Raw genomic sequence first — 224,324 nt, forward strand, 5'->3', positions numbered from 1 at the left:
CAGGTCGCGATGGCGAGGTCGGCGGGGTGCCGGGCCACCATGCGCCGGACCAGGTCGACCTGCTCCAGCACCTGGACGGTGGCCTTGGACTCGGCCCGGTCGCAGGGCACGTAGACCGACCAGAACTGCGCTCCGACCGCGCCCTTGCGCAGCCGGGGCAGGTCCGTGTGCAGGCCCTCCGAGCTCAGGTCCGAGCCGAGGTCGAGGTGCTCATGGGGGTCGTGGACCCGAAGTCGCCACGGAAGGTCGTTGTGTCCGTCGATGACCGGAACGACAATGCTCATGGGTAGACCTTAAGGCGACCCGATATGCGCGTTTTGCCGCCATGATGCGAAGCGTCCTCATATGGTGAACTCGGCCAACGTGAGGGGGAGCCATGGGCAAGGCAAAGAAGAACAGCAACTTCGACAGCCGGGCCAGCCGCGGCATCAGCCGGAGCGACGACGATTTCGGCCACCCGGACGACGACCGTTCCGGCGACATGACGATCTCGCCCGACATGATCGGGTCCGGCGAGTCGACGAACGCCAACACGGCGACCATGCGGGCCAAGACCAAGATGCAGCAGGACCAGCAGACCTCGTTGCAGGACAAGCGGGGCAACCTGCCGGACCGGTAGCGAGCGGCGTCGACGCCCGCGAGCTGACGGGGGATCCCGGGTGTCGGCGGCATGTGTGCGGGACGGGCGATCGTGGCGAACCCACGGCCCGTCCCGCATGCGTCACAGCGACTTGGTGTAGATCCAGAAGATCCGTTCGATGCGTGCCGCGATCGTCTTCGAGTAGAAGCCGATCGGCCCGACCCAGCCGATCTGCGCCGTTTCCAGCCCGGCGGCGTGCTGGTCGGCCAGGCAACGCCGCAGCAGCACCCGCCCGACGCCGAGCCCTTCGGCGGCTGGCGCGGTCCCCATCGGGCCGAACCAGCTCGGCCGGTTGGCGCCGTACGCGGCGAACCCGAGGATCTCGCCGTCCCGCACCGCGACGTAGCAGCCGGCGCCGGCGCGGCCGATCGACTGCCCGACCTCCCACGCCCACCCGTCGCCCCAGATGCCGCGCACCCACTCGGTCGTGTCGACCCCGGCGGGCAGCACCTTGACCCCGGCCGCGGTCACCGGCTCGGCGCCCTGGCCGGCGGTCCGCAGGTCGGCGGTCATGTTCGAGGCGGTGGCGCCGACCTGGTACCCGGCGCGGAGGGCCAGGCAGATCGCGGGCGTGTACCGGACGTCGATGCCCGGCCACGCGTAACACGGCGGGTTTCCACCCAGCCGCACCTGCTCGGCGCCGAGCCCCGCGAGCCGCTGCTCGGCCGCGACGAGCAGGGCGCGGCCGATCCCGCGCCGCCGGTGTCCCGGCCGGACGGCCAGCAGCTCGACGTGCCCGAGTTTGGGGTCCTTGTCGCTGATCGACCCGAAGACGACCCCGGCGCCGTCGCCGGTGGTGAGCCGGAAGCCCCGCCGCCCGGCCGGCGGCCTGCTCAGCCGCTCGACGATGGCGGCCGCCTCGCCGGCGTCCTCGGGCAGGTCGAGGGCTTCCGCGCAGATCGCGCTCGCCCCGGCGACGTCCTCAAGCTCCACGATCATTTGGCGAACATACCTAACTATTGCACTGGTGCCCCGGCGGCTCCCTGGCTCAGGACCCCTTCACGGTCGCGGGCGGGGGGCGGCGGCTGTCACGGCGGCGAAGGCGTCGACCAGGCCGGCGCCCACCACGTCGGCCGGGGTGCCGCAGGACTCGCCGGACGGCTGGGCCGGTCGGGCCGTGCGCTCCAGGATGGACCGGGTCGCCTCGATGTCGCCGATCAGCGCCGGGTTGGCCGACCACATCAGCGCCACCACGCCCGCGACGTGCGGCGTGGCCATCGACGTGCCGCTCAGGTAACCGTAGCGGCCGCCCGGCAGCGCCGACAGGACATCGACGCCGGGGGCCATCAGGTCGGGCTTCGTCAGGCCGTCGGGGGTCGGGCCGCGGCTCGAGAACGACGCCACCTCGCTGACCCGGTCGACCGCGCCGATCGTGAACGTCGACGGATACAGGGACGGGGGATCGGTGATCGTCTCGCAGCGGGGGCCCGTGTTGCCGGCCGCGGCGACGAAGAAGATGCCGGCCGCGGCGAAAGCGTCGACGGCCGGGCGCAGCGACGGCAGGCCACAGCCCTCGACCGACGGGCAGCCCCAGGAGTTGGTGAGGACCTGCGGGGCGCGCTCCGGACGGCCGGCGTGCCAGGGGTCGGCGCCGGACGGGTATGGCGCCAGCATGAACTGTAGGCAGGTCAGGTAGTTGGCCATGCTGCCGAGGTTGCGCGGGAGGTTTTCGCAGGCGATCCACTGCGCGCCGGGCGCCACGCCCACTTTGGCGCCGACCGCGGTGGCGAGCGTGTGGGTGCCGTGGCCGTTGTTGTCCGTCGGGGTCGCGCCCCCACCGTACGGATTGAGCCACGAATCGTCGCCGCCGCGGAAGTTGCCGCGCAGCGCCGGGTGGGCGCCGTCGACGCCGGAGTCGGAGCTGCCGACCACGATGCCCTTGCCGGTGCCGAACCGCTGCCAGACCGCGTCGGCGCCGATGAGCGTGAGGTTCCACTGCGGTGACGCCGGCGCGTCGACCGTGCCGCGCATCGGCGGCGCAGGCGCGGGCAGCGGCCGCAGATGCGGGTTGAGCAGCACCTTGGCGACATCGGAGCGGCTCTCCAGCCACTGTCGCACGACTGGCCCGGCGTCCACCTCGACGCCGTTGACGAGGTAGAACGGGGTGAACTTCAGGCCCTTGTCGCGCAGCGCCTTGCGCAGCGGGGCCTGCGAGCGCTCGGCCGTGCCGACCAGTCGCTGGTACGTCTGCCGGATGCGCCCCGTGCGGTCGCCGACACCGCTCAATCCGCTCAGGTCGGCCTGCTCCTTCATGACGACGAACAGCCGCTCGCCGGCGAACCCGGGCTGGCCCACCGCCGTGTAGATCACCGCGCCGCCGATCGCCACCACCGCGGCGGTGACCCCGGCGGCCCAGGCGTGCCACCGCGCCCGGCGCAGCGCCACCAGCGTCACGACGGCGACGAGCAGCGCCACCCCCAGGGTCGCGACCGCGCCGACCAGCCCCCAGAACAGCTCGTCGCGCAGGCCGAGGATCAGCGACGTCTCGTCCGGGTCGATCATGCCCAGCGGCCCGAAGATCGCGGGGGTCAGCAGCGCCACGATCGACGGCCGCCCCTTGCGGTGCAACGCGGCCAGCGCGAACGCGACCGGCGGCACCGCCACCACCGCGAGGAGCTGCACGGCGGGCAGGCCGACGCCGGCGGTCAGCGCGGTGAGCCCGACCCCGATCGCCAGCCCGCCGACGATCGCGCCGGCCCAGTCGTCGCGGAAGTGCACGGCGATCGCGGCGATCGCCGACAGCGGCCGGGCCGCGAGCCAGCTCACCGCGAGCGCGGCGAGCAGCGCCAGCACGGTCTCCAGCCGGCCGCCGAACGAGCCGACCCACAGCCACGGCAGCAGCATGAGCAGCCCGACGGCCAGCGACAGCCAGAACAGCCAGCCGTCGGCGTGCTCGCGGCGCCCGGTGACGGCCCGGTGGGCGGCCGCGACGATCGCCGCGACGGTCGCGAGGACGGCGAGGTAGAGCTCATGGTAGGTGTTCGGGATCAGGCGAGCGGCGCCGAGCAGCCCGCCGAACAGCGTGAGGAGCAGCCACTGCCGCCCGGCGAGGCGGGCGAACCACATCCGCGACAGCAGGCTCAGCAGCAACGCGGGCACACCCGTCAACAGCGTGGTCAGCACGGCGCCGAGCAGCCAGAACGGCAGCGGCATCGACAGCCCGCTGATCACCAGCGTGTCGCCGACCAGCCAGAGCACCGCGTTGACCACGACGACGACGCCGACGGTCCACAACCCCACCAGGACGGTGAGCGCCACTGCCCAACCGCGGCTCGGCGGCCCGGACGGCTCAGAAGGCCCGGGCGGCCCGGGCGGCACCGGGAGGGGCGCGGAGTCCTCAGCCATGCCCGGACTCTACGACGCCGGTATGACATTCGCGGGGGAGCGTGAAGGTGGGGCCAGGGCGGGCAGACTGAGGGTATGACGGAGACGGTCGACGCAGTCGTCGTGGGTGCCGGTCACAACGGACTGGTCGCCGCCAACCTGCTCGCCGACGCGGGCTGGGACGTCGTGGTGCTGGAGGCCACCGAGCACGTGGGCGGCGCGGTCCGCTCCGGCGAGATCCTCCCGGGCTTCGTGAACGACCTGTGCAGCTCGTTCTATCCGCTCGGCGCCGCGTCGCCCGTGCTGCGGCACCTGGACCTCGAGTCACACGGCCTGCGATGGAGCCACGCCCCCGAGGTCGTCGCCCACCTCTTCCCCGACGGCCGCGCCGCGGTGCTCAGCCGGGAGCTGGACCTCACGGCGGCGTCGCTGGACGCCTTCGCACCCGGTGACGGCAGGCGTTTTCAGCGGTTGTACGGCGAATGGCGACGCATCGCGGACGACCTCGTCCCGTCGCTGCTGACCCCGTTTCCGCCGATCCGGTCGGGTGCCCGGCTCGCGGCCCGGGCCGGACTCGGGGGCGCGCTGCGGCTGGGCAGGCGGTTCCTGGTCCCGGCCCGGGCTTTGGGCGAGGAGCTGTTCCGAGGTGACGGCGGCCGGATGTTGCTCGTCGGCCTGGCCCTGCACACCGACCTCGCCCCGGACGACGCCGCGAGCGGGGGGTTCGGCTGGCTGCTGGCGATGCTCGGCCAGCAGCACGGCTTCCCGGTCCCCGTCGGCGGCGCGCAACAGCTCACGGACGCCCTGGTCCGCCGCTTCGACGGGGTCGTGCACCGCCGGGCGCTCGTCGACCGGGTGATCGTCGGAGGCGGCCGGGCGCTGGGTGTGCGCTGCGCCGACGGCCGCCTCTTCCGCGCCCGCCGGGCGGTGCTCGCCGACGTGCCGGCGCCCAGCCTGTACCGCGGCCTTGTCGATGCCGGTGACCTGCCACCCCGGCTGCTGGCGGATCTGGAGGGCTTCGGCTGGGACAACCCGACGCTGAAGATCGACTGGGCGCTGTCCGGGCCGGTCCCGTGGATCGCGCCGGAGGTCGGGCGGGCCGGCACCGTCCATCTGGGCGTCGAGCCGTACCGGTACGCGGCCGACCTCGCCCTCGGCCGGCCGCCGGAGGAGCCGTTCCTGCTCGTCGGGCAGATGACCACGGCGGATCCGACCCGATCGCCGGTGGGCACGGAGACGCTGTGGGCCTATACACACCTGCCGCGCGGTGTCCGGCCCGACGAGGTCGACGCCCAGGTGGGCCGGGTCGAGGACACGCTGCGCCGGCACGCGCCCGGCTTCGACGACCTGGTGCTGGAGCGGCACGTCGCCGGCCCCGCCGACCTGGAGGCGAAGAACCCGTCACTCGTCGACGGAGCGATCAACGGCGGCACCGCCAGCGCGTACCAACAACTCCTCTGGCGCCCGGTGACCGGACTCGGCCGGGCCGACACCCCGATCGACCGGCTGTTCCTGGCGAGCTCCAGCGCCCACCCGGGCGGCGGCGTGCACGGCGCGGCGGGCGCGAACGCGGCCCGCGCGGCCCTCGCGCGGCACCGCCCGCTGCTGGGTGACGTCTACGCCACCGGAGTGCGGGCCGCCATGCGGGCGATCTACCGCTGAACGGGGCGGTGCTCGGCCAGGTCGGCCAGGCGCCGCAGCGCCTCGGTGTTGCGGTAGTGCAGGACCAAGTCGCCGATCTTGTTCCGCACGCCGACCAGCGGCCCGTCGGTGAAGTGCTCCTGCATGGTCACCCTGGTCGCCGCTTCGTCGAGCGGGTCGAGCGTCATCCGCACGTAGCCCGCGCCGAACGGCCACAGATGCACCTTGAGCAGCAGCATCCGTCCCGGATCCCAGTCGACGGACTCGCTGCGGTCGTTGACCGACACCGGCCACGGGCCCGCCCTGTGATGCAGCCGGGTGCCCGGCTGCGGCCAGCCGGTGTCGACGTCGCGGACGTGTGCTGTGCCGACGACCCAGTCGCTGTAGGCCCAGCCGTCGGACAGGACCGTGTAGACCCGGTCGGCCGGCGCGCGGATGATGCGTTCGGTGATGGACACGACCCTGTGATTCCCGGCCGGGCCCGTCCCACACCAATGCGCGAAAGCCGCGGCTACCGTATGAGGGTGCGTCGTGAACCCTCCACGTCCCGTTTCGAGGCCGGCCGGCTCTCACCCGCCCGCAGGGCGGCGGACGTCGCGCGGCTGCGCCGCGAGCGCTTCGACGTGTTGATCATCGGTGGCGGGATCACCGGCGTCGGCGCCGCGCTCGACGCGGCGTCCCGCGGGCTGTCCGTCGCGCTCGTCGAGGCCCGTGACCTGGCATCGGGCACGTCCAGCCGGTCGTCGAAGCTGATCCACGGCGGCCTGCGGTATCTCGAACAGCTCGAGTTCGGCCTGGTCGCCGAGGCACTCCAGGAGCGCGGCCTGCTGGCCACCCGACTGGCGCCGCACCTCGTCCGCCCGGTGCCGATCCTGGTGCCGCTGCCCGCGCGCCGCGGCCGCACCGGGCTCGCCCAGCGGGTCTGGCAGCGGGCCTATTACGGCACCGGCGTCGGGCTCTACGACGCGTTCGCGTCCGTCGCCCAGTTGCACGGGTCCGCGCCGCGGGGCATGCCGCTGCACCGGCACCTGTCGCGGACCGAGACGCACCGGCGCTTCCCCTCGCTGCGCGAGGACGCGATCAGCGGCGCAATCCAGTACTTCGACGGCCAGGTCGACGACGCCCGCCTGGTCGCCACCGTCGCCCGGACCGCGGCGAGCCTCGGCGCCGCGATCGTGCCCAGCGCCCGGGCCGTCGGCCTGCTGCGCGACGCCCGGGAGGTCACCGGCGTGCGGGTGCGCGACCTGGAGAGCCGCGAGGAGTTCGAGGTGCACGCCCGCACCGTCGTCGCGGCGACCGGGGTGTGGCTGGACGACATCGCCGGCCTGCTGTCCGGCGAGGGGCCGCGCGAGTCGGCCGGCATGCGGGTGCGCGCCAGCAAGGGGGTGCACCTGGTCGTGCCGCGCTCGGCGATCACCGGCGAGGCCGGCCTCATCCTGCGCACCCCGACCTCGGTGCTGTTCGTCATCCCGTGGGGCGGGCACTGGATCATCGGCACGACCGACACGGACTGGAACCTGGACCGCGGCCATCCGGCGGCGTCGGCGACCGACATCTCCTATCTGCTGGGCCAGGTCAACGCGGTCCTCGACCGCCCGCTCAGCACCACCGACATCGAGGGCGTCTACGCCGGCCTGCGCCCGCTGCTGTCCCGCGAGGCGAAGCAGCGCCAGCCGCACAGCCGCGACGAGCAGACCTCCACCCTGTCCCGGACCCACGCGGTTGTTGAACCGATGCTCGGCCTGATGCTGATCGCCGGCGGGAAGTACACGACGTATCGCGTGATGGCGGCCGACGTCATCGACCGGGTCGCACACCGGCTGGGCGGCCTGCGCCGCCACGGCGGCCGGGTGCACGCCTCGCGGACCGCCGACCTGCCGTTGCTCGGCGCGGACGGCTACCATCCGCTGTGGACAAACCGGGCAGACCTGGCCCGGCGTCACGGCATCCCGGTGGGCGTGCTGGAGCACCTCCTGGAGCGATACGGTTCGCTGGCCTTCGAAGTGCTGGATCTCGACCTCGAGCTGCGGCGGGCGCTCCCGGGCGCGCCGGAGTACCTCGCGGCCGAGGTGGCGTATGCGGCCATGGCCGAGGGGGCACTGCACCTCGAGGACGTGCTGACCCGCCGCACGCGGATCTCGTTCGAGACCGACCACCGGGGCGTCGTCTCGGCGGTCGAGGCGGCCGGGGTGATGGGCGACGTGCTCGGCTGGGACGCGGCGACCCGCACCCGCGAGGTCGACCACTACCTGGCCCGGGTCGCGGCGGAGCAGGAGTCCCAGACGATGCCCGACGACCTGACCGCCGACGCCGCCCGCCTGGGCGCCCCGGACGTGCGCGGCTTCATGGCCGACCGCGCCGCCGCCCGCTGACCCACCCCCTTTGCTGCGTCGATCTTGCAGTTGTGGTGCCAGGACACTCCGGCAATGTCCGGTTTGGTGGGAACCACAACTGCAAGATCGAGAGGGTTAGGGTTAGAAGACCTTGCCGGGGTTCAGGATGTTGTCGGGGTCCAGGGCGGTCTTGATGGAACGGTGCGCCTTCAGGCCCGTCGGGCCGATCTCGCGCGCCAGCCAGTCGCGCTTCAGCAGTCCCACGCCGTGCTCGCCGGTCGACGTGCCACCCAGTGACAGGCCCAGCGACATGATCGCGTCGAACACCTTCTGGCCCTGTGCCAGGTTCACCGGATCGCTGCGGTCGATGACGATGATCGGGTGCAGGTTGCCGTCGCCGGCGTGGCCCACCGTCGCCACCACCACGCCGTGCTCGGCGGAGATGAACTCGATGCCCTCGATCAGCTCCACCAGGCGCGTGCGCGGGACGGCCACGTCGTCCACCATGATGCCGCCGCCGCCCGGGAAGAGCTGGGCGGCGAAGTGCTCCAGCGCCGGGTGGGCCAGCCGCCGCGCCGCCAGCAGGGAGTCGGCCTCCGCCTCGTCCGAGGCCACGTAGACGTCGCTCGCCTGGGCCGAGCGGCACATCGCGGCGATCCGGGCCAGGTCGTCGGGGGCCCGGCCGCCCGAGTCGACGGCCGCGACGAGCAGGGCCGCCGCGGCGGTCGGCAGGTCCATCGGCCGATACGCCTCGATCGCGGTGAGCGTGACCCGGTCGATGACTTCCAGCATGCTCGGCTGCATCCCGGAGCTGACCACCGCGGAGACGGCGGCACCGGCGGCGGCGAGCGTGTCGAAGACGGCCACCAGGGTCAGCGCGGGCTCGGGGGCCGGGCGCAGCTTGACGGTGATCTCGGTGATCACGCCGAGCGTGCCCTCGGAGCCGACGAAGAGGCTCGTCAGGTCGTAGCCCGCCACGCCCTTCGCCGTCCGCCGGCCGCAGTTGAGCACCTCGCCGCTGGCCAGCACGACCTCGAGGCCGATGACGTGATCGCTGGTCACCCCGTACTTCACGCAGCACATCCCGCCCGCGTCGGTCGAGACGTTGCCACCGATCGTCGACTGCTCCCACGACCCCGGGTCGGGTGGGTAATACAGTCCCTCGGCGGCCACGGCGCGGCGTAGCTGGGCGTTGACCACCCCGGGCTGTACGACCGCGATGCGGTTGGCGGCGTCGATGTCGATGATCTCGTTCATCCCGGTCAGCGAGAGCACGATGGCGCCCTCGATCGCGTTGGCGCCGCCGGCGAGCCCGGATCGGGCGCCCTGCGGAATGACCGGGATTCTGTGCCGGGTCGCCGCGCGGAGGACGGCGGAGACCTGGCCGGTGGTGCGGGGCCGTACGACCACGGCGGGCGTACCGTACGGGACCAGGTCAGCCTCGTCGTGCTCGTACGACTGGAGAAGGTCGGGATCGGTGAGCACGCCTCCCTCGTGGGGCAGGGCGCCGAGAAGCTCCTGGACGAGATCCGTGTTGAGATCCATGACTGGCACGCTAGTAGGTGTGCTCTACCTCGACGCGCCGCGGTGGCCGGCCCATGGCCGACTCTGGGCCCATCTGATCAGCGATGTGTCCGTCGCCGAGCTCCACGCGTTCGCCGAGCTGCTCGGCGTGCCGCGGCGCGGCTTCGATCGGGACCACTACGACGTGCCGGCCGACCGGGTCCAGGCCGCCATCTGGCTGGGTGCCCGCTGCGTGACCTCGAAAGAGATCGTCAGCCGCCTGGTTGCTGCCGGTTTGCGTCGACCACGGCATTTGTTCCACCGGGACTTCGGCAAATAGCTGGTCAGGGCCTTGTGCAACCGGAGAACTTAGGCCACCCTTGCTTAGGCAAGCCTAAGCAAGGAGTTCGACGTGTACGTGTGCATCTGCGCCCGCGTCCGGGAGTGTGAGATCCGCCAGGTCATCCAGGCCGGCGCCCACAGCGAGGACGCCGTCGGCGACGAATGCGGGGCCGGCACCGGCTGCGGTACCTGCCTCGATCGCATCGCCGATCTGATCGACGCGGAAGTTCCCGGAAGTGTCCTGCCCGCTTTGGCCTAGAAAAGGGACTACCCTGCCCACATGCAGGGGGACGCACGAGTCATCGAATTTCTCAACGAGCAGTTGACTGCTGAGCTCACCGCGATCAACCAGTACTTCCTGCACGCCAAGATGCAGGAGAACTGGGGATACACGGTCCTCGCCAAGCACACCAGGCACGAATCGATCGACGAGATGAAGCACGCCGAGGTGCTCACCGACCGGATCCTCTTCCTGGAGGCGCTGCCGAACTACCAGCGCCTTCTCCCGCTCCGGATCGGCGAGACCGTCCCGGAGCAGTTCAACTGCGACCTGCAGATCGAGATGGAAGCGGTGGACCGACTGCGCCGCGGCATCGAGTACATGCGCTCGATCGGCGACGTGACCTCGGCGAACATCTTCGAGGACATCCTCGCCGACGAGGAGCACCACATCGACTACCTCGAGACGCAACTGGGACTCATCGAGAAGCTCGGCGAGCCGCTGTACCTCCAGAACGTCACGGAGCACCCAGAAGCGTCCTGATCTCCCGGCGCAGGTTCTCGTGCGCACGGGCCGTCCACTCGGCTCGTGCCGGCACCGCACGGAACAGCGCCGGCAGGTCGAGCAGCTTCTGCAGGATCGCCGCGCGGCCCGGCCGGAAGACCTCATCCGGCACCGCGGCGTACTCGGCGCGCACCGCGACCGTGTAGCGCTCGTAGGCCGCCGCGTCGACGGCCAGCACGGCCAGATCCGCGTCAGCCAGCAGGGCGCCGTTGCGGTCCCCGCCCGCGACGGCATGGCCGGCGGTGAGCCGGACCAGCCGAACCACTTCTTCGACGCGCCCGGCCGGGACGCCGAGCGTTCCGAGCCTGCCGCGGGCGAGCTGCGCGCTCTGCTCCTCGTTGTCCGTGGCGAACGGCGAGTAGACCGCGTCGTGGAACCACACCGCCAGCCGGACCGCGTCCGCGTCGTCGGCCAGGTCCGCGTGCTCGTCGACGACGCGCAGCATCGCCGCGAGATGCTCCAGCGTGTGGTACCGCCGGTGGGGCTCCGAATACCGCTCGATCAACTCCCCGCCGACGGCGTCCTCGCCCGGGAAGAGCCGCTGCCACTGCTCGATCACACGCCCGAGACTAAAGGTTTCGTGGGCCCGATCCTCCGAGACGAGCGGTCTCCGCTGAGATGTTCGGGGGCCGGTTGTCAGGCCGGGCCGCGGAGTCCTGTCAGATCCTCCACCATGCCGGCGAACATCGCCTCGCGGTCGTCGGCGCGCAGCACGGCGGACGGGTGGATGGTGGCGACCAGGACGGCCTCCGGGACACCTTTGAAGTCCTCGGGCCGGTCCGCGCTGCTCGGCCAGGGCAGCGGCACACCGTGTTGCTTCGTCACCCGGAAACCCGGCCCGAGCAGCGCCTTGGCGGCGGTGGCCCCGAGCGCCACCACCCGGGCCGGCCGGACGACCTCGAACTCCGCGACCAGCCACGGCCGGCAGGCGACGATCTCGCCGCGGTCGGGCGACTGATGGAGCTGCCGCTTCCCGGCCGCCGCGGGGCGATGCTTGAAATGCTTGACGGCGTTGGTGAGATACATGGTCGTACGGTCGAGGCCCGCCTCGGCGAACGCCCGGTCGAGCACCTTCCCGGCCGGCCCGACGAACGGCCTGCCCCGCCGGTCCTCGACGTCCCCGGGCTGTTCACCCACCACCAGGATGCGCGCGTCCCCGGGCCCTTCGCCGAAGACCGCCTGGGTGGTGTCCTTGTAGAGTTCGCAGCCGCGGCACCCTTGGACCGCGGCGCGCAACTCGTCAAGACTGCCGTGGTCGGGCACGAACTCCGCTGCCGTCATGCCTGCCCGATACCCGCCGGCTGAGCGTCCCATGCAGGCTTCGACGCCGCATGGCTGGGATCGTTTCGCAAGATCGTCTCCCAGATTTCTCCCGGCGCTCGGGAGCCCGCTGTCACCGGGCACGCGCTCGTGGGACGCTGGTGGGGGACACGCGTGGAGGTGAGTCGCCGATGAGCGTGAGCGTGCTGGAGCATGTGGGGCCGTGGAGTGAGGACGAGTACTTCGCGCTCGGCGAGACGCCGAACCGGATCGAGTTGATCGACGGGAGCTTGCTGGTGAGCCCAGCGCCGGCCATTCGGCACCAGATCCTGTCCCGCCGCATCGCGAACGCGCTCGACCCGGGCGCGTCGGCGGCCGGTCTGCTGGTGCTGGAGGCGGTCAACGTCCGCTTGCAGGCCGGACGCATCGTCATCCCCGATCTCGTGGTCTCGGACGTCGACGAGGGCATGATGATCGACGCGGTCGATGTGACCGTGGTCGGCGAGATCGTCTCACCCAGCAACGCGGCGTCCGACCGGGTGACGAAGATGAATTTCTACGCCACGGCGGGCATCGGGTGGTACCTGCTGGTCGAGCAGCATTCGCTGTCGTCGGTCGTCCTGCGTCTACTGCGGCTGGAGGGCGAGCGCTACGTGGAGCATGCGCTGGTGAGCAGCGGGAAGACGTTGACCTCGGACAGCCCGTTCGCGATCCGCCTCGACACCGGCGCGTTGGCCGCTGGCGGGGCCGCTGCCTCTTGATCGGTCCCAGCCCTGCCACAAAAGTGATCTAGCCTCAGCCCCTCCGTAACCCTGAGCCCCGGCTGGCTGCCCCGCCGGAGGCAAAGAGCGCGCGAGTCCTCGACAGGCCGTTCCGGGATGGCGACCTCACAAGATCATCTTCCGGGTGGTTCCCGATCCGGTGGGGGTGGCAAGTCCGTATACATCGGGACTATCACCATCTTGGCTGAACGGCAGGCCCGGTCGCGGAAGCATTTGGAGTCGCCTACGGCCTCGTGCGGTGCGGTGCTCGGTTGTCCACGGCTGTCGCACCCGCGTGCACCCGCGTCACGCCCTCGTACGTGATACTTGGAGTCACTAGGAGTCGCCTACGGCCTCGTACGGGCGGTGTTCGGTTGTCCACGGCCGTCGCACCTGCGTGCAGCCTAGTCACACCCTCGTCACACCCTCGTGTGCGATACTTGGAGTCACTAGGCGAAGTGACGCTCCAGCGCTTATCATCTTGTTCGTGACTGATCCGAACCAGGATGCGAAGTTTACCCGATTTGCCGCCCTCAACAACGTGTTCACTCCCGGCACGCCCGTTCTTCGGCGAGATCGATTCCATGGACGTGTTGATCAAATATTCGAGATTATCAACTCTGTTGCGCAGCCGGGCACGCATGTTGTGCTGTATGGCGAGCGGGGAGTGGGCAAGACATCGCTTGCGAACGTGCTGTCGGACTTTCTCGCCCCAATTTGGGGGAGTCGTCGGCCAACAGTACGTGTTAACTGCACAACCGACGACAAGTTTAAAACAATCTGGACTCGCGTTCTGCAGGAAATGGCCCTAGACGTGCCCGAAGAATGGGCGCTCGGAAAAGCCGGTCCCGATTCGGTTCGTCGGATTCTGCAGGAGGCAAGTCCGCCTCGGCTCGTCATTCTTGACGAGTTCGACCGCGTCGAGGATGACGAGTCGCTTTCGCTGATGGCGGATACGGTAAAGGCCCTTTCTGACCATGCGGTAGATACTCGGCTCATTATCGTTGGCATGGCGGACTCCATTGACGCCCTTATTGGCGAGCATGAGTCGATTCAGCGAGCTATTGCCGAAGTTCAACTCGGTCGGATGGAGCCCGCTGAGCTCGGCGGCATCATCGACGATGGTTTAGCTCAGGTTAGTATGACTATCACGCCGACTGCACGTCATCGGATTGGCCGGCTCGCGGAGGGGTTGCCTCAGTACGTTCATATGCTGACGCTCTACGCAGCTCAACGCGCGGTGATTGACGATCGCGGGCAGGTTGACGTCGATGACGTGCGAGACGCCATCGATAAGGTCGCCAAAAAGCATTCGCTATTGCGCGAGTATCAAACTGCGGTGCAGAGTCCTCGGCGCGACAATCTGTTCGCTCAGGTACTGGCAGCATGCGCGTTGGCGGAGAAGAACCGACTTGGCTATTTTACGCCTGGCGCCGTTAAGGAGCCGATGTCACGGCTAATGGGGAAGCCTTACGATATCGCCAACTTCGCTACGCACCTCTCGGCCTTCACCGGAAGTGAGCGGGGGTTCGTACTGCAACGCTCTGGCGTCGAACGCAAATATGTGTACCGATTCAAGAACCCCCTACTTCAGCCGTTTGCTTTGCTGGCGGCGCTGTCGGAAGGAATCATTTCCAAGGAATTGGTTGATGAGATCCTTGGCGAGTCTCCTAACACGTAGTCCGAGGCTCCAGTTCGAGTTCCGCCGTTGACACGTACGTGTCAGCCGTGCGGAGGCTGCGCCGGTTCGTTCTTCAGCGGTGACCACTCACAGCGGCGGCGGGGAGGGTGTCACCGCACCGCAACTTCCGCTGAGACCTTGAGTTGTTCCACCATCGACGTCCACGCCCTGGTCCTCGGTCTCGGCCGGCGGACCGGGGCGTCCGTCGTTTCTGTGGCTTGAACCCGGCGTCGCTGATTCCGGTGCGGGCGCCGGGGCTTGCCTGCGCGTCGCCGAAGGCGTAAGCGCAGGTCGCGGAGCGACCCCGTGGCGCCACGGTACGCCGCGTCAGCGGCGCCTTGAGGATGTGTGGGCGGCGGCGATCGATGCTCGCCGAAAGCTCTACCCAACTTCGCCGGTGGCGGTGTTGGATCGGCTCCTGCGGGGTGGTTCATGATGCCAGTCACGTCCGGGCTCGTCCCCGGTCTGCTCCCCGGTTGCTCCCGGAAGGGCCGCAGAGACGGTGCAGGGCCGATCTCCTCGTCTGAGGAAACCGGCCCTGGCCTGGTGTTTCACGTGGTCGGGGTAGCCGGATTTGAACCGACGACCTCTTCGTCCCGAACGCGGGTGATAGCCGCAGTCTGTTGCCGGGGTGGCTGTCGTTGCCTGTCACACAGTGCCGCTCAGCCGTCGTTCACTGCCATCCCTTGCCAACCGTTAGCAAGCCTTGCGCCGACTTCCTGCTGACGATAGCGAATCATCCACTGTGGACAGACGTGCGCATCGTCCCGTTGCGGGGACTAGGCTGCGGACGCCTTGCCCTCCCATGGATATGGGATCGCCTTGAGTCGCGCCACGTGCGCGAGGTGACGGCGCTGCCGATCGGTGTCCCCGGCCGCGCCCGCCTCATCGGCCCACCCCTGAACCTCGGCGATCGTCGACTCGTGCTCGGCGACCAGGGCCTCACGTAGTGCCCGGATGTGTGGATCGTTGCTCAGGTCGACGGTCATGCCTGATCCCCTCCCAATCGTTCGTCCAGCCTACCGAGGTCGTACATCTGAGTCTCGATCCTGCGCTGGTAGAACGCCATATGTTCCTCGTACTGAGCCACGATCGCACGGTCGCGTTCGAGCTGGTGCGTGATCCGGATCCGGTCAAACTCGTCTCGCTCGTGGGGTGTACTCATCGTTCCTCATGTGGTCGTCGGCTGCCCGGAATCGTCGTTTGCGATGCAGGACGGCGGCGATGCTGAAAATCAGCGGCGAGATCAGGCGCCGTCCGGACTGAGCGCTATTGACGGATCAACGGCATACGCGATGGTTGCATCTTCGCTGCGGTGCAGCAATGGGTGAGCGGCCTCGGCGTCACGCTGGCCCCGGCGACCGTCCGAGAGTGCCACCGGCTCACGCGGGCCGTGCTCGCGCTTGCCGTACGAGATCGGATCATCGCCGAGAACCCCGCTGATGGGGTGCGCTTGCCGAAGCGACGGCGCACCGACGCCGATGAGCAGGTCATCACCCGGGAGGCGTTCGCGGGCAGCATCCTGCCGGAGGTCCCAGAGCGGTACCGCGCACTGGTCGCGCTGGCCGGGGGGCGAGTGCATCGGCCTGACGTGGGCCGCTATCGACCTGGCGGCGGCGACCGTGCGGGTGAGCCGGGTGGCTATCGAGTCGCGGGAAACGTGACCTTCAAGCCCTACCCGAAGTCTCGCGCCGGTCGCCGGATCGTGCCGCTTCCGCCGTTCGTCGTCGAGCTGCTGCGGAAGCACCGCGAGCTGATCGAGCCGGGGCTGTCCGGTGAGGTCTTCACCAACGAGGTCGGCGGGCCGATGCGCCGGACGGTCTTCCGTGCGTGGATCTGGCGACCCGCGCTCGTACGCGCCGGACTGCTGGGCAAGGTGGTGCAGGTCGACCGGAAGGTCTGGCGTGCCACCTGGCTCGACCGGGACCGCTGCGAAGTCACCGAGGACTTCCCGAACCGTCGGGCGGCGCGCGCCCGGGTGTCGTGCATGGCACAGAGCGGGTTGCGGTTCCACGACCTGCGGCACTCCTACGCGACATGGCTGGTGTCAGACGGCGTGCCGCTGAACGACGTGGCGCGAGTCATGGGGCATGAGCAGATCTCGACCACGCTGGACCGCTACACGCACGCCTTCGAGCAGCGTGGCGCCGAGCGGGTACGGGATGCCGTCGCTGACTTTCCGCTGACGACGGAGGTGGAAGACAGCGCGGAGGGGGACGACGGCGCGGCTGGTGCCCGGTGAGCTGGCGCCGCAGAAATGACGAAAGGCCAGGTGAGAGGTTGTCTCTCCTGGCCTTTCGTCATTGGTCGGGGTAGCCGGATTTGAACCGACGACCTCTTCGTCCCGAACGAAGCGCGCTACCAAGCTGCGCTATACCCCGAGCGTGCCGAGTAATCGTAGCCCACCCTCGTCGCCCCGCAAACTCGGTATCCCCCGTGGCGGGCGGGACGGGTGGTGAACTGAGGTTACAACGACTTCAGAAACGACCGGAGCGCCGATTCGTAGGCCACCGGGTCGAGGTTCCAGCTACGACAGTGACCGGCCTCACGCGTCTCCACCAGGGTCACCAGCGGCGAGGCGGCGGCGAACTCGACCGTCGGCCACGGGGCCACGGTACGGTCGTCGTGGTCGACGTACACCAGTGTCGGCACGTCCAGTTTGCCGGCCACCGACCGGTAGTCCAGGTCCGACGCTCGCACGCCCAGGCGGCGCTGGATGAGCTTCAGCGCCGTCCAGGTCCACGGTGGCGGCACGTTGAGCTGCCGTGCGTTCATCTGCAGGGTCGCGGTCCAGTCGACCACCGGGCAGTCGAGCACAACACCGCGCAGGAAGCCCCCGTGGTCCCAGGAGCGCAGCAGGCTGAGGATCGCCGCGCCGCCCATGGACCAGCCGACCAGGATCACGTCGCGGGCGCCCGCCGACCTCGCGTATTCGATCGCGGACAGCACGTCGTGCCCCTCGGTGTGGCCGAGGTGGAACCGGTGGTCCGACGACGGCGGCGCCTCCGGGTCGTTCCGGTACGTCACGACGAGCGTCGGGTGGCCGCTCTCCGCCAGCGTGGGCAGCGCGCGCAGCGCCTCACCGCGGGGGGCGCCGCGACCGTGGACGGCGATGATCCAGGTGTCGTCCGGCCCGGTGGTCGGCGGCACCAGCCACGCCGGCAGCGGGCCCAGCTCACCCTGCACGATCACGTCCTCGAACGGCAGGCCGCGCGCCGACATCGGGTCGCCCTCGAAAACGTATCCCGAGGTGTACCCGCGGACGCCGGTCACCAGCGAACCCCGCGTCACCTCGGCGACCTCTCGCGTCACCGAGGCACGGTCGAGCGCGACGACCGGCCCGAGCCGCGCGTGGCCGTCCGCCCAGACGAACGACAGCGGGATCGACCGGGCGGTGTCCGGTGTGCGGGTCAGCGTGATGCGGTTGCCCGTCACGGCGCGGACCCGCACCGGGTAGTACCTGGCCCCGCCGTTGACGTTCAGCACCTGGCCCGTCAGGTACCAGCCCGCGCCGGCGGTGCCGGTGGGCAGGAGCACCGCCAGGCCGGCCGCGCCCGCGATGCCGGCGTAGGCGGCACGGCGGGGCCAGCGACGCGGCGCGGGGCCGGGGAGCGGTGCGGGGGTCGCCGTCATCGCGGGATGAGCGTCAGGATCGAGGCTTCCGGCGGGCAGGAGAACCGCACCGGCGCCGTCGGGTGGGTGCCCAGGCCGGCCGAGACGTGGAGGTACGACGCCGAGTACGGCCAGCGGTGCAGGCCCTTCGCCATCCGCCGGTCGAGGCCGCAGTTGGTGACCAGCGCGCCGTAGAACGGCACCGCCACCTGGCCGCCGTGCGTGTGGCCGGCGAGCAGCAGGTCGAAGCCGTCGTCGGCCATGCGGTCCAGGATGCGCGGCTCCGGCGAGTGGGTGAGGCCGATGCGCACGTCGACGTCGGCCGAGGCGGGCCCGGCGACGGCGTCGTAGTCGTCGCGGCCGATGTGCGGATCGTCGACGCCGATCAGTTCGACGGTCTGGCCGCCGGCCTTGATCGTCGTACGGGCGTTGTTGAGGTCCGTCCAGCCCGAACCGGTCAGCACGTCGCGCAGCTCCTCCGTGGGGAGCGCGGTGCCCTGCACGTACGGCCGGTGCTTGTTGAAGTAACCGAAGGGATTCTTGAACACGGGGCCGCGATAGTCGTTCGAGCCGAACACGAACGCGCCGGGACGGTCCAGGAGCGGGGTCAAGGCCCGTACGACCGCGGGCACCGCATCGACGTGGGCCATGGTGTCACCGGTCACCACGACCAGGTCCGGGTCGGTGCCGGCGAGCTCGGCGATCCAGCGCTGCTTGCGATGCTGCCCGGGGGTGAGGTGAAAGTCGCTGAGGTGGAGGATGCGCAGCGGCTCCGCGTCCGCCGCCAGGATCGGCACGTCGAACCGGCGCAGGGTGAACATGTTGCGCTCGATGAGCGAGGCGTAGGCAAGGGCGGCGGCGCCGGCGGCAACGGTGCCCGTCGCGAGGCGGAAGACTGTCTTCGAGCGCATTGGATCAGCGTACCGGCCCTTTTGCAACGCAATATGAGCAAGATCGGACGGATAGACTTCGTTCATGTTGAAGGCACGCCTGGAGTCCGACCTGCGCGACGCCATGAAGGCTCGTGACGAGCTGGTGACGTCGACCCTGCGGATGGCGCTCACCGCGGTGCGCAACGCGGAGGTCGCCGGCAAGTCCGCCCGTGAGCTCTCCGACGACGAGGTCCTGTCGGTCCTGACCAAGGAGGCCAAGAAGCGCCGCGAGGCCGCCGACGCGTTCGCCGACGCCGGCCGCGAGGCCCAGGCCGCGAAGGAGCGCGCCGAGGAGGAGGTCCTCGCCGGTTATCTCCCGAAGCAGCTTTCCGAGGAGGAGCTCACCGCGATCGTGCGCGACGCTCTGTCCGCCGCCGGCCTGAGCGGCATGTCGAGCATGGGTCCGGCAATGAAGGCGGCTCAGGCGGCCGTGGCGGGCCGGGCGGAGGGCGGTCGTGTCGCCGCCGTGGTCCGCGCTCAGCTCGCGGCGGGCTGACGCCGGTCGAGGGTCCGCTGCCGGCGTGGGGCACGGATTCGCGCGGCGCCGTCACCCGGTCACATGGTAGGAACATTGGACTGTAGGCCAAGGCCGCGAAGTTGAGCCCGGCAGCGCCTGGTCAACCCGGACGAGACCGGCAACTCGGGCGTGAGGCTCGCGAGGTGTCGCCGCCGAGGCACAGGCCCGTTGGGCTGAACGTCACCGCCTTGCTTGGTCATGGGAACGATCTGGCTGTCGGGGCAGCCGCATCTTTCCCATGATGGAGTGGCCTGGCTCGGAACGCACCGTCCCGGGGCCAGCGGCGACCACGAGCGACAGACACCACCCGCGCGACCGTGCGTCACCAACCCGTAGCGCAAGACCGGAATTGGCAGACGACCGCACGGTTCGACTTCGCGGTCCTGGGCTGTAGGCCAAGTTTTCCTACGAGCTGGTGCGAACGCAGCGGCGGGCGGCCCCGAAATCGAGGCCGCCCCCCGATGTGCGTGGATCAGCGGATCAGCAGACCCACGGGATCGGGCAGTTGTCGTCCGTGCGCCTGCCGTTGTTCCCGTTCCCGTTGCCGTTGCCCTGATTGCCGGTGTAAGGCGGGGCCTGGGCGCCGGGCCCCTTGCTGATGATCAGGGAGACCGGGCCACCCTTGACCGTGGCGCCGCCGGGCTCGGTGCGGGCCACGGTGCCCGCCGGGCACTCCGACGCCACCTGCTGGCTCGAGACCGACACGCTGAAGCCGGCGTTGCGGACCTTGGATCGGGCCTGGTCGACCGAGAGGCACTTGACCGACGGGATGTCCACCAGCTTGCCCTGCGCCTTGTCCTTCGTCGGGGGCGTGAAGCCGACCACCGGCTTGCCGGCCAGACCGTCACGCAGCACGGCCAGCGCGGCGAAGTTGACCGGCGGGTGCTTCATGTCCTTGTTGGTCTCGGGCCAGTCCGGGTCGGTGAGGAAGCCGGAGACCGCGAGCTGCTTCGTCATGGCGACGAACGTCGCGCTCTTCTCCGAGTCGGTCGTCCCGGTCTTGCCGGCGATCGGGCGGCCGACGAACTTGCGGGAGTAGCCCGCGGTGGCGCCCGAGCATTTGCCGGTGGCGGACTGGTCACCGACCGGGCAGCGGGCCATGTCGACGGCCGCGCGGGCCACCTCAGGATTGACGACCTGCTTGCACTTCGGGTCGAGCCCTTCGACCTTCTTGCCGTCGTTGTCCTTCAGTTCGAGGATCGGCGTCGGCTCGCAGTAGAGGCCGTCGGCGGCGAGGGTGCCGTAGGCGTTGGCCAACTGCAGCGGCGTGGTGGCGCTGACGCCGAGCGTGAACGCGCCCCAGCCCTTCGCGTTTTCCGGCTTGGCCAGGTCGGCGTCTTGCGGTGCGTTGAACTGGATGCCGAGCCGCTTGGCCACGTCCACGACCTTGTCGGCGCCGACCTGCTGCTCCAGCGGCACGAAATAGGTGTTGATGGAGCTGCCGAAGCCGGTCCACATGTTGTAGGGGCCGGACTGCCCGCCCGAGTTCTTCGGGCAGTAGTACGGGCCGTCGCAGGCGGCGGGACTGCTCGCGTTGATGCGGTAGTTCGACCGGAACTGCTTCTCGGTGTTGATGGTCGTCGCGAGCGGGTAACCCGCCTCGAGCGCCGCCACCGCCGTGAACATCTTGAACGTCGAGCCGGCCTGGTAACCCGGGATGTCGGCGTCGCCCGTGATGATCGGGACCGTCGTGTTGGGCCAGTTGCCCTTCTGGCCCCTCTTGCCGGGGTTGGTGTTGGTGCCGTTCTTCGACTGGTCGTTGCTGAACGTGCGGTTCGTCGCGATCGCGGTGACCCGGCCGGTGCCCGGCTCGACGGCGGCGAGCATCAGCGCGTTGGACTGGCCCAGCTTCACCTGCTGGTTGCCGGCCACGTCCTTCGGCTGCTGGTTCGCGTACTTGAACGCGGCCGCCTGGGTCTGGATGTCGAGCCCGGAGACGACCGTGTAGCCGCCGGCCCGCAGGCGGTTGGCGCGCTGGTACTGGTCCTCGCCGAAGATCGGCTGGGCGAGCCACCAGCGGCGCAGGTAGTCGCAGTAGAAGCCGGCGCCGAGCTCGGGACGCTGAACGAACTCGCATCCCTCAGGGGTGCGCTTGCCGACGATGTTCACTTTCGTGGCCGCCGCCTCGTCGGCCTGCTGCTTGGTGACGAACCCCATGCTCACCATCTGGTTGAGCACGTACTTCTGCCGGTCCAGCGCGCGCGGCAGGCCCTCGACCGTCGCCGGGTCGCTGGTGCCGGGCGCCTTGACGAGGCCCGCGATGAGGGCGGCCTCGGGCAGCGTCAGGTCCTTGGGGTCCTTCTCGAAGTAGACGTGCGAGGCCGCGAAGATGCCGTATGCGCCGTGACCGTAGGACGCGATGTTGAGATACCGCTCGAGGATCTCGTCCTTGCTGAGCTTCTTTTCGAGATCGATGGCGTACTTCATCTCGCGGAGCTTGCGCGTGGGCGTCTTGTCGGTCGCGTCGACGACCTCTTGCGGGGTCTTCGCCGAGTAGGAGATGGCCTGGCGCACGTATTGCATCGTGAGCGTCGACGCGCCCTGCTCGGTCTGGCCGCCCGCGTTCTGGTTCGCGACGAAGGCGCGCGCGACGCCCTTCACGTCGACACCGCGGTGCTGGTAGAACCGGTTGTCCTCGGCCGCGACGATGGCCTTGCGCATGACCTCGGCGACATCGGTCAACGGGACGTCGCGGCGGTTCTCGTCGTACATCATCGCCAGCAGCGTCTTGCCGTCGGATGCGTAGACGTACGAGATCTGCGGCGAGGGCAGCACGTCGATGTCGGTCGGAAGGTTGTCGAACGTGTCGGCGCCGGCCTTCGCGGCCAGTCCCGACATCGCGACCGCAGGGAACGCGGCCGCTGCGACCACCAAGCCTGCCAATAGCCCACAGAGCAGCAGAGAGGCCGCATTGGGCAGCAGGCCGTGCTCGCGTTTGCGCATCCAGGTCACCGCCTCAGACTACGTGACGACGTCACGAGGCCGCGTCCTGACGGCGACGGTCCTCGTTGTCTTAGACGCGTGACACCGAGCGTGAGGTTGACCCGTAGCCGAGTCTGATGCACGGATCACTGTCGTGTCGGCATTTTGGGCAAAACACACCCGGTCGTGACGCGCCGGTAGCACGCTTCGGCCCTTTGGTGGATCACATGGGACCGATTAACCTGGTGCAACAACGTTGCGTAACTGGACGATTACAGAGCATGATGTTCCGGAAAGCTCCTCTCGGGGTTCCCGTGGCCGGGGACCCTGCCGTCGCGCCGGGCAGACCGGCGAACTGCACTCGAAAGCCATGGGGGGACGTGGTTTGGGTGCTTTTCGCTGGGGCAAGCACGGCGGATGGACCCGGGGGGAGTCCAAGGGGGGAAGAGGAAATATGAGCATGGTCGTCGACTGGCCCAGCATCGCCGCGTGCCGCAATGGCGACCCGGACGCACTGTTCGTCCAGGGCGCCGAGCAGAACGTGGCGAAGCGGATCTGCCGCAGTTGCCCTGTGCGGTACGAGTGCCTGGCGGACGCCCTCGACAACCGGATCGAGTTCGGGGTCTGGGGCGGCATGACCGAGCGCGAGCGCCGGGCGTTGCTGCGCCGCCATCCGCAGGTGCCCAGCTGGCGCAAGATGTTCGAAGCGGCCATGGACCGCAACGAGAAGGACAACAGCACCAAAGAGTTGGTTCCGACCGGCTGAGGCGCCGGAAGGGCTATTCGAACGTCGAACCGATAGCCCGCAGCCCGTCGAGGTCATGGACGTCGGCGGGCTGCGCGGGGATCCGCACCACCGGCACACCCGGGTGGGCGTGCAGGAAGCGGCCGGCGACCTCCGCCTGCCGATCGTGCAGCTCGGCGAGCTCGGCGTGGACCCGCAGCACATCCGCCGTCGACGGGTGCCCGCCCATCTCGTCGAGCCGGGCCGCCGCAGCCCGCGCGTCGTCGGCGGACAGGCGCGGCGCCGCCACCGGCACGACCCGGTTGAGCACCAGCCCCGCCAGCGGCATCCGGTCCGCGGCGAGCCGCCCGGCGAAGTACACCGCCTCGCGGACGGCGTCGGGCTCGGGCGCCGCCACCACCAGGAACGCGGTCTCGGGCGCCTGCAACACGCGGTACGTCTGCTCGGCCCGCTCCCGGAAACCGCCGAACATCGAGTCCAGCGCACCCACGAACCCGGAGAGGTCGGAGAGCAACTGCGCGCCGAGGATCTTCGTGACGGTGCGGCTGAACAGTCCGAACGACGCGGAGACGAGGTTGAACACACTGCGCCCGCCCGCGCGGGCCGGCGCCAGCAGCAGCCGCAGCATCTTGCCGTCGAGGAACCGGGACAGCCGGGCCGGCGCGTCGAGGAAGTCGAGCGCCGAACGGGACGGCGGGGTGTCGACGACGATGAGATCCCACTCGTCGCGCGCCCGTAGCTGGCCCAGCTTCTCCATCGCCATGTATTCCTGCGTGCCGGAGAACGTCGAGCTCATCGCCTGGTAGAAGGGGTTGGCGAAGATCTCCTCGGCCTTCTTCGGCTCGGTGTGCGCGAGCACGACCTCGTCGAAGGTCCGCTTCATGTCGAGCATCATCGCGTGGAGCTCGGCCGAGTCCGGCTGCAGACCCTTGACCTGGCGGGGTGTGTTGTCGAGCTCGGTCAGGCCCAGCGCCTGGGCCAGCCGGCGCGCCGGGTCGATGGTCAGCACCACGGTGCGCCGCCCGTGCTCCTCGGCGGCCCGCAGTGCGAGCGCCGCCGCGGTTGTCGTCTTGCCGACACCTCCGGAGCCGCAGCACACCACGATGCGGATCGCGCGGTCGGCGAGAATCTCGTCGACGTCCAGATCCGGCGCTGCCGCGTTCACTCGCACCTTGCGAGCGTATCCGCTGCGGGCACCCCGAAGCAGATGCACGCTAGGCGGACGTGACCAACAGATCACCGAGATGGTCGAGCGCCTCCGGGGTGACCTCGGGCAGCAGCGGCAGCTCGACCAGCGGCCGGCCCAGGTGCTGCAGCTCGGCGCGCAGCGAGGCCTCGGCCGCGACCCGGGTCTGGTAGGCCTTCGCCTCGCCGACCAGCCCCGCGAGCGTCTCCTTGTCGGGGGACAGCCCGGCGGCGGTCAGCCCCTTGCGCAGATCGGCCTGCGTCAGCCGGGCGCCCGCCAGCACGGCCGGCCGGGTCGCGTTGACGATGACGGTCCCGATGGGAATGCCCAGCCTCGTCAGGTCGTCGATGGCGTCGGCGGTCTCCTGGACCGGCATCTCCTCCAGAAGGGTGACCACGTGCACCGCGGTCATCGGTGAGCGCAGGATCGCCGCCACGCCCTCGCTCTGCGTCTTGATCGGGCCGATCTTGGCCAGCCGCGCGGTCTCGGCCGTGACGTTGAGGAACCGGCCCACCCGCCCGGTCGGCGGCGCGTCCAGCACGACCGCGTCGTAGACCCGGCGGCCGTCGGCCGTGCGCGTCACCGCCTCCTTGATCTTGCCGGTGAGCAGCACGTCACGCAGGCCCGGCGCGATCGTGGTGGCGAAGTCCACAGCGCCGACCTTGCGCAGGGCCCGGCCGGCGACACCCAGCCGGTAGAACATCTCAAGGTACTCGAGCAGGGCCTCCTCGACGTCGACGGCCAGGGCCCGCAGCTCACCGCCACCGCGCGCCGTGGCGATGCGCGTCTCCCGATAGGGCAGCGGGTCGCGCTCGAACAACTGGGCGATGCCCTGCCGCGCCTCGACCTCGACGAGGAGGGTGCGCTTGCCGTCCCGTGCCAGGGCGAGCGCCAGCGCGGCGGCGACCGTCGTCTTGCCGGTGCCGCCCTTCCCGGTGACCACATGCAGACGGGCAGGCCAGCCATAGCTGCCCCGCCCGTCCGAGGACTCGCGTGACGTCACGCTTCCGACGCTACCCGACACCGGTTGTGGATCACGCGGTCGTGATCTCGCACACCCACCATCCGTTGTCGTTGGTCGCGAGGAACTTGTACTTCGTCTCGGCGACCTTCTCGTCACTCGTCGAGACCTTGACCGGCACGATGAGTGTCGCCGAGTTGTTCTCCTGCTTGTCGACGGTCGGCGTCGGCCAGGTGTAGGACGGGCTGCTCAGGCCGGCGTCGTACTTGCGGATGTCGTCGACCCGCTGGGCCAGCTTGTCCTTGTTGCGCGACGACCCGCAGACGAACTTGAGCGCCTCGTCGGTGTTCTTGTCCTTGTAGACGGCCTTGAGGAAGCCGTTGACCGCCTCGACGGCGCTGGACTGGCCCTTGCCCTGGTCGCCCTGGACCACGAAGTAGGCCGCGGCGCCACCGCCGCCGCACAGCACGAGGACGACGGCGAGCACGATCAGCGTGATCGTCAGGCCCCGCTTCTTCGGCGGTGGGGGCGCCGGCTGGTACCCCGGGAAGCCCGACGTCGGTGCCGGCGGCCCGGAGAACGGCGGCACGACGCCGGTCTGCATCGGCCCGGTGGGGAACTGCCCGGTCGGCGGCGGGAACTGGCTCGTCGGCGGGCCGAAGTGCCCCGTGGGTGGCGGCCCGGCCGGGAAGGAGCCGGTCGGCGGCGCATACGGCGGCTGGTTCGGGTCCGGGTAGGGCTGTCCCGGCTGTCCCGGCTGTCCGACCTGGTAGAACGGCTGGCCGGAGGTCGGCGGCGCCGACGTCGGCGGCATGAAGGGGTCCTGCACCGGCGGGGGTGGCCAACCCTGCCCAGGCGGGGCCTGCGGCGGCTGACCGGGCGTGGCGTAGGGGTCGCCCGGCTGGCCTTGATACTCCGGCTGACCCGGGTACTGGGGCGGTTGCGTCATCTCTCCCACCTCTGTGCGACGCCTCGATGCCACCGCTGTGCGGGGCGGCCCTCACAGTAGCGGCCCGAGGCACGTTACGGGGGACACCGATATCAGGCTGTGCCCGCAGGACGCCACCCCACCGAACGCTACTGTCGCCACATGCAGAAATGGGAGTACCTGACCGCACCGCTGCTGGTCCACAACACCAAGATGATCCTGGACAACTTCGGCGAGGAGGGCTGGGAACTCGTGGCGATCGTGCCCGGGCCCAACCCGGAGAACCTCGTCGCGTACTTCAAGCGGCCGAAGGCGGGCTGACATGGCTGACGTCTACGCCCGGCTCCAGGAGCTCGGGCTGCGGATCCCGCCGGTCGTCCCGCCGGTCGCCGCCTACGTGCCGGCCGTGCAGACCGGCAACCACGTCTACGTCTCCGGCCAGCTACCCCTTGTCGACGGCAAGCTGCCCGCCACCGGGCTCGTCGGCGCCGACGTCACCCCCGAGCAGGCGAAGGACCTCGCCCGCCAGGCCGCGATCAACGTGCTCGCCGCCGTCGAGTCGCTGGTCGGGCTGGGCCGCGTGGTCAAGATCGTCAAGCTCGTCGGATTCGTCGCCTCGGCGCCCGGGTTCACCGGCCAGCCGGGTGTCGTCAACGGTGCCAGCGAGCTGTTCGGCGAGGTCTTCGGCGAGGCTGGCAAGCACGCCCGCAGCGCCGTCGGGGTCTCCGTGCTGCCGCTCGACACGCCCGTCGAGATCGAGGCCATCGTCGAGATCGCCTGACGGTGTCGCCCGACCGGCCGATGCGGGGTGACTCCCATGGCCGGTCGGGTGACGTGTCGGAGGAACCGGCCCGCCGTACGATCACATCGTGGTAAGCCACGTCACCGTCCCGGCCGCCGAGGTCCTCATGACGTTGCCCGATTGGGTGACGCTCGTCCGCGCGCCCAATCCCGGGCCGATGACACTCGACGGCACCAATACCTGGCTGGTGCGCGCCCCCGGTGGCGGGTCCGTCGTGATCGACCCGGGCCCGCTCGACGAGGGGCACCTGCGCGCGGTGGCCGGGCACGCTCCGGTCGCGGCGATCCTCGTCACCCATGGCCATGAGGACCACACGGAAGGTGTCGTCCGGCTTGCGGAGCTGACCGGGGCGCCGGTCCACCGGGCACCGGTGCGGGAGCACCTCGACGTCGACGGGGTCTCCGTCGACTCGCTCGCCACGCCGGGGCACACCAAGGACTCCGTCTGCTTCGTCGTGCGGTACCGCGGCGAAGAGATCGTCCTGACCGGGGACACCATCCTCGGCCGGGGCACCACCGTGGTCGCCTGGCCGGACGGGGACCTCGGCGACTATCTCGACAGTCTCGGCCGGCTGGCGGCGTTCGACGGCCGCCCGGCGCTGCCCGGTCACGGCCCCGCGCTGACCGACACCGCCGTCGCCGCCCGCTTCTACCACCAGCACCGTGAGGCGCGGCTGGCCCAGGTGCGCGCGGCCCTCGACGCCGGGGCGGTCGACGCCGCCGAGGTGGTCGCCCGCGTGTACGCCGACGTGGACCGCGGCCTGTGGTCCGCCGCCGAGTGGTCGGTCCGCGCACAACTCGCCTATCTGAGGCGGGAATCTCACCTACCCCCGGACGGGTTGGATGCGACGTGACCGGCGTGACCGGTCCGGAGCTCGCTGGAGGGGCCGGAGCGCAGCGGAGGTGACGACGTGACGTGCTCGGTGTGTGGGACCGTCGCCGTGCCCGGCGCGCGGTTCTGCCACCATTGCGGCTCAGCGCTGCCCGCCGCCGCCACCCTGCCCGCGGCCGAGCGGCGGATCGTCACCGTCCTCTTCGGCGACCTGTCCGACTTCACCGCCTGGTCGGAGGATCTCGACCCGGAGCGGGTCGGCGCCGTCACCGACCGGGTCCTCGCCGCGCTCGCCGGCGCGGTCAAGACGTTCGGCGGCCACGTCGACAAGCTCACCGGCGACGGGATCATGGCCGTGTTCGGCGCGCCGGTCGCCCACGAGGACGACGCCGAGCGCGCGGTCCGCGCCGCCCTGTCGATGCAGCGCGCCGTGCGGCGTGTGCTCGACGACGAGCGCGGCGGCGGCGCCCCGCTCGGCCTGCGCATCGGCCTGAACACAGGCACGGTCGTGGCGGGTGTGCAGGCCGGGATCGAGTACACGGTCATCGGCGACACCGTGAACACCGCCGCCCGGCTGGCCGACGCCGCGGCGATCGGCGCGGTCTACGCCGGTGACCGCACGTCCTCCTCCACCCGCCGCCTCGCCTCCTGGCGGGCGCTGCGCCCCCTGCGGCTCAAGGGCAAGCGTGAGCCGGTCGAGGCGTTCGAGCTCCTCGGCCTGCTCGACGCGCCCGGCACCCGGTCGGGCCTCGGCGACGAGGCGCCGTTCGTGGGCCGCGAGGCGGAGCTGGGCCGGGTCTCGGGCCGGCTCGCCGAGATCGCCGACCGGCAGGAGTCCCGAGTCCTGGTCTTCACCGGTGAGGCCGGGCTCGGCAAGACCCGGTTCGCGGGCGAGATCGAGCGGTTCGCCGCGGGCTACCTCGGCGGGGCGGGATACACGCCCAGCGCCGGTTTCGCGCCCGGCGGCGGCGCCCGCGTGCTGTCCGTGCACTGCGCCGCGTTCGGCGAACGGCGCCGCCTCGCCCCGCTCGCCGACCTGGTCCGCGGCGCGATCGGCCTGCCGCCCGACGCCGGTGCCCTCACCCGTGAGGCGGTCGAGGAGCGGCTGCGCCGCCTCGCGCAGCGGCTCGCCCGCGCCGCCCGCGGCCGGCCCGAGCCGCCGAGGTTCACCAGCGACCTGCTGCTCAGCCTGATCGGCCTCAGCGAGGCCGTCGGCGACACCTCCTGGGTCGCGCCCGGAGGCAAACCCGACGAGCTCGACCTGGACGCCATCCCCAACGCGGTCGCCGAACTGCTGTCCGGCCTGGCCGCGGAGACGCCGCTCGTCGTCATCGTCGACGACTTGCACGACGCCACGCCCGAAACCCTCGACGCGCTCGGCGCCACGATCGAGCGGCTCACCGGCCCGGTGCTCATCGTGCTGCTCGGCCGGCCGGAGCTGGTCCGCTCCGCCGGCGTGCTGACCCGCATCGCCGACGCCGAGGTGGTGCCGATCCCGCCGCTGCGCGGTGCCGACGCGGCCCGCCTGCTCAGCGCCTACCTGGGCGGCGGCCGGCTGGCCCCGGCCGACGAGGACCGGCTGCTGGCCACCGCGCAGGGCAACCCGTTCTACCTCGCCGAGCTGGTCACGCTGCTCCAGGAGCGCGGAGCACTGACCACCGTGGCCGGCGGCGAGCCGCCCGGCTGGCGGCTGACCCCCGGCTCGCTCGGCGGCCGCCTGCTCTCCCGCGACCTCGCCGCCGTCCTCGCCGCCCGGATCGACGCACTGCCCGCCGACACCCGTGCGGTCCTGCGCGACGCGGCCGTCATCGGCGACAACGTGCCGGCCCGGGCTCTGGAGGCACTGCGGTTCAACCCGCCCGGCCAGCCGACCCGGCCCGCCGTGGTCGCCGCCGTCGAGCTCGAGCGCGCCGTCGAGGAACTGCTCCAGCGCCGCATGCTGCGCCGCGGCCGGGGCGGGTTCGCGTTCGCCACGCCGCTGCTGCGCGAGGCCGCCTACGCCGGGATCGGCAAGGCCGACCTCGCCGAGCGGCACGCGGCGCTGTCCCGGTGGGCGGCCGCCGCCGTGGCGAACCACCTGACCGTCGGCGGGACCGGCAACGTCCCCGGGCTCAACATGACGCCCGGCGCCGCCGACGCCTTCATCGCCGAGCACGCCGAGCGGGCCGCCCAGCTCGCCGACGTGGTCGGGCTGCGCCCCGACTCCCTCGCCCGCTCGGCCGGGCCGCTCGGCGTGCAGGCACTGGCCCGGACCGCCCGGATCGCTCTCAAGACCGGCGAGCCGGCCCAGGCCGCGCAGTCCTGCGAGCGCGCCGCGAAGCTCGCCGGCGGTGCGCTGCCGGCCGCCGACCGGCTCGTCCACGCCCGCGCGTTGCTGCAGCTCGGCCGCACGGCAGAGGCGCTCGCCGACGCGGAGAAGATCACCGCCAACGCCGGGGACGACAGGGCGGTACGGGTGGGAGCCCTCCTCGTCGCCGGCCCCGCCTATCGGGCGACCGGGGACCACCGGCGCAGCTATCAGACACTGACCGAGGCCTTGGCCACGGCGACCGAGGCCGGGCTGACCTACGAGCGCGGCGACGCGATGCGGCGGCTCGGCATGGCCGACTTCCTCGAAGGCCGGCTGGCCGAGGCGGGCGGGCGGTTCGCCGAGTCGTTCCAGATCGCGGTGACCGCCGGGGACCGGCGGGCCCAGGCGTGGTCGTTGCAGCATCTGGCCTGGGTGACCACCACCCGCGGCGACTTCGCCGGGGCCGACGCCGCGCTCGGGCGGGCCGCCCGCCGCTTCGCCGAGCTCGGCGACCCGGTCGGCCGGGCGTGGCTGCGGGGCACCACGGCGTTCGTGCGGCTGCTCGCCGGGCGGCTCGGCGAGGCCCGCCGGCTGGCCAGGGCGTTCCTGCCCTTCGGCGAGCGGGTCGGCGACGCGTGGGCGGTCGGCACGCTGCGGGCCGTCGAGGCGTTCGCCGCGGCCGAGAGCGGCGACCTGGCCGAGGCCGATCGGGAGGCGCGCCGCGCGTACCGCGACTTCGCCGCCGCCGGCGACGACTGGGGCCGCGGGCTCGCGCTCGTCGTCCGCGGCGTGGTCGCGCGCGGGCTCGATGAGCTCGACCACGCCTATGACCTGCTCTCCGACGCCACCGAATACGGCGAGAAGACCGGCCACCCGCTGCTCGTCGGCATGTCGCGGACGATTCGCGGCTTCGTCAGCCTCGACCGGGGCGACGCGGCGGCGGCCGAGGCCGACGCCCGGGCGGTTCTCCAGGTCGTCGAGACCCACGACGTGCTCGAGGCGGCCAAGGTCGGCCCGCGGGTGCTGTTCGGCCTGGCCCGGCAGGCCCAGGGCGACCTGCCGACGGCGCTCGAGGTGCTCGGCTGCGTGGCCGCCGACCGGCCGGGGCCGTCGGTGATCTTCTCCCGCCGGCACGCGGCGGCGGCCTACGCGTCGGCGCTGCTGGCCGCCGGGCGCCACACGGAGGCCCTCGACTGGGCCCGGCAGGCGCAGAGCCTGGCGGGTGAGGACGTCCGCAGCCGGATCTATGCGGCGGGTGTACTGGCTGAGGCGCTCACGGTGAACGGCCGGTGCGACGAGGCCGAGGCGGTGCGCTCCGCCGCCGGCACCGGGCCGGTCGCCGACCTGCCGTCTCCGGCCCTGGCCGGACCGCGCGCACCGGTGGCCGCCGAGATGCCCTCGTCGGCTGTGGCCGATGCGTGACGGAGATTCCATTTCTACCCGGCCGGCCGACGCCTGCGGCGCGTGACCTCGGACCCCTGTCGTACCGTTCTAGCCGTGACCGCATCGCCTCCGCCGCCCATGGTCCCCGGACTGACCGGGCTCACTGTGCTGGCCCGGGGCGGCTATGCCACCGTCTACCGGGCCGAGCAGGAGTCCGTCGGGCGTGACGTCGCGGTCAAGGTGGAGAACCGCACCCTGGAGACCGAGCGCGACCGGCGCCGATTCCTGCGCGAGGCCCGGGCCGCCGGCCGGATGTCCAGCCACCCGCACGTCGTCGACCTCTTCGACGCCGGCGTGACCGGCGGCGGCCATCCCTATCTGATCATGGAGCTCTGCGACGGCTCCTATGCCGAGCGTATGCGCAACGCCCCGCTGAGCGCCGCCGAGGTGCGTGACGTCGGGTTCAAGATCGCCGACGCGCTGGCCGACGCGCATTCCCTCGGCGTGCTGCACCGTGACGTCAAGCCGGCCAACATCCTGTTCAGCCGGTTCGGCGAGCCGGCGCTCGCCGACTTCGGCCTGGCCATCCTCGCCGAGTGGCGCGACGTGTCGATCACGCTCGACGTGCTCACCCCGGCCTACGCGCCGCCGGAGACGTTCCGGCACGCCCCGCCGGCGGCCTCGGCCGACGTCTACGCGCTGTGTGCGACGCTCTATGCGCTGATGCGGGGGCGCCCGCCCCGCTGGCGCGAGGATCAGATGCCCAGCCTGCTGTCGCTCGTCGACATGTTCAACGACCACATCCCCGACCTGCCCGGCTGCCCCGACGACCTGATGGCGATCCTGCGCGCCGGCATGTCCAACCACGAGTCGGCCCGCCCGACCGCCATCGAGCTGCGCGACCAGTTGATCGGCCTGCGACTCGAGCCGGTGCCGCACGTCGTCGTGCCACCGCTGGGCTCGCCACCGATCGAGCCGATCTCCACCGCGCCGCCGTCCCCGCCGCCCGCTCCCGGCCGCCTGCTGGCCTCACCGTTCCTGGCCGGCGCCGACCCGGAGCAGACCGTGGCGCACGGCCCCGGCGGTCCGCCGGTCGACCCGCACGGCGGGTCACACGGCGCCGCGGTGCCCGGCGACCTCCACGGTCGGCCGCCGGTGGCGCCGCCGGCCGATCCCTTCACCGGGCCCGTGGACAAGCGGCCGGTCAACCGCAGGGGGCTGGCCGTGGTCGTCACCGGCGCCGTGCTCGTCGTCGCGGCGCTGGTCGCGGTCGGCATCGCCTACGGGGTGAACCGTGACCCCCCGGCACCTGTGCGGTCGCGGTCGGCGACCCCCGTGCCACCGACCGGCGAGTGCGGTCGGGGCGCGCCGCCGACCGCCCGCTGTGCCGACGTCGTCGAGTGCTATGACGCCGACCTGCGGCCGGTCGGCTGCGGCGGCCGGCACACGTGGGAGGTCTTCGCCTACGGAGAGCTCCAGGCCGGCAGCCAGGTCCGGAAGCGCGCGGACTCGCCGGTGGTCCGTGAGGTCTGCGCCCTGCCGACCCTGATCTCCGTCGACATCCGCGCCGCGAACTGGCAGATCGAGGTGCTCCTGCCCAGCCTGGCCGACCAGCGGGCCGGGCCCACGACGTTCCGCTGCCTGGCGGGCCGCGGCACGAGCGCCCTCGACGGTCAGCAGTTGCGCAGGAAATAGCCCGGGATCAGTAGGACTTCTCCTGGCCCAGCAGGTGCTGCGCCACGAAGTTGAGGATCATCTCCCGCGACACCGGGGCGATACGGCCCGCCCGGACCGCGCCGAGCAGCGTCGCCACGCCATATTCGGTGGTCATGCCGATGCCGCCGAGCGCCTGGATCGCGGTGTCCACGGCCAGCGCCGCGGCGTCCGCCGCCGCGTATTTCGCCATGTTCGCCGCCACACCCGCCTCGAGGTCGCGGCCGGCGTCGCAGAGGGCGGCCGCCTTCGCGACCATCAGCCGGGCCAGCTCCACCTGGATGTGGGCGTGCGCGAGCGGGTGGGCGACCCCCTGGTGGCTGCCGACCGGGCGGCCCCACACCGAACGGGTCGCGGTGTACGCCGAGGCACGCTCCAGCGCGTACCGCGCGATCCCGCACCCCATCGCGGCCACCGTGATGCGCTCCGGGTTCAGGCCGGAGAACAGCGCCGGCAGTCCCGCCTCGACGTCGCCGCCGACGAGCGCGCCGGCCGGCACCCGCACGTCGTCGAGGAACAGCAGGAACTGGTTCTCCGGGGAGACGATCTCCAGGTCCAGCTTCGACGCCGTCAGGCCGGGCGCGTCCGTTGGCACGAGGAACAGCGCCGGCTTGAGCTTGCCGGTCCGCGCGTCCTCCAGGCGGGCGACCACGACGATCTGGGCGCACTCGTCGACACCCGAGATGTAGATCTTGCGGCCGGTGAGGACGTAGCCGTCGTCGGTCCGGCGGGCCACGGTCGCGAGCTTGTGGAAGTTGGAGCCCGCGTCCGGCTCGGTGATCGCGAAGCACACCTTCAGCGAGCCGTCGGCGAACCCGGGCAGCAGCGACGCGCGCTGGTCGGAGGTGCCGTGGCGGTTCACGATCGTCGCGGCGATCGCGGGGGAGACCACCAGCAACAGCAGCGGGGCGCCCGCGGCGGCCAGTTCCTCGCAGACGATCGCGAGTTCGGTGATGCCGCCGCCACCGCCGCCGAACTCCTCCGGCACGCTGACGCCGAGGTAGCCCAGCCGGCCGGCCTCCTCCCACAACTCGTCGGAGTGCTCGCCGGCCTTGGCCTTGCGCACGAAGTACTCGTGGCCGTACCGCTTGCCGAGCTTGGCCACGGCGTCGCGGAGGTCCTGTTGTTCGGGGGTGAGGTCGAAGTCCATGAGGGGAGGACCTTTCTACGGAGGCGTCAGCACCGCCAGCAGGGCACCCGACTCGACCTGCGAGCCGGCCGCGACCCGCAGGTCGCTGATGACGCCGTCGGTGGGGGCGTGCACGGGGTGTTCGAGCTTCATCGCCTCCACGGTCAGCAGCAACTCGCCGGCGGCGACCCGCTGACCGGGCACGACGAGGACACGGCCGACCGCGCCGGGCAGCGGCGCGATCAGGGAGCCTTCGGGCTGCTCGGCGACGGGCAGCGGGTACCGCGGCAGCTCGGTCAGCGTCACCGAGCCCTCGGGGCTGTCGACGAACGACACCCCGTCGATCTGGTGCACCCCGAACCGGAGCCGGACCCCGGCGACGTCGAGCACGACCCGGTCGCCGGTCGCGGAGAGGATCGCCACCGGCGGGTGGTCGGGCGCGCCCGCGAGGTCGAGGGCGGCGCCGGGGAGCCCGACGTCCTCGGGGTCGATCCGGCGGACCGCCCAGGCGGCGAGGTCGTTGGACCGGTCCAGCCGGTAGCCCACCTCGATCGTGCCGGTCGGCCCCTCGTACACCACCGTCTGCAGCGCGCTGGGAACGTTGCGCCAGCCGGACGGCAGGCCGGGCAGGACGGCGCCCTTGGCCCGCCGGGCGGCGCCGGCCAGCGCGGCCGCGAGGCACGACAGCCGGACCGCGTCGACCGACGAGAGCAGCGGCGCGAAGACCTCGGGGTGGCGGTCCAGGAAGGCGGTGTCGGTGCCGCCGGACAGGAACGCGGAGTGCCGCAGCACCCGCACCAGCAGGTCGCGGTTGGTCGTCACGCCGTGGATCCGGGCCCGTGCGAGCGCGTTGGAGAGCATCCGTGCCGCCTCGGCCCGCGTCGGCGCCCAGGCGATCACCTTGGCGAGCATCGGGTCGTAGTGCGCGCCGATGACCGAGCCGTCGGCGACACCCGAGTCGAGCCGCAGGCCGGGCGCCGGCATCGGGCCGAAGGTCTGGGCCACGTCCGGCACGTCGAAGCGGTGCAGGGTGCCGGTCGACGGCATCCATGCGTACGCGGGATCCTCCGCGTAGAGGCGTACCTCGATCGCGTGGCCCCGCAGCGGCGGCGGGCCGTTGAACGGCAGCGTCGCGCCCTCGGCGACGGCGAGCTGCAGCCGGACGAGGTCGACGCCGACCACGCACTCGGTGACCGGGTGCTCGACCTGGAGACGGGTGTTCATCTCCAGGAAAAAGAACTCGCCGGACGGCGCGAGCAGAAACTCGACCGTGCCGGCGCCGACGTAGGAGACCGCCCGGGCGGCCGCGATCGCCGCCTGGCAGAGCTTCTCGCGGAGCTGCGCATCGACCGCCGGGGACGGCGTCTCCTCGACGATCTTCTGGTGGCGGCGCTGGATCGAGCACTCGCGCTCGCCCAGCGGCACGACGTTGCCGTGCGAGTCCGCCATGATCTGGACCTCGATGTGGCGGGCGCGTTCGACGTACCGCTCGCAGAAGACGGTCCCGTCCCCGAACGCCGACGCCGCCTCACGACGGGCCGCGGCCACCGCCTCGGCCAGCGTCTCGCGGTCGCGGACCACCCGCATGCCCCGGCCGCCACCACCCGCGGACGCCTTGACCAGTACGGGGAACGTGTCGACCTGCTCGGGCTCGACCGCGGTCGGCAGCACCGGCACGCCCGCCTCGGCCAGCAGCGCCTTCGCCTCCAGCTTCGAGCCCATCATCGCGATGGCCTTCGGCGACGGCCCGATCCAGGTCAGTCCGGCGTCGATCACGGCGCGGGCGAAGTCGGCGTTTTCCGACAGGAAGCCGTAGCCGGGGTGGACCGCGTCGGCGCCGCACTTGCGGGCGGCCGCGATGAGCAGGTCGCCGCGCAGGTACGTCGCGCTCGGCGCGCTGCCGGGCAGGTGTACGGCGTAGTCCGCCTCGGCGACGTGCGGCGAGTCGGCATCCGCGTCCGAGTGGACGGCGACCGTCTCGACACCCATGGCGCGGCAGGTGGCGAACACCCGGCGCGCGATCTCGCCGCGGTTGGCGACAAGCAGCCTGCGAATCACGTTGTACCCCTAGTGTCGGAAGACGCCGAAGTGTGCCGGATCGCCGGCGCCGACGAGCGCCAGGCACATGCCGAGGACGGTGCGGGTGTCGCGGGGGTCGATCACGCCGTCGTCGTAGAGGCGGCCGGACAGGAACAGCGCTGCCGACTCCTGTTCGACCTTGTGCTCGACCATGAACCGCATCGTGCGGTCCTGCTCCTCGTCGTAGGCGTGGGCCTTGGCCTCGGCGGCCTGCCGGGCCACGATCGACAGCACGCCGGCCAACTGCTGCGGGCCCATCACCGCGGACTTGGCGTTGGGCCAGGCGAACAGGAACCGGGGCTCGAAGGCCCGCCCGCACATGCCGTAGTTGCCGGCGCCGTAGGAGGCGCCGATGTTGACCGTCAGGTGCGGGACCCGCGAGTTGGCCACCGCGTTGATCATCAACGCGCCGTGCTTGATGATGCCGCCCTGCTCGTACTCGCTGCCGACCATGTAGCCGGTCGTGTTCTGCAGGAACAGCAGCGGGGTCCCGCTCGCGTTCGCGAGCTGGATGAACTGCGCGGCCTTCTGCGCCTCCGGCGAGAACAGCACGCCACGGACGTTGGCCAGCACGCCGATGCGGTGGCCGTGGATCGCGCCCCAGCCGGTGCACAGCGCGGTGCCGTAGGCCGGCTTGAACTCGTCGAACTCGCTGCCGTCGAGGATCCGCGCGAGGATCTCGCGGGGGTCGAACGGCACGCGCAGGTCCGCGGACGGGATGCCGAGGAGGTCGTCGACGTCGAACTTCGGCTCGGGCCCGTACGTGCGGTCGGTGAACGTGGCGACGTTCCGGATGCAGGAGCGGGCGAGCCGCAACGCGTCCCGCTCGTCCTCCGCCACGAAGTCCGCGAGGCCGGAGCGGGTGGCGTGCATGACCGCGCCGCCGAGCGTCTCGTCGTCGACCGTCTCGCCGGTCGCCATCTTCACCAGCGGCGGCCCGGCCAGGAACACCTTGGCCCGGTCGCGCACGAAGATCGTGTGGTCGGACATCCCGGGGACATAGGCGCCGCCCGCCGTCGCGTTGCCGAAGACCACGGCGACCGTCGGGATCCGCGCCGCCGAGAGCCGGGTCAGGTCACGGAACGCCGCACCGCCCGGGATGAAGATCTCCGCCTGCTGGGGCAGGTCGGCGCCGCCGGACTCGACCAGGTTGACCATGGGGAGCCGGTTCTCGCGGGCGATCTGGTGGGCCCGCTGGGTCTTCTTCAGGGAGTACGGGTTGACGGCGCCGCCACGCACGGTCGGGTCGTTGGCGACGATGACACACGGCACGCCCTCGACGATGCCGATGCCGGTCACCACGCTCGCCCCGACCGGATAGTCGGTGCCCCACGCCGCGACCGGGCACAGCTCCAGGAACGGCGCGTCCCGGTCGACCAGGAGCTCGATGCGCTCCCGGGGCAGGAGCTTGCCCCGCGCGTGATGGCGGGTCACGTACTTCTCGCCGCCGCCGCCGCGCGCCTGCCGCAGGACCGACTCCAGCTCGGTCAGCCGCTCGAGCATGGCCTCGCGGTTCTCCCGGTAGACCGGTCCTCGTGGGTCGAGGTTGCTCGTCAGGATCGGCATGCCTCAGACCCCCAACTGCTTCGCGATGATCTCGTTCATGATCTCCGTGGTTCCGCCCCCGATGCCCAGGATGCGAGCGTCGCGGTAATGACGCTCGACGTCGGCGTCGCGCAGGTAGCCGAGGCCGCCGTGCGACTGCACGGCCTGGTCGACGACGTGGTCGCAGGCCAGTACGGCGGTGTTCTTCGCCATCGCCACCTGCGTAACGAGTCGCTCGCCATTTGCGACACGCTGGGCGACGTGCCGGACGTACGTGCGGGCGGTGTCGACCTGCCGCGCCATCTCGGTGAACCGGTGCCGGACGAGCAGCGCGAAGCCGTCGCCGGTCCGCACGGCCGTGGTCGCGAAGTCGGCCCGGGCGCCGCTGGTGATGAACGTCTTCGTACCGACGAACGCACGGGTCAGCTCGCGCGGCCGCCGGCGCTCCTCGGTCTCGAACAGGTCCGTCATACGGCCCCCGCTTCGCTCCGGCCGCGCGGCAGCAGCTCGCTCGGCAGATCGACGACCCTCGACCGCAGCCATTCGCCGAGCGCCTTGCCCTGCGGGTCGAATCGCGTGCTCGCCGCGACCCCCTCGCCGAGGATGCCGTGGACGACGAAGTTGACCGCGCGCAGGTTGGGCAGCTCGAACCGCTCCACCGCCAGGTCGCGGGTCTCCGGCAGCAGCGCCTTGAGATCATCGACGCCGAAGCCGCGCAGCCACGCGTAACCGGCGTCGTCACGCGCCCAGACGCCGATGTTCGCGTCGCCGCCCTTGTCGCCCGAGCGCGCCCCGAACAGCGTCCCGAACGGCGCCTTTGTGGTGGGACCCCGGTAGGACCCGACCTCCGGCGATGTCGCGGGCGGTCGGTCAGCGGTCTTCGCCGGCGGCGCGATGGGACGGCGCGTGCCGTCCGGCAGCACCGCGACGTGTTCGACGGCCTCATGCGGTACGAATCGGGCCGAAAAAACGCCGAAGGGCGTGGCGTCGCCGGGCGGGCCGGTCAGCGTCAGACCGGGGTACGAACCCAGCGCCAGCTCCACGGCCGCCTGCGAAAATGCGCGCCCGGCCCGCTTCGGGTCCTGGCTTTTGAGGTGTACGACCAGCAGCGCGCTCGCCGTCTGCTCGTCCGCGGCGTCGGGGCGGTCGGTCCGCGCGAGGACGAACTCCAGCCCGTCGCCGCCGACGGCCGCCGCTAGCTGGTCGCGCACCAGCGCGGCCTTCTGCTCGATCTGCAGGCCGCAGAGGACGAACGTCATCGAGTTGCGGAAGCCGCCGGGCGTGTTGACACCCACCTTGACCGTCGGCGGCGGAAGGCTGCCCCGTGTGCCCCGCACGAGCACCCGGTCCGGGCCGTCGTCGCGCAGCTCGACGGTGTCGAAGTGCGCGACGACGTCCGGCCCGAGGTAGGCCGGCGCGCCGATCTCGTAGAGCAACTGGGCGGTGACGGTCTCCACGGTGACCGCGCCGCCCGTGCCGGGGTGCTTGGTGATGACGGCGCTGCCGTCGGCGCGCAGCTCGGCGAGCGGGAAGCCCGGGCGGCGCCCGCCGTCCGGCAGCTCGGTGAAGAAGGCGAAGTTGCCGCCGGTCGCCTGGGCACCGCACTCCAGGATGTGTCCGGCCACCGTGGCGCCGGCGAGCGCGTCGAGGTCGTCGCGGGTCCAGCCGAAGTGCGCGACGGCCGGACCGACGACCAGGCTCGCGTCCGTGACCCGGCCGGTGACCACGATGTCGGCGCCTTCGTTGAGGCATTCCGCGATCCCGAAGGCGCCGAGGTACGCGTTGGCGGTCAGGACCCGGCCGCCGAACCGCTCGGTGACGTCGTCGCCGGTGACGTGCCCGACGCGAACCCGCAGGCCGAGGCGCGCGGCGAGGTCCTCGACGGCGTTGGCGAGGCCGGCCGGGTTGAGCCCGCCGGCGTTGGTGACCAGCTTCGTGCCACGCTCCAGGGCGGTCGCCAGGACGTCCTCCAACTGGCGCAGGAACGTCTTCGCGTAGCCGGTGGCCGGGTCCTTCATCCGGTCGCGGCCCAGGATCAGCATGGTCAGCTCGGCGAGGTAGTCGCCGGTCAGAACGTCGAGCTCACCACCGTCGAGCATCTCCCGCCACGCGCTCGCGCGGTCGCCGTAGAACCCGGAGGCGTTGCCGATCCTCATCGCGTCGCCCGGGGTTCGCGGCCCTGTCCGGGCGGTCCGGCGAACGCCTGCGCCAGGGTCAACCACTCCTCGGCCTCGTCCCCGATGGCCTGGAGCGCCAGATCGGCGGGGTTTCGGCGCTGGGTGACCAGGAGGCAGAAGTCGAGCACCGGGCCGGCGACACGGTTGGGGGCGTCCTCCGGGCCGTACGCCCACAGCGCGCCCTCCGCCGTGACCAGCTCCACGCGGAACGGCTGCGCCGGCTCGGGACGGCCGTGGCTGGTGAAGCTGTGCCCGATGGTGCGGAAGCCGAGGTGCGCCACGTGCCGCAGCCGGTCGGTCGGCAGCCGGTGAGCCCGGGCGATCTCGCTGTCGCCGGCGAACGTGTCGGCGATGTCCTGCCCGTGCGCCCAGGTCTCCATCATCCGGCCGGTGGCGCTGGACAGCGGCGACATGGCGGTGCCGAACCAGGGCAGCTTCCCGCCCGGCGGCACGGCACCGAGTGCCCCGGCGAGCGCCGCCCGGCCCTCCCGCCACCGGCGCAGCAACTCGTCGGGCGGGGCGAGCCCTTCGGCCGCCGTGCGGTCGACGAAGCCGCTCGGGTCGTGGAGGATCGCGCTCAGCCGCCCGAGGAATTCCCGCGGGTCGGTCGCCGCGAGGGTCGCGACCGAGTCGGTCCAGTGCAGGTGGGAGATCTGGTGCGCGACGGTCCAGCCCGGCGCCGGGGTCGGGCGGCTCCAGTCCTCGGTCGACAGGGAGCTGACCAGCCGGTCCAGTGCCTCGGACTCGTCGCGCAGATCCGTCAGTACCTCGGACAGCGCCACCATGCGCGTCCCTCCCTAGATGATCGTGATGAGCTGCTGCTTCCAGGCGGCCAGCAGTTGGGCGCGACGCGGGCCGTCGTCGGTGAGCAGGTTGGCCACGCCGAGCCCGCGGAGCAGGTCGAGCGTGGCCTGCACCGCCTCGCGGACACCCGGCTTCGACTCGTCGGCGCCGAGCACGTCGACGGTGAGCCGGTGCATCTCCCGACCGACGCGGGCCTCCAGCGGCACCAGCGCGTCACGCAGCTCGGGGTCGGTGCGGGCGGCGACCCACACCTCCAGGGCGGCGACGAAGAGCGGCCCGGTGAACGCGTTCGCCAGCAGGTCGATCACCTTGTCGACGCGCTCGTGGAGGTCACCGGTGAGCGTCGCGGCCTCGGCGCGGATCTCGTCGGCGCGCCGCTCGGCGAGGTGCTGCACGGCGGCGAGCACGAGGGCCGCCCGGGTGGGGTAGTGGTGCAACTGGGCGCCGCGGGAGACGCCGGCCCGCTGGGCGATGACGGTGGTCGTGGCACCGGACCAGCCGCAGCGGAACAGGCAGTCGACGGTGGCCTCGAGCAGGCGCCGCTGGGTGGCGCGGCTGCGCTCCTGCTGCGGCTCCCGGACGGTGGTCACGTGCTCAAGCTTGCGCTCGGGAAAAACAAACAGTCAAGACTGACTTTTTTCCGGATACAAGTTGAGCCGTCCTCTCGGACAGCTCAAGACTTGGGGTGTTTTCGGGGGTGACGACGGGGCTTCCGAGCGCGGCGGGGACGAGCTCGGATCTCTACTGCTCAGGTGGTTCGTGCTCGGTTCTTCATCGCTCGACCGGTTCGTCACCGTTCAAGCGGTTCGTGCCGTTCCGTGGACGCCGTTCTCCCGGTGTTGGTCTCGACCCTCCGGTCAGACCCGCGCACGGCGGGCGAGACGCTCCGGATCCATGATGATCACGCTCTTGCCGTCGAGGCGCAGCCAGCCGCGCGAGGCGAAGTCGGCGAGGGCCTTGTTGACCGTCTCGCGCGACGCACCCACGAGCTGGGCCATCTCCTCCTGGGTCAGGTCGTGGTTGACCCGCAGGACCCCACCGTCGCGCGTGCCGAAGCGGCCCGCCATCTGCAACAGCGTCTTGGCCACCCGGCCCGGCACGTCCGTGAAGATCAGGTCGGCCAGGGCGTCGTTGGTGCGGCGCAGGCGGCGGGCCAGCACGCGCAGCAACTGCTCGGCGATCTCCGGACGGTTGGTCAGCCAAGGGCGCAGCGCCTGCTTGCGCAGCCGGGCAAGCCTGGTGTCGAGCACCGCCGTGGCGGTGGCCGTGCGCGGGCCCGGGTCGAAGAGCGAGAGCTCGCCGACCATGTCGCTGGGGCCCATCACGGCGATGAGGTTCTGCCGGCCGTCCGCCGCCCGGCGCCCCACCTTGATCTTGCCCGACAGCACGATGTACAGGCTGTCACCCGGCTCGCCCTCGCTGAACACGATTTCGCCCTTGCGAACGTCGATCGTTTCCATCTCTTTGGCGAGGGATTCCGCAGCTTCGGGCTCGACTCCCTGGAAAATGCCGCTGCGCGCCAGTACCTCGTCCATCGCGTCCACCTCAAATCCGTCGGCGCGTCGCCCGCTATGAGCGATCGCGCGAACGTCAGTTTATGCACACGCAACCCCATGGTGGGCGTCGGGCAGCATGCGGGCGGTCCGGGCCGACCTGCGGCGCGGCCCTTCTCCACACAGCTCAACCCGGGTGCCGACCCGGCGCGTTCACCAGGGTTCCGGGCGATGGTAACGCATCGGAATCAGACGGCTACCCGGTCGAGGGCGTGCGATATCTTCGCCGGGAACATGACGGCGGAGGTTGGGGTGGGGATCGTATGACGGTATACGGAGGACCGTCGCGCTGGCCGGACGAGCCGGACGGGCGCGACGACCGGCCCGGCTACGGCCCCCCGTCACACGATCAACCGACCGGAGGCGGCCAAGGTTACGGGCGCCCGCCGAACAGTGGTGGCGCCTCCGGGAGCGCCCGGGTGCCCGGACCGGGTCCTGCGGGTCCCGGTTCCGGTGGTCCTGGTTCCGGTGGTCCCGGGCTCGGTGCTCCCGGGTTCGGCAGTCCCGCGTTCGGCGGTCCTCGCGAGCCCACCGGTCCCGTGTCCGGCCCTGTCCACGGCGGCCGTGACGCCACCGGGCCTGTGTACGGCCGCGGCTCGGAGCCCTCCGGACCCGTGTTCGGCGGTGCTCCCGACGCCACCGGGCCGATGTACGGCGGTCCGCGGGACACCACCGGGTCGTTCAACGGTTTCCGTGAGCCGACCGGGCCGCGGTATGGCGGGTCGCGCGACCCGATCCCCGGCCCGGCCCGTGCCGAGGACCTCTACGCCGCCCAGGCCTACCAGCCCGAGGAGCGCGCGGGCCGGCGCAAGCTCCCGCTGCCCGGCGAGGCTCCGCCCGAGGGCGGTCGTGGTCGCGGCCGGCGCACCGCGATCCTCGTCGGCATCATCGCGGTGCTCGTCATCGGCGCCGGCACCGCGGGGGCGGCGACGCTCCTCGGCGGCGACGATCCCGAGCCGACGGCCAACCGGTCCGCGGCGCCGCAGGCCGCCGGCGGCGGTTCGCCCGCCGGGTCCCCAGCCGGCCAGGGCGTTCCCGGTCCGGCGGACGGCATCTCGATGACCGCGACCGGCGACATCGTCATGGGCATGGCGCCCAACGGGCTGCCGCCCAACGGCGGCAAGGGCTTCTTCGACCCGGTCAAGCAGTTCCTCGCGGCCGACTTCCAGATGGGCAACCTCGAGCAGGCGCTCACCGACGACACCGGCGTCGGCAAGTGCTCGGCCGAGTCGGCCGGCAAGACGTGCTTCGCCTTCCGGACCCCGCCGTCCTACGTCAACAACCTCAAGGACGCCGGTTTCCACATGGTCACCATGGCGAACAACCACGCGTACGACTTCGGCGAGCAGGGGTACAAGAACTCGCAGAAGGCGCTCGACGGGGCGGGGATCAAATACACGGGCTGGCCCGGCATGATCTCGGTCGCCGAGGTCAAGGGCCTGAAGGTCGCCGTGGTGGGCTTCGCGTCGTACAAGTGGTCGAACCTCTGCAGTGACCTCGACGCCGCGGAGAAGATCGTCAAGGACGCCGCGAGCCAGGCGGACCTGGTGGTCGTGCAGGTCCACCAGGGTGCCGAGGGCTCGGACAAGACGCGCACCAAGCCCGGCACGGAGTGGTTCCTCGGCGAGAACCGCTGCGACACGATCGCCTTCGCGCACAAGGTCATCGACGCCGGTGCTGACCTGGTCGTCGGGCACGGTCCGCACGTCATGCGGGCGATGGAGTTCTACAAGGGCCGGCTGATCGCCTACAGCCTGGGCAACTTCGCCGGCTACCGGGCGCTGAGCTACAACGGCGTGGTGGGCATCGGCGGGGTGCTCAAGGTCCAGTTGGCCGGCGACGGCACCTGGAAGAGCGGCTCCCTCACCGCGACGTACATGGTGGCGCCCGGCCTGCCGAAGCCCGACCCCAAGAAGCAGGCCATCCCGTTCGTCTCCAACCTGACGAAGCAGGACTTCCCGACCACGGGCCCGAAGATCGACACGGACGGCACGATCACTCCTCCGGCGGCCGGCTGACGCTAGTTCGAGCACCACCTCGCCGGCTCCGGGCGGCCGTGCCGCGCGACTCACAGATCATGGGAAGGATCTGGCTATCGGGGCAGCCGGATCTTTCCCATGATCTGTGAAGTCGCCCGGAGCCTCGTGATCATCAAGCGGTGTGGGTCACGTCCGCCGGCCGGGTGTCGGCGCCGCGTGAGTGCGGGACCGGGCCGTCGGTCATGGTGAAGACCTGCTTCAGGCGCTGCCGAAAGGTGCCGTACGTCAAGAGGCAGGATCGCCCGATCGGGCCTCGTCACCCTCCGACGTATTGTCGGTGCGTGGTTCGTATCGAGCGACGGACCGCTCTTCAGGAACAGAGCGAGGGGACGACGTGACCGAGACTGCGTTGGGTCTGAAGCGGAGGGCCCGCCGGATGGCGCGCGCCCTGGCGCACATCCACCCCGACGCCCACTGCGAACTCGACTTCACCAACCCCCTCGAGCTCGCCGTCGCGACCATTCTGTCCGCGCAGTGCACCGACGAGCGGGTCAACCAGGTGACGCCGAAGCTGTTCGCCCGGTGTCCGACCGCGGCCGGCTACGCCGCCGCCAACCGCACGGAGATGCAGGAGCTCATCCGGCCGACCGGATTCTTCCGCAACAAGACCGACTCGCTGATCAAGCTCGGCCAGGCGCTGGTCGAGCGGCACGACGGCGAGGTGCCGGGCACGCTGACCGAGTTGGTGGCCCTGCCGGGCATCGGCCGAAAGACCGCCAACGTCATCCTCGGCAACGCCTTCGACGTGCCGGGCATCACGGTCGACACGCACTTCAAACGGCTCACGCAGCGGTGGAGATGGACGACCGAGACCGACGAGGTGAAGATCGAGTTCGCCGTCGCGAAGTTGATCGAGCCGCGCGACTGGACCATGCTCTCGCACCGTGTGATCTTCCACGGCCGGCGGGTCTGTCACGCGCGCAAACCGGCGTGTGGCGCCTGCGCGCTGCGCAAGGATTGCCCGTCGTACGGCATCGGCCCGACCGATCTCGAAACCGCGATCAAGCTGCTGAAGGGCCCGCGAGCAGCCGAACTCGCCGAGTTGGCGATGGCGTCATGACCATGCGGACCGCCACCCGGCCACTGGCCGGCCTCCTCACCGGAATCCTCCTCGCGCTCGCCGGCTGCACCGCGAACACCACGGCCCCGTCCGGCGACCCGGGCGCCATCCCCTCCGGCCCGCGTTGCATCGAACCCGCTCCGACCGGCACCGGCTCGACGGGCGGCACGGGTTCCGCCTCCGCCGCCGCCCCGGACGGCAAGAGCCGGCCCGCGTTGCCCGCCATGGCCTTGCAGTGCTTCAACGGCGGCCGGTGGACCTCCCTCTCCGACCTCGTCGGCACGCCGACGATCATCAACCTGTGGGCGTCCTATTGCGAGCCCTGCCGCACCGAGCTGCCCGCCATCCAGCGGGTTGCCACCGCCGGCGCCGGCGAGATCCACGTGGTCGGCATCGTCACCAGGGACCGTACGGAGGCCGCCCGCTCCGTCATCGACGCCAAGGGCCTGACGTTTCCGATGCTCGAGGACAAGGGGCAGCAGTTCGCCATCGCGACCGGCCCGCTGGTTGACAAGGCCCTCGTGTCGCTCCCAGCTACCCTGTTCGTCACCGCGGACGGCCGGATCGCGTACGCCTACCAGGGCCCCGCGCTCGACGAATCGAAACTGCGTGACCTCACCAGCCAGTACCTCGGTGTCACGGTGCCGGCATGAGTGAACGCAACCGTGGAGGTGGCATGACAGACCCCGAAGCCGAGGCCCTCGGCGCGCGCCCGGCCGGCGGACCCACCCCGCCGGCCGACCTTCCCGGCTGGTTCGAGCCGCTGCTGACCCGCCTCCGGCGGACCGAAGCCAGCGACTTCACGCGCCTCCCGACCCCGGACGACGAGGGCCGGCGGCAGAGCGCGGTCCTGATCCTCTTCGGCGAGCAGCCCGGGCTCGGTCCCGACATTCTCGTCCTGCAGCGCGCCGCGACGATGCGCAACCACGCCGGTCAGCCGGCCTTCCCGGGTGGCGCCGTCGATCCGGGCGACGCTGACAGCATCGCGTGCGCGCTACGTGAGGCGGAGGAGGAGGTCGGTCTCGACCCCGGTACGGTCGACGTGGTCGCCACCCTGCCGACGCTGTGGATCCCGGTCAGCAACTTCCTGGTCACGCCGGTGGTCGCCTGGTGGCGCAAGCCCCACCCCGTCGGGCCGGCGGACCCGGCCGAGGTGGCGCGCGTCGAGCGGCTTCCGATCCGGGACCTGGTCGATCCGGACCATCGTCTGCGCGTACGACACCCGAGCGGATGGATCGGGCCGGCGTTTCGGATTCACGACATGTTGGTGTGGGGTTTTACCGCCGGCGTGCTGTCTACGCTGCTGGAACTCGGTGGTTGGGCGGTGGAGTGGCCGACCGGCCGAGTGGAGGAACTGCCGACACCTGGTGCCGCACCCGTACCCTGAATGCGTGTCTGGCAGTGTGATCGATATCGTCCTGTTACTCCTCGTGGTGATGTTCGCCGTCAACGGTTACCGCCAGGGGTTTCTCGTTGGTCTGCTGTCATTCATCGGGTTTTTCGGCGGCGCGCTGCTGGGACTCCAGCTAGGACCGCTGATCGCCGAGCGGTTCGATGACGACCCGGTGCGGGTCGTCATCTCGTTGTCGTGCGTGTTCGGCCTGGCCGTCGCAGGTCAGGCGCTCGCCAGTTTCGTCGGCAACCGGCTCCGCAGCGCGATCGTCAGCCGCAACGCCCAGGCGGTCGACAACGCCGGAGGCGCGGTCGTCTCCGTGTTCGCGGTGCTCGCGGTCGTGTGGCTGGTCGCCGCACCGCTCAGCTCCTCGTCGCTACCCTGGCTGGCCCGCTCGGTCAGCAACTCGATCATCCTGAACGTCGTCGACAAGGCCATGCCGGCGCAGGCCGACGCGCTGTCCGAGGCGCTGCGGGACACCGTCGACACTCGAGGCTTCCCCGACGTTTTCGACGGTCTCTCCCCGACGCGGGTCAAGGACGTCTCGCCGCCGGACCCGGCGCTCGCCGGTTCCGAGCTGGTCAAGAACGCCAAGAAGTCGGTCGTCAAGGTGCTCGGTACCGCTCCGAGCTGCTCCCGGCGGATCGAGGGTTCCGGCTTCGTGTACGCGCCGCAGCGGGTCATGACCAATGCACACGTGGTGGCGGGGACCAAGAGCGTCAACGTGGAGGTCAACGGCTCGCAGAAGAAGGCGGTCGTGGTGGCCTACGACCCGGAGCGGGACCTGGCGGTGCTCTACGTGAAGGACCTGAACGCCCCGGTCATGCAGTTCGCGACGAAGAAGGCCGAGACCAACGCCGACGCGATCGTGATCGGGTATCCGCTCGACGGCCCGTACGACGCCCAGTCGGCCCGGATCCGCGACCACCGCAACATCACCGGTCCGGACATCTACGACGACGGCAAGGTCACCCGAGAGATCTACACGATCCGCGCGCTGGTCCGCAGCGGCAACTCGGGCGGCCCGCTGGTCGCCACCGACGGTCAGGTGCTGGGCGTCATCTTCGCCGCAGCGGCCGACGACCCCCAGACGGGCTTCGCCGTGACGGCGGAGGAGGCCGCGGTGGTCGCCGAGGCCGGCAAGACCCACAACGACCCGACGAGCACCGGCAAGTGCGCGTGAGACCGTCCGCGAACGGCGGTCAGAGGATGAACCGGCGGCGCAGCCTGCGGCGGTGATGCGCGAGCACGCCGGCCGCGCCGCAGATCATGATCAGGAACGTCGCCATCAGGCCGATGGCGACACTGGAGCCGACCCGGCGGCTGTCGGCGAGCCTGCGGATCCCCGGCGGTGCGGCGCTCTCGGCCGGCAGCGGCGCCACGCCGCCCTGCCATGGCGCGGCCGGCGCGCTCGGGGAAGGGCTGCGGACGACGGCCGGCCCGGACCTGGCCGGCGCGGCGGTCAGCGGGTTGGCCGCCACCTCCGGCACCGGCGCGCGCAGCGCCGCGACCGGGTTGACCTCGCCGAATCCGAACCGGTCGTCCCGGCCCGCCGGTCCGAGGTCCCTGGCGGTCTCGATCAGCCGGTTGATCACGTTCGCGGCGCTCATCCTGGGGTACCGCGCGCGAACGAGTGAGGCGGCCCCGGCGACGAGGGGCGCGGCGAAGCTGGTGCCCTGCACCTGCCAGTACCCACCGCCGGGTTTGGCTCCGGTGAGGTTCACGGCCGGCGCGGTGAGCACCGTCTCGGGGCCGGTGAGTGACCCGGACCAGAGCGCGTCCGACCCACCGGTGCCGCCGCTGGTCTGGCCGGCGGACGTCGAGGCGGCCGACACCGGATCGTTCGCCGCACCGGTGTCCAGCCCCGCGACGGCGACGACGCCGGGCTCGCGGGCCGGGTACCAGACCTCCTTGATCGAGGGGTCGGTAGCGATGTTGCCGGTGCAGGCGACGACGATGACATCCTTGACCGCGGCGTACCGGAGCGCGGCGGCGATCGCCTCGCTCCGCGTCGCACCGCCGAGCGAGAGGTTGATGACGTCGGCCCCGTGATCGACGGCCCACCGCACGCCCTTGGCGACGATGGCCGGATCGTCGTACTTGTTCTGCTGGTCGAGCACCCGCACGGGCAGGATCTTGGCACCGGGCGCGATGCCGACGACCCCCGAGTTGTCCTTGTTGCTTCCGGCGACGAGCCCGGCGACGGTCGTCCCGTGCCCGACCGGGTCGGTCCCGCCGGCCTTCGTGCTGGTGACGGAGGGCCCGGGATCCGCTTGAGCATCGGTGGCACCGCCAGTGGCGTCCGCGACAAGATCGATGCCCGGCAGCACCTGCCCGACAAGATCCGGATGCGTCGCGTCGACTCCGCTGTCGACGACCGCGACCACAACCCCTTTGCCGGTCGACAACTTCCAGGCATCCCGCACGTCGAGCGCCGCAAGCTGCCACTGCTGCCGGCGCACCTCGTCGGCATGGGCGACCCCGGTGGCCCCGCCGGCCACAGCCGCACAACTCAACGCCGCCGACAAGGCCAGGGTGAAGGCACGAGCGGCGGCGCGGGCGAGGGAGGTAGGCGCGATGGAGCCCATTCTGGACCGTGTTGGCCCGATCTGTCAGGCCTGTTCGGCGACCTCGCCGAAACGAGAACCCTCGGGGTGATGAACACTCCGCGGCGTGGCGCCGACAGCCGTGCCGCGCGGTGGCCTGGCGCCGGCGCTGGCGTGGGGGCCGTTCGTGACGGAGTCGGTGCGGTGTTGCGCGACCAGCGTGGGCGCGTCACGTCGCCGGTAGGTGGGCCACCTGGACCAGCCGGGCCTCCTCTCTCCTCGTGACCAGCCAGCCGCGGCCCGGGGGCAGCGGGCCCGGCCGGACGGTGCCGAGCAGCACGCCCTCGTCCCGGTCGCCGGACATCACCAGGCCTGGCGACGACAGCTCGCGCAGGCGCTGGATCACCGGCTCGTACAACGCCCGGGACGCGCCACCGCTCCGCCGCGCGAGCACCAGGTGCAGGCCGATGTCGCGGGCCTGTGCCAGGTAGGGCAGGAGCGGCTGCAACGGGTTCACCGGACCGGTCGCGACCAGGTCGTAGTCGTCGACGAGCACAAAACACTCCGGACCGGTCCACCAGCTTCGTGTGCGCAGTTGGTCCTGCGTGACGTCGGGTCCCGGCAGCCGCCGCTCCATGTAGTCGGCGACCGACGCGATCAGCTCCTCGGTCTGCCGCACCCCCGTGCCGTATCCGATGAGGTGCTCCGTCACCACCGCCCCGAGCAGGCTCCGGCGGTGGTCGATCAGCACGATCCGCGCCTCGTGCGGCGCGAACCTCGTGCTGATCGTCGCCGCCAGCCCGCGCAACGCCGTCGACTTGCCCGACTCACCCTCGCCGAAGATCAGGAAGTGCGGATCCCCGGCGAAGTCGATCCGGACCGGGCGCAGGTCGCTCTCGGCGATGCCCAGCGGCAGGGCGAGCCGGTTGGCCGGGTCGGCGTCCTCGGTGATGTCGGCGAACGGCACGACCGCCGGCAGCAGCCGCACCCGAGGCGCCGGTGCACCCGGCCACGCCGCCGCGATCGCCGTGACCAGGTCGGGCGGCTCGGCGCTCGCCAGCCGGGGCTGTGCCACCAGCAGATGCAGGCCCTCGGCCGTGATCCCCCGCCCGGGCGTCTGTTTCGGCACGTTGGCGGCGGCCTTGCGTGACACCAGGGAGTCGGTCTCGTCGCCCAGTCGCAACTCCAGCCGGGATCCGAGCAGGTCACGGAAGGCCGGCCGGAAGTCCGTCCACCGCGACGCGGACGCCACGACGTGCATGCCGTACGACAGGCCGCGGGTGGTGATGTCGGTGATGACCCCTTCCAGATCCTCGTACTCGCCCCGCACCGTCGACCAGCCGTCGATCACCAGGAACACGTCGCCCCACTGGTCGCCCGCCGCCGTGGTGCCGGCCGTGGCGCGCTGCCTCCGATACGTCGTCATGCTGTCGATCCCGCCTGCCGCGAACCGCCGCTCCCGCTCGGCCAGCAGCGCCGCGATCTCGCCGACGGTGCGCCGGACCGCCGCCGTGTCGAGCCGGCCGGCGACCCCGCCGACGTGCGGCAGGCCGCGTAGCCCGGCGAGCTGGCCGCCGCCGAAGTCCAGGCAGTACACCTGGACCTCGGCCGGCGTGTGGGTCAGCGCCAACCCGGTGATCAGCGTCCGCAGGGCGACGGACTTGCCGCTCTGCGTGCCGCCCACCACGGCGGCGTGACCGTCGGCACTGCCGAGGCTGAGCCACATGACGTCGCGGCGCTGCTCCAGTGGCCTGTCGATCAACGCCAGCGGCACCTGCAACGTGCCGCGCAACTGCGGGTTGACGACGGTCAGCCCGCGCATCGGATCGACGACAAGCGGCCCGAGCAACTCGTCGAGCGGTGCCGCGCTCGAGAGGGGCGGCAACCACACCTGGTGTGCCGGCACGCCCCGCCCGACGAGCCGTTCGACGATGATGTCCAGCAGGCTTTCCCCGGCAGGCGCCGTGGCGGATTCGGCCGCGGCGGCAGGTTTCGGCGGCAGCGGTACGAACTGAGTCCCGTATTCGACCACCCGCCGCCCGCCGGGCACGCCCTGCACCGCCGGCGATCGACCCGGTTGGCGATGCACACCCGACACATATGCCGCCTTGAACCTCGCCAGCGGCTCGGTGCCGGACTTCAGATAGCCGTGACCGGGGGACCGCGGCAGCTCGTATGCGTCGGGGACGCCGAGAACGGTGCGCGACTCCAGCGACGAGAACGTGCGCAGGCCGATCCGGTAGGACAGATGGGTGTCCAGCCCGCGCAGCCGTCCCTCCTCCAGGCGCTGCGAGGCCAGCAACAGGTGCATGCCCAACGACCGGCCGACCCGGCCGATCTGCAGGAACAGGTCGATGAAGTCCGGCTTGGCCTCGAGCAGCTCGCTGAACTCGTCGCAGACGATCAGCAGGCTCGGCAGCGGCGCGAGCGGCGCCCCGCCGGTGCGGGCCCGTTCGTAGTCGCGGACCGAGTCGTAGTCGCCGGAGCGCCGCAGCACCTCCTGGCGGCGGATCACCTCGCCGTTGATCGCGTGGGTCATCCGGTCGACGAGCGGCAATTCCTTGCGCAGGTTGGTGATGAACGCGGCCACGTGCGGCAGCCGGTCCATCCGCGCGAACGTCGCACCGCCCTTGAAGTCGATGAGGACGAAGTTGAGCGTCTCGGAGGAGTGGGTCGCGGCGAGGCCGAGCACCAGCGTGCGCAGCAGCTCCGACTTGCCGGACCCGGTCGCGCCGATGAGCAGGCCGTGTGGTCCCATGCCGTCCTGCGCCGACTCCTTGAGGTCGATGTCGACCGGCTGGCCTTGCTGCCCAACGCCGATCGTCACGCGCAACCGGTCGCGGTGCGGTCGCGGCGCCCACGCCGAGGCGACCTCCAACGACCACGGGTCGCCCAGGTGCAGCAGGGTGGTGAAGTCCGCGCCCGCACTGGGATCCCTGCCGCTCGCCTTCCCCTCGGCGCCGGTGCGGACCGCCAACCGCAGTGGTGCCAGCCGACGGGCGACGGCCTCCGCCTCCGCCGGGTCGAGCGCGTCCGGCACCCCGACCGACGTTCGCGTGTCGCCGGGCTCGGCGTCGGCGGACACGGTGGCGAGCCTGCCGTCCGACGGGTCGAGCACGATCGCCGAGCGGTCGAGCAGTCGCGGCGGCTCCCGGTCGAGGTCGATCAGCGTCACGCCGTCGATGCCGCCGTCGGTGCCGAGGTGGCCGCTCCCGGACAGGTCGCCGCCGTCGAGCACGACCACGAGATGCGGCCCGGTCGGCTTTCCGGCGCCGCGCTCGGCGTCGAACCGTCCGCGGCTCGCCAGCAGCTCGTCGAGGCGCTCCTCCAGCTCCTTGACGGTGTCGGCGACCAACCGGACCGGGCCGACGGCGTCGGTGCTGGTCGGGTGCAGCGAGTGCGGCAGCCACTTGGTCCACTCCCACCAGTCGCGCCGGCCCGGTGCCGCGCAGACGGCGACCAGCAGATCGTCCGGCGCGTGGAACACGGTGAGCTGCGCCAGCATCGCCCGCACGAGGGCACGGGCCGGATCGTGTGCGCCGCTGATCCCGGCCGGCGTGCCGCGGGCCGTGCTCGCCGACCGCACGTGGATCCGCGCGAAGCTGCGCAGCGAGATCGCCACCGGCAGGTCCGGGACCACCGAGTAGGCGTCGAGGAACCGGCGCAGCGCCGCCGCGGTCATCGGCTCCAAGTCCTCCAGCGGCCGGGTCATCGGCGGTATCAGCGGTGTTGCCAGGGTCTGCGGCCCGACGGCGACCCGCACGATCGCGAAGTCGCCGTCGGTCGTCCGGCGCTCCCAGAGCCGATGGCTGTCCACGGTGGACCACAGCGCGTGCGGGTCGGGGTGGCGGTAGTGCAGGCCGGTGCGCTGCTTCGCGGCCGTCTCCCGCACCCGGCGGCGCAGCTCGGCGAGATGCCGCAGATACTCGCGGCGCGCCGCGACCATCTCCGCCTTCCTCGGTGCGCCGCTGCCCGTCGAGGTGAGGAGCATTCCGAGGGTGGAGAAGCCGAAGATGGCACCGATGACATAGGAGTAGGCACCGCCGTCGCGGCCCGCGAAGAGCAACGCGGTGGCGATCGTCCCGGTGAGCATCGGCACCACCTGCACCAACTGCTGCCAGCGCGTCGACGGCACCTGCGGTGTCTCCGGAGGCGCCTGCACCAGCAGCTCCCCGCTCGGAATCTCCGGTGCGGGGCGCCGCGATGATCGATTGACGACGGTCGTGCTCACGCGAGGCACTCTAGGGGCTCGGTACGACAGTCCGTGAGCCCGTTCCACCGTGAGTAGTTGAAATTTCGCGTCACGTGAGCGGACCGGTGAGGGGCGAGACGGAGATCGGTGGATCGTGATACGTCTGAGCCCATGCCCGCAGCATCGACCGGTCTCGCCCGCGTGACGATCAACGCCCCACAGCGGCGGATCGACGTCGCGCTGCCCGACTCCGTGCCCCTGGCCGAGCTGTTGCCGGAGCTGCTCCAGCACGCCGGAGCCGGCCTTGCCGACGACGGCGAGCGGCACGGCGGGTGGCTGCTGAGACGCGCCGACGGCACGACGCTCTCGGCCGCCGCGGGGCTGGCCGGCCAAGGCGTCCACGACGGCACGATCCTGTATCTTGTGCCGGCCCGGACGGGCTGGCCCGAGCTCGAGTTCGACGACGTCGTCGAGGCGATCGCGGCCGGGGCGCGGCGTCAGGGTGTCCCGTGGAGCCCGGCGGCGACGCGCGCCACGGCGCTGGCCGCGGCAGGTGCGGGCCTGGCGGTCGCGGTCGTCGCGGCCCTCCGGTTCGACGCGCCGGTGATCGCAGGCGTGCTCGTCGCCGTTCTCGTCCTGGCCGGGTCGACCGCGTCGCGTGCCTATGGCGACTCGCTGGTCGGCGCGGTTCTCGCGGCCTACGGGCTGCCGTTCGCCGGTGTCGCCGGCTGGTTGTCCGCGCCCGATCCGGCGACCGGCGCGGGCCGGGCCCTGATCGGCGGTGTCGCGCTGCTGCTGGCGTCGTTCGTCGCCGCGGCCGGAGTCGCGCACCAGTTGCGGCTCTTCGTCGCGGGCGCGACCGCGGGCCTGCTCGCCGCCGGGGCCGGAGCGCTGGCGATCGTGACCCGCCCGACGGCCGCCGCCGCGGTCGTGCTCGCCGCGCTGGTGGCAGGTGTGGCCGGATTGCCGCTCATCGCCATCCGCCTGGGGAAGCTGCCGATGCCGATGATCGCGCTGCCCGCCGACCTGGCACCGGGCGGACGGGTCATCAGTGCGCCGCCCGACCGGTCCCGGATCTTCGCGGCGGTGGCACGGACCGACGAGATGCTCACCGGCATGCTGATCGGCTGCGCCCTCGCGGCCGGCGGTGCGGCCCTGGTGCTCGTGCGGTCCGGCGACGTCTCGGGGACGATTCTCGTCGCCGTGGCCGCGACAGCGTTCCTGTTGCGGGCGCGGATCTTCGTCACCGTCCGGCAGCGGCTGCCCCTGATCGGGGCCGGGTTGGCCGGGCCGGCCCTGCTGGCACTGTTTCTGTGCAGATCGGCGATCGAGGGCGTCGCGCTGGTCTCGGCGGCCGCGGTGATCGTCGCGCTCGCGGGCGTGCGGGCGGCGACCCGACCGTCCTCACCCTACGTGGGCCGGGCCGCCGACCTGCTCGACGTGCTCTGCATGATCTCGGTCGTGCCGCTCGCCTGCGCCGTGCTGGGCCTCTACGGGCTGTTCACCTGACAGGCGAGCGGAACAAGGACCGGCTACTCGGTCGGGTGCGCGTTGGGCGCCACACCCGGGTCGTGATACGTGCCCGCCGCGATGGCCTCCTGGTAACGGCGGCGAGACGCGGCGATCTCGGCCTCCGCCTCGACCCGGCCGACCCACGTCGCGCCCTCGACGCTCTTGCCGGGCTCAAGGTCCTTGTAGACCTCGAAGAAGTGCTGGATCTCCAGCCGGTCGAACTCACCGAGGTGGTGGATGTCCCGGAGGTGCTCCAGCCGCGGGTCTTCGGCGGGGACGCACAGCACCTTGTCGTCGCCGCCCTTTTCGTCGGTCATGCGGAACATCCCGATCGCGCGTGAGCGGATCAGGCAGCCCGGAAACGTGGGAGACTGGACCAGCACGAGCGCGTCCAGCGGGTCCTCGTCCTGGCCGAGCGTGCCCTCGATGTAGCCGTAGTCCGCCGGGTACTGCGTGGAGGTGAACAGTGTCCGGTCGAGCCGAATGCGGCCCGTCGCGTGGTCAACCTCGTACTTGTTGCGTTGACCCTTCGGGATTTCGACCGTCACGTCGAAGTCCATCTGATGACTCCTCACCCTCGCACCGCTGCGCCGACCATTAGTCTCGCGTACAGCACCGTGACGCTGAACGGGGAGGGTCGGGTGGCGAGGGAAACACCACAAAGCGGAGGCCGCGCCGGCGTGGTCGCCGCGGCGACTGTGCTGGTCGTCGCGCTCGCCGTGGCATTGACCGCCGTGTTCGCCGGCCCCGATGTCGTGCGCGTGCTGGGCCTGGGTGACGGCCGGTCCACGACCTGGAAGGCGGGCATCCCGGCCGAGCCGCCGCCGGTCGTGCTGGCGGCCATGGACAGCCAGGTGCCGATGCCCAGCCAGGCCGGAGTCGCCGCGGTGCTCGCCCCGCTGCTCGCCGCTCCGGCGCTCGGCCCGCACATCACCGCCTCCGTCGTCGACGTCGCCACCGGGCAGGTGCTGTACTCCTCCGAGCCTGACGCCGCCATGACGCCCGCGTCCACCACGAAGGTGGTGACCGCCGCCGCGGTGCTCGCCGCGCTCGGCCCGGCGTACCGCATCAAGACCCGGGTGGTGGCCGGCACGCAACCCGGCGAGGTCGTGATCGTCGGTGGCGGCGACCCGACGCTCGCGGTGTTCCCGACGTCGTTCTATCCGGGCGCGCCACGGCTGGACGATCTCGCCGCACAGGTGAAGGAGGCACTGGGCGACGCCGCGCCGACGCGGGTGATCTACGACGTGTCGCTCTACACCGGCCCCGGCATCGAGCCGGGGTGGGACTCCGACGCGACTACCGGTGGTTCCGGTGCCGTGATCACCCCGCTGATGACCGAGGGCGCGCGGCGCAACCCGACGCGGTACTCGGCCCGCTTCCCCCAGCCCGAGGTCCAGGCCGCGCAGGCGTTCGCCAAGGTGCTCGGTCTGCCGCAGAGCGCGGTCGCGGCCGGAACGGCGCCACAGGGCACGAAGGAACTCGGCAAGGTGGAGTCCGCGCCGCTTGTCCGGTTGGTCGAGACCATGCTGCTGGAGAGCGACAACGTGCTCGCCGACGCGCTGGCCCGCCAGGTGGCCATCGCCAAGGGGCAGCCGGCGTCGTTCGAGGGCGGGGCCGCCGCCATGAAGACCGTGCTCGCGGAGCTCAACCTGCCGGTCACCGGCTACGGCCTGGTCGACGGCAGCGGGTTCTCCCGCACCAACCGGCTCTCCCCGGCGCTGCTCACCGGCGTTCTCGCCATGGCCGCCCGGTCGGACCGGGCCGAGATGCGCGGCATCTTCAGCGGCCTGCCGGTCGCGGGGTACTCCGGCACTCTCGCCACCCGGTTCACCAAGGCTCAGGACGGCGCGGCCGCGGCCGGGCTGGTCCGCGCGAAGACCGGCACCCTGACCGGGGTCAACTCGCTGGCGGGGATCGCGGTGGACGCCGACGGCCGGGCGCTGGCCTTCGCGTTCATGGCGGACCAGACCACCGACGGTGGGCAGGCGGTGGTCGCGCTCGACCGGGTGGCCGCGGCGCTGGCGGCCTGCGGCTGTCGATAGTCCGGATGCGGAGTGTGATCAGGGTTTACTCGGGGTAGTCGAGGCGGTCGGCAGTGGTCCGACGCGGGTACGGTGGGGACATGGCGCAGTTCGTCGATTGGGATCTCGCCGCAGCCACCGCAGCGGCGCTGGGCAAGAGCGGCCCGGCCGTTTCCTACGAAGAGGCCGCCGCCGCCGTCGCCGACCTGCGCGGGCTGGCGAACGAGGCGGCCGAGCACGTCACGGCCTTCACCGGCCTCCGTGCCATGGTCCAAGGGCCACCGGTGCGGGTCGTCGACCGGCGCGACTGGGCCGCCACCAACATCGAGGGCCTGCGGCAGGTCATCCAGCCGCTGGCCGAGCGGCTCGCGGGCGGTAAGCAGCCGGGTGCGGTCGTCGGTGCCATCGGCTCGCGGTTCACCGGCGTCCAGGCCGGAACCGTGCTGGCCTATCTCTCCGGGAAGGTCCTCGGGCAATACGAGGTCTTCGCCGCCGACCCCGGCCAGTTGCTCCTCGTCGCGCCTAACATCGTCGAGGCCGAGCGCAAGCTCAATGCCAACTCGCGCGACTTCCGGCTCTGGGTCTGCCTGCACGAGGTGACCCACCGGGTGCAGTTCACGGCCGTGCCCTGGATGCGGGGCTACTTCCTCGGTGAGGTCGGCGCGTTCGTCGACGCCTCCCAGCTCAACCAGGACCAACTCGCCGAGCGGATGCGGCGCGCCGTCGGCGCACTCGCCGACGTGGTCCGCGATCCCAACAGCCGTGTCTCGGTCCTCGACCTGGTGCAGACTCCGGGTCAGAAGGCCGTCCTCGACCGGCTCACGGCGCTGATGACGGTGCTGGAGGGCCACGCCGAGTTCGTCATGGACGGCGTCGGCCCCGAGGTGGTGCCGAGTGTCGAGGAGATCCGGTCCAAGTTCAACCGCCGCCGCGAGGCCGGCAACCCGCTCGACCGGGTGCTGCGCAAGCTGCTCGGTGTCGACGTGAAGCTCCGGCAGTATGCGGAGGGCCGCAAGTTCGTCCACGCGGTCGTCGAGCACGTCGGTATGGACGGGTTCAACAAGCTGTGGCAGTCGCCGCTGACCATTCCGCGGCTCGACGAGCTGAGTGACCCCGAGGCCTGGATCGTGCGCGTGCTCGGCGCGAGCGCGCTGAGCCGTCCGACGCCCGTGCAGGCCGCGCCGGTCACCGAGGCGCCACCAGCCCCCGTGCCGACCGTTCCCGAGCCGACGGACACCGCTCCGGCGGAGGCCGGGGTCGCCGAGTCGACCGAGGTGGCCGGCCTGGCCGCCGAGACGCAGCCGGGTGTGGTCGCGCCGGAAGAGCGTGGAAAGGCCGGGGGGACCCCTGCCGACCCGGTGTCGGCCGGTGCGGTGCCCGCCGAGGTCGAGCCGCCCGCCGGTGGACCGGTCACCGTGGCACCTCCCGTCGAGGACGTCGATCCGGCCGCTGCCGAGGCGGGACCGGCCGAGGTCGAGCCCGGCGCAGAGGGCACGCCGGCCAAGGCGCAGGCCACGGCGGCGGAGGACGTGAAGGCCGAGGGCGACGAAACCGGAAGCACCGCGGACGGCGATCCAAAGGAGGGGAGCGCCGAGGCCGAAGGGGCGCCGCCGGAAGTGGCGCCCGAGCCGCGCAGTGCCTTCGACGCGGGTGAGTCCAGCACGACGCTCGAGGCCGCCGAGGCTGACGGTCACCGGCCGGTTAAGCCCGCCGGTGCCGACTGATCGGCATGGCCGCGCTGGCGCCGGCTGTCGCGGCCGTGCGGACCGCGGTCCGAAGGAGCCTGGCTGCGGTCGAGCCGGCGCTCGCACCCGGTGACACGGTGCTGGTGGCCTGTTCCGGCGGGGCCGACTCGCTGGCGTTGGCCGTCGCGGCACGGTTCGTCACCCATCGCATGCGCCTGCACTGCGGCATGGTGACCGTCGACCACGGCCTGCAGGACGGGTCCGCCGAGCGGGCCGTACGGCTGGCGGGCTGGGCGCGCGAGCGGGAGTTCGCGCCGGTCGAGGTGCGCAGTGTGAAGGTGGCCGGGCCGGGCGGGCCGGAGGCGGCGGCGCGTGACGCCCGGTATGCCGCGCTGGCCGCGGCTGCCAAGGCCCACCGGGCGGGGCTCGTACTGCTCGGGCACACCCGCGACGACCAGGCCGAGACGGTGCTGCTCGCGCTCGCCCGCGGCTCGGGGCCGCGCGGGCTGGCGGGCATGCCGGAGCGACGCGAGCGGCACGGGGTGCTGTTCGTGCGGCCCCTGCTCGACGTCCGCCGCGCCGACACCCGGCTCGCCTGCGCGGCCGACGGCCTCGTGCCGTGGGACGACCCGCACAACAGCGATCCGGCATATGCCCGGTCGCGCGTCCGGCCACTCGTTGAGGCGCTAGGGGCCGGTGTGGTCGACAACCTGGCGCGCACCGCCCGGCTGGTCGCCGCCGACAACAACCACCTCGACGAGCTGGCCGCGGACGCGCTGGAGAAGGCGCTCGACGGGCCGGCGGCGCTGTCCGTCGCCGCGCTCGAACGGCTGCCCGCGCCCGTGCGCACCAGGGTGCTGCACGCCTGGGTGCGGCGGCTCGGGGTGCCGGGCAGCGCCTTGTCGAACCGGCACGTGGTGGCCCTCGACGCGCTCGTCGTGGACTGGCACGGGCAGGGACCCGCCGCGCTGCCCGGTGGCGTGCGCGTCGCCCGGCAGGACGGCAGGTTGCACGGAAACCATTGACATCAGCGGATGCGCCGCGCGGTCCGTACCGCCTAAGATCATTCGGTGTCGAAAGACCTCCTTGCGCGCAAGCCGTTGTTCGCGCCCCACGGTGTCGTGGCCACAAGTCAGCCGCTCGCGGCGTCCGCCGGGCTGGCGGTGCTGCGCCGCGGAGGCAACGCGATCGACGCGGCGGTCGCCACCGCGATCGCGTTGACGGTGCTCCAGCCCGGCTCGAACGACCTCGGCAGTGACCTGTTCGCCCTGGTCTGGGACGGTTCGCGGCTCCACGGGCTGAACGCCTCCGGACGGTCTCCCGCCCTGCTCACGCGCGACCTCGTGCTGGACCGGGAGCCAGCGCTCGCGTCGGCCGCGCTGGGTGGCAGCCAGGCGACCGCGACGCAGGCCGTGCCGGCGCGCGGCTGGCTGCCGGTGACCGTTCCCGGCGCCCCGGCTGGCTGGCGTGACCTGCACGAACGCTTCGGATCGCTGCCGTTCGCCGACCTTTTCACCGACGCGATCGCCTACGCCGAGCACGGCTACCCGGTGTCACCGACCGTCGCCCACCACTGGGGCCGGGCCGCCGAGGTCGTGCACGCCGACCTGATCGGACCCGAGTTCGTCGAGTGGGCCCGCGTCTTCATGCCCGGTGGTCGCGCGCCCAGGGCAGGGGAGCGGTTCCGCAACCCGGACGTCGCCCGGTCGTTGCGCTCCATCAGCGGTACCGGTGCCGCCTCCTTCTACCGCGGCGAGCTGGCCGAGGCGATGGTCGCGCACGCCGAGCGCACCGGCGGCCTGCTCCGCGCCGACGATCTGGTGAACCACGAGTCCACCTGGGTCGACCCGATCTCCGTGCGGTACCGCGGGCACGACGTGTGGGAATTGCCGCCGAACGGGCAGGGCATCGCCGCCCTGATCGCGCTCGGTATCCTCGACGGTCTTCCGGCGTCGCCGTCGCTGCACCAGCAGCTAGAGGCGATCAAGCTCGGCTTCGCCGACGCGCACGCCTACGTGGCGGATCCGGCGTTCCACACCCACCCCGCGGAGTTGCTCGACCCCGCGTACCTCGCCGGCCGCCGCATGCTGATCGGCGAGCACGCCGCCGAATACCCGACCGGCGACCCGCTGCGGGGCGGCACCGTGTACCTGTGCACCGCCGACGGTGACGGGCGCATGGTCAGCCTGATCCAGTCCAACTACATGGGCTTCGGCTCCCACGTCGTGGTCCCGGGCACCGGGTTCAGCCTGCAGAACCGTGGCGCCGGGTTCGTCCTGGACCCGGTTCACCCGAACGTGGTCGCGCCCGGAAAACGCCCCTTCCACACGATCATCCCGGGCTTTCTGACCCGGGACGGCGCGGTGGTCGGACCGTTCGGCGTGATGGGCGGGCACATGCAGCCCCAGGGCCACCTCCAGGTCGTGCTCTCCACGGTCGACGACCTGCTCGACCCGCAGGCCGCGCTCGACCGGCCGCGCTGGTACTGGCACACGGGGCTGGAAGTGCGGGTGGAGCCCGGCCTGGCCGGCGCCGTCGACGACCTGCGCCGCCGCGGTCACGACGTGACGGTGGTCGGCACGCCGGGTGCGTTCGGCTACGGGCAGGCCATCTGGCGCACGGACGCCGGCTATGTGGCCGGCTCCGAACCGCGGGCAGACGGTGTGGCAGCAGGATTCTGAGTGCGGCGCGGGTCTCCTCAGGGGTGACCCGGCGTCGATCCGGCGGGACCGATAGGGCAGGCTAGGCCTATGGCCGACGGCAGCACCTGGCATTCGTCCGACATCGACCACGTGATCGTCAGCGAGGAGCAGATCCGCGAGAAGACGGCGGAGCTGGCCAAGCAGGTGGCGGCCGACTACGCCGACGTGGAATCGGTGCTGCTGGTCGGGGTGCTCAAGGGCGCCGTCATGTTCATGGCCGACTTCGCGCGCGCCCTCGGCCGCTCCGGCCCGCCCGTCGAGATGGAGTTCATGGCCGTCTCGTCGTACGGGCAGGGCACTACGTCCTCCGGTGTCGTTCGCATCCTCAAGGACCTGGACCGCGACATTGCCGGTCGGCACGTGATCGTCGTCGAGGACATCGTCGACTCCGGGCTGACCTTGTCCTGGTTGCTGAAGTACCTGGAGAGCCGCTCGGCCGCGAACGTCGACGTCGTCGCCCTCCTGCGCAAGCCCGACGCGCTGCGCGTGAGTGTTCCGGTGCGGTATGTCGGATTCGACATACCCAGCGAGTTTGTGGTCGGATACGGGTTGGACTACGCGGAGCGGTACCGTGACCTCCCGTTTGTCGGGGTGCTCAAACCCTCCGTATACGGGCGCGGCTGACCTGGATTTCCTGAGAGTCTGCTGAGAGCACCTCCTACCCGGCCGACGCCGATCCGCGACTGTCGGTGCCACGGTGTACCGTCAAATGGTCGCGAGCGTCAGCGAACCCACCATGCGGACGTTCTCGACATCGCGTCGGCACAGTGGGTCCGGCGTGGTTGACGGCCTTACGGATGGAGGGGCCGGGCGCTGTGTGCGCCCGACGACAACATGGAACGTACCCGTTTGTTCCGCCGGCCGGTGGTCTGGATCCTTCTGGTGATCATCGGTGCCATCGTGCTCAGTTCCTTCTTCACGTCCGGCCCGAGCTACACGAAGGCGGACACGTCGTTCGTGTTCGACCAGCTCCGGTCGGGCAACGTCACGAAGGCGGTGATCCAGGACAAGGAACAGACGCTCAACCTCGACCTCAAGAACAAGGTCAAGGTCAAAGGCAGCGAGACGAACAAGATCCAGGGTCAGTTCTCCTCCCAGAGCGCGGACGAGCTGCAGAACGAGCTCTCCCAGCTCAAGTCACAGGGCAAGGTGCAGGACTACAACGTCAACGTCACCCAGGACAACATCTTCATCAGCCTGCTGATCAACCTGTTGCCCATCGCGGTGCTCGTCGTCCTCCTGCTCCTGTTCATGTCGCAGATGCAGGGCGGTGGTTCTCGCGTCCTCAACTTCGGCAAGTCGAAGGCGAAACTCATCTCCAAGGACACGCCGAAGACGACCTTCGCCGACGTCGCGGGCTCCGACGAGGCCGTCGAAGAGCTCCACGAGATCAAGGACTTCCTGCAGGCGCCGGCGAAGTACCAGGCGCTGGGCGCGAAGATCCCGAAGGGCGTCCTGCTCTACGGCCCGCCCGGCACCGGCAAGACGCTGCTGGCCCGTGCGGTCGCCGGTGAGGCCGGCGTGCCGTTCTACTCGATCTCCGGCTCCGACTTCGTCGAGATGTTCGTCGGCGTCGGCGCGTCCCGGGTCCGCGACCTGTTCGAGCAGGCCAAGGCCAACGCGCCGGCCATCGTGTTCGTCGACGAGATCGACGCCGTCGGCCGCCACCGCGGCGCCGGCATGGGCGGCGGTCACGACGAGCGTGAGCAGACGCTCAACCAGCTCCTCGTCGAGATGGACGGCTTCGACACCAAGGGCGGTGTCATCCTGATCGCGGCCACCAACCGGCCGGACATCCTCGACCCGGCGCTGCTGCGCCCGGGCCGTTTCGACCGGCAGATCGCCGTCGACCGGCCCGACATGGAGGGCCGCAAGGCCATCCTGCGGGTCCACGCGAAGGGCAAGCCGTTCACGCCCGACGTCGACCTCGACTCCGTCGCCCGGCGCACGCCCGGCTTCACCGGTGCCGACCTGGCCAACGTCATCAACGAGTCCGCGCTGCTGGCCGCCCGCAACGACAAGCGGGCGATCACCAACGACTACCTCGAAGAGGCCATCGACCGGGTCATCGCCGGTCCGGAGCGGCGCACCCGCGTCATGAGCGAGCACGAGAAGAAGGTCACCGCGTACCACGAAGGTGGCCATGCGCTGGTCGCCTGGGCGCTGCCCCACTCGGCGCCGGTGCACAAGGTCACCATCCTGTCCCGTGGCCGCTCGCTCGGGCACACGCTGGTCCTGCCGACCGAGGACAAGTACACGCAGACGCGCTCGGAGATGATCGACACCCTCGCCTACGCGCTGGGTGGCCGGGCGGCCGAGGAACTCGTGTTCCACGAGCCGACCACGGGCGCGGGCAACGACATCGAGAAGGCGACGGCGCTTGCCCGGGCGATGATCACGGAGTACGGCATGAGCGCGAAGCTCGGCGCCGTGAAGTACGGCACGGGCGAAGGCGAGCCGTTCCTCGGCCGGACGATGGGCCACGAGCGCGACTACTCCGAGAAGGTCGCCGCCGAGATCGACGGCGAGGTCCGCTCGCTGATCGAGATCGCGCACGACGAAGCGTGGGAGATCCTGGTCGAATACCGTGACGTCCTCGACACCATCGTCGAGGAGCTCATGGAGAAGGAGACCATCTCCCAGAACGACATGGCCCGCATCTGCGCCCGTGTCGTGAAGCGGCCGCCGATGGCGCCGTACAGCGTGAACGGACGCCGCCGGCGCACGTCGGTCGAGCCCGGTGCCAACGGTGCCGAGGTCGGCCAGCCGGTCAGTGTCACCACCGACGGCGATCACGTGCGGATCGTCAGCGGTGGGGAGACCCCGGACGGTTCCAACTGAGCGAGATCAGCAGCACCGAGCCCGACGCCGACGATGACGGCGCCGGGCTCGGCGCTGAACTGGACCAGGTCGAGCTGGACCACGTCGCGGCCCGGCTGGTGAGCGGCAAGCTGGGCGGGGTCGAGGTCGAGCGCAACGTCGACCTCAAGCGCATCGAATCGGCCGTACGGGAAATCCTCATCGCCGTCGGCGAGGACCCGGATCGCGACGGTCTGCGCAAGACGCCCGCCCGGGTCGCGCGCGCCTACGCCGAGCTGTTCGCCGGCCTGCGCGTCGACCCCTCCCGGGTGCTCACGACGACCTTCGAGGCCGACCACGAGGAACTGGTCCTCGTGCGTGACATCGAGGTCATGTCGATGTGCGAGCACCACCTGCTGCCGTTCCACGGGGTGGCCCACATCGGGTACATCCCCGGGCACGACGGACGGATCACCGGCCTCTCCAAGCTGGCCCGCCTCGTCGAGGTGTACGCGCGGCGGCCCCAGGTGCAGGAGCGCCTCAACTCGCAGATCGCCGATCTGCTGATGACGCAGCTCAACCCGCGGGGTGTCATCGTCGTGATCGAGTGCGAGCACATGTGCATGTCGATGCGCGGCATCCAGAAGGGCGGTTCGCGCACGATCACGTCGGCGGTGCGGGGGTTGCTCCGCGACGACGCCAAGTCGCGCGCCGAGGCGATGTCGCTGATCCTGCGCGGCTGACACCATCTGCCGGAGGCGTCGGGTTTCGGCCCGGCGCTTCCCCTGTACAGGGCCGTCCTTCTGCGCGGGTCAGCCGCTATGGGGTCAGTAGCAGGACGCTCTATGGGGTCAGTAGCAGGACGCCGCCGAATACCAGCAGCGGGATCAGGGCCAGCAGGCTGATCACCATGCCCAGCACCGGGGTGCGTGACGTGGTGTGCCGGGTCATCGCGCCGATGGTCAGCCAGCCCAGGCCGAACGCGATGGCCGGAAGCACCAGGGCGCAGGGCAGCGCCACGATGCTGACCTGGCTGCTCCGCTCGCCCGCGAGCAGCGTGGGGATCTGCACGATCGCGGCGAGGATCGCGAAGCCGAAGTAGACCGCGGCGTTGAGCCAGACCCGCCGGGTGGATGCGGCCTGTCGCCCGGGCGCCGACAGCGCCGCCTCAGACTGCTTCAGGCCGGCCGCGGCGACCCGCAGGGCGGTGGATACCCTCCCGGGCACCGATTCGGGCGCTGGGGGGCTTACAGGGCGCACGGCACCGGTTCCGACGACCCCGCCGCCCCCGGTCGCCGGTGTCCCGCTGACCGGGATTCGCGGGATGGAGCCGGTCGTGTGAGCGTTGTGCGCCATCGGTACCGCCCCCGGCCCGCCCGGCACCCGCGGCCCGGCCGGTGTCCCGGGCATCGCGGTGGCGGGCCGCCCGTGGATCGCGGCGGGTGTGCCCGGCATGGCCGCGGCGTGCCGTCCGTGCGCCGCGGGTGCTCGGCCGGCCGGTGTCCCGGGCATCGCGGCCGGGGGCATCTGCGGTCCGGCCGGAGTTCCGGGCATGGCCGCGGCGTGCCGTCCGTGTGCCGCGGTTCCCGCCGGGGTGCCCGGCATCGCATGCTGCGGCATCGCCGGAGCCGGCGGAGCGCCCGGTATCGGGCCGCTCACCGGCATCCCGGGGATCGTGCCGGTGTGCATCCCGGGCGTTGCGCCCGTGTACACGCCAGAGGCGGCGGTGTGCGCGGCCGATGCTTGCGAGGCGGACACACGAGGGGCGGCCGGGGTGCCCGGGGGCAGCGGCGGGGCGGAGATCGGGGGCGCGCTCACCGGGAGGGACGCCGTTCGGGTGCTCCGCTGCCAGCCCATCGCCGGGCCGCCGCTCGACGGCGGGGGAGGGGCCATGGGGGCTCCCCACCGCCTGCCCGCCGGCCGCTGGGCACTCGTCAGCGCGGCGTGGGCCGCCTGGGTCTCCTGCCACGAAGGCTCGTACTCGATCGGGCGTCCACCGGCCTCACCCGCCATCTCGGCCAGGAACGCGCGGTGGTGTGCGAGCTTTGCCCGTACTGCTGCCAAATCATCACGGGCGGCCTTGAGCGCTGCCTTGTGCTCGGCCACGACCGCGATCACTTCGCGGCGGACGACGTCGAGCCGTTGGGCGGCGGCGACGTATTCCAGCCAGGCGGTCCGGCTCGGCTCACCCACCGGTGTGGGCGGCGCGTTCCACGGGCCACCGAGTTCCGCGCAGACGCGGCGGACGAGTTCGGCAGGCGGGTCGGGGTCGAGGTACACGGGCGCGTTGAGGCGGGCGGGGGCGACGCCGGTGCCGGAGAACGTGGTGCCGGGCGGATCACCGACCCAGGCGTGCGGGTTGCGGATCGCGATCTGGGTCGCATGCGGCAACGGCGCCTGTGTCGTTTCGGCGGTCAGCGGCGGCGGCGGCCAGCCGGCGGCGATCAGGTGCAGGCGGCCGGCCGGTCCGGCGTGCGCCAGGCCGGCGATCCGGGCCAGGTCGCGCCCCTCGGTGAGTTCGGGCAGCGAGGCGATGACGATGAGCAGCGTCGGTCCGGGGCCGTCGGTGCGGGACGCGAGCCACTGCTCGCCCTCGTCGAGCACCGCGCGGAGCCCTTCGGCGTCCGTGGCGGGCGGCGGCATGATCGACTCGATGCCGGTGAACCAGTTGAAGGTCGCGCCTTCGACCGCGTCGACGGTCCGGATGCGTACCGAACCGGGCGGTGACGACGCCAGCAGACGCAGGACGAGGCTTCGGAGCACCCCGGCGACCCGGCTGTCCCGTGCGTCCGCGTCGACGGCGATGTGTCCGGCCCGCAGCAACGGCACGACGACCGGGAATCGGGCGTCGTCGAGGGGGTGTGCCTGCCCGACGCGCACGAAGGTCGGCGGCAGCGGCCCACCGAGGGGCGTGGCCGGCGCGAGCGCGTCGAGCTGTGCGCCCAGCCAGCCCGGAGCCAGCAGCGCGGCGTCGGAGCGCAGCCCGGCCGCGAGGTCGTGCTGCTCGGCGTACTGATCAACGGGCGCGGCGGTCGGGGAGTATTTGTCGAGGATCGGCCCGGCGGCGACGACCAGCGCAGCGGTGTGCCGATGCTGCGCAGCCGCTCGCTCGATCCGTGCCCGCAGGCGTGCCACCGTGCCCCTTCCGATCCAAGCTAGATGCGGGAACGGTAACGCAGTCCGGTGGCCGAGTCAGCAGGCACACTGATGGCATCACGTTCGCGCAGGTGACCGGCCAGGTCAGATGACACGCTCGTCCTTTGCCACCTGGCTTCGTTCTCAGGTCTGCTCGCTTCGAGTGTCATCTGCTTGCTCCTGTCCGCCTCCTTCGGCGGCCCCCTCGCGGGTCCTTCTCCGCGGCTCTCTCCCAGCTCCTTCGCTCGTCTTCGCTCTACCTCGCGTCCTTCTTCGCTGGCCTCCGCTAATCTTCGCTGGGTCTTCGCTGGTCTTCGCTCGTCTCCGTTCGTGTTCGGGTCTCTTCGGGCTTTCCGGGCTTCTTGGCGTGGCCTCGGGTTTCTCCGCGCGGCTTCGGCTTGTTCGCAGGGGCTTGTTCGCACGGCGCGGAAGTGTGCCGGTCTGGCGGCGGGCGGATAGCCTTTGGGACGTGGACCCATCGAAGCCGAACGAGCCGGAGATCGACCGGAGCAGACCGATCCCGAAGTCCCGTCCGGGCGGCGAGGAGGTCCTGGAGGGCGAGATCATCGGGCGGGATGTGCCGCTGGGGCGGCTACGACCACCTCCGTCGACGCCTCCGGGCCCGGCGAACAAGCCAATGGGCGTCCGCAGGACGCTACTTTTGGTGCTGGTGTCGGTGGCGGCGCTGGTGTGCTTGGCCGGTTCGTTAACGGCCTATTTCTGGTACGACAAGGCCACGACGCCGGATCGCAGCAGTCCGACGGTTACATTGCAGCAATACGTCAACGCCCGGTTCAACTTGCGTGACGCGGCGCGCGCCAGGGTGTTCGAATGTAATTCTCCGCGCTTGGAGGCTGTCGATCAGGCCATCGATGAAATCCTAGGGCTTGAAGCGAGATACAACATTGCGATCAGCACGTCAGTGTCCGACCTTTCCGTGTCCAACCAAGGGGATAGGGTCGACGTCTCAGCGCATCTCAATGTAGTGGTTCCGGAAGCCAACGGCCTCGACTCGGTCCAGGTTCAGAAGTGGACGTTTCATTTCGTGAAGTCGGATAGCTGGCGAGTGTGCGGGGCGGAGCGCATTCTGTAGGGGTCACTCCACCCATAGGAGGTGTATTGGGACCTCCAGGGTTTTTGGGGCCTGGCCGCTCCAGGCCCATCGGTACCAGTCCAATTCGCGGCACACTCGGATGCAGATGTCGCCCTCCGCGCTGTTGTACGGCTCCGTCACCGCTCTCAGGTCGCGCTCATCCGAGGATGTCTTGTCGTCCGGGCCGGCTACCCGTACGACTCGCAAACCCGTCATCGCCATGACGTCCTTGGCCCGGCGTGGGGGGCGTGCGGGCGGGGCGTCCAGCGAGATCAACCGTGCCACGAGGTCGGTCGCCTCGGTCGGGGTGACCGTAGACGATGTGCGCTCCACCCACACCCGCTCCAACGGTACCAACGGTGCAAAAACCTCAGTCTGCTCGGCCTCCGCGCGGTACCACTCGTGCTCCGGCAGCACCGGGACGTAGGTACGGCTCGCCTGGATCACCGTGTCGTCGATCCGTAGATCGTCGCGCCAGCCCAGACCCGGCACCCCGATCATCGCTCGGCGGCCGCGCAGGTCGCGGATCGCTCCCGCAGGTACGTATTCGATGCCCGCCGGCGCCCGCTCGGCGTTCCCGGCGAGGAGGTCCCAGTCGGGCAGGTCGTCGGACGGGAACTCGGTCACGGCTCGACCCCCAGCGGCGCACCCACGCGCTGCATGAACTGGACCGGATCCACCGCGCCGTTCTTGCTCGAATCGTTGTTGATGTGCGTCTCGAAGTGCAGGTGCGGGCCCGACGAGTGGCCGGACGTGCCGGAGACACCGATCTCCTGACCGGGCGCGACGCTCTGGCCGACCACCACGTTCGGCCGTTTCACCATGTGGCAGTACCTCGTGATGATGCCGTTCGCATGCCGGATGTCGACGTACCAGCCGCAGCCGCGCACACTCGGCGAGCCGTCGCGGTCGCAGCCCCAGTCGGCGCCGTTCGGGCCGATCGCGTTGCATCGGGCCTTGATGACCTGGCCCGCCGCTGCAGCCCGGATAATCGTGCCCCTTGGGACGATGATGTCGACGCCCTGGTGGGTCGGGCGAGAAGCGGTCCGGAAGCCGGAGCCGACCTTGCCCTTGACCGGCGCGATCCAGCCGGACGCGGCCATCTGGCCGGCGGCGACGCACCGCAGGTCGAACTGGTTGCCCACGGCCCGGGCGGCGCCGCCGGTCAGTGAGTTAACGACCGTCGTCGCGGCCTCTTCGTGTTTCGCGTACGCGTTGGGGTACGCGCTGCGCTGCACCCGCTGCGCGGCCCGCGTCAGCGACATCGACTCCCAGCCGCGAACCGTCAGGAGCTTCTCGTAGAACTTCCGGGAGGCGTACTGCGGATCCATGATCTGTTCCGGCGTGCCCCAGCCGGTGCTGGGACGCTGTTGGAACAGTCCGAGCGAGTCGTGGTCGTTGCGGCTGCCCAGGTGGGGCAGGTTGCGCAGGCTCGACTCCTGCATCGCGGTCGCGACGGCGATGACCCAGCCGCGCGGCGGTACCTTCATGTCCTGCCCGACGCGGACGACGATCGCGGCGTTGCGGACCTGTTCGGGGCTGAGCGATCGATGCGTGGGCAGCTTGGCCGAGGCGTCGACGAGTTCGCCGTTGCCGCATCCGGCCGCGTTGTTGACCGTGTTCCGCGCCGCGTCCATGAAGAACGAAATCAGCCCGCCACTGCAGCACACCAGGATCAGTACCGTGGTCAGCGCGATCAGCAGGGCCGGGCGGATCGTGCGCCTGCCACCGCCCTCGTCCAGGCCGTCCGTGGCCTCGAGATCGTTCACGCAGCCTCCCAGCCCAGCCCCGTGACCTGCCAGCGTCTGTCGACGATCTGCAACTCGAGCACGATGGTCCCGCCGTCGGCGGGGAAGCGGGCGGTGGCGTCCTGACCGAAGTTCTGCATCGCGACCGGGCCGGTGATCGTCGAGGCGGGGACGTCGTTCGGGTCGGTCTCGGCGAGTTCGGTCATCAGGTCCGTCGAGGCGTTCGGCTTGAGCCCGGCCCGCCACTGGTCGCCGGACTGTCCCGGTTTGCGCAACCAGGCGTTGGCAAACCGGGTGGCCACCGTCGTCGCGTCAGGCGCATCCTTGCTCAGCGAGGGCGCGACGGAGCCGGGCTCGTCGTCGACACTGTCGTCGCCGACCGAGCTGAACGGGTCAGGCGTCGTCTCGACGGGCGCGACGGTCGGCCCAAGCGCGTCGTTCGGCGGCCCGTCGGTGCGGCTGTCGAGGATCGTACGACCGAAGCCCACGACGGCGAGGACGATCACGACGAGGAGCAGCGCGATGCCGTACCGCGTGCCGAGAAGACGCAGGACCGTCCGCATCGCCCGTCACCCCGGCAGACTCGCCGACTCCGGCCGTCGCGCCGGCCCTCGGTCGGTGCCGGCACGGTCCGAGTCGGGCCGATAGATCGAGTAGGACGGTGCGTTCTCAGCGGGCACGTCAGGCTCCTCCCAACGCGGCTCCCGCCGCCGGCGCTGCGATGCGTCCTGCCGGCTCGACCGCTCCTCGGGCCGCCCCCCGCCGTCGTGCCCGGACCCGCCGCCGCTCCTGACGGGGAGCGAGTCTTCGGTCCGCGACTCAGGCCGCTGCTGTGTCTGCAAACTTTCCCCCCGCCGCTGGCTCCGAGGCTCGTTGGTACCTCCGGCGTCGACGATCTTCAACGCTGCGGCTTGGCGAACATCCCGCATGAACAGCCGGTGCCAGCTACCCGCGGAGGTGATCGCGCGGGTGGAGTCCTTGCCGCCGAGTTGGGTGATCCTGCGGTACGGCCGGAGCAACAGCCAGCCGACAACTCCGGTGAGCCAGATCAGCAATACCTGGAGCCATCCAGCCAACGACGCCGTTCCGAGAATCAACGTGACGGCAAAGAGGTAGATGGCCGATCCGGTACCGAAGATGATGATGTTGAAGATCGCCGCAATGACAGCGTTGCCGAGCCGCCGCAGGCCAGCGTTGGCCGGCCGCAACAACCCGACAGTTCCCAAGATCGGCGCCGCAATGACGGCCCACCGAAAAATCAGGAAGCCGAGGATGACCAGAATGGACGCGGTGATATCGAACAGGGAAAAGAAGAGGGCGGACAGAATGGCAAGAAACCCCGCCCCGATCCGATCCATCCCCTTGGTTCCCTGAAGGTGCTGATACGCCTCGGGATCTTCCGTCTTGATCTGCTCGGCGATCCGCATCCACCGCTGCTTCTTCTCCTCGATTACAGTCTTCCGCATCGTTGATTCGACTGGTGGGCCGGGGCGTTTGTCACGGATTCGCTGCTCTTCCTCATTGGCTGCTCGTCGTTCATCGGCCCGAATTTTCTGGATATCCTCCCAAGAGAAAGACTTGGCGTCGTACAGTGCTGGCCCGTACTTCTTCGCGGTTTCACTGTCTGCCGACCCCAAGGCACCTCGAAGCCAATTGTTGTAGAGTAAACCGTCCACAACGGTGTTGCTCGCTCTCACGGCCGGTGGTCGTGTATCGGCACAAGCGGCAGGATCGGGGTTTCGGCACTGGCCTGGTGGAATCTCCTCCGATGGAGGTCCCACAGCGTCGTGAATAACGCCGAGGCTGGAAACCAAGGTCTTATCTGCCAGGCTTGCAGACCATGCGGGCCATGCGGCGATTCCCGTGACCAGGACCATGACGAAGACCGCCCAGCCGGCGGTCGTGACCGCGTTGGAAAGATCTGACTGGCGTGAACGCCACAGTAAATACAGGCCGACAATGGTAAGAGTTATGGCACCAAATGCGGTGAAAACCTTCACGTAGACGGCCTTAGTGGCCTGCTCCACGAGTGGATCGGCCCAACCCCACATATATGATGGATCCCATGCGCGTTCCCGGAGAGCGTTCGAGGCGCCGATCACCGATGTGGCGAGAAGGAACTCGCCGTTGGCGACCGTGTTTTCGAACTCCGCACTAGGATTTGTTACGACGGAGGAGCATTTTAGGTCGTAGGTGGCGAAGTCGTATCCCGCATAGCCGTATTCGCTGTAACGAAAGCGGAGTCGAGAGCCGCCGGTTGTTGTTGGTTCCTGGGCGAACCAGCCCGCCATGCCGGAATCGGGAGCACTCGGGGTTGGGGCGTCCAGGCAACTCACCCTGGATTGGATGTCCACCTGGAGGCGGTTGGCGCAGTTCTCGAAGTTGGTCGGGACCCGCCACTCCTCGACGGTGCACAGTGGATCGCCCGGGGCTCGGGGTGGTGGGGTGGCCGAGGTTGGGGAAGCGAACCCGCCGAACAGCGTGGCCATCGCCGTCACGATGATCACGGCCGCGTACACGGGCAGGCGTCTCACCGATCGTCCTCCGGGTCATCGTCGTGGACGTCCACGACCTCACCGCCGACAGTGGTGCCGGCCGGTGCACCCCCCGGTGTCGTGTCCAGGTAACGCAGCAGGTCTCGAACGTACGAGACGTCGACGCGGACCTTCTGGACGCGTCCGTCGACGTCGCGCATCACGAACTCGCGGAACCCCAGCCGCGAGGACGAGCTTGTGTCCACCTGGGACAGTGCGGCCAAGGTCTGCTCGTAACCTACGTCCGTCGGGACGCGGAGCAGGCGGAGTGCCTCGGCGGCGATCTCGGAGTCCTCGGCGATCCGGCCCACGAAGACCGTCGACACGAGATTCTGCACGTCGAGCCCGAGGATGTCCTTCGGGTTCTGGGAGGCCACCAGCGCCGCGAGGTTCCACTTCCGGGAGTCGCGGGCGAGCCGGACCAGGAACGAGCGGCCCGAGCGCCACCCCTCCATGAAGTGTGCCTCGTCCAGGCCGACCAGCTTGCGCTGGGCCATGTCGCCGCCGTAGCAGCGACGGACGGCGAGCCGGTGGGCGGTGTGCAGCATCGGCAGGGCGAGGGACTCCTCGGCCGACCAGTACTCGCGCTCGATCTTGAGGTCGGGCAGCCGCAGGCCCGCCATGGTGATGACCGTGAGCGCGGCGTCGGCGCCCAGCAGCCCGGCCGGTGGCGAGCCGAAGAACAGCATCGCCAGCGGCATCTCCGCGGTGTCGAGCAGCAGGTTGCCGAGCTCGAGGGCCTCATGGTCACCGGTGTCCCGCAGCGAGCGGATCACGTCCTCCAGGGTCGAGGACTCCTCCGCCGGCACCTGCCGGACCGCGTGGCGCAGCATCGTGGCCGTCGACGCCTCGCGGGCGACCTGCGGCGGCACCAGCATCATGCAGATGTCCTGCACCAGCATGCGACGCTCGGCGCGGGCGTTGGACACCGCGATCTCGAACTCGCGGTCACCGCCGCCGCCCAGAGCGTAATGCGACCGCTGCGGGGTCGGGATCAGCGAATACGGCGCGAGTGTGCCCTGCTCGGAGCCGGTCAGGTTGAGCACCCGCGCGTAGGGCGCCAGCTCCGGCATCGCGCACAGCCGGGCGAGCGGACCGGACGGATCCAGGAGCGTGACCTGCACGCCGCGGCGGGCCGCGAGGTAGCCGAGGGCGCCCATGAGGGTCGACTTGCCACCGCCGGGCTCGGCGACGAAGACCGCCAGGCCGGAGCGCTCGCGGACCTCCATCGGAAAGTGCAGGTCGAGGAAGACCGGACGGCGGGAGGTGCCCGCCGTACGACCGATGAGGTCACCCCGGCGGTCACCGACCGTCGACGCGGCCTGCGGCAGGGCGGCCGCGAACAGCTTGACCGGCATGCGCCGCAGGTAGCCGGTGTTGGCCAGCGGCTCGCCCGGGATGAACTCGCGGGCCAGCCAGTCCTGGTTCTTCGGGTGCTGGAGGGCGAGCCGCATCTCGCGCGAGTACATCTGCGTGACCCGGCGGGCTCGCTCGAGGCACTCCTCCCGGGTGCGGCCGCCGACGGCGATGCGGTGCCAGCCGTGGGCGCGGGACGAGTCGACCGGCAGGCCGGTGCTGATTTCGTCGCCGATCGTGAGGGCTCGCTTGGCGAGCCGCTCCAGTTCCGGCGGCGCGTCGATGCCGTGCTCGCTGTAGTCGGCCTGCTGGGAACGGATCAGGCGGAGCCGGTGCTCGAGATTGCGGAACGAGTCGCCGGGGCCGAGGATGTCGATCCGCGACGAGAGCTCCATCGGCCAGGGCAGCCGCTCGTGGAAGTGCAGCCACGGCTCGTGCCGCTCGGGGATCTCCAGGGGCTCCATCCGGCCGACGGTCAGGACGGCGACGTGCCGCTCCTCGCCGCTGACGCGGTTGACGAGCTTGACCGTCGAGCCGTAGGGCGTGCGGTATCGCTCCACCTGCTCCGTCAGCGCGAGCAGGTCACCGCGGTCCCAGCCGCCTTCGAGCGTGGTGATCTGGCCGGGCGGCGACATGCACAGCGCCACCGACCGGTACAGCAGCCATTCCAGCTCGAACGCGGTCACCCGCCGTCCGCGCATGCCGAACGCGCCGAGCACCTCGTCGAACTGCTCGACGGTGCGTGCCATCCGGCGCCGCTCGGCGTCGGCGACACCGCGCTTGAACAGGGCGCCGATGCGCTCGGCGAACGTGTCGCCGAGCGTGCGCCGGGCGAAGGCGATGCCCAGGTACGTCTGGCCCTCGGCGTGGTTGATCGACAGCAGGTGCTTCTGCGCGGCGACCAGGTGGTCGGACCAGGTGGGGGCGTGCGGCACCGGGGGCAGCGGATGCGGAGTGTTGCCGTCGACGACCCGCGCCCACTGGTCGGCCGGGAACGGCCGGGTCGTGCGTCGCAGGTGGAGCCGGAAGCCGGCGAGGCCCGCGTATTGCTCGGAGATCGCCGACAGCAGGGCCTCGCGCTCGGCGTCGGGTCGGAACGCCCACCGCACCTCGGGCAGCCAGTACCACGCCGTCACGGTGTTGGGGGTGAAGGTCAGGTGCCCGGCGATCTCGGTGATCGCCAGGTCGACGGCGGCGGAGCGGTCCTTGTGCCGCGGCTTCGGGGTCCGGTCCAGCGGTGTCTTGCGTCCCCGGCCGGGCGGTGGCGTCATGCGCGGCGGCCGCGGCGGTGGCGGGATCCGGCCCGGTGCCTCGGCGGGAGTGCCGCGGGTCGGGACACCGCGGGCGGGCGGCGGTGGGGTGCGCCGGGCAGGTGGCGGCGCGAGCTCACGGCCGGGCGCCGACCGGAGCCCCTTCGACGGGGCGCTCTTGGCAGCGGGCACGCCCTTGGCGGCAGCGGACGGGCCGGCACCGAGCGCGGGACGCGATCCGACCCCGTTGGTCCGGGTGCTCTCGGTGACCGGCGTCCGGGGTGCGACCCGCTTCGGCGCGCGCAGATCCTCCGGTGCGCGGGGCGGCCCGGAGGCGGGTGCGGCGGAGATCGGCACACCGGAGATCGGGACACCGGAGATCGGCCGCTCGGCGCCGGTGGAGGGAGCGCCCGCGACGGCACCGCCGGGCTCCAGCGCCCGCAGGCGATCGCGCGGTCGCCCGCCGGGCGGGTCGTCGAAGAGACCCAAAAACGGGGAGTCGACGTCTGCCGCGGGCTGTGCGCTCACCGGCCGGTCGGCGGCTCTGCCCGTGCCGGTGCCGCTTCCTGTGCCACGGAACATCGCCACGCGGCCGTTCTCGGCGACCGCGCGCAGGCCGCCATCGTAATCAGTTGACTGCGCAGCGTCGTCATCGAGGTCGGGCCGGTCGGAGTGCCCGCCGGTCCGGCGCGGCGGCGGATTGGTCATGCGAGATCACCGGTGAGTTCCGGCCGGATGCGCACACGGGTGGCGACCAGTCGGGCGTCGCGCTGCTCCGTGCTCGGCTCCCGGGTATGGCGCCAGTCGGTCAGGGCGGTGCGGACCACCATCCGCGCGGGGCGGTCGGGGTCGACATACCGGAAGATCAGGGAGGTCGCGACGATCGCGAGGGCGATCTCGTATGCGGGGAAGTAGTCGACCTGCAGCGTGATCACGTAGCGGATGACCATGAACAGCGGCACGAGCAGCGCGAACACACCGTACTGCGCGTAGGGCAACTGAACCGGCAGGGTGTAGCCGGGCGGCCCCAGATAGACCAGGCGGGCCCGGTAGATGTCGTCGTCTGTGCGCAGCCGCATGGTCGTCCGGCCTACTTGAACAGCAGGTCGATCAGCGATCCGCCGAAGAAGAACAGCGAAGCGGCGCCGGCAACGAACGCCAGGCCGATGATCGCGATCGCCGAACTCGTCAGAACCCGGGACACCTCTCCCTTGCTGGCCCGGCCGATGAAGATGACACCGAGGACCGCGAGCAGGATCGGCACGATCTTGGTCGCGAAGAAGCTCAGGATGCCGTCGGTGTTGATCTCCGTCGGTGCTGGCGTGGGTGTCGGCGCCAGGGCGATCGCATCCATGGCGCGTGCGGCGTCGCCCCACATCGCCTGGCCGATCTCCATCAACATCATCAGACCTCCCCGGAGGCGCGGCGGGCGTGGTGCACGTCGCGCGTCAAGCCTCGCCGAAAAGACGACCCGGTGGTACAACCCCGGCTGCTGTGTCGTTCTCCGGCAGAACCTTATCCGGGCGTTTGCCCTGGTAATTGCCCATTGTCGGGTTTAACGGTCCGAATAACGTTCACTTGCAGAGAGTACGTTGCAGCCCCCTATCCAACAAGCTGACCGGTCCGGGGTCTGTGTGCAAAGTGTGACTGCTGTGACGACCCGGAGGCGGGCCGTGAAGGTTGTCGCAGGTCGCCCCCCAGCGCCCGGATTGAGTTGAGTACCTTCATTCAAGTGATGCTCTTGCGACGTCCCTCGCCCGTGGTGATGGGCGTGCTGAACGTGACCCCGGACAGCTTCTCCGACGGCGGTCGCTACGCGGACCTCGACGCCGCCGTGCGCCATGCCCTGCAGATGCGCGACGAAGGCGCCGACGTCATCGACATCGGCGGCGAGAGCACCCGGCCGGGCGCGGACCGGGTCGATGCCGAGACGGAACTTCGGCGCGTGCTGCCGGTGATCGACACCCTCGCGGCCGAGGGGGTGGCGATGAGCATCGACACCACCCGTGCCGCCGTCGCCGCCGCGGCGATCGGGGCCGGCGTCGAGCTGGTCAACGACGTCTCCGGCGGGCTGGCCGACCCCGACATGGCCCGGGTGGTCGCGGACGCCGGCTGCCTGTGGGTGCTCATGCACTGGCGGGGCCATTCGCGCCGGATGGCGGACCTGGCCGTCTACGACGACGTGGTCAAGGAGGTCTGCGCCGAGCTCATGGAGCGGGTCGACGCGGCCGTCGCCGCCGGGGTCGCACCCGATCGGCTGATCCTGGACCCCGGCCTCGGCTTCGCCAAGAGGCCGGAACATACCTGGCGTCTCGCCGCCCACCTGCCCGACGTGATCGCACTCGGCCATCCGGTCCTGGTCGGGTCCAGTCGCAAGTCGCACCTGGGCCGGCTGCTCGCCGACCCCGGTGGCAATCCCCGGCCGACCGCGGAACGGGAGGCCGCGACCATCGCGACCACCGTGCTGTCGGTCGCCGCTGGTGCCTGGGGCGTGCGGGTGCACGAGGTCCGTGGCAACGTGGACGCGATCAAGGTGTGGCAGGCGACGAAGGCGGCGGGATGACGACGGACCGGATCTCGCTGTCCGGATTGACGGTTCGCGGCAATCACGGCGTGTTCGACTTCGAGCGCCGCGACGGCCAGGACTTCGTGATCGACGCGGTGCTCGAGCTCGACCTCGTGCCGGCCGCGGTCTCCGACGACGTCGCCGACACCGTGCACTACGGCGAGTTGGCCGAACGGCTCGCGGAGGTGGTCGGCGGCGAGCCGGTCAATCTCATCGAGACGCTCGCGCAGCGCCTCGCCGACGTGTGTCTCGCCGACCCGAGGGTACGGGTGGCAACCGTGACCGTGCACAAGCCCCAGGCTCCGATCCCGTTGCAGTTCGCCGACGTGGCGGTGACCGTGCGTCGGTCCCGATCATGACCCGCGCCGTGCTGTCGCTCGGCAGCAACCTCGGCGACCGGGAGGCCCACCTGCGCGGTGCCGTGGCAGGTCTCGGCGAGGCGGTGCTCATGGTCTCCGGGGTGTACGAGACGCCGCCGTGGGGTGATCCGGACCAGCCGCACTACCTCAACGCCGTCGTGCTGGCCGCTGATCCGGCCGCCGGCCCGCGGGACTGGCTGGCGACCGCGCGACGTCTCGAACGGGCGGCCGGGCGCGTGCGCGACCCGGAGCGCAGGTTCGGCCCGCGTACCCTTGACGTTGACGTGGTCGCCGTGTGGGACGACGACGGCCAGCCGGTGACCGCCGGCGACCCGGAGTTGACGCTGCCGCATCCGCGGGCCCACCTGCGGGCTTTTGTGCTCCGGCCGTGGCTCGACATCCAGCCCTACGGGCAGTTGCCGGGTCACGGATGGCTCAACGACCTGCTGCGCGTCGACCCGGTCGCCGGCGACCTCGCCGACCTGCGCCCAAGAGTTGACATCCACCTCGAATCGTGATCTGGAGCGGAGACGATGGCCACGCCGCCACCCGACGATCCCAACGCGAACGGTCCGAAGGGCCGGATGGAGCCCACCCGTCCGGCCACGCTGGCCATCGCGGCGCTCGCCACGACGGCGCTGTCCTGGATCGGCATCAGCAACCTGTGGAACGACATGCCCACGCTGCCGTGGCTGCCCCCGCTGACGCTCATCGGGCTCGCGATCTTCGAGGGTTTCGAGGCGTACTCGACGCGGAACCGGATCCTGCGCAAAGCGGGCGCGGGCCCGCTGCAACCGCTGGTCATCGCCCGATACGCGGTCCTCGGCAAGGCCTCGGCACTGGTCGCGGCCCTGTTCGGCGGCGTCTACATCGGCATGTCCTCGTGGCTGCTCACGCAGCGTGGTGTCCTCGCCAAGGTCTCCGAGAACCTCCCGCAGGCCCTGCTGGGCGTCGCCGCCTCGATCGTGCTGGTCGCCGCGGCCTTGTGGCTGGAGCGCTCCTGCCGCGTCCCTCCGGGCCGGCGCGACACCGACCTGCCGAGGCAGGGCCGCAAGGACGGGGCCGACCGGGCCGAGGACGACCAGGTCGCGTAGCCGCCGGCTCGGATCGATCGACGGCCGTGGCAACATCGCGGTCTTCCGGGCCTGGGGACTGTCGCTGGTCACGATCCGCGGTTACTGTGCGACCCGTACGGTCCGGTTGGCAGGAGGCGCACCGATGGCGTACGACGACTCGCGGTTCCGTGGCGAGCCCGGTTTCCGTGAGGAGTCGGACTTCCGCTCCGGCGGCGTCCCCGAGGACGCGCCCACACTCGGCGTGTCCAACCAGTCCGTCTACACACCCGGTGCCTATCCGGCCTCGTCCGACTACAGCGTGCCACCGGGCGAGAGCACACTTGGCCTGGCCGCCCGGCGGGCCACACCGAGCGCGGCGCAGCTCGACGATGTCTTCGACGACCCGGAGCACGGCGAGCCCGGCCGCGACCGGTTGGCCGTCCACGCGCTGTGGGAGCTGGTCCTGCTCCTCGCCGCCGCCGCGCTGCTCTACCTGCTGCGCGACGCTCGGCCGGCGGCCCTGCGCGGCGACGAGTTCGAGTCGCTGATGCTCTCCGGGGCCGAGTTGGGCCTGGTCGCCGTCGCGATGGGGCTCACGCTGCGCGCCGGTGCGGCCAACCTGGCCATCGGCCCGATCGCCTACGCCGCGTCGCTGTTCTTCGCCGACAACTCCGATCGTGGCCTCGCCATGACGGCCGGCATCACCGCACTCGTCGCGCTGGGCGTCGGCGTGGTCGTCGCGGTGCTCGTCGTCGGCTTCCACGTCCCCGGCTGGGCCGTCAGCCTGGCTGTCGCGCTGGCGCTCATGGCCTGGATCGCCGACCAGCACGGCGCGAAGGTCGTCACGGGTGCGTACGACCCGCACGACCATGCGCTGTGGTGGCTGCTCGCCGTGGCGGTCATCGCCGTCGCCGGCAGCCTCATCGGCCTGGCCCGGCCCGTCCGGCGCGGGGTCGGCCGGTTCCGTCCGGTGTCCGACCCGGCCCGGCGGCGCGGCGGCGGTGCCGCCACGATCACCGGCCTGGCGATCGCCGGCTCCGCGCTGCTCGCGGCGGTCGCCGGAGTCCTGACCGCCCTCGACACCCGTGAGATCATCACGAGCCAGAGCGGCATGTCCGCCGCCGGGCTCGCGACGACCGGCCTGGCGCTGGGCGCCGCGCTGGTCGGCGGCACCTCGGCCTATGGCCGGCGGGGCGGCATCTTCGGCACGATCCTCGCGGTCGCCGTGATCACGCTGCTCCTGCGCTACTCGGCGGCCGAGAAGTGGGGCGTCGCGCCGCTGGCCCTCGCGGGTGCCGCGATCGCAGTCGGGTTGGTCGTCACCCGCCTCGTGGAGACGTTCGGCCGGCCGCGCACGGCCGACGACGAGTCCGACGGTGCCTGGACCCCGCCACCGGTGACGCTGCCGGTGGAGCGCGACGACGAGGCGTGGTCGTCGTCGCGGACCAGCGGCTGGACGAGCCAACTGCCCGCCCGTACGACCGACGACGGCTGGGGCGCCGAAGAACGCTGGGGCGCGCGCTGACCGGTGCACACCGAGCCGGCGTCGTCGACGGGCGGTAGCGCTAGGCTTTGGTCATGACCGACACCCGCCTGGCCGAGCTCGACGCGCTGTCCACCGAGGAATTGCGGGACCGCGCCTTCAATCAGGCCCGCCGGCGGCGTGACCTGAAGTTCTTCTGGAATCTCCTCACGCTGGTGACGCAGAGCGACAAGGACACGCAGGACGGCTGGCTGGGGTCGCTCGACGCGACGATCGACGACGCGGTCGCGTTGTGGCGCGAGGTCACCGACCACCACTACGGCGAAAACGAGCCGCTCGTCCGGGCCGCGTTCATCGACTACCTGATGTCCAATCCGTGATCCTTTGCCAATGACATTCAGGCAGTCACCTGCTTCTGTTTGAGATTTTTGTTTCCCGGGTCTAATTCGGGGCATGGCAGTCACCCGATCGCGCTACCGCACCGCGACAGGCGCCGGCACCTTGGTGGCCTTCCTGCTGGTGCTGATCTTCGGCAGTCCGTGGTACGTCGACTGGGTCCAATCGGGCAACCGGGGCCTCTTCCTGGAAACCCTCGCCTGGCCGGCCTGGAGCTTCGACACCGACGCCTCGGTGCGTGACCTGCTCGCCGCCGACCTCAAGGCGATCCTGGTGGTCGTGTTCACGGCGCTGTTCATCACACTGCTCGCCGGCGCGCAGCTCGCCAGCGCGCGCGGCACCGTCTCGGCGATCCTGACCGGCTGGGCCGCATACATCTTCGCGGCCGCGCTCGCCGCCCTCGTCACCGCGTTCATCCTGGCCAACGCCTCGGTCGCCTCCGCCGTGCTGGCGGCGAGCGGCGGCGCCGGCTACGGCCTCATCGTCGGCTGGATCGTCGGCCTCGCCTCGATGGCCGGGCGCCGTCCGTAGTCCAACCCGCGTTGATCATGCAGTTGTGGTGGCTGACAAACCCGGACATCTCGGGAGTGTTGCGGCACCACAACTGCATGATCAACGCAATGAGGGGGGTGCGGGGTTGGACTCGGCCAGGAGCACCTGGACATCGGCGGCCGTCAGCGCGCCGATCGGGGCGCCGTCGTCGGTGACCACCACGGCGCCGTTCCCGGCCGCCAGCATCGCCCCGAACGCCTCCCGCAGCGTGGCGCCGGCGGGCACCCGCGGGGCGTCGTCGCCCGCCTCGGCCGCCGGGCGCAGGCGGGCCCGCGGGATCGGGGTCACCGACAGGCGCATGATCCCGCGATCCTCGCCGACGAACCGCTCCGCGAACTCGTTCGCCGGCTTGGCCAGCAGCTCCGCCGGCGTCGCGTACTGCTCCAGGTGCGCGTGATCGGAGAGCACCGCGATGCGGTCGCCGAGCTTGACCGCCTCGTGGAGGTCGTGCGTGACGAGGATCGTGGTCTTGCGCACCGCCTCCCGCAGCCGGAGGAACTCGTCCTGCAAGCGGCCCCGGTTGATCGGGTCGACGGCGGAGAACGGCTCGTCCATGAGCAGCACCACCGGATCGGCGGCGAGGGCTCGGGCGAACCCGACCCGCTGCCGCTGCCCGCCGGACAGCTCGTGGGGATAGCGCCCCGAATACTGCCCCGGCGGCAGGCCGACCAGCTCCAGCAGCTCGTCGGTGCGCTCGGCGATCCGCCTGCGGTCCCAGCCGAGCATCCTCGGGACGGTGCCCACGTTGGTGCGGACCGTCTGGTGCGGGAACAGGCCCACGTTCTGGATCACGTAGCCGATCGTCCGGCGCAGCCGCACCGGGTCGGCGCGGGTCACGTCCTCGCCGCCGACCAGCACGCGGCCGCCGCTCGGCTCGATGAGCCGGTTGACCATCCGCAGCACCGTCGACTTGCCGCAGCCCGAAGGGCCGATCAGGACGGTGACGTCACCGCCGTCGACGTCCAGGCTCAGCTCGTCGACCGCGACGGTGCCGTCGGGGTACACCTTGCGCAACCGATCGAGCGTGATCGGCGTGGCGCCGGGCTTCGCGGTACCGTCCACGCATGTCCTTCCTGGCTCGCGGTGAGGCGGGCAATCCCTGGCTCTCCTGGCCCTATGTCCGGGACAACTACGAGACGATCCGCGACGCGCTCGTCGACCACCTGGTGATCACGGTGTCGACGATGGCGATCGCCGCGGCCATCGCCATCCCGCTGGCGGTGCTGGCGTACTGGGTGCGCCCGATCGCCACGCCGATTCTGACATCAGCCGGCGTGCTTTACACGATTCCGTCGCTCGCCCTGCTGGCGTTCCTGGCTCCGTTCCTGGGGACCGGACGCACCCCGGTGATCGTGGCGCTGGTGCTGTACGCGCTGATCATCCTCATCCGCAACTCGTTGACCGGCCTGATACAGGTGCCCGGTGACGTGCGCGAAGCGGCGACCGCGATGGGCTACGGCAAGGTGGCGCGGCTGTTGCGTGTCGAACTGCCACTCGCGCTGCCCGGCATCCTCACCGGCCTGCGGCTGGCGACGGTCTCGACAGTGGCGTTGGTCACTGTCGGCGCGGCGGTCGGCTCGCAGGGCGGCCTCGGCGGGCTGATCCTCAGCGGCTTCCGCAACAACTTCTACAAGGCCCAGATCGCCACCGCCGCACTTGTCTGCGTCGGGCTCGCGCTGGTCCTCGACGTCCTGCTGATCGCGCTGAGCCGGGCGCTGACCCCGTGGACGAGGAGCCGGGCGTGAACGCCGTCGACGCGATGGTCGTCTGGTTCAACGACCCGCTGAACTGGACGAACCCCGACGGCATCCTGGTCCGGCTGCGCGAGCACCTGGAGATCTCGTTCCTGGCGGTGCTCTTCGGCTGTCTGATCGCCTGGCCGCTCGGCATCTGGCTGGGACGGCGCGGCTCAGCCTCCGGCGTGGTGGTCCTGCTGTCGAATCTGACCCAGGCCGTGCCGGTGATCGCGTTGCTCACGATCCTGTCGCTGAGCCCGCTGGGCATCGGCGAGCCGGCCGTGGTCGTGGCGCTGGCCGTGTTCGCGTTGCCGCCGCTGCTGGCCAACGCCTACACCGGCATGCGCGAGATCGACCCGGAGGTCCGCGACGCGGCCCGCGGCATGGGGCTGCGCGAGTCGGAGATGCTCCGGCGGGTGGAACTGCCGCTGGCGGTGCCCTACCTGGCCACCGGCCTGCGCATCGCGACGACCCAGGTCGTCGCGACCGCCGCCCTGGCGGCACTGGTCAACGGCGGCGGGCTCGGCACCATCATCTCGGCCGGATTCGGTCTCGGCCCGGGCCGCGGGGATGCCCAGATCCTCGCCGGTGCGGTGCTCGTCGCCGGGCTCGCGCTGCTCATCGACGGGTTGATGGCGTTGGTGGAGCGGAAGATCACACCGAGGGTCCTGCGGCAGGCAGCGGGCCGCACGTGAGCGCCGCCATGACAGGTCGTTACGAAAACGTGCCTGCTTGCGGTTGCCGATTGTCCACCGGCGGAGTTGCCTGGTCGGAAGCGGGCGGACTTCATTGCCGATAGCGCCGTCCGTCGGAAACGCGGCCGGTCGAAGTGATCGCGCCGGGACACGGAAGGCGGGCCATTTTGCAAACTGCCATGCGCGCCACGCTCGGGGTCCTGCTGGGCCTCGCCACCCTGGGCCTCGCCGCCTGTGGCGAGGAGGGCTCCTCGGGCACCCAGGCGCCGCCAAGTGTGAGCGGGGCGGGCTGCGCCCCGGCCGCCGGGGACAAGCTCGTTGTCCTCGACGACGACAAGAAACTCCAGACGGCGGACAACATCATCCCAGCGATCAACGCGAACGCCGCCGATCCGGCCCTGGTGGCCGCGCTGGACAAGGTCTCCGACACCTTGACGACGGAGAAGCTCATCCAGCTCAACAAGGCGGTCGACGTCGACCGCAAGACCTCGAAGGTGGCCGCCGACGGCTTCGCCAAGGCGGAGAACCTGACCACCGGGATCGAGAAGGGCAAGGGCGGACCGATCAAGATCGGCGCCGCCGACTTCTCGGAGAGCGCCACGCTCGGCGCTCTCTACGAGATCGTCCTCGACGCCGCCGGCTTCGACGCCACGGTGCAGACGATCGGCAAGCGCGAGGTGTACCTCGGACAGCTCACCAAGGGCGACATCCAGGTCGTCCCGGAGTATGCCGGAACCCTGACCGAGTTCATCAACGGCCAGGTCAACGGGGCCTCGGCCGCGCCGCTCGCGTCGGGCGACCTGGACAAGACCGTGGCGGCGCTCAAGGGCCTGGGCACCAAGCAGGGCCTGGCCTTCGGCAAGGCGTCGAAGGCGGCGGACCAGAACGCGTTCGCGGTGACGACGGAGTTCGCCAGCAAGCACGGCGTGAAGACGCTGAGTGACTTCGCCACGAAGTGCTCGGGCCAGGCCACCGTCCTGGGCGGTCCGGCGGAGTGCCCGCAGCGGCCGTTCTGCCAGCCGGGCCTGGAGAAGACCTACGGCATCCAGTTCGGCAAGGTGCTGAGCCTCGACGCCGGCGGCCCGCAGAGCAAGGAAGCGCTGAAGAAGGGCAACGCCTCGATCGCGCTCGTCTTCTCGTCGGACGGCTCGCTCGGCTGACCCTCGCAAGCGGGTGGCATGCCCGTCCGTCTCCGCGCCGGAAGCGGGGACGGACGGGCATTTCGCTTGTGCTGAAGACTGGGTAAGGTCTGTGCTCATGCCGGCCGCGGAAACCACCGGGGGACTGCGGAGCGCCAAGCTGCTCCAGATCCTTTTCTGGTCTGGGGTCGGCCTCACTCCGCTGGCCGCACTGCTGCTCCTGATCGGGGACGGCTTTGTCCTGCAGGTGGCGGCGGTGCTGGCCGTCCTCGTCGTCCTTCTCATCGGGCTGTCGATCGCGCTGCGCCGCGACAGCGACTCGGTGCGCGGCGAGGTCGAAGAACTGTTCTACGAAGAGATCGACACGCTACGTGACAACATCCGCGGCGACATCACCCACGCGGCGCGGCAGACCCACGGCCAGCTCGTCGAGCGCATCAACGTCCTGCACGAGACCGTCGACGCGCTGCGCAACCAGGTCGACGTGATGCGCGGTCAGTTGGAGCGTGCCGCGCAGCACCCGCAGCCGCCGCACCACACGGGTTCCGCGTCGGTGCCGCAGGGCGTGCTCCGGCACACCGAGACCGTGCAGGTCACCACCAAGACGATGGTCGTCGATCCGACCGACCAGCGGCGCGACGGCACCGTCTACGGCGCCCGGCCGCAGATCCCGCAGATTCCCCAGCAGCGCCGGCCGGACCGCTCGGAGCGCGGCGACCGGCCCGAGCAGGGCGGCGCGGAGTGGGGCGCGCGGCAGGAGCGCGGCGCCGACCGATCCGGCGAGTGGGGCGACGAGCGCGCCGGCCATGGCGACTGGGTGGACCGGGCCGAGCGCGGCCACGGCGTGCGCGGCGCCGGTGATCCGGCGGAGCGGGCCGGTCGCGGCGGGCCCCCCGATCCTGGGCCCGACCGTGGTGAGGGTCGCGGCGGCCGCGGCGAGCCGGGCTGGGGCGAGCCTGGCCGGGCCGAACGAGGCGACCGGAGCGACCGGAGCGACCGGAGCGACCGGACCGGTCGCGGCGACCGGAGCGACCCGGGGCCGCGTGCCGAGCGGATCAACCGGTCCGAGCGCACCGAACGCTCCGAACGCTCCGAACGCTCCGAGCGTTCGGAGTGGATCGAGCGGCCCGGACGGGCCGCCGTGGCGGGGGAGGAGTCGTGGCCCGGACGGGACGGCGCCTCCGGCGAGGAGTCCTGGACCGAGCGGCTCATCCGCGAAGGGACGGCGCGCGGGGGTGCGGACCGGCCGGAGAGCCAGTCGCGCGGCAGCGGGCGCCGGCGGGCGTACGACCCCGACGACGAGGGCAACGTGACCGGCGTGCGGACGACGGACCGGTGGGCGTCCGTGCACAGCGACGAGCGGGGCGGCCACGAGCTGCGCATGGGTGAGCGCCGGGCGGCGGTGCACAACGACGAGACCGGCACTCACGTGCGGATCGAGGACCGCTGGGCGACGGTACGGCACGAGGAGTTCTACGCCGGCGACGACCGCGCCGAGGAGCCGCGCTGGGAGAGCCCGCGCCGTTCGGCGGCCCGCCGGGAGCGCGAGCGCGACTGGGCGTCGGGCGAGCACGAGCGGACAGGGCGCCACGGCACCACCGACGCGGACACCGCCTGGGTCGAGCACTCCGCGCGTGAGCCGGCCCGCGACGCCGGGCGGCCCGGGCACCAGGCCCGCGAGGACGGGGCGCACTGGTCGGAGAGCAGCTTTGCGCAGGCGCGGCGGGACGACACCGGCGGCACACGCTGGTCGGAGGTCCGCCGCGAGCGGCACGGCCTGCCGGGCGCCGCCGCCGCGCTGCCGGCCGCGCCCGCCGAGCCGGCGTCACGGTGGACCCCGGGTCCGGCCAACCCGGCGCGCGACGAGGAGCGGGTCTCCCGCCGTGCCCGCCCGTCGGGCGAGGACGAGGAGTACGGCTGGAACGGCGGCCGCGACGAGCCGCGCGGCCGGGCGGCCCGCCAGATCGTCGACTTCGAGGGCAACGACGACCGCTGGCGCTGATCGGCGCGGCCCGTGGCTGACTACTTGTCGATGTCGCCGACCACGAAGAACATCGAGCCGAGGATCGCGATGAGGTCGGGCACCAGCGTGCCCGGCAGCAACGTCGACAGGGCCTGGACGTTGGAGTACGAGGCGGTGCGCAGCTTCAGCCGCCACGGTGTCTTCTCGCCGCGGGACACCAGGTAGTAGCCGTTGACGCCGAGCGGGTTCTCGGTCCAGGCGTACGTGTGGCCCTCCGGTGCCTTCACGACCTTCGGCAGCCGCACGTTGACCGGCCCGGTTAGCTGGTCGACCCGGTCGAGGCAGGCCTGCGCGAGGTCCAGCGACACGTAGACCTGGTCGAGCAGCACCTCGAACCGGGAGTGGCAGTCGCCGGCCGTGCGGGTCACGACGGGGACGGACAGCTCACCGTAGGCCAGGTAAGGCTCGTCGCGGCGGAGGTCGAAGTCGAGCCCCGAGGCCCGCCCCACCGGACCGGAGGCGCCGAACGCGGCGGCGTCGGCCGCCGGCAGCACCCCGACGCCGACCGTGCGGGCCAGGAAGATCTCGTTGCGGCGGATCAGGTTGTCGAGGTCGGGCATGCGACGGCGGACCTGGTCGACGGCGGCCCGGGCGCGGGTGGTCCAGCCGGCCGGCACCTCCTCCTTGAGGCCGCCGACGCGGTTGTACATGTAGTGCATCCGGCCGCCGGACGCCTCCTCGAGGACCGCCTGGATCGTCTCGCGCTCTCGGAACGCGTAGAACATCGGCGTGATGGCACCGATCTCCAGCGGATAGGAGCCGAGGAACATGAGGTGGTTGAGCACCCGGTTGAGCTCGGCGAGGGCGGTGCGCAGCCAGACGGCGCGATCGGGGACCTCGATGCCCATGAGTCGCTCGACGGCGAGCACCACGCCAAGCTCGTTGCAGAACGCCGACAGCCAGTCGTGCCGGTTGGCCAGCATGATGATCTGCCGGTAGTCGCGCACCTCGAAGAGCTTCTCGGCGCCGCGGTGCATGTAGCCGATGATCGGCTCGGCGCTGACCACCCGCTCGCCGTCGAGGACGAGCTTGAGCCGCAGCACGCCGTGGGTGGACGGGTGCTGTGGTCCGATGTTGAGCACCATGTCGGCCGTTTCCAGCCCGGTGCCGGTCCCGACCGTCAGCTCTGAGGTCATGCTGCCGAGTCTACGAGCGCCACTTGTGTCACAGGTCTTGCAGGATGCGCAACGCGCGCGAGACGCTGTGCATGGTGCTGGTGTCGGCCACCGCGACCCGCTCGACGAACCAGTGCTTGAGCGGCGACGACAGCCGGTCGGGCATGACGACGAGGTCGTCGAGCTCGACCGCGAGCGGCGAGTCGCGCAGTTCCTCCCGGTCGGTAACCTCGACGACGATGACCACCGGCACGTCGGTGCTGTTGAAGACGTCTGAACTGATGATCAGCCCGAGCCGCTCCCGGGCACCCTTGATGAGCCAGACCTCACCGCGCCGCACGGCGCCCGCTGAAGATCTCGGCGTCGACGAGCGCGATCTCCTCTTCGTCCGCGAGTGCGGCCGCCTCCAGGTCGAGCTTCGCGTGGCGCACCGCCTCCGCGTGGGCCGAGAAGACCTCCCGCAGCACACGCTCCTGCGCCGCCCGGTCGATCCAGGCGCTGAGCGACACGCCCTCCCGCTCGGCCCACTGCCGCGCGTCGGCGATGGTCTGGTCGGAGAACGACAGGGTCACCTTGGCAGTCATGGGCAACAAGGGTACCGCTGGTGTGACCAATCGTCATACCCAACGCAGCACCCAGCAGTGACCCCCGAGGCCGGCCGGGTCGGTGAGCTCGGCCGCCGCGCCGGCCCGGGCGAGCGCGCGCACGTAGGCGACAGGGTCCGACGAGGCCAGGGCCAGGGGCGGCCGCCGGCCGTCGACGCCCAGCAGCCGTAGGGCGGTGCGCTGGTCGAGCATCAGGTGGTGCTCCAGCGAGTCCAGTGCCACGGCCACCGTGAGGTCACAGCGGCCGTCCGGCACCGGCTCGACCTCCCGGCCCTCCCGGAAGCCGGTCAGCGTGCCGAGGAGCGGGCGGCGGTCGCGAACGTGGCCGTAGTCGACGGCGAGCGCCAACCCGCGCTCGACGCCGGCGACGGCGGACGCCCAGGCCGCGTCCCGGGGACCGCCGATCTCGGCCCGCGCGCCCGGCGGCGCGTCGTCGAGTGGCCACCAGCGATCGAGCCAGGCGGCGTCGGCGGGGTCCAGCGGTTCGCCGGACGCTGCCAGCGTGTCCAGCAGATACCGCGGGCGCCCCGACGGATCCACCTCCACGATGTCCACCGGGACGTTGTCGAGCCACTCCGTCGCGATCAGCAGGCCGTTGACGCCCTCGGGCGGCGACTCGGCCCACGCGATCGCGGGTGGCAGGTCCGCCGGGCGCGGCGCCATCTCCACGCCGACCGGCGCGACCCTCCGTCCAATCTGTGCGGGCAGCGCCGCGAGGACACCCTGGAGCAGTTCGCCGCGACCGGCACCGACGTCGACCAGGTCGAGCCGGTCGGGGTGGCCGAGGGCGGCGTCGAGCCGGCGCAGCAGCGCGGCGATCGCGCCGGCGAACAGCGGCGATGCCAGCGCGCTGGTCCGGAAGTGGGCGGCGGGTGCGGCACCCGGCCGGACGAAGAAGCCCTCAGGGCCGTAGAGCGCCGACGCCATCGCCTGCCGCCATCGGATCACAGGAACACTCTGCCCTCGCCGCGGTAGGTCGGTACCACGTCCACGATCGTGTCGCCCGAGACGAGGTGTACCTCGTTGACGTGCTCGCACAGTTCACCCGCCTTGGCGTGCCGGAAGTAGACGCGGTCGCCGACGCGCAGCCCGGCCGCGCCCGGCCCGGTCAGCGGCGTCTGCACCTCGCCGGCACCCTCGGTCCCGATGAGCCGCAGCCCCTCGGGCAGCCAGGGCAGCGGCTGGCGGGCGGGCGACGTCTCGCCCGAGGCGATCCAGCCGCCGCCGAGGGCCGTGGCGTGCCGCGGGTCGGGCCGGCGCACCACCGAGAGCGCGAAGAAGGCGGCGGGTTGCGGGCGCCACCTGCGGTACCCGTCGAAGAGCCAGGGGCCGAAGAGCCCCGATCCGGCGGCCACCTCGGTCACCGCCGGGTCGCCGGCCGTCGCGGCGACGCTGCCGGTCCCGCCGCCGTTGACGAACTCCAGCTCGGCGTGTTTGCGCACCTCGGCGACGACGGCCGCTCGCCGGGCCACCAGCTCCGGGTACGAGCGGGACTGGATCAGCCGGATCAGCGCGCCGCGGACCGGCCGGCCGGGTGGCGCGTCACCCAGACCGGCGATCTGCGCCTCGTACGACATCACGCCGACCAGCCGGAAACCGGGCCGCCCGGCGATGGCGGCGGCCAGCTCGCCGGCCTGGCGAGCGCTGTGGACGGGCGAGCGCCGCACGCCGATGTGGACGCCGTTCACCGGGCGCCAGGAGGCGTCGAGGTCGATGCACACCCGCACCGGTGCGGCCCGCTCCGCGGCGGGGATCGCGGCGTCGACCAGGTCGAGCTGCGCGATGTTGTCGACCATCACGGTGACGGTCGCGGCGAGCTTCTCGTCGGTGGCCAGCCGGCGCAGTGCCGCCCGGTCCGCGGTCGGGTAGGCCACCAGGACGTCGTCCGCCGTGCCCTGCGCGGCCAGCCAGACGGCCTCCGGAAGAGTGAACGCCATGACGCCGTGCCAGCCCGGCCGGGCGAGGGCCCGCTCGATGAGCGCGCGCACCCGCACCGACTTGCTGGGCACCCGCAGCGGCTTGCCGGCCGCCCGCGCGACCAAGGCCGAACCGTTGGCGTCGAACGCATCGAGGTCCACGATCGCGAACGGCGGATCGAGGTGGGCGGTGGCCCGGTCGTAGCGGGCCCGCTGTGCGGCACGTGAGCTGGACACGACTCACCGTACCGAGCCCTGCATTAAAGTGAAAGAACCTCGCGTATGCCGGTGCGGCGGGACACGGCCGGCCGGAACGTGTGCCTGTAGCGTGAGAGCCGTAGGTACGACCGAGGAGGTGTCGTCATCGCCAGCAGTGACCTGTCCGGCTTGGGGGAGCTCAAGGCGGTCCTGCGCATCCGGGCGTTCCGCCGTCTCTGGGCGGTGCTCGGATTCTCCTCCCTCGGTGACTGGCTCGGCCTGCTCGCCGCGGCGACGTTCGCCGCGGCGCAGGTGTCCAACTCCACCGCGCAGGGCGTCGCCTTCGGTTCGGTGATCGCCGTCCGCCTCCTGCCCGCCCTGATCCTGGGGCCGGTCGCCGGTGTGCTCGCCGACCGGTTCGACCGCCGGCACACGATGGTCGTCTCCGACCTGATGCGGTTCGTGTTCTTCGCCTCCATCCCGGCGGCGGCGCTGATCGTCGACGACGGCGCGCTCGTCGTCGCGTGGACCGCGATCGCGACGTTCGTCATCGAGACAGTGGCGATGATCTGGACGCCCGCCAAGGAGGCGGCGGTGCCCAACCTGCTGCCCCGGGCCCGCCTCGAGACCGCCAACCAACTGACGCTCGCCACGACCTACGGCATCACGCCGGTCGCCGCCGCCGTCGTGCTCATCGGCCTGCAATGGTTCGTCGCGGCCGTCTTCGGCCCCGGCGGGCCGCGCTGGGCGGAGCCGAGCAACCTCGCGCTGTGGTTCAACGCGCTGACGTTCCTCGCGACCGCGCTCACCGTGTTCTTCGGCATCAAGGAGATCAGCGGCCGGCGCACCGCCGGCGTCGAGCGCAAACCCGGCATGCTGCGGGAGTTCAGCCAGGGCTGGGCCTTCGTCAGCCGCACCCCGCTCGTGCGCGGGCTCGTCCTCGGCATCTTCGGCGCCTTCGCCGGCGGCGGTGTCGTCGTCGGGACGGCCAAGTTCTACGCCGTCTCGCTGAGCGCCGGCGACGCCGCGTTCTACCTGCTGTTCGGCGTGCTCTTCCTCGGCCTCGGCATCGGCATAGCGGCCGGGCCGCGGCTCGTCGGCGCGCTCTCCCGGCGCCGCTGGTTCGGCCTGTCCATCATCCTGGCCGCCGGATCCGTGCTGATCCTCGCGCTGGCCACCCACCTCACCATCGCCGTCGCGGGCGCGCTGCTCGTCGGCGTGGGCGCGGGCATGGCGTTCCTGTCCGGCACCACACTGCTCGGCGGCGAGGTCACCGACGCCATGCGCGGCCGCGCGTTCGCCTTCGTGCAGACCGGCACCCGCGTGGTGCTGATGCTGACCATCTCGCTGTCCAGCGTCATCGTCGGCGCCGGCGGCACCCGCACGCTCGACCTCGGCATCACGCAGGTCGACATCTCCAGCACCCGTCCGCTGCTCGCGCTCGCCGGCGTGCTCGGCGTGATCGCCGGAGTCTTCGCCCTGCGGCAGATGGACGACAAGAAGGGCGTGCCGATCATCGCCGACCTCGTCGGCTCGATCCGCGGCCGCCCGCTCAGTCCCGCCGAGCCGAAGGCGGCGCAGGGGCTGTTCATCGTGTTCGAGGGCGGCGAGGGCGCCGGCAAGTCGACCCAGGTCCAGCAGTTGGCCGCCGCGTTGCGCAAGATCGGCCGGGACGTGGTGGTGACCCACGAGCCGGGCGCCACCCCGGTCGGCTCGCGCATCCGCAGCCTGGTTCTCGACCCGCCGGAGCGGAACGGCGACGTGGTCACCCCGCGGGCCGAGGCGCTGCTCTACGCGGCCGACCGGGCGCACCACGTGGCGTCGGTGGTCCGCCCCGCCCTCAACCGGGGCGCGGTGGTCATCAGCGACCGGTATGTCGACTCCTCGCTGGCCTACCAGGGGGCCGGCCGCACGCTGCCGGTCGACGAGGTGTCGTGGCTGTCGAAGTGGGCGACCGGCGGGCTGAAGCCGGATCTGGTCGTACTGCTCGATCTGGATCCCGCGATCGGGCTCGAGCGGGCCGGCAAGCGCGGCACGGCCGACCGGCTGGAGAGCGAGTCGCTGGCGTTCCACGAGCGGGTCCGCTACGCGTTCCTGGACCTGGCATCCGCCGATCCCAGCCGCTACCTGGTCCTCGACGCCACCAATCCGGTCGACGCACTCGCCGCCGGGGTCCTGCAACGCGTGCGGCACCTGATGCCCGCCATGGAGTCGGAGCTGGAAGAGGTGCTCGAGGACGTCGCCGAAACGGTGACCGCGCTGACCGGCAGAGAGCTGACCGGTCCGGAGGAGCGGAGCTCACGGGTATGACCGCGCCGATCTTCGCGGAGCTGGTCGGTCAGGACGCAGCCCTGGACATGCTCAGCCGCGCCGTCGAGGCGGCCGACGCGATCGTCCGCGGCGAGCCGCGGGACGGGTCGGGCATGACCCACGCCTGGCTGTTCACCGGCCCGCCCGGCTCCGGTCGGTCGGTCGCCGCCCGCACGTTCGCGGCCGCGCTGCAGTGCCCCGACGGCGGCTGCGGCGAGTGCCAGGCCTGCCACACCGCGCTGGCCGGCACGCACGCCGACGTCCGGTTCGTGGTGCCGGAAGGGCTCTCGATCGCGGTCGGCGAGATGCGCGCCCTCGTCCTGCGCGCGGCCAGCTCGCCCACGCAGGGCCGCTGGCAGGTGCTGCTCGTCGAGGACGCCGACCGCCTCACCGAGGCCGCCGGCAACGCCCTGCTCAAGGCGGTCGAGGAGCCACCGGCCCGCACGGTGTTCCTGCTGTGCACGCCGAGCACGCACCCCGACGACATCTCCGTCACGATCCGGTCCCGCTGCCGGGTCGTGCCGCTGCGGCAGCCACCGGCCGAGGCCATCGCGACCGTTCTGCGCCGCCGGGACGGCACCGACGAGCAAACCGCCGCCTGGGCCGCCGCGGCCTCCCAGGGACACGTCGGCCGGGCCCGCCGGCTGGCGCGCGACCCGCAGGCCCGCAGCCGGCGCGACGCCGTGCTGGCCGTGCCGCGCCGGCTCACCGGCATCGGCGCCGCGTTCGACGCCGCGAGCGCGCTCATCGAGGCCGCCGAGGCGGAGGCCGCCGCGTCCGTCGCCGAGACCGACGCAAAGGAGCGCTCGGCGCTGGAGACCGCACTGGGCGCCGGCGGCACCGGCAAAGGCGCGACGGGAGCCGCCCGGGGCTCCGCGGGCCAGCTCAAGGACCTGGAACGCCGCCAGCGGTCCCGCGCGACCCGGACGCAGCGCGACTCGCTGGACCGCGCGCTGGTCGACCTCGCCGGGTTCTACCGCGACGTGCTGGTGCACTCGTTCACCGCGCAGGTCGAGCCGGTCCACGGCGACACCGCCGAGCTGGCCGCGGCGGCCGCGGAGAAGTGGACCCCGGAGAGCACGCTGCGGCGCCTGGAGGCGGTGCTGGAGTGCCGGACCGCGATCGAGGCCAATGTCAAGCCGCGCATCGCGGTCGAGGCGATGATGCTCGCGCTCTGGCGCGGCTGAGTTATCCACAGGCTCCGATCCGGTCTTTCGCCGTAACTGTGTGGTGCCGTACGGTCACCCGGGGAGGCGACATGGGGCGCGAGATCGACGAGTCGTGGATCGAGGAAGCGGTGGAGCGGTATCGCCGCATCGACGCGCTGCTCGCCGAGTTCGACCGAGCGGTCAGGTCCGTCGAGGTGTCGGTGCGCTCGGCCGACGGCGCCGTCGAGGTGGTGGTGACCGCCGACGGCACGATCCGCGACGTCCGCATCGAGGAGCGCCCGCAGGGCCGCGTCGCCGACGTCTCCCGCTCGGTCCGCGAGGCGGTCACCGCCGCCGCCGACGCGGCCGTCTGGGCGCGGCAGAAGTTGCACGCCGAGACGTTCGGTGACTACCGGTCGCTGCACGGGGGGACGCATGAGGCTCGATGACCTCGCCGGCCGGCTCGAAGCCGCCGGCGACGAGCTCGCCGGGGCGAGCACCACGATGGGACTCATCGATCCGGGCGCCCGCGCGCTCGGCGGCGACGGAGCCGGCGGCCTGGGTGAGCTGGGCCGCGCGCTGCACCGCGAGCTGACCACCGCGGTGACCGCCCGGGGACGGGAGGCCGCGGACCACGGCGCCCGCCTCGCCGACACCGCCGAGGCGGTGCGCCTGGTCGCGAGCGGCTATCGCGGCGCCGACGAGGAGGCCCGCTCCTGATGGACGCCCTCGAACGTCTCTCCGGCGTGGGAGGCGACCTGCTGCGGCACGTCGACGCGGCCCTCGCCGAGGACGGCGCACCCGCCGACGATCCGATCTGGCCGCTGCTGCGCCGGGTGGGCGCACTGCCCGGTGACGCCCTCGACTTCGCGCTGCGCCTCGACGCGCCGGCGTTGCGGATCGCGGCGGAGGAGCTGCGCGCGATCGCCGACCGCTTCGCGCACGAGCGCGACCGCCTGGCGGCCGACGTCGGGCGCAGTGCCTGGGAGGGCACCGGCGCCGAGGCGTTCGCCGCGGTGTGGCGGTCGCTGTCCGACCACATCGGACCGGGCCCCGATCCCGCGACGATCTGCGGTCGACTGCTCGCCACAGTGTCCTATGTGGACGGCTTGGCCGGCTGGGCGGTCCATCTGCGGGAGGAGATGGCCGAGGCGGTCGCGCGGGCCGTCTCGTCGGCGGAGGCGGTGACGCTGCGGGCGGCGGCAGGTGCGGCATTCGCGGGCGGCGGGCTCGCGGGCGGCGGGCTCGCGGGCGGCGGGTTCGCGGGCGGCGGGTTCGCGGTGGGTGCGGGGTTCGCGAGCGGCGTGCCGGGCGGCGGGCTTGCCGGTGCCGGGCGTCCGCCGGCGACGGCGGTCGTCGAGGCCGCGGCCCGGATCGGTGCCCGGATCCTGCGGCCGGCCGCCGACGCCGTCACGGCCGCCGCAGCGCTGCGGTCGCGGTGGTCGCCGGAGCTGGCCGAGCTGGTGTACGCGGCGCCCGAGGTGGCGTCGCCCTCCTCTTCGACGGTGACGCGGGTCGAGCTGTGAGCCATGCCAAAGGGGCGCCGCCCGGGCAGCCGATGGGGGTGGCTGCACGGGCGGCGAAGGGGTTGGGGGTGGTCGGTTCCGGGACCGGCGCCGAGCGGTGCGGCGCCGGGACCGGCGTCATGCGTTGCGGCGCCGGGACATGATCAGGAAGAAGCGACCGGCGACGAGGAGCAGCAGCCCGGCACCGAGGACGATGCCGACGCCCGGCCCGGTGACCGGCAGCGTGCCGCCGCCACCGTTGCCGCCACCGACACCACCGCCGTAGCCGTCGTCGTCATCGTCGTCGCCGTAACCGCCGCCCTTCGGCGCGGCCGCGGCGGCCTCCAGCGAGCACACGCCCAGGTCGAGCACCGTCGCCTGGTCGACCTTCGGGCGGTCGTCGTTGCCGTAGCCGTCCGAGGCGCTCTTCCACTTCGTCCGGACGATGAGCTTGACGCGCACCGAGGCGGCCTTCGCGTACACGCCGGTGGCGCTGGTCTGCTGCTCCACCTTGCCCAGCTCGACCCGCAGTACGACCACCTTGGCCGGCCGTGCCGTCGTGCTCTCGGTCGGGCCCTGCACCGACGTGCCGCCGCCCAGGACGCCCGTCAGCTTGCCCACCTCGGGCAGGCCGGGCAGGTTCAGCAGCGACTCGGGCACCGCGCCGGTCACGCCGCCCAGCGAGCCCGTCAGCGTGCTCGTCACGCCGGTGAGCAGATCCAGCAGCGGCAGCCCGGCGACCGGCAGCCCTTCGGCGCGGCCCAGGTCCTCGGCGGCCGCGCGACCGGCGGCGTCGACGGGCACGACCACGTCGATGTGCGAGCCGGCGGACGAGAGCCGGACGGGGGAGCGGCCGGGCGCGGTCACCTCGAGGACCGGCGCGGTGTAGTCGACGGCCTTCTTGTTGCCGGCGACGACCTTGAGCCGGGGCGGGCTGATGACCCGCACGCCGATGCCCGACGAGCCGCTCGCGAGCAACTGGAAGTCGGCGATGCCGCCGGTCGCGGTGGCCCCGGCGCCGTCCTTGTCGACGCCGGTGACCGTCGAGCTGTGCACCGCGCCGAACCGCACCAGCGCCCGGCCGCCGCGTCCCGGCAGCACGGCCAGGCCCGCGAGCTGGGCCTCCGCGGTGGACCGGGGGCCCGCCCCGGGGTCGCACTTGCCGGCGTCCTTCCAGGTCGCGTGGGCGCTCAGCCCGCCGGTGCCGACCGACAGCGCGCCCAGGTCGACGCCCCGCATCGGCACCGTGACGGGCCGGTCGTTCGGCGGCGGCGCCTGCTGGTAGGCGACGGGGCTCAGGATGCCCGTGGGCAGGACGCCCTGGACGTATCGGGCGTCGGCCGCGGCGCGGGCCGGCCCGCCGGCGAAGCCCGAGTGGGCGGTCGCGACCCGCAGCTCCGGCAGCCGCGGCAGGTTGATGCCGAGACTGCGCAAATCGATGCCGCCGAGTGCGATGGTGTTACTCGCGGCCGTGGCGCCGAAGCCGTCGGGGCAGCCCGCATTGGCCGGTGCCGCTGCCGCAGGTGCCGCGAACGCGACCGGGCTCAATGCGCCGACGATCCCCAAGGTGGCGAGGGCGGCGAGGTACCGGGCTGTTTTTGGGCGTGCGAAAGCAACAGGTTCCGTCATTGCGTGAGGTCCTCCGAGACCGGGAGTGCGGGGGTGCTCGCCGTCGGGCGTGCCACTGCTGCCCCCAACGAGCCTTTTCCGGCCGGAGTTACGCCTGCGTTCGCAGTCCCATCCACACTAGTAACGACGAACCCTCTGGAATGGCAACGGGGTACACCAAAAGGATCGAGTCGGACTTAACGGCTTTTTATCGGGCAAGGGACGCAGGCCATATGGGACTTCCCGTGACCCGCGTTACTGTGATCGCCATGGGCATGCTGTGCGCGGTGAGCTTCAATCGCTACGGACGGCTGTTCTATTTCGACCCCGGTGACCTGCGGCCCCAGGTGGGTGACCGGGTCCTCGTCCCCACCGACGACGGGCCCGAGGTCGCCGAGTGCGTCTGGGCCGCCCAGTGGGTCACCGAGGAGACCGAGGGCTTCCCGCGGCTGGTCGCCATGGCCGGCGACGACGACCTACGCCGCGACGAGCTGCTGCGCAAGCGCAAGGCCGAGGCGAAGGTCGCCGCGAAGAAGCTCATCCGCGAGCACGAGCTGCCCATGAAGGTCGTGGCCGTGGACCACGCCCTGGACGCCTCGGGCGGCCAGGGCGCGCGGACGACCATCTACTTCACCGCGCCCCACCGGGTGGACTTCCGCTCGCTGGTGCGCGACCTGGGCGCCACGCTGCACTGCCGGGTGGAACTGCGCCAGCTCTCGGCGCGCGACTCCGCTCGGGTCCAGGGCGGCATCGGCTCCTGCGGCCGTGACCTGTGCTGCGCCACGTTCCTCAACGACTTCGAGCCGGTCACCATCCGCATGGCCAAGGACCAGGATCTCCCGCTCAACCCGCTGCGGATCTCGGGTGCCTGCGGCCGGCTGATGTGTTGCCTGAAGTACGAGCATCCTTTGTACAGTTCCTTCCAGGCCACGGCGCCGCCGGTCGGCGCGCGCGTGTCGACGCCCGACGGCGACGGGCGCGTGGTCGGCCACAGCGTCCCCCGCGACGCGGTCATCGTCCGGATGGACGCCGACGGCTCCCGCTGCTCCTGCAGCCGCGCCTCGGTGTGCGGCTCCCGTCAGGCGTACGAAGAGCGCCACGGCTGAACCTCAGAGCAGGTCGGCCACCGAGGCGAGCGCGAAGGCGTACGACTCCCTGGGTCTGATCTTGAGATAGGTCGAGGCTCGCATAACCGGTGCGAGCGGCACCCGGATGCGGCGGACCAGCTCCTCGGGTGTAGGCGCCGCACCGGCAGAGGTTGCCACTCACCTGACCCGGTGTGCAGCACCCGCACCGCAGCACGTCGTTGGCGACGAACGCCTGCTGGAGCGGGTGCGGTTCGCCGCCGCCCGGCGCGATCCCCTCGACGGTGGTGACCTCCTGCCGGCCACCCGCACCGCCGGCGTCAGGCGCACGCCACCCGGCGTCCGTTCAGGTGCACCGTGCAGGCGCCGCACTGGCCCTGGTCCTACTCCTTGATCTCCCCCTGTGCCGCGATGCGGATGGGCGGTTCCATGAGCCTCAGTCGCATCGGCTTGCCCGACTCGAACCACGACGCGTCGGGCCGGGTGGCCGGGGTCGCCCGCCACCGGCGGCCCGTCCGGTCCACGCCGATCGGATAGATCGTGAGGCCGCCGTCCGCGGTCAGGCGCAGGCGGAGGAAGCCCTTGTAGCCGGTGATGCCCTGACCGGCGAACAGCTCGTTGACGTTGACGCTGACCTTCGAGGCCAGCAGCAGGTACAGCGCGAAGAGTTCGCCGCCGGCGAGTGCGGACAGCGGGAAGTACAGGACGACGGCCAGCAGTAGCGGCAACGGCCAGGTCAGGCCGACGAACGGCAGGCTGAGCCAGGCCCAGGTGCCGAGGACCGCGAGCCCGACGAACGCGGCGCCGTGCAGCAGCCCCAACGCCCAGTGCCGTGGTCTTCGCTGGCCGGCGCTGCGCGGCATGGCGAGCAGGCAGGCGCCCAGCACGTCGATGACCACCATCAGCGCCGCGGGGACCGTGACCAGGCGCTGCTCGACGCCCGCGACGACCCGGTCGGCGGCGTTGACGAACGCCAGCATGGTCAGCGTCTGGAGCAGGCCGAGCAGGGCCAGGAACACCGGGTTTCGCCACGGCAGGCGCCAGAACACGCCGAGCGACAGGCGGCGGGAGCGGCCCTTCGTCGGGTAGGTCGCGGCGAGCGTGAACTCGCGGCTCGGCGAGGGGTTGCGCACCAGCGACCGGCGCGGCGGCACCTCGATCCGGTCCGGCAGTTCGTGCGTCGGGTAGAGGTACGCGCCGCCGCCACCGCAGGTGATGAGCTGCCGCTCGGGCCGCTCGTACCGCGCGTAGTGGTGCAGGTCGCCGGAGAGCATCAGCCGGACCTCGGCCCCGGTCGGCGCGACGACGGTGCGCACGAAGTAGTCGAGGCTGTCGTACGCCTTGCGGTCGTCGGTCGCCTCCACCCAGCTCGGCGACGGCGGGCAGATGATGATCTTGTCGCCGGGGCCCATCCGGGCGGCCACGCGGGTGAAGTATCGGAGCTGAGGATCGTCGATGTAGGCGCCCGCCTGCACGTCGATCCCCAGCAGCCACCACCGGTTGGGTAGCTGGATCGCGAAGTAGGAGCGCGACTGCCGGGTCCGCCAGCCGCCCACACTGCCCTCGTTGCCGCGCACGAACAGGCGCAGGAACGCGGTCAGCCCGTCGTACCAGTCGTGGTTGCCGGGCACCGCGTACATGCGCGGCTGGACCCCCTCCGGCGCCATCGGCAGCGCGGCGCGGAACGGCCCCTTGAACCGGTCCTCGTACTGCTGCCCGCTGGCGGTCGGATAGACCTGGTCGCCGCCGAGCACCAGCACCTCGCCGCGGGGCAGGTCGTGCCCGTCCACCGTCAGCCGCGGCTGGGCGAGCAGGTAGGCCACCGAGTAGGTCGCGTTGAAGCCGTCGCCGGTGTCGGCGACGAAGTCGAGCCAGAGCTCCCCGCCGTCGGGCCACTCGGCCTCGTCGTCGGTGAGCTCCCCGGTGTACCCTCGGCCCTCGCGCAGGATCCGCCCGGGCAAGGCGTCCTGCAACTCCCGCTTGTCCAGATAGGCGCCGAAGAGGTCGGCGAGCATGACCCGGACCGCCGTGCCGCTCAGCAGCACCGGGCTGAGCCACGGCACCGCCCGGCGAGGCGTGAACCCCATCTGGTCCGGATCGAGCCCGGTGGGCCGCGCGCCGCCGGTCTCCAGCGGCGGCTCCCCGGGCAGCGGGAGCAGAGGATCGCCCGGCTCGGCGGTCAGTTCGCCCGGCGCCGCGGGCATGTCGTCGGGGGGCATCACGCGCGGGACGTTACCCGCGCGCGGCACACCGGGAAACCCCTCGCGCACGGCCCGGTGGCGTGCCGTACACTGGTCCACTGTTGCCGCCTTAGCTCAGTCGGCAGAGCGATTCACTCGTAATGAATAGGTCGACGGTTCGATTCCGTCAGGCGGCTCTGTGGCCCTGTCAGGGCAAACGCCTCAGGGCGATGATCCTGATCGCAGGATCATCGCCCTGAGGCGTTTCCGGGAGCGGCAGCCGATCTTGAGGACCCCCTTGCCGCGCCCGATCTGGACCGGATGCGGCGCGGCGTCGAGAATCGGTGGGTCGGATCTCGCTGAGGAGGCCGCATGCCCGCACCGCTCGACCACGAGGCGATAACGGCCGCGCCCTTCGGCACCTCGCCGACCCGGCCCGGTGCCGCGTGCACCGGCCCGGACGTCTACGCCTGGGAGCCGCGCCATCTGTTCGCGGGCGCGTGGACCCGCGTCGGCCGCGCCGCGTGACGGCGTCAGCTACGTCGCGCTGTTCCCGAACCTGCTCGTCTCCGCGCACCCCGACTACGTGATGACCCATCTCCTGGCGCCGGTCGCACCGGGGCGGACGGAGATCGAGTGCAACTGGTACTTCCCGGCCGCCGGGTTCACCGCGGCATGCGCCGAGAGGCGCTAGGCGGGCCGGCACGGGCGGCGGGTGCGGAGCGCGGCGGCGAACGCCAGGGCCGTCGACGCGATCCGCTGCGCCCCGATGATGGCCTCCTCCCAGCTCCCGCACAGCCCGGAGCCGAACTCGACCTGCACGTCGCCGTCGTCGACCAGCATGATCAGGTCGTCCTCGTCCTCGGTGACGATCGCGTTGATCGCACGCAGGTCCAGCGTGACGACCGGCGACAGCTCAGCCCGCTCGGTGTTCATCGACCGCCTCCGGTTTCCGGCTCCGGCGAAGGGGTGCGGCGCCGCGCGGCTCGCAGCGTCGGACGGCGCCGCACCCCGGTTCGGCCGGGTGCGGCGCCGCATGGACCGTGGAGCCGCGGCGGTGCCGCATCCCCCTCGGATGTGCCGTGCGCCGTGGCTCACGGTGCCGCTGTCGGCGCCGCACCCGGTGTTGGTCGGTGCGGCACCGTGGCGTGCGGTGTCGCACCGAGGTGGTCGGGCCCGCGTCGCCGGACGGTGCCGCAACCGGTATGGGTGCGTGCCGCCTGGCCGTGCGGGTCGGCACCCTGGTCTGATCCGCGGACGCGCCGCGGCACGCAGGTTCTGCATGGGCGGCGCGAAGCCAGACCGCCCAGCCGGGCCCCGCGCCTGGGGTCGACTATACTGCTAGTAGCCCTAGGGCCACAAGGTGCCCCGTCGATAGACCTTCGTAGGGTCTCGGACATGATCTCCCGGAGTTCCGGTCTGTCGCTCTATCGACAGGTCGCGGACGCGATACGGCAACAGATCATCGATGGTGAGCTGCCGCCGGGCAGTCTCCTGCCTTCCGAGAAGTACCTCGCCGAGGAGCACGACGTCGGCCGCGACACGATTCGTGACGCCATGGCCTACCTGCGCGGCGAAGGGCTCATCGAGAGCAAGCGCGGCTACCGCAGCCGCGTGCGCGCCGTCGTTCCGCGTGAGCGCATCTGGCTGCACCCGGGCGAGGTCGTCTCGGCCCGCATGCCCACGCCGGCCGAGCGTAGGGAGCACGGCATGCACGAGGGTGTGCCGGTGCTCCTCGTCGGCGACCGGGCCTATCCCGCCGACCGATTCGAGTTCGGCTGCGAATGACGCGCCGAGTGACGCACTCGTAGCAGCGCGCTCAGTAATACGCATCACCCGGTATTCGGTTGAAGTTTCGTGCCCGTCGAACCGATGCTTGTGTCAAGCAAGTATCGGATCGCCAGGGAGCACAGCGTGCACGACGACAGCGAACATGCCGCCATCGCGCGGCAGGTCGGCCGGTTCGTCCGGCTGTCGGAGCGGCTCTTCGCCACGCTGAAGGTCCACGAGGCCGGCCGTGGCCTCGAGCGCCCCGCCTACGTGCTGCTGAGCCGGGTCGCGGTCGACGGGCCCTTCCGGCTGTCCGCGCTGGCCGCCGACGTGAGTGTCGACCTCTCGACGGTGAGCCGGCAGGTGGCCGCACTGGAGAACGCCGGCCTCGTCCGGCGCGCACCCGATCCGTCCGACCGGCGGGCCAGTCTCATCGAGGTCACCGAGCTGGGCTCGGAGGTGTTCGCCGAGAACCGGGAGCGGTGGCTCGCCATCTGGGACGAGCTGCTCGGCGGCTGGACACCCGAGGAGCGGCAGACCTTCGCCGACCTCTTCACGCGACTCAACCGCTCGCTCGTCGACCGGTTGCCTGGAACCACCCCGGAAAGGGACGCACGATGACCACCACCGCGCCGGAGCAGACCCGGCCCGCACTCGCCCATCGGCAGATCCTGCTGCTGATGGGCGGCCTGATGACTGGAATGCTGTTGGCCGCGCTCGACCAGACCATCGTGGGCACCGCGTTGCCGACGATCGTCGGTGAGCTCGGTGGGCTCGAACACTACTCCTGGGTCGTGACGGCGTACCTGCTCGCCTCCACCGCCTCGACCCCGCTGTACGGCAAGATCAGCGACCTCTACGGCCGCCGCCCGGTGCTGCTCTTCGCGATCTCGACCTTTCTGGTCGGCTCGCTGCTCGCCGGCCTCTCCCAGGACATGACGCAGCTCATCGTGACGCGCGCGGTCCAGGGCGTCGGCGCCGGCGGCCTGATGACGCTGGCCTTCACGGTCGTCTCCGACGTGCTCCCGCCGCGGGACCGGCCGAGGTACCAGGGCCTCTTCGGTGCCGTCTTCGGCATCTCGTCGGTCGCCGGCCCGCTGGTCGGCGGCTACTTCGCGGAGAACGACTGGCGCTGGATCTTCTACATCAACGTGCCGCTGGCCGTGTTCGCGCTCTACGTGTGCAGCCGGGTCCTGCGTCTGGTGCCGCACCAGCGCCGCGACCACCGGATCGACTACCTGGGTGCGGCGTTGATGGTCGCGGCCGTCAGCGCGGTGCTGCTGGCCCTGTCGTGGGGCGGCAACGAGTACGCGTGGGGCTCGCCCACGATCGTCGGCCTGCTCGTCGTCGGCGCCGTGCTCACCGTACTGTTCCTGGTCGTCGAGAGCCGCGCCGAGGAGCCGATCCTGCCGCCGCGCCTCTTCAAGCGGGCGACGTTCACGCTGGCCAACACCGCGACCTTCGTCCTCGGCTTCGCGATGTTCGGCTCGATCATCTACGTCCCGCTGTACCTGCAGATCGTCAGGGGTGCGACACCGACCAGCTCGGGCCTGCTCATGCTGCCGATGATGGGCGGCGTCATCGTGACGTCGATCGTCGCCGGTCGCCTCATCAGCCGGCTCGGGCGGTACAAGTGGTTCACCGTTGCCGGCACCCTCATCATGGGCGCGGGCCTGCTGCTCTTCACGACCCTTCAGGTCGACACGCCGCTGTGGCAGGCGTTCATCTACATGACGACCATCGGCGTCGGGCTGGGCCTGGCGATTCAGCCGCTGGTCCTGGCCGTCCAGAACGCGCTCGATCTGCGTGACATGGGTGCCGGTACCTCGGCCGTCACGTTCTTCCGCTCGCTCGGCGGTTCGGTCGGCGTCGCGGCGCTGGGCGCGGTGATGACGAATCGGCTCACCGAGCAGATGCGGGGCAACGGCATGGCCGGCGTGTCGATCAACGCTCCGGCCGAGATCCGCAAGCTCCCGGCCCAGATGCTCGCGGCCGTCGAGCACATCTTCGTCAACGCCCTGCACCCGGTCTTCCTGTCGGCCGCGATCGTCGCGCTGGTCGGCACGCTGCTGACCGTGGCGCTGCCGAACAAGCCGTTGCAGGGCGCGGCCCCGGACACTCCGGCGCAGACCCCGACGGCGGAGGAAATGGAGTCCAAGGTGGCCGCGTTCTAGCCCCACCCTCACACCCACGCGCCCTGCCCGCCCCGCGCCCGCATCTCGCGTTGGCGACGGTCGTACTGCGTGAGGGCGCGACGGCCGACGCCGAAACGCTGCGGGAGTTCCTGTCCGGCAAGGTCGCGCGGTGGTAGTTGCCGGAGCGCTGGTCGTTCATCGAGGCGGTCCCGAAGACGAGTGTCGGCAAGTTCGACAAGAAGCGGGTCCGGGCCGACTACGCGGGCGGTGGACTCGAGGTGGTAGAGATCAGGGCGTGACTCGCTCCGCCAAGATCGCTCTGCTCGTGGCGGCCGCCACGGTGAGCTGCGTCATCGCGGCCTGTGGCGTCGCCCTGGCATTCCGTGACTGGGTGCCGGGGCTCGCCGGCTGCGAGGACGGCAGCAAGCCGACGAAGACCGCCGTGATCACCGAGAAGCTCCGCATCGAGCAGATGTGGCCCGCGCTGAAGCCCATCGTCTCGGTGCACTGGCAGGAGCGCGAGGCGCGGGCCCGCAGTTGCCCCGAGATCGGCCCGATGGACTACGTGATGACGGGCCTCGCCGTCGTCACGCCGGAGCGCGCCGCGGCACTGGCGTCCGCCCCGGCGGGGCAGAGCGCGGCTCCGGTGCCCGACGTTCCCGACGACCTGCGGCCCTATGCCCCGCCGGCGCCGAACTGGATCGCGATCGACGGCGGCCTGCTGCTGGACCAGGCGTCGGCCACCGTCTATTTCACACACACCACGACCTGAACCGTGGTCGGAAGTGGCGGCGAGGCGGCGGGACCGGCTACGCGGACTTCTTCGCGGCCGTCCCGGTCTTCTTGGCGGCCGCCGTCTTCTTGGCCGGGGCCGCCTTCTTCGCCGCCGCCTTCTTCGCGGTCTTCTTGATCGGGGTCGGCTCCGCGGCCTCTTCCTGCTCCGCGGTGACCTTGGCGGGCTCGCCCCGCGCCGCGCGGGCCCGCTCCACCGACGCCCGCAGCGCCGCCATCAGGTCGACCGCCGCCGCCGGTGCCTCCTCGGTCTCCTCCGGCTGCACCACCTCACGGCCGGCGACCTTGGCGTCGATGACCTCCTGGAGGGCCTCACGGTAGTTGTCCGTGTACGACGACGGGTCGAAGTCGGCCGCCATCGACTCGATCAGCGAGCCGGCCATCGCCAGCTCGGCCGGGCGGGCCGTGACGTCCTCGTCGAGGATGTCGAACTTCGCGGCGCGGACCTCGTCGGGCCACAGCATCGTGTTGAGCACCAGCACGTTGTCGCGCACGCGCAGGGTCGCCAGTTGCTCGCGCTGGCGCAGGGCGACCTTGACGATCGCGACGCGTTCGGTGTTGGTGAGCGCGTCACGCAGCAGCGTGTACGGCTTCGCCGCGGTCTGCTCCGGCTCCAGGTAGTACGCCTTGTTGTAGAGGATCGGGTCCACCTGCTCGGCCGGCACGAACTCGAGCACCTCGATCGCGCGGCTGGTGGTCAGCGGCAGGTCGGCGAAGTCGTCGTCGGTGAGGATCACCATCTCGCCGCCGCCCAGGTCGTAGCCCTTGGCGATGTCGTCGTAGCTGACCTCGTCACCGTCGATCGAGCAGACGCGCTTGTACTTGATCCGTCCGCCGTCCTCGCGGTGCACCTGGTGGAAGCGGATGTCCTTCTCCTCGGTCGCCGAATAGAGACGGACAGCGATCGACACCAACCCGAAGGAGACCGCGCCCTTCCAGATCGCGCGCATCGTATCCCTTTCCGCAGCTTGTCGACCTTCCTCCTTCAGCTTCGCATCGTTTCGACATGTACGCGAGGAACTCCGCGGGGATCTATGGTGAGCAGATGGGAGGGGGTCCACCTGCGCCGATGCTCGCCTCCGCCGGCGTGCTGCCGTCCGGGCCCGGCTGGACGTACGAGTTCAAGTGGGACGGCATCCGCGCGATCGCGGTGATCAGTGGTGGCGCGACCCGGTTCTTCGCCCGCAGCGGGGCCGAGATCACGGCCGCGTATCCCGAGCTGGCCGGCATCGGCCGCGGGCTCGACGACTCGGTGCTCGACGGCGAGGTCGTGGCCATGGACCCGGGCGGGCAGCCGTCGTTCCAGGTCCTCGCCGAGCGCATGCACGTGCGCGACCCGCATCGCGCCGCCCGGCTCGCCGCCGCCGTGCCCGTGACCTATCTGGTCTTCGACGCGTTGCGCATCGAAGGTGCGGAGCTGCTGCTCAGCCCGTACCACCTCCGCCGCGAACGACTCGAAGCCGTGGCCCTGGGGCCCCGCGCCATCGTCCCTCCGTCGTTCGACGACGGTCCGGCGACCGTGGCCGCGGGCCGCGAGAACCGGCTGGAGGGTGTGGTGGCGAAGCGGACGGACTCGCTGTACCACCCGGGGCTGCGCACGACCGACTGGGTCAAGGTGAAGCTGGAGGAGAGCTGCGAGTTCGTCGTCGGCGGCTGGCGGCCGGGCAAGCGCGCGCTCGGTGCGCTGCTGGTCGGCGTGCCGGGGCACGGCGGGCTGGTGTACCGCGGCCGGGTCGGTGGCGGCATCTCCGGCGAGTCCGAACGGGCGCTCCTGGCCGCCCTGCAGCCGCTGACCGCGATCCGCTCGCCGTTCGGCACCGAGGTGCCCCGCGAGGACTCCCGCGGTGCCGTCTGGGTGCGGCCACACCTCGTGGTCGAGGTGCGGTTCAGCCACCGGACCCGCGACGGGCGGCTGCGGTTCCCCCGCTTCCAGCGCATCCGCCCCGACCTCTCGCCGGAAGAGGTGCGTGATGCCTGACCGTGTGCGCGTGGAGGTCGACGGCCGGCAGTTGGAGATCTCCAACCTCGACAAGGTGTTGTACCCGCAGGCAGGGTTCACCAAGGGCGAGGTCATCGACTACTACACCCGCGTCGCGCCGACCCTGCTGCCGCATCTCGCCGGGCGACCGCTCACCCGGGTCCGGTACCCCAACGGCGTCGACGGCGCCAGCTTCTTCGAGAAGAACGCCCCGGCCGGCACCCCCGACTGGGTCCGCACCGTCCGCCTGCCGGTCCCCGGCTCGACCAAGAAACGCGAGCGGATCGACTTCATCGTCGTCGAGGACCTGCCCACCCTGGTCTGGCTGGCCAACCTCGCGGCCCTCGAACTGCACACCCCGCAGTGGCAGGTCGACGACGACGGAGAGGTGCTCGACCCCGACCAGTTGGTCGTCGACCTCGACCCCGGCCCGCCCGCCGGCCTGCCGGAGTGCTTCGAGGTCGCGCTCCTCGTCCGTGACCAGCTCCGCGCCGACGGGCTGACCTGCTGCCCGAAGACCTCCGGCCGCAAGGGCATGCAGTTGGTCGCGCCGCTGCCCGGCGACGAGACGGCCGACGAGATCAGCGCGTATGCGAAGGCGGTCGCCGAACGGCTCGCCCAGCAGCGGCCGGGCCTGGTCGTGGCGAAGATGGCCAGGCAGCTACGCCCGGGCAAGGTGTTCCTCGACTGGAGCCAGAACAACGCGTTCAAGACGACGATCACGCCGTATTCCCTGCGGGCCGGCGCGTCGCCGACCGTCAGCGCGCCGCTGACCTGGGCGGAGGTCGAGGCCGGCGAGATCACCGCCGCCGACCTGACGCCGGCGACGGTGCTCGACCGGGCCTCACGGCTGGGCGACCTGCTGGAGCGCGCCGAGTAGCCGCTCGACGTGCTCGGGTGTCGTGCCGAGTCCGACGCTGGCCCGGACCGCCTGGGCCGGTGCCGCCGTCGTACCGAGGCGCTCCGCGGCCTCGGTGAGCAGTTGCCGGGTCAGCGGGTGCGCGCAGAACAGCCCCGTGCGGACCCCGATCCCGTGGTCGCGGCCCAGCCTGACGGCGAGATCGCCCGGATCGGTGCCGAGCACCGCGAACGACACGATCCCGACCCGCGGCGCGTCCGCCGGGAACAGCCGGAGCTCCTCGACGTCCGGCAGCTCGGCGAGCCCGGCGCGCAACCGTCGCACCAGCGCCTCCTCGCTCCTGCGCTGGTCGCCGCCGGCGAGCGTGCGCAACGCCGTGGCCAGCGCGACCGCGCCCAGCAGGTTGGGGGTGCCGGCCTCGTGGCGTGCCGGTCCGGTGGCCCAGCGCACCGCCCCGTCCGCGGCCACGCCGGCGCTCGCACCGCCACCCGCCAGGTACGGCGGCGCGGCGTCCAGCCAGTCCGCACGCCCCGCCAGCACCCCAGCGCCGAACGGCGCATAGATCTTGTGGCCCGAGAACGCCACGTAGTCGGCGCCGAGCTCGGCCAGGGAGACCGGGGCGTGCGGGGCTAGCTGCGCCGCGTCGACCGCGATCCGGGCCCCGAACCGGTGCGCGACGTCGGCGAGCTCGGCCACCGGCCACAGCTCGCCGGTCACGTTGCTCGCCGCCGTGACGCTGACGAGCACGTTTCCGCCGAGGTTGTACAGGCTGTGCGTCACCGCCTCCACCGCCGCACCGGCGGACCGGGGCGCGGGGAGGCGCACCGTGCGGGGCCAGGGCAGCAGGTTGGCGTGGTGCTCGGCGTCGAACGTGACCACGGTGGTGTCCACCGGTAGGGCCCGGGCGAGCAGGTTGAACGAGTCCGTGGTGTTGCGGGTGAAGACGACGGTGTCGCCGTCCGTGCAGCCCAGCAGGTCGGCGACCGTCTCGCGGGCCTGCTCGTATTCCCGGGTGCACCGCTCGGAGAGTGCCCCGGCCCCGCGGTGGACGCTGCCGTAGTAGGGCAGCAGCTCGGCCACGGCGTCGGCGACGACCTCCAGGCACGGTGCCGTGGCGGCGATGTCGAGACTGGCGAAGTCGACGGTGCGCCCGTCGCGGAGCTTGACCTCTCCCGGCGACAGGACGGCGGGCGACGGGACGGCAGGGGACAGGGCAGGACTCATGGCACAGACCTCTCGCTCGCGCTTGCCCGTCACACCGCGCGACGGGCCGGGTCATCACCCGGGGCACCCCGCCGCGAACGCGAGGGTTGCCGGCCAGCAAGCCGGGGCTGTGCGCTGGCACTCATGACCTGCGGTGACGATAGCGCGGATAGAGTTGCGGCATGAGTGAACTCCCGCCGAATGGGACGTCGTCCGAGCCGCCGGCCGAATCCCCGGCGGGCCGGTCACCGGAGCCCGACGCGCCCTCGCGGCCGGACGCTCCCTGGACCCCACCCTCCGCCCCGCCTCCGGGTGCTCCGTGGGCCGCCCCGGCGCATTGGGCCTCGCCCGGGCAGCCGTCGGCGCCACCTGGCACGCCGGACGCTCCCGGCGTCTCTCCTTGGGCCCGGCCGGCGCCTCCGGGTTCGCCCGAGCATTCCCCCTGGTCATCGCCCGCCGGCCTGGCCAACCCGGTGTCCGGCCCAGCCGCGCCCGGCCCGGCGGATCCCACGTCCGGCCCGGCCGCGCCGCTGTCCGGTTCCGCAGGCCCGGTGCCCGGTGCGTCCGGCCCGGGGTCCGGCTCCGCGTCCGGTCCCGGGTCCGATGACGTGCCCGGTGCGCCCGCCGCGTCCGGTCCGCCTGATGTCACCGGCGGCGCATCCGGTCCGGTCGCGGCGCAACTCGTCCGCTCGTCGGTCCCGGCGCCGTGGCCGGCCGTCCTGCCGGCCGTGCCGGGTGCGCCCGGGAGCTGGACACCCGCGGCGGACGCCTCCTCCGTCGCCGTTCCCAACGTCACCGAGGCGGTCGAGCCCGCCACCTCCGAGCGGGAGTATCCCACCGCCGCCCTCGCGCTGGCCGCGGCGCCGCCCGCGAAGCGCTCCGACCGGCGGCGGCTGCTCACGCTCATCGGGGTCATGGGGTTCATCGCCGCCTGCGGGGTGGCCGTCCTCGCGTTCTTCGGCTTCAGGGGCGGCTGGACCGCCCTCGTCGTCGGCGTCGGATCCGCCGTCATCCCGGTCCCGCTACTGGTCTTCTGCTTCCTCTGGCTGGATCGCTATGAGCCGGAGCCCGTCAAGTATCTGGTCTTCGTCTTCGGCTGGGGCGCATGCGTGGCGACCGGCGTCGCGCTGGTCGTCAACACCACCGGCAGCGTGCTGGCCGAGCGCGCCGGGCTGTCCGACTCGCTGGTGGCCGTACTGCTCGCGCCGCTCATCGAAGAGAGCATGAAGGCACTCGGCCCGATCCTGCTGCTCTGGCGGCGTCCCCGGGCGTACTCCGGCCTCATCGACGGCATTGTCTACTGTGGACTGTCGGCGACCGGCTTCGCGATGGTCGAGAACATCCTGTACCTGGGCTTCAAGGGCTACGGCGACACGGCGAACGAGTCCGGGCCGGCGCAGGGCGCCGTCGCGCTGATCGTCATCTTCGTCGTGCGGATCCTGATGACCGGGTTCGCGCACCCGCTGTTCACGTCGATGACCGGCATCGGGCTCGGCGTCGCCTCGCGGACGTCGGCCCGGTCGGTCCGCTTCCTCGCGCCGATCGCCGGGATGCTTGCCGCCATGATGCTTCACGGCGCGTGGAACCTCATGTCGGTCACCGCCACGGCCAGCGCCTGGGTGCTGCTCTACGGCTACTTCGCCGTCATGATGCCGATCTTCCTGGCCATGGTCGGGTTCGCGCTGTGGCTGCGCTCCAACGAGGGCAGGCTCACCGAGCGGGTCCTCACCGAGTACGCGCGCGCCGGCTGGTTCTCCCCGCCCGAGGTCGCCGCGCTCGCCACCCTCGGCCGCCGGCTGTCCGCGCGGCGCTGGGCCAAGCGAGTCGCCGGCGACGCGGGCGCCAAGGCGATGAAAGCGTTCCAGTTCGACGCGACCCGCCTGGCGCTGCTACGCGACGGGATGCGGCGCGGCCTCGACGGTGAGCCGACGCGCCGGCTGGAGACCCTCGCGGAGGAACGCCAGTTGCTCACCGCGCTGGCGGCCTACCGCCAGGTGTTCGTCGGCCGGGATCCGCAGGCACCGCGTGCCGTGTGGGACGGCCAGCGGTACCACATCACCTTCCCCGACGGCATGGTGCGGGTGCTGGACGCCCCGCCGACCCCGGTTGTACCGGTGCCCGTCGTCCTCGGTCCGCCACAGCCTGTGCCGGTCTACGCCGCCAACCCGTATCCCTACAGGTAGAGGCCGGTCGAGTCCGGCTCGACCCGGCGGGCCGCGACGGCGTGCACGTCACGCTCGCGGAGCAGCACATAGTCGCGGCCCTGCAGCTCCACCTCGGAACGGTCCTCCGGGTCGAAGAGGACCCGGTCACCGGCGACGATCGACCGCACGTTCGGCCCGACGCCGACAGCCGTCGCCCACGACAGGCGTCGCCCGACCGACGCCGTCGCCGGAATCACGATGCCGGACGCGTGCCGGCGTTCCCCCTCCCTGCCCTCGAGCCGGACGAGCACCCGGTCGTGCAAGAGGCGGATCGGCAGGCCGCCGTCGATGTCGTCGCTCGGCGGAGTGGTGGCGGGCTGGGCTGTCACGCTTGCGACGCTACCGCCTTGATGCGTGCCATTGCCGCTCGACCCGGTCTACGGTGAGGAGTCCGTTCAGATCGCCGGGCGTCGTCGAGGAGGATTTTTCGTGGGCCGGTTCGATCAGGTGCGCGCCAACCTGCGCCGCGCCTACCTGCAGCGGCTCGAGAACGCCCGTGCTGAGCGGGCGGCCGCCGACGCCGCGGAGGCCCTTGACGGGGTGCTGGTGCTGGGGGAGCCCGAGCCGGAGCTCGCGCCCGGCCACCCGTCGACGATGAGCCGCGACGACGCGGAGGTCCCGCACGGCCTGCGGATCGCCGCCGCCTGGTCGTGGCGGCTGCTGGTGCTGGTCGCCGCCGTGGCCGTGCTGCTGTGGCTGGTCGGCCGGCTCAAGACTGTCCTCATCCCGCTGAGCATCGCGCTGCTGCTCTCGGCGCTGCTGGCGCCGATGATGGGCGTCCTGCGCCGCCGGATGAAACTGCCACCGTCCCTGGCCGCGTTTCTGGTGCTCATCACCGGCCTGGCCGCGGTCGCCGGGGTGCTGACGCTGGTGGTCAGCGAGTTCGTCGCCGGCTTCCCGGCCCTGTCCGACAAGGCGGCGGACGGCGTGCAGCAGATCCAGGACTGGCTCACGACCGGCCCGCTGCACCTCAGCGGCCGCCAGCTCGACGCGACGTTCGACGCGGCGACCACCTGGCTCGGCGAGAACCGCGGCAGCCTCACCGACAGCGCCGTCTCCACGGCCACGGCGACCATCGAGTTCCTCGCGCTGCTGTTCCTGGTCCTGTTCGTGACGTTCTTCTTCATGCGCGACGGCAAGCGGATCTGGTACTTCCTCACCGGCGTGCTGCCCACCCCGGCCCGTGACCCGATCCGCCGGGCGGGCGAGGCGGCGTGGCTCACGCTGGTGGCCTACGTCCGGGCGACGGTCCTGGTCGCGTTCATCGACGCGCTCGGCATCGGCCTGCTGCTGGTGATCATCAATGTCGACTTCTGGTTTCCGCTGGCGACCCTGGTGTTCCTCGGCGCCTTCGTCCCGATCGTGGGCGCCACGGTCTCCGGCGCGGTCGCCGTCCTCGTCGCGCTGGTCGACGAGGGCCCGATCGCCGCGCTGGTCGTGCTCATCGGCGTGATCGCGGTGCAGCAGCTCGAGGGCCACGTCCTCCAGCCGCTCATCATGGGCCGCGCGGTGTCGGTGCACCCACTGGCCGTGATCGTGGCGATCTCAGCGGGCGTGGTGCTGGCCGGCATCATCGGCGCCCTGGTCGCGGTGCCGCTGGTGGCGGTGCTCAACACGGGCATCCGCCACCTGGTCAGCCACCGTCACGAGCCCCCGCCCGACGCCGTGGTCGTCTCCTCGGACTAGCGCCTGTCGCAGAGCTGAGGCCGGGCTGCGGCGCTACGACGCCGACAGCCGGCGCAGTGCGCCTCGGACGGGTTCGGGCTTTGTCGTATACCAGAACGGGGGGAGTGACGCGCGCAGGTAGGCCCCGTAGCCGCGGGCGGTCTCCAACCGTGAGTCGAGCACCGCGACCACGCCCTTGTCGGTGCGGGAGCGGATCAGCCGCCCGACGCCCTGAGCCAGCCGCACCGCCGCGATCGGCACGCTGACCGCGGCGAAGCCCGAGCCGCCTGCCGAGTCGACCGCCGCCGACCGGGCAGCGGCCAGCGGCTCGTCGGGGCGCGGGAACGGCAGGCGGTCGATGATCACCAGTTGGCACGCGTCGCCGGGCACGTCGACGCCCTGCCACAGCGACATGACGCCGAGCAGGCAGCTATTGCGGTCCTCGCGGAACCTGCGCACCAGGATCGGCAGCGCCTCCTCGCCCTGCAGCAGGATCGTGATACCGGGCGTCCGCGCCCGCAGCACCTCGGCCGCCCGCTCGGCGGCCTTCCGCGACGAGAACAGGCCCAGCGCCCGCCCGCCGAGAGCCTGGACCAGCTCGACCATCTCGTTGGCCGCCGGCTCCGACAGGCCCGAGGTCTGCGGCCGCGGCAGGTGCGCCGCGACGTAGAGGATGCCCTGCTTGGCATAGTCGAACGGGGATCCGACGTCGAGCGAGCTCCACGCCAGGTCGGCGGTGTCACGGGCGGCGTCGGCCCGGATGACCGCCTCCCGGGCCGCCTCGGCCGGCGTGCCGGCGGCGGCCGGCTTCTCGACGACGACCGGCAGCCCGAGCGAGCGCGCCACCGTGTCGAACTGCCCGCCCAGTGCCAGGGTCGCCGACGTCGCGACCACCGTGCGCTCGTGGAACAGGTGGATGTTGAGCGTGCCGGCGACCGACAGGGGAGCGATCACGACGGCCCGGCGGCCACGGTCGTCGCGCTCGATCCAGATGACGTCGTGCTCAGCATTGGCGATCATCCGCTGTGCGATCTTGGTCAGGTCGCTGACCATGGCCTTGGCCTGCTGCTTGCGCACCGGGTCGTGGTCGTCGGACTTCACCTCACCGACCCCGTCGAGGGCCTTGCGGCCGCCGGCGTCGAGCAGGGTCAGCGCCTCGCCCAGCACCGTCGGCAGTGCCCCGGTGAGCCGCCCGGCCGGCGCGTCGGCCAGGGCGACGGTGAGCGTGTCGCCGGCCTCCATGAGCCGGTCGGCCACCTCGTCGTCGACATAGGGCCGGCAGCGGCGCGCGGCCCGCTCCAGCAGCTCCGGGGTCAGCTCGGCCTGCGAGGCGGAGCTGACCCGGTCGGCCAGCTCATGGGCCTCGTCGACGACGAGCAACCGGTGCGGCGGGATGATCTGGCGGCCGGTCAACATGTCGACGGCCAGCAGGCTGTGGTTGGTCACGACGATGTCGGCCTCGCGGGCCCGGGCGCGGCTCGCCTCGGCGAAACACTCCGCGCCATACGGGCAGCGCTGCGCCCCGACACACTCCCGCGCCGGCATCGACACAAGCTTCCAAGCGGAGTCGTCGACACCCGGGTCGAGCTCGTCCCGGTCGCCGGTCTCGCTCTCCATCGCCCAGTCGCGCAGCCGCTCGACCTGCTTGCCGAGCCGCCCCGCCTCGCCGAGCCAGCGGGTCGGCCTGCTCTCCCCGACGTCGAACAGCGCGTCGGCGGGCTCGTCGGCCGACGTCCCCTCCAGCCGGGCCAGGCAGACGTAGTGGTGACGCCCCTTGAGCACGGCGAACGTCGGCCGGCGGCCGAGCATCCGCTCCACCGCGTCGGCGAGCCGTGGCAGGTCGTGGTCGACGAGCTGGGACTGCAGCGCCAGGGTGGCGGTCGACACCACGACCGGCCCCTCCACCAGCAGCGAGGGCACCAGGTAGGCCAGTGACTTGCCGGTGCCGGTGCCGGCCTGGACGAGCAGGTGCTCCTCCCGCTCGACCGCCGTCGTGATCGCCTCGGCCATCTTCTGCTGGCCGGGCCGCTCGGCACCGCCCGGCACCGCGCCGACGGCTGCGGCGAGCAGATCGGAGACATGGGGACGGGCGCGCTGGGCCGGGACGGTGGCTGTCACGCCAAGGCACGCTACCCCCTACCTACGACAGAATGTGCGGATGACCCAGGTGCGCGTCGTGTACCGGAAGTTCGACGGTTCGCTCCACTGGAATTACGAGACCCGGCTGCTCGGTGAAGACGATCACGGCATCTGGGTCGGCGCGGACAGCGGCACGATCGTCCATCGCGGACCGGTCCGCACCGGCCCCGTCGAGGGCCCGCACGTCCTGCTCTTCCCGCGGCAGTCCTGGTGGACCGCCTGCTTCAACGCGGCGCCGCACCGCACGGAGATCTACTGCGACATCACCACCGTCCCGCACTGGCTCGGCGAGGGGGAGGTCACCGCGATCGACCTCGACCTCGACGTGCGCCGCCGGCGGACGGGCGCGGTGGAACTGCTCGACGAGGACGAGTTCGCCGCCCACCAGATCAGATACGGCTATCCGCCCGAGGTCGTCGCCTCGGCGCAGGGCAGCGCCGAGTGGCTGTTCGGTGCCGTGTCCGAGCGGGTCGAACCGTTCGGCACGCGGTACCACCAATGGCTAGATCTTGTCTCCTAGCCCCTGAGGCTTCGCCGGGTTCAACCGGTTGTAGACGCCGGTGAACAGGCCCTCGGGGCTGATCGCGAGGCTGGAGACGACAAGCGTTTCGGGCGGCAGGCCTCCTGCACGACGTCCTCGGCGTCGGCCCGGCTGCCCAGCATCCGGCGGGCCACCCCGAGCAGGTGCTCCCGATGCGCGCTGAACGCATCCGTCACGGCTCAATTCAACCAGCAATTGCCCATCGGGCGATTTGGGTGTTAAGTACGATTTGCGAATGAGTAATGGTCTGGCCACGGTCGCCGGCGGCCTCGTCGGGCTGGCAGCACTGGGCAGTCTCGGCGCGGCCGCGGCGGCGCGGGTCCGCAGGGGCCGCCCCTATCTCGCGCGAGGGCTCTACGTCGCCGTGGACGGGCCTGTGGACCCGGCTGTCGTCGCGGCCCGGCACGGCTACGCCGCGGTGGAGGTCGGTGTCCGGCTCCACGGCGATGCCCTGCGGCTGACCTGCGCGGTGCCGCCCGGCCAGGAGCCGCCGACGTTCGAGCAGGCCGTGATCGCGCCGCTGGCCAACCGGGTCGCGGCCAATCCGCTCGGCCGGGTCCACGCCCGCCGGGCCGAGCCGTTTCTGCTGCTGGTGCGCTCGGCAGAGGGTTCGCCGTACGAGGCCGTCGACCGTGTCCTGCGCCCGCACGCTGCGATCCTCACCACATTTCTCGGCGGCCGCGTCGTCCCGGGCGCGATCACCGTCGTGCTCACCGGCCCGCACTGGTCGCGGGCCGACGTGCTCGGCGCATACGAGCGGCATGCCTTCCTGGAGGGCCGGTTCAGCGACCTGGAGCCCGGCGGGCTGCCGGTCTCGGTGGCGCCGCTGGTCTGCGAGGCACTCGCCGCGCGGCTCGGCTACGACCCGCTCGAAGAGTGGCCGGAGTTTCCGGCGGAGGCTCGCCACATTGTCCGTTCCCTGGTCAGGGCCGCACACGAGGGTGGCAGGCGGGTCCGGTTCGTCGATGTTCCGGAGGTGCCGCGTCAGGTGCGGACGGCCTTCTGGCGGGAGTTGCAGGCGGCCGGCGTCGACCTGATCGGCAGCCGGCACCGTGCGGCGCTCGGCAGGTTCCTCCGCCGGCCGGTCCGCCGCGAGTACAAGCACCGGGCGATGCCGGTTCGATACACGCCGGAGCGAGCGCCCAGTCCAAGGTGAACGGGCGGTGAACGGCAAATGAACTACCTGCTGGCGAGGGCTGGCCGTGCGGCGACGATCAAGCCTTGCCCTACGATTCCCTGCCGAGGGATGTCCGGCGCTTCATTTCCGAGGTATCGAGGTCATAGCTGTGCGGTTGAGGCTGCGTCCTAGTGACGATTCGTTCTACGAGTTCTTCAGCCGTGCGGCGCAGAACCTCGTCAAGGGCACCGACCTGCTCTCCGAACTGGCCCTGCCAGGCACCGACGTGCAGTCCGTGAGCGAGCGGCTCGTCGAGGTCGAGCACGACAGCGACGCGATCACGCACGAGCTGTACAAGAAGATCAACTCAAGCTTCATCACGCCCTTCGACCGGGAGGACATCTACCGGCTGGGCTCGCTGCTCGACGACGTGATGGACCACCTGGAGGCCGTCGGCAGCCTGCTGTACCTCTACGGCCTCACCAAGCTGCCGTCGCTGCCCCGCGAGCTGCACGAGATCGTCAAGGTCCTCGACCAGCAGGCCCGGCTCACCGCCGACGCCATGCCCCGGCTGAAGACCATGAAGGACCTCGAGGAGTACTGGGTCGAGTGCAACCGGCTGGAGAACGAGGGTGACAGTGCGTACCGCATGGCGCTCGTCCGGCTCTTCTCCGGTGAGTACGACGCGTTGACCGTACTGAAGATGAAGGAGGTCGTCGACGAGTTGGAGGCGGCCTGCGACGCGTTCGAGCACGTGGCGAACACCGTCGAGACCATCGTGGTCAAGGAGTCGTAGCCATCGACGCGCAATTCGTGGCCGTGTTCGCCGTCATCGTGGTGGCCCTTGCTTTCGACTACACCAACGGCTTCCACGACGCGGCCAACGCGATCGCCACCTCCGTCTCGACACGTGCCCTCAGCCCGCGCACCGGCCTGCTGATGGCCGCGATCGGTAACTTCGTCGGCGCCCACCTCGGCGGCCAGGTGGCCAAGACGGTCGGCAGCGGCATCGTCGACCTGCCGACCGGCGTGGCGAGCCTGGGCATCGTCTTCGCCGGCGTCGTCGGGGCCATCGCCTGGAACCTCACCACGTGGTACTTCGGGATCCCGTCCTCGTCGTCCCACGCGCTCTTCGGCGGTCTCGTCGGCGCGACCCTGGGCTCGATCTGGCTCGGCCACGACGGCGAGGTGCTCTGGACGGGCATCCTCGAGAAGGTCATCGTGCCGATGGTCGCCTCGCCGCTGGTCGGCTTCCTGCTCGGCGGCGTCATGATGCTGGGCATCATGTGGATCTTCCGCCGCGGCAACCCGCGCAAGCTCAACCGCGGCTTCCGTTACGCCCAGACGATCTCGGCCGCCGCCATGTCGGTCGGTCACGGCATGCAGGACGCCGCCAAGACGATGGGCATCGTGGTGCTGGCCCTGCACGCCGGTGGCTACCAGGACAACACGACGCAAATCCCGGAGTGGGTCTTCCTGGCCTCGTCCACGGTGCTGGCGCTGGGCACCTACTCCGGCGGCTGGCGCATCATCCGCACGTTGGGCCGCAAGGTCATCGACCTCGACCCGCCGCAGGGCTTCGCCGCCGAGACGGTGGCGTCGGGCGTCCTGTTCACCACGTCGCAGCTCGGCCTGCCGATCTCGACCACGCACACGATCACGTCGGCGATCATGGGCGTCGGCGCGACGAAGCGCCTGTCGGCGGTCCGCTGGAGCGTCGCGGGCAACATCGTGGTGGCCTGGGTCCTGACGTTCCCGGCGGCGGCGTTGATCGCGGTGGTCACGTATCTGGTCGTCCGCCCACTGTTCTGACCGCTCCGCCGAGGTGTGCCGGTCGGCCCGTGTTCCGCCGCAATCGCCGCCGTGCCGCTCGAGCCCGATGATCATGGGAAAGATGCGGCTGCCCCGATGGCCAGATCTTTTCCATGATCATCGAGTCGCCCGGCACGGAACGCGCCGTGCCGGGTCCGGCGGCGCGAGGCTCGCCGCGCCGTCAGGCGGCCAAGACCCGCGGGATCAGCAGCCGGCCGTGGACGTGATCACCAGTTCGCCGTCGCCCGTGCGGATCGAAACGCCCGCCGCGCCGGCACGGTAGGCGAACACCTTCGGGTCGTCGAGGACCACGGCGGCCGGCGGGACCGTCGTCCGGGCCTTCGCGGCGTCGCCCGGTGCCGTTGCCTCCACCGTCCACAGGGTGCCGCCGGACTGGCAGGTCAGCCTGTGCGTCGACCAGGATTCGGCACTCTGGCCCAGCGTGTCCAGCACCGCCTGGACAGGGGCCCGGTTGGCGCTCTCCGACGGCGGGATCGCCTCCGTGACCGCCTTGTCCTGCACCCGGCAGCCGCTGTCGACCGTGAACCGCACCGTCCCCGGCGCGGTCACCCCGCCCCGCATCGCCACGAAACCGCCCGCGTCGGCGTTCAGCACGTGGGAGGACGCGGTGTGGGTCACGCTCGCCCCGTAGCCCGCGGGAAGCGCCGACTTGACCCGATCCAGGACCGCCGGCTCCTGGTCCTTCTTCGTGTAGACGATGAGCACCCGTTCGAAGCGGGTGCCCTCGCGGGCCGACGTCACGCGGCAACTGCGCTCCGTGCGGGTGTATCCGCCGAGGACACTCACCGTCGTGGCCGGGTCGAGCGCGGCGTGGACGCGCCCGAGCGCCGTGTCCATGGTCGGCAGCGCATCCGCGATCGTCGTCTGCTCACGGGACGTCGGATGGTCGTTGCGGTACGAGTAGTAGGCGAGCACGCCCACGACGAGCGCCCACGCGGCCACACCGGCGACGATCCAGTGACGACGTTTCACCGCTCCATCCTCGCAGCCGGACAGCGTGACGCCGCCCGCCGGGGTTGGGCCCGACGAGCGGCGTCACGTTTCCAGGAAAGGCGAAATCAGCCGACGGAGACGGCAACCTCGTTGATCCCGCGGTCCGCGGCGAGGGTGGCGTCGCCGTTGCCCTGCCGGGACAGGGCGCGCAGCGTCCACGTCCCGGGGGCGGCGAAGAACCGGAACTGCCCGGCCGCCGAGGTCACGACCTCGGCGGTGAACTCGCCGGTGGAGTCGAGCAGGCGCACGTACGCGCCGCCGACGGGTCCGTCGCCGGCGCTCACCACGCCGGTGATCACCGTTTCCTTCTCGACGTCCACGCTGGCCGGGATCGGCGCGCTCTGCGAGGGCGCGCCGCAACTGTCAACAACACTCATGATCACAAACCTCCGGTGATGATCAGGCCTGGCCGGGCTCGTCGCCCAGGGCCACGGGCACGCCGACCAGCGAGCCGTACTCGGTCCAGGAGCCGTCGTAGTTGCGCACGTCGTTGTGGCCGAGGATCTCCTTGAGGACGAACCAGGTGTGGGACGAACGCTCACCGATCCGGCAGTACGCGATGGTCGGCTTGCTGTCGTCGAGGCCGGCGACCTTGTACAGGTCGCGCAACTCGTCGTCGGACTTGAACGTGCCGTCCTCGTTGGCCGACTTGCTCCACGGCACGGACAGTGCGGTCGGGATGTGGCCCGGGCGCTGCGCCTGCTCCTGGGGCAGGTGGGCGGGGGCGAGGAGACGGCCCGCGTATTCGTCGGGAGAACGGACGTCGACCAGGTTGGCCACGCCGATGGCATTGATCGTGTCGTCGCGGAAGGCGCGGATCGACAGGTCCTGGTCGTGGGCGGCGACGTAGGTGGTGGCGGGGCGGCTGACCTCGTCCTTGTCCAGCGGGCGGGCGTCGAGCTCCCACTTCTTGCGGCCGCCGTCGAGCAGCTTCACGTCGCCGTGGCCGTACAGCTTGAAGTACCAGTACGCGTAGGCCGCGAACCAGTTGTTGTTGCCGCCGTAGAGGATGACGGTGTCGTCGTTGCCGATGCCCTTGCTCGACAGCAGAGCCTCGAACTGCTCCTTGTTGACGAAGTCCCGGCGGACTTGGTCCTGCAGCTCCGTCTTCCAGTTGATCTTGACGGCGCCGGGGATGTGCCCGCCGTCGTAGGCGGTCGTGTCCTCGTCCACCTCGACGAAGACGACGTTGTCGGCATTGATGTTCTGCTCGGCCCAGTCGGCCGTGACCAGGGCGGACTCTCGACTCATGGGTGTTTGCTCTCCCAGGGAACGATGTGGAGTGGGTCGAGTCGACACACGGTCGGGACGTGCACCGCGCCGCGCGCGACCCAGGAGGACGGATCACGGTTTCGGCGACGGGTCTGAGAAGCCGACGAAGAACGGCCCAAACCCATCGATCTGGGGCGGCGCTGCCTCGAGCCGTTATGAGAGCACGCTGCGCGTCCGCACCATCAGGAGCGGCAACACAGGCAGGTGGCCACGCGGCACAGGTCGACCGCGCGCCGCCGAGTGAGCAGCATGCTCATGGTCTGGGAGCCTAGCATCGCCGAGCGTATCGGCCCAGGGTCCGCCAGGTCACTGTCCGCTGAGCTTGACGTTTTCGGCCGACGCGTTGATCAGCAGACCGGTGTCGGTCGTCTGCACGTTGTTGACGACCAGGTTGTACGGCAGGCCCGGCAACCGCACGCTGACCTGTAGGCGGCTCTGGTTGGCCCGGATGAAGTCGTTGACGTACTTCGGCAGGTTCCCCTGCTCGGAGGTCACCTCTTCGAGCTTGAGCCGGACCTTGCCAGTCTCGACCACCATGCTGCCCCGGGCGACCAGGGTCACGCTGATGCCCTGGTAGGACAGCGGGATCCGCATCTCGATCCGGTTGTTGACCACCTTGAGGTCGACCTGCGACGGGTCGATCTGCGACGGAAGCCCGGCGAGCTCCAGCAGCGGACGCACGTTTTCCCAGCTCATCGTGGCCGTCCCCGCCACGACGCCGGCCACGACGTCGCCGGTTCCGTTCATCAGGTCGCGGGCGTCGGCCTGCACCGACCGCGCCTCGACCGTCAGGTCGTCGAGCTTGACGGTGTCGATCTGCGGCCGGGTGAGGGAGATCGTGATCTTCTTGTACTCCCCGGCGACGACCTGGGTCAGGAAGGGGAATCCGGTCACGTCGACCCTGGGGTCACCCTCGTACTTCACGGAGTTGGCCGCTAGCTGGTTGCGCGTCTCCTCGGTGATCCGGTCCTCGGCGACACTCGCCGCGACCCGGTCGACGACGACGAGCCCGCCGCACAGGATGATCGCCAAGACAACCAGCACGATGCCGATCTTGGCCCCTCGAGTCGTCGCCACGACGCTCCTTCCAGCCTGCCTGTCAAGAGGATGAGGTATGCCATGCCGACGTACCCAGACACCAGGATTTCGTACCCTGGCAACCGCACTGCGACCTATAAGAGCAGTAGCCAGCTAGCGACGTATGCGGCCGGTGCGGCGAAGGCGAACGCGCCGATCGGACCCTGGATGTGCTGGGCCAGCCAGAGGTCCGGCTCGTCGCCGTCCACCCGGCGGCTCGCCTCGGCGTAGCCGACCGACAGGTCGACCATCACCGCCACGATCGCGGTGACCAGGCCGGCCAGGGCGCTGGGCAGCGGGCTGAGCCCGTCGAGGTAGTTGCCGATCGCGCCGGCGGCGGCCGTGCCGACCATCGCGCCGAGCACCACACCGGCGCCGCCCCGGGGCACCTGCGGTGCGATGCGGGGCAGAGCCGCGATGGCGTCGGTGAACCTGGCGACGAACAGGGCGATCCCGGCCGCCGCCAGGCACGCCACGATCGCCTGGGTGCCGTGCGGGATGCGGCCGAGCACCACCAGGCTCGCGAAGGACACGACGCCGAGCGTCACCACGAGTGACGAGCCGAGCGACTCGGTGACCCGCTGCCGGCCGGCCGGGCGGGTCAGTTGACCGACCACCCCGACGATGAACCCGGCCGCGGTCACGTAGGCCAGCGGCGCCAGCGACGCCGGCCGGGTGAGCACCGCGGCGACGTCGGTGCCGATCGCCACCGCGAGTCCGACGCCGCCGACCACCCGCGGCGCCGGTGGCCGGCTCGCGATGGTCCACACGCCGACGAAGAGCGCCTGCACACCGAAGATCACCACGGCGTACGACTCATGGGTGGTCTGTGCGCCGACCACGAGGCCGACGGTCATCAGCAGGGCGAAGCCCGCGATGCCCAGGGAGAGCAGCCGGCGGACGGGCGGCAGCGGTACCGGCGACTCGGCGGAGTGCTCGGCGGAGTGCTCGTTCTCCGGGTCGCGGGAGCGACGGCGACGGGACGCCGGCTCGGTGGCCGGAGGCCAGGCTCCGTGGTCCTCGGCGGGCGGCGGGGTAGCGGGCACGCCCCGATGGTGCCAGAACGAGCGCTCCGGGGCCCGTGCGGGATGACCGGAAATCGACAGTGGGCGCAACGGTCGGCCAGAGCGCTCCCAGAAGCGCATATCATGTTGACGGAAACGGTGGGGTGTGGCTCACCCAACTGTCTCGAACAACGGTCGGGCAGGTCGCAAAACGCGAATACTCCGATATTCTCGTGCGGGATATTCCCACACGCCCGTCAGAGCCGCCGGGACAACTTGGAGCCGCCGCCCTTGCCGATGGGCGCCATTGCGCCCGAGTGCGGAGGCGCGCCCGGCGACGGAGGTGACTCGTGGAGATTCTGCTGCTGACCGCGGCTCCCGCGGGCCGGGTGGTGCTGCCAGGACTCGACCTGCTGCCGCACACTGTGCGCACCGCCCCCCGAGATGTCCGCACCCTGGTGAGCGGCCCGAGCCCCGACGCTGTCGTGGTCGATGCCCGCACCGAGCTGGCCGACGCCCGCGCCACGTGTCGCATGCTGCACGCCACCGGCCTGGGCGTCCCGCTGCTCGCCGTGGTCACCGAGGCCGGCCTGGTCGCCCTGCACGCCGACTGGGGCCTCGACGACGTCATCCTGGCCACCGCCGGTCCCGCCGAGATCGAGGCCCGGCTCCGCCTGGCCGTCGGCCGGCTCAACTCCGCGGCCGCCGCGAGCGGCGGGATGATCAAGGCCGGCGAGCTGTCGATCGACCCCGACACCTACGCCGCGAAGCTCAAGGGCCGCCCGCTCGACCTGACCTACAAGGAGTTCGAGCTGCTCAAGTTCCTCGCGCAGCACCCCGGTCGGGTCTTCACCCGCGACCAGCTCCTGCGTGAGGTGTGGGGTTACGACTACTTCGGCGGCACCCGCACCGTCGACGTCCACGTGCGGCGGTTGCGCGCGAAGCTCGGCTCCGAGTACGAGTCGATGATCGGCACCGTGCGTCAGGTGGGGTACAAGTTCGTGGTCCCGCCGGCCCGCCCGCTGCACGAGTCGGAGCCCGTAAGAGTCTGACCGGCCCGGCGCCGGTTACATTGAGGCGTGCTGCGACGTTCCGACCATCTCTCCGCCGACCGGGTCGAGCAGGTGCTCGCATTGATGCGGGCCGCCGGCGACACCGACGGTGCACTGCCCCTCTCCGAGCACGTGGTGCTGCACCTGCGCCATGGCGGTGAGGCGCCGGCCGTCCACCTGCTCGCCGAGGACGGCGGCACCGTGGTCGGATACGCGCACATCGACACCACCGACGCCGTCGAGGGCGCCTCCGCCGAGTTGGTCGTGCACCCGCTGCACCGCCGCAAGGGGCTGGGCCGTGCGCTGGTGACCGAGGCGATGCGGGTCGCCGACGAGCGCGCCGACGGCCGCCTGCGACTCTGGGCCCACGGCGACCACCCGTCCGCGTCGGCGCTCGCCATCCGGCTCGGCTTCGACCGGACCCGCGTCCTGCTGCAGTTGCGCCGCTCGCTGTTCGCGCCGCTGGACGAGGTTGCGCTGCCACCGGGCGTGCGCCTGCGCGCGTTCCGGCCGGGCGCGGACGACGCGGCGTGGCTCGACCTCAACGCCGCCGCCTTCGCCGACCACCCGGAGCAGGGCAAGTGGACGCTCGACGACCTGCACGTCCGGCTGCGGGAGCCGTGGTTCGACGCCGACGGTTTCCTGCTCGCCGAGTCCGCGGAGGACGAGCGCCTGCTCGGCTTCCACTGGACGAAGGTCCACGGCGGCGGCGCCGGCGATCAGCACGCCCATGAGCCGATCGGTGAGGTCTACGTGCTGGGCGTGGCGCCCGGCGCGCACGGCGGCGGACTGGGCCGGGCGCTCACCCTCGCCGGCCTCTGGTACCTGCGGGGCCGCGGCCTCGCCCAGGTAATGCTGTACGTCGACGAGAGCAACACCCAGGCCGTGCGGCTCTACCAGCGTTTGGGTTTCGTCCGCTGGTCGAACGACGTCTCCTTCCAGCGGGCGCTCCGCGGCGCCTGACCTCGGCGGTGCGAAAAGGGCACCAGGCATCTCCGCCGGGCGGTTTGCCCAACGGCCAGCTCTCCTCCGACCAGCCGTCATCCAGGACCAAGGACCTGTTCACCCTCCGTTCACCCACCCCCGGAGGGGTGGTTACCTGCCGCTCTTAGCGTCGCCTTCAGTCGACGACCCGCGTCGGCCTTCCGACCTCCCAGGCGTTCGGAAGACGGATACATCCCGACGAAGGGACCGCAGTGAACCTCAAGCGGCACGGCCTCATCGCCGGCATCGCGCTTACCGCGACGCTCGCGCTCGCCGCGTGCGGCTCGGACAACAACGAGACTCCTAACGCCTCCGGCGGTGGTGGCGCCTCCGGCACCGCCGGCAGCGGCATCACTTGCGCGAGCGGATCGCTTTCTGCCCGGGGTTCGTCCGCCCAGAAGAACGCCATGGACGAGTGGATCAAGGCATACCAGCAGGCCTGTTCCGGTGCCAAGATCGACTACCAGGGCGACGGTTCCGGCGCCGGCATCACCGCGTTCCAGGGAGGCACGGCGGACTTCGCCGGTTCCGACTCCGCCCTCAAGGACGGTGACGAGACGACCAAGGCCACCGCTCGCTGCGGCGGCAACCCGGCGCTGAACCTGCCGATGGTCACCGGCCCGATCGCCATCGCCTACAACCTCGACAACGTCAAGGACCTGCGGCTCAAGCCCGAGACGCTCGCGAAGGTCTTTTCCGGCGCGATCAAGACCTGGGACGACGCCGCCGTCAAGGCGGACAACCCCGGCGCGAGCCTGCCCTCGACGCCGATCCTGGCGGTCCACCGCGCCGACTCCTCCGGCACGACCGAGAACTTCACCGACTACCTGACCAAGACCGCGGCCAGTGCCTGGACCTTCGGCAAGGACAAGGTCTGGAAGGCCCCGGGCGGCCAGGGGGAGCAGAAGTCGGACGGCGTCGCCGCGGCCCTCAAGAAGAGCGCCGGCTCCATCGGCTACGTCGAGTGGTCGTTCGCCAAGGCCAACAGCCTCAGCACCGCCAAGGTCCACAACGGCGCCGGGGAGTACACCGCGCTGACCGGCGAGGCCGCCGGCAAGACGGTCCAGGGTGCCAAGATCACCGGCACCGGTGACGACCTGAAGCTGTCGATCGACTACGCCACCAAGGAAGCGGGCGCCTACCCGATCATCCTGGTGACCTACGAGATCGTCTGCGGCAAGGGCACTCCGGCCGACAAGCTCGCGCTCGTCAAGGGCTTCCTCGGCTACACCGCCAGCGCCGAAGGCCAGAAGTCCCTCGACAAGCTGGGCTACGCCCCGCTGCCGGAGACGGTCCGCGCGAAGGTCGAGACCTCGATCAAGAACCTGGCCTGACAGGAACTCTCCTTGAGCCAGCAGACCACGCCTGCCACCTCCGCCGGTTCGCCCGGCGGAGGTGGTGGTCTTCCGCGGCGTAGACGCTTCGGCGGAGACGTCATCTTCCGTGGCACCGCGACGGCGGCCGGCTCGATGGTGCTCGTCATCATCGCCGCCATCGCCGTCTTCCTCGTCGTCAAGGCGATCCCGGCCATCCAGGACGACACCGCCAACTTCTTCACCTACAAGGCCTGGTTCACCGACGGCGACGAGCCGAAGTTCGGTATCGCCGCGACGGTCTTCGGCACGATGCTCACCGCCGCGCTGGCGCTGATCATCGCGGTGCCGGTCGCGCTGGGCATCGCGCTGTGCCTGTCGCACTACGCGCACCGCCGGGTGGCCACCACGCTGGGCTTCGTCATCGACCTGCTCGCCGCCGTGCCGAGCGTCGTGTTCGGCCTCTGGGGCCGCGACTACTTCTACGAGCCGGTCACCAACCTCTCGAAGTGGCTGCACGACACGTTCGGCTGGCTGCCGATCTTCGGCAGCGAAGGTCCCTACGGCAAGTCGGTGCTGCTCGGCTCGATCGTTCTCGCGATCATGATCCTGCCGATCGTCACCTCCCTGTCCCGTGAGGTCTTCATGCAGACCCCGCCGGAGCACCAGGAGGCCGCGCTCGCCCTCGGCGCGACGAAGTGGGAGATGATCCGCACCGCGGTGCTGCCCTACGGCAAGGCGGGCATCATCGCCTCGGTCATGCTCGGTCTCGGCCGCGCTCTGGGTGAGACCATCGCCCTGGCGCTGACGCTCGGCAGCGTCTTCGCCGTCAACTTCGACCTGCTCGGCCCCGGCGGCGTCACGATCGCATCGAACATCGCCAACCGGTTCGCCGAGGCCGACGACCTCGGCCGCGGCGCCCTCGTCGCCTCCGGCCTGGCGCTGTTCGCCATCACACTGGTCGTCAACATGGCCGCGCGCGCCATCGTGTACCGGCGCCGTGAGTTCGTCGGGAGCGCATGATGAGCGTCGAAGCCCCCGCTCGCCCGGCCGTCTCGGACGCGCACCGGTTGCGGGTGAAGTCGCTGCCGTCGTGGTCGCCGTGGGTGGTCGCCGTGGCGGCGATCGCCGTCGCGTTCGTGCTGATCTCCCTCACCTCGTCCGGTGGGGCGGTGCTCACCGGCGTCGTCGCGGCGGCGCTCTTCGTGATCTTCATGGGCATCGTGGCGGCCGTCGTCGAGGGCGGCCGGTCCGCCCGTAACCGGACGGCCACCATCCTGATCTACGGTGCGTTCATCCTCGCGCTGCTGCCGCTGATCTCGGTGGTCTGGACGCTGGTCAGCAAGGGCGCCACCCGGTTGGACGGCAACTTCTTCCGCACGTCGATGAACAACATCGGCGTGTTCGACGAGAAGGGCGGCGCCTACCACGCCATCGTCGGCACCCTGGAGCAGGCGGGCATCGCCACCCTGATCACGGTGCCGCTCGGCATCCTGGGCGCGGTCTACATCGTCGAATACGGCCGCGGTTTCCTGGCCAACGCGATCCGGTTCTTCGTCGACGTCATGACCGGCATCCCGTCGATCGTCTCCGGCCTGTTCGTCCTGTCGTTCTGGGTCTTCACGGTCACCCCGCTGTTCAACGACGGCCGGCCCGAATACTCGGGTTTCGCGGCGGCCCTGTCGCTCAGCGTGCTCATGCTGCCGACGGTGGTCCGCTCGACCGAGGAGATGCTGCGGCTGGTGCCCGGCGCGCTGCGTGAGGGCGCCTACGCCCTCGGCGTGCCGAAGTGGAAGACCATCACCAGCATCGTGTTGCCGACCGCCGGCCCCGGCATCGTCACCGGTGTCATGCTCGCGGTGGCCCGTGCCGCGGGGGAGACCGCACCGGTCCTGCTCGTCGCCGGTGGACTCGCCTCGATCAACTTCAACGTGTTCAGCGGCGGCCAGTCGTCCCTGTCCCTGTTCGTGTTCCAGCAGGCCGGGGTCGCCTCGGAGTTCGCGCCCGGGCGTGCCTGGACGGCGGCGCTCACCCTGGTCGTGCTCGTCCTGGTACTGACCATCGCGGCGAAGCTGCTCGCGCGCCGCGACAAGCTCGCCCGATAACACTGGAGCCCCCATGGCCAAACGGATCGAAGCCCACGGCGTCACGTCGTACTACGGCTCGTTCAAAGCGATCGACGGCGTCTCGATGACGATCGAGCCCAAGTCGGTCACCGCGCTGATCGGCCCGTCCGGTTGCGGCAAGTCAACCTTCCTGCGGTCGATCAACCGGATGCACGAGGTCCTGCCCAAGGCGCGGATCGAGGGCCGGCTCCTCATCGACGGGCAGAACGTCTACGACCGCGACGTCGACGTCACGGCCGTGCGTCGCATGATCGGTATGGTCTTCCAGCGGCCCAACCCGTTTCCGACCATGTCCATCTTCGAAAACGTCGTCGCCGGCCTGCGGCTCAACGGCGTGAAGAAGAGGTCGGTGCTCGAAGAGGTCGCCGAGAAGTCGCTGCGCAGCGCCAACCTGTGGAACGAGGTCAAGGACCGGCTGGGCCGCCCGGGCGCCGGTCTGTCCGGCGGCCAGCAGCAGCGCCTGTGCATCGCCCGGACCATCGCGGTCGAGCCGCAGGTCGTGCTGATGGACGAGCCCTGCTCGGCGCTCGACCCGATCTCGACGCTCGCGATCGAGGATCTGATCACCGAGCTGAAGCACCAGTACACGATCGTGATCGTCACGCACAACATGCAGCAGGCGGCCCGTGTCTCGGACCGCACCGGGTTCTTCTCGATCGACAAGGCGGGTGACCCGGGCCGGCTCATCGAATACGACGACACCGCGAAGATCTTCACCAACCCGTCGGTGAAGAAGACCGAGGACTACATCACCGGCCGCTTCGGCTAGCGCTGCCGCCTCCTCCTCCACCACCACCCGCCGCTTGGTGCGCGTTGATCTTGCAGTTGTGGTGCCGAGACACTCCCTGAATGCCCGGTTTATCAGGCACCACAACTGCAAGATCAACGAAGGTGGACGGTCGACCGGGCGGACGTCGGGCCGGGGGTCAGGAGGTGGGGCGGATGGCGTCGGCCGGGTCCCGGGTCGACGCCGCCGTCAGGGCCGCCTCGATGCCGCCCGCCTCGGCGAGCTCGGTCAGCGTGAAGACGGTCGGCGGCAGCATCGTGTAGCGGCCGTCCGTCGCCTCGGCCGGCGCGCACCAGACCGTCGCGTCGGCCTCCCCGCCCACGTCGCGGGTGAGCTGCCCCTCGGGCAGCACGGCGAGGAAGAAGTACGTGTCGAAGCGCCGGGGCTCGAACTCCGGCGTGACCCACCGCGACCACGGCACCAGCAGGTCGCTGCGCAGCACGAGCCCGCGCCGGCTGAGGAGCTCGGCGAACCCGAGTTCCCGCGCGATCAGCGCGACCCGCGCCTCCTCCCACTCCGGCCCGCTCACGTCGCCGACGACGGCACCGGCCGACGGCCCGGCCAGCAGCACGCCGGACTCCTCGAAGACCTCCCGTACCGCCGCGCACACGACGGACCGGGCCACCGGCTCCTCCAGGCGCAGGCGCCGGCCCCACTCCGCCGGTGCCGGGCCGGCCCAGCCGGGCTGCACGGCGGCGTCCCGCGGATCCACGCCGCCGCCGGGGAAGACGTACATCGACGCGGCGAACGCCATCGTCGCCACGCGCCGGATCAGGTAGGCCTCGAACGGCTCCCGCAGGAGCACGACCGTGCTGGCGAGGCGGGGCTCAGCCGGTACACCACCCTCTGCCGCGAACTGAAGAGCACGCTTCGCAAGGTCGGGCGGCAACCGGTACTCCATCATGAGCACACGTTAAGGCAGACCCTCCGGCGTGGCCTCGTGGCCCGGCGCGCCGTGGGTGCGGCGCCGCTCCTTCATCTCGGCCTCGTGGAGGTGACGGCGGCCCTGGACCAGCTCGTCGCGGGCGTCCTTGTCGATCTGCCGGAAGAGCGTCCAGTAGTCGTCGTCGAAGTCCTCGACCAACTGAAACGTCCAGCGGCCCGCGATCACGTTCCGGCCGATCAGCTCGGTCGAGATGCGGTCGGCGAGCGCCGTGTGGCCGGCGTCCTTCAGGATCTCCACGGCCTCGTCGAGCATCAGATCGGCATGGCCGATAAGCTGGTGCAGGTCGTAGAGCCGCCCGCGGGCGCGTTCGACGCACTCCAGGGCCTCGCTGAGTTTGCCCAGGCCCTCCACCGTGCGGTCGGCGACGCCTTCGGGTCGGCGGTGGCGGACGTCCGGGCGATCGGTTTCTGCTGCTTCCACGGCTGATCGGTACCCCGCAGATCATGGACCCAATCGCTAGGCTAACCGCGTTCGTTGGGGCATCCGTCCACCGGCTCCATCGCGAGCAGGTTCGCCGACGACCTCCGCCTGTTGCCGGACGCGGAGCTCGCCGCGGTCGCCGACGTTCGCGCACCTGTTCCTCGGCGCCCCGACCGAGATTCAGGCGTGGGCCCGCATGAGCCCCGGCGGTGTTGACGAGAACACCGGGCTGCTCTCCGGCTACGCGTCGGGCGCCCGCGCGGCGCTGACCTGCTCGCTGATCGGCGACAGCGCCCGCCGGGCGACGATCACCGGCACCGCGGGTCGCATCGAGGTGCCGCGTGACTTCTTCTGCCCGGCGCAGTTCACGCTCTGGCACGGCGAGCGGCCGGAGCGCGTCGAGATGCCGTTCGAGGGCTGGGCTACCACTTCGAGGCCGCCGAGGTGCAACGCTGCCTGCGTGAAGGGCTCATCGAGAGCCCGCTGATCCCGCTGTCCGAAACGTTGGAGATTCTTCGTGTTCTGGATGTTGTACGGATAAAGGTCGGTCTTGACTACCCGGCCTGATCGGGGCACACGCCATGTCCCGGCGCGGCTACCCTGCGCCGTATGGCGAGGGAGATCCGGGCCGATCCCGACGCGCTGATCGAGTTGGCGGCCGTGAGTCTCGAGGCCGCCGATCGTGTCGGCGAGGCGTACCGTGACGACTTCCGGCACCTGCCGGTCGCGGAGGCGGCCTTCGGTGACCTGCCCACGGCGGCCGACGCGTGCCGCACCGCCGACGGGCTGCTGGCCTTCGCGCACGACGCGATCGCCGGGCTGGCAGCGGTCCTGGAGGGTGACGCCGACCGGCTGCTGCGGACCGCGTTCGCGTACCGTGCGGCCGACCGGGCGGCGGACGTCCGGGTCGGCGGCTCCCGTGGGGCGGGCCTCTGATGGCCCCGGTGATCGAGTCCGTCGACGACCTGTGGGACCTCCGCGCGGAGCCGGCGGCACTGGCCGCCGCGGCGGTGACCTGGCGGGCGGTCGCCGACGACGCCCGCACCGCCCGCGACCGGCTCGACCGGGCCGCGGGCCCGCTGGCCTGGGCCGGCGACGCCGCCGAGAGCTATCGCTGGCACCGCGGCCGGCTCGGCGGCGACCTCGACCGGCTCGCCGGCGTCGCCGGGGAGACGGCGGCCGCGTTCGACGGGCTCGCCGCGCTGCTGCGGCACGGCCAGGCCCAGCTCGCCGACGCCTGGTCCCGGATCCCGGTCCCGCACGCCCGCCAGGGCGGCGCGGTGCTGCTGGAGCAGTCCGACGGCGGCCGGGCGGCGGTCGCGGAGGCCGCCGCCATCCGTGCCGACGTCGACCACGGCCTGTGCCGCGGCATGTCGGCGCTGGCGCGCTGCCGGCAGGACTGGGCGCTGATCGCCCGCGACTGGACGCGGGTCGCGACCGGCGTGGTCGAGGGCTGGCTGCCGCCGGCCGACCGCGGCGGTCTCGACGCCACCGTGGCGGGCGGGCGGTTCGTGGTGAGCACCGGTCCCGGCGACAACACCGTCGAGATCCGCGGTGACACCGTGACCGTCGACGGGGCGACGCTGCGCGTGCCGGACGGCGCACGGCTGATCGTCCGGACCGGTGCGGGCAACGACACGGTCCGCGTGGTGGACGGCACCGGCGACGTGACGGCCCTCGCCGGCGCCGGTGACGACGTGCTGCTCGGCGGCGCCGGTGCCGACGTGCTGCTCGGCGGGGCCGGCCTCGACACCGTGCTGGCCGGCCCCGGCGACGACCGGGTCAGCCTCGGCCCGGCCGGCACCGGTTCCGCCGGCGCCGGTCCGGAGCGCGCCTACCTCGGCGCGGGCCGCGACCGGCTGTGGGGCAGCACCGGTGCCGAGCAGGCCGACGGCGGTGCCGGCGACGACCTGCTCTTCGGCGGCGCCGGCGACGACGACCTCTCCGGCGGCACCGGCGGGGACACGCTGAGCGGCGGCCCGGACTTCGACCACCTCACCGGCAACGACGGGGACGACGCCGTCTTCGGCGGCGGCGAACGGGACTACACCGACGGCGGTGCCGGTGACGACCTGGTCGACGGCGGTACGGGCGACGACACCCTCTACGGCCTCTCCGGCGCCGACACCCTGCGCGGCGGCGACGGCGACGACTACCTCGAGGGCGGCACGGGCGACGACGTGCTCTTCGGCGGCGCCGGCGACGACGTCCTGTCCGGCGGTCGCGGCGGCGACCTCCTGGCCGGCGGCGCGGGCGACGACACCCTGAACTCCGGCGGGGGCGCCGACACGGTCGACGGCGGCGCCGGCGACGACCGGCTCTTCGGCCGGCCCGAGGACACCGTCACCGGCGTCGAACGGTTCACCGGCGTGCGGATCAGGGACGACCTGGGCGGCTTCATCACCGTCGAGGGCAATGCCGAGTTCGTCGACCGGGTCCGGTCGGATCTCGACCTGCTGCGCGCGTCGCCGACCGGCCAGCAGATGCTCGCCGGACTCGAGGAGGGGCACCGGGGGAACGGCGGCGACGGCCTCACCATCGGCCGGACCTTCGACGACAACGGGTACGCGCGACCGAACGGGTCCGGCTATCAGCATCCGTCGATCGACTACAACCCCGCCTACGACCGGCTGCGGGCCGGCACGCCGCCGGTCGTGGTCCTGTTCCACGAGATGGCCCACGTCTACGACATGGGCCACGGCACGGCCGACCGCCGGCTCTACAACGGCGCCGACGGGCGTGACGTCATGCCGGACGGCAAGCCGGTGAGCAACGCCGAGCGCCAGGCGGTCGGCCTGCCCATCGACCACGACGGCGACCCAGCCACGCCGAACCGCATCGACCCGGCCCATCCGCTGCGGTACACCGAAAACGGCCTGCGCGCCGAACTCGGCCTGGACCCCCGCGACCACTACGGCCACCCGTAGCACACCCCCACCCCCCCTCGTGCGTCGATCTTGCAGTTGTGGTGCCGAGACACTCCCTGAATGACCGGTTTGTCAGGCACCACAACTGCAAGATCGACGCACGAGGGGGGCTAGTAGACGAGCGCTTGGGCGTCGTCCTGGAGGGCCTCCTCGACGAACGTGGCCGCGCCGGCGATCCGGATCCCCGGGATCACGTCGTCGGGGCCGATGCCCCGGCGCACGGCACACTGTGTGCAGAGTGTCACAGTGCCACCGGCCAGGATCGCCTCCAGCAGGTCGGCCAGTGGCGCCGCGTGGTCGAGCTCGAAGGTGGCGGCCCGGCCGGGCAGCGCGAACCACGCCGACTCGCCGGTCAGCCACAATGACGTGGCCACACCACCGGCGACGGCGGTCGCGGCCACGGTGAAGGCCTGGGAACAGCGCTCGGGGGCGTCCGTCCCGGCGGTTGCCTTGACGACGAGAGAACGTGCCATGCCTCGCAGCATAGGATCGGGGGGATGGTTACGGAGATCGGGTTCGTGAGCCTGCTGGTCGCCGGGATGGGCGCGCTGGCGGGCGGCCTGATCTACCTTGCGGTTCGGGTGTCGAGGGGGCGTTGGTGACTGACGTGCAGCCGCCGCCGTGGGCCGGTCTGGCCCCGGTCGGTGAATACCCGTATGAGGAGACGCACGACCTGCGGACGGGGCCCGACCTGCACCCGGCGCTCCTGGGGATGCTGCCGCTGGTCGGCGTGTGGCGCGGCCGCGGCCAGGGTGACTACCCGACGATCGAGGGCGACGGCTTCCACTACGGGCAGGAGGTCCGGTTCAGCCATGACGGGCGGCCGTTCCTGTCCTACGAGTCGCGGTCGTGGGTGATCGACGCCGACGGCAACCCGATCCGCCCCGCCAACCGTGAGACCGGCTGGTGGCGGCCGGTGCTCGTCGACGGCAAGCCGACGGACGAGATCGAGGTCCTGCTCGGCCAGCCGACCGGGATCATGGAGCTGTACATCGGCCAAGCCAAGGGCACGACCCAGTGGCAGATGGCCACCGACGCGGTCGTGCGCACGGCCACGGCCAAGGAGGTGCGGGCCGCCAAGCGGATCTACGGCATCGTCGAGGGTGCGCTGCTCTACGCGATCGACCTCGCCGCCATGGGCCAGCCCCTGCAACCCCATCTGTCAGCCCGCCTGGAGCGAGTAGCGGGCTGACCAGCGCCTGTCCCAGATCCGCACCAGCGAACGTTTGGACTCCGCCTCGCCTCGACCTCCGATGAGAAACAGGCGCTAGCCTTGTCCCGTGGAACTGGCGGAGGTGCTCCGGGCGCGGGGGCTGCGGTTGACCGCCCCGCGCCAGTTCGTGCTGGAGGCGGTCTACCGGTTGCGGCACGCGACGCCCGACCAGATCCATGCCGACGTCGCCGAGCGGGCCGCCGGGGTCAACATCACCACCGTGTATCGCACGCTCGAGCTCCTCGAGGATCTCGAGCTGATCACTCACGCGCACCTCTCGCACGGGGCGCCCACGTACCATCCGGTCGGCGACCTCGCGCACGCCCATCTCGTGTGCCGCGGCTGCGGCGCGGTCGAAGAGCTGCCGGAGCGGGCGCTCGTCGGGCTGGTCGGCGAGCTGCGCGAGACCCGCGGCTTCCGGCTCGACATCGGGCACGTCGCCCTGTTCGGGCTCTGTGGCAGTTGCACACCCGAAGGAGAACCATGCTGAGCGCAGTCCCAGTCGCCGCTCTCGACCCCGACGACCCCGACGCCGGCGCGGTCGCGCACTACGGCGACCCCGGCCGGGAGCAGCGCATCCTCGACACGGAGGTGGGTCTCGTCGACCGGTCGCACCGCGACGTGCTCGTGGTCCCCGGCGAGGACCGCCTGACCTGGTTGCACAGCCTCACCACGCAGCACCTGACGGACCTGGGCCCGATGACCGGCTCCGAGCTGCTCGTCCTGTCTCCGCACGGGCACGTCGAACACCACGCGATGGTCACCGACGACGGCACCACGACGTGGCTCGACCTGGAGCCGGGCGCGGGTGGCGGGCTGCTCGACTTCCTCAACCGCATGCGCTTCCTCATGCGGGTCGAGCCGGCCGAGGTGACCGCCGACTGGGCGCTGCTGTCGGTGGTGGGCCCGCAGACCGACGAGGCGCTCGTCACGCTCGGTGCCGGCCCGCTGCCGGCGCCCGACGTGGTGCCGGTGCCCCCGGCGAAGTTCGCCACCGGCAGCCTGCCGGGCCGGCCCACGATCCGCTACTCGGCGGCGGCGCTGCCGGACTTCGGCGGCTGGGCGCGCCGGATGGCCGGCAGCGCCGACCTGCTGGTCCCGCGGGCCGCCGTGCCGGACCTGCTCGCCGCCGGCGGGCTGCCGCTCGCGGGCATCTGGGCGTATGAGGCGCTGCGGGTCGCCGCCCGCCGCCCCCGGTTCGGCTTCGAGACCGATCACCGCACGCTGCCGGCCGAGGTGGGCTGGACCGCCGCCGCGGTGCACCTGGAGAAGGGCTGCTACCGCGGCCAGGAGACGGTCGCCCGGGTGCATCATCTCGGCCGTCCGCCGCGCAAGCTCGTACTGCTCCATCTCGACGGCATCACGACCGACGAGCTCCCGGCCCGGCACACGCCGGTCGAGGCCGGCGACCGGGCGGCCGGGTTCGTCGGCACCGCCGTCCGGCACCACGAGCTTGGCATGGTCGCCCTCGCGGTGGTGAAGCAGAACGTCACCCCGGACACCGCGCTGCGGGTGGGACCCTCGACGGCGGCCGTCGACCCGGCGTAGACCTGGGCAGACATGGCAGGATCAACGCCGTGATGACAACGACGTTGATCACGGTGGCTCCCACCGGTGCGGAATCCCGCAAATCCGACGTGCCCGCTCTGCCGGTGACCCTGGCGGAGCTGGTCGCGACCGCCCGCGAGTGTGAAGCGGTGGGGGCGAGCGTGATCCACGTCCACCTCCGTGACGACACGGCCGAGCCCACGCTCGACCTGGGCCGGCTCAAGGAGGCCGTCGCCGCGCTGCGCGCCGAGACCGGCCTGATCGTCCAGCTCTCCAGCGGTGGCGCGGTCACCGATCCCGAGGAGGACCGGCTCCGCGTGCTCGACGCCGAGCCGGACATGGCCTCGTGCACGATGGGCACCGTCAACTTCGGCGACGACGTCTTCCTCAACCGCTGGGGATTCATCGTCGACCTGCACACCCGCATGCAGGAGCGGGCGATCGTCCCCGAGTACGAGATCTTCGACCTTGGCCAGCTCACCGCCCTCCAGCGGCTGCTCGACCGGCACGGCCTGCCCTACGGCGGGCACGTCCACCTCGACCTGGTGATGGGCGTCCCCGGCGGGATGCCCGGCACGGTGCCGGCCGTTTCCGCGTGCCTGCAGGCGATGCGCGACCTGCCGGAGGGCACCACGTTCTCGGCCACCGGCATCGGCCGCAGCACCCTGCCGGTCCTGCTCACCTCGCTGGCCGCGGGCGGTCACCTGCGTGTCGGCATGGAGGACACGATCACCTACGCGAAGGGCCAGCCCGTCGAGAGCAACGCCCAGCTCGTCGCCCGCGCGGCCGGTTTCGCCCGCCTCGCCCAGCGCCCGCCGATGCCGGTCGCCGCCGCCCGTGAGCTGCTGGGTATTCGCCGTGGCTGACGTCTACCTGGGTGGCGAGCCGCTCGCCGAGGTGGTCCGCAGCGGGTTCGTGGAGAGCCGGCACAACGGCTCGGTCGCGGTGCTCGGCGCCGACGGCGAGGTCGCGGCCTGGGGCGGCGACGTGATCGGCACGGTCTTCCCCCGCTCGGCCAGCAAGCCCCTCCAGGCCGTCGGCATGCTGCGCGCCGGACTCCGCGCGGGGCCCGCGGACCTCGCCGTGGTCGCCGCGAGTCACCGTGGTCAGCCGTTCCATTTGGCGGCTGTACTGCGGGTGCTGGGCGAGGCCGGTATCCCGACCGGCGCGCTCGGGTGCCCGCCCGACTACCCGCTGTCCGAGGACGCCCGCGACGAGCTCATCCGAGCCGGCCACGGCCGGGAGGCGCTGTTCATGAACTGCTCGGGCAAGCACGCCGGCATGCTGCGCACCGCGGCGGCGAACGGCTGGCCGCTCGAGTCCTACCTCGACCCGGACCACCCGCTCCAGCAGCGGATCACGGCCGCGGTCGAGGACCTCTCCGCGGAGTCGATCCGCGCCGTGGGTGTGGATGGCTGCGGCGCGCCCCTGCTGGCGCTGTCCCTGCGCGGGCTCGCCGGCGCCCTCCGGCGGCTGGTCGAGGCGCCGGAGGGCAGTCACGAGCGGGCGGTGGCCGACGCGATGCGGGCACATCCGGAGCTCGTCTCCGGCGACGACGCCGGCGGGGACGACACGCAGCTCATGCGCGCCGTGCCGGGCCTGCTGGCCAAGAGCGGCGCCGAGGGTGTGGTGGCCGCGGCGCTGCCCGGGGTCGGCGCCGTGGCGCTGAAGATCGACGACGGTGCGATGCGGGCCCGCCTCCCGGTCCTCGCCGCCGCGTTCGAGCGGCTGGGTGTTTCTGTCGGTGACCTGGCGGAAGTTCCGGTGAACGGCGGCGGACGGCGAGTGGGTGTGGTTCGCTCGGTGTGGTGAGACCTGGCCTCGTGACCGGGTTCACGCTAGCCGGAGCTAGCACTTTGCTTGCAACAGTTAGCATTCGGGGATACCGTCAAAATGTGACCGAAGACGAGCCGCGCGACCTGGGTGCGTTCATCCGTGATCTGCGCCGCAACGCGCGCATCTCGCTCCGCCAGCTCGCCGAGCAGGCGGGGGTCAGCAACCCATATCTCAGCCAGATCGAGCGTGGCCTGCGCAAACCCAGCGCCGAGGTGCTCGCCCAGTTGGCCGGTGCGCTGCGGGTGTCGACCCCGTTGATGTACCTGCGGGCCGGGCTCCTCGAGCGTGAGGGGCACGACGTCCTGGCTGCGATCGCTGCCGACAGTGACCTGACGGTCGCGCAGAAGCAGTCCCTCACGCAGATCTACGAGACGTTCCGCCGGGAGAACGCGCGAAGCGCGGCGGAGGCACCAGCGGCGCCGGACGAAACCGAGGCCTCGGGGGCGGGGCCCAAGCCGGTCACCGGTGCTCCGGATCCCGACTAGCTCCACCGAACGCTTCCCGAGAAGGAGTCGTCATGCCCACGAACATCACCACCAAGACCACCACGCGCAAGATCCCGACCCCGCTCTACGCCGCTGCCGGCGCCGGTGACCTCGCTTACGAGCAGCTCCGCAAGCTGCCCACCACCGTGGCCCAGATCCGCGCCCGGGTCGGCGAGCTGCGCCCGGTCGTGACCGAGGCGGTCTCCTCCGACCTCGACCGGCTGCGGGTCGTCGCCCGCCGCAACGCCACAAACCTGCTGTCCAACGCGCAGGCCGGCGCCCAGGTCGCCCAGCACCGCGCCTTCGAGGTCTACACCGACCTGGTCGCCCGCGGCGAGAAGGTGGTCAGCACCGCCCGCGGCGCCGAAGCGAAGATCGAGATCGAGCCGGCCGAGAAGACGGTGACCGCCGAGGTCAAGGCCACCGAGACCCCGGCCCGCACCGCCGCCACCACGCCGGCCCACACGACCGCCACCACCACGCCGGCCCGCACCACCACCACCACCACCACGCCGGCCAAGAAGACCACGGCCAAGAAGACCGCCGCCAAGAAGTAACGCGGAGTTTCTCGGCAGCCCTCCGGCACCGTCTCGCACGGGCCGGGGGGCTTCGGCATAAGCTCAGAGGATGGTGAGTGCGGTGCCGATCTTCTACGCCTCGATTGAGCATTACATCTCGGTCGTGGTCTGGCTCTTCTGCCTCGTGCTCGGTGCGGCGTCCTTCCTGCACTGCGTGGTGCAGCGGGCAGACGCGTTCCCGGCGATCGGCACGATGTCCAAGGGTGTCTGGCTGGCCCTGATCGGCGGTGGTCTGCTGCTCACCGCGCTGTCACCCGGCATCGGCCTGGGCTTTCTGGGCATCTTCCCGCTGGTCGCGGCGGGCATCTTCGCGGTGTATCTCCTGGACATCCGTCCGACCCTGCGTGATGCCGTCGACGGTCACGGCTCCTGGTAGGCGGCATGGACTTTCGCTGGCCACCCCCGCCCGACGGACGGCCCGACCGCTTCCGTCCGCCCGTCACCCGGGGACCGCAGACCGGCCGTCCCACCCTTCCCGCGCCACCGACGGAGCAGATCGCCACGCCGCACGGCGTCGAGCTGGAGTGGCTGATCACCGGCGACGGTGAGCCGGTGACCGTCTTCGCGCACGGCCTCGGCAGCGGCATCGCCGAGACCCGCCCGCTCGGCAGCGCCGTCGGCGGCCGGAAGGTCTTCTTCCACTTCCGCGGCCACGGCCACTCGGCGGCCCCCGGCGGCACGTGGGCCTACGCCGACCTGGCGCGCGACCTGCGCGCCGTGGCCGATCTGTCCGGCGCCACCCGGGCGCTGGGCGTCAGCATGGGCGCCGGGGCGCTGTGCCGCCTGCTGGCCGACAACCCGGGCCGCTTCGACCGAGCGGTGTTCTTCCTGCCCGCGGTGCTCGACACGCCGCGACCGGCGGCCACGCAGGAGCGCCTGTCCGCCCTCCTGGAGTCGATCGAGGCCGGCGACGCGGCGGCCGTCGCCGACGTGATCTCCCAGGAGGTCCCGTCGCAGATGCGCAACACTCCGGCGGTCTGGGCCTTCCTCCGCCAGCGCCTCGACCAGCTCATGCGCGACGGGCTGGCCTCCGGGCTGATGTCGTTGCCCGAGCAGTCCGCGATCGACGACCGCGAGACCCTGTCCGCGGTGACGGCGCGGTGCCTGGTCATCGCCTGCCGCGGCGACGACCTCCACCCTGCCGCGGTGGCCGAGCGACTGGCGGAGTCCCTGCCCGACGCCGAGCTGTACGTCTACGACCGCCCGGGCATCGTCTGGACCCAGCGCACCGACCTGCGGTCGCGCATTTCCACGTTTCTCAACTCCTGACCCGGACGGTGCGTATCACCGAGGCGGCGAAGCGGTTCCATCCCGCATGAACCGTCTGAGCACCCGATGGTGTGAACCTACCCAGAGCAAGCATGATGGAGACCATGCGTGACGACTCGGCGGTCGTGGCTCTGGTCCTGGCGGCCAGAGGCGGCGACCAGGTTGCCTGGGAGCAGCTCGTCGCACGGTATGCGCCACTCGTCTGGGGCATCTGCCGGCGGCACGGGCTGCAAGGCATGGACGTCGACGACGTCGGCGCCTCGGTGTGGCTGCGCCTGGTGGAGCGGCTCGACACCATCCGCGAGCCCGCCGCGCTGCCCGGCTGGATCGTCACCACCACCCGCAACGAGTGCTTGCGCGCGATCCGGGTCAGGCAGCGCGCCGTGCCGGTCGAGCCCGACGAGCAACTGCCCGACGGGAAGCCGCCGTTCGACGACTGGCTCCTGGCGCAGGAGCGCGGGATCGCCCTCCGCGCCGCGTTCGCCGTCCTGCCCGAGCGCTGCCGACGGCTGCTGTCGCTGCTCTTCGCGGACCCGCCCACGCCGTACACGGAGGTCAGCGAGCGCATGGGCATCGCGGTCGGCGCCATCGGGCCCAACCGGCAGCGCTGCCTCGACCGGCTCCGCCGCGACCCGTCGCTCGCCCCGCTGCTCGACGGAACCGAGGTGGCACGATGAACGACGACGAGCAGCTCTTGCGGGAGCTCGGCGCGGCAGTACGGGACGCCGCCCGCGTGCCGGACTCGTTCCTCGCGGCGGGCCGGGCCGCGTTCGCGTGGCGCAACGTCGACGCCGAGCTGGCCTCGCTGACGCTCGACGCCGAGCCGGCCGCCACCCGCGCGGAGCCGGCGTCCCTGTGGGCGTTCACGTTCGCCGCCCGGGAGATCGCCATCGAGGTGGAGGTGGCCGAGGACGCCCTCCTCGGCCAGATCGTGCCGCCTCGGCCGGGCCGGGTCGAGCTGCGCACCGGCGACGGGACCACCCGGGCCACGGAGGTCGACGAGGTCGGCTGGTTCGCGTTCCGTCCCCTGCCGACCGGGATGTTCCGGTTGTACTTCCAGACGCCGGACGGCTCGCAGGTCCTGACCGAATGGGTGAGCCTGTGAGCGCATCAGCGCCGCCCGGCGCGCCTCTTACAAGTATGGAAAAGCAGCTCCTCCGCTGGGCCGGCCCGACCCGGCGCTGAGGCGGCCCGGGTCTAGAGTCGCCAGGTATGGGTGTCACGCATCACGGCCGCACGTACCGTCTCGACCTCGCCGACCCGACCCTTCGTGAGTGGACGTGCACGGTCTTGTCCTCGGACGCCGAGGCGGGCATCGTGCTGGACCGGTCGGCGTTCTATCCCGGTGGCGGCGGCCAGCCACCGGACCACGGCGTCCTGCTCTGGCAGGGCGTGCAGACCCGGATCGTCGGCACGCGCAAGGCCGACGACCTGTACCTCCTGCCGGCCGAGGGCGACCCGATCCCGCCCGCCGGCACCGAGGTCGTCGGCGCGGTCGAGGACGACCGGCGGACCAAGCTCATGCGCACCCACTCCGGCCTGCACGTTCTGGGCGGGGTGGTCTTCCGCGACTTCAGTGCTTTGGTCACCGGCGGTTCGATGGAGCCGGCCGAGGCGCGGATGGACTTCAACCTCCCCGAGGTGCCTCCGGACTTCAAGGCGCGGCTCGAAGAGCTGGTCAACGCCGAGGTGGTCGCCGACCGCAAGGTGGTGACGAAGGTCCTGCCCCGCGACGAGGCATTGGCGCTGCCCGACATCATCCGGACCCAGTCGAACCTGATCCCCGCTGACGAGCAGGAGATCCGGATCGTCGACATCGTGGGCCTGGACGCACAGGCGGACGGCGGCACCCACGTGGCGTCGACGTCCCAGATCGGCCGCCTCCAGGTGGTCAAGGTCGAGAGCAAGGGCAAGGCCAACCGCCGGGTAAGAGTCCGCCTGGTCGACTGACCACCCGGGCGGCACAGCGGCGGAACGCGCGCCGGCCGGCGCGCCTTGGCGGCGAAACCTTCGAGCTGCGCGCCCGAATTGTCGGTCTTATGGACAATGCTCCAGGGTCATGAAACGGTGACCCAGCTCGGAGGCCGTTGTCTAGAGCGCGCAGTTGACGAGCACCGGTTCGGGGTGGAGGACCACGCCGAACCAGGACTCGACGCCCTCGCGGATCTCGCGCGCCAGGTCGAGCAGCGCCGCCGTCGAGCCGGTGCCGCGGTTCGTCAGCGCGAGCGTGTGCTTGCCGCTCAGCGCTACACCCGAACCCTCCCGGCCGTAGCCCTTGTGGAAACCTGCCCGCTCGATCAACCAGGCCGCGCTCAGTTTCACCGTGCCGGTGCCGCCCGGCCAGGACGGTGGCTCGCCGAACTGCGCCGCCGCCACCCGGACCCGCTCGAAATCGTCCGGCGACACCACCGGATTGGTGAAGAACGAGCCTACCGAATACGTGTCGCGGTCCGCGGGATCGAGGACCATGCCCTTTCCGGCGCGCAGCTTCAGTACCGCATCCCGCACCGCCTCCAAGGGTGCCGTCGCACCCGGCTCGACGCCCAGGGTGCGGGCCAGCTCGGCGTAGCGGATGGGCGTCGACAGCGGCGACGCGCGGAGACGGAACGACACCGAGAGCACCACGAACCGGTCGTTGTGTTTGAAGACGCTGGTGCGGTACGCGAAGCCGCAGTCATCCGCCGGCACGGAGACGACCTCGTCGCGCTGCCGGTCGAACACCCGGACCCGCGTGATCGTCTCGGCCACCTCCTGCCCGTAGGCGCCGACGTTCTGGATCGGTGTCGCGCCGGCCGAGCCGGGGATGCCGGACAACGACTCGATGCCCGACCACCCGTTGGCCACGGCGGTCTCGACGACCTCGTCCCAAGGGTGCCCGGCGGCAACCGTCAGGGTCACCGCGCCACCGTCGTCGTGAACGTCGATCCCACGCTGGCGCAGCAGCACGACGGTGCCGGGGAACCCCTCGTCGGCGACGACGACATTGCTGCCACCCGCGAGGATCAGCACCGGATCGACCGACCGCACGGCGGCGAGTGTCTGCTCCTCGTTGGTCACCTCGACGAGGTGTCGGGCAGCGCCGCCGAGGCGGAGCGTCGTGAACGCGGCAAGCGTGACGGGTTCGGACACCGCACCAGAGTAAGCGGTGCCCTAAGGTTGGGGTGCGGCGTCGGGTCGGGGAGGGAAGGCGATGAGCAAGCCTCAGCTCACGAAGGACTTCTGGTTGGCGTCGCTGCGCACGGAGGGTGACGCGTTCCGTGCGGCCCTCGGCAGCGGCACGCCCCTCGACGCGCCGGTGCCGAGCTGCCCGGGGTGGCGCCTGGGTGATCTGGCGTGGCACGTGAGTCAGGTGTATTCATGGGTGAGCGGCCACGTCGGCCGGGGTGTCACGGAGCGGCCGGGGGGCCGGCCGGACGGGCCGCTGCCCGCCGGCGTCGACCCGGTCGTCGCGTGGACCGACGCGTTCACCGAGCTCGTCGCGACCCTCGACGCCGCCGAGCCGGACCTCCCGGCGTGGAACTGGGCGCCCCAGGCGAAAAAGGCCGCCTTCTGGCACCGGCGGATGGCGCACGAGACGTCGATCCACCGGTGGGACGCGCAGATGGCCGGAGGGCTCAGCGAGCCGATCGATCCGAAGCTCGCTGGTGACGGCGTCACCGAGGTCCTCGACACCTGGCTGCCCGCCGGGCGCCGGAGTGGCCCCACCGACCGGGCCGGCATGGTCGCGCTCCACGCCACCGACGTCGACCAGGTGTGGTACGTGCGGCTGCGCGGAGCCGGCGTCGCACTGCTGGACACCGACACGCTGCTGGACACCGACGACCACCACGAGCGCGCGACGGCCAGCGGGCCGGCGAGTGACCTGGTGCTGGCGCTGTTCGGCCGGGTGCCGTTCGACGCGCTGCTGGTGAGCGGCGACATGACCCTGCTCAGGTGCCTGCTGATCTGATCTGATCCGTTCGGCGACCCGCCGTAGCTGCTCGCGTCGACTCCCTGCCGTGTGATGTCACGGCACGACAGTGTCGGGCGCGTGCCGCTGCTCCTCCGTCGACAGGCCGAGGACACGGCGGGTCAGCAGTGTGCTGCCGGCGACCGCGGCCGGGACGACGACGATCGCGGCCAGCGGGATGAGCAGCAGCAGGAACACCGGGATGCCGAAGCCGAGCGCCAGCGGCCGGTGCGCCCGCAGCAACTGCCGGCGGTCCTTGAGCCGCAGGCCGCGCCGGTTGAACGGGATGCCGGTCAGCTCGACGGCGATGAGCCAGCCGCCGATGATCGCGTTGAGCACCGGTACCACCGTCTGGCCGACGACCGGCACGAAGCCCAGCAGGAACAGCGGGACGGCGAACGCGACGCCGAGCAGGATGAGCCGGATGGAGTCGGCGAGGTTCTTGAAGAAGGTGCGGTACCACGGCAGGTCGGTCTCGCCGGGTGTCCCGCCGAGATCGGCCTCGATCCGCTCCGAGATGACCTCGTAGAACGGGTCGCCGATGAGCAGCGTGAGGGCGGTGTAGGAGACGATCGACAGCAGGACGCCGACGGCGAGGATGCCGGCCCCGGCCCCGAACCGGACGACTCCGCGCCACGTCGACGACCAGTCGTCGGCGAACCAGGTGACGGCCGCGGCGAGGTCGTCGATGAACAGGATGAGGAAGAACCAGGCGACGCCGAGCAGCACCAGCGAGATGACGGCCGGGATCATGCCCAGGAGGAGCAGCCCGGGACTCCGCCCGTACCGCGCGAAGCCCCGTCCCAGCAGCCGGAACCCGGCGAAGAACTCGTCCCACGTCGACCTCGTCTGACCCACGGGCCCAGGTTACGGGGCCACGGCGGCGTAGCGGACGGTCAGCTCACCCAGACGCCAGCGGGCCGGTCGGTCCAGCACCGGCCAGCCGGCGGCCTTCGCCGACTCCACCGTCCGCCGCCAGCGCTGCCGCGGGCCGAACGTCGACAGCGGGGCCGCGTCCCGCCAGGCGTTGTCCAGTGTGGACAGGAAGGCGTGGACGGGCTCGCCCGGCACGTTGTGGTGGATCAGCGACTTCGGCAGCCGCTCGGCCAGCGTCGCCGGGGTGTCCAGCGTGGACAGCCGCGCCGCCAGCGTCAGTGTCCGCGGGCCCTCCGGGGACACCGTCACCCAGCTCGCGATCCGGCCCAGCTCGTCGCATGTGCCCTCGACCAGGGTCGCGCCGGTCGCGGTCATCGCCGCCCACGCATCGTCCACCTCGGATTCGTCGTACTGGCGCAGCACGTTGAACGCCCGCACGAGCGTGGGCCGCAGGCCCGCCAGCTCGAAGCCGCCCCGGCGGAACTCCAGCTCCGGCGGGTCCGCGAACGGCTGGGCGGACGCGACCCGGTCGGGGTCGATCTCCAGGCCGATCACCCGGACGCCGAGCCGGGCGTGGAGCTCGACCGCGGTCACCGGGGAGGCGCCGTATCCCAGGTCGACGACGAGCGGGTCCGGTGCCCGGCGGAGCAGCCCGCCGAGCGTCGCGCGCATCCAGTTGTCGACCCGTCGCAGCCGGTTGGGATTCGTGGTCCCCCGGGTGATCGAGCCGTGAAACGCCGAGCCGGCCGACGCCTTCGGCGCGTGACCCGGCCCGGCCTTCATCAGAGGACCCTGTGGACCTTGTGCTGGGCGGCCTGGGCCAGCGGACGGACCACGAGCCGGTCGATGTTCACGTGGTGCGGCCGGGTGGCGGTCCACACGACGCAGTCCGCGATGTCCTCCGCGACCAGGGGAAACTCGACTCCTGCGTACACCGCTGCGGCCTTCTCGGCGTCCCCGCCGAAGCGTTTGACGGAGAATTCATCCGTTTTGACCATACCTGGAGCGATCTCCACGACCCGGACCGGCCGGCCGCTGAGCTCCAGCCGCAGCGTCTCGGCGACGGCCGTCTGCGCGTGCTTGGCGGCCGCGTAACCTCCGCCGCCCTCGTACACGATCAGGCCCGCCGTCGAGCTCAGCACCACGATCGTGGCCCGGCCGGACCGCTCCAGCAGTGGCAGCAGCGCCTTGGTGACGCGGACCGTGCCGAGCACGTTGACGTCGAACATCCACTGCCAGTCGCTCAGGTCGGCCGACTCGACCGGGTCCGCGCCCAGCGCGCCGCCGGCGTTGTTGACCAGCAGCTCGACCGATCCGTCGAGCCCGGCCACCACCTCCGACAAACGGGATACATCGGCGTCGGACGTGACGTCCGCGACCACCGCGGTCGCCGAGGACAGCGCCGCCACCAGCGACTCCAGCAGGTCGGCCCGGCGTGCGACCGCGACCACGTGGAAGCCCGCGGCGTCCAGCCGGCGGGCGGTCGCCGCGCCGATACCGCTGGAGGCGCCGGTCACCACGGCGATGCGTGAGGTCGCGGCGTGAGAAGAAGACATAGCGCAATCCTGCATGATGCGGGACCTCGGCACACGGCAGTGACCAACGCAACGGTGGGTATTCGGCCGCCCACGGGGGAACATGGATGGTTGGGAAGATGTGACGTACCGGCAACAGACAAAAGGAGCACCGACGTGGCGCGGGTCGACTCGCTGCACAGCCACACCCCGCAGTCCCGCCGTTCCCTCCCCAGGCGTGTTGCCACGCTCTCCGTCCACACCTCACCCCTGGACCAGCCGGGCACCGGCGACGCCGGCGGCATGAACGTGTACATCGTCGAGGTCGCCGAGCGACTCGCCCGCGCCGGCGTCGAGGTGGAGATCTTCACCCGGGCCACGAACAGCGACCTCCCTCCGGTGGTCGAGATGGCGCCGGGCGTTCTCGTGCGGCATGTCATCGCCGGCCCGTTCGAGGGGCTCGCCAAGGAGGACCTGCCGGCCCAGCTCTGCGCGTTCACCAGCGGCGTCCTGCGGGCCGAGGCCGCGCGTCCCCTCGGCTGGTACGACCTGGTGCACTCCCACTACTGGCTGTCCGGCCAGGTCGGCTGGCTCGCCAAGGACCGCTGGGGCGTCCCGCTGGTGCACACCGCGCACACCCTGGCCAAGGTGAAGAACCAGCTCCTCGCCGACGGCGACAAGCCCGAGCCGATCGCCCGCGTGATCGGCGAGGAGCAGGTGGTCGCCGCCGCCGACGGGCTCGTCGCCAACACCCCGGCCGAAGCCGCCGACCTCATCGCGCTCTACGGCGCGGACCCGAAGCGCGTCAGCGTCGTGCCGCCCGGCGTCGACCTCGACACGTTCGCGCGCCGGCCCCTGCGGCGGCACGCGGCGCGGCAGCGGTTCGGCCTGCCCGACGACGCGCACGTGGTCGCCTTCGTCGGCCGGATTCAGCCGCTCAAGGCGCCCGACGTGCTGCTGCGCGCCGCCGCCGAGCTGCGCGAGCGGGACCCGCGCCTGGCCCGCAAGCTTGTCGTCGTGGTGTGCGGCGGCCCCAGCGGCTCGGGTCTCGACCGCCCCACCGCGCTCATGGACCTCGCCCGAGACCTCGGCATCGCCGACTGCGTGCGGTTCGTCGAGCCGCAGCCGCGGGAGGCCCTCGCCGATCTGTTCCAGGCCGTCGACCTGGTCGCGGTGCCCAGCTTCAACGAGTCGTTCGGCCTCGTCGCGATCGAGGCGCAGGCCTGCGGTACGCCGGTCGTCGCGGCGGCCGTCGGTGGCCTGGTCACCGCGGTCCGTGACGGCGTCTCCGGTGTTCTCGTCGACACGCACGATCCGGGGGACTGGGCCACGGTCCTCGGCGGCCTGCTGGCCGAGCCGGCCCGCCGGGCGGCACTCGCGATGGGTGCGGTCCGGCACGCCGCGGAGTTCTCTTGGAGCCACACGGCGTGCGGACTGCTCGCGGCCTACCGCGAGGCCCTCGACGCGCACAGGGAGGTCATGGCGGCATGAGCGGTCCGGAGCGTAGCGGAGGGGCCGCTCATCATGGGCACAGTGTGGAGCTCGGGCGGCCGGAGCGGAGCGGAGGGCGCATGAGCGGTCCGGAGCGTAGCGGAGGGGCCGCTCATCATGGGCACAGTGTGGAGCTCGGGCGGCCGGAGCGTAGCGGAGGACGTATGAGCGGTGGCACGAATCGGGACGAGGTCGCGGAGCTGATCAAGAAGGTCGCCGCGGACCGGGAAATTCCGTGCGAGGCGACCGGTGACCACGCCTTCGTGGTCACGTTGCCCGGCACCCACAAGCAGAAGACGAACTGCAACCTCATCGTCGGCGAGCACACCCTGCGCGTCGAGGCGTTCGTGATGCGCCACCCCGACGAGAACCGCGAGGCGCTCTGGGAGTGGCTGTTGCAGCGCAACGCGCGCATGTACGGTGTCGCGTTCGCCGTCGACACGGTCGGCGACGTGTACCTCATGGGCCGCCTCCCGTTGCACGCGGTCACCGAGGACGAGCTCGACCGCCTGCTCGGCGCGGTCCTCACGTACGCCGACGAGAGCTTCGACCCGATGCTGGAGATCGGCTTCGGCTCGGCGATCCGCCGCGAGTGGGAGTGGCGCGTCAAACGCGGCGAGCCGCTGGACAACCTCCGCGCGTTCACGGCCTTCGTCAATCGCAAGGCGTAGATATCCGGTCCGGGCGGTCGACAGAGCCCGCCGGCCTGTCGGGTGTCTACAGTGGACAGAATGGCTCCGGCGCCTCGGTCCGTGGCCTTCCGCTCCCGCGTGGAAATGGCCGGGCTGGACAACGGTTCCGGGTGGACGGCGAGGGAGTGAACCGCTCGCGTGTTCGCCTGCCGGGATTGTCGGGGTGCCCGGGCCGACCTGTGAGTCCGATTTCGGACTTTCGACGAAATTCGATTTATTGCCATTGTGTGAGGGAGCTGACAGCCCGTTTACTTGTCGCTCGATTCCCGAGCCGCGTACCGTCTTTCTCGGATCCGGCGATTCCTGAAGTTGGGGAACGACGGGGGTGTTCAGGGCCGTCAAGGCCCTCTCGCGGCGACGTGTCCGGGCGGGGCGCGTCGTTGCCAGCCGGCGGCACGCGCGGCCGAGAGGCCGCAGCGGAGCGGGTGTCGTGGACTGGGGGTGCGCGTCACCCGCTGCCGCCGGTGCGAGCCGCCACGGTGAGTGGCGCGACGAAGCGCGAAGGAACCTCTGGAGCCCGGCGCTCGGGTGCGGCTTCAGGTCAGGGCGAAGACGTCCAGGAGGCCGGTCAGCTTCAACTGGGCGTAGGCCAGGGGGCGCGGGTTGCGCAGGGTCAGCGCGCAGCCGGCGCCGTTGGCGAGCTTCCAGCAGCTCACCAGCGCGCCGATGCCCGCCGAGTCGAGCACCGTCACCTCGTCCAGATCGAGCACCAACTCGCCCGGCCCGAAGGCCGGCAGTACCGCCCGCACGGCCAGCACGACCTGGTCCCGCGTGGCCAGGTCGAGTTCCCCGGCGAGGCGGATGACGACCGTGCCGGGAGCCGTGGCTTCCAGGGTCGCAGACAGCCCGTCGTCCACATGCGCCTCCCGCCGTATGAAGGGCGGGAGCTACCCGGCGACGGGGGCCGCAAACCTTTCGCCTTCCAGCTTTTTGGCCACCCGGCGCTCGCGGGCCGGTTGGATCAGCAGGTGTCCCGCCGCCGCGGTCAGGCCGAGCGCACCGCACAGCACCCAGTGCCAGTTGCCGAGGTGTTCCAGGCTGGCCCCGCCGGCCGCGGGCGCGATGAAGCTCGCCGCCGGGAAGACCAGGTAGAAGACGCTCTGGTACCTCGCGCGCAGCGCCTCCGGCGACAGCTCCGCGATCACGGCGGCGTTCGGCGGCGCCGCGATCATCGAGCCGACGGTCCAGATCGTCGCCGCGACGACGTACCCCGCGACGTCGTCGGCCAGCGCGACGGACGCGAAGCCCAGGCCCAGGAAGGCGTTGGCGACCGCGAGCGAGGTGCCCTTCCGCCAGCGGCCGATGAGCCGCGGCACGAACAACTGGCCGAGGACGATGAGCAGGCCCGCGTACGCGACCACCGAACCGTAGACGGTGGGCCGCAGCCCGTCGCCGGTGATCGCGAGCGGCAGGATCGTCGAGCTCTGCAAGGTGACCACGGCGAGCAGTAGCGAGAGCCCGACGAACAGCATGAACGACGGGTCGGTCAGTGCGGTGTGCAGGCCGCCGGGCGGCCGCACGGTGGTGGCGCGTCGCGGCCGGGTCTCGCGCACCTTCCACAGGATCAGCAGCGCGGTGACCAGGGTGGCGGCCGCGTCGACGGCGAACAGCAGCGGATAGCTCACCTCGGCGAGCAGGCCGGCGGTCAGCGACGCCACCGCCATGCCCAGGTTGAACGCCCAGAACTGGAGGTTGAACGCCCGGCTGCGGTCGTCGACCGGGGTCACGTCGACGATCGCCGCGACGAACGCCGGCCCGGGCATCGAGTGCGTCAGGCCGAGCAGCGCGGCGAGCGCGGCGATCACCGGCAGGTCGCCGGTGATCGCGAGGCCGGCCAGGAGCGCGACCGCGCCGAAGTGCGCCAGCAGCAGCGTGGGCCGGCGGCCCCAGCGGTCGGCCAGGACTCCACCGAGCAGGACCCCGGCGATACCGCCGATGCCGTATCCGCCGACGACCAGGCCGGCGACGCTGAGCGACAGGTGCTGTGCCGACGTGAGGTACAGCGAGAGCACCAGCGCGACGAAACCGCCGACGCGGTTGATGAGCATGCCGGTCCAGAGGTACCAGTACATCCGTGGAAGGCCGCCGATGGTGGACCGGTACCACTTGCGCACGTCGCAGCTCACTTCAAATTATTAGGTAAGTTTACATTTAGATCTTAGCCGGCGCGGCTTCGCGCCGGGCGGCGGCCAGCGCGGCCACCCGCCGTTCGCGCGCCGGCGCGGCGAGCAGTCCCCACACGCCGCCGACCACGCCCAGCCCGAGGCAGCCGAGCCACAGCGTGGTGTTGCCGGCGTGGTCGCGCACCGCGCCGCCGAGGGTGGGCGCCAGGAACGACGCCATCTGCCAGGAGAGGGAGAAGGCGCCCTGGTAGCGGCCGCGCATCGCGGCGGGGGAGAGGCCGGCGAGCAGGGTCGCGTTCGAGGGGGCGTTGAGCATCTCGCCGGCCGTCCAGATCAGCACCGTCGCGCCGTACCAGACCGGGGTGTGCGCAAACGCGGTGAGCCCGAAACCCAGCCCGACCACCATCGAGGACACCGGCAGCACGAGGGCGGGGCGGCGCCGGGCCAGCAACCGGGTCAGGCCGAGTTGCCCGGTGACGATCATGACGCCGTTGAGTGCGATGACCACTCCGAACGTGCTGCTCGACAGGCCGTCGTCGAGCATCGCCAGCGGCAACATCGACATGTGCTGAAGAAGGACCAGGGCCAGCAGCAGGTTGCAGGCGACGAACCCGAGGAACACCCGGTCCCGGAGCACGGTTCGCAGGCTTCCGGCCTGATGCTCGTGCTCGACCACCTCGGGCCGGGTCTCGCGGACCTTCACCGCGATGAGCAGCGCCGCCGCGGCGGTGGTCACCGCGTCGACGAGGAACAGCGTGAGATAGCCGGCCCGCGTCGCCAAGCCCGCCAGGACCGCGGCGATCGCGAAGCCGAGGTTGATCGCCCAGTAGTAGATGTTGAACGCGCGCATCCGGTCGGCCTCGGGCACGATGTCGGTCATCATCGCGCCGAGCGCCGGCCGGGCGGACTCGGCGGCCAGGCCCAGCGCGGCGGCCGCGACCATGATGGCGATCCGGTCCTGCGCCAGGCCCAGCGCGACCATCAGGGCCGACGCCGAGAAAAGGCCGAGCAGTGCGGTCGGCCGGCGGCCCCAGCGGTCGGCGAGCTGGCCGCCGGCCGTGACGCCGATCGCGCCGCCCACGCCGTACAACCCGATCACGAGGCCGGCGGCGGACTCACTGAAGCCACGCTCTCTGGTCAGGTAGATCGTGAGGAAGATGATCACGAAGCTGCCGGCGCGGTTGACCAGGGTGGCCACCCACAGCACCCAGAACTGACCCGGTAAGCGCTGCTGCCCCGTAATGCCCGCCACGGTCTCGCATCCTTACATCCGGGCCACTGTGCTGTCGAAGGGTTAAGTGCGGGAGGATGGTTTCATGAGCGAAGTCGGGACACTGGTGCTCTTGCGGCACGGTGAGAGCGAGTGGAACGCCAAGAACCTGTTCACCGGCTGGGTCGACGTGGACCTCAGCGCCAAAGGAGAGGCCGAGGCCCGGCGGGGCGGCGAGCTGATCCGCGCGTCCGGTCTCCTGCCGGATGTGGTGCACACGTCAGTGCTGCGCCGTGCCATCCGTACCAGCGAGATCGCCCTGCACGCCGCCGACCGGCACTGGATCCCGGTCCAGCGCAATTGGCGGCTCAACGAGCGGCACTACGGCGCATTGCAGGGCAAGAACAAGAAGCAGACGCTGGAGGAGTTCGGCGAGGAGCAGTTCATGCTCTGGCGCCGCTCCTACGACGTGCCCCCGCCGCCGATCGCCGACGACGACGAGTGGTCGCAGTCCGGCGACCCGCGGTATGCGACCCTGCCGCCGGAGCTGCTGCCGCGCACCGAGTGCCTGAAGGACGTCGTGCGGCGCATGCTGCCGTACTGGTACGACCAGATCGTCCCCCAGTTGCTCGCCGGCAGGACGGTGCTGGTGGCGGCGCACGGCAACTCGCTGCGTGCGCTCGTGAAGCACCTCGACGGCATCTCCGACGAGGCGATCGCCAAGCTCAACATCCCGACGGGCATCCCGCTGCGGTACGACCTGGACGCGTCGCTCAAGCCGATCACGCCGGGCGGGACCTACCTCGACCCGGAGGCCGCGGCCGAGGCTGCCGCCGCGGTGGCGAACCAGGGCCGCTGACCCCGTGCGAAGCGGGCGGGGCGCCGGTCCCTCCCGCTTCGTCGTGTCGTGGCCTCACTCGGCCGGTTTGGCGTCCTTGGCGTCCAGCGCTTCGCCGGTCACCAGGAACACCACGTGCCGCCCGGCGTTGACCGCGTGGTCGGCGTACCGCTCGTAGTAGCGGCCCAGCAGTGCCGAGTCGACCGCCGCCTCGGTGCCCTCGGTCCAGCCCGGGCCGAACATGATGCCGAAGAGGCTGGTGTGCAGGCGGTCCATCGCGTCGTCGTCACGGTCCAGTTGGCCGGCGGCCACCACGTCGGAGGTGGAGATCGCCCGGGAGATCTTGCCGGCGATCCGGTCGGCGACCGAGCCCATCCGCTCGAACGTCTCGACCAGTGGGGCCGGCACGGCGACGTTGGGGTGGCGGCGCAGGGCGGTCTTGGCCACGTGCTCGGCGAGGTCGCCCATCCGCTCCAGGTCGGCCGCCAGGTGCAGCGCGGTCAGCACCACACGCAGGTCGGACGCCACGGGCGCCTGGCGGGCGCACAGGTCGTACACCTTGTCCTCGACGAGCCGGTAGAGGGCGTTGACCTCGGCGTCGCGGGCGATGACCTCTTCCGCGTCGGTCTGGTCGGCGTTCAGAAGGGCGCCGGTGGCCCGGTTCATGGCGCTGCGGACGGCGTCGGCCATCCACACCAGCAGCCGGTTGACCTGCACAAGATCCGCACGGTATTCGTCGCGCATGGTGCTCCCATCGTGTCGGACCTCACGGTATGGTTCCGCCCCCGCGCCGGACGTGAACTTCACCCCGCGAGGGGGTGAACACTGGACGACGTGAGCCCGTTTCGTGCCTTCGCGTGCCGTCGGTCGGGTGAGCGACCTCCTACCATCGAGCCGTGGAGTGGAAGTTCCGGCAGCAGGCGAAAGCCGAGGGTCCGGCGATGACCGAGATCCTCGACGCGTTGCTGGTCGGGGTGCTCGTGCTGGACGAGGACGACCGCCCGGTGCTCGCCAACGCGGCGGTCCGCGAGATGGGCCTCGTGCGGCAACGCGCCGGTTCGACCGTCGACGAGGCGCACACGATCGTGCGGACACTCGCCGGTCAGGTGCGGCGCAGCGGGGTCACCCGGGTCGTCGAGCTCGACCTGCCCCGGATCACCCATGGCGATCCGCTGGGTGTCAACGTGCGCGCCGTCGCGCTCGACGGCGGCCGGGTCGCGATCGAGGCCACCGACGTCACCGAGGCCCACCGGGTCGCCCGCGTGCGGCGCGACTTCGTCGCCAACGTCAGTCACGAGCTGAAGACCCCGGTCGGCGCGCTCCAACTGCTCGCCGAGGCCCTCCTGGACGCCACCGACAAGGACCCCGCCGCCGCCATCCGGTTCGCGGAGCGGATCAAGCACGAGTCGTCGCGGCTCGGCCGGCTCGTCTCCGAGCTGCTGGAACTGTCCCGGCTGCAGGGCGCGGAGCCGCTGCCCGAGTTGGAGCCGGTCGACGTCGACAAGATCACGGCCGAGGTGCTCGACCGCACCAAGACCCCGGCCTCTGCCAAGGAGATCGAGGTGATCTTCGAGGGTGTCCGGGGCCTGACCGTCTACGGCAACGAAAACCAGTTGGTCACGGCCGTGGTCAACCTCGTGGAAAACGCGATCGCCTACTCGCCGGAGTCGACCCGGGTCACCGTCACCACGTCGGCGAGCGAGGACGGGTTCGTCGAGATCGCGGTCGCCGACCAGGGCATCGGCATCGAGCCGCGCGACCTGGACCGGATCTTCGAGCGGTTCTACCGCGCCGACCGGGCGCGCTCCCGGGCTACCGGCGGCACCGGCCTCGGCCTGGCGATCGTCAAGCACATCTCCACCAACCACGGCGGCTGGGTCACGGTGACCAGCACCGTCGGTGTTGGCTCGACGTTCACCTTGCGGCTGCCGTCGCGTCCGCCGGAGGGCACGTTGGCGCTACCGCCGTCAGTTGAGATCGGAGGGGCCCCATGATCGTTATGCGACAGCAATCCCGCGGTTCGCAGCGTAGTGCGGTTCCCCGGCAGCTACGAAAGGACAGCACGTTGGCGCGCGTACTCGTGGTCGAGGACGAAGAGTCGATTTCCGACCCGCTGTCGTACATGCTGCGTCGCGAGGGTTTTGAGGTCTCCGTCGCGGCGACCGGCACCGAGGCCCTGACCGAGTTCGACCGCACCGGCGCGGACATCGTCCTGCTCGACCTGATGCTCCCCGAGCTGTCCGGCACCGAGGTGTGCCGGCAGATGCGGCAGAAGTCCAACGTGCCGATCATCATGATCACGGCGCGGGACAGCGAGATCGACAAGGTGGTCGGGCTGGAGATCGGCGCTGACGACTACGTCACCAAGCCGTACTCGCCGCGCGAGCTGGTCGCCCGCATCCGCGCGGTGCTGCGGCGCCAGGTCGACGCCGTCGGTGACCTCGCGCCGCCGACGCTCTCGGCCGGCCCGGTCCGCATGGACGTCGACCGGCACGTCGTCACCGTCGCCGGCGGCACGGTGCAGTTGCCGCTCAAGGAGTTCGAGCTGCTCGAGCTGCTGCTGCGCAACGCCGGCCGGGTCCTCACCCGGGGCCAGTTGATCGACCGGGTGTGGGGCGCGGACTACGTCGGCGACACCAAGACCCTCGACGTCCATGTGAAGCGCCTGCGGTCGAAGATCGAGCCCGAACCGTCCGCCCCCCGGTACATCGTCACGGTGCGCGGCCTGGGCTACAAATTCGAGCCGTAACCCCCTCCTCCCCTCAGCCCTTAGGCGTCGATCTTGCAGTTATGGTGCCGCGACGCTCCCTATTTGTCCGTGTTTGTCGGCACCATAACTGCAAGATCGACGCGAAAGGAAGGGGTGGGGTCAGCCGGCGTTGGCGACCGACTCGCGACTGCGGCGGCGCTCCTCCATCTCGCGGCGCAGCACGTGGCCCCGGATCGCCCGGCCGACGAGTTCGGTCGTCTCATACGTGATGATCACGTCGTACGTCCCGTTCTCGTAGTCCCGGCGGACGAACAGCACCGTGCCGTTCAGCGGGATCGTCTGGTCCTCCAGGGCGATCCGCAGCTCGACCCGGTCGTCCCGGTCGAACTTGTCCTCCAGCATCCGGCAGCGGATTCCGCCCTCGGACAGGTCGATGACCCGGCCCGCGTACGCGGTGCCACCTATCGTCACCTCGACCGGCCCACCGCCGCCGCCGCGGACGTAGTTTCGGCGGGTCTGCAGCCGGATGCTGCCGATCGCCTCCAGCGACCAGCGCGGCGGCTGCTCCTTGCTCAGTCCCGTCAGCCGCACGTCCACCGCGTGCCGCCGGTCGCCCGCGACCCAGGCCAGCTCCAGCGACGTGCCGACCTTCGGCAGGTCGGCACCGTTCACGCCGAAGGGCGCGGCCACGGTCAGGCGCTTGTCGGTCGCGTCCTCGACGCGGGACCGATAGGCCTCGCCATCCATCAGGACCACGTCGACCAGGGTGTTGATCGCGGGCAGACTGGTCACGCCCACAGGTTCGGCCTCGATCGGGCCGACTTGAGGATTCAGGAGTCGAGTGCCGCGCGCCATTCGTACGGCTTGGCGAAGTGCCCCGGCGCGCACACCAGCTCGTCGATCTTGCGCTTCTCGCGGGCCGGGCTGCCGGCGACCACGGTGTCGGGCGGCACGTCACGGGTGACCACCGAGCCGGCGCCGACCAGTGCGCGGGCGCCGATCCGGACCCCGGGCAGGACGGTCGCGTTGCCGCCGATGGACGCGTCGTCGTCGACGGTGGCGCCGCCGACGCACTCGTCGTATCGCGGGCAGGGCGGGTGCGGGTCGTCGGTGAACACGACCCCGGGGCCGAGGAACACCCGCCGGCCGAGGGTCACGTTCTCCAGGAAGCAGTGCGAGTGGACGCGGCTGCCGTCGCCGATCCGGTTGCCGGGCTCGAGCACGGCGTTCGTACCGACCGAACAACCGTCCCCGATGATGTTGTTCTCCCGGATCATGGCGCCGTGTCCGGACTGGAACCGCTCGCCGATCACCGCACCCGCGTAGATCACCGTGCCCGATCGGATACAACTGTTGGCCCCGATGACGGTCGGGAACTCGCCCGGCCGCGCCCCCCGCGGCGGTACGCCGATCCGGGCCCCGGGCTCGACAACAGTGCCTTCGCCGAGCTGCACCCCGGGAAAGATCTCTTCGTTCACCGCATGAACCTATCCGGGCGGTGGGTTCGCCGGTTGTCGCACACCGGACACCACCCTGACCGTACCGTTGCGATTGGTGCGCACGTTCAACACCGGCCCGGCCGGGATGTTCTTGATGCTGGTCGGCGTGATGCTGGCGGCCAGTTCGGCGTGGACCGCGGTCGGCGCGGCCACCTGGTCCGAGTCCCTGCCGAGCATCTTCATCGGCCTGTCACTGCTGGCGGTCGGCTCTTCGCTGCTCGCCAGGGCCCGGCGCCAGCAGCCCACCGAGCACGAGGAGGACGACTGACCCGTCAGACGGGGCGGATCGGGATGAGTTCGCGGGCCGCCACCGTGGCCGGGTGAGGGGCGATCATGCCCTGCTCGACGCGGGCCGCGCACAGTTCGGCGAGCTTGGCGTAGGCCGCCTTGCCGATCAGGGCCGTCAGCTCCGGCTCGTACTCCTGGTAGAGCCGCAGCGCGCCGACGTGGGCCTCCGGGGAGGACGTGCACCACCAGTGCAGGTCGTGGCCACCCTCGCCCCAGCCGCGCCGGTCGAACTCGCCCAGCGTCGAGACCAGCACCTTGGTGCCGTCGGGGCGCTTGCGCCAGTCCTGGTCGCGGCGGACCGGCAACTGCCAGCACACGTCCGGCTTGTATTCCAGCGGGTGCACGCCGTCGCGCAGCGCCTGGCCGTGCAGGGCGCAGCCGCCACCGCCGGGGAAGTCGGGGTCGTTCTGGAAGACGCAGCCGGCGCCGGGGCGGGTGGCCGTGCGCAGCGCGGGGTTCTCACCGTCGATGGTGTCCGTCTCGGTGTAGTTCTTGAACCCCTTGCGGTAGTGCTGCCAGTGCTCCGGCGAGAGCCGCTTCGCCGCCGCGCGCACGCGCTTCTTGTCGTCGTCGTCGGTGAAGAAGGCGCCGTGCGAGCAGCAACCCTGCTCCGGCCGGCCCTCGACGATGCCGTGGCAGCCGGTGCCGTAGACACATGTCCAATTGGACAGCAGCCATGTCATGTCGGCACGGATGAGGTGGTCGGCGTCATCCGGGTCGGCGAACTCCAGCCACTCACGCGGGAAGTCGAGGTCGACCTCGGGGTGGCGCGGGTCGTCCGGGTCTTCGACCTCGACCTGTATCTCCATTCGACGAAGCGTACGCCGTCTGTTTCGCCCCGCCGAAGCATGACGCGACTACGGTGAGGCGATGCGCCTCGGTGTCCTCGACGTCGGCTCCAACACGGTCCATCTCCTCCTTGTCGACGCGCACCACGGTGCTCACCCGTGGCCCGCCCACTCGCAAAAGGCCGAACTGCGCCTCGCCGAGCGGATCGGCAAGGACGGTGAGCTCAGCAAGGCGGGTGCCGACAGCCTCGTCGCGGCGGTCGCCCAGGCACGTGACGCCGCCGCGGCGCTGAAAACCGACGACCTGCTCGCCTTCGCCACCTCCGCCGTGCGCGACGCGAAGAACTCGGCCCGCGTCCTCAAACGGGTCCGCGAGGAGACGGGCGTCGACCTGCGGGTCCTCTCGGGCGAGGCCGAGGCGATCATGACCTTTCTGGCGGTACGGCGCTGGTTCGGCTGGTCCGCGGGCAGGCTGCTGGTGATGGACATCGGCGGCGGTTCGCTGGAGTTGGCGGCCGGCATCGACGAGGAGCCCGACGTGGCGCTGTCCGTGCCGCTCGGCGTGGGTCGCCTGACCCGGGAGCGGCTCGACGGTGACCCGCCCTCGGCGGCGGCGGTCGGCGCCCTGTGCGAACACGTCGAGGCCGAGGTCGCCAAGCCGGTGAAGAAGCTGGTCGACAGCGGCTGGGACCGGCCGGTCGCGACCTCGAAGACGTTTCGCACGCTGGCCCGTCTCGCCGGGGCGGCGCCGGCGAGCGCCGGGCTGCGGGTGCCCAGGAAGCTGACCCGGGTCGGCCTGCACCAGGTGCTGTCGTTCATCCGTCGGATGCCGTCGGCGGCGCTGGCCGAGATCGACGGCGTGAGCCCCGGGCGGGCGCATCAGATTCTCGCCGGTGCCGTGGTGGCCGAGGTCACCATGCGCAGCCTGGGCATCGAAGAGGTCGAGGTCTGCCCCTGGGCTTTGCGCGAAGGGGTGATTCTTCGCCGCCTGGAGGTCCTGGAGTCGAGTTGATCGACAGGAGACGCTACCGGGCGAGGGCTAGCCTGGTGTTGTGAGTCGTCAAGTTCCGGTCCTGTTGTCCACCTCCTCCGTCTTCCCCGAGCCGACCGCCGCAGGTTTTGAGATGGCCGCCTCGGTCGGATACGACGGAGTAGAGGTGATGGTCTGGTCCGACGCGGTGAGCCAGGACGCGGGGGCGCTCCTCGGACTGTCGAAGCACTACGGCGTGCGTGTCGGCTCCGTGCACGCGCCCTGCCTGATGGTCACCCAGCGGGTGTGGAGCCCGGACCCCTGGGAGCGGCTGCGCCGCGCCGCCGAGCTCGCCGACGCGCTCGGCGCGCCGACCGTGGTCGTCCACCCGCCCTTCGCCTGGCAGCGCGACTACGCGCGGACCTTCCAGTCCGGCCTGCTCAAGCTGGGCCGGCAGTTCCCGGGCATCCGGTTCGCGGTGGAGAACATGTTCCCGCTGCGCGGCGTGGGCCGCGAGTTCGTGCCGTATGCGCCGGGCTGGGATCCGACGCTGATCGGGTTCGACGCCTACACGCTCGACCTGTCGCACTGTGCCGCGTCGCGGACCGATGCGATCGCGCTGGCCGACACGATGCGCGGCAACCTGGCCCACGTCCACCTGGGCGACGGCACGGGCAAGGGCCGCGACGAGCACCTCGTGCCCGGACGGGGGACCCAGCCCTGCGCGGAGATCCTGGCGTCGCTGGACGGGCGCGGCTTCACCGGCTCGGTGGCGGTGGAGGTGGGCACCCGGAAGGCCCGCAGCCGCGCCGACCGCGAGGCCGACCTGGCCGAGGCGCTGCGGTTCGCCCGTCAGCACCTGGCAACGCCGTCCCCGGTCGCCTGAACCAGCCCGGCGCCGCCGGATCCCCGATCCTCCGAGGACCTCGGCGCGGCCTGATCCCCGTGGCGCCGCGGCGTGCCGAAGTCCGGCCCGGGGGCCGTTCGCCCCTGGCCGAAGACGCAGAGACCTGCCCCCGGCGCGTTCGGTCGCGCCGGGGGGCGGTAAGTCGGTGGTCAGATCTTGCGGACGGACTCGGCCTGAGGACCCTTCGGGCCCTGCTTGATCTCGAACTCGACCCGCTGGTTCTCCTCGAGGCTGCGGTAGCCTTCCGAGACGATGGCGGAGAAGTGGACGAAGACGTCGTTGCCGCCGTCGACGCTGATGAAGCCGAAGCCCTTCTCAGCGTTGAACCACTTCACGGTTCCCTGGGCCATGGTGCTGTTTCTCCTTCGTAGGGCGTTGTGATCCGGTGACCTACCCGGTGTCAAGAGCCGTCAACAAAATGAGCGGCCCCGCATCGCCCAAGCCCGCGGATCCGACTTGTCGGACGCGCGGTGAAGCGAACCACATGACGCAAGATATGCCGAAGTGCCCGGCCTCGGAGGCGGTTTCGGGTTCTCGAACCCGACCGGCCGATCTCGGCCGGGTCGAGTCCGCTCGGCGACCTACGCGGTCATGACCGCCTGGTCGGTGTCATCCGCGGTGACCTGGGCCTGCGCGGGCGCGGCGCCGGTCTCGGCGGCCCGCTTGCGCGCCCGGTGCGCGGCGACGTGGGAACGGGTCGCGCACCGCTCGGAACAGAACCGGCGACAGCAGTTCGACGAGGTGTCGAGGTACACGTTGCCGCAGCGCTCGTCCGCGCAGACGCCGAACCGGGCGCTGCCGTGCTCGCACAGCCACACCGCCAGGCCCCAGGCGGCCCCGGCCAGCAGCTCGGAGCTCACCGAGGAGCCCCGGCCGGTCACGTGCATGTGCCAGTCGTGGGTGTCGTGCCCGGAGATCCGCGGTTGCATCGGATAGGCCTCGAGCAGTGCGTTGAGCTCCGCGACCGCGGCCCCGTCGCGGCCGGCCGAGCCGTGCTCGAACACCTCCCGGAGCCGCTTGCGGGCGCGCCGGAGGGCGATCAGGTCGCGCTCCGTCGCCTCGGCGATCTGCCAACTGACGTCGCCGAACAGTGCGGCGAGGTCTTGCATGCTTTCGAGCGGCGCGTTGACGATGTCGACAGCGGTCCGCGCATACGCGTCGAAGTCCACCCGACCAAGGTAGTCAAGAAATGCCACACTGGCGACCACGCGTCACCGGACTCGGCACGATCTGTCTACGCTCGGCACATGCTCAGATCGGTCATCCTCGCCGCCGCCCGCTCAAACAGAGTCGAGCGGCTTGTCGAATCCGCTCCGATCAGCCGCGACATCGTGCGCCGGTTCATCGCCGGCGAGCACGTGGACGACGCGCTGGCCCGCACCCGCGAGCTCGCCGCCGGCGGACTGGCGGTGACGATCGACTACCTCGGTGAGGACACCACCAACCCGCAACAGGCCGAGGCGACCCGCGACGAGTACCTCAAGCTGCTCGACGCGCTGCACGCCGCCGAGCTGACCCCCGCGGCCGAGGTCAGCCTCAAGCTCTCCGCGCTCGGCCAGGTCTTCGACGAGAAGGTCGCCTACGAGCACGCCCGCGCGATCTGCGCCAAGGCCACCGAGGCCGGCACCACGGTCACCCTCGACGCCGAGGACCACACCACCACCGACTCGACGCTGGAGGTGCTGGCCCGGCTGCGGGAGGACTTCCCGACGACCGGCGCGGTCGTCCAGTCGTACCTGCGCCGCACCGAGGCCGACTGCCGGGAGCTGGCGGTCAGCGGTTCCCGGGTCCGGCTGTGCAAGGGGGCGTACAAGGAGCCCGAGTCGGTGGCCTACCAGAGCCGCCTCGACGTCGACAAGTCCTACGTGCGCTGCCTCAACGTGCTCATGTCCGGCTCCGGCTACCCGATGCTCGCCACGCACGACCCCCGCCTGGTGGCCATCGGCGAGGACCGCGCGAAGTGGTTCGACCGCTCGGCCGACGAGTTCGAGTTCCAGATGTTGTACGGCGTCCGCCCCGACGAGCAGCGCCGCCTCGCCGAGCTGGGATACACCGTCCGGATCTACCTGCCCTACGGCACCCAGTGGTACGCCTACATGATGCGGCGGCTGGCCGAACGGCCGGCAAACGTCGGCTTCCTGGCCCGGGCCCTGCGGTCCAAGGGCTAGCGACCGGTCCTAATGCCGCATCTCGTCCATACGGGCGACGCGGCTGCTTGACCGGGTCGCGTACGGTCCGGCAGTGATGAATGGGGAACGGCCGGACCCGACCGGGCTCGCGCGGGGAACGACCCGGCCGCCGTTGCCCCACCCGAGGCCGGCGGAGTTCTACCGCCCGCCGCTGCCCGTCTACTACTACCAGCAGCCGCCGGCCCCGCCGAAGCGGGTCAACGTCCTCCGGGTCGCGCTGCTCGTGGCCCTGGCCGTGCTGCTGATGGCGCCGGCGGGCGCGATCGCCTTCGAGACCGCCCGCCAGGACCGCACCGCGACGCTGAGCGGGCAGGGCCTCGGCACGTCCGGCGACCGGCCGGTCGGCGAGTCCGACGGCGGCCCGAAGGGCGTGTCGGGCGAGACCAAGGGCGCGCCGCCCACGACCGTGGACGGCAAGGTCCGCCGTGCCCTGTCCGACCAGGGCGCGGCCCTGCTCGGCGGCGACCAGGCCGCCTTCCTCGCCCCGGTCGACCAGACCGCCACCAAGCTCCGCGACGAGTTCGCCCGGCGGTTCGGTTCGCTGCGCCAGATGCGGGTCAAGGTCTGGGAACCGACCGTCGTCGACAAGGTCAAGGTCGTCGGCGACGGCACCGCGACCGCCAAGGTCCACGTGCGGTACTGCTTCGTGGTCGAGACCTGCGACCCGATGAACTTCCGGACCGCCACCCGGTGGAACGTCTCCGGCAAGACCGTCACGCTGCTCGAGTTCGGCGTCTCCGACGACCTCGGCCCGCGCCCGTGGGAGGTCAGCGAGCTGCGGACCGCGATCGGTCAGCGGGTGGTGCTGTCGACGACCCCGAGGTACGCCTCCCGTCTCCCGTCGATGCTCGCCAGCGCCGAGAAGGCCGCCGCGCTGACCGACCGCTACGCCAGGTGGGGCCGGCCGCCGTCGCGCTACGTCGTGTATCTCGCCGGCCCCGACGAGTGGTCGTCGTGGTACGGCATCAAGCAGGAGAACTGGGTTGCGGGCTTCGCACTGCCGCTCACTCCGGACGCGACCGAGATCGTCCTGAACGCCGCCCGCGTCGACGCCAAGGAGACGCTCGACGTGCTGCGTCACGAGTTCACCCACGTGGTGACGCTGGCGGGTGTCAACCGCGCCTACGACAAGACCTGGTGGTTCGTCGAGGGTCTCGCCGAATACGTGCGGGTGAAGGGCGACGGCAAGCCGTTCAGCCAGATGTCGGACGTGCGGGCGTTCGTCCGCAGTGGACACTGGAAGAACGAGATCGCGATGGACGACCCCCCGGAGGGGGCGAGCGCGAGCGACGTGAGCGGGCGGTACGGCATCGCCTACCTGTCCGTGCAGCGCCTCGCCGACCGGTTCGACGAGGAGAAGATGCTCGACTTCTTCGACCTCACCACCCGGCAGGGCGTGCCCCTCGCCGACGCCGCGCCGAAGGCGCTCGGCGTGAGCTGGGACGACGTCGCCAACGACTGCGTGAGGAACGTCAAAGCCCGGACATAGAATGGCGTGCGTGTATCGCGTCCCCCCGCGAGTGTCGCTGGTCGTCTCCGTGGCCCTTTTCAGCCTCGTCTCGCTGACGGCTGCCTCCTGCGACGGCGAGAACAACGACATCGGCCTGGGCAACGCCGGGCGCGCCGACGTGATCGAGGTCGTCGACGCGCCGGCCACCGTCACCGCCCGGGCCGCCGCGACCCTCACCGCGGCCGCCGACGGCACGCTCGTGTCGCTGTCGGTCAAGCCGGGTGACACCGTGACCGCCGGCCAGGTGCTCGCCGTGATCGACTCGCCGTCCGCGCAGCAGCGGCTCACGGCCGCCGGTGAGGCGCTCGACGCACTCAAGGGCGCGCGCGGGGGAGGGGGTGGGATCAGGAACCTCTCGGCGACACAGAAGAAGACCGACGACGCGGCGGCGAAGGCGTTCGCCGACGCGCGTGGCGCCGCACAACGGATCGCCGATCAGACGGTAAGGGCAGCGCTCCTGCACCAGATCGACCTCGCCGAGCGCACGTACCAGGAGGCGGCGGCGTCGGCCCGGGCGCTCATCACGGCGGTCCAGCGCGGCCTGGCGAGCGTCGACCGGGCGATGTCCGCGCTCACCGCGGCACAGCGGGCCCAGGCGCAGGCCGCGTACGACCTGGCGAGGTCCACGGTCGACGCACTGACCCTGCGCGCACCGGTCGCCGGCGTCGTGCAACCGGGCGGCACCTCGGCGGCCAGCGCGCCGTCGATCACCGACCTGCTCGGTGCCGCCGGGGCGGGCGCGGCGGGCGCCACCGTGGACGTGCCGCAGCAGTCCGGCCCGGGCGTCGACCCGGCGGTGCCGGTCGGCGGCAGGGTCGCCGCCGGCACCGCGATCCTCACCGTCGTCGACGTGTCCGAGCTGGGCCTGATGGCCGAGGTCGACGAGACCGACGTGCTGCTGGTCCAGCCCGGCGTCGCCGCGCGGGTCGAGCTCGACGCGGCGCCCGGCGCCACCTACGAGGCCACGGTGACCTCGGCCGACGTGTTGCCCACCGCGTCGGCGCGCGGTGGCGTCTCGTACCGCTCGCGGCTCAAGCTGGGCGCCGGACGCTACGCCGACGGCCGGCCGGCGCCGACTCCGCGCCCGGGCATGAACGCCGTCGCCCACCTGGAGGTCCGCTCGATCCGCGACGCGGTGACCGTGCCGGCGGCGGCCGTGTTCAACGTCGGCGGCAACGACGTGGTGTGGCTGGTGCGCGCCGGCAAGGCGGTCCAGACGCCGGTCAGCATCGGCGTCTCGGGCCAGGACCGGGTCCAGGTTCTGACCGGTGTGGCGGACGGCGACCGGCTGGTCGTCCGCGGCACGGACAAGGTCAAGCAGGGCATGGACCTGCGACGATGACCGCCGCCCTCGTCGCCGAGCGGGTGCGGCGGGACTACCCGCTTGACGGGATCACCGTGCCGGCCCTAAAGGGGGTCAGCTTCACCGTCGAGGCCGGCGACTACGTGGCGATCATCGGGCCGTCCGGCTCCGGCAAGTCGACCCTCATGCATCTGCTCGGCGGTCTCGACCGGCCGACCGAGGGCAAGCTGCTCATCGGCGGTCGGGACGTCGCCGGGCTCGGTCCCGAGGACCTCGCCCGGCTGCGCAACGAGACGATCGGGTTCGTCTTCCAGTCGTTCCATCTGCTCGCCCGTACCAGTGCGGTGGAGAACGTGGCACTGCCGCTCGTCTACCGCGGAATGCGGGCGGTCGAGCGGCGGCGCCGGGCGATCGCCATGCTGGAGCGCGTCGGGCTCGGCCACCGGCTCGACCACCGGCCCAACCAGCTCTCCGGCGGCGAGCAGCAGCGCGTGGCGATCGCCCGGGCCCTGGTCACCGATCCGCAGGTGCTCCTGGCCGACGAGCCGACCGGCAACCTGGACACGAAGAACGGTCAGGCTGTGCTCGCCCTGCTGGAGGCACTGAACCGGGAACAGGGAGTGGCGCTGGTGATCGTCACCCACGACCGGGAGGTCGCGGAGCGCGCCGACCGGCAGATCGTCATGCGCGACGGGGAGATCGTCGCGTGAGCGGTCCGGAGCGGAGCGGAGGGGCCGCTCACCATAAGTGCGGTGCGTGTGAGCGCGGCCGGAGCGGAGCGGAGGGCGCGTGAGGCTGGCCGAGGCTTGGCGGGTGGCCGTCGACGCCCTGCGGGCGAACCGGCTGCGCAGCATGCTGACCATGCTCGGGGTGATCATCGGGGTCGCGGCGGTCGTCGTGCTCGTGGCCATCGGCACGGGTACCAAACGCAAGATCGAACAGCAGGTGGAGGGACTCGGCTCGAACCTGCTCATCGTCGTGCCGGGGCAGGTCAACATCGGCTCGGCGCCGTCGGTCTCGCGGATGGACCTGTCCGACGTCGACGCCGTGTCGAAGATCGTCGGCGACCGCAACCGGGTGGCGGTGAGCGTGGCGTCGGGTGAGACGGTCGCCGCCGGCAACGTCGACACGTTCGCGACGATCAACGGGGTCATCGAGACGACGCCGCAGGTCTTCGTGCGGAGCCTCGCCCGCGGCACGTACCTCAGCCGCTCCGACGTCGACACCCAGCGACGCGTCGCCGTGCTCGGCTGGAGCGTCGCCCACGCGCTCTTCGGTGACCGGGACGCGGTCGGCCAGCAGGTCACCATCGCGGGCGTGCGGTTCCGGGTGATCGGCGTCTTCGCGCAGCTCGGCCAGAGCCTCGGCATCGACCGGGACAACGAGGTGCACGTACCGATCACGACCGCACAGCGCCTGCTCGGCACCAACCGGGTCGACGGCATCGCGATCAAGGCTCCGAACCGCGACGAGATCGACGAGCTGAGCGCCCGGATCATCGCCGAGCTGAGCCGCCGCCACCCGGGCACCGAGTTCAGCGCGGTCACCCAGGAGCAGATCCTCGGTGTGCTCGGTGACATCCTCGGCGTGCTGACCGGCGTGCTCGCCGCGATCGCCGGCATCTCGCTGCTGGTCGGCGGGGTCGGGGTGTCCAACATCATGCTCGTGTCGGTCCGTGAGCGGACCAAGGAGATCGGGCTGCGCAAGGCCGTGGGTGCCCGGCCGCGGGACATCGGCGTGCAGTTCCTGCTGGAGGCCGTGCTGCTGACCACACTGGGCGGATCTGCCGGGATGGCACTCGGCGTCGTGGCTGCCCTGGTGGTCGCCGCTCTGTCGCCGGTGCCGGCCGCGATCACCTGGTGGTCGTTGGCGCTGGCCTTCGGGGTGTCGGCCGCCGTCGGGATCATCTTCGGAGTGGTACCCGCACAGCGGGCCGGTCGGCTCGATCCCGTCGTGGCCCTGCGCACCGAGTGACGGCGTGGCGACCCGCCCGAGTTGATGTTGCGAGGAAAGATTCCGACGAAGCCGGGGCGCAAGTCACAGCAGTACCGTTACCGTACTGATAACACGCTGATGGTGGGTATACGGCGAGCGCTGGTCGGAGGTTGCGATGTCGAGTAATCCACATACCACCGAAGGCCGGCTGGGAGAAGTCAGGTTCCTGACCGTCGCCGAGGTGGCAACCCTGATGAGGGTCTCCAAGATGACCGTCTACCGCCTGGTGCACGCCGGTGATCTCACCGCGGTCCGCGTCGGTCGGTCGTTCCGGGTGCCCGAGCACGCGGTCGACCAATACCTGCGCGAAGCGTTCCGTGAGACGGCATAGCGGGGTCGTTTTCCGATCAAGCAGCGGTGCGGCTACCCTGGAGCCGCTAACCATGTCTTTGGCGTGCCAGCAATGGCACGCGTTCCGCTGTATCGAGGAGATACCCGTATGGGCTCGGTGGTCAAGAAGCGCCGCAAGCGTATGGCCAAGAAGAAGCACCGGAAGCTGCTGCGCAAGACCCGCGTCCAGCGTCGTCGTCTCGGCAAGTAGTAGCGCCTCGGCGGTCCGCCCCGGCCCCAGGCCCACGCTGAGCGCGGGTGTCGTCCGGGGACGGTCCGCTTGGAACGGAGTCGCGTGACCACGCCGCCAGCACCACGGGTTGTTCTGGTGACCGGGGTGGGCCGCTACCTCGGCGCGCGCCTGGCCGCCCGGCTCGCCGCCGATCCGCGCATCGAGCGGGTCATCGGCATCGACGCCGCAACACCGTCCGGCGAGCTCGCCGAGGTGCTGGTCGACGTCGACGTCCATCAGGTCGACCTCAGGACCCCCGGGGTGCTGAGGGTGATGGTCGGCGCCCGGGTCGAGGCGGTGGCGCACCTCGCCGTCGCCACCGCGGCGGATCAGCAGGGCGGCCGAGCGGCGATGAAGGAGCTCAACGTCATCGGCACGATGCAGCTCCTGGCCGCCTGCCAGCAGGCGACCATGCTGCGGAAGCTGGTCGTCCGCTCGTCCACGGCTGCCTACGGTGCGTCGTTCCGCGACCCCGCGATCTTCATGGAGGACACCGAGCCGCGGGAGATCCCGCGCGGTGGCTTCGCCAAGGACGTGCTCGACATCGAGGGCTACGTGCGGGGCTTCCGCCGGCGCCGTCCCGACGTCGAGGCCACCGTGCTGCGGTTCGCGCCGTTCATCGGCTCGACCGTCGACACCCGGCTGACACGCTACTTCGCCCAGCCGTTCGTGCCGACCGTGTTCGGGCGCGACCCCCGGTTGCAGTTCCTGCACGTCGAGGACGCGTTCGAGGTCCTGCACCGCTCGGTCGTCGAGGCGCATCCGGGCACCTTCAACGTGGCCGGGGGCGGCACACTGACCCTGTCGCAGGCGGTCCGGCGGGCCGGCCGGGTGACGGTCCCTGTGCTGGAGCCGGGGCTCAACGCGCTGGCCGGCATCGGTCGAGCCGGAGTGTCGCTCGACCAGGTCGACCTGTTCGTCCACGGCCGGGTGGTCGACACCACGCGCCTGATCCGCGAGTTCGGCTTCACCCCGCGTACCACTGCGGAGGCGTTCGCCGAGTTCGTGCAGAGCCGCCGCGACGGTGAGCTGCTGCCCGCGGATACGATTCGCTCGGTCGAGCAGGCACTGCTCGAAGGATTCCGCCGGACCCGTGCGGCCCGCGCCGCGTTGGAGAGTGGCGAATGACCGGAGCGGAGCGGAGGACGCATGACTGACCCTGGTCTTCCTGACGTGTGGGACGACCGGGTCGCCGGGGCGCTGGCCTTCCTTCGCGAGCGCCTCACCGGCGACTACGAGATCGACGGCTTCGGCTTCGACCGCCACCTCACCGACAGCGTCTTCCTGCCGGCGCTGCGCCCGCTGTACAAGCAGTGGTTCCGCACCGAGGTCTCCGGCGTGGAAAACCTGCCGAAGGAGGGCGCCGCGCTCGTCGTCGCCAACCACTCCGGCACGCTCGCGCTCGACGCGATGATGCTCTCGGTGGCCGTCCACGACGAGACGCCCGCCCGGCGCTACCTCCGCCTGCTCGGCGCCGACCTGGTCTTCCGCATGCCGGTCGTGTCGGAGGTGGCGCGCAAGTCCGGCGCCACGCTGGCGTGCAACCCCGACGCCGAGCGGCTGCTGTCGGAGGGTGAGCTCGTCGGCGTGTTCCCGGAGGGCTTCAAGGGCGTCGGCAAGCCCTTCGCCGAGCGGTACAAGCTCCAGCGCTTCGGCCGCGGCGGTTTCGTCTCCGCCGCGCTGCGCACCGGCACGCCGATCGTGCCGGTGTCGATCATCGGCGCCGAGGAGATCTACCCGCTCCTCGCCGACATCCGCCCGCTCGCCCGGCTGCTCGGCGCACCGTACTTCCCGGTGACGCCCACGTTCCCGTGGCTCGGCCCGCTGGGGCTGATCCCGCTGCCGAGCAAGTGGCTGATCGAGTTCGGCGAGCCCATCCCCACTGCGGGGTACGCTGACTCGGCCGACGACCCGATGGTGGTCTTCAACCTCTCCGACCAGGTGCGCGAGACGATCCAGCAGACGCTCTACAAGCTGCTCGACCGCCGCCCGGACGCGTTCTCCGCCTGATCCCTGCTGTCTTCGTCGGGGCTCACGCCCCCGTCAACCGGCGGCCGGTCAGGCCTGCGGCGCGGTCTCCGGCGTGGGTTGGGTCGGGGTGCGGCGGCGGCGCTTGCGCATTGCGGTCGCCGTTGCGAAGCCGCCGATCACGACGCCGGTGGCGAGGGCCGTCGGGATCGCGATCTTCGCCGCCTTGCGGCCGGTGCGGAAGTCGCGGATCTCCCAGCCCCGCTTGCGGGCCTCGCGGCGCAGCGCCGGATCCGGGTTCACCGCCACCGCATATCCCACCGTTGACAGCATCGGAGTGTCGTTCACCGAGTCGCTGTACGCCGCGCAGCGTGCCAGGTCCAGGCCCTCGGCCAGCGCGAGCGTCCGGATCGCGGACGCCTTCTCGGGACCGTGCATGAGGTCGCCGACCAGCCGACCGGTGTAGACGCCGTCCTCGACCTCCGCCACGGTGCCGATCGCTCCGGTCAGGCCGAGCCGCGCGGCGATGATCCGGCCCAGCTCGACCGGTGCGGCGGTGACCAGCCAGACCCGCTGACCGGCGTCGAGGTGTAGCTGGGCCAGCGCCAGCGTGCCCGCCCAGATCCGGTCGGCCATCAGCTCGTCGAAGATCTCCTCGCAGAGCCGCTCCATGTCCTCGACCCGCCATCCGGCGATGAAGGCCAGTGCGGCGGACTTGGCGTTGGAGACCGTGCCGGCGTGCTCCGACGCCAGCAGCCGGAAGCGCGCCTGCTGGTACGCGAAGCGCAGCAGATCGGCGCTCGTGAAGTACTTCCGCTTGGCGAGACCGCGGGCGAAGTAGTAGATCGACGCGCCCTGCATCATCGTGTTGTCGACGTCGAAGAAGGCCGCGGCGGCCGGGTCGGCCGGAACCTCGAGCGCAGCCTCCACCTCGGCCGCCGCCCAGCCGGCCGCAGACGCCACGACCCGGCCCGGCGGCCGTTTGCGCCGTAACGCCGAAGGTCGGATCGGCATGCGTCTGCCCCCTCGTCTGTCCTCGACGGTCTCATCCAACTGACCAACGGTACCGGCCCTGAACGCTGACAGGGCCCGGTGTCGTACACCGGGCCCTGTCGTGTTCTGGAAACCGCCCTCAGCCGAACAAGGTCAGCCGAACAGCCAGTCGAGCAGGCCCTTCGGGGACTTCGACGGCGCCGGTGACGGCTGCGGACCGGGCGAGGCGGACGTCGACTCGGTGGGGGAGCTGTCGACGACCACGCCGTTGCTGACCGTCGGCGTCGGCCGCTCGCCCGTGGTGCCGTTGTGGCCCGCGTTGCTCGGCTGCGGTCCGCCGGGCGGCTGGACGTTGTTCTTCTGCCCGCCCGGCTTGCACGCCGAACTGTTCGGCACCGGGCCGAGCTTGTCGGCCGCCGACGTGGCATTCGAGCCGCACTTGAGCAGCGGGCGCAGTGCCTTGGACCGGCGGTCGATCTCCTCGAGCAGCGTGACCGACTGGGTCACCCGGGTCCGGGCGTCGCCGCTGCTCGACGTGAGCAGCTTCTCGGCCACGGTCCGCTGGGCGCCGGCGAACGACTCGATGGCGTCGAGTGCCGCGGCCTCCTTGCGGGCGGTGGCCGTGGTGGTCAGCAACCGGACGCCTTCCAGTGTCTCGTTGTCCATGTCGTCGAGCACCGAGGTCAGGCCGTTCGGGTCCTTGACCGCATGGGCCTCGTCGAGGCGGGTGCGGGCGAACTCGAGGTACAACTGCCCACGGCTGATGTCCGAGCCGGCCAGCGCGAGCTGGGCCTTCTCGGTGGAGCGCTTGACGGTGTACAGAGCGTCACCGGGGATCGCGTCGCCGCTGGCTGCCGACATGCCCGACAGGGCCAGCGTGCCGGCGGCCAGGCCGACGACGATGGCACCGCGGGTGCGGGTACGGCGGCTGACCGCGGGGCGGCTGCCTGCGGGCCGGCGCAGCGAACGGATGCCCGAACGCCGGGCGGTCTCGGGTTCCGGGTCCTCGGCGGTGACCCCGATCCCTTCCCGTTCGGCAGTGGCCAGCAGCATGGCCCGCAGACCGTCGCGGAACTCCTGCTGAGCCTCGACCTTGACCGGCATCTCGGAAAGTCGCTGGCCGACCGACACCAGGTCGGCCAGGGAATCGTCGAACGTTGACCTCGTACGGTGCCGTCGGGCCCCCGCAGCCTCGTCCAGGAGCTGAGCGAACCGCTCAGCTCGCCGACGATGGAAGACGGAGCCAATCACCTGAGGCACCCCCCTTCGCTGATCGCGTCACTCAGGCGCGGCAGGGCAGCGGGATGGTGGGCCACCGCGTCCGCCGTGCGCCATGCCGACGGTCGCACCAGGACCAACGGTGCAGGGCGGAGGCTGGTTACGGCGCCGCGGGCGGCACTGTGACCAGAGGTGACAGGGGTCACGGTTGGAATCCGTCGGGCAGAAGCCGTGCGAGCGCGCGCACCGCACGGTACTGCAACGCTTTGATCGCTCCCTCGTTCTTGCTCATGGCCTGCGCGGTCTCCGCGACGGAGAACCCGTGCAGGAACCGCAGCACGATGCACTCCTGCTGCTCGGGGTTGAGCTGTTTGACGGCCTTGAGCAGGTCCACGTTGGTGATGTGGTCGATGACCGCCGCCTCCGGGCTGCCCTCGGGGCCCCGGTCGGGCCGGTCCGCGTCGAGGACGTCACCCGTGGTGACCTCGAGCCGGTACCGCCCGGACTTGAAGTGGTCGGCGACCAGGTTGCGCGCGATGGTGACCAGCCAGGCGCCGAGGTCACGGCCCTGCCAGGTGAAGCTGCCGATGCGCTTCAACGCGCGCAGGAACGTGTCGGCCGTGAGGTCCTCGGCGAGCTGCCGGTTGCCCACCCGGAAGTACACGAAGCGGAAGACCGTGTCGAAGTACCGGTCGTAGAGGAGACCGAATGCCTGCCCGTCGCCGGCCTGGGCCCGCTCGATGAGCGCCCACACCTCCGACGCTGGGTCGCCGCGGTCGGGCCGCGGCGGTGGCGGTGCCGGCTCGCTCGGCCCGGTATCGGTGAGCGTGTCCGTGCCGGCGAGCACGGCGGTCGGGAGCGGCACCGTGTCCTCGCCCAGCAGGCCCGCACCGGCGCCACCGGCAGGTCTGCCGTTCAGCCCACCGTTGGGTCTGGCGTTCGAGGCCGGACCCGGGCGGGCCGGAGCCTCGTTGGTGTGTGGGCGCCCGCGGGTGCGTGGGACGCTGCCGCCTTCGCCTCGGATCACCGTGGTGAACATGTCGTGCATCGAGTCCCGCAGCATCGACAGCCCATCGGCGAGTGCGTGCTCGGCGCTGAACACGTGCTGGTAACCGCTCATGCTTCGTAAGCCAGACCAGTAGGCTTATTCGGCGCGATCACGGGCACTTCGGCCTCCTCGGGGTGAGGGGTATCAACTCGCAACAAATGGGGTGAGTCGACTTGGGTGATGATAGGTCTGGCGTCACCCGCGTGTGGTCGCCTCCTGGCGTGGAGGCACAATTCTTTCCACGGATCGGTGTGCGACCGGCGCACATGCTGTCCGTCACGTCCCGGCGACACGCCGTACGACACGCCGAGAAAACGGCGAAACGGGTCGTAATCGCCTCGCTATTGCTTGGGTGCGACGCGCGCATTGCACACGAACGAGTGGACCGTTACTCAGTCGGCGTGTCGCCGGTCTGGCGCTCCGCACGACTGCGTTAGGGCACCATGCCACGGGACAGGGTGATTGGTGACGGGTGAACTCTCAGACGCTCGCGCATCACCCTTCCGGGCTGTGTCAGACTCAGCGACCGTGCAGGACGTTTCCAACTTCGCGGATCTGGTCCGGCGCGCGGCCGCCGGGAACGGCGACCGGCCGGCCCTGCGGTCGCATGACACGGTCGTCTCCTGGACCGAACTCGACCGGCAGGTCGACGCCGTAGCCACCCACCTGGTCGCCCTCGACCTGCCGGCTGACCAGCACGGACGCCCCCGCGTCGCGATCGCGCTGCCCAACGTGCCGGAGTTCGCCGCCGTCTTCTTCGGCGTGCTGCGCGCCGGCCTCGTCGCCGTGCCGGTCAACCCCGCCTATACCCCACGGGAACTGGCCCACGTCTTCGCCGACTCCGGCGCCGCCGTCCTCGTCGCCACGCAGTCGGTGTCCGAAGCCCTGGGCGCCGAGGGCCCTTTCCACCGGTACACCCTGGGCCGGAACCTCGCCGAACTGCTCGCCGGTGGCACGGCGGAGACCAGGAGTGGCGCGCCCGGGCCGGACCGGTCCGGGCGCGGCGAGGACCTGGCGGTGCTGCTCTACACCTCCGGCACCGGCGGCGCGCCGAAGGGCGCCATGCTGCCGCATCGCGCGCTGCTGGCCAACCACGCCCAGCTCGCGCAGCTCGACCCGCCGCCGGTCGCCGGCGACGACGTGCTGTTGCTGGCCGTGCCGCTCTTCCACGCGTACGGGCTGAACTCCGGCCTCGGCGCGGTGGCGTACCACGGCGCGTGCGGTGTGCTGGTCGAGCGCTTCGATCCGGCCGACGCGCTCGACACCATCACCCGGCACGGCGTGACCGGCGTCGTCGGCGTGCCGCCGATGTTCGTCGCCTGGTCGCTGATGGGCGAGCCGCTCACCCGCGCCTGGGCCGGGGTGCGCCTCGCGGTCTGCGGCGCGTCTCCGTTGGACCCGGCGGCCGAGCGGCGATTCGCCGAGGCGACGGGGAAGCCTGTGCACCAGGGGTACGGGCTGACGGAGGCCGCGCCGGTGCTCACGAGCACCCTGGCGAGTCCCACCGGCAAACCGGGATCCATCGGTCGGGCGATCCCCGGCGTCGAGCTCAAGCTCGTGGACGCCGACGGCGCCGAGATGCTGCTCGACGAGGACGACGAGGTGCGCACCGACCCCGGCGAGATCGTGGCCCGCGGACGGAATCTCTTCCTGGGGTACTGGCCGGACGCCGCCGGCGGACCCGGTGCTGACGGCTGGTGGTCGACCGGGGACGTCGCCTACGCCGACGAGGGCGGCGACCTGTTCATCGTCGACCGGCTCGGCGACCTGATCCTGGTCAGCGGCTTCAACGTCTACCCGCACGAGATCGAGATGGTGCTGGAGTCGCACGAGGCCGTGCTGGAGGCTGCCGCGGTCGGTGTGCCGCATCCGTACACCGGGCAGACCGTCAAGGCCATCGTCGTGCGCCGGCCCGGCTCGCAGGTGACCGCCGAGGAACTCATCGCACACTGCGAGCGGAACCTGGCAAGGTTCAAATGCCCGACGGCCGTCGAGTTCGTGGCGGAGTTGCCGCACTCGGCGACCGGCAAGATCCGGAAGGCGGCACTGCGATGAGGCTCACCCTGTTGACCCGGCCCGGCTGTCACCTGTGTGACGTGGCCAAGGAAGCGATGGCGCGGGTCGCCGCCGCCACCGGGGAAGAGTGGGCCGAGGTCGACATCACCGGTGACGAGGCGCTGGAGGACGAGTACGGCTTCCGCATCCCGGTGGTGCTCCTCGACGGCAAGGAGCACGGCTACTGGCGGGTCGAAGAGGACCGCCTGCTCCGTGACATCCGGCTATCCTCACCCGGGTGAAGCACCTGGTTTGGGACTGGAACGGCACGCTCCTCGACGATCTGAAGCTTGTGGTCGACGCCACCAACGTCTGCCTGGCGACCGTGGGCGGGCCGGTGATCACCGCCGAGGACCACCGGCGCGACTTCCGCCGGCCGATCCTGGACTACTACGTGCACGTGCTCGAGCGGCCGGTCGACCAGGTCGAGTTCCAGTTGCTCGACGACGCCTTCCACGACGCGTACCGGCTCGGCATGCAGCACGTGCGGCTCGCTCCGGACGCCCTGGAGGCGATCGGCAGGTGGTCCGGCACACAGTCGTTGCTGTCGATGTTCTTCCACGACGAGCTGCTGGTCGAGGTGGAGCGCCACGGGCTGAACGCCCGCCTGGCCCGGGTCGACGGCCTTCCCGGCACGGTCGGCGGCCACCGCAAGGCCACGTATCTCGAGCGGCACCTGGCGGCCCTGGAGCTGGACCCGGCGAAGGTGGTGCTCATCGGCGACTCCGTCGACGACGACGACGCGGCCAGCTCGGTCGGCGCCTCGTGTGTGCTCTATGCCGGCGGCTTCACCGACACCAGGCTGCTCGAGGCCACCGGGCTGCCGGTCGCTCACTCGCTGGTCGAGGCCGTGGAGCTGGCGCTGTAGCTCCTGGTTCACGACCGAGGCCCGCCGCGGCCCGGCCTCGGTCAGCTCTGCAGATAGGCGAGGACGGCGAGCACGCGGCGGTGCTGCTCGTCGTCCGGTGGCAGGTCCAGCTTGGTGAAGATGTTCTTGACGTGCTTCTCGACCGCGCCGTCGGTGACCACCAGTTTGCGGGCGATCGCCGTGTTGGACCTGCCCTCCGCCATCAGCCCGAGCACCTCCCGCTCCCGCGGAGTGAGGCTGCGCAGCGGATCGTCCCGGCGCCGGCGGACCAGCAACTGGGAGACCACTTCGGGGTCGAGGACGGTCGCCCCGGTGGCGACCCGCCGCACGGCGTCGAGGAACTCCGCCACCTCGGAGACCCGGTCCTTGAGCAGGTAGCCGACGGCGCCCGCGCGGTCGGCGAGCAGGTCGTCGGCGTACGACACCTCGACATACTGCGACAGGACGAGGATCGGCGTCCCGGGCACGCGGCGGCGCGCCTCGACGGCGGCGCGCAGCCCCTCGTCGGTGTGCGACGGCGGCATCCGGACGTCGACGATGGCGACCTCGGGTCGGCACTCGACGATCGCCTCGACCAGGCTGGGACCGTCTCCCACGGCAGCGACGACGGTGTGACCGCTCTCTTCGAGCAGTCGCACGAGACCTTCTCTGAGCAGAACCGCATCATCCGCGACGACAACTCGCACGCGCAGATCCTATGCGCCCCGCGTATCAGGCCGTCGGCGCGCACGCTTCGATGGCTCGGCGGGCACCCCACCCCCGCGGTGCGCCCCGGCGACGACACCTCCGAGCCCCGCGCCCGAATTGTCGGTCATATCCGTGTCAGGCCGGCAGGATCGCGGTCAGCCTGGTCCCGCCGTCGACGGGGCTCGTCAGGCTCAGCTCACCGCCGGCGGCCTTGATCCGGTCGGTCAGGCCGCGCAGGCCGTGGCCCTTGGCCAGGCTCGCTCCGCCTATGCCGTCGTCCTCGACCGTGACCAGCATGCCGTACGCCGAGCGCTGGAGCGTGACCTTGCACTCGGCCGCGTGGCTGTGCTTGGCCACGTTGGTCAGCGCCTCGGCCACCACGAAGTAGGCCGTGGTCTCGACACTCTCCGGCAGCCGGCCGATCTCCGGCAGCTCCAGGTCGACCGGCACCGTCGACCGGCCCGCCAGCGCGGTGAGCGCGGCCCGCAGGCCTCGGTCCACCAGGATCGGCGGGGCGATACCCCGGGACAGGGACCGCAGCTCCTCCAGCGTGTCCCTGGTCTGGCTCAGCGCCTCGGCCACCGTCGCGCGGGCCGCCGTCGGGTCGGTCTCGAACTGCAGGTCGGCGCGGCCCAGGTCCATGGCCAGCCGGACCAGCCGCTGCTGCGGGCCGTCGTGGATGTCCCGTTCCAGCCGCCGCAGCGCCGTCGTCTCGGCCGACACGGCGGCCTCCTTCTGCGCGCGGGCCGCGTCGCGGCTCGCCTCCGCCGCGGCCACCCGCTCGCGCAACTCGGCGACGCCGCTGAGCAGTGCCCGGGCGAACTGCGCCTCCAGCAGGGCGGCGCCGCGCACGACCGGCATCAGCGTGAGTGCGAAGAAGACGCCCAGTCCGGTGTAGAAGATGAGCCGGGTGCCGGTGCCCGAGCCGAGCCTGAGCAGCTCCGGCAGGTCGGTGTTGTTCGGCCCGCGGGGGATCGACCAGTCCCACAGGGGCACGGTCAAGCCGCCGATCGCGCCGGCCCACCAGACCACCACGAAGCAGAAGGCGATCGTGCTCGGGATGAACCGGACGATGCCGTGCAGCAGGTCCATCCAGGACTGGCCGTCCCCGAGCGGCACGAGGGTCCGGCGCCAGAAGCCCGCTCCGGGTTCCGCCTTCCGGTAGTACGGATGTGGCAACCGCGTCCGTAGGACCGGCCCGACGCGGGCGCGTTCCACGGTGGCGAAGCCCCGTGCCTGGAACAGCGTGGCCATCAGGATCGGGAAGCCGACGACCAGCACCAGCAGCCCCAGGCCGACCGCGAAGCCCGTGAGGAACAGGACGACGGTGATGATGCCCAGGGGGAACCCGAGAAGGACGTACTGCGTGTCGACGCCGAGCTGGCGGAAGACGCGGGAGATCCGGCCGTGGCCGAGGGCGGGGGAGATGGTCGTCGTCATGTCATCGACGCTAGGCATCGCACACCCCGCATCCCATCCCGTCGCCCGGCCACTTGCTGGTAGGGCCAACCCTACTGGAAACGTGTAGGCTGGCTACCGGTTCTCATGCGAACGTGCGCGTCCGCGTGTCGGCGGGGCGAAATGCCTGAATTGTGGTGATACTAGCCACAGCGCTCGCCCGCTGTCGGACGCGTCCGAGGAAGGGGGCACCAGGTGCCGCGGGGGCGTTTCTCGCGTGCGTGGTCCACACGGGCGGGCGCTGACCTCGATGTGGTGAGCGCAGACGCTTCAAGATCGCGATTTGTGCACGGCTTCACAAGCGCCTACTCTGTTGCAACGACGAACCCCGTTAGCACAGGCGGTCACCGCCATCGCCAGCGGCCTCGCATACCGTCGTCGTCACGGAGACTCATGAGCCAGCAGCGCACCGGCCCAGCGGACGGACCGGACTTTCCGGACCTTCCGGAGGCGACCGTCGCCAGGCTTCCGGAATACCTGCGCGCCCTGCATCACCTCGCGGAAGAGGGGCACGACACGGTTTCCTCGGAGGGTCTGGCCGCGGCCGCGGGCGTCAACTCCGCCAAGCTCCGCAAGGATCTGTCCCACCTCGGCCGTACCGGCACCCGGGGCGTCGGTTACGACGTCTCGCTCTTGATCGACCAGATCGAGCATGTGCTCGGCCTGACCCACCGCCGGGCCGTCGCGCTCGTAGGTGTGGGTAATCTCGGTCACGCCCTGGCCGGCTACGCGGGCTTCGGCAGCCGCGGTTTCCGCATCGCGGCGCTCTTCGACGCCGACCCGGGTCGGGTCGGCGAGCACATCAACGGCCTGGTCGTCCGGCACATCGACGACCTGCCCGAGGTGGTCGAGCAGGAGTCGATCTCCATCGCGGTCATCGCGACCCCGGCACACGCCGCGCAGCACGTGACCGACCGGCTCGTCGCGGCCGGCGTCACCAGCGTCCTGAACTTCGCACCGTGTGTTTTGAACGTCCCCGAGGGCGTCGACGTGCGTAAGGTCGACCTGGCCATCGAACTGCAAATCCTGTCCTTCCACGAGCACCGCAAGTCGGCGCTGACCGCGCTGCCGCCGGTGCGGAAGCCCGGGCGGGTCGGCCAGGACCTACAACGAGCCAACCGGCTCGGCGGGGAGGCGGTGGGGTCGTGAACCTGCTGGTTGTCGGAATGTCACACCGGACCGCCGGCATGTCGCTGCTGGAGCAGGTCGCCCTGACCGGCGACGAGGCGGCGGACGTGCTCGCCGAGCTGGTCGCGCAGCCCTACGTCGACGAGGCCGTGATCCTCTCGACGTGCAACCGCGTCGAGGTCTACGCGGCGGTCAGTGCCTTCCACGGCGGTCTCGCCGACATCGGCGGCGTTCTCGCCAGCCGGACCGGCCGGCCGGTCCACGAGATCGCGGCGCAGTTCTACGTCCACTACGAGATCGACGCCGTCCGGCACGCCTTCCGGGTCGCCTCCGGGCTCGACTCGATGGTCGTCGGTGAGGCGCAGATCCTCGGCCAGCTCCGCGACGCCTACGGCGTGGCCGGCGAGCAGGGCACCGCCGGGCGGCTGCTGCACGAGCTGATGCAGCAGGCCCTCCGGGTCGGCAAGCGGGTGCACGCCGAGACCGGCATCGACCGGGCCGGGCAGAGTGTCGTCAGCGCCGCCCTCGCGTACGGGCAAGGCGTCACCGGGTCGATCGAGCACCGCCCGGCGCTGGTCATCGGGGCCGGCGCGATGGGCGCCCTCTCGCTCGCGACGCTCAAGCGCTCCGGCGCCGGCCCGCTGTTCGTCACCAACCGCAGCCACGCCCGCGCCGAGCGCCTTGCCGAGCTGCACGGTGCCACGGCGGTGCCGTTCGCGGAGCTGCCGTCCCTGCTCGAGCGGGTCGACGTCGTCGTGAGCGCGACCGCTTCGCCCGAGCCGGTGCTCGACGCGGCCCTGGTGGCCGGGGCCGGGCGCGCATTGCTGCTGCTCGACCTGGCGCTGCCGCGCGACGTCGCAGCCGGCGTCGGTGACCTGCCCGACGTCACGCTGGTCGACATCGAGCTGCTGTCCGAGTCGCTGTCCACCACCGCCGACGCGGAGGAGCGGGCCGCCGAGGACATCGTCGTCGCCGAGGTCGAGACCTTCCTGACCTGGCTGCGCGGCGCCGACGTCGCGCCGACGGTCGCCGCGCTGCGGGCGCGTGCCGACGAGGTCGTGGGTGCGGAGTTGCGCCGGCTGGCCCAGCGCTGCCCCGAGATGACCGATGAGCACCGGGCCGAAGTGGCACACAGCATTCACCGGATCGTCCAGCGTCTGCTGCACCAACCGACGGTTCGTGTGCGGCAGTTGGCCGCCGCGCCCGGTGGTGAGGCCTATGCTCAGGCGCTGCGCGAGCTGTTCGACCTGCGGCTCCCGACATCCGAGATCGACCCCGCGGCGGCTGGGGAGGTGCACCCGTGACACTCAGGCTCGGAACCCGGGGCAGCGCGCTCGCGATGGCCCAGTCGAACACGGTGGCCGAGGCCGTGCGGCAACGCACGGGGCGTCCGGTCGAACTGGTGGAGATCGTGACGCCGGGTGACCGGTCGAGCGCTCCCATTCAGCGGCTCGGCGTGGGCGTGTTCGTCTCCGCGCTGCGTGACGCCCTGCTGGCCAACGAGATCGACTTCGCCGTCCACTCGTACAAGGACCTGCCGACCGCACCCGCCAAGGGCCTCGTGGTGGCCGCCGTCCCCCAGCGGGAGGACCCGCGCGACGCGCTCGTGGCCCGTGCCGGCATGACGCTCAACGAGCTGCCCGAGGGTGCCCGCATCGGCACCGGTGCCCTGCGGCGGATCGCGCAGCTCAACGCCCTCGGTCGGCGGCTGCGGCCCGAACCGGTGCGGGGTAACGTTGATTCACGGCTCCGCAAGCTCGCCGAAGGGCAGTTCGACGCCATCGTCCTGGCCCGTGCCGGGATGGCCCGGCTCGGACGGGCCGCGGAGGCGACCGAGGTCCTCGACCCGCTGTTGATGTTGCCCGCTCCCGCGCAGGGCGCACTGGCGGTCGAGTGCCGTGAGGACGATGTCGAGCTGCGCAAGCTCCTCAGCGCGCTCGACGACGAAGACACCCGTGCGGCGATCACCGCCGAGCGGGCGCTGTTGGCCGAGCTCGAGGCGGGCTGTTCCGCCCCGATCGCGGCACTGGCCGAAGTCGCCGAGGGCGACGAGGGGCCGGAGATTTATCTGCGCGGTGCTGTGTTCAGCCCGGACGGCGGCTTCGCCCTCCGGCTCTCGCGCACCGGAACGCTCGCCGACGCCGCGGAGGTGGGCCGAGCCCTGGCCCGCGACCTGCGCGAAGAAGGCGCCGACAACGCACTGGGAGTGCAGCATGACCCGCACCCGTAAGGGCAGCACCGGCCGGATCGCCTTCGTCGGGGCCGGCCCCGGCGATCCAGGCCTGCTGACGCGTCGCGCCCACGAGGCGCTGGTGACCGCCGACCACATCGTCTACGACCGCAACGTCCCCGAATCGCTGCTCGGCGTGATCCGCGCCGAGGCCGACCCGGAGGCCCAGTTCAGCCCGGCCGAGGGTGCGCCCGGCGACGTGGCCAAGGTGCTGCTGTCCGCGGCCCGGTCCGGGCTGCGCGCCGTCCACCTGGTCGGCGGCGACCCGCTGGCGCACGACACGGTGCTCAAAGAGGTGCAGGCCGTCGCCCGCACCGCGGTGCCGTTCGAGGTCGTGCCCGGCATCGGCCAGGCCGCCGGTGTCGCCACCTACGCCGGTGTGCCGCTGCCCGGCGTCCGGGTCACCGCCGACGTCGACGACGTGCACTCGGTCGACTTCGAGGCCATCGCCGCCGCCGTCGCGCGCGGCTCGGCGGCGCTCGCGGTCGACGCGGGCGACCTCGCCGCGGTCCGCGACGGCCTGCTGGCCGCCGGCATCGATCCCAACACGCCGATCTCGGTCACCGGCGACGGCACGGGCGAGACGCAGTACAGCTCCGCCTCCACCGTCGACAGCATGGTCGCCGCGGCCCTCGGCTTCGCCGGCCGGGTGGTGCTCTGCCTGGGCTCCGGCGTCTCGCAACGGGAGAAGCTCGGCTGGTGGGAGAACCGGCCGCTCTACGGCTGGAAGGTCCTGGTGCCGCGGACCAAGGAGCAGGCCGGTGCGATGAGCGAGCGGCTGCGGGCCTACGGTGCGATCCCGTGCGAGGTGCCGACCATCGCGGTCGAGCCGCCGCGCACCCCGGCGCAGATGGAGCGGGCGATCAAGGGTCTGGTCGACGGCCGGTACGCCTGGACCGTCTTCACCTCCGTCAACGCTGTCCGCGCCGTGTGGGAGAAATTCGCCGAGCACGGCCTCGACGCGCGCCACTTCGGCGGGGTCAAGGTCGCCTGCATCGGCGAGGCAACGGCCGAGGCCGTGCGTGGCTTCGGCATCGTGCCCGAGCTGGTGCCGGCCGGCGAGCAGTCGTCGGAGGGCCTGCTGGCCGAGTTCTCGCCGCACGACGAGATCCTCGACCCGGTCGGCCGGGTGCTGCTGCCCCGCGCCGACATCGCGACCGAGACGCTCGCCGCGGGCCTCACCGAGCTCGGCTGGGAGGTCGACGACGTGACGGCCTACCGGACCGTGCGCGCCGCGCCGCCGCCCGCCGAGATCCGTGACGCCATCAAGTCCGGTGGCTTCGACGCGGTCCTCTTCACCTCGTCGTCCACCGTTCGCAACCTGGTCGGCATCGCCGGCAAGCCGCACGCTCGCACGGTCGTCGCGGTGATCGGGCCGAAGACGGCCGACACGGCCGTCGAGTTCGGCCTGCGCGTCGACGTGCAGCCGCCGCACGCCTCGGTGACCGACCTGGTCGAGGCGCTCGCCGGCTACGCGGTCGAGCTGCGCGAGAAGCTCGCCGCGATGCCCGCGAAACAGCGTCGCGGCTCCAAGGTGCAGGGCCCGACTGCCCTGCGGTTCCGCTAGAGGGGGTCATGCCCTATGGGGTTCCCTGAGGTACGTCCGCGCCGTCTCCGGCGCACGCCGGCCATGCGCCGGCTGGTGTCGGAGACGCACGTCCAGCCGTCCAACCTGATTCTGCCGATGTTCGTGAAGGAGGGGCTGACCGAGCCGCGGCCGATCACGTCGCTGCCCGGAGTGGTCCAGCACTCCCGCGAGTCGGTGCGCAAGGCCGCCGCCGAGGCGGTCAGCGAGGGTGTCGGCGGCATCATGCTCTTCGGCGTGCCGGAGCGCCGCGACGAGACGGGCTCCGGCGGCATCGATCCCGACGGGATCCTCAACGTCGCCATCCGCGACGTGGTCGCCGAGGTCGGCGACGCCACCGTGGTCATGAGCGACCTCTGTCTGGACGAGTTCACCGCACACGGGCACTGCGGCCTGCTGGCCGACGACGGTTCGGTCGACAACGACGCCACGCTCAGGCAGTACGAGCTGATGGCCCTGGCCCAGGCCGAGGCCGGCGCCCACGTGCTCGGCCCGTCCGGGATGATGGACGGCCAGGTCGGGGTGGTCCGGCGGGCGCTCGACAAGGCCGGGCACACCGACGTGGCGCTGCTCGCCTACGCGGTGAAGTACGCGAGCGCCTTCTACGGACCGTTCCGCGAGGCCGTCGAGTCGGCGCTCGTCGGTGACCGCAAGACCTACCAGCAGGACCCGGCCAACGTGCGGGAGGCCCTGCGCGAGGTCGCCCTCGACGTCGAGGAGGGCGCCGACATGATCATGGTCAAGCCGGCGCTGCCGTATCTCGACGTGCTGGCCCGTGTCGCCGAGATGGTCGACGTGCCGGTCGCCGCCTACCAGGTCTCCGGCGAATACGCGATGGTCGAGGCGGCCGTCGCCAACGGCTGGCTGGAACGCGACCGGGCCGTCCTGGAGACGCTCACCTCCATCCGCCGGGCCGGCGCCCAGTTGATCCTCACGTACTGGGCGAGTGACGCGGCTCGCCTGCTGCGCCGCCTGTAGCCCGCTCCTCCGGTCCCTCTCTTACGCGTCGATCTTGCAGTTGTGGTGCCGAACAAATCGGGCATTCAGGGAGTGTCTCGGCACCACAACTGCAAGATCGACGGGAAGTGGCGTCGGGGTGCTGGGGTGGAAATCGTTCTCCCTGGTCACGGGTGGGTTACGGGATCCATCGGGGGAAACTTTCGGCCGAGGTATGTGTCAGCAACACGACAGACGCCCGATTCGATGAGATAAACCCTCGTTGCCCCCATCGTGAGATGGCTCGTCACCGGAGGCGCCGGGTACATCGGCGCACACGTCGTCACCGCCCTCAGCGAGTCCGGCATCGAACCGGTCGTCGTCGACGACCTGTCGACCGGCCGCGCCGCGCGGCTGCCCTTCGGCGTGCCGCTCGTGCGCGCCGACGTCCGCGACGCCGCGGTGATGCGTGACCTGTTCCGCCGGCACCGGCCCGACGGCGTCATCCACCTCGCCGCCCGCAAGGACGTCGCCGAGTCGAACGCCTTTCCCCTGCGGTACTACCAGGACAACCTCGACGGCCTGCGCGCCGTGCTGGACGCGGTCGCCGCCTGCGGTACCGGATCCGTGCTCTTCTCCTCCAGTGCCGCCGTCTACGGCACCCCGCGCCGGTCGCCGGTCCGGGAGCAGGACCGCACCCAGCCGGAGAACGCGTACGGGCGGACCAAGCTGATCGGCGAATGGATGCTGCGCGACGCCGCCGCGAGCGGGGCCTTCCGGTGGGCCGCGCTGCGGTACTTCAACGTCGCCGGCGCGGGCGCGCCGCATCTGCGGGACCACGGCGGCACGAATCTGGTGCCCCGCCTGCTGCGGGCCGCCGCGCTGGGGATCCCGGCCACCGTCTACGGCACCGACTACCCGACCGCCGACGGCACCGCCGTCCGCGACTACGTCCACGTCGCCGACATCGCCGACGCACACGTCCGCGCCGCGCTCGCCCTGCACTCCGGCGAGCTGCGCGACGAGGTCCTCAACATCGGCCGCGGCGAGGGCACCTCGGTCCTCGAGATGATCGCCGCCGTCTCGCGGGCGCTGGGCCGCGCGCTGCCGTACGACGCGGCGCCCCGGCGGCCGGGTGATCCGGCCGCGGTCGTCGCGAGCCCCGCCCGGATCCTGGCCCGGCTCGGCTGGCGGACCCGCTTCGACCTCGACGCCATCGTGCGTAGCGCGGCCTTCGAACCGGTCGTGGAGGACGCCGTGGAAGCCGCCCTGAAAGCCGCGTGACAGCACCCGAAACGTGAAACGCCGCCCGACGTCCCCCCGAAGGAGCAGCACGTTGAAGATCCGTTCCCGCCGCCGGTTCATCGCCGGCGCCGTCGCGCTCTTGGGCCTCGCCGGTCTCGCCCTCGCGACACCAGCCCTCGCCGCGGCGTCCAAGCAGCGCATCGACCTGCGTGTCCTCGTCCTCGACGACGGCAGCGCGGGCATCGACATGCTGCGTGGCCAGCTCGACCGTGAGGGCGTCCCGTACGACGCGGTCGCGCTCGGCACCGACGGGCGCCAGCGGCTCACCCCCGCGTTCCTCGCCGATTCGGTCGGCGGTGCGCGCCGGGCGAAGTACCAGGGGGTGATCGTGCCGAACGAGGGCGCCGTCACCGGCGCGGAGGCCCTTGCCCTGGCCGACTTCGAGCGCGAGTTCAAGATCCGGCAGCTCGACGCCTACACGTGGGCGAACCCGAACGTCGGCCAGGAACTTGCGTGGAGCGGCGTGCTCGACGGGACCACGATGACCGTCACCGACGCGGGCAAGGCGGCCGGCTTCGGCTACCTGGCCGGGAAGGTCACCATCGACGACCGCGACCCGAACGTCATCGAGTCGTACGGCTACCTCGGCAGACCGGCCTCCGGCGCCACCTTCACCCCGCTGGTGACCGCGACGCCGCCCGGCGGCGGCACCACGACCGGCTCGCTGATGGGCGTCTACACCCACGACGGCCGGGAGGAACTGGTCGTCACGCTCGCCGCGAACCGCTACCAGACGCACGCCATGGAACTCGGCCACGGCCTGATCACCTGGCTCACCAAGGGCGTCCACCTCGGCTACACGCGGAACTGGTTCAGCGTCCACATCGACGACGTCTTCCTGCCCGACGACCGCTGGGACACCGTGCACAACTGCACGGTGGGCGACGACTGCAACCCGCGGCGGGACCCGACCGTCCAGCCGTACAACACGCCGATCCGCATGACGCCCGACGACGTCCGGGCACTGATCGCCTGGCAGAAGACCAAGGGCCTCAAACTCGACATCGTCTTCAACGGCGGCGGCAGCGTCGAGGCCGGCGCGGGTGACCCGCTGACCGCCGCGATGGTGAACGACAAGAGCCAGTTCCGCTGGATCAACCACACCTACGAGCACCCGTACCTCGGCTGCGTCCAGGACTTCTCGGTGTCGCCGTGGCGCTGTGCCGCCGACGGTTACGGCAGGACGCAATGGACGTCGCAGGCCGACGTCACCGCGCAGATCAAGAACAACATCGCCTGGGCCAAGGGCAAGGGCATCTCGCTCGACGCGAGCGAACTGGTGACCGGCGAGCACTCCGGCCTCAAGACGCTGCCGCAGATGCCGGCCGACAACCCGAACCTGGCACCGGCGCTGAACGCGTCCGGCGTGCGGTACATCGCCTCGGACGCCTCCCGCGAGCAGACCGCCCGGCCGGTGGGCAACGCCGTCACCGTGCCCCGGTTTCCGATGAACATCTACTACAACGTGGCCACCGTCGCCGAAGAGGTCGACGAGTACAACTGGATCTACACCAGCCGCGCCGACGGCGGCAGCGGGGTCTGCGCGAACAATCCGGCGTCGACGTGCATCAAGCCGCTCGGCTCGCGCGGCTTCCAGGACCACATCGTGCCGACGGAGGCCCGGATCGCCTACGACCACGTGGTGTCGGCGAACCCGGCGCCGCACTACGCGCACCAGTCCAACCTCGCCGAGGACCGGATCCTCTACCCGGTGCTCGACGCGATCCTGGCCCGCTACCGCGCCACCTACACGAGTGCGACGCCGGTGCTCAACCCGAAGTTCGCCGAGGTCGCGCAGCAGAACCAGCGGCTGGCGGCCTGGCAGGCGGCGCTGCGGAACCGGTCGGTCGAGGCGTACACGCTGGACGGGCGGGTGACGGTGGTGAACAAGGGCAACGCGGCGCTCGAGGTGCCGATCACGGCGCCGAACGGGACGAAGCTCGTCACGGTATCGGTGCTCGGCATCGAGGTGGGCGGCGGTACCTTCGGCGACGCCTACGGCGGCGAGCGATCCGCCTGGCGGTCCGTCGGTCGCAACGGTCAGCAGCTACTGCGCCTGTCGAGCTGAGGCGCCGGCCGTGCGCGTCGTGCTCGTCAACGAAGGCACCTACCCGTACGTGACCGGCGGGGTCAGCACCTGGTGCGACCAACTGGTGCGCGGCCTGTCCGAGGTGCGGTGGGACCTCGTCGCCATCGTCGGCACCGAGCCCGACCGGCCCGCGACGGAGCTGCCGGGCAACGTCCGGTCGCTCACGGCGGTGCCGATCTGGGGCGCACCGCGGCCGGCGCGCGGCCGGCCGGAGCGGGCCGCCGCGCGGCTCTGCCGGGGGATGCTCGGCAGCACCGCGGCCGACCTGGTCGTCTTCAGCGAAGGACTGCGCGAGCTCGCGGTGCTCGCGCAGGAGAAGAAGGCGCGCTTCGGGCGTGGCGCCGGCCGGCATCCGCTGGCCGGCGCGCCGCTGGCCGACATCCTCCTGGACGCCTGGGCGCGGGCCCGGCTGGACGGGATCGCCCTGCCGCGCCTGACGCTTCGGGACGCGGACGAGGCGGCGGTACTGCTGGAGCACGCCCTCCGTCCGCTCGCCGCTACCCTGCCGGCCGACGCGGACCTGGTGCACGCCAACGCCAACGGCCTGTCCTCGATGGTCGCGCTGGCCGCGAAGTGGCGCCTCGGCGTGCCGTTCCTGATGACCGAGCACGGCGTGTACCTCCGGGAGCGGTACCTCGCCGCCGGTGAACAGTCGGCCGGGGTGAAGACCGCGCTCCTGCGGTTCCACCGCGCCCTGGCCCGGCTCGCCTACTGGGAGGCCGAGCTGGTCACGCCGGTCAGCGGTTTCAACGCCCGCTGGGCGGTCCGGCACGGCGCCGATCCGGCGAAGCTCGCGGTGATCGGCAACGGTGTCGACCCGGCCCGGTTCCCACCGCTGGCCGACGAGCCGGCCGAGCCGGTGATCGCCTGGGTCGGGCGGATCGACCCGCTCAAGGACCTGGAGACGCTGATCCGGGCGCTCGCGATCGTGCGGCGGAGCGTCCCCGACGCCCGGCTGCACCTGGCCGGTCCGGTGCCGGCGGGCAACGAGGACTACGCCGCCGCCTGCCGCGCGGTCGCCGCCGAGATCGGCGTCGCCGGCGCGGTCACCTGGGCGGGCCCGTGCGCGTCGAGCCGCGAGGCGTTCGCGGTCGGGCAGGTCGCGGCCCTGTCGAGCATCTCGGAAGGCATGCCGTACACGGTCCTCGAGGCCATGATGTGCGGCCGGCCCACCGTGAGCACCGACGTCGGCGGGGTGGCCGAGGCGGTCGGCGACGCCGGGTTCGTCGTCCCGCCCCGGGATCCGGCGGCGTTCGCCGCGGCGTGCGTGTCGCTGCTGACCTCGCCGGACCTGCGCGCCACCACCGGCCGCGGCGGACGGCAACGGGCGATGGCGGAGCACACGCTGGACAGATGCCTGTCGGCCTACCGCGACCGGTACTTCCGGATGCTGACGCGGTCCGTCGCGCCGACCCGGGTGCTGGTGACGGCCCGGTGAGCGCGGACTCCCTGCTGGTGGTGCCCGCGCAGCGGCGGCCGCCGCTCAGCGGCGCGCCGCTGCGGTCCGTCGGCCGGGTCGCCGCCGACCCGGTGGCCGCGCTCGCCGACCGCATGCGGGACGACTGCGTGGGCGCGGTCGACGTCGACGAGATCGCGGCGATCCTGGAGGCCAACGGGATCAACGACCGGGTGGCCCACCGCGACTTCGGCGAGTCGTCGGTGTTCGCGCTCGCCGGCCGGGTGGTCGCCCACACGTACGACAACGCCGAGACCCTGACGTATCGGACCGCCGCGGCCGACGGCCCGAGCACCCGCAAGGCGGTCGTGGACACGCTCGTCCGGGCGTTCATCTACCTGACCCCGCTCGCGATCGGCCTCGGCGCCTCGTCCGAGGTGGACGGCGTCGGCGACCTCGCCACCACCGGCACGCTGCTGCTCGGCTGGGGCGGCGGGCAGGCCCTGTCGTACCTCGGCTACCGCGCGCTGTCCGAGCGCGGGGTCACCGCCGCCGCCCGGCTCCTCGGCACCGGCTTCACCGCGCTGGCCGCGCTGTGGGCGCTCGTCCTGGTGCAGCAGGGCGCTCGCGCGCACGCGGTGGCGGCGGTCCAGCTCGCGCTGTTCGCCGTCGCGTCGGCCGCCCTCGTCACCAACCGGGAGCGGATCGTCCTGGCCGCGGCGGCGCCCTGCTGGCTCGCCACCGCGGGCATCGCGGCCGGCGTCGGCGGCCCGGCCGTGGCCGCGCTGCTGTGCGGGGTGGTGCTGGTCGTCGCGGTCGCCTACTGGCCGGTCGTCCGGGCCGACCGCACCCGCACGGCGCCCCGCCGGCGGTGGCGGTCGTGGCGGTACGACATCGGCTACGCGGCGCTCTACGGGCTGGTCGGCACCGGTCAGGCGGCGCTGCTGCGGACCGTCGCCCTCGACGGCGTCGCACCGCACCGCCTGCCGGTCGAGGCGGTGCCACTGCTGGTCGGGGTACCGCTGATCGAACTGGCCCTGGTGTGGCACCAGCGGCGCATCGCGCACGCCCGGGCGGCGCTGGCGGACCGGTTCGCGTTCGACCGGCAACTCGCCGGGATCAGCGCCGGCACCGTCGCGGTGCTCGGCGTGCCGGTCGCCGTCGGCGCGCTGATCGCCGGCGCGGTGTGGCTCGGCACCCCGCCGCCGGGCGGCCAGGCGATCGCCGCCGCCGTGCTGCTCACCGGCGTCTACGCGCTGTGCCTCGTCCTCGCCGCACATCGCCGGGCCGGCACCGCCGCGCTCGTGGTGTGGTGGCCGACCCTGCTCGTGGCCGGCGTCGGGCACTGGGCTCCGGCCCTGGTGCACGTGGCCCCCGCCTTCACCGAAACCCTCGCCGTCGCGACCCTGCTCGGAGCCGCCCTGCCGGGGCTCGCCGTGGCGGCGCTCGTCCTGCGCGACCCGGAGAGTTACCGATGATGCTCCTGCCGCTGTACGTCCACCCGCTCGCCGACCCCGACGCGTGGGACGTCCTGTGCCGCGGTGGCGACCGGCCGACCACGATCGTCAACGTCCACGACGGGCCCGGTGCCGGCCGCGATGAGGTCTACACGGTCGCGACCGCGCGCCTGCACCGGTTCGGCGTGCGCATGCTCGGCTACGTGGACCTCGACTACGGCAACCGCGCCAACGGCGAGGTCTGGTGCGACATCGTCGGCTGGTCGCGGTACCCGGTCGGCGGGATCTTCTTCGACCAGGTGCCCGCCGACGCGGCCGGCCTGCGGTACGTGACCCAGGTCGTCCGGGCGGTCCGCGGCTCGGTGGTGCTCAACCCCGGCACCCGTTGCCTGCCGGGATACGCCGCGCTCGCCGACGTGGTGTGCACGTTCGAGGGGCCGTGGGAGTCGTACGTCGACGCGCCGCCCGCCTACGGGCTGCCGGACGGGCGCGACTGGCCGAACGCCGCGCACCTCGTCTACGGAGTGCCGACCGAGCAGCTCGGCACGGCGACCGCCCTGCTGCTGTCCCGCGCCCCGCACGGGTTGGTGACCGACCTGCGGGCGCCGCTGCCGTACGAGGGCCTGCCGAGTTCGCTGCGCGCGCGGGCGGTCGTGCGATGACCGATCGCCGCCTGCGGTTCGTCCTCTGTGGACTGATGCTCGCCCTGGTCTTCTACGCGGCCGCGTGCACCGGCAGCGGCGGCCGGCAGGTCGACGACCCGTCCCGTCCGGCGCCGCGGACCGCCGGGGTCGGCCCGTCCGGCGTCGACGGCCTGGGCTCGGCCGGTCCTTCGGCGTCTTCGGCCGCCCCGGCCGCGGGTGCCCAGGCGGCCGGCTGGTGGCGGCCGACGGTGGGGCTGACCTGGCAGTGGCAGCTCACCGGTCCGCTCGACAAGGGCGTCGCGGCCGACGTCTACGACGTGGACGGCGCGAACACCCCGGCGGCCGACGTGGCGGCACTGAAGGCGGCCGGACGCCGTGTCATCTGCTACGTCAACGTCGGCGCGCACGAGGACTTCCGCGCCGACGCGAAGAACTTCCCGGAGTCGGTACGGGGCAAGGGCCTGGACGGCTGGCCGGGGGAGCGTTGGCTGGACGTGCGCCGCTGGGACGTCCTCGAGCCGCTGCTGACCGCCCGGTTCAAGACCTGCAAGGACAAGGGGTTCGACGCGGTCGAGCCGGACAACGTGGACGCCTACGCCAACGACAGCGGCTTTCCGCTGACCGCCGGTGACCAGTTGACCTTCAACCGCCGGGTGGCTGATCTGGCCCACCGGCTGGGCCTCGGCGTGGGGCTGAAGAACGACGTGGAGCAGGCGGCGGCGCTCGTCGGCGCGTTCGACTTCGCGGTCAACGAGGAGTGCGCGCGCTACGACGAGTGCGACGCGCTGAAGGTCTTCGTCGACGCCGGCAAGCCCGTCTTCCACGTCGAATACGACCTGGCACCCCACACGTTCTGCCCGAAGACCCGCGCACTGCGCTTCTCGTCGATGAGAAAAACCCCACCCTTGGACGCCTGGCGCGCCCCCTGCTGACCCCACCCCCCGCGTTGATCATGCACTTGTGGTCCCTGACAAACCGGGACATCGCGGGAGTGTCGAGGCACCACAGGTGCATGATCAACGCGGGGGGTGGCCGGCTAGGCCGCTGCGTTCGGCGATCGCCCGCATCGCACGCATGACGCCGTCGCGGGTCGATGGCGGGGTCGCCCGGGTGGCACTCGGCGCGTGCAGGCCGTCGAGCGTGAAGCTCAGGTTGCGCTGCCAGGCGGCCGCCGCGGTGCGGACCGTCCGTTCCAGCAGGCCGGCGTTGGCCATCAGCACCAGCACCACGTCCTCGTGCTGGAAGTCGGCCCGGAGCTCGCCGCTGGCCTTGGCCCGGTCGATCAGCTTCATCAGGCCGGCGTAGGCGCGGGCGCGCAGCCGCTCGACCTCGGGCATCTCGGCCACACTCGCGGTCAGCAGATCGGCGAAGGCCCGGTTCTCCGCCTGTCGGCCGCACAGGAACATCATGTGTCCGGTGAAGGCGTCCCACGGGTCGGCGACCTGGAGGGCGCGTTCCGTCGCCATGACAACCTCGTGCAGTGTCCCGACGAACACCGCCGCGACGAGCTCGCACCGATTCGGAAACCGCCGGTAGAGGGTGGCGTTGCCGACCCCTGCCCGGCGGGCGATCACATCGAGCGGCGCCTCCAGCCCGCGCTCGGCGAAAACGACCCGTGCGGTGTCGACCAACTGCCGGCGGTTGCGCTCGGCATCTGCTCGCAAACCCACCGTCCCCATAGGAACAGCATAAGGATTGAAGTGGGGACAAATCCCCGAGCCGGTGGCCGGGGCGGCGGCCGATTGGTCAACCGAGAGCGTCGGTTGCGGGTCGCGCCGGCGCCCCGGGGTCAGGCGTGCTGAACTGGCGAAATGCCGCTACTGGGTCCGGGTTTGGTCGGTTGAGCGGAAGTTTCGCCAAGGAGTCGAGAAGTGTGAACGCGTCGATCTGAAGGTCCTGGTGTGTCCGCGACAGCACTGGAGTGTTTCATCAATGTGTCCGCTCGGCGCGGATGCGGGGCGGCGACAACTGCGCGGACAGCACGATCGTGCACCGGTGGACCCGCATCGCCGACGCGGCGAACCGGAAGCGGACGCTGCCGTGACTCCCGAGCGGGGCAGTGTCGAACACCCCGGCGGCACTAGGCTGCCAGGGTGCTCAGGATGCTGATGGTCGCTGTTCTCCTGCTCGGCGTGACCGCATGCGGTTCGTCCTCCGACAAGCCGGACTCGGCCGCGGCGCCGGGCGTCGAGGCGCTGGCCTCGGTCACGGACTCGCCCGAGGCGCCGCCGTCGCCCGCCGCGTCGCCGAGCGCCAAGCCGTCCAGCAAGAAGCCTGCTCCCAAGCCGTCGGCCACCCTCAAGAAGCCGGTGAACGCGGGCGGTGACACCGGCGGCGCCAAGCCCGTCAGCCCCGGTGCCGACGGCGTTCCGATGCGGGGTGCGGGGACCTTCACGGTCGCTTCCGGTGGGACGGAGGTCGTCGGTGGTGGCGCGACGCTGGTGCGGTACCGGGTGGAGATCGAGGACGGTATCCAGTGGGGTGGCAACCCGGTCTGGACGCCGGCGGAGACCGCCGCGGAGGTCGAGCGGGCGATCGGCGCGCCGCGCGGCTGGACTCTGTCCGCCGAGCACCCGGTGACCTACGGTCCGAACAGGCTGGCCGACGCGAGCTGGTCGTTCCAGCGGGTGAGCGGCACCGACTTCAGTGTCCGCCTGCGCCTGGCGACCCCCGACACGGTGGACAAGCTGTGCGCCTCCGTCGGTGTCAACACGCAGGGTATCTACTCGTGCCGCTACGGCCAGACGATCCTGCTCAACCTGCGCCGCTGGTTGAAGGGTATCGCCGGGCATCCCGGCGAGGACTTCCACGCCAACACGATCAATCACGAGATGGGCCACTTCCTGGGCTTCGACCACATGAAGTGCCCCGGCTCCGGCCCCGCCCCGATCATGCAGACGCAGACGATCGCGCTGAACGGCTGCACGATGAACTCGTTCCCGTTCACCACCGGCGGCGCGTTCGTCCAAGGCCCCTGGGCCCCGTCCTGACCTTCCGCGTCAGGCCTTCAGGCGACGCAGGAGGTCGATCACGTCCGCCTCGTATTCGCGCCACTCGCGGTCCGGCTTGAAGCCCAGCTCCGCGTTGACCTGCAGCAGCGGCTCGTTCTCCAGCGCGTTCCACGTCTGCACGTCGAGCAGGCCCGGCTCCGCCGCCCGCAGCTCGAACAGCATCCGCGCCTTGATCGCCCGGCTGATGCCGTAGCCGCGGTGGCTGGGAACCTCGATGGTGTCGTACTGGTCGGCGCGGGTCGGGCGCTGCGCCGGCACGACCACCTCGGTCAGGCCGGCGATCGTGTCCGTCGCCTCGTGGACGGCGAGGACGATGTACGGCTTGAGGCCACGCGCGTGCAGGGTCGCCAGGCTCGCCCGCAGCCGCTCCGCGTCGTACGAGCTGGGGCGCAGCTCGAGATCATCCACGACGGAGGCGCGGGCGGCCTCCTTCGCCGCCGCGTACGCCGCGTAGTGCGACTCGGGCGGGCCGCCGGGGTGGTATTCGATGCGATATCCGGCGCTGATGCCGGCCGCCATCTCGCCGAGCCGCAGCCAGTCGACACCGTTCAGGTCGAGCAGGTTGCGCATCTCGATGAACGCGCACTCGAAGCCGTGCGCCTCGAAGAACTTCACACTCGGCGTGTCGCCGATGACCTCGACGCCGACCGACTCGAATCCTTCCTCGGCCGCACGCCGGGCGACGGCGGCGAGCAGGGCGGTGCCGACATGGCTGCGCCGCGCCGACGGGACCACCGACAGCTCGAGGACGCCGATGTCCTCCAGCGCGAGCAGGCTGGCATGGCCCAGGATCTCGCCGGACTCCTCGACGGCCAGCCAGGACGTGCGCCGCTCACCCGGCATGGTGACCGAGAGGTACTCCCGGAACATCCTGCTGCGCCAGGGCGGATCCTCGGGCACGTCGACCGCCACGATCTCGTTCAATGCCCGCAGCACTGCCTCGAGCTCGGCCGCAGTCGCGGTCGCTGGGTCCCATTCGTGCACCCTCACCGCTTAAGCTTGCCCACCTTTGTGGCTGAGCGGAAGTACCAGGGCGCAGAGCGTGGTATTGATCTACCCGATCCACCCGTGATCTCCCGATCTGTCCGGCCTACTCCGTCCGGTCCCGGCGGCCGTAGTCGTTCGCCGCGTTGAAGACCGCCGCGCGGTACTCCTCCGGCACGTTGTACGCGTGGATCGCCGCGTTCCAGCCCTCCCGCGTCGAGAGATCGCGCCCGTTGGCGCACAGGTAACCGGCGGCGGCCAGGGCCGCGTCGTCGATGTCGTTGATGTCGATCACACCGTCGTTGTCGGCGTCGACGCCGTACTGCTTCCAGGTGCTCGGCAGGAACTGCATGGCCCCGACGGCCCGGTCCCAGGTGCGGTCGGTGTCGAGCTCGCCGTGGTCGGTGTCGGGGATGCGCTGGCGGTTGCTCTGGCCGTCGAGCGGCGGTCCGACGATGGTCGGGACCGACTTGCCGTCCTCCTGGAGCAGGGCGTCGTTGAACCGGCCGTGGTTGGACTCGACCTTGCCGATGCCGGCGAGGGTGGTCCACGTCAGTTTGCATCTGGGCGTCGTACGAGCGGTGACGAGCTCCGCATACCCGTACGCCTGCATCGCCACCGGTGGGATCTCGAGTTTCACGGCCCGCGGGGCGGCCCACGCGGCGAGCACGTCGGCCGGGCGCACCTTGACGCCCGGGGGCGGGCTGAACGACGACGAGGCGGCCGGCACCTGGGGGATCGGCGCCTCACCCGTCTCGGGGCCGTTTTCGCCGACGTTGGTCCCGGAGGGCACCGTCGTCGCCGACGCGCCGGCACGCGGCTTCGCGGTGGCGGGCACGACGAACCGGCCGCCGACCCAGGCGACGCTGAGTGTCACCAGGATGATCAGGCCGCCGACGGTGAGCCGGCCCGCGGGCCGTGCCGCCCAGAGCCGCACCGCCTCCCGGATGTCGGAGAACCGCCCCTGCTTCGACTCCAGAACGGAGTCGGACGGCTCCGGAGCGGCGTGCTTGGGAACGTGCGGCTGGCGCGGAATCTTCGGAGTTTCCGCACCCGGGCCGCTGTCCGGGGCCGGAGGGCGGATCGTCGTCACGGAGAGTGTGTCTGTTGTGGACGTCTGGTCAACCTTGGCGGCCGCTTCGTCCGTCGGGTCGGGAGCGCGGTCGTCGATGCGTGCCACCGGTCGAGTATCCAGGATTCCCGCAAGCGTGTCACCGTCGCCTAACCTGTGAGAATGCCTCGTTACGAGTACCGCTGCCGGGCCTGTGGGGACACCTTCGAGGTCCAGCGTCCGATGCGCGACGCCAACGTGAAGACCGCCTGTCCCGCAGGCCACGACGACACCGTGAAGCTGCTGTCGACGGTTGCGGTGGGCGGTGGCGGCGGTGACGCGACCGCGCAGCCACGCCCTTCCGGCGGCGGTTGCTGCGGCGGCGCCTGCGGTTGCTGAGCATTGTCACAAGTCGGTTTCGCATTTGACCGGAGACATTGCTCCGTGCGGCTTTGAGGTTGTGGCCTGTCGTGCCACAACCGTCTCCGCTGTGTTGTCGTTACGTCACGCGAAACCCACTCAAGCTTTTCCCTCCGTCGCCGCTGACCTGCTCATACACCCGCGGTAAGGCGGGCTGGATCGACCTTGAGGGTCGACGGTGGGGGCCGTTTCTACGATGCGCGTGCCCCCGGGGTGGGGAAATATGGGGCACGCCTAATAGGGGGAGGCGGAGGTTTCACGTGTCGGGGCGGACGCACCTGCCCAGTGGGCTGGTGACATTCCTCTTCACCGACATCGAGGGCTCGACGCGATTGGCCCAGATGCTCGGTGCGGGATACCGGCCGGTGCTCCACGAGCACCGGCAGGTGATTCGCCGCGCACTGTCCACGGCGGATGGTGTAGAGCTGTTCACAGAGGGTGACTCTCTGTTCGTCGCCTTCGCCGATGCCGCCGCCGCCCTTACCGCCTGCGCGGAGGCGCAGCGTGCGCTCGCCGTCCACGACTGGCCGTCACCCGAGGCCCGGCCCCGGGTCCGGATGGGCTTGCACACCGGCTTCGCCGAGCCGTACTGCGGTGAGTACACCTCACCGGAGGTCCACCGTGCCGCGCGCGTCGCCGCCGCCGCGCACGGTGGCCAGGTGCTGTGCTCGGCCGCGACCGCCGCCCGTGTGGGGCTCGCCGAAAACCCGCTGGTCGACGACCCCTGGCTGCTCGACCTGGGCCTGCACCGGCTGCGCGGCTTCGACGGCTGCGAGCGCATCTTCCAGCTCGTCGCGCCCGGTCTGGAGCGGCAGTTCCCCCGGCCGCGCACGATCGACGCGCCGGCCCACAACCTGCCGGTGCAGACCACCCGGTTCATCGGCCGCGCGGCCGAGCGGGCTGCGGTCCGCGACCTGATCGGCCGGCACCGGCTGGTCACCGTCGTCGGGGCCGGTGGCGCCGGCAAGACACGGGTGGCCGTCGAGGCCGCCGGCGAGCTGGTCGAGCAGTTCCGCGACGGGGTGTGGTTCGTCGACCTCAGCACCGTCGCGACCAGCGACCTCGTGGACGTCAACGTCGCCGCCGCGCTGGGCCTGCGCCCCGAGCCCGGCCGCCCGGTCATCCAGACCGTCATCGACCACGCGCGCGACCGGCGCCTCCTGCTCCTGCTCGACACCTCCGACGCACAGCTACCCGCCGCCCGCCGGCTGGTCGCGCGACTGCTCGCCGCCGGATCCGAGATCGCGGTGCTGGCGACCAGCCGCGAGCCACTGGGTCTCGCCGGTGAGGTCGTCTGGCGCATCCCGCCGCTGTCGGTCGAGGCCGCGAGCGGCGGCGGGTTCAGCGACGCCGTGGCCCTGCTCGTCGACCGGGCCGCCGCGGCCCGTGGCGGCCGCCCGGTCGAGCCCGGCGACATCGCCCAGCTCACCCGGGTCGCCGAGGCGCTGGAGGGCCTCCCGCTGGCGCTGGAGCTGGCGGCGGCCCGGCTCCGGCTGCTCACCGCCGCGCAGCTCGCCGAGCGCATCGACGACGTCCTCGGGATCCTCGACGCGGGCTCGGGCGGCGACGTCGAGGTCTCCGACCGGCACCGGACCATGCAGGCGGCGGTGAGCTGGTCGTACCGCACCCTGGACGCGCGCGCCGCCCGGCTCCTGCGCTGGCTGTCTGTCTTCGCCAGCCCGGTCGACCTGCCCGCCGTCGAGTGGCTGCACGACGGCGACCCGCTCGACCCCCTGGCGACCCTCGTCGACAAGTCACTGCTGCAGGCCGAGGCGGGCGCGACCGGCGCGACGTACCGCATGCTCGACCCGATCCGCGCCTACGCCGCCCGCCTGCTCCTCGACGCCGGTGAGGAGGAGGCCGCCCGCGAGCGGCACGTGGCCTGGTGCCTCGATGCGGCCCACGACGCCTACCTCGACGCTGACGGGCGGCCGGTCACCCTGTCGCTCTACGCCCTCGACCCGATCGCCGACGAGCTGCGCGCTGCCCTGCAGTGGACCGTCACCCGGGGCAGCGCCCGCCAGGGACTGGCCCTCGCCGGAACGCTCGACCAGTGGTGGCGGGAGCGCGGACTCGTGCGGGAAGGGCGGATGTGGCTCTTCCGGCTGTACGAGCGGATCAGCGCGACCGGCGAGCCGGTGCCCGACGCGGAGCTGGCCGCCGCGTACCACATGCACTCGTTGCACGCCGGCGCCGACGGCGAGACGGTCGAGGAGCTGCGGTTCTCCCAGCGGGCCGAGGCGGCCGCCCGCCGGGCCGGCGATCCCGGCCTCATCGCGCGTGTGCTCGCCGGCCGCGGCGCGCCGCTGCTCGACATGGGCCGCGTCGAGGAGGCCGAGCGCACCTGCCGCGACCTCATCGCCTGGGCGGAAGAGCAGGGGGTCGAGACCGAGGCGCTGTTCGCCGTCTACGCCCTGGCCCAGATCCTCTGGCACCGGGGCGCTCTGGACGAGGCCGCCGATCTGCTGGCCGGCGCCCGACCGCTGGAGAACAGCCGGCCGCTGGAGCGCGGCCGCCGCACGGTCGACATGATGCTCGGCATGGTGGCGCTGTCCCGCGGTGACCTGGTGGCCGCGCACGACCACCTGGTCGTGGCCCTGCGCTCGCGGATGGGCTACGGCTTCCATCTGCGGGTCTGCGAGACCCTCAGCGCCATCGCGGTCCGCTGCGCCCTCGGCGCCGACCACGAGACGGCCGCCCAGTTGTTCGGGGCCGCCCAGGCCGCCCGTGTCCGCCTGCGCTGCTCCGCCGGGGCGTTCGGCGCCTACTGGACCGACCAGCAGGCGGCCCTGCGCACGACGATGGGGGACGCGGCGTTCGACGCGGCCTACGCCGCGGGCGGCGCGTTGAGCCTGGAGGAGTCGGTGGCGATGGCCCTGACGATCGAGCATCCCGACCTGGTGGCCGGCTCGATCCGCTTCTCCGCGGTCGAATAGGGGCGCCTCACCCAAGTGGGGTGGCGGTGTCCGAGGGGTTACCCCGGTTCGCCGCCACCTCACCTCAGGGAGGCTCGCCGGCCGTGGCCGGTTCGCGTGGTTCTGCCATTGGGACGCATCAGCCCGCGCGAAGGTTGCCTCAGTTCTCCTCGGGGTCCTGGTTGGCCTCGGCACCCAGGACGTACGCCTGCATCGCCAGCTCGTCGCCGGACGGCCACACGAACGCGGGCAGCTCCGCCGGCCCGAGGTCGCGAACGTAACTCCAGAAGATGCGCACCGCCTCCGCCGGTGTGGCCGCCTCGATCGGCAGGTCGACGCTGACCAGCCAGGTCCGCCGCTCGGTGCCGACCGGCCGCACCCGGGAGGTCACCGAGCTGTATGCGGCCTCGTCGAGCGGGTGCACCCCGGCCGCCAGCTTCGCGGTGGGCGTCCGGGGGAAGGGGATCGGGGCGTCGAGGAGGTTGACCGTGTACTGCAGGGCGCCGGCGCCGTCGGAGCGGGCCAGTCCGAACACCACCGGCTCCTCGACGGCCGCCACCAGGAGCGCCTCGTCACCGGCGGGCAACTCGCCGGCCGCCCCCGGCACGGTGAGTGTGTCGGTGCCGTAGAGGCGCTCCGACTCGTACTGCTCGGGGGAGACCACGACCGTCCATTTCGCCATGACCCAATTCCATCACGGCGTCAGCGGTGCTCCACGGTCCATCCGTACTGGTCGGCCCACTGCTCCGCACGGTCGAGCATGTCGAAGATGAAGTCGGTCTTCGCGCGGGTGTAGCCCTCGCGGTCGTCGGCGAAGCGGATCGCCAGGCGGCGCTTCACCTGGGCGTAGGCGTCGACGGCCAGGTCGTGTGCGCGCAGGAAGTCGACGAACAGCAGTTGGACCCGCTCATGCGACGAGCCGCTCGACGTCACGTGCACGTGCCGGGTGCGCGGCGGGGTCGCCGGCCGGAAGAACGACCAGCGGGCCGCCGCGTCGCGGTGCGCGAGCGCCATGCCGGTCGACTCGACGCCCGGCCGATAGGCCGCCTGGTCGTGCTCGTCGGCGACGACCACCAGGATGTCGATGACGTTCTTCGCGGCCAGCCCGGGCACCGCCGTGGAGCCGATGTGCTCGATGCGCAGGGCGACCGGGCCCAGGGCGTCGGCCAGCTCGTCGCGGTAGTAGGCGAACTTCGCCGGCCAGCTCTGGTCATAGTCCACCAGGTCGAGCGGGTCGCCGTAATCCGCGGCGAACTCGGCGGTCATCTCGTTTCACACTCCAGTCGCCCAGGTGCAGCTCCGGCTCATCATCCGTCGGGATCATGGCTGCTCGAGCTGCACAAAACAAGAGGCGACATGATCGTTGACCATGCCGGTGGCCTGCATGAGGGCATAGGCGGTGGTCGGGCCGACGAACCGGAACCCGCGGCGTTTCAGCTCTTTCGCCAGTGCCTTCGATTCCGTGGTCGTCGCCGGAACGGCGGAGAAATCCGCAGGTCGCGGCCGGGGCGGCGCGGGCGCGAACGACCACAGGAGGGCAGCGATCCCGCCGGGCAGCTCGGCCGCCGCGCGGGCGTTGGCGATCGCGGCCTCGATCTTCGCCCGGTTGCGCACGATGCCCGCGTCGGCGAGCAGCCGGTCGACGTCGGATTCGCCGAACGCGGCGACCTTTTCGATCTCGAAGCCGGCGAAGGCGGCCCGGAACGCGGGGCGCTTGCGCAGAATGGTGATCCACGCCAGGCCCGACTGAAACGCCTCAAGCGTCAGCCGCTCATACAGCCCGTTGTCGTCCCGGATCGGCCGACCCCATTCGGAGTCGTGATACTCGAGATAGTCGGGCGTCGAACCCGCCCACCCGCATCTCGCCAGCCCGTCGGCGCCGACGACCACATCACCCATGCTTCGGAACCTACTCCGCGGCTACGACATTTTCGCTCCGGGTGCGCCGGGCCTACGACAGCTCGCCGTTCTCCACCATGCGGGCGAAGCGGCGCAGCGCGCCGGTCAGGCCGGCCTTGGAGCCCGGCCACAGCAGCGGCCAGGCGACCTTGCCCGCCGGGCCGGCCGGCAGGTGGAACCACTCGTGCCAGACCACCTGGGTCCGGTCGGCGCCCAGCGGCGTGCAGCGCAGGACGCCGGGGCCGCGCAGCACCTTGCCGTGGTGCACGACGCGCACCTCGAACGGCGGGTCGAGCTTCACCACCCGCATGAGGTCACGCAGGACCGCGGGGCCGACCTGGGTGACCGCCTCGATCTGGCTGCCCTCGCCCCCGTCGCCGGACAGCACGCGGACCTTCGTGAACGGGATCCACTCGCCCTGCCGCGGCCAGTCGACGAGTGCGGCGAAGACGACCTCGGCCCGTGCGTCGACGATCACCGTGGCGGTGACCTCGCCGGTGCCCGGCCGTTCCGCGTCGCTATAGGTCACTTCACCACCGGGGACGGGTGACCCCAGGAGTCGTCGGCGGAGACGCCCCAGCGGTTGCCGTCGGCGTCCGGCCGGTCGTCCGCCGCGGGCTCGTCGGAATTGGCTGCTTCATCCGCCCTGCCCTCCTTGTCGGACTTATCGAATTTCTCGGCTTTTTCGGCTCGGTCGACCACCGCTGTCCCGCCAGCGCCTGACACGGCCGCCTCGCGCGCGTCGCGCAACGCGTCGGCGTCCTCGGTGCGGGCCTCGCGGAGCGCCTTGATCTCCGCCTCCAGGACCTGGATCAGCTCCTCCTTGTAACCGATGTCGTAGCCGGCCCGCCGCAGCGCCGTGTCCACCTGGGACATCCGGTAACCCCGGATCGCGGTGTCGAACCGCAGTTGTCCCACGTCGCCCTCGACCAGCGGGCGCGACGACGGCAGGGGCACCGCGCGTCCGTCGGGCTCATGTCCTTCGATCCCCGGGTCGTCACCGGTGATCAACAGCGACACGCCGAACCCGATGGCCCCGACGACCACAGCGGCGATCAACACCAGGAGGAACTCAGCCATAGGGGGAATCGTGGCACGCTGAATGGGCCTGGGCGACCCCGGCACACCCATCTGAAGGAAACGTGGAGGCCATCAACGATGTTTCGGCTGGGCGGCAGGCAGTTCGCGGACGGCGACTATGCGGTGATGGCGATCGTGAACCGTACACCCGACTCGTTCTTCGACCGGGGCGCCACATTCGCCGAGGACGCCGCGCTGCGGGCGGTCGAGAACGCGGTCGCCGAGGGCGCGGACATCATCGACATCGGTGGTGTGAAGGCCGGCCCGGGCAACACGGTCGACGCGGCCGAGGAACTGCGCCGGACGCTGCCGACGGTGCGGGCGGTCCGGCAGTGCTTCCCCGACGTGGTCATCTCGATCGACACCTGGCGGGCCGAGGTGGCCCGGGAGGTCGTCGCGGCGGGCGCCGACCTGATCAACGACACCTGGGCCGGCGCCGATCCGGCCCTGGCCGAGGTGGCCGCCGAGACCGGCGCGGGACTGGTGTGTTCCCACGCGGGCGGGCTGAACCCGCGCACCCGTCCCCACCGGGTCGCGTTCCAGGATCCGGTCGAAGATGTCGTACGGACCGTGACGTCCCTGGCGGAACGGGCCGTCGCCCTGGGGGTGCGCCGCGACGGCATCCTCATCGACCCGGCGCACGACTTCGGCAAGAACACCCGCCACTCGCTGGCCATCACCAACCGCCTGGGCGAGCTGACCGCGACCGGCTGGCCCGTGCTGGTCGCGCTGTCGAACAAGGACTTCATCGGCGAGACGCTCGACCTGCCGGTCGGGGAACGGCTGGAGGGCACGCTCGCGGCGACCGCGGTGTCGGCGTGGCTGGGCGCCCGGGTGTTCCGCGCGCACCAGGTGAAGGAGACCCGCCGGGTCCTCGACACGGTGGCCGCGATCCGGGGCGACCGCCAGCCCGCGGTGTCCCGTCGTGGGCTGGCCTGAGCGCCGGGGCCGACATCGTCCGGAGTCGACCCCGGTGCCATTGTCGCGGATGGCGGTCTACGTCCACCTCAGGATGTTCTTGCGCCACGCGTAGAGAATGCCGAGCGCCAGCACGGCGACGAAGACCGCCATCTCGATGACGACCGCCGCACCGTATCCCGGCCGGTCGAACACCACCGCCCACGGGAAGAGGAAGACGCTCTCGACCGCGAACAACGCGTACAAATATGCATACACGTAGTAGCGAATCTGTGCCTGTGCCCAGTCTCCGCCGACCGGGTCGAGTCCGCACTCATAGGTGTCGTACTTGCCGCTCTGAGCGGCGCTGCTCTCGGGTATCCGGCGTGGACCCAGCACCCGGTTGGCCGTGAACGCGGCGACGAACACCGCGGCTCCCACCAGCAGCAGGAGGCCGAGCGTCGCATAGCCGCCCAGGTATCCACTCACAATACGTACCGTACACGCGTCATCACGATCTCCGACATGCCGAAAATCCGAAGCTCTATAGATAATGGGCTTTCTTGCCGGAGTGCAATGAAGTGCCCCCGGCCGTCATTGAGACGCGACCAGAAGGACACCCCTTATGGAAGCACCCGCGGGCCACCCCACCCGGTGGCGGCTGCGTGCCGGCTCCCTCATCGTCTTGTCAACCGTCTGCTCCCTGGTCTTCGCCGCTCCGGCGCACGCGGAGCCGGGAGGGGGCGAGTCGAGCCCGCCCCCGGCGGAGGTCCCGACCTCGGCTCCCCCGGTGACCGAGGAGCCCACCACCCAGGCGCCCACGTCGGATGCCCCGACCTCCGGACCGACCACCCAGGGGCCGCAGTTACCGGTGGTCGTCCACGCCTTCAAGATGTCCGTCAGCGACGTCGAGGTCGGCGACGCCTACTGGCGGGGCGACGGCGCGGCCGAGCTGGTCATCGTGGTGCAGAACGTCGGCCGCAACGTCGGCGACGACACCGTCACCGGCTACTACGTCTTCCCCAGCGGGACCCAGGCCACCGGGGCGTACGGGACCGACGGCTGCCAGGTGAACAACGGCGCGCTGAGCTTCCGCTGCGGCCTCGGCGAGCGCGCGGTCGGCCGGGTCGTCGTCAAGGTCAACGTCGACCCGGGTGTCTGGAAGCTGCCGGGTAACGGCTCCGTGACCGCCTCCGTCACCGGTGCCCCGGACACGACCCGCAACTTCGCGATCGTCTTCAAGAGCCAGCCGCCGACGCCGGGCATCGCGCTGTCCGCCTCCCAGCCGCAACTGCCCGCCGTGGCCACCCCGCAGGCCCAGACCGCCCAGATACAGGTCAAACTCCGCAACACCGGCGCCGTCAAGGGCTTCGGCGCCGTTGAGCTGGTCACCCCGGCCGGTGTCGACCTCACCTCGTTCCCGTCCGTCTGCCGCACCCACCGCAAGCTCGAGAACAACCGCCACCGTTGCGAGTTCGGCGACGTCGCGGCCGGCAAGGAGATCACAGCCGGGTTCGGCCTGACGGTCAGCGCCGAGGCGCGGGTGGAGCTGCCGCTGACCGGCACCGTCCACGGCTACCTGACCCCGGTCGGCCGGGACACCATCGAGTCGCGCGCCGACTACCGGATCAGCGCGCCGCCGGTCGCCGGCGAGTCGCCGCTGCCCACCGACGCGCCCGCGGCGCCGCTGGTCGCTCCGGCCGCGGCCGGTGGAAAAGCGGACGACGGCTCCGGCGGCAACCTGCTCTCCGCCGGCCGCCTGTCCAGCGCGCCGTTCGTCGTCGGCGTCATCGGGCTGGCCGCGCTGCTGGGCTTCCTGGTCGTGTTCTCGCTGCGCCGGCGCATGCGCGACGACCGTGACGAGCTGTCCGCCGACGAGGTCGAGGACGTGGTGCTCGTGCCCGCGGGCGGCGTCGGCCAGGAGCGCATGCCGCTGTTGGCGCCGCGGCCGCCGATTCCCCGCGCGCTCACCCTGCCGCGCCTGCCGCCGGGTCCGGTCGCCGGCTCGGGCTTCCGGTCCCGTGACGAACTCCATGACGAGGACCGCGACCGGTAGGGATGTGTCCGAAAGGGCGGCCGGTTCGCCCGGTCGCCCTTTGACACCCGCCCGTCCGCCCGAAATATGCTGATGGAACGACCCGCGCACCGTGCCGGCGAACGATGCGGTGGTGAAGCAGCGGGATCCGCCCCACACCAGAGACCTGTGTCGCAGGCGAGAGGCCCCGGCCGACGTACCCTCTGGATGTAGGTAAGCTCCAACCCCCGCCCCGCCGGTTCAACAGGGAGGTCAGCTCACGTGACCAAGCAGGTCCGCCAACTGGATCGAGTGGTCATCAGGTTCGCTGGCGACTCCGGTGACGGTATGCAGCTCACCGGAGACCGGTTCACCTCGGAGACCGCCCAGCTCGGCAATGACATCTCGACGTTGCCGAACTTTCCCGCCGAGATCCGGGCTCCCGCCGGCACGCTGCCGGGCGTCTCGAGCTTCCAGGTGCACTTCGCCGACTTCGACATCCTCACCCCCGGTGACGCCCCGAACGTGCTCGTGGCCATGAACCCGGCGGCGCTGAAGGCCAACCTGGCCGACCTGCCGAAGGGTGCCGCGATCATCGTCAACACCGACGAGTTCACCACCCGCAACCTGGCCAAGGTCGGTTACGCGACCAACCCGCTCGAAGACGGCTCCCTCGACGGCTGGTCGGTCGCCGAGGTCGGGCTGACCTCGATGACCGTGAAGGCGCTCGAGTCGTTCCAGATCTCCAAGAAGGACGCCGAGCGGGCGAAGAACATGTTCGCGCTCGGCCTGCTCTCGTGGATGTACTCCCGCCCGCACGAGTCGACGCTGAGCTTCCTCGAGCGCAAGTTCGCCGCCCGCCCCGAGCTGGCCGCCGCCAACGTCACCGCCTTCAAGGCCGGCTGGAACTTCGGCGAGACCACCGAGAACTTCGCCGTCCGTTACGAGGTGAAGCCGGCCCGCATGGTGCCGGGCAACTACCGCAACATCACCGGCAACGCCGCGCTCGCGTTGGGCATCGTCGCCGCGGGTGTACGAGCCGAGTTGCCCGTCTTCCTCGGTGCCTATCCGATCACCCCGGCCTCCGACATCCTCCACGAGCTGTCGAAGCACAAGAAGTTCGGCGTGACCACCGTGCAGGCCGAGGACGAGATCGCCGCGATCGGCGTGGCGCTCGGCGCCTCCTACGGCGGCGCGCTCGGCGTCACCACCACGTCGGGTCCGGGTGTCGCCCTCAAGGGCGAGACGATCTCCCTCGCCGTGGCGCTGGAGCTGCCGCTGGTGATCATCGACGTGCAGCGCGCCGGCCCGTCGACCGGCATGCCGACCAAGACCGAGCAGGCCGACCTCAACATGGCGCTGTTCGGCCGGCACGGCGAGGCGCCGGTCGCGGTGCTCGCCCCGCGCTCACCCGCCGACTGCTTCACCACCGCGCTGGAGGCGGCACGCATCGCGCTGACCTACCGCACCCCGGTGATCCTGCTGTCCGACGGTTACATCGCCAACGGCTCCGAGCCGTGGCGGCTGCCGGAGGTCGCCGAGCTGCCGTCCCTGCGTGTGGAGTTCGCCACCGCGCCCAACGCCGAGGACGGCAAGACCTTCCTGCCGTATCTGCGCGACCCGCAGACCCTGGCCCGTCCGTGGGCCGTCCCGGGCACGCCCGGGCTGGAGCACCGCATCGGCGGCCTGGAGAAGGCCGACAAGACCGGAGACATCTCGTACGATCCGGCCAACCACGACTTCATGGTCCGCACCCGCGCCGCCAGGATCGAGAACATCGAGGTGCCCGACGTCGAGGTCGAGGATCCCGACGGGACCGCCCGCGTCCTCGTGCTCGGCTGGGGCTCGACCTTCGGGCCCATCGGCGCCGCCGCCCGCGCACTGCGCCAGCGCGGCCTGCCGATCGCGCAGGCGCACCTACGGCACCTGTCGCCGATGCCGAAGAACCTCGGTGACGTGCTCAAGTCGTACGACAAGGTGGTCATCCCGGAGATGAACCTCGGTCAGCTCGCCGGGGTGATCCGGTCGAGGTTCCTGGTCGACGCGATCGCCTACAACCAGGTCCGCGGACTGCCGTTCACCGCCGCCGAACTGGAAGGCGTGCTCGAGGAAGTGGTCAAGAATGCCTGACACCCCTGTCGCGCTGAAGCTGACGGCCAAGGACTTCAAGTCCGACCAGGAGGTCCGCTGGTGCCCCGGCTGCGGGGACTACGCGATCCTGGCCGCCGTCCAGTCGTTCATGCCCGAGCTCAACATTCCGCGTGAACGGATCGTCTTCGTCTCCGGGATCGGCTGCTCCTCGCGGTTCCCGTACTACATGAACACCTACGGCATGCACTCGATCCACGGCCGCGCGCCGGCGATCGCGAGCGGCCTGTCGGTGTCCCGCCCCGACCTGTCGGTCTGGGTCGTCACCGGCGACGGCGACGCGCTGTCCATCGGTGGCAATCACCTGATCCACGCCCTGCGCCGCAATGTCAACCTGAAGATCCTGCTGTTCAACAACAAGATCTACGGCCTGACCAAGGGGCAGTACTCGCCGACCTCGGAGCTCGGCAAGATCACGAAGTCGACGCCGGTCGGCTCGGCCGACTCGCCGTTCAACCCGATCTCGCTGGCGCTGGGCGCCGAGGCCAGCTTCGTGGCCCGGACCATCGACTCCGACCGCAAGCACCTGCAGTCGGTCCTGCGCGCCGCCGCCGAGCACCGCGGCTCGGCCTTCGTCGAGATCTATCAGAACTGCAACATCTTCAACGACGGTGCCTTCGAGGTCCTGAAGGACGCGGGCACCCGCGACGACTCCATCATCCGGCTCGAGCACGGCCAGCCGATCACGTTCGGCAAGGACGGCGAGTGGGCGGTCACCCACCCGCCGGGCGGCTTCGGCCTCTCGGTGGTGCCGACCGCATCGGTGAGCCCCGACGAGATCGTGGTGCACGACCAGACGGTCTCCGAGCCGGCGTATGCGTTCGCCCTGTCCCGGCTGCCCGGCCTCGACCTGCGCAACACGCCGATCGGCGTGTTCCGCTCGGTCGACCGCCCCGCCTACGACGACCTGGTCCACGCCCAGCTCGAGGCGGCGAAGTCCAAGGCGAAGGGCACCCCGGAGGAAGAGCTCAGCGCGTTGCTCAACAGCGGCGACACCTGGACGATCCTCTAGCGCCTGTTGCACAGCCGAGGCCGGGCTGCGCCGGTCTTGTCCGGATACAACACCGGTATCCGGACAAGACCGGCGCGCACCCAGCGAACGTTCGGACTCCGCCTCGCCTCGATCCCAGCTATGAAACAGGCGCTGGTCCACCGGCCGCGCGGCCCGACCGACATCACCGGGAGGGCCACGCCCCGCCTGCGTCCGCATCGGACCGGCCCTGGGCACCACCTGGGGCCGGTTCAGCCGGCGACGGCCAGCGGCGGTCGATCCCCGCTGCGACGCCCTACGCGGACGCGGACTCCAGCCAGCGGGTCAGCGTCCGCACGCCCCAGCCGGTCGCGCCCTTCGTCAGCTCGCCGTCTGCCGAATCGGCCCAGGCGGGTGACGACATGTCGAAGTGGACCCAGTCGTTGCGCAAGGCGCCGGTGAACTCGCGCAGATACAGGGCCGCCAGCAGGGAGCCGGCGCCGATGTCGGTCGAGTTGACCAGGTCGGCGATGCCGCCGTCCAACTCCTCGGCGTAGTCGTCGAGCAACGGCATCCGCCAGACCGCCTCACCCGCGGCCGCCGCCGCGCCGGTGAACTCCTCGGCCAGGGTGTCGCTGTGGCTGTACATCGCCGCGGTGCGCTTGCCCAGGGCCACACCCTGCGCACCGGTCAGCGTGGCCAGGTCGACGATGACGTCCGGCCGGAGCCGCCGCACCGCGTAGGCCATCACGTCGCCGAGCACCAGCCGCCCTTCGGCGTCGGTGTTGAGGACCTCGCTCGTGATGCCGCCGTAGTGCTGGATCACGTCGCCGGGGCGCATCGCGTCGGCGCCGATCGCGTTCTCGGCCAGCGGTGCCAGAGCGGTGATCCGCAGCGGGAGCCGCATCGCGGCCGCGGCCAGGGTCGCACCGACCACCGCGGCCGCCCCGCCCATGTCCTTGCGCATGAGCTTCATCCCGGACAGCGGCTTGATGCAGATGCCGCCGGTGTCGAACGTGATGCCCTTGCCGATCAGCACGACGTGCCGCCGCGCCCCGCGCGGTCGCCAGGACATCTCGACCAGCCGCGGCCCGCGCGTCGAGCCTCGCCCGACCGCCAGGATCGCGTTGAAGCCCTGCTCGGCGAGGGCTGCCGGGTCACGAACCGACACGGTAAGCTGCGGCACCCCGGAGGCGGCCTTCTCGACCCGCCTCGCGAACCACGCCGGGGTCTTCCGGTCACCGGGTGTGTTGGTCAGATCCCGGGCCAGCATCGTCGACACCGCGACCGCCCGGGCCCGCTCCAGTGCCTCGGCGTGCTCCCCGGAGGCGTCCAGCACCACCGTGACGCGTCGAAGCTCGGCCGGTGACGAGGTCGACAGCTCGTAGCGGTACGACGCCAGCCACAGCCCCTCAGCCAGACCGCGCACAGCGGCGGGCGGCAGCTCAACCGGTGCCACCACGATCAGGGCCGGCTCGGAACGCGCCGACTTGGCGAGTGCCGCCCCCGCCGAGCGCCAGCCGGCCTCGTCGCCGTCGCCGATCCCCACGAACAGCAGCCGCGCCGGCTGCCGGCCAGGGCGGGGCAGGCTGTGCACGGAGCCGGCCGACCCGGAGTGCCCGACGTCCTCCAGGAACGCCGTGCACTCGTCCAGGTCGGCCGGGCCGAATCGGAGCTTCGGAACCGAGCCGAGCAGTGAGACCGCCGTGGTGGGCTCGCCGGACGGCACGACGACAGCCACCGCGGCGGAGGTGCTACGGGCTGCGGCGAACCTGATGTCCAGCAAGAAAACCCCCATTGCAGAGCGCACACTGAAGGGAGCGACCACCCGGGGCCACTCCGACACACCTCAAGTGGGAAGACTCAGCCGGTGGCGGTCTTCAACGCCTCACTGAGCTCGTTGGCCTCATCTTTGGTCATCTCGACGACAAGCCGCCCACCGCCCTCAAGCGGGACCCGCATGACGATGCCGCGGCCCTCCTTGGTGACCTCCAGCGGACCGTCGCCCGTCCGCGGCTTCATGGCCGCCATGTTGTCTCCCTTCGCTTCCTGGTGTCCCAGACACCAGGTGGCACAGCCGTCCCGCATGTGCGCGCGCCTGCTCACGGGGCCCGACCAAGACCCGTTGGCTCCGTGACGAACGCACCAACCGATGATTTTCCCTGATGATGGCCCCAAGACCCAAACCGGGACGCGAACCTTGTGACAACTCCTGGCGGAAAATGCCGGTCAACTGTCACAATAAGCGGCCATGCAGGCCCGGTCCGCCCTCTTCGACCTCTATGGCGACCACCTTCGCCCACGCGGTGGGCGTGCCGCCGTCGCGGCTCTCGTGCGCCTGCTCGCTCCCCTCGGCATCGCCGCCCCGGCGGTGCGCACCGCGGTGTCGCGGATGGTCCGGCAGGGCTGGCTTCACCCTTTACGCTTACCGACCGGCCCCGGCTACGGCATCACCCCCAAGGCGGCACGGCGCCTGGACGCGGCCGGTGCCCGCATCTACCGCACCGGCAACGGGCACGGATGGGACGGGCACTTCGATCTCATCATGCTCGAACCGCCGCAGCATCGTGGCGCGCGGGCGAGACTTGTCGCGAATCTCGGATTCCTCGGCTACGGCTCGATCGACGGCTCGACCTGGATCGCTCCGCGCCCGGGCGAGGGGGTGGACGCGCTGCTCACCGAGGCCGGCGTCCGGTTCGACCGGTTCCGCGCCGCCCACGTCGGCGGCACGGCCGGCACCGCCGGGTTGGTCGAGCGCGCCTGGGACCTGACCGCCATCGCCGCCGCCTACCGCGAGTTCGTCGATCGGCTCACCCCGCTGGTCGCGAGCATCGGCCCGGGCACGTCCGACGAGCGGGCCTACGCGGTGCGGTTCACGCTCGTCCATGCCTGGCGGGCGTTCCTGTTCCGCGACCCGCAACTGCCGGCCGAACTGCTGCCGGAGAACTGGGCAGGTAGCACGGCCGCGATCTTCTTCGACCGGCACGCCAGTCGCCTCCGCCCGGCCGCCGACCGATACGTTGACCACTGCCTGAGTGTGTGAGAAGGGGTACCCGCCATGACTGACGTGCTGCTCGTCGACCGTTCCGACACCGGCGTCGCCACGCTGACGCTCAACCGCCCGGACGCCCTCAACGCGCTCGACGTCGCGTTGAAGGTGGCGCTGCGAGCATCGTTGGAAGAGCTTTCCGACGATCCGTCGGTGCGGGCTGTGGTCCTCACCGGCGCCGGACGCGCGTTCTGCGTCGGGCAGGACCTGCGTGAGCACGTCGCCTCGCTGGAGTCCGGCGAGGGCTCGTCGCTGTCGACCGTGACCGAGCACTACAACCCGGTGGCCGAGCTGATCGCGGGCATGCCCAAGCCGGTCGTCGCCGCCGTGCGCGGGATGGCGGCGGGCGCCGGCGCGTCGCTCGCGCTGCTGGCCGACTTCCGCGTCGGCGGCCCGAAGACCGGGTTTCTCATGGCATTCGCGAACGTCGGCCTCGCCGGTGACACCGGCGTCTCGTGGGCGCTGCCCCGCCTGGTCGGCTACGCCAAGGCGACCGAGCTGCTCCTGCTGGCCGAGCCGGTCGACTCGGCGACGGCGCACCGGCTGGGCATGCTTTCCCGGCTCGTGGACGACGACGAGCAGGTGCTGCCGGCCGCGCTGGAGCTGGCCGAGCGGCTCGCCGCCGGCCCCACCGTCGCATACGGCCAGATCAAGCGTGAGCTCGTCGCCGGCGCCTCCGGGTCGCTGACCGACGCGCTGCGGGTCGAGGCGGAGGCACAGGCCGCCTGCGGCCGCACCGACGACCACCACAATGCGACCGCGGCGTTCGTGCGCAAGGAGAAGGCGACCTTCAAGGGAGCCTAAGGTGACGCACAGCCGTGCGGGCGGGCGTCTGCCGCTCGTGGTCGCCACCGGCCTCGGGACGGCGCCGTTCCAGGCCGGGCAACTCCATGGTCATGGGAAGGATGTGGCTATCGGGGCAGCCATATCTTTCCCATGATCATGAAATTTGAGCGGCACGGCTCGGAACGCGCCGCAGGTCCGCACCATGCTGCGCGACCCGGCGCTGATCCGCTGGCCCGACCGGGCAGAAGAACACGAAACGACGTCCTCTCCGCCGATCCCCTGAGCAGGGCGCTCGGCTACGACAAGCCCTGGAGGGCCTGCTCCGTCGGCCGCTCCCTGCAATCCGATCAACCGGCCGATCAACCGGCCGGACTGGCCGCGGGGCCGCCGCTCACCGACGGCCGGCCCGGCAGCCGGGTCCGGGTCAGGCGGCTGCTCGCGCCAGGGAACGTTGGAGAGCCTTCTCGTCCTGGTCCAGCCAACTGAGGGCGGTCCGGCTGGTGTAGGCCCACCAGCCGATCCACGGCCCATACCTGGATCGGAGCTCGGCCGGTGTCGGGGTCGGCTCGCCGTACAGGTCCAGAGCCACCTTGCGGAACTGGGCCAGCTCCAGCGGCACCGCGTCGGGACGCCCCAGGACCCGCGGGAGTAGCGCGTGGGCGGTGAACGTGCCGATGCCCCGGACCGCCAGCAGGGCGGCACGCGCCTCCTCATACGGCCCGGTGCGCAGCCACTGCTCGTCCAACTCGGCGATGCCGGCCAGCACCGTCGTGAGGCGCTCGGCGCGGGCCCGGCTCCCGGCATACGGCAGGAGATGGTCGGGGGCCATGGACGTCAGCAGCGACAGGTCGGGAAATGCGGTGAGGACCTTGTGGTCGAGGACGCAGCGGGGGCCGTGGTCGTCGACCAGGCGGCGCTTGCGGGCGGTCGCGAACCACTGCGTCGAGCGCTGCGTCAGTGTGAAAAATGTCGCGCCCTCCGCCAGCGACGCGAACCGGACCTGGTGCAGCCCGCCGGCCACGGCCAGGACCCGGCCCATCGCCGGGTCGGCGCGGGCGACCGCGAGGAACTCGGACCGGTCGTCGCCGAGGCTGAGCCACTGTGCGACCCACCCGGCGACGGCGGCCACCTCGAACGGGCCGAGCGACTCGTCGCTGAACACGGTCAGCCCGACCCCGGGCACCCCGTCGTCGCGCCCGACGACCTCGGCCACGACGGCGCGGGCCGGGTCGGTCGGGTGCCGGAACGCCTTGCGGACCCGACCGTCGGCAATGACCTGGTCGCCGGAACTGGGCGTGAAGCCTTTGATCGCGCGCAGCGAGCAGGCCAGGTCGAACGGGGCGGTGGCGGTCAGGACGGTGTGGGCGGTGCTGGTGAGTTCGGTCATGCGGAGAGTCTCGAACTCGGGTACGACAACTTTTACGTCGCTCGCGCCGCCAGTAGCAGCCCGTCACCGAGCGGTAGCAGCGCGGGCACCCACGCGTCGCTGTCGCGCAACGCCTTCACGGCCTCACGGAGAAGTACCGTCTCCGCATCCCGGATCGTGGGATCACTCACCCGGCCACCGGCCAGTGCGTCGCTCAGCGCCAGCGTGCCGCCCGGCCGCAGCAGTCGCTCCGCGGCGGTCACCACAGGTCCGTACTCGCTCGGGTCATGATCGACGAACACCAGGTCATAGGCGTGGTCGGCCAACCTCGGCAACACGTCGAGCGCGCGTCCGGTGATGATGCGTGTACGAGAGGGAGGGTTCCCGGCCACTGAGAACACCCGCCGTGCGATCCGCTGGTGCTCGGCCTCGTAATCGATCGTGGTCAGGACGCCGTCGCGGCGCATGCCGCGCAACAACCACCCGCCGCTCACCCCGGTGCCGGTGCCGACCTCCACCACCGCCTTGGCGTTGCTCACCGCGGCGATCACCCGAAGCGCCGCACCGCAGCCTCGGCTGACCGCCCGGATGCCCAGCTCAGCGGCCTGCTCGCGGGCAGCCGTGAGTACCGGGTCCTCCAGCACGTACCCGTCGACGAAGTCGGCGAACTGCTGCGCGCTTCTCGCGGACGCGGTGATGGGACACCTCCAGGTGAGTCGATTCCCGGCAAGCCTAGGAGACTCGCCCGCGCGTGCGGGATGCCGGAGCGTGCAATGCTGGATGCGAAACGGACGGAGGAGCCGATCGTGACAGACGGTTCGGCCTGGCGACAGCCGGGCCACGGCGCGTCCAGCCCGGATGGCTGGACAACGCCCGCGCAGGCCACCGCCAGCCGCCCGCAGCCGCAGCACGGGACGGCGCCGCAGCCGGCGAGGGATAGCTGGTGGTCCGACGCGCTCGCCGACCCGTGGCGCGACCCCGACGCCCCGGTCGTCGTGATGAAGACGCCGGTCGACGAGGTGCCGCCCCTGGAGAAGCCGCCGCCGCCGAACGCCGGCCCCCGGGTCGGGCTGGGTCTCGTCCTGATCGTGTCGATCGTCACCGCCCTGCTCGCGGGCGCGCTCGGCGGCACACTCGGCTACGTCTTCGCCGTCGGAGGCGGCGGCGGCCTCGGCGGCACCCAGCTCGGCAACGACCCGCCGCTCAACGCGAGGCCGCCGGATTCGGTCGCTGCCCTGGTCAAGAAGGTCCTCCCCAGCGTCGTCACGATCAGCATGCGGGTCGGCTCCGGCACGTCGCTCGGCTCCGGCTTCGTGGTGTCGTCCGACGGGCACGTCATCACCAACAACCACGTCGTCGAGGGCGGCACCGGCAACGCGACCGTCCGGTTCAGCGACGCGACGGTGGTGCCGGCCAGTGTCATCGGCGGTGACGACGAGTCCGACGTCGCCGTGCTCAAGATCGACACGTCCGGGCTGCCCGACGGCAAGGTCGTGCCCGTCGAGTTCGGTGACTCCAATCGGCTGCAGGTCGGCGACCCGGTCGTCGCCGTGGGCGCGCCGCTGGGCCTGACCAGCACGGTGACGTACGGCGTGGTGAGCTACCTCGACCGTCCCATCCGCACCAGCGAGGGCGGCACCGCCCGCTACTACTCGGCCATCCAGACCGACGCGGCCGTCAACCAGGGCAACTCGGGTGGCCCGCTGTTCGACGGCGCCGGTCGTGTCGTCGGCATCAACTCGGTGATCGGCACGCTGTCCGAGGACCAGTCCACAGCCGGCAACGTCGGCCTGGCGTTCGCGATCCCGATCAACCACGCCAGGCGGATCGCCACCGATATCATCAACACCGGCAAGGCGCGCCGCACGGTCATGGGCGTGCAGCCCGACCCGTCCTACCGCAACCCGGCCGGCGGCGCCCGGCTCGCCTCGGTCGAGGCCGGCGGTCCCGCGGCGGCGGCCGGCCTGAAGAGCGGTGACGTGATCCTCGCGGTCAACGGCAAGCCGATCGACGAGTTCTGGGACCTGACCGCACTGGTCCGCAAGTACGCGCCGGGTGACACGGTCGAGATTTCCTATCTGCGCGGTACGACCAGGGAGAAAGCCTCCGTGACCCTGGTCGCCGACGCGAAGTGACCGTCGGGCCCTCCCCGTCCGGGGCCGTGGGTGACTAGTCTTGCGGCTGAGAGCAGGGAGGGCCGGCAACATGGGCTTGGAGAACATCGGCGGCTGGGAGTTCATCCTGATCATCCTGGTCGGGTTGTTCATCTTCGGTCCCGACCGCTTGCCGAAGGCGATCAGCGACGGAATGCGGATGCTCCGCAACGTGCGGCAGATGGCCCGCAACGCCACCGGCGACCTGAGCCGCGAGCTCGGCACCGACATCCAGTTGGAAGATCTCCACCCGAAGACCTTTCTCCGCAAGCACCTGCTCAGCGAGGCCGACGAGGCCGCCCTGCGCAAGCCGCTCCAGGGCATCTACGACGAAGTCCGGGGCGTGGCCGACGGCGTGAAGCGCGACGCCCAGGCGGCCGCGACCGCCGCGAACAGCGTCACCTCGCCGTCGACGGCGGCTGCCGTGTCGACGCCGCCATCCGCTCAGCCGGCCTCCCGCGCATCCTGGGACGACGTCACCTGAGATCCGCACGGCCCCGGTGCATCCCTGGGTCCAGAGGCGCGATGCCGATTCCATCCGTTCCGTACGTTTCGCCCGACCGCAGTCGAGGGTGTCGCCGCCGAGGCGTGCCGACCGGCGCCGCGTTCCGATGCGATCGGGCTCGATCAGGCGCGATCAGGCGCGATCAGGCGCGATCCGCCACTTCGGGCCGCTCGATCTCATGATCATGGGAAAGATGTGGCTGCCCCGATAGCCAGATCTTTCCCATGATCATGGAGTTGCCCGGCCCGGAACGCGCCGCCTCGGGCCCAGTGGCGACCGCGATCGGCAGACACCCGCCCGCACGGGGCAATTGGCGTATAAAAGCGACAAATTCGGCAGGCCGGGCAACATCTGGAACTTCTATGTGGCCGCAACCGCGCCCCCCGCACGGTTCCCGAGTGGACCGGCCACGCGTGGTCGCGTCGGGTGCGCGGACGGCTGGGTGTCAGTGGGGGGCGCCCTGGGGTGAGCCAACGGCCGGGGTGGGCGGCCGGCGAAGGTGCCCAGCCATGGTAGGCCAGGGGCCGGGGACCGCCTGCACCGTCGGCAGCGTCCGACGCAGGACCGTCAGGGGGTGGGCGCTCCGCCCCGGTCTGGTCTGGTCTGGTCGGGTCTGGTCTGGTCGGGGTGCCTAGCGGCCGGCGGGCTTCAGGCCCAGCGGCCTGCCCACCAGGCTTTCCCGGCGGACGGCCAGCTTGTCGGCCACCACGCGGAGGGCGGCCGCCGCCGGGGCGTCGGGGGTCGCCAGGACCAGCGGCAGGCCGGTGTCGCCGGCCTCGCGGAGGCGGGTGTCGAGGGGGATCTGGCCGAGCAACGGCACCTGGGCGCCGACCAGGCGGCTCAGGGAGTCTGCCACCGTCTGACCGCCGCCGGTGCCGAAGATCTCCATCCGCTCGCCGGTCGGGAGCTCCAGCCAGGACATGTTCTCGACGACACCGACGACGCGCTGGTGGGTCTGGAGGGCGATCGAGCCGGCGCGCTCGGCGACCTCGGCGGCGGCGGCCTGCGGGGTCGTCACCACCAGGATCTCGGCGGACGGCAGGAGCTGCGCCAGCGAGATCGCCACGTCGCCCGTGCCCGGCGGGAGGTCCAGGAGCAGCACGTCGAGGTCGCCCCAGTAGACGTCGGCGAGGAACTGCTGCAACGCCCGGTGGAGCATCGGGCCGCGCCACACGACGGCGGCGTTGCCGGGCGTGAACATGCCGATCGAGATGACCTTCACGCCGTGTGCGGACGGCGGCATGATCATGGACTCGACCTGGGTCGGGCGGCCGTCGGCGCCGAGCATGCGGGGGACCGAGTGGCCGTAGATGTCGGCGTCGACCACGCCGACCGACAGGCCGCGGGCGGCCAGGGCGGCGGCCAGGTTGACGGTCACGCTGGACTTGCCGACGCCGCCCTTGCCGCTGGCCACCGCGTAGACGCGGGTCCGTGAGCCGGGCTGGCTGAACGGGATGACCGGCTCCTGCACGTCACCCCGCAGGCTCGTCTGGAGGTTTTTGCGCTGCTCGGGGGTCATGACACCGAAGTCGATCTCGACCCCGGTGACGCCTTGGACGGCGCCGACCGCGCGGGTGATGTCGGTGCGGAGCTTGTCCTTCAGCGGGCAGCCGGCCACCGTGAGCAGGATGCCGATCAGGGCGACGCCGTCGGGTCGGAGCGTGACATCGCGCACCATGCCGAGGTCGGTGATCGGGCGGCGGATCTCAGGGTCGTCGACGGTCGCGAGCGCGGCGGTGATCGCGTCCTGAACGGTGGTGGCCGGGGCAGACATGGCTGCCATGGTACGTCGGGACGGACGCTCACCCGGCACGGTGAGCGTTCCCGAGGAACGCGTCACAGCACCGGCAAGACCACCCGAAATAGGGATTCTGCAGGCGGCGGGGGTTGTCGTCGTACCGCGGCCGGTGCGACGATCGTTAGGACGCCGCGCGCCTAGCCCCTTGAGGCGCGCGGCGTAATGCTTCAGTGCGATCTGGACCGGCGCCGCGGCGGTTCCTGCGGCCCGTCGGAGTCCACCGCGTCGTCCCCCTCGTCGAGCGGCTCCTCCAGCCCGCCCGGCGTGCCCAGCGCGGTCGCCGTGTTCTTCGCCTTCTTGCGCTCCAGCTTCGCCCGCCGCTCCGCGGCCTCGTCCAGTTCCTCGCCCATCCGTGCCAGCTCGGAGCGCAGGAAGTCGCGGGTGGCCGTCTCGCCGACCGCGATCCGGAGGGCGGCGATCTCGCGGGCCAGGTATTCGGTGTCCGCCTTCTGCGCCGCGGCCCGCCGCCGGTCCTCGTCGGATGCGAGCCGGTCCCGGTCGGCCTGCCGGTTCTGGGCCAGCAGGATGAGCGGCGCCGCGTACGACGCCTGCAGCGACAGGATCAGGGTGAGGAAGGTGAAGGTGTACGGGTCGAAGCGCCAGCTCGGCGGGGCCAGCGTGTTCCAGGCCAGCCAGGCGACGATCACGACCGTCATGTAGACGATGAACTTCGCCGTCCCCATGGACCGCGCGAAACCCTCCGACCACCGGCCGAACGACTCGGGATCGAACCTCGGCAGCTTGATCCGGGCGACGCGCGGCTGGTCGAGCCGCCGCCGGTCAGCCACGGCCGCCACCCTGGAGCGTGATCGGCTCGGCGTGATCGCGGTCGCGCCAGTCCTCGGGCAGCAGGTGGTCGAGCACGTCGTCGACGGTGACCGCGCCGACCAGCTTGTCGTTGTCGTCGACCACCGGCATCACCACCAGGTTGTAGGTCGCCATCCGGCGGGTGATCTCGGCCAGGGTGGTGCCCGGGGCGAGCGGATCGATGTCGTTGTCGACCACGCCGCCGAGCAGGGCCGACGGTGGTTCGCGCAGCAGCCGCTGGAAGTGCACGACGCCGAGGTACCGCCCGGTGGGCGTGGCCATCGGCGGCCGCGTGACGAACACGCCGGCGGCGACCGCGGGGGAGAGTTGCGGCTCCCGGATGCGGGCCAGTGCCTCGGCGACCGTCGCGTCCGGCGCCATGACGATCGGCTCGGAGGTCATCACCGAGCCGGCGGTGCCGGGCAGGTAGTCCAGCAGCGCGCGCACCGGCGATGCCTCGTCGGGCTCCATGAGGTCGAGCAGGACCTCCTGCTCCGGCTTCGGCATCTCGGAGAGCAGGTCGGCGGCGTCGTCCGGGTCCATCTCCTCCAGTACGTCGGCCGCTCGCTGCGGCTCGAGCGCCGCGATGATCTCGAGCTGGTCGTGCTCGGGCAACTCCTCGAGCACGTCGGCGAGGCGCTCGTCGTCCAGCGCGGCCGCCACCTCGACTCGGCGGGTCTCGGAGAGGTCCTGTAGGACGTTGGCGAGGTCGGCGGGGCGCATGTTGTCGAGCACGGCCAGCAGTCCGGCGGTGCCCTGCTCCTCGGGCGACCCGGTCAGCCCGGAGACCTCGCTCCACTCAAGCTGGTTGAGGTGACCCCGGCGGGTGAGCCGCCTGGTGAACTCGCGGACCGCCACCCTGGTGAGTGACCACTCACCGGTGCGGTCGACCTCCATCGCCACGTCGACCACGGTGCCCGGGCGCTCGCTGGTGTTGATCGTGACGTGCCGGTCGAGGAAGTCCTCCAGCACCAGCAGCTCACCGGGGCGCTTCTCGAACCGCCGCAGATTGAGGGTGCCGGTGTTGAGCACCACGGCGTCGGGCTCGATCGCGGTGATCCGCCCGATCGGCAGGAAGATCCGCCGCCGCATCGGCATCTCGGCGATCAGGCCGACGACGCGGGGCGCCTGGTTGCCCGTCCGGGCGCGCGCGACCACGTCGCGCACCCGCCCGACCTGGTCACCGTTCGGATCGAACACGTTCAGGCCGGCGAGGCGCGCCACATAGACTCGCGGCGCAGTGCTCACAAGGATCAAGCCTACTGATTAGGCTTCGTTCCATGCGCATGGTGCGGTACTCCGTGGTCGACGTCTTCACCGACCGCCCGTTCACCGGCAATCCGCTCGCGATCGTGTTCGACGCCCAGGACCTCGCCGGCGAGCAGATGCAGGCGATCGCACGGGAGTTCAACCTCTCGGAGTCGATCTTCGTGCTCCCGCCGACCACGCCCGAGGCCACGTATCGGGTGCGCATCTTCACCCCGCAGACCGAGCTGCCGTTCGCCGGCCACCCGACGGTGGGCTGCGCGGTGACCCTGTTCCGCAACGGCGTGATCAAGGACCGGGACGTGGTCCAGGAGTGCGGTGCCGGGCTGATCCCGATCCACATCGACGACGTGCACCACAGCGCGGTCGTCACCGGCGGCCGGCCGACCGTCGGTCCGCCGCTCGATCCTGCGCCGCTGCTCGCCGCCGTCGGCCTCACCGCGGACGACTTCGTCGGTCCGGTGCCCCGAAGGGCCGGCTGCGGGCTGGAGTTCACCTACCTCTCGGTGACGGACGAGGCGGTCGGCCGGGTGGGCCCGCACCGGCCGGTCGACAACGTCAGCGTCTTCCACTGGGAGGCGGCGGACCGTCACGCACACGCCCGGGTGCTGGTGCCCGACGTGGGTGTCCCCGAGGATCCGGCCACCGGTTCGGCGGCGCTGGGCCTGGGCGTCTGGCTGGTGAGCTCGGGTCTGCTGCCGGGTGACGGGCTCAGCGCGTACCACATCAGCCAGGGCCTGGAGATGCGCCGTCCGTCGTCGTTGCAGTGCTCGGTGACCGCGCGGGGCGGGGCGGCGGTCTCCGCGACCGTCGCCGGTCACGTCGTGCCGATCGCCTCCGGCGAGATGACGGTGCCGCCGTTCGTCGGCTGACCCGGTGAGGACGGCGGGGGCGGCTCGCCGGGCTTGCGCCAGCGCGTGCCGAGCACCACGACCGCCACGCCGGCCAGCAGGATCCCGATGCCCGGCAGGGTGCGCGCGGCGGGCAGTTGGTCGAGGAGCAGCCACGCGATGAGCAGTGCGCCGGGGACCTCCAGCAGGAGCAGCACCGCGACCGTGGTCGCCGAGACCCGCCGGAGGGCGTAGTTGATCAGCGTGTGCCCCAGCAGTTGCGGGCCGAGGGTCATGCCGGCGATCGCCAGCCAGGTCCCCGGGTCGTAGCCGACCAGGTCCGCGCGGGTGACGAGGCAGGTGGCCACGAGCACGACGGCGCAGATCGAGTAGCAGATCGTGGTGTACGTCGTCGTGGCGATGCTGGCGCGGGCGCGCTCGCCGAAGATCGTGTAGCCGGCCGCGGCGACGCCACCCGCCAGTGCCAGGCCGTCGCCGAGGAGCGCCCGGCCGGACAGGTCGGGATCGGCGCCGGTGGCGATCGCGACGCCGGCCACCGCGAGCCCGATGCCGGCCCAGGCGCTGCGGGGAACATGGATGCCGCGAACCGCCGAGATCAGCGCGGTCCACACCGGTGTCGTGGAGACCAGCGCGACGGACATGGCGACGCTGGTCAGCTTCGCGCTCGGCACCCAGGTGCCGAAGTGCACGGCCAGGCAGAGCCCGGACAGGGCGCTGATCCCGAGCGTGCGGCGGCCCGCGCCGGGACGCAACAGGTCGCGCACCTCGAACCGGCGGCGGGTCAGCGCCACCGGGGCCAGGCCGGCGACCGCGATCGCGTTGCGCCAGAAGGCGATCGCGAGCGCCGGCGCGGCGGCGAACACGATCAGCGGCGCTGACGACGAGATCGCCATGATCGACACCACAAGTGCGGCGATGGTGGGAAGGCCGACCTGGCGCATACGTGAGATCTTGTCATTTTGGCGAAGCTGTCGCTGATCCGACACTTGTCGACCGCGGTCGACAAGTGTCGGATGTCGTCCGTCCGGTGGATGCGATAGGGGTCGTTGAGATGTTCCGGGCTGTCTGTTTTGACTACTTCAACACCTGTACAACGGCCGTCCGTCGAGGTGAGGAGCATCGGCGCACCGCGGAGGTGCTCGGCGTGGACCCGGACGAGTGGATCGCGCTGCTCGACCGGACCTTCGAGCAACGGGCCGCCGGCGGCTACGGCAGCGACTCGATGACGGGCCTGTGGCAGCTCTGCAAGGAAATCGGCGTGGAGCCGACCGAGACACAGCTCTGCCACGCGGTCGGCTTACGCCTGGCCGCCCTCCAGAGCGACGCGCCCTTGCGTCCGGCCACGATTCCGGTGCTGCGCGCGCTGCGATCCGCCGGGCTGGGCGTCGCGATCGTCAGCGACTGCTGGTTCGAGCTGCCCCATTTCCTGCCCCGGTCCCGGTTGGCGGGCCTGTTCGACGCGGCGGTCTACTCGTCGGAGATCGGACACACCAAGCCGCACCCGGCGATGTACCGCACCGCGTGCGCGCTGCTCGGCGTCGAGCCCGCCGGCTGCCTGTACGTCGGGGACGGCGGCAGCCTGGAGCTCACCGGCGCCGGCGCCTGTGGGCTGACCGCGGTCCGGCTCGTCGCCGACGACCTCGGCGACCACCTGACCTACAACGACGAGCCCGGCTGGTCGGGTCCGTGCATCGAGAATCTCGCCGAGGTCTTGGACCTTGTCGGGGCGCCTATGCTGGTGGCGTGACGGCGGCATTGTCGCTGACGGATGGCCGACTGCTCGCCCGCCTCGCCGCGGGCGCCGTCCGCGCACGGCTCGCCGGTGACCGTCTCGTCGTCCGGCTGCCCCAGGACAGCGCCCTGCACGCCGACGGCGCGTCGTTCGTGACACTGGAGCGGGCCGGGACCCTGCGGGGCTGTGTGGGCACCCTGGAGCCGGCCCGGCCGCTGCACCGCGACGTCGTGCGCAACGCGCTGCGCGCCATGAACGACCCGCGGCTGCCCCCGGTGACCGGCGACGACTGGCCGCTGCTCGACGTCAAGGTGTCGGTGCTCGGGCGCCCCGTGCGGGTGCCCACGCGCAGCCGGGAGGAGTTGCTGACCGCGCTGGTGCCGGGCGAGCACGGACTCATCCTCACCGACGGGCGGAGGCGGGCCACGTTCCTGCCGTCGGTGTGGTCGAAGCTGCCCGAGCCCGAGCTGTTCCTGTCGGCGCTGCTCAGGAAGGGCGGTTGGCCGCCCGACCGCTGGCCCCCGGAGGTGACGGCGTGGTGCTACGGCGCGACCGAGTTCCACGACCGGCCCCCACGCACGCCGTTGGGGCCTGACTCCTGATTGGATGGGGTCATGGACGCCCTGGTCGAAGAAGCCGCCAAGAAGGCCGCTGTCGCCTGGCTCACCGTGCCGGGCGCCGGGCCCGCCTACCTCGTCTGGTGCGCCTGGCTCGGCGGCTCGCTGCTCGTGGTCAGCGGCCCGGGCGAGCAGTCCGCACCCGGCCTGGCCGAGACGCCGACGGCGGACGTCACCCTGCGCGGCGACCACGGCGGCCGGATCGTCACCTGGCCGGCCACCGTGGCCAGGATCGATCCCGCCTCGCAGGAGTGGACCGAGCTCGTGCCGCAGCTCGCCGCCAAGCGCCTCAACGGCACCGCCGACCTCGCCGCCACCTGGGCGGAGCGGTGTGTGGTCA

Annotated in this window: 217 protein-coding genes, 2 tRNA genes, 9 pseudogenes and 1 riboswitch (2 of these 229 only partly in view); of the genes and pseudogenes, 132 read left to right on the forward strand and 96 right to left on the reverse strand. The window is 71.5% G+C overall.

The window, feature by feature from the left end; all coding sequences use genetic code 11:
- Positions 1-284: the beginning of a dipeptidase gene (locus Drose_RS02370; RefSeq protein ID WP_260726537.1), read on the reverse strand. Its footprint begins 802 nt before the window's first position; only the first 284 of its 1,086 coding nucleotides appear in the window; the start codon lies at positions 282-284; its stop codon lies off the left edge, out of view.
- 92 nt (positions 285-376) lie between these two features.
- Between Drose_RS02370 and Drose_RS02375 the strand changes: the two genes are divergently transcribed.
- Positions 377-619: a hypothetical protein gene (locus tag Drose_RS02375; RefSeq protein WP_260726538.1), complete on the forward strand. Its 243-nt coding sequence runs from the start codon at positions 377-379 to the stop codon at positions 617-619.
- Positions 620-721: 102 nt separating this feature from the next.
- Here Drose_RS02375 and Drose_RS02380 read toward each other — a convergent pair whose 3' ends face one another.
- On the reverse strand, positions 722-1,579 hold the full coding sequence (locus Drose_RS02380) for a GNAT family N-acetyltransferase (RefSeq protein WP_260726539.1): 858 nt from the start codon (positions 1,577-1,579) through the stop codon (positions 722-724).
- A gap of 60 nt (positions 1,580-1,639) precedes the next feature.
- On the reverse strand, positions 1,640-3,985 hold the full coding sequence (locus tag Drose_RS02385; protein ID WP_260726540.1) for a S8 family serine peptidase: 2,346 nt from the start codon (positions 3,983-3,985) through the stop codon (positions 1,640-1,642).
- Between the two features lie 75 nt (positions 3,986-4,060).
- Between Drose_RS02385 and Drose_RS02390 the strand changes: the two genes are divergently transcribed.
- Entirely contained in the window at positions 4,061-5,626 is a 1,566-nt protein-coding gene (locus Drose_RS02390; RefSeq protein ID WP_260726541.1) for a phytoene desaturase family protein, read from the forward strand.
- Here the strand turns inward: Drose_RS02390 and Drose_RS02395 are convergent.
- Positions 5,617-6,063 (reverse strand): SRPBCC family protein, encoded by a 447-nt coding sequence (locus Drose_RS02395; RefSeq protein ID WP_260726542.1) that lies wholly within the window; start codon positions 6,061-6,063, stop codon positions 5,617-5,619. The genes Drose_RS02390 and Drose_RS02395 overlap by 10 nt on opposite strands.
- Before the next feature lie 60 nt (positions 6,064-6,123).
- Here Drose_RS02395 and Drose_RS02400 point away from each other — a divergent pair, with 60 nt between their 5' ends.
- Positions 6,124-7,977: a glycerol-3-phosphate dehydrogenase/oxidase gene (locus tag Drose_RS02400; protein WP_260726543.1), complete on the forward strand. Its 1,854-nt coding sequence runs from the start codon at positions 6,124-6,126 to the stop codon at positions 7,975-7,977.
- A 102-nt stretch (positions 7,978-8,079) separates the two neighbouring features.
- On the opposite strand, the gene Drose_RS02405 is transcribed toward Drose_RS02400, so the two are convergent.
- Positions 8,080-9,483, reverse strand: a complete 1,404-nt coding sequence (locus tag Drose_RS02405) for an FAD-binding oxidoreductase (protein ID WP_260726544.1) — start codon at positions 9,481-9,483, stop codon at positions 8,080-8,082.
- A gap of 19 nt (positions 9,484-9,502) precedes the next feature.
- On the opposite strand from Drose_RS02405, the gene Drose_RS02410 reads away from it, so the two are divergent.
- The 3 genes from Drose_RS02410 (at position 9,503) to bfr (ending at position 10,546) form a co-directional block, all read left to right on the forward strand.
- Entirely contained in the window at positions 9,503-9,781 is a 279-nt protein-coding gene (locus Drose_RS02410; protein ID WP_260726545.1) for a DUF4031 domain-containing protein, read from the forward strand.
- A 72-nt stretch (positions 9,782-9,853) separates the two neighbouring features.
- A complete protein-coding gene (locus tag Drose_RS02415) occupies positions 9,854-10,042 on the forward strand; it encodes a (2Fe-2S)-binding protein (RefSeq protein WP_260726546.1) in 189 nt (62 codons plus the stop codon).
- A 21-nt stretch (positions 10,043-10,063) separates the two neighbouring features.
- Positions 10,064-10,546: a bacterioferritin gene (gene bfr, locus Drose_RS02420; protein WP_260726547.1), complete on the forward strand. Its 483-nt coding sequence runs from the start codon at positions 10,064-10,066 to the stop codon at positions 10,544-10,546.
- On the opposite strand, the gene Drose_RS02425 is transcribed toward bfr, so the two are convergent.
- Both Drose_RS02425 and Drose_RS02430 read right to left on the reverse strand, forming a co-directional pair.
- Positions 10,521-11,126: an HD domain-containing protein gene (locus Drose_RS02425; protein ID WP_260726548.1), complete on the reverse strand. Its 606-nt coding sequence runs from the start codon at positions 11,124-11,126 to the stop codon at positions 10,521-10,523. The genes bfr and Drose_RS02425 overlap by 26 nt on opposite strands.
- 77 nt (positions 11,127-11,203) lie before the next feature.
- Positions 11,204-11,848 carry a UdgX family uracil-DNA binding protein gene (locus Drose_RS02430; RefSeq protein ID WP_260726549.1) on the reverse strand — a complete coding sequence of 215 codons (645 nt, stop codon included), beginning with the start codon at positions 11,846-11,848 and terminating at the stop codon, positions 11,204-11,206.
- Positions 11,849-12,018: 170 nt separating this feature from the next.
- On the opposite strand from Drose_RS02430, the gene Drose_RS02435 reads away from it, so the two are divergent.
- Both Drose_RS02435 and Drose_RS02440 read left to right on the forward strand, forming a co-directional pair.
- Entirely contained in the window at positions 12,019-12,588 is a 570-nt protein-coding gene (locus tag Drose_RS02435) for a Uma2 family endonuclease (protein ID WP_260726550.1), read from the forward strand.
- A 487-nt stretch (positions 12,589-13,075) separates the two neighbouring features.
- Positions 13,076-14,269 carry an ATP-binding protein gene (locus tag Drose_RS02440; protein WP_260726551.1) on the forward strand — a complete coding sequence of 398 codons (1,194 nt, stop codon included), beginning with the start codon at positions 13,076-13,078 and terminating at the stop codon, positions 14,267-14,269.
- A gap of 779 nt (positions 14,270-15,048) precedes the next feature.
- Here the strand turns inward: Drose_RS02440 and Drose_RS02445 are convergent.
- Entirely contained in the window at positions 15,049-15,258 is a 210-nt protein-coding gene (locus Drose_RS02445) for a hypothetical protein (RefSeq protein WP_260726552.1), read from the reverse strand.
- Between the two features lie 326 nt (positions 15,259-15,584).
- On the opposite strand from Drose_RS02445, the gene Drose_RS02450 reads away from it, so the two are divergent.
- A complete protein-coding gene (locus Drose_RS02450) occupies positions 15,585-16,511 on the forward strand; it encodes a tyrosine-type recombinase/integrase (RefSeq protein WP_260726553.1) in 927 nt (308 codons plus the stop codon).
- A gap of 62 nt (positions 16,512-16,573) precedes the next feature.
- On the opposite strand, the gene Drose_RS02455 is transcribed toward Drose_RS02450, so the two are convergent.
- The 3 genes from Drose_RS02455 to Drose_RS02465 form a co-directional block, all read right to left on the reverse strand.
- Positions 16,574-16,650: transfer RNA gene (locus Drose_RS02455), tRNA-Pro, on the reverse strand.
- 85 nt (positions 16,651-16,735) lie between these two features.
- Positions 16,736-17,902: an alpha/beta hydrolase family protein gene (locus Drose_RS02460; RefSeq protein ID WP_260726554.1), complete on the reverse strand. Its 1,167-nt coding sequence runs from the start codon at positions 17,900-17,902 to the stop codon at positions 16,736-16,738.
- On the reverse strand, positions 17,899-18,792 hold the full coding sequence (locus tag Drose_RS02465; protein WP_260726555.1) for a metallophosphoesterase: 894 nt from the start codon (positions 18,790-18,792) through the stop codon (positions 17,899-17,901). Before Drose_RS02465 ends, Drose_RS02460 begins: the two co-directional genes overlap by 4 nt.
- Positions 18,793-18,856: 64 nt before the next feature.
- Here Drose_RS02465 and Drose_RS02470 point away from each other — a divergent pair, with 64 nt between their 5' ends.
- On the forward strand, positions 18,857-19,309 hold the full coding sequence (locus tag Drose_RS02470; protein WP_260726556.1) for a GatB/YqeY domain-containing protein: 453 nt from the start codon (positions 18,857-18,859) through the stop codon (positions 19,307-19,309).
- 501 nt (positions 19,310-19,810) lie between these two features.
- Here the strand turns inward: Drose_RS02470 and Drose_RS02475 are convergent.
- On the reverse strand, positions 19,811-22,273 hold the full coding sequence (locus Drose_RS02475; protein ID WP_260729574.1) for a transglycosylase domain-containing protein: 2,463 nt from the start codon (positions 22,271-22,273) through the stop codon (positions 19,811-19,813).
- Between the two features lie 433 nt (positions 22,274-22,706).
- On the opposite strand from Drose_RS02475, the gene Drose_RS02480 reads away from it, so the two are divergent.
- The gene (locus Drose_RS02480) at positions 22,707-23,018 is read left to right on the forward strand and encodes a WhiB family transcriptional regulator (RefSeq protein WP_259861157.1); all 312 of its coding nucleotides are present in this window, start codon (positions 22,707-22,709) and stop codon (positions 23,016-23,018) included.
- A gap of 13 nt (positions 23,019-23,031) precedes the next feature.
- Here Drose_RS02480 and Drose_RS02485 read toward each other — a convergent pair whose 3' ends face one another.
- The 3 genes from Drose_RS02485 to Drose_RS02495 are packed head-to-tail and all read right to left on the reverse strand — an operon-like array spanning position 23,032 to position 26,093.
- A complete protein-coding gene (locus Drose_RS02485; RefSeq protein ID WP_260726557.1) occupies positions 23,032-24,168 on the reverse strand; it encodes an ArsA family ATPase in 1,137 nt (378 codons plus the stop codon).
- Between the two features lie 43 nt (positions 24,169-24,211).
- On the reverse strand, positions 24,212-25,186 hold the full coding sequence (locus Drose_RS02490; RefSeq protein WP_260726558.1) for an ArsA-related P-loop ATPase: 975 nt from the start codon (positions 25,184-25,186) through the stop codon (positions 24,212-24,214).
- A 31-nt stretch (positions 25,187-25,217) separates the two neighbouring features.
- A complete protein-coding gene (locus Drose_RS02495) occupies positions 25,218-26,093 on the reverse strand; it encodes an Rv0361 family membrane protein (RefSeq protein WP_260726559.1) in 876 nt (291 codons plus the stop codon).
- A 141-nt stretch (positions 26,094-26,234) separates the two neighbouring features.
- Here Drose_RS02495 and Drose_RS02500 point away from each other — a divergent pair, with 141 nt between their 5' ends.
- From Drose_RS02500 to Drose_RS02520, 5 genes are all read left to right on the forward strand, one after another.
- The gene (locus Drose_RS02500; protein ID WP_190251269.1) at positions 26,235-26,393 is read left to right on the forward strand and encodes a hypothetical protein; all 159 of its coding nucleotides are present in this window, start codon (positions 26,235-26,237) and stop codon (positions 26,391-26,393) included.
- Position 26,394: 1 nt separating this feature from the next.
- Positions 26,395-26,853 carry a RidA family protein gene (locus tag Drose_RS02505; RefSeq protein ID WP_260726560.1) on the forward strand — a complete coding sequence of 153 codons (459 nt, stop codon included), beginning with the start codon at positions 26,395-26,397 and terminating at the stop codon, positions 26,851-26,853.
- Between the two features lie 88 nt (positions 26,854-26,941).
- Positions 26,942-27,727 carry an MBL fold metallo-hydrolase gene (locus Drose_RS02510; protein WP_390891310.1) on the forward strand — a complete coding sequence of 262 codons (786 nt, stop codon included), beginning with the start codon at positions 26,942-26,944 and terminating at the stop codon, positions 27,725-27,727.
- 57 nt (positions 27,728-27,784) lie between these two features.
- A complete protein-coding gene (locus Drose_RS02515; RefSeq protein ID WP_260726561.1) occupies positions 27,785-31,417 on the forward strand; it encodes an adenylate/guanylate cyclase domain-containing protein in 3,633 nt (1,210 codons plus the stop codon).
- A gap of 99 nt (positions 31,418-31,516) precedes the next feature.
- Complete coding sequence (locus Drose_RS02520) at positions 31,517-33,073, forward strand: serine/threonine-protein kinase (RefSeq protein WP_260729576.1); 1,557 nt, start codon at positions 31,517-31,519, stop codon at positions 33,071-33,073.
- A gap of 7 nt (positions 33,074-33,080) precedes the next feature.
- Here the strand turns inward: Drose_RS02520 and Drose_RS02525 are convergent, their stop codons facing one another.
- The 8 genes and pseudogenes from Drose_RS02525 to Drose_RS02560 all read right to left on the reverse strand — a co-directional run bounded on the left by Drose_RS02525 (position 33,081) and on the right by Drose_RS02560 (position 42,360).
- Entirely contained in the window at positions 33,081-34,241 is a 1,161-nt protein-coding gene (locus Drose_RS02525; protein ID WP_260726562.1) for an acyl-CoA dehydrogenase family protein, read from the reverse strand.
- A 15-nt stretch (positions 34,242-34,256) separates the two neighbouring features.
- On the reverse strand, positions 34,257-36,278 hold the full coding sequence (locus Drose_RS02530) for an acetyl/propionyl/methylcrotonyl-CoA carboxylase subunit alpha (protein WP_260726563.1): 2,022 nt from the start codon (positions 36,276-36,278) through the stop codon (positions 34,257-34,259).
- 9 nt (positions 36,279-36,287) lie between these two features.
- A complete protein-coding gene (locus tag Drose_RS02535; protein ID WP_260726564.1) occupies positions 36,288-37,865 on the reverse strand; it encodes an acyl-CoA carboxylase subunit beta in 1,578 nt (525 codons plus the stop codon).
- Positions 37,866-37,868: 3 nt separating this feature from the next.
- A pseudogene (locus Drose_RS02540) lies at positions 37,869-38,171 on the reverse strand (acyl-CoA dehydrogenase family protein); the annotation flags it as partial.
- Positions 38,172-38,311: 140 nt separating this feature from the next.
- Complete coding sequence (locus Drose_RS02545; RefSeq protein ID WP_260726565.1) at positions 38,312-40,000, reverse strand: acyclic terpene utilization AtuA family protein; 1,689 nt, start codon at positions 39,998-40,000, stop codon at positions 38,312-38,314.
- Positions 39,997-40,806, reverse strand: a complete 810-nt coding sequence (locus tag Drose_RS02550) for a TIGR03084 family metal-binding protein (RefSeq protein ID WP_260726566.1) — start codon at positions 40,804-40,806, stop codon at positions 39,997-39,999. The genes Drose_RS02545 and Drose_RS02550 overlap by 4 nt, the downstream gene beginning before the upstream one ends.
- 12 nt (positions 40,807-40,818) lie before the next feature.
- A complete protein-coding gene (locus Drose_RS02555) occupies positions 40,819-41,415 on the reverse strand; it encodes a TetR/AcrR family transcriptional regulator (protein WP_260726567.1) in 597 nt (198 codons plus the stop codon).
- 267 nt (positions 41,416-41,682) lie between these two features.
- Entirely contained in the window at positions 41,683-42,360 is a 678-nt protein-coding gene (locus Drose_RS02560; RefSeq protein ID WP_033363643.1) for a Crp/Fnr family transcriptional regulator, read from the reverse strand.
- A 632-nt stretch (positions 42,361-42,992) separates the two neighbouring features.
- Here Drose_RS02560 and Drose_RS02565 point away from each other — a divergent pair.
- The 5 genes from Drose_RS02565 to Drose_RS02585 all read left to right on the forward strand — a co-directional run bounded on the left by Drose_RS02565 (position 42,993) and on the right by Drose_RS02585 (position 48,053).
- A complete protein-coding gene (locus tag Drose_RS02565; RefSeq protein WP_260726568.1) occupies positions 42,993-44,396 on the forward strand; it encodes a CapA family protein in 1,404 nt (467 codons plus the stop codon).
- A 397-nt stretch (positions 44,397-44,793) separates the two neighbouring features.
- Positions 44,794-45,477 (forward strand): endonuclease III, encoded by a 684-nt coding sequence (gene nth, locus Drose_RS02570; RefSeq protein WP_260729577.1) that lies wholly within the window; start codon positions 44,794-44,796, stop codon positions 45,475-45,477.
- Entirely contained in the window at positions 45,474-46,130 is a 657-nt protein-coding gene (locus tag Drose_RS02575) for a TlpA family protein disulfide reductase (protein ID WP_260726569.1), read from the forward strand. The genes nth and Drose_RS02575 overlap by 4 nt, the downstream gene beginning before the upstream one ends.
- A gap of 23 nt (positions 46,131-46,153) precedes the next feature.
- A complete protein-coding gene (locus Drose_RS02580; protein ID WP_260726570.1) occupies positions 46,154-46,864 on the forward strand; it encodes an NUDIX hydrolase in 711 nt (236 codons plus the stop codon).
- Between the two features lie 49 nt (positions 46,865-46,913).
- Complete coding sequence (locus Drose_RS02585; RefSeq protein ID WP_260729578.1) at positions 46,914-48,053, forward strand: MarP family serine protease; 1,140 nt, start codon at positions 46,914-46,916, stop codon at positions 48,051-48,053.
- 19 nt (positions 48,054-48,072) lie between these two features.
- Here Drose_RS02585 and Drose_RS02590 read toward each other — a convergent pair whose 3' ends face one another.
- Positions 48,073-49,458, reverse strand: a complete 1,386-nt coding sequence (locus tag Drose_RS02590) for a S8 family serine peptidase (RefSeq protein WP_260726571.1) — start codon at positions 49,456-49,458, stop codon at positions 48,073-48,075.
- 187 nt (positions 49,459-49,645) lie between these two features.
- Positions 49,646-53,647 carry a type VII secretion protein EccCa gene (gene eccCa / locus Drose_RS02595; RefSeq protein ID WP_260726572.1) on the reverse strand — a complete coding sequence of 1,334 codons (4,002 nt, stop codon included), beginning with the start codon at positions 53,645-53,647 and terminating at the stop codon, positions 49,646-49,648.
- A 132-nt stretch (positions 53,648-53,779) separates the two neighbouring features.
- Here eccCa and eccD point away from each other — a divergent pair, with 132 nt between their 5' ends.
- Positions 53,780-55,117 carry a type VII secretion integral membrane protein EccD gene (gene eccD, locus Drose_RS02600; RefSeq protein ID WP_260726573.1) on the forward strand — a complete coding sequence of 446 codons (1,338 nt, stop codon included), beginning with the start codon at positions 53,780-53,782 and terminating at the stop codon, positions 55,115-55,117.
- A gap of 23 nt (positions 55,118-55,140) precedes the next feature.
- On the opposite strand, the gene Drose_RS02605 is transcribed toward eccD, so the two are convergent.
- Entirely contained in the window at positions 55,141-55,680 is a 540-nt protein-coding gene (locus tag Drose_RS02605) for an inorganic diphosphatase (RefSeq protein WP_260726574.1), read from the reverse strand.
- A gap of 120 nt (positions 55,681-55,800) precedes the next feature.
- Here Drose_RS02605 and dacB point away from each other — a divergent pair, with 120 nt between their 5' ends.
- From dacB to folE, 7 genes and pseudogenes are all read left to right on the forward strand, one after another.
- Complete coding sequence (gene dacB / locus Drose_RS02610) at positions 55,801-57,165, forward strand: D-alanyl-D-alanine carboxypeptidase/D-alanyl-D-alanine endopeptidase (protein ID WP_260726575.1); 1,365 nt, start codon at positions 55,801-55,803, stop codon at positions 57,163-57,165.
- Between the two features lie 80 nt (positions 57,166-57,245).
- Positions 57,246-58,286 (forward strand): annotated as a pseudogene (locus Drose_RS02615) (zinc-dependent metalloprotease); the annotation flags it as partial.
- A gap of 587 nt (positions 58,287-58,873) precedes the next feature.
- Entirely contained in the window at positions 58,874-59,854 is a 981-nt protein-coding gene (gene tilS / locus Drose_RS02620; protein WP_260726576.1) for a tRNA lysidine(34) synthetase TilS, read from the forward strand.
- A 45-nt stretch (positions 59,855-59,899) separates the two neighbouring features.
- Complete coding sequence (locus tag Drose_RS02625; protein WP_260726577.1) at positions 59,900-61,510, forward strand: gamma-glutamyltransferase family protein; 1,611 nt, start codon at positions 59,900-59,902, stop codon at positions 61,508-61,510.
- A 69-nt stretch (positions 61,511-61,579) separates the two neighbouring features.
- Positions 61,580-62,155: a hypoxanthine phosphoribosyltransferase gene (gene hpt / locus Drose_RS02630; RefSeq protein WP_260726578.1), complete on the forward strand. Its 576-nt coding sequence runs from the start codon at positions 61,580-61,582 to the stop codon at positions 62,153-62,155.
- Between the two features lie 210 nt (positions 62,156-62,365).
- Positions 62,366-64,372: an ATP-dependent zinc metalloprotease FtsH gene (ftsH, locus tag Drose_RS02635; protein ID WP_260726579.1), complete on the forward strand. Its 2,007-nt coding sequence runs from the start codon at positions 62,366-62,368 to the stop codon at positions 64,370-64,372.
- A 59-nt stretch (positions 64,373-64,431) separates the two neighbouring features.
- Positions 64,432-65,073: a GTP cyclohydrolase I FolE gene (gene folE, locus Drose_RS02640; protein WP_390891411.1), complete on the forward strand. Its 642-nt coding sequence runs from the start codon at positions 64,432-64,434 to the stop codon at positions 65,071-65,073.
- Positions 65,074-65,173: 100 nt separating this feature from the next.
- Here folE and Drose_RS02645 read toward each other — a convergent pair whose 3' ends face one another.
- Complete coding sequence (locus tag Drose_RS02645) at positions 65,174-67,465, reverse strand: hypothetical protein (RefSeq protein WP_260726580.1); 2,292 nt, start codon at positions 67,463-67,465, stop codon at positions 65,174-65,176.
- Between the two features lie 469 nt (positions 67,466-67,934).
- Here Drose_RS02645 and Drose_RS02650 point away from each other — a divergent pair, with 469 nt between their 5' ends.
- A complete protein-coding gene (locus Drose_RS02650) occupies positions 67,935-68,558 on the forward strand; it encodes a hypothetical protein (protein WP_260726581.1) in 624 nt (207 codons plus the stop codon).
- 3 nt (positions 68,559-68,561) lie between these two features.
- Here the strand turns inward: Drose_RS02650 and Drose_RS02655 are convergent, their stop codons facing one another.
- Genes Drose_RS02655 through Drose_RS02685 form a run of 7 tightly spaced genes read right to left on the reverse strand, consistent with a single transcriptional unit; the run spans position 68,562 to position 76,851 of the window.
- Positions 68,562-69,185 carry a hypothetical protein gene (locus tag Drose_RS02655; RefSeq protein ID WP_390891312.1) on the reverse strand — a complete coding sequence of 208 codons (624 nt, stop codon included), beginning with the start codon at positions 69,183-69,185 and terminating at the stop codon, positions 68,562-68,564.
- Positions 69,182-70,327: a M23 family metallopeptidase gene (locus Drose_RS02660; protein ID WP_390891313.1), complete on the reverse strand. Its 1,146-nt coding sequence runs from the start codon at positions 70,325-70,327 to the stop codon at positions 69,182-69,184. The genes Drose_RS02655 and Drose_RS02660 overlap by 4 nt, the downstream gene beginning before the upstream one ends.
- Positions 70,324-70,869: a hypothetical protein gene (locus tag Drose_RS02665; protein ID WP_260726582.1), complete on the reverse strand. Its 546-nt coding sequence runs from the start codon at positions 70,867-70,869 to the stop codon at positions 70,324-70,326. The genes Drose_RS02660 and Drose_RS02665 overlap by 4 nt, the downstream gene beginning before the upstream one ends.
- A 6-nt stretch (positions 70,870-70,875) precedes the next feature.
- Positions 70,876-72,795, reverse strand: a complete 1,920-nt coding sequence (locus tag Drose_RS02670) for an MFS transporter (RefSeq protein WP_260729582.1) — start codon at positions 72,793-72,795, stop codon at positions 70,876-70,878.
- A 41-nt stretch (positions 72,796-72,836) separates the two neighbouring features.
- Positions 72,837-76,154: an ATP-binding protein gene (locus tag Drose_RS02675; RefSeq protein WP_260726583.1), complete on the reverse strand. Its 3,318-nt coding sequence runs from the start codon at positions 76,152-76,154 to the stop codon at positions 72,837-72,839.
- The gene (locus Drose_RS02680; RefSeq protein ID WP_260726584.1) at positions 76,151-76,525 is read right to left on the reverse strand and encodes a hypothetical protein; all 375 of its coding nucleotides are present in this window, start codon (positions 76,523-76,525) and stop codon (positions 76,151-76,153) included. The genes Drose_RS02675 and Drose_RS02680 overlap by 4 nt, the downstream gene beginning before the upstream one ends.
- 11 nt (positions 76,526-76,536) lie before the next feature.
- The gene (locus Drose_RS02685; protein WP_260726585.1) at positions 76,537-76,851 is read right to left on the reverse strand and encodes a hypothetical protein; all 315 of its coding nucleotides are present in this window, start codon (positions 76,849-76,851) and stop codon (positions 76,537-76,539) included.
- 330 nt (positions 76,852-77,181) lie between these two features.
- On the opposite strand from Drose_RS02685, the gene folP (Drose_RS02690) reads away from it, so the two are divergent.
- From folP (Drose_RS02690) to Drose_RS02720, 7 genes are all read left to right on the forward strand, one after another.
- The gene (gene folP / locus Drose_RS02690) at positions 77,182-78,009 is read left to right on the forward strand and encodes a dihydropteroate synthase (RefSeq protein ID WP_260729583.1); all 828 of its coding nucleotides are present in this window, start codon (positions 77,182-77,184) and stop codon (positions 78,007-78,009) included.
- A complete protein-coding gene (gene folB, locus Drose_RS02695; protein WP_260726586.1) occupies positions 78,006-78,371 on the forward strand; it encodes a dihydroneopterin aldolase in 366 nt (121 codons plus the stop codon). The genes folP (Drose_RS02690) and folB overlap by 4 nt, the downstream gene beginning before the upstream one ends.
- Positions 78,368-78,889, forward strand: coding sequence for a 2-amino-4-hydroxy-6-hydroxymethyldihydropteridine diphosphokinase (folK, locus tag Drose_RS02700; RefSeq protein WP_260726587.1), 522 nt, complete (start codon positions 78,368-78,370; stop codon positions 78,887-78,889). The genes folB and folK overlap by 4 nt, the downstream gene beginning before the upstream one ends.
- A 15-nt stretch (positions 78,890-78,904) precedes the next feature.
- Positions 78,905-79,465, forward strand: a complete 561-nt coding sequence (locus Drose_RS02705; RefSeq protein WP_260726588.1) for a DUF3180 domain-containing protein — start codon at positions 78,905-78,907, stop codon at positions 79,463-79,465.
- Positions 79,466-79,589: 124 nt separating this feature from the next.
- The gene (locus Drose_RS02710) at positions 79,590-80,951 is read left to right on the forward strand and encodes an ABC transporter permease (RefSeq protein ID WP_260726589.1); all 1,362 of its coding nucleotides are present in this window, start codon (positions 79,590-79,592) and stop codon (positions 80,949-80,951) included.
- A 53-nt stretch (positions 80,952-81,004) separates the two neighbouring features.
- Positions 81,005-81,289 carry a hypothetical protein gene (locus tag Drose_RS02715; protein ID WP_260726590.1) on the forward strand — a complete coding sequence of 95 codons (285 nt, stop codon included), beginning with the start codon at positions 81,005-81,007 and terminating at the stop codon, positions 81,287-81,289.
- 73 nt (positions 81,290-81,362) lie between these two features.
- Positions 81,363-81,836, forward strand: a complete 474-nt coding sequence (locus Drose_RS02720; protein ID WP_260726591.1) for a hypothetical protein — start codon at positions 81,363-81,365, stop codon at positions 81,834-81,836.
- Positions 81,837-81,917: 81 nt separating this feature from the next.
- On the opposite strand, the gene Drose_RS02725 is transcribed toward Drose_RS02720, so the two are convergent.
- Entirely contained in the window at positions 81,918-82,919 is a 1,002-nt protein-coding gene (locus Drose_RS02725; protein WP_260726592.1) for an ABC transporter ATP-binding protein, read from the reverse strand.
- Between the two features lie 2 nt (positions 82,920-82,921).
- Between Drose_RS02725 and Drose_RS02730 the strand changes: the two genes are divergently transcribed.
- The 4 genes from Drose_RS02730 to Drose_RS02745 all read left to right on the forward strand — a co-directional run bounded on the left by Drose_RS02730 (position 82,922) and on the right by Drose_RS02745 (position 87,429).
- Positions 82,922-83,602: an ABC transporter permease gene (locus Drose_RS02730; RefSeq protein WP_260726593.1), complete on the forward strand. Its 681-nt coding sequence runs from the start codon at positions 82,922-82,924 to the stop codon at positions 83,600-83,602.
- A gap of 14 nt (positions 83,603-83,616) precedes the next feature.
- A complete protein-coding gene (locus Drose_RS02735; RefSeq protein WP_260729584.1) occupies positions 83,617-84,288 on the forward strand; it encodes an ABC transporter permease in 672 nt (223 codons plus the stop codon).
- Positions 84,289-84,467: 179 nt separating this feature from the next.
- Positions 84,468-85,448, forward strand: coding sequence for a glycine betaine ABC transporter substrate-binding protein (locus tag Drose_RS02740; RefSeq protein WP_260726594.1), 981 nt, complete (start codon positions 84,468-84,470; stop codon positions 85,446-85,448).
- A 97-nt stretch (positions 85,449-85,545) separates the two neighbouring features.
- Positions 85,546-87,429: a hypothetical protein gene (locus Drose_RS02745; RefSeq protein WP_260726595.1), complete on the forward strand. Its 1,884-nt coding sequence runs from the start codon at positions 85,546-85,548 to the stop codon at positions 87,427-87,429.
- Positions 87,430-87,449: 20 nt separating this feature from the next.
- Here Drose_RS02745 and Drose_RS02750 read toward each other — a convergent pair whose 3' ends face one another.
- From Drose_RS02750 to Drose_RS02770, 5 genes are read right to left on the reverse strand one after another with little or no spacing between them, the layout of a single operon-like run.
- The gene (locus Drose_RS02750; RefSeq protein ID WP_260726596.1) at positions 87,450-88,586 is read right to left on the reverse strand and encodes an NADH-quinone oxidoreductase subunit D; all 1,137 of its coding nucleotides are present in this window, start codon (positions 88,584-88,586) and stop codon (positions 87,450-87,452) included.
- Between the two features lie 28 nt (positions 88,587-88,614).
- Positions 88,615-88,905, reverse strand: a complete 291-nt coding sequence (locus tag Drose_RS02755) for a type II toxin-antitoxin system PemK/MazF family toxin (protein ID WP_260726597.1) — start codon at positions 88,903-88,905, stop codon at positions 88,615-88,617.
- Positions 88,892-89,149: a DUF6364 family protein gene (locus Drose_RS02760; protein WP_260726598.1), complete on the reverse strand. Its 258-nt coding sequence runs from the start codon at positions 89,147-89,149 to the stop codon at positions 88,892-88,894. Before Drose_RS02760 ends, Drose_RS02755 begins: the two co-directional genes overlap by 14 nt.
- Positions 89,150-89,182: 33 nt before the next feature.
- A complete protein-coding gene (locus Drose_RS02765) occupies positions 89,183-90,097 on the reverse strand; it encodes an SAM-dependent methyltransferase (protein ID WP_260729585.1) in 915 nt (304 codons plus the stop codon).
- A 17-nt stretch (positions 90,098-90,114) separates the two neighbouring features.
- A complete protein-coding gene (locus Drose_RS02770) occupies positions 90,115-91,323 on the reverse strand; it encodes an amino acid deaminase/aldolase (protein WP_260726599.1) in 1,209 nt (402 codons plus the stop codon).
- 204 nt (positions 91,324-91,527) lie between these two features.
- Here Drose_RS02770 and tmk point away from each other — a divergent pair, with 204 nt between their 5' ends.
- The 5 genes from tmk (at position 91,528) to Drose_RS02795 (ending at position 96,268) form a co-directional block, all read left to right on the forward strand.
- Positions 91,528-93,594, forward strand: coding sequence for a dTMP kinase (gene tmk / locus Drose_RS02775; RefSeq protein ID WP_313900035.1), 2,067 nt, complete (start codon positions 91,528-91,530; stop codon positions 93,592-93,594).
- Positions 93,591-94,781, forward strand: coding sequence for a DNA polymerase III subunit delta' (locus tag Drose_RS02780; protein WP_260726600.1), 1,191 nt, complete (start codon positions 93,591-93,593; stop codon positions 94,779-94,781). The genes tmk and Drose_RS02780 overlap by 4 nt, the downstream gene beginning before the upstream one ends.
- 71 nt (positions 94,782-94,852) lie before the next feature.
- Positions 94,853-95,191 carry a YbaB/EbfC family nucleoid-associated protein gene (locus Drose_RS02785; RefSeq protein WP_259861207.1) on the forward strand — a complete coding sequence of 113 codons (339 nt, stop codon included), beginning with the start codon at positions 94,853-94,855 and terminating at the stop codon, positions 95,189-95,191.
- Positions 95,178-95,462: a hypothetical protein gene (locus tag Drose_RS02790; protein WP_260726601.1), complete on the forward strand. Its 285-nt coding sequence runs from the start codon at positions 95,178-95,180 to the stop codon at positions 95,460-95,462. The genes Drose_RS02785 and Drose_RS02790 overlap by 14 nt, the downstream gene beginning before the upstream one ends.
- Positions 95,462-96,268: a WXG100 family type VII secretion target gene (locus Drose_RS02795; protein WP_260726602.1), complete on the forward strand. Its 807-nt coding sequence runs from the start codon at positions 95,462-95,464 to the stop codon at positions 96,266-96,268. Before Drose_RS02790 ends, Drose_RS02795 begins: the two co-directional genes overlap by 1 nt.
- Positions 96,269-96,385: 117 nt before the next feature.
- On the opposite strand, the gene Drose_RS02800 is transcribed toward Drose_RS02795, so the two are convergent.
- A complete protein-coding gene (locus Drose_RS02800) occupies positions 96,386-97,876 on the reverse strand; it encodes a hypothetical protein (RefSeq protein ID WP_260726603.1) in 1,491 nt (496 codons plus the stop codon).
- Between the two features lie 248 nt (positions 97,877-98,124).
- Between Drose_RS02800 and Drose_RS02805 the strand changes: the two genes are divergently transcribed.
- Positions 98,125-98,961, forward strand: a complete 837-nt coding sequence (locus tag Drose_RS02805; RefSeq protein ID WP_260729587.1) for a PSP1 domain-containing protein — start codon at positions 98,125-98,127, stop codon at positions 98,959-98,961.
- Between the two features lie 3 nt (positions 98,962-98,964).
- On the opposite strand, the gene Drose_RS02810 is transcribed toward Drose_RS02805, so the two are convergent.
- From Drose_RS02810 to Drose_RS02820, 3 genes and pseudogenes are all read right to left on the reverse strand, one after another.
- Entirely contained in the window at positions 98,965-99,120 is a 156-nt protein-coding gene (locus Drose_RS02810) for a hypothetical protein (RefSeq protein ID WP_260726604.1), read from the reverse strand.
- Positions 99,092-99,323: pseudogene (locus Drose_RS38965) on the reverse strand ((2Fe-2S)-binding protein); the annotation flags it as partial. The gene Drose_RS02810 and the pseudogene Drose_RS38965, both read right to left, overlap by 29 nt.
- The gene (locus Drose_RS02820; RefSeq protein ID WP_313900036.1) at positions 99,324-101,159 is read right to left on the reverse strand and encodes a metallophosphoesterase; all 1,836 of its coding nucleotides are present in this window, start codon (positions 101,157-101,159) and stop codon (positions 99,324-99,326) included.
- An 85-nt stretch (positions 101,160-101,244) separates the two neighbouring features.
- On the opposite strand from Drose_RS02820, the gene Drose_RS02825 reads away from it, so the two are divergent.
- The 3 genes from Drose_RS02825 (at position 101,245) to Drose_RS02835 (ending at position 101,814) form a co-directional block, all read left to right on the forward strand.
- A tRNA-Thr gene (locus tag Drose_RS02825) sits at positions 101,245-101,317 on the forward strand.
- A gap of 175 nt (positions 101,318-101,492) precedes the next feature.
- On the forward strand, positions 101,493-101,648 hold the full coding sequence (locus tag Drose_RS02830; protein WP_260729981.1) for a hypothetical protein: 156 nt from the start codon (positions 101,493-101,495) through the stop codon (positions 101,646-101,648).
- A complete protein-coding gene (locus Drose_RS02835; protein WP_260729589.1) occupies positions 101,605-101,814 on the forward strand; it encodes an SRPBCC family protein in 210 nt (69 codons plus the stop codon). The genes Drose_RS02830 and Drose_RS02835 overlap by 44 nt, the downstream gene beginning before the upstream one ends.
- On the opposite strand, the gene Drose_RS02840 is transcribed toward Drose_RS02835, so the two are convergent.
- A complete protein-coding gene (locus tag Drose_RS02840) occupies positions 101,811-102,056 on the reverse strand; it encodes a hypothetical protein (RefSeq protein WP_260726605.1) in 246 nt (81 codons plus the stop codon). The two genes, Drose_RS02835 and Drose_RS02840, sit on opposite strands and share 4 nt — an antisense overlap.
- A 462-nt stretch (positions 102,057-102,518) precedes the next feature.
- On the opposite strand from Drose_RS02840, the gene Drose_RS02845 reads away from it, so the two are divergent.
- From Drose_RS02845 to Drose_RS02865, 5 genes and pseudogenes are all read left to right on the forward strand, one after another.
- A complete protein-coding gene (locus Drose_RS02845; RefSeq protein ID WP_260726606.1) occupies positions 102,519-102,908 on the forward strand; it encodes a winged helix-turn-helix domain-containing protein in 390 nt (129 codons plus the stop codon).
- A gap of 126 nt (positions 102,909-103,034) precedes the next feature.
- Positions 103,035-103,511: a MarR family winged helix-turn-helix transcriptional regulator gene (locus tag Drose_RS02850; protein ID WP_260726607.1), complete on the forward strand. Its 477-nt coding sequence runs from the start codon at positions 103,035-103,037 to the stop codon at positions 103,509-103,511.
- Positions 103,508-105,064, forward strand: coding sequence for an MDR family MFS transporter (locus Drose_RS02855; RefSeq protein WP_260726608.1), 1,557 nt, complete (start codon positions 103,508-103,510; stop codon positions 105,062-105,064). Before Drose_RS02850 ends, Drose_RS02855 begins: the two co-directional genes overlap by 4 nt.
- 50 nt (positions 105,065-105,114) lie before the next feature.
- A pseudogene (locus tag Drose_RS02860) lies at positions 105,115-105,324 on the forward strand (fatty acid--CoA ligase); the annotation flags it as partial.
- A complete protein-coding gene (locus Drose_RS02865; RefSeq protein ID WP_260726609.1) occupies positions 105,321-105,797 on the forward strand; it encodes a hypothetical protein in 477 nt (158 codons plus the stop codon). The pseudogene Drose_RS02860 and the gene Drose_RS02865, both read left to right, overlap by 4 nt.
- A 37-nt stretch (positions 105,798-105,834) precedes the next feature.
- Here the strand turns inward: Drose_RS02865 and ku are convergent, their stop codons facing one another.
- Positions 105,835-106,767, reverse strand: coding sequence for a non-homologous end joining protein Ku (ku, locus tag Drose_RS02870; protein ID WP_260726610.1), 933 nt, complete (start codon positions 106,765-106,767; stop codon positions 105,835-105,837).
- Between the two features lie 95 nt (positions 106,768-106,862).
- On the opposite strand from ku, the gene ligD (Drose_RS02875) reads away from it, so the two are divergent.
- On the forward strand, positions 106,863-107,795 hold the full coding sequence (ligD, locus tag Drose_RS02875; protein WP_260726611.1) for a non-homologous end-joining DNA ligase: 933 nt from the start codon (positions 106,863-106,865) through the stop codon (positions 107,793-107,795).
- Positions 107,788-108,675, forward strand: a complete 888-nt coding sequence (ligD, locus tag Drose_RS02880) for a non-homologous end-joining DNA ligase (protein WP_260726612.1) — start codon at positions 107,788-107,790, stop codon at positions 108,673-108,675. Before ligD (Drose_RS02875) ends, ligD (Drose_RS02880) begins: the two co-directional genes overlap by 8 nt.
- Here ligD (Drose_RS02880) and Drose_RS02885 read toward each other — a convergent pair.
- Positions 108,640-109,878 (reverse strand): aminotransferase class V-fold PLP-dependent enzyme, encoded by a 1,239-nt coding sequence (locus Drose_RS02885; RefSeq protein WP_260726613.1) that lies wholly within the window; start codon positions 109,876-109,878, stop codon positions 108,640-108,642. The two genes, ligD (Drose_RS02880) and Drose_RS02885, sit on opposite strands and share 36 nt — an antisense overlap.
- 13 nt (positions 109,879-109,891) lie before the next feature.
- A riboswitch (SAM riboswitch) is annotated at positions 109,892-110,007 on the reverse strand.
- A 458-nt stretch (positions 110,008-110,465) separates the two neighbouring features.
- Between Drose_RS02885 and Drose_RS02895 the strand changes: the two genes are divergently transcribed.
- Entirely contained in the window at positions 110,466-112,040 is a 1,575-nt protein-coding gene (locus tag Drose_RS02895; RefSeq protein WP_313899992.1) for a PrsW family intramembrane metalloprotease, read from the forward strand.
- On the opposite strand, the gene Drose_RS02900 is transcribed toward Drose_RS02895, so the two are convergent.
- Positions 112,031-112,390 carry a GroES family chaperonin gene (locus Drose_RS02900; protein ID WP_260726614.1) on the reverse strand — a complete coding sequence of 120 codons (360 nt, stop codon included), beginning with the start codon at positions 112,388-112,390 and terminating at the stop codon, positions 112,031-112,033. The two genes, Drose_RS02895 and Drose_RS02900, sit on opposite strands and share 10 nt — an antisense overlap.
- Before the next feature lie 100 nt (positions 112,391-112,490).
- On the opposite strand from Drose_RS02900, the gene Drose_RS02905 reads away from it, so the two are divergent.
- Positions 112,491-113,747, forward strand: a complete 1,257-nt coding sequence (locus Drose_RS02905) for an AI-2E family transporter (RefSeq protein WP_260726615.1) — start codon at positions 112,491-112,493, stop codon at positions 113,745-113,747.
- A gap of 33 nt (positions 113,748-113,780) precedes the next feature.
- Here Drose_RS02905 and Drose_RS02910 read toward each other — a convergent pair whose 3' ends face one another.
- Positions 113,781-115,844, reverse strand: a complete 2,064-nt coding sequence (locus Drose_RS02910) for an ATP-dependent DNA helicase (RefSeq protein WP_390891314.1) — start codon at positions 115,842-115,844, stop codon at positions 113,781-113,783.
- A 40-nt stretch (positions 115,845-115,884) separates the two neighbouring features.
- Here Drose_RS02910 and Drose_RS02915 point away from each other — a divergent pair, with 40 nt between their 5' ends.
- Positions 115,885-116,385 (forward strand): DUF402 domain-containing protein, encoded by a 501-nt coding sequence (locus Drose_RS02915; RefSeq protein WP_260726616.1) that lies wholly within the window; start codon positions 115,885-115,887, stop codon positions 116,383-116,385.
- A gap of 20 nt (positions 116,386-116,405) precedes the next feature.
- Here the strand turns inward: Drose_RS02915 and Drose_RS38700 are convergent, their stop codons facing one another.
- Positions 116,406-116,528: a hypothetical protein gene (locus Drose_RS38700; RefSeq protein WP_313900037.1), complete on the reverse strand. Its 123-nt coding sequence runs from the start codon at positions 116,526-116,528 to the stop codon at positions 116,406-116,408.
- A 113-nt stretch (positions 116,529-116,641) separates the two neighbouring features.
- Here Drose_RS38700 and Drose_RS02925 point away from each other — a divergent pair, with 113 nt between their 5' ends.
- The 3 genes from Drose_RS02925 to Drose_RS02935 all read left to right on the forward strand — a co-directional run bounded on the left by Drose_RS02925 (position 116,642) and on the right by Drose_RS02935 (position 119,335).
- The gene (locus Drose_RS02925; RefSeq protein ID WP_260726617.1) at positions 116,642-117,562 is read left to right on the forward strand and encodes a PI-PLC domain-containing protein; all 921 of its coding nucleotides are present in this window, start codon (positions 116,642-116,644) and stop codon (positions 117,560-117,562) included.
- 130 nt (positions 117,563-117,692) lie between these two features.
- Positions 117,693-118,319 (forward strand): DUF47 domain-containing protein, encoded by a 627-nt coding sequence (locus Drose_RS02930; RefSeq protein ID WP_260726618.1) that lies wholly within the window; start codon positions 117,693-117,695, stop codon positions 118,317-118,319.
- A gap of 2 nt (positions 118,320-118,321) precedes the next feature.
- Entirely contained in the window at positions 118,322-119,335 is a 1,014-nt protein-coding gene (locus Drose_RS02935) for an inorganic phosphate transporter (protein ID WP_260729592.1), read from the forward strand.
- A gap of 204 nt (positions 119,336-119,539) precedes the next feature.
- Here the strand turns inward: Drose_RS02935 and Drose_RS02940 are convergent, their stop codons facing one another.
- The 6 genes from Drose_RS02940 to Drose_RS02960 form a co-directional block, all read right to left on the reverse strand.
- Entirely contained in the window at positions 119,540-120,328 is a 789-nt protein-coding gene (locus Drose_RS02940; RefSeq protein ID WP_260726619.1) for a hypothetical protein, read from the reverse strand.
- 86 nt (positions 120,329-120,414) lie between these two features.
- The gene (locus Drose_RS02945; protein WP_260726620.1) at positions 120,415-120,726 is read right to left on the reverse strand and encodes a DUF1416 domain-containing protein; all 312 of its coding nucleotides are present in this window, start codon (positions 120,724-120,726) and stop codon (positions 120,415-120,417) included.
- 22 nt (positions 120,727-120,748) lie between these two features.
- On the reverse strand, positions 120,749-121,600 hold the full coding sequence (locus Drose_RS02950; protein ID WP_260726621.1) for a sulfurtransferase: 852 nt from the start codon (positions 121,598-121,600) through the stop codon (positions 120,749-120,751).
- 203 nt (positions 121,601-121,803) lie between these two features.
- Positions 121,804-121,896 carry an Ms5788A family Cys-rich leader peptide gene (locus tag Drose_RS38705; RefSeq protein WP_313899993.1) on the reverse strand — a complete coding sequence of 31 codons (93 nt, stop codon included), beginning with the start codon at positions 121,894-121,896 and terminating at the stop codon, positions 121,804-121,806.
- 31 nt (positions 121,897-121,927) lie between these two features.
- A complete protein-coding gene (locus Drose_RS02955; RefSeq protein ID WP_260726622.1) occupies positions 121,928-122,665 on the reverse strand; it encodes an LmeA family phospholipid-binding protein in 738 nt (245 codons plus the stop codon).
- A 128-nt stretch (positions 122,666-122,793) separates the two neighbouring features.
- Positions 122,794-123,744, reverse strand: coding sequence for a hypothetical protein (locus Drose_RS02960; protein ID WP_260726623.1), 951 nt, complete (start codon positions 123,742-123,744; stop codon positions 122,794-122,796).
- A 308-nt stretch (positions 123,745-124,052) separates the two neighbouring features.
- On the opposite strand from Drose_RS02960, the gene Drose_RS02965 reads away from it, so the two are divergent.
- From Drose_RS02965 to pstB, 6 genes are all read left to right on the forward strand, one after another.
- Positions 124,053-124,754 carry a winged helix-turn-helix transcriptional regulator gene (locus tag Drose_RS02965; protein ID WP_260726624.1) on the forward strand — a complete coding sequence of 234 codons (702 nt, stop codon included), beginning with the start codon at positions 124,053-124,055 and terminating at the stop codon, positions 124,752-124,754.
- 27 nt (positions 124,755-124,781) lie between these two features.
- Positions 124,782-125,717, forward strand: a complete 936-nt coding sequence (mshD, locus tag Drose_RS02970) for a mycothiol synthase (RefSeq protein WP_260726625.1) — start codon at positions 124,782-124,784, stop codon at positions 125,715-125,717.
- Between the two features lie 233 nt (positions 125,718-125,950).
- Positions 125,951-127,072 carry a phosphate ABC transporter substrate-binding protein PstS gene (pstS, locus tag Drose_RS02975; protein WP_260726626.1) on the forward strand — a complete coding sequence of 374 codons (1,122 nt, stop codon included), beginning with the start codon at positions 125,951-125,953 and terminating at the stop codon, positions 127,070-127,072.
- 12 nt (positions 127,073-127,084) lie between these two features.
- Positions 127,085-128,074, forward strand: a complete 990-nt coding sequence (pstC, locus tag Drose_RS02980; protein WP_260726627.1) for a phosphate ABC transporter permease subunit PstC — start codon at positions 127,085-127,087, stop codon at positions 128,072-128,074.
- Positions 128,074-129,156: a phosphate ABC transporter permease PstA gene (pstA, locus tag Drose_RS02985; protein WP_260726628.1), complete on the forward strand. Its 1,083-nt coding sequence runs from the start codon at positions 128,074-128,076 to the stop codon at positions 129,154-129,156. The genes pstC and pstA overlap by 1 nt, the downstream gene beginning before the upstream one ends.
- Before the next feature lie 13 nt (positions 129,157-129,169).
- Complete coding sequence (pstB, locus tag Drose_RS02990) at positions 129,170-129,946, forward strand: phosphate ABC transporter ATP-binding protein PstB (protein WP_260726629.1); 777 nt, start codon at positions 129,170-129,172, stop codon at positions 129,944-129,946.
- Between the two features lie 157 nt (positions 129,947-130,103).
- Here pstB and Drose_RS02995 read toward each other — a convergent pair whose 3' ends face one another.
- Positions 130,104-130,868, reverse strand: a complete 765-nt coding sequence (locus tag Drose_RS02995) for an NUDIX hydrolase (RefSeq protein ID WP_260726630.1) — start codon at positions 130,866-130,868, stop codon at positions 130,104-130,106.
- Positions 130,869-130,877: 9 nt separating this feature from the next.
- Positions 130,878-131,330 (reverse strand): hypothetical protein, encoded by a 453-nt coding sequence (locus tag Drose_RS03000; RefSeq protein WP_260726631.1) that lies wholly within the window; start codon positions 131,328-131,330, stop codon positions 130,878-130,880.
- Positions 131,331-131,526: 196 nt separating this feature from the next.
- Here Drose_RS03000 and Drose_RS03005 point away from each other — a divergent pair, with 196 nt between their 5' ends.
- The 3 genes from Drose_RS03005 to Drose_RS03015 all read left to right on the forward strand — a co-directional run bounded on the left by Drose_RS03005 (position 131,527) and on the right by Drose_RS03015 (position 134,257).
- The gene (locus Drose_RS03005) at positions 131,527-131,817 is read left to right on the forward strand and encodes a hypothetical protein (RefSeq protein ID WP_260726632.1); all 291 of its coding nucleotides are present in this window, start codon (positions 131,527-131,529) and stop codon (positions 131,815-131,817) included.
- Positions 131,818-131,939: 122 nt separating this feature from the next.
- Complete coding sequence (locus Drose_RS03010; RefSeq protein ID WP_260726633.1) at positions 131,940-132,266, forward strand: hypothetical protein; 327 nt, start codon at positions 131,940-131,942, stop codon at positions 132,264-132,266.
- A gap of 8 nt (positions 132,267-132,274) precedes the next feature.
- Positions 132,275-134,257, forward strand: coding sequence for a M91 family zinc metallopeptidase (locus Drose_RS03015; protein WP_260726634.1), 1,983 nt, complete (start codon positions 132,275-132,277; stop codon positions 134,255-134,257).
- Positions 134,258-134,367: 110 nt separating this feature from the next.
- Here the strand turns inward: Drose_RS03015 and Drose_RS03020 are convergent, their stop codons facing one another.
- A complete protein-coding gene (locus Drose_RS03020) occupies positions 134,368-134,742 on the reverse strand; it encodes a DsrE family protein (RefSeq protein WP_260726635.1) in 375 nt (124 codons plus the stop codon).
- 12 nt (positions 134,743-134,754) lie between these two features.
- On the opposite strand from Drose_RS03020, the gene mtfM reads away from it, so the two are divergent.
- The 13 genes and pseudogenes from mtfM to Drose_RS03080 all read left to right on the forward strand — a co-directional run bounded on the left by mtfM (position 134,755) and on the right by Drose_RS03080 (position 143,136).
- Positions 134,755-134,859 carry a small membrane protein MtfM gene (gene mtfM / locus Drose_RS38710; RefSeq protein WP_033363477.1) on the forward strand — a complete coding sequence of 35 codons (105 nt, stop codon included), beginning with the start codon at positions 134,755-134,757 and terminating at the stop codon, positions 134,857-134,859.
- Positions 134,856-135,449 (forward strand): FABP family protein, encoded by a 594-nt coding sequence (locus Drose_RS03025; protein WP_260726636.1) that lies wholly within the window; start codon positions 134,856-134,858, stop codon positions 135,447-135,449. Before mtfM ends, Drose_RS03025 begins: the two co-directional genes overlap by 4 nt.
- Before the next feature lie 88 nt (positions 135,450-135,537).
- On the forward strand, positions 135,538-135,960 hold the full coding sequence (locus tag Drose_RS03030) for a Fur family transcriptional regulator (protein WP_260726637.1): 423 nt from the start codon (positions 135,538-135,540) through the stop codon (positions 135,958-135,960).
- Positions 135,954-137,018, forward strand: a complete 1,065-nt coding sequence (ygfZ, locus tag Drose_RS03035; protein WP_260726638.1) for a CAF17-like 4Fe-4S cluster assembly/insertion protein YgfZ — start codon at positions 135,954-135,956, stop codon at positions 137,016-137,018. Before Drose_RS03030 ends, ygfZ begins: the two co-directional genes overlap by 7 nt.
- A gap of 32 nt (positions 137,019-137,050) precedes the next feature.
- Positions 137,051-137,884 carry a BKACE family enzyme gene (locus Drose_RS03040; protein WP_260726639.1) on the forward strand — a complete coding sequence of 278 codons (834 nt, stop codon included), beginning with the start codon at positions 137,051-137,053 and terminating at the stop codon, positions 137,882-137,884.
- A complete protein-coding gene (locus Drose_RS03045) occupies positions 137,856-138,830 on the forward strand; it encodes an asparaginase (RefSeq protein WP_390891315.1) in 975 nt (324 codons plus the stop codon). Before Drose_RS03040 ends, Drose_RS03045 begins: the two co-directional genes overlap by 29 nt.
- An 83-nt stretch (positions 138,831-138,913) precedes the next feature.
- Positions 138,914-139,318, forward strand: a pseudogene (locus Drose_RS03050) (helix-turn-helix domain-containing protein); the annotation flags it as partial.
- Between the two features lie 53 nt (positions 139,319-139,371).
- A complete protein-coding gene (locus Drose_RS03055; RefSeq protein ID WP_260729982.1) occupies positions 139,372-139,896 on the forward strand; it encodes a hypothetical protein in 525 nt (174 codons plus the stop codon).
- A 70-nt stretch (positions 139,897-139,966) separates the two neighbouring features.
- Positions 139,967-140,293: a DUF2516 family protein gene (locus Drose_RS03060; RefSeq protein ID WP_260726642.1), complete on the forward strand. Its 327-nt coding sequence runs from the start codon at positions 139,967-139,969 to the stop codon at positions 140,291-140,293.
- Between the two features lie 5 nt (positions 140,294-140,298).
- Positions 140,299-141,186, forward strand: coding sequence for an alpha/beta fold hydrolase (locus Drose_RS03065; RefSeq protein WP_260726643.1), 888 nt, complete (start codon positions 140,299-140,301; stop codon positions 141,184-141,186).
- A 104-nt stretch (positions 141,187-141,290) separates the two neighbouring features.
- Entirely contained in the window at positions 141,291-141,863 is a 573-nt protein-coding gene (locus tag Drose_RS03070) for an RNA polymerase sigma factor (RefSeq protein WP_260726644.1), read from the forward strand.
- A complete protein-coding gene (locus Drose_RS03075; protein ID WP_260726645.1) occupies positions 141,860-142,291 on the forward strand; it encodes a hypothetical protein in 432 nt (143 codons plus the stop codon). The genes Drose_RS03070 and Drose_RS03075 overlap by 4 nt, the downstream gene beginning before the upstream one ends.
- 107 nt (positions 142,292-142,398) lie before the next feature.
- Positions 142,399-143,136, forward strand: a complete 738-nt coding sequence (locus tag Drose_RS03080; RefSeq protein WP_260726646.1) for an alanyl-tRNA editing protein — start codon at positions 142,399-142,401, stop codon at positions 143,134-143,136.
- A 141-nt stretch (positions 143,137-143,277) separates the two neighbouring features.
- On the opposite strand, the gene Drose_RS03085 is transcribed toward Drose_RS03080, so the two are convergent.
- Positions 143,278-144,315 (reverse strand): UDP-N-acetylmuramate dehydrogenase, encoded by a 1,038-nt coding sequence (locus Drose_RS03085; protein ID WP_260726647.1) that lies wholly within the window; start codon positions 144,313-144,315, stop codon positions 143,278-143,280.
- 61 nt (positions 144,316-144,376) lie between these two features.
- Between Drose_RS03085 and Drose_RS03090 the strand changes: the two genes are divergently transcribed.
- Positions 144,377-145,135, forward strand: a complete 759-nt coding sequence (locus Drose_RS03090; RefSeq protein WP_260726648.1) for a maleylpyruvate isomerase family mycothiol-dependent enzyme — start codon at positions 144,377-144,379, stop codon at positions 145,133-145,135.
- Between the two features lie 57 nt (positions 145,136-145,192).
- Here Drose_RS03090 and Drose_RS03095 read toward each other — a convergent pair whose 3' ends face one another.
- From Drose_RS03095 to Drose_RS03105, 3 genes are read right to left on the reverse strand one after another with little or no spacing between them, the layout of a single operon-like run.
- Positions 145,193-145,993, reverse strand: a complete 801-nt coding sequence (locus Drose_RS03095; protein WP_390891316.1) for an EI24 domain-containing protein — start codon at positions 145,991-145,993, stop codon at positions 145,193-145,195.
- A 9-nt stretch (positions 145,994-146,002) separates the two neighbouring features.
- On the reverse strand, positions 146,003-146,794 hold the full coding sequence (locus Drose_RS03100; protein ID WP_260726649.1) for a methyltransferase domain-containing protein: 792 nt from the start codon (positions 146,792-146,794) through the stop codon (positions 146,003-146,005).
- Complete coding sequence (locus tag Drose_RS03105) at positions 146,794-147,567, reverse strand: SDR family oxidoreductase (protein ID WP_260726650.1); 774 nt, start codon at positions 147,565-147,567, stop codon at positions 146,794-146,796. The genes Drose_RS03100 and Drose_RS03105 overlap by 1 nt, the downstream gene beginning before the upstream one ends.
- Positions 147,568-147,702: 135 nt before the next feature.
- Between Drose_RS03105 and mshA the strand changes: the two genes are divergently transcribed.
- Entirely contained in the window at positions 147,703-149,016 is a 1,314-nt protein-coding gene (gene mshA / locus Drose_RS03110) for a D-inositol-3-phosphate glycosyltransferase (RefSeq protein WP_260726651.1), read from the forward strand.
- A gap of 164 nt (positions 149,017-149,180) precedes the next feature.
- The gene (locus Drose_RS03115; RefSeq protein WP_260726652.1) at positions 149,181-149,687 is read left to right on the forward strand and encodes a type III secretion system chaperone family protein; all 507 of its coding nucleotides are present in this window, start codon (positions 149,181-149,183) and stop codon (positions 149,685-149,687) included.
- Positions 149,688-150,244: 557 nt separating this feature from the next.
- Here Drose_RS03115 and Drose_RS03120 read toward each other — a convergent pair.
- Genes Drose_RS03120 through Drose_RS03130 form a run of 3 tightly spaced genes read right to left on the reverse strand, consistent with a single transcriptional unit; the run spans position 150,245 to position 153,083 of the window.
- The gene (locus Drose_RS03120) at positions 150,245-150,565 is read right to left on the reverse strand and encodes an STAS domain-containing protein (RefSeq protein WP_260726653.1); all 321 of its coding nucleotides are present in this window, start codon (positions 150,563-150,565) and stop codon (positions 150,245-150,247) included.
- A gap of 30 nt (positions 150,566-150,595) precedes the next feature.
- Positions 150,596-151,822, reverse strand: coding sequence for an MFS transporter (locus tag Drose_RS03125; RefSeq protein WP_390891317.1), 1,227 nt, complete (start codon positions 151,820-151,822; stop codon positions 150,596-150,598).
- Between the two features lie 37 nt (positions 151,823-151,859).
- A complete protein-coding gene (locus Drose_RS03130) occupies positions 151,860-153,083 on the reverse strand; it encodes an MDR family MFS transporter (RefSeq protein ID WP_260726654.1) in 1,224 nt (407 codons plus the stop codon).
- A gap of 64 nt (positions 153,084-153,147) precedes the next feature.
- Between Drose_RS03130 and Drose_RS03135 the strand changes: the two genes are divergently transcribed.
- Positions 153,148-153,900: a phosphoglyceromutase gene (locus Drose_RS03135; RefSeq protein WP_260726655.1), complete on the forward strand. Its 753-nt coding sequence runs from the start codon at positions 153,148-153,150 to the stop codon at positions 153,898-153,900.
- A 54-nt stretch (positions 153,901-153,954) separates the two neighbouring features.
- Here the strand turns inward: Drose_RS03135 and phoU are convergent, their stop codons facing one another.
- Complete coding sequence (phoU, locus tag Drose_RS03140) at positions 153,955-154,623, reverse strand: phosphate signaling complex protein PhoU (protein WP_260726656.1); 669 nt, start codon at positions 154,621-154,623, stop codon at positions 153,955-153,957.
- Between the two features lie 197 nt (positions 154,624-154,820).
- Here phoU and Drose_RS03145 point away from each other — a divergent pair, with 197 nt between their 5' ends.
- Together Drose_RS03145 and Drose_RS03150 are read left to right on the forward strand one after the other, a co-directional pair.
- On the forward strand, positions 154,821-155,873 hold the full coding sequence (locus tag Drose_RS03145; RefSeq protein ID WP_260729595.1) for a sensor histidine kinase: 1,053 nt from the start codon (positions 154,821-154,823) through the stop codon (positions 155,871-155,873).
- A 71-nt stretch (positions 155,874-155,944) separates the two neighbouring features.
- Entirely contained in the window at positions 155,945-156,628 is a 684-nt protein-coding gene (locus Drose_RS03150; protein WP_260726657.1) for a response regulator transcription factor, read from the forward strand.
- 120 nt (positions 156,629-156,748) lie between these two features.
- Here the strand turns inward: Drose_RS03150 and Drose_RS03155 are convergent, their stop codons facing one another.
- From Drose_RS03155 to Drose_RS38975, 3 genes and pseudogenes are all read right to left on the reverse strand, one after another.
- The gene (locus tag Drose_RS03155) at positions 156,749-157,381 is read right to left on the reverse strand and encodes a PilZ domain-containing protein (protein WP_260726658.1); all 633 of its coding nucleotides are present in this window, start codon (positions 157,379-157,381) and stop codon (positions 156,749-156,751) included.
- Positions 157,382-157,509: 128 nt separating this feature from the next.
- Positions 157,510-157,623 (reverse strand): annotated as a pseudogene (locus Drose_RS38970) (hypothetical protein); the annotation flags it as partial.
- Positions 157,624-157,803: 180 nt separating this feature from the next.
- Positions 157,804-157,866, reverse strand: a pseudogene (locus tag Drose_RS38975) (hypothetical protein); the annotation flags it as partial.
- Positions 157,867-158,143: 277 nt separating this feature from the next.
- On the opposite strand from Drose_RS38975, the gene Drose_RS03165 reads away from it, so the two are divergent.
- Complete coding sequence (locus Drose_RS03165; protein ID WP_260726660.1) at positions 158,144-158,356, forward strand: hypothetical protein; 213 nt, start codon at positions 158,144-158,146, stop codon at positions 158,354-158,356.
- A gap of 4 nt (positions 158,357-158,360) precedes the next feature.
- Here Drose_RS03165 and Drose_RS03170 read toward each other — a convergent pair whose 3' ends face one another.
- Positions 158,361-159,185: a hypothetical protein gene (locus Drose_RS03170; RefSeq protein WP_260726661.1), complete on the reverse strand. Its 825-nt coding sequence runs from the start codon at positions 159,183-159,185 to the stop codon at positions 158,361-158,363.
- Between the two features lie 61 nt (positions 159,186-159,246).
- On the opposite strand from Drose_RS03170, the gene Drose_RS03175 reads away from it, so the two are divergent.
- Both Drose_RS03175 and Drose_RS03180 read left to right on the forward strand, forming a co-directional pair.
- The gene (locus Drose_RS03175) at positions 159,247-160,176 is read left to right on the forward strand and encodes a Ppx/GppA phosphatase family protein (RefSeq protein ID WP_260726662.1); all 930 of its coding nucleotides are present in this window, start codon (positions 159,247-159,249) and stop codon (positions 160,174-160,176) included.
- Positions 160,177-160,216: 40 nt separating this feature from the next.
- Entirely contained in the window at positions 160,217-161,020 is an 804-nt protein-coding gene (locus Drose_RS03180; protein WP_260726663.1) for a sugar phosphate isomerase/epimerase family protein, read from the forward strand.
- 170 nt (positions 161,021-161,190) lie between these two features.
- Here the strand turns inward: Drose_RS03180 and Drose_RS03185 are convergent, their stop codons facing one another.
- On the reverse strand, positions 161,191-161,391 hold the full coding sequence (locus Drose_RS03185; protein ID WP_260726664.1) for a cold-shock protein: 201 nt from the start codon (positions 161,389-161,391) through the stop codon (positions 161,191-161,193).
- A gap of 231 nt (positions 161,392-161,622) precedes the next feature.
- Positions 161,623-162,210, reverse strand: a complete 588-nt coding sequence (locus tag Drose_RS03190; protein WP_260726665.1) for a CGNR zinc finger domain-containing protein — start codon at positions 162,208-162,210, stop codon at positions 161,623-161,625.
- 78 nt (positions 162,211-162,288) lie between these two features.
- Here Drose_RS03190 and Drose_RS03195 point away from each other — a divergent pair, with 78 nt between their 5' ends.
- The 9 genes and pseudogenes from Drose_RS03195 to Drose_RS03235 all read left to right on the forward strand — a co-directional run bounded on the left by Drose_RS03195 (position 162,289) and on the right by Drose_RS03235 (position 170,610).
- Entirely contained in the window at positions 162,289-163,209 is a 921-nt protein-coding gene (locus Drose_RS03195) for a proline dehydrogenase family protein (protein WP_260726666.1), read from the forward strand.
- 76 nt (positions 163,210-163,285) lie between these two features.
- A complete protein-coding gene (locus Drose_RS03200) occupies positions 163,286-164,719 on the forward strand; it encodes a basic secretory protein-like protein (RefSeq protein WP_260729596.1) in 1,434 nt (477 codons plus the stop codon).
- Position 164,720: 1 nt separating this feature from the next.
- Positions 164,721-166,082, forward strand: a complete 1,362-nt coding sequence (locus Drose_RS03205; protein ID WP_260726667.1) for an efflux RND transporter periplasmic adaptor subunit — start codon at positions 164,721-164,723, stop codon at positions 166,080-166,082.
- A pseudogene (locus Drose_RS03210) lies at positions 166,079-166,750 on the forward strand (ABC transporter ATP-binding protein); the annotation flags it as partial. The gene Drose_RS03205 and the pseudogene Drose_RS03210, both read left to right, overlap by 4 nt.
- Before the next feature lie 82 nt (positions 166,751-166,832).
- A complete protein-coding gene (locus Drose_RS03215; protein ID WP_260726668.1) occupies positions 166,833-168,017 on the forward strand; it encodes an ABC transporter permease in 1,185 nt (394 codons plus the stop codon).
- 136 nt (positions 168,018-168,153) lie between these two features.
- Positions 168,154-168,369: a helix-turn-helix domain-containing protein gene (locus Drose_RS03220; protein ID WP_259867406.1), complete on the forward strand. Its 216-nt coding sequence runs from the start codon at positions 168,154-168,156 to the stop codon at positions 168,367-168,369.
- A gap of 108 nt (positions 168,370-168,477) precedes the next feature.
- Positions 168,478-168,579, forward strand: a complete 102-nt coding sequence (locus tag Drose_RS03225; RefSeq protein ID WP_007465623.1) for a 30S ribosomal protein bS22 — start codon at positions 168,478-168,480, stop codon at positions 168,577-168,579.
- 84 nt (positions 168,580-168,663) lie between these two features.
- A complete protein-coding gene (locus Drose_RS03230; RefSeq protein ID WP_260726669.1) occupies positions 168,664-169,728 on the forward strand; it encodes an NAD-dependent epimerase/dehydratase family protein in 1,065 nt (354 codons plus the stop codon).
- A gap of 21 nt (positions 169,729-169,749) precedes the next feature.
- Positions 169,750-170,610, forward strand: coding sequence for a lysophospholipid acyltransferase family protein (locus Drose_RS03235; protein ID WP_260726670.1), 861 nt, complete (start codon positions 169,750-169,752; stop codon positions 170,608-170,610).
- A 48-nt stretch (positions 170,611-170,658) separates the two neighbouring features.
- Here the strand turns inward: Drose_RS03235 and Drose_RS03240 are convergent, their stop codons facing one another.
- From Drose_RS03240 to Drose_RS03250, 3 genes and pseudogenes are all read right to left on the reverse strand, one after another.
- Positions 170,659-171,582, reverse strand: coding sequence for an HAD family hydrolase (locus Drose_RS03240; RefSeq protein ID WP_343868864.1), 924 nt, complete (start codon positions 171,580-171,582; stop codon positions 170,659-170,661).
- A 363-nt stretch (positions 171,583-171,945) separates the two neighbouring features.
- Positions 171,946-172,812, reverse strand: a pseudogene (locus Drose_RS03245) (DUF5667 domain-containing protein); the annotation flags it as partial.
- A 169-nt stretch (positions 172,813-172,981) separates the two neighbouring features.
- Positions 172,982-173,842 carry a sigma-70 family RNA polymerase sigma factor gene (locus Drose_RS03250; protein WP_390891414.1) on the reverse strand — a complete coding sequence of 287 codons (861 nt, stop codon included), beginning with the start codon at positions 173,840-173,842 and terminating at the stop codon, positions 172,982-172,984.
- A 513-nt stretch (positions 173,843-174,355) separates the two neighbouring features.
- Here Drose_RS03250 and Drose_RS03255 point away from each other — a divergent pair.
- Genes Drose_RS03255 through Drose_RS03265 form a run of 3 tightly spaced genes read left to right on the forward strand, consistent with a single transcriptional unit; the run spans position 174,356 to position 176,750 of the window.
- On the forward strand, positions 174,356-175,882 hold the full coding sequence (locus tag Drose_RS03255; RefSeq protein ID WP_260726671.1) for an AMP-binding protein: 1,527 nt from the start codon (positions 174,356-174,358) through the stop codon (positions 175,880-175,882).
- The gene (locus Drose_RS03260; RefSeq protein WP_260726672.1) at positions 175,879-176,124 is read left to right on the forward strand and encodes a glutaredoxin family protein; all 246 of its coding nucleotides are present in this window, start codon (positions 175,879-175,881) and stop codon (positions 176,122-176,124) included. The genes Drose_RS03255 and Drose_RS03260 overlap by 4 nt, the downstream gene beginning before the upstream one ends.
- Positions 176,121-176,750, forward strand: coding sequence for an HAD family hydrolase (locus Drose_RS03265; RefSeq protein ID WP_260726673.1), 630 nt, complete (start codon positions 176,121-176,123; stop codon positions 176,748-176,750). Before Drose_RS03260 ends, Drose_RS03265 begins: the two co-directional genes overlap by 4 nt.
- A gap of 41 nt (positions 176,751-176,791) precedes the next feature.
- Here Drose_RS03265 and Drose_RS03270 read toward each other — a convergent pair whose 3' ends face one another.
- Together Drose_RS03270 and Drose_RS03275 are read right to left on the reverse strand one after the other, a co-directional pair.
- A complete protein-coding gene (locus Drose_RS03270; protein WP_260726674.1) occupies positions 176,792-177,436 on the reverse strand; it encodes a response regulator in 645 nt (214 codons plus the stop codon).
- 136 nt (positions 177,437-177,572) lie between these two features.
- Positions 177,573-178,877: a sensor histidine kinase gene (locus tag Drose_RS03275; protein WP_260726675.1), complete on the reverse strand. Its 1,305-nt coding sequence runs from the start codon at positions 178,875-178,877 to the stop codon at positions 177,573-177,575.
- A gap of 411 nt (positions 178,878-179,288) precedes the next feature.
- On the opposite strand from Drose_RS03275, the gene Drose_RS03280 reads away from it, so the two are divergent.
- The 11 genes from Drose_RS03280 (at position 179,289) to Drose_RS03330 (ending at position 192,597) form a co-directional block, all read left to right on the forward strand.
- Complete coding sequence (locus Drose_RS03280; RefSeq protein WP_260726676.1) at positions 179,289-180,044, forward strand: redox-sensing transcriptional repressor Rex; 756 nt, start codon at positions 179,289-179,291, stop codon at positions 180,042-180,044.
- Positions 180,041-181,327 (forward strand): glutamyl-tRNA reductase, encoded by a 1,287-nt coding sequence (locus Drose_RS03285; RefSeq protein ID WP_260726677.1) that lies wholly within the window; start codon positions 180,041-180,043, stop codon positions 181,325-181,327. The genes Drose_RS03280 and Drose_RS03285 overlap by 4 nt, the downstream gene beginning before the upstream one ends.
- 35 nt (positions 181,328-181,362) lie before the next feature.
- A complete protein-coding gene (gene hemC / locus Drose_RS03290) occupies positions 181,363-182,253 on the forward strand; it encodes a hydroxymethylbilane synthase (RefSeq protein ID WP_260729599.1) in 891 nt (296 codons plus the stop codon).
- Entirely contained in the window at positions 182,237-183,820 is a 1,584-nt protein-coding gene (locus Drose_RS03295) for a bifunctional uroporphyrinogen-III C-methyltransferase/uroporphyrinogen-III synthase (protein ID WP_260726678.1), read from the forward strand. The genes hemC and Drose_RS03295 overlap by 17 nt, the downstream gene beginning before the upstream one ends.
- A 15-nt stretch (positions 183,821-183,835) precedes the next feature.
- Entirely contained in the window at positions 183,836-184,816 is a 981-nt protein-coding gene (gene hemB / locus Drose_RS03300) for a porphobilinogen synthase (RefSeq protein WP_260726679.1), read from the forward strand.
- Between the two features lie 252 nt (positions 184,817-185,068).
- On the forward strand, positions 185,069-186,058 hold the full coding sequence (gene galE / locus Drose_RS03305) for a UDP-glucose 4-epimerase GalE (protein WP_260726680.1): 990 nt from the start codon (positions 185,069-185,071) through the stop codon (positions 186,056-186,058).
- A gap of 52 nt (positions 186,059-186,110) precedes the next feature.
- Positions 186,111-188,147 carry a hypothetical protein gene (locus Drose_RS03310; RefSeq protein ID WP_260726681.1) on the forward strand — a complete coding sequence of 679 codons (2,037 nt, stop codon included), beginning with the start codon at positions 186,111-186,113 and terminating at the stop codon, positions 188,145-188,147.
- A gap of 10 nt (positions 188,148-188,157) precedes the next feature.
- On the forward strand, positions 188,158-189,606 hold the full coding sequence (gene pelF, locus Drose_RS03315) for a GT4 family glycosyltransferase PelF (RefSeq protein ID WP_260726682.1): 1,449 nt from the start codon (positions 188,158-188,160) through the stop codon (positions 189,604-189,606).
- The gene (locus tag Drose_RS03320; RefSeq protein WP_260726683.1) at positions 189,603-191,042 is read left to right on the forward strand and encodes a hypothetical protein; all 1,440 of its coding nucleotides are present in this window, start codon (positions 189,603-189,605) and stop codon (positions 191,040-191,042) included. The genes pelF and Drose_RS03320 overlap by 4 nt, the downstream gene beginning before the upstream one ends.
- Positions 191,039-191,683 carry a spherulation-specific family 4 protein gene (locus Drose_RS03325; RefSeq protein ID WP_260726684.1) on the forward strand — a complete coding sequence of 215 codons (645 nt, stop codon included), beginning with the start codon at positions 191,039-191,041 and terminating at the stop codon, positions 191,681-191,683. Before Drose_RS03320 ends, Drose_RS03325 begins: the two co-directional genes overlap by 4 nt.
- Positions 191,680-192,597 (forward strand): endo alpha-1,4 polygalactosaminidase, encoded by a 918-nt coding sequence (locus Drose_RS03330; protein WP_260726685.1) that lies wholly within the window; start codon positions 191,680-191,682, stop codon positions 192,595-192,597. The genes Drose_RS03325 and Drose_RS03330 overlap by 4 nt, the downstream gene beginning before the upstream one ends.
- 84 nt (positions 192,598-192,681) lie before the next feature.
- On the opposite strand, the gene Drose_RS03335 is transcribed toward Drose_RS03330, so the two are convergent.
- Together Drose_RS03335 and Drose_RS03340 are read right to left on the reverse strand one after the other, a co-directional pair.
- Entirely contained in the window at positions 192,682-193,344 is a 663-nt protein-coding gene (locus Drose_RS03335; RefSeq protein ID WP_260726686.1) for a TetR/AcrR family transcriptional regulator, read from the reverse strand.
- 250 nt (positions 193,345-193,594) lie between these two features.
- Positions 193,595-193,735: a hypothetical protein gene (locus Drose_RS03340; protein ID WP_260726687.1), complete on the reverse strand. Its 141-nt coding sequence runs from the start codon at positions 193,733-193,735 to the stop codon at positions 193,595-193,597.
- Positions 193,736-193,767: 32 nt separating this feature from the next.
- Between Drose_RS03340 and Drose_RS03345 the strand changes: the two genes are divergently transcribed.
- Entirely contained in the window at positions 193,768-194,655 is an 888-nt protein-coding gene (locus Drose_RS03345) for a DUF3152 domain-containing protein (RefSeq protein WP_260729600.1), read from the forward strand.
- A 9-nt stretch (positions 194,656-194,664) separates the two neighbouring features.
- Here the strand turns inward: Drose_RS03345 and Drose_RS03350 are convergent, their stop codons facing one another.
- Positions 194,665-195,666: a GNAT family N-acetyltransferase gene (locus Drose_RS03350; protein ID WP_260726688.1), complete on the reverse strand. Its 1,002-nt coding sequence runs from the start codon at positions 195,664-195,666 to the stop codon at positions 194,665-194,667.
- Between the two features lie 100 nt (positions 195,667-195,766).
- Complete coding sequence (locus Drose_RS03355; protein WP_260726689.1) at positions 195,767-196,840, reverse strand: lytic transglycosylase domain-containing protein; 1,074 nt, start codon at positions 196,838-196,840, stop codon at positions 195,767-195,769.
- 54 nt (positions 196,841-196,894) lie between these two features.
- Between Drose_RS03355 and Drose_RS03360 the strand changes: the two genes are divergently transcribed.
- A complete protein-coding gene (locus Drose_RS03360; RefSeq protein WP_260726690.1) occupies positions 196,895-197,110 on the forward strand; it encodes an FmdB family zinc ribbon protein in 216 nt (71 codons plus the stop codon).
- Positions 197,111-197,391: 281 nt separating this feature from the next.
- Complete coding sequence (locus Drose_RS03365; RefSeq protein WP_260726691.1) at positions 197,392-200,067, forward strand: adenylate/guanylate cyclase domain-containing protein; 2,676 nt, start codon at positions 197,392-197,394, stop codon at positions 200,065-200,067.
- A 139-nt stretch (positions 200,068-200,206) separates the two neighbouring features.
- Here the strand turns inward: Drose_RS03365 and Drose_RS03370 are convergent, their stop codons facing one another.
- The 5 genes from Drose_RS03370 to Drose_RS03390 are packed head-to-tail and all read right to left on the reverse strand — an operon-like array spanning position 200,207 to position 203,025.
- Complete coding sequence (locus Drose_RS03370; RefSeq protein WP_260726692.1) at positions 200,207-200,728, reverse strand: hypothetical protein; 522 nt, start codon at positions 200,726-200,728, stop codon at positions 200,207-200,209.
- A gap of 20 nt (positions 200,729-200,748) precedes the next feature.
- The gene (locus Drose_RS03375) at positions 200,749-201,312 is read right to left on the reverse strand and encodes a GrpB family protein (protein WP_260726693.1); all 564 of its coding nucleotides are present in this window, start codon (positions 201,310-201,312) and stop codon (positions 200,749-200,751) included.
- Positions 201,313-201,366: 54 nt separating this feature from the next.
- A complete protein-coding gene (locus tag Drose_RS03380) occupies positions 201,367-201,945 on the reverse strand; it encodes a DNA-3-methyladenine glycosylase I (protein ID WP_260726694.1) in 579 nt (192 codons plus the stop codon).
- A gap of 52 nt (positions 201,946-201,997) precedes the next feature.
- Positions 201,998-202,474 (reverse strand): SRPBCC family protein, encoded by a 477-nt coding sequence (locus Drose_RS03385; RefSeq protein ID WP_260726695.1) that lies wholly within the window; start codon positions 202,472-202,474, stop codon positions 201,998-202,000.
- Positions 202,471-203,025, reverse strand: a complete 555-nt coding sequence (locus Drose_RS03390; RefSeq protein ID WP_260726696.1) for a DivIVA domain-containing protein — start codon at positions 203,023-203,025, stop codon at positions 202,471-202,473. The genes Drose_RS03385 and Drose_RS03390 overlap by 4 nt, the downstream gene beginning before the upstream one ends.
- 78 nt (positions 203,026-203,103) lie before the next feature.
- Between Drose_RS03390 and folP (Drose_RS03395) the strand changes: the two genes are divergently transcribed.
- Entirely contained in the window at positions 203,104-203,964 is an 861-nt protein-coding gene (gene folP, locus Drose_RS03395) for a dihydropteroate synthase (protein ID WP_260726697.1), read from the forward strand.
- Between the two features lie 57 nt (positions 203,965-204,021).
- Here the strand turns inward: folP (Drose_RS03395) and Drose_RS03400 are convergent, their stop codons facing one another.
- A complete protein-coding gene (locus Drose_RS03400; RefSeq protein WP_260726698.1) occupies positions 204,022-204,411 on the reverse strand; it encodes an NADH-quinone oxidoreductase subunit A in 390 nt (129 codons plus the stop codon).
- A gap of 136 nt (positions 204,412-204,547) precedes the next feature.
- Between Drose_RS03400 and Drose_RS03405 the strand changes: the two genes are divergently transcribed.
- The 3 genes from Drose_RS03405 to Drose_RS03415 all read left to right on the forward strand — a co-directional run bounded on the left by Drose_RS03405 (position 204,548) and on the right by Drose_RS03415 (position 209,096).
- Positions 204,548-205,978 carry a hypothetical protein gene (locus Drose_RS03405; RefSeq protein ID WP_260726699.1) on the forward strand — a complete coding sequence of 477 codons (1,431 nt, stop codon included), beginning with the start codon at positions 204,548-204,550 and terminating at the stop codon, positions 205,976-205,978.
- 240 nt (positions 205,979-206,218) lie between these two features.
- The gene (locus Drose_RS03410; RefSeq protein ID WP_260726700.1) at positions 206,219-208,066 is read left to right on the forward strand and encodes a 2-oxoacid:acceptor oxidoreductase subunit alpha; all 1,848 of its coding nucleotides are present in this window, start codon (positions 206,219-206,221) and stop codon (positions 208,064-208,066) included.
- Positions 208,059-209,096 carry a 2-oxoacid:ferredoxin oxidoreductase subunit beta gene (locus tag Drose_RS03415; RefSeq protein ID WP_260726701.1) on the forward strand — a complete coding sequence of 346 codons (1,038 nt, stop codon included), beginning with the start codon at positions 208,059-208,061 and terminating at the stop codon, positions 209,094-209,096. Before Drose_RS03410 ends, Drose_RS03415 begins: the two co-directional genes overlap by 8 nt.
- Positions 209,097-209,370: 274 nt before the next feature.
- On the opposite strand, the gene Drose_RS03420 is transcribed toward Drose_RS03415, so the two are convergent.
- Together Drose_RS03420 and Drose_RS03425 are read right to left on the reverse strand one after the other, a co-directional pair.
- Entirely contained in the window at positions 209,371-210,840 is a 1,470-nt protein-coding gene (locus Drose_RS03420; RefSeq protein ID WP_260726702.1) for a leucyl aminopeptidase family protein, read from the reverse strand.
- A 77-nt stretch (positions 210,841-210,917) separates the two neighbouring features.
- Entirely contained in the window at positions 210,918-211,085 is a 168-nt protein-coding gene (locus tag Drose_RS03425; RefSeq protein ID WP_081971220.1) for a DUF3117 domain-containing protein, read from the reverse strand.
- Positions 211,086-211,305: 220 nt separating this feature from the next.
- Between Drose_RS03425 and Drose_RS03430 the strand changes: the two genes are divergently transcribed.
- Positions 211,306-212,097, forward strand: coding sequence for a PaaX family transcriptional regulator (locus Drose_RS03430; protein WP_260726703.1), 792 nt, complete (start codon positions 211,306-211,308; stop codon positions 212,095-212,097).
- A gap of 15 nt (positions 212,098-212,112) precedes the next feature.
- Positions 212,113-212,907 carry an enoyl-CoA hydratase-related protein gene (locus tag Drose_RS03435; RefSeq protein WP_260726704.1) on the forward strand — a complete coding sequence of 265 codons (795 nt, stop codon included), beginning with the start codon at positions 212,113-212,115 and terminating at the stop codon, positions 212,905-212,907.
- 406 nt (positions 212,908-213,313) lie between these two features.
- On the opposite strand, the gene Drose_RS03440 is transcribed toward Drose_RS03435, so the two are convergent.
- Both Drose_RS03440 and Drose_RS03445 read right to left on the reverse strand, forming a co-directional pair.
- Positions 213,314-214,276: a DNA-3-methyladenine glycosylase family protein gene (locus Drose_RS03440; RefSeq protein ID WP_260726705.1), complete on the reverse strand. Its 963-nt coding sequence runs from the start codon at positions 214,274-214,276 to the stop codon at positions 213,314-213,316.
- Between the two features lie 32 nt (positions 214,277-214,308).
- On the reverse strand, positions 214,309-214,899 hold the full coding sequence (locus Drose_RS03445) for an O-methyltransferase (RefSeq protein ID WP_260726706.1): 591 nt from the start codon (positions 214,897-214,899) through the stop codon (positions 214,309-214,311).
- A 129-nt stretch (positions 214,900-215,028) separates the two neighbouring features.
- On the opposite strand from Drose_RS03445, the gene Drose_RS03450 reads away from it, so the two are divergent.
- The gene (locus tag Drose_RS03450; protein ID WP_260726707.1) at positions 215,029-216,390 is read left to right on the forward strand and encodes a S1C family serine protease; all 1,362 of its coding nucleotides are present in this window, start codon (positions 215,029-215,031) and stop codon (positions 216,388-216,390) included.
- Positions 216,391-216,460: 70 nt separating this feature from the next.
- Positions 216,461-216,892 (forward strand): Sec-independent protein translocase subunit TatB, encoded by a 432-nt coding sequence (locus tag Drose_RS03455; RefSeq protein ID WP_260726708.1) that lies wholly within the window; start codon positions 216,461-216,463, stop codon positions 216,890-216,892.
- A 652-nt stretch (positions 216,893-217,544) separates the two neighbouring features.
- Here Drose_RS03455 and Drose_RS03460 read toward each other — a convergent pair.
- The 3 genes from Drose_RS03460 to Drose_RS03470 form a co-directional block, all read right to left on the reverse strand.
- Positions 217,545-218,687, reverse strand: coding sequence for an Mrp/NBP35 family ATP-binding protein (locus tag Drose_RS03460; protein WP_260726709.1), 1,143 nt, complete (start codon positions 218,685-218,687; stop codon positions 217,545-217,547).
- A gap of 191 nt (positions 218,688-218,878) precedes the next feature.
- Positions 218,879-219,499 (reverse strand): DUF1003 domain-containing protein, encoded by a 621-nt coding sequence (locus tag Drose_RS03465; protein ID WP_260726710.1) that lies wholly within the window; start codon positions 219,497-219,499, stop codon positions 218,879-218,881.
- Positions 219,492-220,766, reverse strand: coding sequence for a magnesium transporter MgtE N-terminal domain-containing protein (locus Drose_RS03470; RefSeq protein ID WP_260726711.1), 1,275 nt, complete (start codon positions 220,764-220,766; stop codon positions 219,492-219,494). The genes Drose_RS03465 and Drose_RS03470 overlap by 8 nt, the downstream gene beginning before the upstream one ends.
- A gap of 32 nt (positions 220,767-220,798) precedes the next feature.
- Between Drose_RS03470 and Drose_RS03475 the strand changes: the two genes are divergently transcribed.
- Positions 220,799-221,656: a PhzF family phenazine biosynthesis protein gene (locus tag Drose_RS03475; RefSeq protein ID WP_260726712.1), complete on the forward strand. Its 858-nt coding sequence runs from the start codon at positions 220,799-220,801 to the stop codon at positions 221,654-221,656.
- Here Drose_RS03475 and Drose_RS03480 read toward each other — a convergent pair.
- Positions 221,602-222,576: a DMT family transporter gene (locus Drose_RS03480; RefSeq protein WP_260726713.1), complete on the reverse strand. Its 975-nt coding sequence runs from the start codon at positions 222,574-222,576 to the stop codon at positions 221,602-221,604. The two genes, Drose_RS03475 and Drose_RS03480, sit on opposite strands and share 55 nt — an antisense overlap.
- A 110-nt stretch (positions 222,577-222,686) precedes the next feature.
- Between Drose_RS03480 and Drose_RS03485 the strand changes: the two genes are divergently transcribed.
- The 3 genes in view from Drose_RS03485 to Drose_RS03495 are tightly spaced (at most 12 nt apart) and all read left to right on the forward strand, a layout consistent with a single transcriptional unit that may run on beyond the window.
- Positions 222,687-223,382, forward strand: a complete 696-nt coding sequence (locus tag Drose_RS03485; protein ID WP_260726714.1) for an HAD family hydrolase — start codon at positions 222,687-222,689, stop codon at positions 223,380-223,382.
- Positions 223,379-223,969 carry an AmmeMemoRadiSam system protein A gene (amrA, locus tag Drose_RS03490; protein WP_260726715.1) on the forward strand — a complete coding sequence of 197 codons (591 nt, stop codon included), beginning with the start codon at positions 223,379-223,381 and terminating at the stop codon, positions 223,967-223,969. Before Drose_RS03485 ends, amrA begins: the two co-directional genes overlap by 4 nt.
- A gap of 12 nt (positions 223,970-223,981) precedes the next feature.
- On the forward strand, positions 223,982-224,324 hold the 5' portion of the coding sequence (locus Drose_RS03495; RefSeq protein ID WP_260726716.1) for a hypothetical protein. Its footprint extends 137 nt past the window's final position; the window shows 343 of its 480 coding nt (coding positions 1-343); its start codon is at positions 223,982-223,984; its stop codon lies off the right edge, out of view.

The organism is Dactylosporangium roseum (genome assembly GCF_025264685.1).
Lineage (GTDB): Bacteria > Actinomycetota > Actinomycetes > Mycobacteriales > Micromonosporaceae > Dactylosporangium > Dactylosporangium roseum.

Excerpts from the sequence above, each read along its gene's own strand:
- Drose_RS02375 (WP_260726538.1), top strand. The coding sequence starts at position 377 with ATGGGCAAGGCAAAGAAGAACAGCAACTTCGACAGCCGGGCCAGCCGC.
- Drose_RS02380 (WP_260726539.1), bottom strand. The coding sequence starts at position 1,579 with ATGATCGTGGAGCTTGAGGACGTCGCCGGGGCGAGCGCGATCTGCGCG.
- Drose_RS02385 (WP_260726540.1), bottom strand. The coding sequence starts at position 3,985 with ATGGCTGAGGACTCCGCGCCCCTCCCGGTGCCGCCCGGGCCGCCCGGG.
- Drose_RS02390 (WP_260726541.1), top strand. The coding sequence starts at position 4,061 with ATGACGGAGACGGTCGACGCAGTCGTCGTGGGTGCCGGTCACAACGGA.
- Drose_RS02400 (WP_260726543.1), top strand. The coding sequence starts at position 6,124 with ATGAGGGTGCGTCGTGAACCCTCCACGTCCCGTTTCGAGGCCGGCCGG.
- Drose_RS02405 (WP_260726544.1), bottom strand. The coding sequence starts at position 9,483 with ATGGATCTCAACACGGATCTCGTCCAGGAGCTTCTCGGCGCCCTGCCC.
- bfr (WP_260726547.1), top strand. The coding sequence starts at position 10,064 with ATGCAGGGGGACGCACGAGTCATCGAATTTCTCAACGAGCAGTTGACT.
- Drose_RS02430 (WP_260726549.1), bottom strand. The coding sequence starts at position 11,848 with ATGACGGCAGCGGAGTTCGTGCCCGACCACGGCAGTCTTGACGAGTTG.
- Drose_RS02435 (WP_260726550.1), top strand. The coding sequence starts at position 12,019 with ATGAGCGTGAGCGTGCTGGAGCATGTGGGGCCGTGGAGTGAGGACGAG.
- Drose_RS02445 (WP_260726552.1), bottom strand. The coding sequence starts at position 15,258 with ATGACCGTCGACCTGAGCAACGATCCACACATCCGGGCACTACGTGAG.
- Drose_RS02460 (WP_260726554.1), bottom strand. The coding sequence starts at position 17,902 with ATGACGGCGACCCCCGCACCGCTCCCCGGCCCCGCGCCGCGTCGCTGG.
- Drose_RS02465 (WP_260726555.1), bottom strand. The coding sequence starts at position 18,792 with ATGCGCTCGAAGACAGTCTTCCGCCTCGCGACGGGCACCGTTGCCGCC.
- Drose_RS02470 (WP_260726556.1), top strand. The coding sequence starts at position 18,857 with ATGTTGAAGGCACGCCTGGAGTCCGACCTGCGCGACGCCATGAAGGCT.
- Drose_RS02475 (WP_260729574.1), bottom strand. The coding sequence starts at position 22,273 with ATGCGCAAACGCGAGCACGGCCTGCTGCCCAATGCGGCCTCTCTGCTG.
- Drose_RS02480 (WP_259861157.1), top strand. The coding sequence starts at position 22,707 with ATGAGCATGGTCGTCGACTGGCCCAGCATCGCCGCGTGCCGCAATGGC.
- Drose_RS02495 (WP_260726559.1), bottom strand. The coding sequence starts at position 26,093 with ATGACGCAACCGCCCCAGTACCCGGGTCAGCCGGAGTATCAAGGCCAG.
- Drose_RS02500 (WP_190251269.1), top strand. The coding sequence starts at position 26,235 with ATGCAGAAATGGGAGTACCTGACCGCACCGCTGCTGGTCCACAACACC.
- Drose_RS02505 (WP_260726560.1), top strand. The coding sequence starts at position 26,395 with ATGGCTGACGTCTACGCCCGGCTCCAGGAGCTCGGGCTGCGGATCCCG.
- Drose_RS02520 (WP_260729576.1), top strand. The coding sequence starts at position 31,517 with ATGGTCCCCGGACTGACCGGGCTCACTGTGCTGGCCCGGGGCGGCTAT.
- Drose_RS02525 (WP_260726562.1), bottom strand. The coding sequence starts at position 34,241 with ATGGACTTCGACCTCACCCCCGAACAACAGGACCTCCGCGACGCCGTG.
- Drose_RS02535 (WP_260726564.1), bottom strand. The coding sequence starts at position 37,865 with ATGCCGATCCTGACGAGCAACCTCGACCCACGAGGACCGGTCTACCGG.
- Drose_RS02545 (WP_260726565.1), bottom strand. The coding sequence starts at position 40,000 with ATGAGGATCGGCAACGCCTCCGGGTTCTACGGCGACCGCGCGAGCGCG.
- Drose_RS02550 (WP_260726566.1), bottom strand. The coding sequence starts at position 40,806 with ATGGTGGCGCTGTCCGAGGTACTGACGGATCTGCGCGACGAGTCCGAG.
- Drose_RS02560 (WP_033363643.1), bottom strand. The coding sequence starts at position 42,360 with ATGGACGAGGTACTGGCGCGCAGCGGCATTTTCCAGGGAGTCGAGCCC.
- nth (WP_260729577.1), top strand. The coding sequence starts at position 44,794 with ATGGCGCGCGCCCTGGCGCACATCCACCCCGACGCCCACTGCGAACTC.
- Drose_RS02575 (WP_260726569.1), top strand. The coding sequence starts at position 45,474 with ATGACCATGCGGACCGCCACCCGGCCACTGGCCGGCCTCCTCACCGGA.
- Drose_RS02580 (WP_260726570.1), top strand. The coding sequence starts at position 46,154 with ATGACAGACCCCGAAGCCGAGGCCCTCGGCGCGCGCCCGGCCGGCGGA.
- Drose_RS02585 (WP_260729578.1), top strand. The coding sequence starts at position 46,914 with ATGTTCGCCGTCAACGGTTACCGCCAGGGGTTTCTCGTTGGTCTGCTG.
- Drose_RS02590 (WP_260726571.1), bottom strand. The coding sequence starts at position 49,458 with ATGGGCTCCATCGCGCCTACCTCCCTCGCCCGCGCCGCCGCTCGTGCC.
- eccD (WP_260726573.1), top strand. The coding sequence starts at position 53,780 with ATGCCCGCAGCATCGACCGGTCTCGCCCGCGTGACGATCAACGCCCCA.
- Drose_RS02605 (WP_260726574.1), bottom strand. The coding sequence starts at position 55,680 with ATGGACTTCGACGTGACGGTCGAAATCCCGAAGGGTCAACGCAACAAG.
- tilS (WP_260726576.1), top strand. The coding sequence starts at position 58,874 with ATGGCCGCGCTGGCGCCGGCTGTCGCGGCCGTGCGGACCGCGGTCCGA.
- hpt (WP_260726578.1), top strand. The coding sequence starts at position 61,580 with ATGGCCGACGGCAGCACCTGGCATTCGTCCGACATCGACCACGTGATC.
- ftsH (WP_260726579.1), top strand. The coding sequence starts at position 62,366 with ATGGAACGTACCCGTTTGTTCCGCCGGCCGGTGGTCTGGATCCTTCTG.
- Drose_RS02665 (WP_260726582.1), bottom strand. The coding sequence starts at position 70,869 with ATGCGGACGGTCCTGCGTCTTCTCGGCACGCGGTACGGCATCGCGCTG.
- Drose_RS02670 (WP_260729582.1), bottom strand. The coding sequence starts at position 72,795 with ATGGCCACGCTGTTCGGCGGGTTCGCTTCCCCAACCTCGGCCACCCCA.
- Drose_RS02675 (WP_260726583.1), bottom strand. The coding sequence starts at position 76,154 with ATGACCAATCCGCCGCCGCGCCGGACCGGCGGGCACTCCGACCGGCCC.
- Drose_RS02680 (WP_260726584.1), bottom strand. The coding sequence starts at position 76,525 with ATGCGGCTGCGCACAGACGACGACATCTACCGGGCCCGCCTGGTCTAT.
- Drose_RS02685 (WP_260726585.1), bottom strand. The coding sequence starts at position 76,851 with ATGATGTTGATGGAGATCGGCCAGGCGATGTGGGGCGACGCCGCACGC.
- folP (WP_260729583.1), top strand. The coding sequence starts at position 77,182 with ATGCTCTTGCGACGTCCCTCGCCCGTGGTGATGGGCGTGCTGAACGTG.
- folB (WP_260726586.1), top strand. The coding sequence starts at position 78,006 with ATGACGACGGACCGGATCTCGCTGTCCGGATTGACGGTTCGCGGCAAT.
- folK (WP_260726587.1), top strand. The coding sequence starts at position 78,368 with ATGACCCGCGCCGTGCTGTCGCTCGGCAGCAACCTCGGCGACCGGGAG.
- Drose_RS02705 (WP_260726588.1), top strand. The coding sequence starts at position 78,905 with ATGGCCACGCCGCCACCCGACGATCCCAACGCGAACGGTCCGAAGGGC.
- Drose_RS02710 (WP_260726589.1), top strand. The coding sequence starts at position 79,590 with ATGGCGTACGACGACTCGCGGTTCCGTGGCGAGCCCGGTTTCCGTGAG.
- Drose_RS02715 (WP_260726590.1), top strand. The coding sequence starts at position 81,005 with ATGACCGACACCCGCCTGGCCGAGCTCGACGCGCTGTCCACCGAGGAA.
- Drose_RS02720 (WP_260726591.1), top strand. The coding sequence starts at position 81,363 with ATGGCAGTCACCCGATCGCGCTACCGCACCGCGACAGGCGCCGGCACC.
- Drose_RS02730 (WP_260726593.1), top strand. The coding sequence starts at position 82,922 with ATGTCCTTCCTGGCTCGCGGTGAGGCGGGCAATCCCTGGCTCTCCTGG.
- Drose_RS02735 (WP_260729584.1), top strand. The coding sequence starts at position 83,617 with ATGGTCGTCTGGTTCAACGACCCGCTGAACTGGACGAACCCCGACGGC.
- Drose_RS02740 (WP_260726594.1), top strand. The coding sequence starts at position 84,468 with ATGCGCGCCACGCTCGGGGTCCTGCTGGGCCTCGCCACCCTGGGCCTC.
- Drose_RS02745 (WP_260726595.1), top strand. The coding sequence starts at position 85,546 with ATGCCGGCCGCGGAAACCACCGGGGGACTGCGGAGCGCCAAGCTGCTC.
- Drose_RS02750 (WP_260726596.1), bottom strand. The coding sequence starts at position 88,586 with ATGACCTCAGAGCTGACGGTCGGGACCGGCACCGGGCTGGAAACGGCC.
- Drose_RS02760 (WP_260726598.1), bottom strand. The coding sequence starts at position 89,149 with ATGACTGCCAAGGTGACCCTGTCGTTCTCCGACCAGACCATCGCCGAC.
- Drose_RS02765 (WP_260729585.1), bottom strand. The coding sequence starts at position 90,097 with ATGGCGTCGGCGCTCTACGGCCCTGAGGGCTTCTTCGTCCGGCCGGGT.
- Drose_RS02780 (WP_260726600.1), top strand. The coding sequence starts at position 93,591 with ATGACCGCGCCGATCTTCGCGGAGCTGGTCGGTCAGGACGCAGCCCTG.
- Drose_RS02785 (WP_259861207.1), top strand. The coding sequence starts at position 94,853 with ATGGGGCGCGAGATCGACGAGTCGTGGATCGAGGAAGCGGTGGAGCGG.
- Drose_RS02790 (WP_260726601.1), top strand. The coding sequence starts at position 95,178 with ATGAGGCTCGATGACCTCGCCGGCCGGCTCGAAGCCGCCGGCGACGAG.
- Drose_RS02795 (WP_260726602.1), top strand. The coding sequence starts at position 95,462 with ATGGACGCCCTCGAACGTCTCTCCGGCGTGGGAGGCGACCTGCTGCGG.
- Drose_RS02800 (WP_260726603.1), bottom strand. The coding sequence starts at position 97,876 with ATGACGGAACCTGTTGCTTTCGCACGCCCAAAAACAGCCCGGTACCTC.
- Drose_RS02805 (WP_260729587.1), top strand. The coding sequence starts at position 98,125 with ATGGGCATGCTGTGCGCGGTGAGCTTCAATCGCTACGGACGGCTGTTC.
- Drose_RS02820 (WP_313900036.1), bottom strand. The coding sequence starts at position 101,159 with ATGCCCCCCGACGACATGCCCGCGGCGCCGGGCGAACTGACCGCCGAG.
- Drose_RS02830 (WP_260729981.1), top strand. The coding sequence starts at position 101,493 with ATGCCCGCACCGCTCGACCACGAGGCGATAACGGCCGCGCCCTTCGGC.
- Drose_RS02840 (WP_260726605.1), bottom strand. The coding sequence starts at position 102,056 with ATGAACACCGAGCGGGCTGAGCTGTCGCCGGTCGTCACGCTGGACCTG.
- Drose_RS02845 (WP_260726606.1), top strand. The coding sequence starts at position 102,519 with ATGATCTCCCGGAGTTCCGGTCTGTCGCTCTATCGACAGGTCGCGGAC.
- Drose_RS02855 (WP_260726608.1), top strand. The coding sequence starts at position 103,508 with ATGACCACCACCGCGCCGGAGCAGACCCGGCCCGCACTCGCCCATCGG.
- ku (WP_260726610.1), bottom strand. The coding sequence starts at position 106,767 with ATGCGCGCGATCTGGAAGGGCGCGGTCTCCTTCGGGTTGGTGTCGATC.
- ligD (WP_260726611.1), top strand. The coding sequence starts at position 106,863 with ATGGGAGGGGGTCCACCTGCGCCGATGCTCGCCTCCGCCGGCGTGCTG.
- ligD (WP_260726612.1), top strand. The coding sequence starts at position 107,788 with ATGCCTGACCGTGTGCGCGTGGAGGTCGACGGCCGGCAGTTGGAGATC.
- Drose_RS02885 (WP_260726613.1), bottom strand. The coding sequence starts at position 109,878 with ATGAGTCCTGCCCTGTCCCCTGCCGTCCCGTCGCCCGCCGTCCTGTCG.
- Drose_RS02915 (WP_260726616.1), top strand. The coding sequence starts at position 115,885 with ATGACCCAGGTGCGCGTCGTGTACCGGAAGTTCGACGGTTCGCTCCAC.
- Drose_RS38700 (WP_313900037.1), bottom strand. The coding sequence starts at position 116,528 with ATGCTGGGCAGCCGGGCCGACGCCGAGGACGTCGTGCAGGAGGCCTGC.
- Drose_RS02925 (WP_260726617.1), top strand. The coding sequence starts at position 116,642 with ATGAGTAATGGTCTGGCCACGGTCGCCGGCGGCCTCGTCGGGCTGGCA.
- Drose_RS02945 (WP_260726620.1), bottom strand. The coding sequence starts at position 120,726 with ATGAGTGTTGTTGACAGTTGCGGCGCGCCCTCGCAGAGCGCGCCGATC.
- Drose_RS02950 (WP_260726621.1), bottom strand. The coding sequence starts at position 121,600 with ATGAGTCGAGAGTCCGCCCTGGTCACGGCCGACTGGGCCGAGCAGAAC.
- Drose_RS38705 (WP_313899993.1), bottom strand. The coding sequence starts at position 121,896 with ATGCTAGGCTCCCAGACCATGAGCATGCTGCTCACTCGGCGGCGCGCG.
- pstA (WP_260726628.1), top strand. The coding sequence starts at position 128,074 with ATGAGCGTCGAAGCCCCCGCTCGCCCGGCCGTCTCGGACGCGCACCGG.
- pstB (WP_260726629.1), top strand. The coding sequence starts at position 129,170 with ATGGCCAAACGGATCGAAGCCCACGGCGTCACGTCGTACTACGGCTCG.
- Drose_RS02995 (WP_260726630.1), bottom strand. The coding sequence starts at position 130,868 with ATGATGGAGTACCGGTTGCCGCCCGACCTTGCGAAGCGTGCTCTTCAG.
- Drose_RS03005 (WP_260726632.1), top strand. The coding sequence starts at position 131,527 with ATGAGCCCCGGCGGTGTTGACGAGAACACCGGGCTGCTCTCCGGCTAC.
- Drose_RS03010 (WP_260726633.1), top strand. The coding sequence starts at position 131,940 with ATGGCGAGGGAGATCCGGGCCGATCCCGACGCGCTGATCGAGTTGGCG.
- Drose_RS03020 (WP_260726635.1), bottom strand. The coding sequence starts at position 134,742 with ATGCTGCGAGGCATGGCACGTTCTCTCGTCGTCAAGGCAACCGCCGGG.
- mtfM (WP_033363477.1), top strand. The coding sequence starts at position 134,755 with ATGGTTACGGAGATCGGGTTCGTGAGCCTGCTGGTCGCCGGGATGGGC.
- ygfZ (WP_260726638.1), top strand. The coding sequence starts at position 135,954 with ATGCTGAGCGCAGTCCCAGTCGCCGCTCTCGACCCCGACGACCCCGAC.
- Drose_RS03040 (WP_260726639.1), top strand. The coding sequence starts at position 137,051 with ATGACAACGACGTTGATCACGGTGGCTCCCACCGGTGCGGAATCCCGC.
- Drose_RS03055 (WP_260729982.1), top strand. The coding sequence starts at position 139,372 with ATGCCCACGAACATCACCACCAAGACCACCACGCGCAAGATCCCGACC.
- Drose_RS03060 (WP_260726642.1), top strand. The coding sequence starts at position 139,967 with ATGGTGAGTGCGGTGCCGATCTTCTACGCCTCGATTGAGCATTACATC.
- Drose_RS03065 (WP_260726643.1), top strand. The coding sequence starts at position 140,299 with ATGGACTTTCGCTGGCCACCCCCGCCCGACGGACGGCCCGACCGCTTC.
- Drose_RS03070 (WP_260726644.1), top strand. The coding sequence starts at position 141,291 with ATGCGTGACGACTCGGCGGTCGTGGCTCTGGTCCTGGCGGCCAGAGGC.
- Drose_RS03075 (WP_260726645.1), top strand. The coding sequence starts at position 141,860 with ATGAACGACGACGAGCAGCTCTTGCGGGAGCTCGGCGCGGCAGTACGG.
- Drose_RS03080 (WP_260726646.1), top strand. The coding sequence starts at position 142,399 with ATGGGTGTCACGCATCACGGCCGCACGTACCGTCTCGACCTCGCCGAC.
- Drose_RS03090 (WP_260726648.1), top strand. The coding sequence starts at position 144,377 with ATGAGCAAGCCTCAGCTCACGAAGGACTTCTGGTTGGCGTCGCTGCGC.
- Drose_RS03100 (WP_260726649.1), bottom strand. The coding sequence starts at position 146,794 with ATGAAGGCCGGGCCGGGTCACGCGCCGAAGGCGTCGGCCGGCTCGGCG.
- Drose_RS03105 (WP_260726650.1), bottom strand. The coding sequence starts at position 147,567 with ATGTCTTCTTCTCACGCCGCGACCTCACGCATCGCCGTGGTGACCGGC.
- Drose_RS03115 (WP_260726652.1), top strand. The coding sequence starts at position 149,181 with ATGAGCGGTGGCACGAATCGGGACGAGGTCGCGGAGCTGATCAAGAAG.
- Drose_RS03135 (WP_260726655.1), top strand. The coding sequence starts at position 153,148 with ATGAGCGAAGTCGGGACACTGGTGCTCTTGCGGCACGGTGAGAGCGAG.
- phoU (WP_260726656.1), bottom strand. The coding sequence starts at position 154,623 with ATGCGCGACGAATACCGTGCGGATCTTGTGCAGGTCAACCGGCTGCTG.
- Drose_RS03145 (WP_260729595.1), top strand. The coding sequence starts at position 154,821 with ATGACCGAGATCCTCGACGCGTTGCTGGTCGGGGTGCTCGTGCTGGAC.
- Drose_RS03170 (WP_260726661.1), bottom strand. The coding sequence starts at position 159,185 with ATGGAGATACAGGTCGAGGTCGAAGACCCGGACGACCCGCGCCACCCC.
- Drose_RS03175 (WP_260726662.1), top strand. The coding sequence starts at position 159,247 with ATGCGCCTCGGTGTCCTCGACGTCGGCTCCAACACGGTCCATCTCCTC.
- Drose_RS03185 (WP_260726664.1), bottom strand. The coding sequence starts at position 161,391 with ATGGCCCAGGGAACCGTGAAGTGGTTCAACGCTGAGAAGGGCTTCGGC.
- Drose_RS03195 (WP_260726666.1), top strand. The coding sequence starts at position 162,289 with ATGCTCAGATCGGTCATCCTCGCCGCCGCCCGCTCAAACAGAGTCGAG.
- Drose_RS03200 (WP_260729596.1), top strand. The coding sequence starts at position 163,286 with ATGAATGGGGAACGGCCGGACCCGACCGGGCTCGCGCGGGGAACGACC.
- Drose_RS03205 (WP_260726667.1), top strand. The coding sequence starts at position 164,721 with ATGGCGTGCGTGTATCGCGTCCCCCCGCGAGTGTCGCTGGTCGTCTCC.
- Drose_RS03220 (WP_259867406.1), top strand. The coding sequence starts at position 168,154 with ATGTCGAGTAATCCACATACCACCGAAGGCCGGCTGGGAGAAGTCAGG.
- Drose_RS03225 (WP_007465623.1), top strand. The coding sequence starts at position 168,478 with ATGGGCTCGGTGGTCAAGAAGCGCCGCAAGCGTATGGCCAAGAAGAAG.
- Drose_RS03235 (WP_260726670.1), top strand. The coding sequence starts at position 169,750 with ATGACTGACCCTGGTCTTCCTGACGTGTGGGACGACCGGGTCGCCGGG.
- Drose_RS03240 (WP_343868864.1), bottom strand. The coding sequence starts at position 171,582 with ATGCCGATCCGACCTTCGGCGTTACGGCGCAAACGGCCGCCGGGCCGG.
- Drose_RS03250 (WP_390891414.1), bottom strand. The coding sequence starts at position 173,842 with ATGCTGCGGGACTCGATGCACGACATGTTCACCACGGTGATCCGAGGC.
- Drose_RS03260 (WP_260726672.1), top strand. The coding sequence starts at position 175,879 with ATGAGGCTCACCCTGTTGACCCGGCCCGGCTGTCACCTGTGTGACGTG.
- Drose_RS03275 (WP_260726675.1), bottom strand. The coding sequence starts at position 178,877 with ATGACGACGACCATCTCCCCCGCCCTCGGCCACGGCCGGATCTCCCGC.
- Drose_RS03280 (WP_260726676.1), top strand. The coding sequence starts at position 179,289 with ATGAGCCAGCAGCGCACCGGCCCAGCGGACGGACCGGACTTTCCGGAC.
- hemC (WP_260729599.1), top strand. The coding sequence starts at position 181,363 with ATGGCCCAGTCGAACACGGTGGCCGAGGCCGTGCGGCAACGCACGGGG.
- Drose_RS03295 (WP_260726678.1), top strand. The coding sequence starts at position 182,237 with ATGACCCGCACCCGTAAGGGCAGCACCGGCCGGATCGCCTTCGTCGGG.
- hemB (WP_260726679.1), top strand. The coding sequence starts at position 183,836 with ATGGGGTTCCCTGAGGTACGTCCGCGCCGTCTCCGGCGCACGCCGGCC.
- Drose_RS03325 (WP_260726684.1), top strand. The coding sequence starts at position 191,039 with ATGATGCTCCTGCCGCTGTACGTCCACCCGCTCGCCGACCCCGACGCG.
- Drose_RS03330 (WP_260726685.1), top strand. The coding sequence starts at position 191,680 with ATGACCGATCGCCGCCTGCGGTTCGTCCTCTGTGGACTGATGCTCGCC.
- Drose_RS03335 (WP_260726686.1), bottom strand. The coding sequence starts at position 193,344 with ATGGGGACGGTGGGTTTGCGAGCAGATGCCGAGCGCAACCGCCGGCAG.
- Drose_RS03345 (WP_260729600.1), top strand. The coding sequence starts at position 193,768 with ATGCTGATGGTCGCTGTTCTCCTGCTCGGCGTGACCGCATGCGGTTCG.
- Drose_RS03360 (WP_260726690.1), top strand. The coding sequence starts at position 196,895 with ATGCCTCGTTACGAGTACCGCTGCCGGGCCTGTGGGGACACCTTCGAG.
- Drose_RS03370 (WP_260726692.1), bottom strand. The coding sequence starts at position 200,728 with ATGGCGAAATGGACGGTCGTGGTCTCCCCCGAGCAGTACGAGTCGGAG.
- Drose_RS03375 (WP_260726693.1), bottom strand. The coding sequence starts at position 201,312 with ATGACCGCCGAGTTCGCCGCGGATTACGGCGACCCGCTCGACCTGGTG.
- Drose_RS03380 (WP_260726694.1), bottom strand. The coding sequence starts at position 201,945 with ATGGGTGATGTGGTCGTCGGCGCCGACGGGCTGGCGAGATGCGGGTGG.
- Drose_RS03390 (WP_260726696.1), bottom strand. The coding sequence starts at position 203,025 with ATGGCTGAGTTCCTCCTGGTGTTGATCGCCGCTGTGGTCGTCGGGGCC.
- folP (WP_260726697.1), top strand. The coding sequence starts at position 203,104 with ATGTTTCGGCTGGGCGGCAGGCAGTTCGCGGACGGCGACTATGCGGTG.
- Drose_RS03405 (WP_260726699.1), top strand. The coding sequence starts at position 204,548 with ATGGAAGCACCCGCGGGCCACCCCACCCGGTGGCGGCTGCGTGCCGGC.
- Drose_RS03415 (WP_260726701.1), top strand. The coding sequence starts at position 208,059 with ATGCCTGACACCCCTGTCGCGCTGAAGCTGACGGCCAAGGACTTCAAG.
- Drose_RS03425 (WP_081971220.1), bottom strand. The coding sequence starts at position 211,085 with ATGGCGGCCATGAAGCCGCGGACGGGCGACGGTCCGCTGGAGGTCACC.
- Drose_RS03430 (WP_260726703.1), top strand. The coding sequence starts at position 211,306 with ATGCAGGCCCGGTCCGCCCTCTTCGACCTCTATGGCGACCACCTTCGC.
- Drose_RS03435 (WP_260726704.1), top strand. The coding sequence starts at position 212,113 with ATGACTGACGTGCTGCTCGTCGACCGTTCCGACACCGGCGTCGCCACG.
- Drose_RS03440 (WP_260726705.1), bottom strand. The coding sequence starts at position 214,276 with ATGACCGAACTCACCAGCACCGCCCACACCGTCCTGACCGCCACCGCC.
- Drose_RS03450 (WP_260726707.1), top strand. The coding sequence starts at position 215,029 with ATGCTGGATGCGAAACGGACGGAGGAGCCGATCGTGACAGACGGTTCG.
- Drose_RS03455 (WP_260726708.1), top strand. The coding sequence starts at position 216,461 with ATGGGCTTGGAGAACATCGGCGGCTGGGAGTTCATCCTGATCATCCTG.
- Drose_RS03460 (WP_260726709.1), bottom strand. The coding sequence starts at position 218,687 with ATGTCTGCCCCGGCCACCACCGTTCAGGACGCGATCACCGCCGCGCTC.
- Drose_RS03475 (WP_260726712.1), top strand. The coding sequence starts at position 220,799 with ATGCGCATGGTGCGGTACTCCGTGGTCGACGTCTTCACCGACCGCCCG.
- Drose_RS03480 (WP_260726713.1), bottom strand. The coding sequence starts at position 222,576 with ATGCGCCAGGTCGGCCTTCCCACCATCGCCGCACTTGTGGTGTCGATC.
- Drose_RS03485 (WP_260726714.1), top strand. The coding sequence starts at position 222,687 with ATGTTCCGGGCTGTCTGTTTTGACTACTTCAACACCTGTACAACGGCC.